The organism is Mesorhizobium sp. MC2-1-1 (genome assembly GCF_057597255.1).
On record NZ_CP195205.1, the window covers coordinates 1,054,852 to 1,273,305 of the forward strand.

General features: G+C 64.3%; 227 protein-coding genes and 1 pseudogene (1 of these 228 only partly in view). 124 read left to right on the forward strand and 104 right to left on the reverse strand.

Annotated features, from left to right (window positions below; translation table 11 throughout):
* Both ACR64R_RS05310 and ACR64R_RS05315 read left to right on the forward strand, forming a co-directional pair.
* A protein-coding gene (locus ACR64R_RS05310; RefSeq protein WP_487360638.1) for a hypothetical protein crosses the window boundary here: on the forward strand, window positions 1–349 show its 3' portion. The gene continues 104 nt to the left of window position 1, outside the view; the window shows 349 of its 453 coding nt (coding positions 105–453); its start codon lies beyond the left edge, outside the window; the stop codon is at window positions 347–349.
* On the forward strand, window positions 346–750 hold the full coding sequence (locus tag ACR64R_RS05315) for a periplasmic heavy metal sensor (protein ID WP_487360639.1): 405 nt from the start codon (window positions 346–348) through the stop codon (window positions 748–750). Before ACR64R_RS05310 ends, ACR64R_RS05315 begins: the two co-directional genes overlap by 4 nt.
* Window positions 751–883: 133 nt before the next feature.
* On the opposite strand, the gene ACR64R_RS05320 is transcribed toward ACR64R_RS05315, so the two are convergent.
* From ACR64R_RS05320 to ACR64R_RS05330, 3 genes are all read right to left on the reverse strand, one after another.
* A complete protein-coding gene (locus tag ACR64R_RS05320; RefSeq protein ID WP_487360640.1) occupies window positions 884–1,381 on the reverse strand; it encodes a GNAT family N-acetyltransferase in 498 nt (165 codons plus the stop codon).
* 295 nt (window positions 1,382–1,676) lie between these two features.
* Window positions 1,677–2,954, reverse strand: a complete 1,278-nt coding sequence (locus ACR64R_RS05325; protein ID WP_487360641.1) for an FAD-dependent oxidoreductase — start codon at window positions 2,952–2,954, stop codon at window positions 1,677–1,679.
* Window positions 2,951–4,480 carry a glucosamine inositolphosphorylceramide transferase family protein gene (locus ACR64R_RS05330; RefSeq protein ID WP_487360642.1) on the reverse strand — a complete coding sequence of 510 codons (1,530 nt, stop codon included), beginning with the start codon at window positions 4,478–4,480 and terminating at the stop codon, window positions 2,951–2,953. Before ACR64R_RS05330 ends, ACR64R_RS05325 begins: the two co-directional genes overlap by 4 nt.
* A gap of 249 nt (window positions 4,481–4,729) precedes the next feature.
* Between ACR64R_RS05330 and ACR64R_RS05335 the strand changes: the two genes are divergently transcribed.
* Both ACR64R_RS05335 and ACR64R_RS05340 read left to right on the forward strand, forming a co-directional pair.
* Window positions 4,730–6,826 carry a GumC family protein gene (locus tag ACR64R_RS05335; RefSeq protein ID WP_487360643.1) on the forward strand — a complete coding sequence of 699 codons (2,097 nt, stop codon included), beginning with the start codon at window positions 4,730–4,732 and terminating at the stop codon, window positions 6,824–6,826.
* Between the two features lies 1 nt (window position 6,827).
* Window positions 6,828–8,159, forward strand: a complete 1,332-nt coding sequence (locus ACR64R_RS05340; protein WP_487360644.1) for a VpsF family polysaccharide biosynthesis protein — start codon at window positions 6,828–6,830, stop codon at window positions 8,157–8,159.
* A gap of 27 nt (window positions 8,160–8,186) precedes the next feature.
* Here ACR64R_RS05340 and ACR64R_RS05345 read toward each other — a convergent pair whose 3' ends face one another.
* A complete protein-coding gene (locus tag ACR64R_RS05345; RefSeq protein WP_487362381.1) occupies window positions 8,187–9,449 on the reverse strand; it encodes a glycoside hydrolase family 5 protein in 1,263 nt (420 codons plus the stop codon).
* 11 nt (window positions 9,450–9,460) lie between these two features.
* Window positions 9,461–10,648, reverse strand: coding sequence for a DUF1972 domain-containing protein (locus ACR64R_RS05350; RefSeq protein WP_487360645.1), 1,188 nt, complete (start codon window positions 10,646–10,648; stop codon window positions 9,461–9,463).
* Between the two features lie 356 nt (window positions 10,649–11,004).
* Here ACR64R_RS05350 and ACR64R_RS05355 point away from each other — a divergent pair, with 356 nt between their 5' ends.
* The 10 genes from ACR64R_RS05355 to ACR64R_RS05400 all read left to right on the forward strand — a co-directional run bounded on the left by ACR64R_RS05355 (window position 11,005) and on the right by ACR64R_RS05400 (window position 21,835).
* Window positions 11,005–12,189: a glycosyltransferase family 4 protein gene (locus tag ACR64R_RS05355; RefSeq protein WP_487360646.1), complete on the forward strand. Its 1,185-nt coding sequence runs from the start codon at window positions 11,005–11,007 to the stop codon at window positions 12,187–12,189.
* A complete protein-coding gene (locus ACR64R_RS05360; protein ID WP_487360647.1) occupies window positions 12,186–13,493 on the forward strand; it encodes a polysaccharide biosynthesis protein in 1,308 nt (435 codons plus the stop codon). Before ACR64R_RS05355 ends, ACR64R_RS05360 begins: the two co-directional genes overlap by 4 nt.
* Before the next feature lie 9 nt (window positions 13,494–13,502).
* Window positions 13,503–14,729, forward strand: a complete 1,227-nt coding sequence (locus ACR64R_RS05365) for a GNAT family N-acetyltransferase (RefSeq protein ID WP_487360648.1) — start codon at window positions 13,503–13,505, stop codon at window positions 14,727–14,729.
* A 93-nt stretch (window positions 14,730–14,822) separates the two neighbouring features.
* A complete protein-coding gene (locus ACR64R_RS05370; RefSeq protein ID WP_487360649.1) occupies window positions 14,823–15,047 on the forward strand; it encodes a hypothetical protein in 225 nt (74 codons plus the stop codon).
* Between the two features lie 91 nt (window positions 15,048–15,138).
* Window positions 15,139–17,637 (forward strand): DNA ligase D, encoded by a 2,499-nt coding sequence (gene ligD / locus ACR64R_RS05375; RefSeq protein ID WP_487360650.1) that lies wholly within the window; start codon window positions 15,139–15,141, stop codon window positions 17,635–17,637.
* Window positions 17,638–17,877: 240 nt separating this feature from the next.
* Window positions 17,878–18,786 carry a non-homologous end joining protein Ku gene (gene ku / locus ACR64R_RS05380; RefSeq protein WP_487360651.1) on the forward strand — a complete coding sequence of 303 codons (909 nt, stop codon included), beginning with the start codon at window positions 17,878–17,880 and terminating at the stop codon, window positions 18,784–18,786.
* Window positions 18,787–18,803: 17 nt separating this feature from the next.
* Entirely contained in the window at window positions 18,804–19,907 is a 1,104-nt protein-coding gene (locus ACR64R_RS05385) for a tetratricopeptide repeat protein (protein ID WP_487362382.1), read from the forward strand.
* 10 nt (window positions 19,908–19,917) lie between these two features.
* Window positions 19,918–20,280 carry a hypothetical protein gene (locus tag ACR64R_RS05390; protein WP_487360652.1) on the forward strand — a complete coding sequence of 121 codons (363 nt, stop codon included), beginning with the start codon at window positions 19,918–19,920 and terminating at the stop codon, window positions 20,278–20,280.
* Window positions 20,270–20,908: an alpha/beta hydrolase family protein gene (locus ACR64R_RS05395; RefSeq protein ID WP_487360653.1), complete on the forward strand. Its 639-nt coding sequence runs from the start codon at window positions 20,270–20,272 to the stop codon at window positions 20,906–20,908. Before ACR64R_RS05390 ends, ACR64R_RS05395 begins: the two co-directional genes overlap by 11 nt.
* Before the next feature lie 153 nt (window positions 20,909–21,061).
* Window positions 21,062–21,835 (forward strand): exodeoxyribonuclease III, encoded by a 774-nt coding sequence (locus tag ACR64R_RS05400; protein WP_487360654.1) that lies wholly within the window; start codon window positions 21,062–21,064, stop codon window positions 21,833–21,835.
* A gap of 3 nt (window positions 21,836–21,838) precedes the next feature.
* On the opposite strand, the gene ACR64R_RS05405 is transcribed toward ACR64R_RS05400, so the two are convergent.
* On the reverse strand, window positions 21,839–22,501 hold the full coding sequence (locus ACR64R_RS05405; RefSeq protein ID WP_487360655.1) for a DUF6064 family protein: 663 nt from the start codon (window positions 22,499–22,501) through the stop codon (window positions 21,839–21,841).
* Window positions 22,502–22,965: 464 nt separating this feature from the next.
* Between ACR64R_RS05405 and ACR64R_RS05410 the strand changes: the two genes are divergently transcribed.
* The 6 genes from ACR64R_RS05410 (at window position 22,966) to ACR64R_RS05435 (ending at window position 31,193) form a co-directional block, all read left to right on the forward strand.
* On the forward strand, window positions 22,966–23,100 hold the full coding sequence (locus tag ACR64R_RS05410) for a hypothetical protein (RefSeq protein ID WP_487360656.1): 135 nt from the start codon (window positions 22,966–22,968) through the stop codon (window positions 23,098–23,100).
* A complete protein-coding gene (locus ACR64R_RS05415; RefSeq protein WP_487360657.1) occupies window positions 23,090–24,277 on the forward strand; it encodes a hypothetical protein in 1,188 nt (395 codons plus the stop codon). Before ACR64R_RS05410 ends, ACR64R_RS05415 begins: the two co-directional genes overlap by 11 nt.
* Before the next feature lie 800 nt (window positions 24,278–25,077).
* Entirely contained in the window at window positions 25,078–26,691 is a 1,614-nt protein-coding gene (locus ACR64R_RS05420; protein ID WP_487360658.1) for a WD40 repeat domain-containing protein, read from the forward strand.
* A 198-nt stretch (window positions 26,692–26,889) separates the two neighbouring features.
* Window positions 26,890–28,149, forward strand: coding sequence for a tetratricopeptide repeat protein (locus ACR64R_RS05425; RefSeq protein WP_487360659.1), 1,260 nt, complete (start codon window positions 26,890–26,892; stop codon window positions 28,147–28,149).
* 109 nt (window positions 28,150–28,258) lie between these two features.
* Complete coding sequence (locus ACR64R_RS05430; protein WP_487360660.1) at window positions 28,259–30,262, forward strand: amidase; 2,004 nt, start codon at window positions 28,259–28,261, stop codon at window positions 30,260–30,262.
* 79 nt (window positions 30,263–30,341) lie between these two features.
* A complete protein-coding gene (locus tag ACR64R_RS05435; protein WP_487360661.1) occupies window positions 30,342–31,193 on the forward strand; it encodes a hypothetical protein in 852 nt (283 codons plus the stop codon).
* Window positions 31,194–31,203: 10 nt separating this feature from the next.
* Here the strand turns inward: ACR64R_RS05435 and ACR64R_RS05440 are convergent, their stop codons facing one another.
* The gene (locus tag ACR64R_RS05440; protein ID WP_487360662.1) at window positions 31,204–32,463 is read right to left on the reverse strand and encodes an MFS transporter; all 1,260 of its coding nucleotides are present in this window, start codon (window positions 32,461–32,463) and stop codon (window positions 31,204–31,206) included.
* 97 nt (window positions 32,464–32,560) lie between these two features.
* On the opposite strand from ACR64R_RS05440, the gene ACR64R_RS05445 reads away from it, so the two are divergent.
* Window positions 32,561–33,469, forward strand: a complete 909-nt coding sequence (locus ACR64R_RS05445; RefSeq protein ID WP_487360663.1) for a LysR family transcriptional regulator — start codon at window positions 32,561–32,563, stop codon at window positions 33,467–33,469.
* 8 nt (window positions 33,470–33,477) lie between these two features.
* Here ACR64R_RS05445 and ACR64R_RS05450 read toward each other — a convergent pair whose 3' ends face one another.
* The gene (locus ACR64R_RS05450; RefSeq protein WP_487360664.1) at window positions 33,478–33,999 is read right to left on the reverse strand and encodes a hypothetical protein; all 522 of its coding nucleotides are present in this window, start codon (window positions 33,997–33,999) and stop codon (window positions 33,478–33,480) included.
* 122 nt (window positions 34,000–34,121) lie between these two features.
* Here ACR64R_RS05450 and ACR64R_RS05455 point away from each other — a divergent pair, with 122 nt between their 5' ends.
* The 4 genes from ACR64R_RS05455 (at window position 34,122) to ACR64R_RS05470 (ending at window position 37,605) form a co-directional block, all read left to right on the forward strand.
* A complete protein-coding gene (locus ACR64R_RS05455) occupies window positions 34,122–34,673 on the forward strand; it encodes an isochorismatase family protein (RefSeq protein ID WP_487360665.1) in 552 nt (183 codons plus the stop codon).
* Window positions 34,674–34,857: 184 nt separating this feature from the next.
* A complete protein-coding gene (locus ACR64R_RS05460) occupies window positions 34,858–35,313 on the forward strand; it encodes a GFA family protein (protein ID WP_487360666.1) in 456 nt (151 codons plus the stop codon).
* A gap of 476 nt (window positions 35,314–35,789) precedes the next feature.
* Window positions 35,790–36,986: an amidohydrolase family protein gene (locus ACR64R_RS05465; RefSeq protein WP_487360667.1), complete on the forward strand. Its 1,197-nt coding sequence runs from the start codon at window positions 35,790–35,792 to the stop codon at window positions 36,984–36,986.
* 460 nt (window positions 36,987–37,446) lie between these two features.
* Window positions 37,447–37,605 (forward strand): DUF1127 domain-containing protein, encoded by a 159-nt coding sequence (locus tag ACR64R_RS05470; protein ID WP_487360668.1) that lies wholly within the window; start codon window positions 37,447–37,449, stop codon window positions 37,603–37,605.
* Between the two features lie 11 nt (window positions 37,606–37,616).
* Here the strand turns inward: ACR64R_RS05470 and ACR64R_RS05475 are convergent, their stop codons facing one another.
* The 5 genes from ACR64R_RS05475 to ACR64R_RS05495 all read right to left on the reverse strand — a co-directional run bounded on the left by ACR64R_RS05475 (window position 37,617) and on the right by ACR64R_RS05495 (window position 41,056).
* Window positions 37,617–38,840 carry a lipase family protein gene (locus ACR64R_RS05475; RefSeq protein ID WP_487360669.1) on the reverse strand — a complete coding sequence of 408 codons (1,224 nt, stop codon included), beginning with the start codon at window positions 38,838–38,840 and terminating at the stop codon, window positions 37,617–37,619.
* 174 nt (window positions 38,841–39,014) lie between these two features.
* Window positions 39,015–39,311, reverse strand: a complete 297-nt coding sequence (locus ACR64R_RS05480; RefSeq protein WP_487360670.1) for an antibiotic biosynthesis monooxygenase — start codon at window positions 39,309–39,311, stop codon at window positions 39,015–39,017.
* A 23-nt stretch (window positions 39,312–39,334) separates the two neighbouring features.
* Window positions 39,335–39,649 (reverse strand): GYD domain-containing protein, encoded by a 315-nt coding sequence (locus tag ACR64R_RS05485; RefSeq protein WP_487360671.1) that lies wholly within the window; start codon window positions 39,647–39,649, stop codon window positions 39,335–39,337.
* 220 nt (window positions 39,650–39,869) lie between these two features.
* Entirely contained in the window at window positions 39,870–40,610 is a 741-nt protein-coding gene (locus tag ACR64R_RS05490; protein WP_487360672.1) for a sulfotransferase family protein, read from the reverse strand.
* 170 nt (window positions 40,611–40,780) lie between these two features.
* Window positions 40,781–41,056, reverse strand: a complete 276-nt coding sequence (locus tag ACR64R_RS05495) for a hypothetical protein (protein ID WP_487360673.1) — start codon at window positions 41,054–41,056, stop codon at window positions 40,781–40,783.
* A gap of 297 nt (window positions 41,057–41,353) precedes the next feature.
* Here ACR64R_RS05495 and ACR64R_RS05500 point away from each other — a divergent pair, with 297 nt between their 5' ends.
* The gene (locus tag ACR64R_RS05500; protein ID WP_487362383.1) at window positions 41,354–42,523 is read left to right on the forward strand and encodes an aminotransferase-like domain-containing protein; all 1,170 of its coding nucleotides are present in this window, start codon (window positions 41,354–41,356) and stop codon (window positions 42,521–42,523) included.
* 262 nt (window positions 42,524–42,785) lie between these two features.
* Window positions 42,786–43,328, forward strand: coding sequence for a YbhB/YbcL family Raf kinase inhibitor-like protein (locus ACR64R_RS05505; protein WP_487360674.1), 543 nt, complete (start codon window positions 42,786–42,788; stop codon window positions 43,326–43,328).
* Between the two features lie 54 nt (window positions 43,329–43,382).
* Here ACR64R_RS05505 and yghU read toward each other — a convergent pair whose 3' ends face one another.
* Window positions 43,383–44,252, reverse strand: coding sequence for a glutathione-dependent disulfide-bond oxidoreductase (yghU, locus tag ACR64R_RS05510; protein WP_487360675.1), 870 nt, complete (start codon window positions 44,250–44,252; stop codon window positions 43,383–43,385).
* Between the two features lie 205 nt (window positions 44,253–44,457).
* Here yghU and ACR64R_RS05515 point away from each other — a divergent pair, with 205 nt between their 5' ends.
* Together ACR64R_RS05515 and ACR64R_RS05520 are read left to right on the forward strand one after the other, a co-directional pair.
* A complete protein-coding gene (locus tag ACR64R_RS05515) occupies window positions 44,458–45,360 on the forward strand; it encodes a S1C family serine protease (protein WP_487360676.1) in 903 nt (300 codons plus the stop codon).
* Window positions 45,361–45,373: 13 nt separating this feature from the next.
* On the forward strand, window positions 45,374–46,327 hold the full coding sequence (locus ACR64R_RS05520; RefSeq protein ID WP_487360677.1) for a LysR family transcriptional regulator: 954 nt from the start codon (window positions 45,374–45,376) through the stop codon (window positions 46,325–46,327).
* Here ACR64R_RS05520 and ACR64R_RS05525 read toward each other — a convergent pair.
* Entirely contained in the window at window positions 46,278–47,006 is a 729-nt protein-coding gene (locus tag ACR64R_RS05525) for an SDR family oxidoreductase (protein WP_487360678.1), read from the reverse strand. The two genes, ACR64R_RS05520 and ACR64R_RS05525, sit on opposite strands and share 50 nt — an antisense overlap.
* Window positions 47,007–47,191: 185 nt before the next feature.
* Here ACR64R_RS05525 and ACR64R_RS05530 point away from each other — a divergent pair, with 185 nt between their 5' ends.
* Window positions 47,192–47,788, forward strand: a complete 597-nt coding sequence (locus ACR64R_RS05530) for a YdeI/OmpD-associated family protein (protein WP_487360679.1) — start codon at window positions 47,192–47,194, stop codon at window positions 47,786–47,788.
* Window positions 47,789–47,964: 176 nt separating this feature from the next.
* Here ACR64R_RS05530 and ACR64R_RS05535 read toward each other — a convergent pair whose 3' ends face one another.
* Entirely contained in the window at window positions 47,965–48,261 is a 297-nt protein-coding gene (locus ACR64R_RS05535; protein ID WP_487360680.1) for a hypothetical protein, read from the reverse strand.
* A gap of 445 nt (window positions 48,262–48,706) precedes the next feature.
* On the opposite strand from ACR64R_RS05535, the gene ACR64R_RS05540 reads away from it, so the two are divergent.
* From ACR64R_RS05540 to ACR64R_RS05560, 5 genes are read left to right on the forward strand one after another with little or no spacing between them, the layout of a single operon-like run.
* The gene (locus ACR64R_RS05540) at window positions 48,707–49,915 is read left to right on the forward strand and encodes an ABC transporter substrate-binding protein (protein WP_487360681.1); all 1,209 of its coding nucleotides are present in this window, start codon (window positions 48,707–48,709) and stop codon (window positions 49,913–49,915) included.
* Window positions 49,912–50,724, forward strand: a complete 813-nt coding sequence (locus ACR64R_RS05545; RefSeq protein ID WP_487360682.1) for an ABC transporter ATP-binding protein — start codon at window positions 49,912–49,914, stop codon at window positions 50,722–50,724. The genes ACR64R_RS05540 and ACR64R_RS05545 overlap by 4 nt, the downstream gene beginning before the upstream one ends.
* Entirely contained in the window at window positions 50,721–51,425 is a 705-nt protein-coding gene (locus ACR64R_RS05550) for an ABC transporter ATP-binding protein (protein WP_487360683.1), read from the forward strand. The genes ACR64R_RS05545 and ACR64R_RS05550 overlap by 4 nt, the downstream gene beginning before the upstream one ends.
* Before the next feature lie 7 nt (window positions 51,426–51,432).
* Window positions 51,433–52,320, forward strand: coding sequence for a branched-chain amino acid ABC transporter permease (locus ACR64R_RS05555; RefSeq protein ID WP_487360684.1), 888 nt, complete (start codon window positions 51,433–51,435; stop codon window positions 52,318–52,320).
* 1 nt (window position 52,321) lies between these two features.
* Window positions 52,322–53,308: a branched-chain amino acid ABC transporter permease gene (locus ACR64R_RS05560; protein ID WP_487360685.1), complete on the forward strand. Its 987-nt coding sequence runs from the start codon at window positions 52,322–52,324 to the stop codon at window positions 53,306–53,308.
* A 155-nt stretch (window positions 53,309–53,463) separates the two neighbouring features.
* Here ACR64R_RS05560 and ACR64R_RS05565 read toward each other — a convergent pair whose 3' ends face one another.
* Window positions 53,464–54,156: a winged helix-turn-helix transcriptional regulator gene (locus tag ACR64R_RS05565; protein ID WP_487360686.1), complete on the reverse strand. Its 693-nt coding sequence runs from the start codon at window positions 54,154–54,156 to the stop codon at window positions 53,464–53,466.
* A 176-nt stretch (window positions 54,157–54,332) separates the two neighbouring features.
* Between ACR64R_RS05565 and ACR64R_RS05570 the strand changes: the two genes are divergently transcribed.
* Both ACR64R_RS05570 and ACR64R_RS05575 read left to right on the forward strand, forming a co-directional pair.
* On the forward strand, window positions 54,333–54,659 hold the full coding sequence (locus ACR64R_RS05570) for a DUF1330 domain-containing protein (RefSeq protein WP_487360687.1): 327 nt from the start codon (window positions 54,333–54,335) through the stop codon (window positions 54,657–54,659).
* Between the two features lie 119 nt (window positions 54,660–54,778).
* Window positions 54,779–55,309: a hypothetical protein gene (locus tag ACR64R_RS05575; protein WP_487360688.1), complete on the forward strand. Its 531-nt coding sequence runs from the start codon at window positions 54,779–54,781 to the stop codon at window positions 55,307–55,309.
* 36 nt (window positions 55,310–55,345) lie between these two features.
* Here ACR64R_RS05575 and ACR64R_RS05580 read toward each other — a convergent pair whose 3' ends face one another.
* Window positions 55,346–55,819, reverse strand: coding sequence for an Lrp/AsnC family transcriptional regulator (locus tag ACR64R_RS05580; RefSeq protein ID WP_487360689.1), 474 nt, complete (start codon window positions 55,817–55,819; stop codon window positions 55,346–55,348).
* Window positions 55,820–55,927: 108 nt separating this feature from the next.
* Between ACR64R_RS05580 and ACR64R_RS05585 the strand changes: the two genes are divergently transcribed.
* On the forward strand, window positions 55,928–57,124 hold the full coding sequence (locus ACR64R_RS05585) for a diaminopropionate ammonia-lyase (RefSeq protein WP_487360690.1): 1,197 nt from the start codon (window positions 55,928–55,930) through the stop codon (window positions 57,122–57,124).
* 17 nt (window positions 57,125–57,141) lie between these two features.
* Window positions 57,142–58,317 (forward strand): M20 aminoacylase family protein, encoded by a 1,176-nt coding sequence (locus ACR64R_RS05590; protein WP_487360691.1) that lies wholly within the window; start codon window positions 57,142–57,144, stop codon window positions 58,315–58,317.
* 16 nt (window positions 58,318–58,333) lie between these two features.
* Here ACR64R_RS05590 and ACR64R_RS05595 read toward each other — a convergent pair whose 3' ends face one another.
* Window positions 58,334–58,912 carry a hypothetical protein gene (locus ACR64R_RS05595; RefSeq protein WP_487360692.1) on the reverse strand — a complete coding sequence of 193 codons (579 nt, stop codon included), beginning with the start codon at window positions 58,910–58,912 and terminating at the stop codon, window positions 58,334–58,336.
* 53 nt (window positions 58,913–58,965) lie between these two features.
* On the opposite strand from ACR64R_RS05595, the gene ACR64R_RS05600 reads away from it, so the two are divergent.
* The 3 genes from ACR64R_RS05600 (at window position 58,966) to ACR64R_RS05610 (ending at window position 62,244) form a co-directional block, all read left to right on the forward strand.
* Window positions 58,966–59,523, forward strand: coding sequence for a Crp/Fnr family transcriptional regulator (locus ACR64R_RS05600; RefSeq protein ID WP_487360693.1), 558 nt, complete (start codon window positions 58,966–58,968; stop codon window positions 59,521–59,523).
* Between the two features lie 129 nt (window positions 59,524–59,652).
* Window positions 59,653–61,755, forward strand: a complete 2,103-nt coding sequence (locus ACR64R_RS05605) for an EAL domain-containing protein (protein ID WP_487360694.1) — start codon at window positions 59,653–59,655, stop codon at window positions 61,753–61,755.
* 105 nt (window positions 61,756–61,860) lie between these two features.
* Window positions 61,861–62,244, forward strand: coding sequence for a hypothetical protein (locus tag ACR64R_RS05610; RefSeq protein WP_487360695.1), 384 nt, complete (start codon window positions 61,861–61,863; stop codon window positions 62,242–62,244).
* A 53-nt stretch (window positions 62,245–62,297) separates the two neighbouring features.
* On the opposite strand, the gene ACR64R_RS05615 is transcribed toward ACR64R_RS05610, so the two are convergent.
* Window positions 62,298–62,597, reverse strand: coding sequence for an AzlD family protein (locus ACR64R_RS05615; RefSeq protein WP_487360696.1), 300 nt, complete (start codon window positions 62,595–62,597; stop codon window positions 62,298–62,300).
* The gene (locus ACR64R_RS05620) at window positions 62,594–63,334 is read right to left on the reverse strand and encodes an AzlC family ABC transporter permease (protein ID WP_487360697.1); all 741 of its coding nucleotides are present in this window, start codon (window positions 63,332–63,334) and stop codon (window positions 62,594–62,596) included. The genes ACR64R_RS05615 and ACR64R_RS05620 overlap by 4 nt, the downstream gene beginning before the upstream one ends.
* Before the next feature lie 169 nt (window positions 63,335–63,503).
* Between ACR64R_RS05620 and ACR64R_RS05625 the strand changes: the two genes are divergently transcribed.
* Window positions 63,504–63,962, forward strand: a complete 459-nt coding sequence (locus ACR64R_RS05625; RefSeq protein WP_140640880.1) for an Lrp/AsnC family transcriptional regulator — start codon at window positions 63,504–63,506, stop codon at window positions 63,960–63,962.
* A 36-nt stretch (window positions 63,963–63,998) separates the two neighbouring features.
* Here the strand turns inward: ACR64R_RS05625 and ACR64R_RS05630 are convergent, their stop codons facing one another.
* The 4 genes from ACR64R_RS05630 to ACR64R_RS05645 are packed head-to-tail and all read right to left on the reverse strand — an operon-like array spanning window position 63,999 to window position 65,329.
* Entirely contained in the window at window positions 63,999–64,319 is a 321-nt protein-coding gene (locus tag ACR64R_RS05630) for a plasmid stabilization protein (RefSeq protein ID WP_487360698.1), read from the reverse strand.
* Window positions 64,320–64,361: 42 nt separating this feature from the next.
* Window positions 64,362–64,562, reverse strand: a complete 201-nt coding sequence (locus ACR64R_RS05635) for a hypothetical protein (RefSeq protein ID WP_487360699.1) — start codon at window positions 64,560–64,562, stop codon at window positions 64,362–64,364.
* Window positions 64,563–64,592: 30 nt separating this feature from the next.
* Entirely contained in the window at window positions 64,593–64,808 is a 216-nt protein-coding gene (locus ACR64R_RS05640; RefSeq protein WP_487360700.1) for a hypothetical protein, read from the reverse strand.
* A 26-nt stretch (window positions 64,809–64,834) separates the two neighbouring features.
* Window positions 64,835–65,329 carry a hypothetical protein gene (locus ACR64R_RS05645; RefSeq protein WP_487360701.1) on the reverse strand — a complete coding sequence of 165 codons (495 nt, stop codon included), beginning with the start codon at window positions 65,327–65,329 and terminating at the stop codon, window positions 64,835–64,837.
* 477 nt (window positions 65,330–65,806) lie between these two features.
* Between ACR64R_RS05645 and ACR64R_RS05650 the strand changes: the two genes are divergently transcribed.
* Window positions 65,807–66,121 (forward strand): hypothetical protein, encoded by a 315-nt coding sequence (locus ACR64R_RS05650; RefSeq protein ID WP_487360702.1) that lies wholly within the window; start codon window positions 65,807–65,809, stop codon window positions 66,119–66,121.
* 39 nt (window positions 66,122–66,160) lie between these two features.
* Here the strand turns inward: ACR64R_RS05650 and ACR64R_RS05655 are convergent, their stop codons facing one another.
* Window positions 66,161–66,394 (reverse strand): DUF6894 family protein, encoded by a 234-nt coding sequence (locus ACR64R_RS05655; RefSeq protein ID WP_487360703.1) that lies wholly within the window; start codon window positions 66,392–66,394, stop codon window positions 66,161–66,163.
* A 191-nt stretch (window positions 66,395–66,585) separates the two neighbouring features.
* Here ACR64R_RS05655 and ACR64R_RS05660 point away from each other — a divergent pair, with 191 nt between their 5' ends.
* Entirely contained in the window at window positions 66,586–67,305 is a 720-nt protein-coding gene (locus ACR64R_RS05660; protein WP_487360704.1) for a Crp/Fnr family transcriptional regulator, read from the forward strand.
* A gap of 4 nt (window positions 67,306–67,309) precedes the next feature.
* Here ACR64R_RS05660 and ACR64R_RS05665 read toward each other — a convergent pair whose 3' ends face one another.
* The gene (locus ACR64R_RS05665; RefSeq protein ID WP_487360705.1) at window positions 67,310–67,609 is read right to left on the reverse strand and encodes a DUF982 domain-containing protein; all 300 of its coding nucleotides are present in this window, start codon (window positions 67,607–67,609) and stop codon (window positions 67,310–67,312) included.
* Between the two features lie 195 nt (window positions 67,610–67,804).
* On the reverse strand, window positions 67,805–67,981 hold the full coding sequence (locus tag ACR64R_RS05670; RefSeq protein WP_487360706.1) for a hypothetical protein: 177 nt from the start codon (window positions 67,979–67,981) through the stop codon (window positions 67,805–67,807).
* A gap of 157 nt (window positions 67,982–68,138) precedes the next feature.
* Between ACR64R_RS05670 and ACR64R_RS05675 the strand changes: the two genes are divergently transcribed.
* Together ACR64R_RS05675 and ACR64R_RS05680 are read left to right on the forward strand one after the other, a co-directional pair.
* Window positions 68,139–69,158: an SDR family oxidoreductase gene (locus ACR64R_RS05675; RefSeq protein ID WP_487360707.1), complete on the forward strand. Its 1,020-nt coding sequence runs from the start codon at window positions 68,139–68,141 to the stop codon at window positions 69,156–69,158.
* Between the two features lie 15 nt (window positions 69,159–69,173).
* The gene (locus ACR64R_RS05680) at window positions 69,174–69,479 is read left to right on the forward strand and encodes a hypothetical protein (RefSeq protein WP_487360708.1); all 306 of its coding nucleotides are present in this window, start codon (window positions 69,174–69,176) and stop codon (window positions 69,477–69,479) included.
* 26 nt (window positions 69,480–69,505) lie between these two features.
* Here ACR64R_RS05680 and ACR64R_RS05685 read toward each other — a convergent pair whose 3' ends face one another.
* Window positions 69,506–69,691 (reverse strand): hypothetical protein, encoded by a 186-nt coding sequence (locus ACR64R_RS05685; RefSeq protein ID WP_487360709.1) that lies wholly within the window; start codon window positions 69,689–69,691, stop codon window positions 69,506–69,508.
* Window positions 69,692–70,276: 585 nt separating this feature from the next.
* On the opposite strand from ACR64R_RS05685, the gene ACR64R_RS05690 reads away from it, so the two are divergent.
* The gene (locus tag ACR64R_RS05690; protein ID WP_487360710.1) at window positions 70,277–71,164 is read left to right on the forward strand and encodes a YihY/virulence factor BrkB family protein; all 888 of its coding nucleotides are present in this window, start codon (window positions 70,277–70,279) and stop codon (window positions 71,162–71,164) included.
* A gap of 45 nt (window positions 71,165–71,209) precedes the next feature.
* On the opposite strand, the gene ACR64R_RS05695 is transcribed toward ACR64R_RS05690, so the two are convergent.
* Together ACR64R_RS05695 and ACR64R_RS05700 are read right to left on the reverse strand one after the other, a co-directional pair.
* A complete protein-coding gene (locus ACR64R_RS05695) occupies window positions 71,210–71,419 on the reverse strand; it encodes a hypothetical protein (protein ID WP_487360711.1) in 210 nt (69 codons plus the stop codon).
* 122 nt (window positions 71,420–71,541) lie between these two features.
* Window positions 71,542–72,054, reverse strand: coding sequence for a YciE/YciF ferroxidase family protein (locus tag ACR64R_RS05700; RefSeq protein WP_487360712.1), 513 nt, complete (start codon window positions 72,052–72,054; stop codon window positions 71,542–71,544).
* 265 nt (window positions 72,055–72,319) lie between these two features.
* Between ACR64R_RS05700 and ACR64R_RS05705 the strand changes: the two genes are divergently transcribed.
* Window positions 72,320–72,613, forward strand: a complete 294-nt coding sequence (locus ACR64R_RS05705) for a hypothetical protein (RefSeq protein WP_487360713.1) — start codon at window positions 72,320–72,322, stop codon at window positions 72,611–72,613.
* A 166-nt stretch (window positions 72,614–72,779) separates the two neighbouring features.
* Here the strand turns inward: ACR64R_RS05705 and ACR64R_RS05710 are convergent, their stop codons facing one another.
* From ACR64R_RS05710 to ACR64R_RS05725, 4 genes are all read right to left on the reverse strand, one after another.
* Window positions 72,780–74,090: an Nramp family divalent metal transporter gene (locus ACR64R_RS05710; protein ID WP_487360714.1), complete on the reverse strand. Its 1,311-nt coding sequence runs from the start codon at window positions 74,088–74,090 to the stop codon at window positions 72,780–72,782.
* Window positions 74,091–74,324: 234 nt separating this feature from the next.
* Window positions 74,325–74,921 (reverse strand): cysteine hydrolase family protein, encoded by a 597-nt coding sequence (locus ACR64R_RS05715; RefSeq protein ID WP_487360715.1) that lies wholly within the window; start codon window positions 74,919–74,921, stop codon window positions 74,325–74,327.
* An 11-nt stretch (window positions 74,922–74,932) separates the two neighbouring features.
* On the reverse strand, window positions 74,933–75,517 hold the full coding sequence (locus tag ACR64R_RS05720) for an inorganic diphosphatase (RefSeq protein ID WP_487360716.1): 585 nt from the start codon (window positions 75,515–75,517) through the stop codon (window positions 74,933–74,935).
* Between the two features lie 150 nt (window positions 75,518–75,667).
* Complete coding sequence (locus ACR64R_RS05725) at window positions 75,668–76,387, reverse strand: Crp/Fnr family transcriptional regulator (RefSeq protein ID WP_487360717.1); 720 nt, start codon at window positions 76,385–76,387, stop codon at window positions 75,668–75,670.
* A gap of 289 nt (window positions 76,388–76,676) precedes the next feature.
* Between ACR64R_RS05725 and ACR64R_RS05730 the strand changes: the two genes are divergently transcribed.
* Complete coding sequence (locus ACR64R_RS05730; RefSeq protein ID WP_487360718.1) at window positions 76,677–77,927, forward strand: trimethylamine methyltransferase family protein; 1,251 nt, start codon at window positions 76,677–76,679, stop codon at window positions 77,925–77,927.
* 57 nt (window positions 77,928–77,984) lie between these two features.
* Here the strand turns inward: ACR64R_RS05730 and ACR64R_RS05735 are convergent, their stop codons facing one another.
* The gene (locus tag ACR64R_RS05735) at window positions 77,985–78,188 is read right to left on the reverse strand and encodes a CsbD family protein (RefSeq protein ID WP_042640013.1); all 204 of its coding nucleotides are present in this window, start codon (window positions 78,186–78,188) and stop codon (window positions 77,985–77,987) included.
* Between the two features lie 800 nt (window positions 78,189–78,988).
* Here ACR64R_RS05735 and ACR64R_RS05740 point away from each other — a divergent pair.
* Together ACR64R_RS05740 and ACR64R_RS05745 are read left to right on the forward strand one after the other, a co-directional pair.
* Window positions 78,989–79,198 carry a cold-shock protein gene (locus ACR64R_RS05740; RefSeq protein ID WP_487360719.1) on the forward strand — a complete coding sequence of 70 codons (210 nt, stop codon included), beginning with the start codon at window positions 78,989–78,991 and terminating at the stop codon, window positions 79,196–79,198.
* A 108-nt stretch (window positions 79,199–79,306) separates the two neighbouring features.
* Window positions 79,307–79,534 carry a hypothetical protein gene (locus ACR64R_RS05745; RefSeq protein ID WP_487360720.1) on the forward strand — a complete coding sequence of 76 codons (228 nt, stop codon included), beginning with the start codon at window positions 79,307–79,309 and terminating at the stop codon, window positions 79,532–79,534.
* Between the two features lie 31 nt (window positions 79,535–79,565).
* On the opposite strand, the gene ACR64R_RS05750 is transcribed toward ACR64R_RS05745, so the two are convergent.
* Window positions 79,566–79,910: a hypothetical protein gene (locus ACR64R_RS05750; protein ID WP_487360721.1), complete on the reverse strand. Its 345-nt coding sequence runs from the start codon at window positions 79,908–79,910 to the stop codon at window positions 79,566–79,568.
* 282 nt (window positions 79,911–80,192) lie between these two features.
* On the opposite strand from ACR64R_RS05750, the gene ACR64R_RS05755 reads away from it, so the two are divergent.
* The 3 genes from ACR64R_RS05755 to ACR64R_RS05765 all read left to right on the forward strand — a co-directional run bounded on the left by ACR64R_RS05755 (window position 80,193) and on the right by ACR64R_RS05765 (window position 82,206).
* On the forward strand, window positions 80,193–80,438 hold the full coding sequence (locus tag ACR64R_RS05755; RefSeq protein ID WP_487360722.1) for a hypothetical protein: 246 nt from the start codon (window positions 80,193–80,195) through the stop codon (window positions 80,436–80,438).
* A gap of 46 nt (window positions 80,439–80,484) precedes the next feature.
* Window positions 80,485–81,564, forward strand: coding sequence for a sensor histidine kinase (locus ACR64R_RS05760; RefSeq protein ID WP_487360723.1), 1,080 nt, complete (start codon window positions 80,485–80,487; stop codon window positions 81,562–81,564).
* 471 nt (window positions 81,565–82,035) lie between these two features.
* A complete protein-coding gene (locus tag ACR64R_RS05765; protein WP_487360724.1) occupies window positions 82,036–82,206 on the forward strand; it encodes a hypothetical protein in 171 nt (56 codons plus the stop codon).
* An 82-nt stretch (window positions 82,207–82,288) separates the two neighbouring features.
* On the opposite strand, the gene ACR64R_RS05770 is transcribed toward ACR64R_RS05765, so the two are convergent.
* Complete coding sequence (locus tag ACR64R_RS05770) at window positions 82,289–82,759, reverse strand: Lrp/AsnC family transcriptional regulator (RefSeq protein WP_487360725.1); 471 nt, start codon at window positions 82,757–82,759, stop codon at window positions 82,289–82,291.
* Between the two features lie 142 nt (window positions 82,760–82,901).
* Here ACR64R_RS05770 and ACR64R_RS05775 point away from each other — a divergent pair, with 142 nt between their 5' ends.
* Both ACR64R_RS05775 and ACR64R_RS05780 read left to right on the forward strand, forming a co-directional pair.
* Window positions 82,902–83,657, forward strand: coding sequence for a tryptophan 2,3-dioxygenase family protein (locus ACR64R_RS05775; RefSeq protein WP_487360726.1), 756 nt, complete (start codon window positions 82,902–82,904; stop codon window positions 83,655–83,657).
* Window positions 83,658–83,927: 270 nt separating this feature from the next.
* Window positions 83,928–84,341 carry a DoxX family protein gene (locus ACR64R_RS05780; protein WP_487362384.1) on the forward strand — a complete coding sequence of 138 codons (414 nt, stop codon included), beginning with the start codon at window positions 83,928–83,930 and terminating at the stop codon, window positions 84,339–84,341.
* A 94-nt stretch (window positions 84,342–84,435) separates the two neighbouring features.
* Here ACR64R_RS05780 and ACR64R_RS05785 read toward each other — a convergent pair whose 3' ends face one another.
* From ACR64R_RS05785 to ACR64R_RS05800, 4 genes are all read right to left on the reverse strand, one after another.
* Window positions 84,436–84,741, reverse strand: coding sequence for a hypothetical protein (locus tag ACR64R_RS05785; protein ID WP_487360727.1), 306 nt, complete (start codon window positions 84,739–84,741; stop codon window positions 84,436–84,438).
* A 75-nt stretch (window positions 84,742–84,816) separates the two neighbouring features.
* A complete protein-coding gene (locus ACR64R_RS05790; RefSeq protein WP_487360728.1) occupies window positions 84,817–85,086 on the reverse strand; it encodes a hypothetical protein in 270 nt (89 codons plus the stop codon).
* Between the two features lie 233 nt (window positions 85,087–85,319).
* Window positions 85,320–85,874, reverse strand: a complete 555-nt coding sequence (locus tag ACR64R_RS05795; RefSeq protein WP_487360729.1) for a hypothetical protein — start codon at window positions 85,872–85,874, stop codon at window positions 85,320–85,322.
* A gap of 147 nt (window positions 85,875–86,021) precedes the next feature.
* Window positions 86,022–86,345: a hypothetical protein gene (locus tag ACR64R_RS05800; RefSeq protein ID WP_487360730.1), complete on the reverse strand. Its 324-nt coding sequence runs from the start codon at window positions 86,343–86,345 to the stop codon at window positions 86,022–86,024.
* Window positions 86,346–86,691: 346 nt separating this feature from the next.
* Between ACR64R_RS05800 and ACR64R_RS05805 the strand changes: the two genes are divergently transcribed.
* The 3 genes from ACR64R_RS05805 (at window position 86,692) to msrA (ending at window position 88,154) form a co-directional block, all read left to right on the forward strand.
* Window positions 86,692–87,057, forward strand: a complete 366-nt coding sequence (locus ACR64R_RS05805) for a hypothetical protein (protein ID WP_487360731.1) — start codon at window positions 86,692–86,694, stop codon at window positions 87,055–87,057.
* On the forward strand, window positions 87,050–87,454 hold the full coding sequence (locus tag ACR64R_RS05810) for a hypothetical protein (protein ID WP_487360732.1): 405 nt from the start codon (window positions 87,050–87,052) through the stop codon (window positions 87,452–87,454). The genes ACR64R_RS05805 and ACR64R_RS05810 overlap by 8 nt, the downstream gene beginning before the upstream one ends.
* Before the next feature lie 178 nt (window positions 87,455–87,632).
* Window positions 87,633–88,154 carry a peptide-methionine (S)-S-oxide reductase MsrA gene (msrA, locus tag ACR64R_RS05815; RefSeq protein ID WP_487360733.1) on the forward strand — a complete coding sequence of 174 codons (522 nt, stop codon included), beginning with the start codon at window positions 87,633–87,635 and terminating at the stop codon, window positions 88,152–88,154.
* A gap of 452 nt (window positions 88,155–88,606) precedes the next feature.
* On the opposite strand, the gene ACR64R_RS05820 is transcribed toward msrA, so the two are convergent.
* Window positions 88,607–89,014, reverse strand: a complete 408-nt coding sequence (locus ACR64R_RS05820; protein WP_487360734.1) for a GFA family protein — start codon at window positions 89,012–89,014, stop codon at window positions 88,607–88,609.
* Window positions 89,015–89,474: 460 nt separating this feature from the next.
* Window positions 89,475–89,642, reverse strand: coding sequence for a Thivi_2564 family membrane protein (locus ACR64R_RS05825; protein WP_140835886.1), 168 nt, complete (start codon window positions 89,640–89,642; stop codon window positions 89,475–89,477).
* 145 nt (window positions 89,643–89,787) lie between these two features.
* Between ACR64R_RS05825 and ACR64R_RS05830 the strand changes: the two genes are divergently transcribed.
* Both ACR64R_RS05830 and ACR64R_RS05835 read left to right on the forward strand, forming a co-directional pair.
* Window positions 89,788–89,922 carry a hypothetical protein gene (locus tag ACR64R_RS05830; RefSeq protein WP_487360735.1) on the forward strand — a complete coding sequence of 45 codons (135 nt, stop codon included), beginning with the start codon at window positions 89,788–89,790 and terminating at the stop codon, window positions 89,920–89,922.
* 92 nt (window positions 89,923–90,014) lie between these two features.
* On the forward strand, window positions 90,015–90,179 hold the full coding sequence (locus ACR64R_RS05835; protein ID WP_487360736.1) for a DUF3309 family protein: 165 nt from the start codon (window positions 90,015–90,017) through the stop codon (window positions 90,177–90,179).
* 25 nt (window positions 90,180–90,204) lie between these two features.
* On the opposite strand, the gene ACR64R_RS05840 is transcribed toward ACR64R_RS05835, so the two are convergent.
* Window positions 90,205–92,067: a CHASE3 domain-containing protein gene (locus ACR64R_RS05840; RefSeq protein ID WP_487360737.1), complete on the reverse strand. Its 1,863-nt coding sequence runs from the start codon at window positions 92,065–92,067 to the stop codon at window positions 90,205–90,207.
* A gap of 594 nt (window positions 92,068–92,661) precedes the next feature.
* Between ACR64R_RS05840 and ACR64R_RS05845 the strand changes: the two genes are divergently transcribed.
* The 5 genes from ACR64R_RS05845 to ACR64R_RS05865 all read left to right on the forward strand — a co-directional run bounded on the left by ACR64R_RS05845 (window position 92,662) and on the right by ACR64R_RS05865 (window position 98,689).
* A complete protein-coding gene (locus ACR64R_RS05845; RefSeq protein ID WP_487360738.1) occupies window positions 92,662–93,888 on the forward strand; it encodes an anion transporter in 1,227 nt (408 codons plus the stop codon).
* 168 nt (window positions 93,889–94,056) lie between these two features.
* A complete protein-coding gene (locus ACR64R_RS05850) occupies window positions 94,057–95,061 on the forward strand; it encodes a LacI family DNA-binding transcriptional regulator (protein WP_487360739.1) in 1,005 nt (334 codons plus the stop codon).
* The gene (locus tag ACR64R_RS05855) at window positions 95,058–96,575 is read left to right on the forward strand and encodes a sugar ABC transporter ATP-binding protein (RefSeq protein ID WP_487360740.1); all 1,518 of its coding nucleotides are present in this window, start codon (window positions 95,058–95,060) and stop codon (window positions 96,573–96,575) included. The genes ACR64R_RS05850 and ACR64R_RS05855 overlap by 4 nt, the downstream gene beginning before the upstream one ends.
* The gene (locus tag ACR64R_RS05860; protein ID WP_487360741.1) at window positions 96,575–97,636 is read left to right on the forward strand and encodes an ABC transporter permease; all 1,062 of its coding nucleotides are present in this window, start codon (window positions 96,575–96,577) and stop codon (window positions 97,634–97,636) included. The genes ACR64R_RS05855 and ACR64R_RS05860 overlap by 1 nt, the downstream gene beginning before the upstream one ends.
* Before the next feature lie 69 nt (window positions 97,637–97,705).
* Complete coding sequence (locus ACR64R_RS05865; RefSeq protein ID WP_487360742.1) at window positions 97,706–98,689, forward strand: substrate-binding domain-containing protein; 984 nt, start codon at window positions 97,706–97,708, stop codon at window positions 98,687–98,689.
* Between the two features lie 191 nt (window positions 98,690–98,880).
* Here the strand turns inward: ACR64R_RS05865 and ACR64R_RS05870 are convergent, their stop codons facing one another.
* From ACR64R_RS05870 to ACR64R_RS05880, 3 genes and pseudogenes are all read right to left on the reverse strand, one after another.
* Window positions 98,881–99,273 carry a hypothetical protein gene (locus ACR64R_RS05870; RefSeq protein ID WP_487360743.1) on the reverse strand — a complete coding sequence of 131 codons (393 nt, stop codon included), beginning with the start codon at window positions 99,271–99,273 and terminating at the stop codon, window positions 98,881–98,883.
* A gap of 28 nt (window positions 99,274–99,301) precedes the next feature.
* Window positions 99,302–100,123, reverse strand: coding sequence for an IS5 family transposase (locus ACR64R_RS05875; protein WP_487360744.1), 822 nt, complete (start codon window positions 100,121–100,123; stop codon window positions 99,302–99,304).
* 53 nt (window positions 100,124–100,176) lie between these two features.
* Window positions 100,177–100,789, reverse strand: a pseudogene (locus tag ACR64R_RS05880) (TetR/AcrR family transcriptional regulator).
* Window positions 100,790–100,871: 82 nt separating this feature from the next.
* Between ACR64R_RS05880 and ACR64R_RS05885 the strand changes: the two are divergent.
* Window positions 100,872–101,738 (forward strand): crotonase/enoyl-CoA hydratase family protein, encoded by an 867-nt coding sequence (locus tag ACR64R_RS05885; protein WP_487360745.1) that lies wholly within the window; start codon window positions 100,872–100,874, stop codon window positions 101,736–101,738.
* A 110-nt stretch (window positions 101,739–101,848) separates the two neighbouring features.
* On the opposite strand, the gene ACR64R_RS05890 is transcribed toward ACR64R_RS05885, so the two are convergent.
* The 3 genes from ACR64R_RS05890 to ACR64R_RS05900 all read right to left on the reverse strand — a co-directional run bounded on the left by ACR64R_RS05890 (window position 101,849) and on the right by ACR64R_RS05900 (window position 104,233).
* Entirely contained in the window at window positions 101,849–102,934 is a 1,086-nt protein-coding gene (locus tag ACR64R_RS05890) for an HPP family protein (protein ID WP_487360746.1), read from the reverse strand.
* 83 nt (window positions 102,935–103,017) lie between these two features.
* Window positions 103,018–103,227, reverse strand: coding sequence for a ScoMcrA-related endonuclease (locus ACR64R_RS05895; RefSeq protein WP_487360747.1), 210 nt, complete (start codon window positions 103,225–103,227; stop codon window positions 103,018–103,020).
* A gap of 163 nt (window positions 103,228–103,390) precedes the next feature.
* On the reverse strand, window positions 103,391–104,233 hold the full coding sequence (locus ACR64R_RS05900; RefSeq protein ID WP_487360748.1) for an alpha/beta fold hydrolase: 843 nt from the start codon (window positions 104,231–104,233) through the stop codon (window positions 103,391–103,393).
* 318 nt (window positions 104,234–104,551) lie between these two features.
* On the opposite strand from ACR64R_RS05900, the gene ACR64R_RS05905 reads away from it, so the two are divergent.
* Entirely contained in the window at window positions 104,552–105,169 is a 618-nt protein-coding gene (locus ACR64R_RS05905) for a CGNR zinc finger domain-containing protein (RefSeq protein ID WP_487360749.1), read from the forward strand.
* A gap of 54 nt (window positions 105,170–105,223) precedes the next feature.
* Here ACR64R_RS05905 and ACR64R_RS05910 read toward each other — a convergent pair whose 3' ends face one another.
* The 4 genes from ACR64R_RS05910 to ACR64R_RS05925 form a co-directional block, all read right to left on the reverse strand.
* On the reverse strand, window positions 105,224–105,532 hold the full coding sequence (locus ACR64R_RS05910; protein ID WP_487360750.1) for a cupredoxin domain-containing protein: 309 nt from the start codon (window positions 105,530–105,532) through the stop codon (window positions 105,224–105,226).
* Window positions 105,529–106,053 carry a DUF4142 domain-containing protein gene (locus ACR64R_RS05915; RefSeq protein WP_487360751.1) on the reverse strand — a complete coding sequence of 175 codons (525 nt, stop codon included), beginning with the start codon at window positions 106,051–106,053 and terminating at the stop codon, window positions 105,529–105,531. The genes ACR64R_RS05910 and ACR64R_RS05915 overlap by 4 nt, the downstream gene beginning before the upstream one ends.
* A 108-nt stretch (window positions 106,054–106,161) precedes the next feature.
* On the reverse strand, window positions 106,162–106,845 hold the full coding sequence (locus tag ACR64R_RS05920; protein WP_487360752.1) for an RNA polymerase sigma factor: 684 nt from the start codon (window positions 106,843–106,845) through the stop codon (window positions 106,162–106,164).
* Window positions 106,846–106,975: 130 nt separating this feature from the next.
* Window positions 106,976–108,148 carry a cystathionine beta-lyase gene (locus ACR64R_RS05925; protein WP_487360753.1) on the reverse strand — a complete coding sequence of 391 codons (1,173 nt, stop codon included), beginning with the start codon at window positions 108,146–108,148 and terminating at the stop codon, window positions 106,976–106,978.
* A 470-nt stretch (window positions 108,149–108,618) separates the two neighbouring features.
* Between ACR64R_RS05925 and ACR64R_RS05930 the strand changes: the two genes are divergently transcribed.
* From ACR64R_RS05930 to ACR64R_RS05950, 5 genes are all read left to right on the forward strand, one after another.
* Window positions 108,619–109,647 carry an amino acid ABC transporter substrate-binding protein gene (locus ACR64R_RS05930; RefSeq protein WP_487360754.1) on the forward strand — a complete coding sequence of 343 codons (1,029 nt, stop codon included), beginning with the start codon at window positions 108,619–108,621 and terminating at the stop codon, window positions 109,645–109,647.
* 62 nt (window positions 109,648–109,709) lie between these two features.
* Window positions 109,710–110,897, forward strand: a complete 1,188-nt coding sequence (locus ACR64R_RS05935) for an amino acid ABC transporter permease (protein WP_487360755.1) — start codon at window positions 109,710–109,712, stop codon at window positions 110,895–110,897.
* 4 nt (window positions 110,898–110,901) lie between these two features.
* On the forward strand, window positions 110,902–112,059 hold the full coding sequence (locus tag ACR64R_RS05940) for an amino acid ABC transporter permease (protein WP_487360756.1): 1,158 nt from the start codon (window positions 110,902–110,904) through the stop codon (window positions 112,057–112,059).
* A gap of 19 nt (window positions 112,060–112,078) precedes the next feature.
* Entirely contained in the window at window positions 112,079–112,882 is an 804-nt protein-coding gene (locus ACR64R_RS05945) for an amino acid ABC transporter ATP-binding protein (protein ID WP_487360757.1), read from the forward strand.
* Between the two features lie 110 nt (window positions 112,883–112,992).
* Window positions 112,993–113,649, forward strand: coding sequence for a TIGR02117 family protein (locus ACR64R_RS05950; RefSeq protein WP_487360758.1), 657 nt, complete (start codon window positions 112,993–112,995; stop codon window positions 113,647–113,649).
* 28 nt (window positions 113,650–113,677) lie between these two features.
* On the opposite strand, the gene ACR64R_RS05955 is transcribed toward ACR64R_RS05950, so the two are convergent.
* Window positions 113,678–114,913: an FAD-dependent monooxygenase gene (locus ACR64R_RS05955; RefSeq protein ID WP_487360759.1), complete on the reverse strand. Its 1,236-nt coding sequence runs from the start codon at window positions 114,911–114,913 to the stop codon at window positions 113,678–113,680.
* 13 nt (window positions 114,914–114,926) lie between these two features.
* Window positions 114,927–115,172 (reverse strand): zinc-finger domain-containing protein, encoded by a 246-nt coding sequence (locus tag ACR64R_RS05960; RefSeq protein WP_487360760.1) that lies wholly within the window; start codon window positions 115,170–115,172, stop codon window positions 114,927–114,929.
* A 249-nt stretch (window positions 115,173–115,421) separates the two neighbouring features.
* Here ACR64R_RS05960 and ACR64R_RS05965 point away from each other — a divergent pair, with 249 nt between their 5' ends.
* Both ACR64R_RS05965 and ppx read left to right on the forward strand, forming a co-directional pair.
* On the forward strand, window positions 115,422–117,617 hold the full coding sequence (locus ACR64R_RS05965) for an RNA degradosome polyphosphate kinase (protein WP_487360761.1): 2,196 nt from the start codon (window positions 115,422–115,424) through the stop codon (window positions 117,615–117,617).
* Window positions 117,614–119,149 (forward strand): exopolyphosphatase, encoded by a 1,536-nt coding sequence (ppx, locus tag ACR64R_RS05970; RefSeq protein WP_487360762.1) that lies wholly within the window; start codon window positions 117,614–117,616, stop codon window positions 119,147–119,149. Before ACR64R_RS05965 ends, ppx begins: the two co-directional genes overlap by 4 nt.
* A gap of 7 nt (window positions 119,150–119,156) precedes the next feature.
* On the opposite strand, the gene ACR64R_RS05975 is transcribed toward ppx, so the two are convergent.
* The 4 genes from ACR64R_RS05975 to ACR64R_RS05990 all read right to left on the reverse strand — a co-directional run bounded on the left by ACR64R_RS05975 (window position 119,157) and on the right by ACR64R_RS05990 (window position 122,438).
* Window positions 119,157–119,579: a DoxX family protein gene (locus ACR64R_RS05975; RefSeq protein WP_487360763.1), complete on the reverse strand. Its 423-nt coding sequence runs from the start codon at window positions 119,577–119,579 to the stop codon at window positions 119,157–119,159.
* Between the two features lie 123 nt (window positions 119,580–119,702).
* On the reverse strand, window positions 119,703–120,125 hold the full coding sequence (locus tag ACR64R_RS05980; RefSeq protein WP_487360764.1) for a DoxX family protein: 423 nt from the start codon (window positions 120,123–120,125) through the stop codon (window positions 119,703–119,705).
* A gap of 329 nt (window positions 120,126–120,454) precedes the next feature.
* Entirely contained in the window at window positions 120,455–121,852 is a 1,398-nt protein-coding gene (fumC, locus tag ACR64R_RS05985) for a class II fumarate hydratase (protein ID WP_487360765.1), read from the reverse strand.
* Between the two features lie 106 nt (window positions 121,853–121,958).
* Entirely contained in the window at window positions 121,959–122,438 is a 480-nt protein-coding gene (locus tag ACR64R_RS05990; protein ID WP_487360766.1) for a cupin domain-containing protein, read from the reverse strand.
* A gap of 103 nt (window positions 122,439–122,541) precedes the next feature.
* Here ACR64R_RS05990 and ACR64R_RS05995 point away from each other — a divergent pair, with 103 nt between their 5' ends.
* A complete protein-coding gene (locus ACR64R_RS05995) occupies window positions 122,542–123,519 on the forward strand; it encodes a LysR family transcriptional regulator (protein WP_487360767.1) in 978 nt (325 codons plus the stop codon).
* Window positions 123,520–123,582: 63 nt separating this feature from the next.
* On the opposite strand, the gene betI is transcribed toward ACR64R_RS05995, so the two are convergent.
* Entirely contained in the window at window positions 123,583–124,251 is a 669-nt protein-coding gene (betI, locus tag ACR64R_RS06000; protein ID WP_487360768.1) for a choline-binding transcriptional repressor BetI, read from the reverse strand.
* A gap of 84 nt (window positions 124,252–124,335) precedes the next feature.
* Between betI and choX the strand changes: the two genes are divergently transcribed.
* The 3 genes from choX (at window position 124,336) to ACR64R_RS06015 (ending at window position 126,986) form a co-directional block, all read left to right on the forward strand.
* A complete protein-coding gene (choX, locus tag ACR64R_RS06005) occupies window positions 124,336–125,274 on the forward strand; it encodes a choline ABC transporter substrate-binding protein (protein WP_487360769.1) in 939 nt (312 codons plus the stop codon).
* On the forward strand, window positions 125,271–126,104 hold the full coding sequence (locus tag ACR64R_RS06010) for an alpha/beta fold hydrolase (RefSeq protein WP_487360770.1): 834 nt from the start codon (window positions 125,271–125,273) through the stop codon (window positions 126,102–126,104). Before choX ends, ACR64R_RS06010 begins: the two co-directional genes overlap by 4 nt.
* 402 nt (window positions 126,105–126,506) lie before the next feature.
* A complete protein-coding gene (locus tag ACR64R_RS06015) occupies window positions 126,507–126,986 on the forward strand; it encodes a sulfocyanin-like copper-binding protein (RefSeq protein ID WP_487362385.1) in 480 nt (159 codons plus the stop codon).
* A 65-nt stretch (window positions 126,987–127,051) separates the two neighbouring features.
* Here ACR64R_RS06015 and ACR64R_RS06020 read toward each other — a convergent pair whose 3' ends face one another.
* Window positions 127,052–127,639, reverse strand: coding sequence for a hypothetical protein (locus tag ACR64R_RS06020; protein ID WP_487360771.1), 588 nt, complete (start codon window positions 127,637–127,639; stop codon window positions 127,052–127,054).
* Between the two features lie 156 nt (window positions 127,640–127,795).
* Between ACR64R_RS06020 and ACR64R_RS06025 the strand changes: the two genes are divergently transcribed.
* On the forward strand, window positions 127,796–128,926 hold the full coding sequence (locus tag ACR64R_RS06025) for a metallophosphoesterase (protein ID WP_487360772.1): 1,131 nt from the start codon (window positions 127,796–127,798) through the stop codon (window positions 128,924–128,926).
* A gap of 54 nt (window positions 128,927–128,980) precedes the next feature.
* On the opposite strand, the gene ACR64R_RS06030 is transcribed toward ACR64R_RS06025, so the two are convergent.
* Window positions 128,981–129,160 carry a CsbD family protein gene (locus ACR64R_RS06030; protein WP_487360773.1) on the reverse strand — a complete coding sequence of 60 codons (180 nt, stop codon included), beginning with the start codon at window positions 129,158–129,160 and terminating at the stop codon, window positions 128,981–128,983.
* A gap of 216 nt (window positions 129,161–129,376) precedes the next feature.
* Between ACR64R_RS06030 and ACR64R_RS06035 the strand changes: the two genes are divergently transcribed.
* The 6 genes from ACR64R_RS06035 to ACR64R_RS06060 all read left to right on the forward strand — a co-directional run bounded on the left by ACR64R_RS06035 (window position 129,377) and on the right by ACR64R_RS06060 (window position 133,457).
* The gene (locus ACR64R_RS06035) at window positions 129,377–130,777 is read left to right on the forward strand and encodes a patatin-like phospholipase family protein (protein WP_487360774.1); all 1,401 of its coding nucleotides are present in this window, start codon (window positions 129,377–129,379) and stop codon (window positions 130,775–130,777) included.
* 18 nt (window positions 130,778–130,795) lie between these two features.
* Window positions 130,796–131,449, forward strand: a complete 654-nt coding sequence (locus ACR64R_RS06040) for a glutathione S-transferase family protein (RefSeq protein WP_487360775.1) — start codon at window positions 130,796–130,798, stop codon at window positions 131,447–131,449.
* Between the two features lie 335 nt (window positions 131,450–131,784).
* Complete coding sequence (locus ACR64R_RS06045; RefSeq protein ID WP_487360776.1) at window positions 131,785–132,192, forward strand: hypothetical protein; 408 nt, start codon at window positions 131,785–131,787, stop codon at window positions 132,190–132,192.
* Window position 132,193: 1 nt separating this feature from the next.
* On the forward strand, window positions 132,194–132,352 hold the full coding sequence (locus ACR64R_RS06050; RefSeq protein ID WP_487360777.1) for a hypothetical protein: 159 nt from the start codon (window positions 132,194–132,196) through the stop codon (window positions 132,350–132,352).
* Between the two features lie 53 nt (window positions 132,353–132,405).
* Window positions 132,406–132,744, forward strand: coding sequence for a YkgJ family cysteine cluster protein (locus ACR64R_RS06055; protein WP_487362386.1), 339 nt, complete (start codon window positions 132,406–132,408; stop codon window positions 132,742–132,744).
* 101 nt (window positions 132,745–132,845) lie between these two features.
* On the forward strand, window positions 132,846–133,457 hold the full coding sequence (locus ACR64R_RS06060) for a LysE family translocator (protein ID WP_487360778.1): 612 nt from the start codon (window positions 132,846–132,848) through the stop codon (window positions 133,455–133,457).
* A 375-nt stretch (window positions 133,458–133,832) separates the two neighbouring features.
* On the opposite strand, the gene ACR64R_RS06065 is transcribed toward ACR64R_RS06060, so the two are convergent.
* The 6 genes from ACR64R_RS06065 to ACR64R_RS06090 form a co-directional block, all read right to left on the reverse strand.
* On the reverse strand, window positions 133,833–134,264 hold the full coding sequence (locus ACR64R_RS06065) for a TadE/TadG family type IV pilus assembly protein (RefSeq protein WP_487360779.1): 432 nt from the start codon (window positions 134,262–134,264) through the stop codon (window positions 133,833–133,835).
* Window positions 134,265–134,299: 35 nt separating this feature from the next.
* Window positions 134,300–134,884 (reverse strand): TadE/TadG family type IV pilus assembly protein, encoded by a 585-nt coding sequence (locus tag ACR64R_RS06070; RefSeq protein WP_487360780.1) that lies wholly within the window; start codon window positions 134,882–134,884, stop codon window positions 134,300–134,302.
* Complete coding sequence (locus ACR64R_RS06075; protein WP_487360781.1) at window positions 134,881–136,824, reverse strand: pilus assembly protein TadG-related protein; 1,944 nt, start codon at window positions 136,822–136,824, stop codon at window positions 134,881–134,883. The genes ACR64R_RS06070 and ACR64R_RS06075 overlap by 4 nt, the downstream gene beginning before the upstream one ends.
* A 258-nt stretch (window positions 136,825–137,082) precedes the next feature.
* Window positions 137,083–138,735, reverse strand: a complete 1,653-nt coding sequence (groL, locus tag ACR64R_RS06080) for a chaperonin GroEL (protein ID WP_487360782.1) — start codon at window positions 138,733–138,735, stop codon at window positions 137,083–137,085.
* 62 nt (window positions 138,736–138,797) lie between these two features.
* The gene (gene groES / locus ACR64R_RS06085) at window positions 138,798–139,094 is read right to left on the reverse strand and encodes a co-chaperone GroES (protein ID WP_010915433.1); all 297 of its coding nucleotides are present in this window, start codon (window positions 139,092–139,094) and stop codon (window positions 138,798–138,800) included.
* Window positions 139,095–139,323: 229 nt separating this feature from the next.
* On the reverse strand, window positions 139,324–140,124 hold the full coding sequence (locus tag ACR64R_RS06090) for a class I SAM-dependent methyltransferase (RefSeq protein WP_487360783.1): 801 nt from the start codon (window positions 140,122–140,124) through the stop codon (window positions 139,324–139,326).
* A gap of 74 nt (window positions 140,125–140,198) precedes the next feature.
* Between ACR64R_RS06090 and ACR64R_RS06095 the strand changes: the two genes are divergently transcribed.
* Entirely contained in the window at window positions 140,199–141,050 is an 852-nt protein-coding gene (locus tag ACR64R_RS06095) for a hypothetical protein (RefSeq protein WP_487360784.1), read from the forward strand.
* A gap of 8 nt (window positions 141,051–141,058) precedes the next feature.
* Here the strand turns inward: ACR64R_RS06095 and ACR64R_RS06100 are convergent, their stop codons facing one another.
* Window positions 141,059–141,820 (reverse strand): SDR family NAD(P)-dependent oxidoreductase, encoded by a 762-nt coding sequence (locus ACR64R_RS06100; protein WP_487360785.1) that lies wholly within the window; start codon window positions 141,818–141,820, stop codon window positions 141,059–141,061.
* Window positions 141,821–141,926: 106 nt separating this feature from the next.
* On the opposite strand from ACR64R_RS06100, the gene ACR64R_RS06105 reads away from it, so the two are divergent.
* Entirely contained in the window at window positions 141,927–142,823 is an 897-nt protein-coding gene (locus ACR64R_RS06105) for a LysR family transcriptional regulator (RefSeq protein WP_487360786.1), read from the forward strand.
* Window positions 142,824–142,827: 4 nt separating this feature from the next.
* Here ACR64R_RS06105 and ACR64R_RS06110 read toward each other — a convergent pair whose 3' ends face one another.
* The gene (locus ACR64R_RS06110) at window positions 142,828–143,454 is read right to left on the reverse strand and encodes a TetR/AcrR family transcriptional regulator (protein ID WP_487360787.1); all 627 of its coding nucleotides are present in this window, start codon (window positions 143,452–143,454) and stop codon (window positions 142,828–142,830) included.
* Window positions 143,455–143,575: 121 nt separating this feature from the next.
* Between ACR64R_RS06110 and ACR64R_RS06115 the strand changes: the two genes are divergently transcribed.
* From ACR64R_RS06115 to ACR64R_RS06130, 4 genes are all read left to right on the forward strand, one after another.
* Complete coding sequence (locus tag ACR64R_RS06115; protein ID WP_487360788.1) at window positions 143,576–144,760, forward strand: MFS transporter; 1,185 nt, start codon at window positions 143,576–143,578, stop codon at window positions 144,758–144,760.
* A 14-nt stretch (window positions 144,761–144,774) separates the two neighbouring features.
* Window positions 144,775–146,076: a D-arabinono-1,4-lactone oxidase gene (locus ACR64R_RS06120; RefSeq protein WP_487360789.1), complete on the forward strand. Its 1,302-nt coding sequence runs from the start codon at window positions 144,775–144,777 to the stop codon at window positions 146,074–146,076.
* Window positions 146,073–147,209 carry an alanine racemase gene (locus ACR64R_RS06125; RefSeq protein WP_487360790.1) on the forward strand — a complete coding sequence of 379 codons (1,137 nt, stop codon included), beginning with the start codon at window positions 146,073–146,075 and terminating at the stop codon, window positions 147,207–147,209. Before ACR64R_RS06120 ends, ACR64R_RS06125 begins: the two co-directional genes overlap by 4 nt.
* Window positions 147,210–147,295: 86 nt before the next feature.
* On the forward strand, window positions 147,296–148,231 hold the full coding sequence (locus tag ACR64R_RS06130; RefSeq protein WP_487360791.1) for a bifunctional helix-turn-helix transcriptional regulator/GNAT family N-acetyltransferase: 936 nt from the start codon (window positions 147,296–147,298) through the stop codon (window positions 148,229–148,231).
* A gap of 260 nt (window positions 148,232–148,491) precedes the next feature.
* On the opposite strand, the gene ACR64R_RS06135 is transcribed toward ACR64R_RS06130, so the two are convergent.
* The 6 genes from ACR64R_RS06135 to ACR64R_RS06160 are packed head-to-tail and all read right to left on the reverse strand — an operon-like array spanning window position 148,492 to window position 154,305.
* On the reverse strand, window positions 148,492–149,427 hold the full coding sequence (locus tag ACR64R_RS06135; RefSeq protein WP_487360792.1) for a phosphatidate cytidylyltransferase: 936 nt from the start codon (window positions 149,425–149,427) through the stop codon (window positions 148,492–148,494).
* The gene (locus tag ACR64R_RS06140; protein ID WP_487360793.1) at window positions 149,427–150,086 is read right to left on the reverse strand and encodes a lysophospholipid acyltransferase family protein; all 660 of its coding nucleotides are present in this window, start codon (window positions 150,084–150,086) and stop codon (window positions 149,427–149,429) included. Before ACR64R_RS06140 ends, ACR64R_RS06135 begins: the two co-directional genes overlap by 1 nt.
* Entirely contained in the window at window positions 150,083–150,526 is a 444-nt protein-coding gene (locus ACR64R_RS06145; protein WP_487360794.1) for a hypothetical protein, read from the reverse strand. Before ACR64R_RS06145 ends, ACR64R_RS06140 begins: the two co-directional genes overlap by 4 nt.
* Window positions 150,523–151,860 carry a phosphatase PAP2/dual specificity phosphatase family protein gene (locus ACR64R_RS06150; protein ID WP_487360795.1) on the reverse strand — a complete coding sequence of 446 codons (1,338 nt, stop codon included), beginning with the start codon at window positions 151,858–151,860 and terminating at the stop codon, window positions 150,523–150,525. The genes ACR64R_RS06145 and ACR64R_RS06150 overlap by 4 nt, the downstream gene beginning before the upstream one ends.
* A gap of 12 nt (window positions 151,861–151,872) precedes the next feature.
* A complete protein-coding gene (locus ACR64R_RS06155) occupies window positions 151,873–153,660 on the reverse strand; it encodes a bifunctional alpha/beta hydrolase/class I SAM-dependent methyltransferase (protein WP_487360796.1) in 1,788 nt (595 codons plus the stop codon).
* 36 nt (window positions 153,661–153,696) lie between these two features.
* A complete protein-coding gene (locus ACR64R_RS06160) occupies window positions 153,697–154,305 on the reverse strand; it encodes a CDP-alcohol phosphatidyltransferase family protein (RefSeq protein ID WP_487360797.1) in 609 nt (202 codons plus the stop codon).
* Between the two features lie 268 nt (window positions 154,306–154,573).
* Between ACR64R_RS06160 and ACR64R_RS06165 the strand changes: the two genes are divergently transcribed.
* The 3 genes from ACR64R_RS06165 (at window position 154,574) to ACR64R_RS06175 (ending at window position 158,199) form a co-directional block, all read left to right on the forward strand.
* Window positions 154,574–155,053: a MarR family winged helix-turn-helix transcriptional regulator gene (locus ACR64R_RS06165; RefSeq protein WP_487360798.1), complete on the forward strand. Its 480-nt coding sequence runs from the start codon at window positions 154,574–154,576 to the stop codon at window positions 155,051–155,053.
* Window positions 155,050–156,276 carry an HlyD family secretion protein gene (locus ACR64R_RS06170; protein WP_487360799.1) on the forward strand — a complete coding sequence of 409 codons (1,227 nt, stop codon included), beginning with the start codon at window positions 155,050–155,052 and terminating at the stop codon, window positions 156,274–156,276. Before ACR64R_RS06165 ends, ACR64R_RS06170 begins: the two co-directional genes overlap by 4 nt.
* Window positions 156,277–156,666: 390 nt before the next feature.
* Window positions 156,667–158,199: a DHA2 family efflux MFS transporter permease subunit gene (locus tag ACR64R_RS06175; protein WP_487360800.1), complete on the forward strand. Its 1,533-nt coding sequence runs from the start codon at window positions 156,667–156,669 to the stop codon at window positions 158,197–158,199.
* 331 nt (window positions 158,200–158,530) lie between these two features.
* On the opposite strand, the gene ACR64R_RS06180 is transcribed toward ACR64R_RS06175, so the two are convergent.
* On the reverse strand, window positions 158,531–159,037 hold the full coding sequence (locus tag ACR64R_RS06180; RefSeq protein WP_487360801.1) for a CAP domain-containing protein: 507 nt from the start codon (window positions 159,035–159,037) through the stop codon (window positions 158,531–158,533).
* A gap of 168 nt (window positions 159,038–159,205) precedes the next feature.
* Here ACR64R_RS06180 and ACR64R_RS06185 point away from each other — a divergent pair, with 168 nt between their 5' ends.
* Window positions 159,206–160,030: a DUF2189 domain-containing protein gene (locus tag ACR64R_RS06185; RefSeq protein ID WP_487360802.1), complete on the forward strand. Its 825-nt coding sequence runs from the start codon at window positions 159,206–159,208 to the stop codon at window positions 160,028–160,030.
* A gap of 26 nt (window positions 160,031–160,056) precedes the next feature.
* Here ACR64R_RS06185 and ACR64R_RS06190 read toward each other — a convergent pair whose 3' ends face one another.
* The 3 genes from ACR64R_RS06190 to ACR64R_RS06200 form a co-directional block, all read right to left on the reverse strand.
* On the reverse strand, window positions 160,057–160,689 hold the full coding sequence (locus ACR64R_RS06190; RefSeq protein ID WP_127237283.1) for a LysE family translocator: 633 nt from the start codon (window positions 160,687–160,689) through the stop codon (window positions 160,057–160,059).
* Window positions 160,690–160,777: 88 nt separating this feature from the next.
* Window positions 160,778–162,751, reverse strand: coding sequence for a TadE/TadG family type IV pilus assembly protein (locus ACR64R_RS06195; RefSeq protein WP_487360803.1), 1,974 nt, complete (start codon window positions 162,749–162,751; stop codon window positions 160,778–160,780).
* Window positions 162,752–162,909: 158 nt separating this feature from the next.
* On the reverse strand, window positions 162,910–164,811 hold the full coding sequence (locus ACR64R_RS06200; RefSeq protein ID WP_487360804.1) for a pilus assembly protein TadG-related protein: 1,902 nt from the start codon (window positions 164,809–164,811) through the stop codon (window positions 162,910–162,912).
* Between the two features lie 282 nt (window positions 164,812–165,093).
* On the opposite strand from ACR64R_RS06200, the gene ACR64R_RS06205 reads away from it, so the two are divergent.
* Both ACR64R_RS06205 and ACR64R_RS06210 read left to right on the forward strand, forming a co-directional pair.
* Window positions 165,094–165,942, forward strand: a complete 849-nt coding sequence (locus tag ACR64R_RS06205; protein WP_487360805.1) for a TIGR01459 family HAD-type hydrolase — start codon at window positions 165,094–165,096, stop codon at window positions 165,940–165,942.
* A 33-nt stretch (window positions 165,943–165,975) separates the two neighbouring features.
* Window positions 165,976–166,959, forward strand: coding sequence for a bifunctional riboflavin kinase/FAD synthetase (locus tag ACR64R_RS06210; RefSeq protein WP_487362387.1), 984 nt, complete (start codon window positions 165,976–165,978; stop codon window positions 166,957–166,959).
* A gap of 108 nt (window positions 166,960–167,067) precedes the next feature.
* Here ACR64R_RS06210 and ACR64R_RS06215 read toward each other — a convergent pair whose 3' ends face one another.
* The 4 genes from ACR64R_RS06215 to ACR64R_RS06230 all read right to left on the reverse strand — a co-directional run bounded on the left by ACR64R_RS06215 (window position 167,068) and on the right by ACR64R_RS06230 (window position 171,384).
* Window positions 167,068–167,622, reverse strand: a complete 555-nt coding sequence (locus ACR64R_RS06215; RefSeq protein ID WP_487360806.1) for an HdeD family acid-resistance protein — start codon at window positions 167,620–167,622, stop codon at window positions 167,068–167,070.
* A gap of 340 nt (window positions 167,623–167,962) precedes the next feature.
* Window positions 167,963–169,390: a glycosyltransferase family 4 protein gene (locus ACR64R_RS06220; protein ID WP_487360807.1), complete on the reverse strand. Its 1,428-nt coding sequence runs from the start codon at window positions 169,388–169,390 to the stop codon at window positions 167,963–167,965.
* Window positions 169,391–169,403: 13 nt separating this feature from the next.
* Entirely contained in the window at window positions 169,404–170,354 is a 951-nt protein-coding gene (locus ACR64R_RS06225; protein ID WP_487360808.1) for a glycosyltransferase, read from the reverse strand.
* Between the two features lie 142 nt (window positions 170,355–170,496).
* Window positions 170,497–171,384 carry a hypothetical protein gene (locus ACR64R_RS06230; protein WP_487360809.1) on the reverse strand — a complete coding sequence of 296 codons (888 nt, stop codon included), beginning with the start codon at window positions 171,382–171,384 and terminating at the stop codon, window positions 170,497–170,499.
* A gap of 262 nt (window positions 171,385–171,646) precedes the next feature.
* On the opposite strand from ACR64R_RS06230, the gene ACR64R_RS06235 reads away from it, so the two are divergent.
* On the forward strand, window positions 171,647–172,762 hold the full coding sequence (locus ACR64R_RS06235) for a glycosyltransferase family 4 protein (RefSeq protein WP_487360810.1): 1,116 nt from the start codon (window positions 171,647–171,649) through the stop codon (window positions 172,760–172,762).
* Between the two features lie 177 nt (window positions 172,763–172,939).
* Entirely contained in the window at window positions 172,940–173,737 is a 798-nt protein-coding gene (locus ACR64R_RS06240; protein WP_487360811.1) for a MipA/OmpV family protein, read from the forward strand.
* A gap of 20 nt (window positions 173,738–173,757) precedes the next feature.
* On the opposite strand, the gene ACR64R_RS06245 is transcribed toward ACR64R_RS06240, so the two are convergent.
* Genes ACR64R_RS06245 through ACR64R_RS06255 form a run of 3 tightly spaced genes read right to left on the reverse strand, consistent with a single transcriptional unit; the run spans window position 173,758 to window position 177,144 of the window.
* Window positions 173,758–174,978 carry a class I SAM-dependent methyltransferase gene (locus tag ACR64R_RS06245; protein ID WP_487360812.1) on the reverse strand — a complete coding sequence of 407 codons (1,221 nt, stop codon included), beginning with the start codon at window positions 174,976–174,978 and terminating at the stop codon, window positions 173,758–173,760.
* A complete protein-coding gene (locus tag ACR64R_RS06250; protein ID WP_487360813.1) occupies window positions 174,962–175,795 on the reverse strand; it encodes a DUF1365 domain-containing protein in 834 nt (277 codons plus the stop codon). Before ACR64R_RS06250 ends, ACR64R_RS06245 begins: the two co-directional genes overlap by 17 nt.
* Window positions 175,795–177,144 (reverse strand): NAD(P)/FAD-dependent oxidoreductase, encoded by a 1,350-nt coding sequence (locus ACR64R_RS06255; protein ID WP_487360814.1) that lies wholly within the window; start codon window positions 177,142–177,144, stop codon window positions 175,795–175,797. Before ACR64R_RS06255 ends, ACR64R_RS06250 begins: the two co-directional genes overlap by 1 nt.
* 225 nt (window positions 177,145–177,369) lie before the next feature.
* Here ACR64R_RS06255 and ACR64R_RS06260 point away from each other — a divergent pair, with 225 nt between their 5' ends.
* Genes ACR64R_RS06260 through ACR64R_RS06280 form a run of 5 tightly spaced genes read left to right on the forward strand, consistent with a single transcriptional unit; the run spans window position 177,370 to window position 181,087 of the window.
* Complete coding sequence (locus ACR64R_RS06260) at window positions 177,370–177,942, forward strand: sigma-70 family RNA polymerase sigma factor (RefSeq protein WP_487360815.1); 573 nt, start codon at window positions 177,370–177,372, stop codon at window positions 177,940–177,942.
* Window positions 177,939–178,589 carry a ChrR family anti-sigma-E factor gene (locus ACR64R_RS06265; protein ID WP_487360816.1) on the forward strand — a complete coding sequence of 217 codons (651 nt, stop codon included), beginning with the start codon at window positions 177,939–177,941 and terminating at the stop codon, window positions 178,587–178,589. The genes ACR64R_RS06260 and ACR64R_RS06265 overlap by 4 nt, the downstream gene beginning before the upstream one ends.
* 8 nt (window positions 178,590–178,597) lie before the next feature.
* On the forward strand, window positions 178,598–179,422 hold the full coding sequence (locus ACR64R_RS06270; RefSeq protein ID WP_487360817.1) for a DUF1295 domain-containing protein: 825 nt from the start codon (window positions 178,598–178,600) through the stop codon (window positions 179,420–179,422).
* A gap of 2 nt (window positions 179,423–179,424) precedes the next feature.
* Window positions 179,425–180,453: an SAM-dependent methyltransferase gene (locus ACR64R_RS06275; protein ID WP_487360818.1), complete on the forward strand. Its 1,029-nt coding sequence runs from the start codon at window positions 179,425–179,427 to the stop codon at window positions 180,451–180,453.
* 1 nt (window position 180,454) lies between these two features.
* Entirely contained in the window at window positions 180,455–181,087 is a 633-nt protein-coding gene (locus ACR64R_RS06280; RefSeq protein WP_487360819.1) for a hypothetical protein, read from the forward strand.
* On the opposite strand, the gene ACR64R_RS06285 is transcribed toward ACR64R_RS06280, so the two are convergent.
* Genes ACR64R_RS06285 through ACR64R_RS06295 form a run of 3 tightly spaced genes read right to left on the reverse strand, consistent with a single transcriptional unit; the run spans window position 181,026 to window position 183,224 of the window.
* Complete coding sequence (locus tag ACR64R_RS06285; RefSeq protein WP_487360820.1) at window positions 181,026–181,436, reverse strand: DUF2177 family protein; 411 nt, start codon at window positions 181,434–181,436, stop codon at window positions 181,026–181,028. The two genes, ACR64R_RS06280 and ACR64R_RS06285, sit on opposite strands and share 62 nt — an antisense overlap.
* Complete coding sequence (locus ACR64R_RS06290; protein ID WP_487360821.1) at window positions 181,433–182,923, reverse strand: cryptochrome/photolyase family protein; 1,491 nt, start codon at window positions 182,921–182,923, stop codon at window positions 181,433–181,435. Before ACR64R_RS06290 ends, ACR64R_RS06285 begins: the two co-directional genes overlap by 4 nt.
* A gap of 13 nt (window positions 182,924–182,936) precedes the next feature.
* Window positions 182,937–183,224, reverse strand: a complete 288-nt coding sequence (locus ACR64R_RS06295) for a DUF2147 domain-containing protein (protein WP_487360822.1) — start codon at window positions 183,222–183,224, stop codon at window positions 182,937–182,939.
* 520 nt (window positions 183,225–183,744) lie between these two features.
* On the opposite strand from ACR64R_RS06295, the gene ileS reads away from it, so the two are divergent.
* Window positions 183,745–186,708, forward strand: coding sequence for an isoleucine--tRNA ligase (ileS, locus tag ACR64R_RS06300; protein WP_487362388.1), 2,964 nt, complete (start codon window positions 183,745–183,747; stop codon window positions 186,706–186,708).
* A gap of 267 nt (window positions 186,709–186,975) precedes the next feature.
* Complete coding sequence (locus ACR64R_RS06305; protein WP_487360823.1) at window positions 186,976–187,650, forward strand: hypothetical protein; 675 nt, start codon at window positions 186,976–186,978, stop codon at window positions 187,648–187,650.
* A 14-nt stretch (window positions 187,651–187,664) separates the two neighbouring features.
* Here ACR64R_RS06305 and ACR64R_RS06310 read toward each other — a convergent pair whose 3' ends face one another.
* Window positions 187,665–188,117, reverse strand: a complete 453-nt coding sequence (locus ACR64R_RS06310; protein ID WP_487360824.1) for a nucleoside deaminase — start codon at window positions 188,115–188,117, stop codon at window positions 187,665–187,667.
* A gap of 180 nt (window positions 188,118–188,297) precedes the next feature.
* Here ACR64R_RS06310 and ACR64R_RS06315 point away from each other — a divergent pair, with 180 nt between their 5' ends.
* The 5 genes from ACR64R_RS06315 to ACR64R_RS06335 all read left to right on the forward strand — a co-directional run bounded on the left by ACR64R_RS06315 (window position 188,298) and on the right by ACR64R_RS06335 (window position 194,506).
* Window positions 188,298–190,262: a pseudouridine synthase gene (locus ACR64R_RS06315; RefSeq protein ID WP_487360825.1), complete on the forward strand. Its 1,965-nt coding sequence runs from the start codon at window positions 188,298–188,300 to the stop codon at window positions 190,260–190,262.
* Window positions 190,243–190,797, forward strand: coding sequence for a 16S rRNA (guanine(966)-N(2))-methyltransferase RsmD (gene rsmD / locus ACR64R_RS06320; protein ID WP_487360826.1), 555 nt, complete (start codon window positions 190,243–190,245; stop codon window positions 190,795–190,797). Before ACR64R_RS06315 ends, rsmD begins: the two co-directional genes overlap by 20 nt.
* A gap of 93 nt (window positions 190,798–190,890) precedes the next feature.
* Window positions 190,891–192,252 (forward strand): M16 family metallopeptidase, encoded by a 1,362-nt coding sequence (locus tag ACR64R_RS06325; RefSeq protein ID WP_487360827.1) that lies wholly within the window; start codon window positions 190,891–190,893, stop codon window positions 192,250–192,252.
* 8 nt (window positions 192,253–192,260) lie between these two features.
* The gene (locus ACR64R_RS06330) at window positions 192,261–193,652 is read left to right on the forward strand and encodes a M16 family metallopeptidase (protein ID WP_487362389.1); all 1,392 of its coding nucleotides are present in this window, start codon (window positions 192,261–192,263) and stop codon (window positions 193,650–193,652) included.
* A complete protein-coding gene (locus ACR64R_RS06335; protein ID WP_487360828.1) occupies window positions 193,649–194,506 on the forward strand; it encodes a patatin-like phospholipase family protein in 858 nt (285 codons plus the stop codon). Before ACR64R_RS06330 ends, ACR64R_RS06335 begins: the two co-directional genes overlap by 4 nt.
* 181 nt (window positions 194,507–194,687) lie before the next feature.
* On the opposite strand, the gene ACR64R_RS06340 is transcribed toward ACR64R_RS06335, so the two are convergent.
* A complete protein-coding gene (locus tag ACR64R_RS06340; protein ID WP_487360829.1) occupies window positions 194,688–195,995 on the reverse strand; it encodes an outer membrane protein in 1,308 nt (435 codons plus the stop codon).
* Window positions 195,996–196,346: 351 nt separating this feature from the next.
* On the opposite strand from ACR64R_RS06340, the gene ACR64R_RS06345 reads away from it, so the two are divergent.
* From ACR64R_RS06345 to ACR64R_RS06370, 6 genes are all read left to right on the forward strand, one after another.
* Complete coding sequence (locus tag ACR64R_RS06345; protein WP_487360830.1) at window positions 196,347–197,393, forward strand: LacI family DNA-binding transcriptional regulator; 1,047 nt, start codon at window positions 196,347–196,349, stop codon at window positions 197,391–197,393.
* Between the two features lie 75 nt (window positions 197,394–197,468).
* A complete protein-coding gene (locus tag ACR64R_RS06350; protein ID WP_487360831.1) occupies window positions 197,469–198,716 on the forward strand; it encodes an ABC transporter substrate-binding protein in 1,248 nt (415 codons plus the stop codon).
* Window positions 198,717–199,057: 341 nt separating this feature from the next.
* A complete protein-coding gene (locus tag ACR64R_RS06355) occupies window positions 199,058–199,972 on the forward strand; it encodes a carbohydrate ABC transporter permease (RefSeq protein WP_487360832.1) in 915 nt (304 codons plus the stop codon).
* The gene (locus ACR64R_RS06360; protein ID WP_487360833.1) at window positions 199,972–200,829 is read left to right on the forward strand and encodes a carbohydrate ABC transporter permease; all 858 of its coding nucleotides are present in this window, start codon (window positions 199,972–199,974) and stop codon (window positions 200,827–200,829) included. The genes ACR64R_RS06355 and ACR64R_RS06360 overlap by 1 nt, the downstream gene beginning before the upstream one ends.
* A gap of 23 nt (window positions 200,830–200,852) precedes the next feature.
* Window positions 200,853–202,817 carry a glycoside hydrolase family 127 protein gene (locus ACR64R_RS06365; RefSeq protein ID WP_487360834.1) on the forward strand — a complete coding sequence of 655 codons (1,965 nt, stop codon included), beginning with the start codon at window positions 200,853–200,855 and terminating at the stop codon, window positions 202,815–202,817.
* Window positions 202,818–203,135: 318 nt separating this feature from the next.
* The gene (locus ACR64R_RS06370) at window positions 203,136–203,363 is read left to right on the forward strand and encodes an autotransporter domain-containing protein (RefSeq protein ID WP_487360835.1); all 228 of its coding nucleotides are present in this window, start codon (window positions 203,136–203,138) and stop codon (window positions 203,361–203,363) included.
* Window positions 203,364–203,404: 41 nt separating this feature from the next.
* Here the strand turns inward: ACR64R_RS06370 and ACR64R_RS06375 are convergent, their stop codons facing one another.
* The 7 genes from ACR64R_RS06375 to ACR64R_RS06405 form a co-directional block, all read right to left on the reverse strand.
* On the reverse strand, window positions 203,405–204,211 hold the full coding sequence (locus tag ACR64R_RS06375) for an endonuclease/exonuclease/phosphatase family protein (protein ID WP_487360836.1): 807 nt from the start codon (window positions 204,209–204,211) through the stop codon (window positions 203,405–203,407).
* 24 nt (window positions 204,212–204,235) lie between these two features.
* On the reverse strand, window positions 204,236–205,696 hold the full coding sequence (locus tag ACR64R_RS06380; RefSeq protein ID WP_487360837.1) for a phospholipase D-like domain-containing protein: 1,461 nt from the start codon (window positions 205,694–205,696) through the stop codon (window positions 204,236–204,238).
* Between the two features lie 119 nt (window positions 205,697–205,815).
* On the reverse strand, window positions 205,816–206,976 hold the full coding sequence (gene ssuD / locus ACR64R_RS06385) for an FMNH2-dependent alkanesulfonate monooxygenase (RefSeq protein ID WP_487360838.1): 1,161 nt from the start codon (window positions 206,974–206,976) through the stop codon (window positions 205,816–205,818).
* Between the two features lie 41 nt (window positions 206,977–207,017).
* Window positions 207,018–207,866, reverse strand: coding sequence for an ABC transporter permease subunit (locus ACR64R_RS06390; protein WP_487360839.1), 849 nt, complete (start codon window positions 207,864–207,866; stop codon window positions 207,018–207,020).
* On the reverse strand, window positions 207,863–208,657 hold the full coding sequence (locus tag ACR64R_RS06395; protein WP_487360840.1) for a taurine ABC transporter ATP-binding protein: 795 nt from the start codon (window positions 208,655–208,657) through the stop codon (window positions 207,863–207,865). Before ACR64R_RS06395 ends, ACR64R_RS06390 begins: the two co-directional genes overlap by 4 nt.
* Before the next feature lie 59 nt (window positions 208,658–208,716).
* On the reverse strand, window positions 208,717–209,727 hold the full coding sequence (gene tauA, locus ACR64R_RS06400; RefSeq protein WP_487360841.1) for a taurine ABC transporter substrate-binding protein: 1,011 nt from the start codon (window positions 209,725–209,727) through the stop codon (window positions 208,717–208,719).
* A gap of 296 nt (window positions 209,728–210,023) precedes the next feature.
* Window positions 210,024–210,671 (reverse strand): class I SAM-dependent methyltransferase, encoded by a 648-nt coding sequence (locus tag ACR64R_RS06405; RefSeq protein ID WP_487360842.1) that lies wholly within the window; start codon window positions 210,669–210,671, stop codon window positions 210,024–210,026.
* Between the two features lie 418 nt (window positions 210,672–211,089).
* Between ACR64R_RS06405 and ACR64R_RS06410 the strand changes: the two genes are divergently transcribed.
* The 3 genes from ACR64R_RS06410 (at window position 211,090) to ACR64R_RS06420 (ending at window position 214,140) form a co-directional block, all read left to right on the forward strand.
* A complete protein-coding gene (locus ACR64R_RS06410; RefSeq protein WP_487360843.1) occupies window positions 211,090–212,556 on the forward strand; it encodes an HD domain-containing phosphohydrolase in 1,467 nt (488 codons plus the stop codon).
* A gap of 90 nt (window positions 212,557–212,646) precedes the next feature.
* Window positions 212,647–212,919, forward strand: a complete 273-nt coding sequence (locus ACR64R_RS06415; RefSeq protein WP_487360844.1) for a hypothetical protein — start codon at window positions 212,647–212,649, stop codon at window positions 212,917–212,919.
* Window positions 212,920–213,006: 87 nt separating this feature from the next.
* On the forward strand, window positions 213,007–214,140 hold the full coding sequence (locus ACR64R_RS06420) for a substrate-binding protein (protein WP_487360845.1): 1,134 nt from the start codon (window positions 213,007–213,009) through the stop codon (window positions 214,138–214,140).
* 91 nt (window positions 214,141–214,231) lie between these two features.
* Here ACR64R_RS06420 and ACR64R_RS06425 read toward each other — a convergent pair whose 3' ends face one another.
* Both ACR64R_RS06425 and ACR64R_RS06430 read right to left on the reverse strand, forming a co-directional pair.
* Window positions 214,232–214,483 carry a hypothetical protein gene (locus ACR64R_RS06425; RefSeq protein WP_487360846.1) on the reverse strand — a complete coding sequence of 84 codons (252 nt, stop codon included), beginning with the start codon at window positions 214,481–214,483 and terminating at the stop codon, window positions 214,232–214,234.
* 89 nt (window positions 214,484–214,572) lie between these two features.
* Window positions 214,573–215,322 (reverse strand): DUF899 domain-containing protein, encoded by a 750-nt coding sequence (locus ACR64R_RS06430; protein WP_487360847.1) that lies wholly within the window; start codon window positions 215,320–215,322, stop codon window positions 214,573–214,575.
* A 121-nt stretch (window positions 215,323–215,443) separates the two neighbouring features.
* Here ACR64R_RS06430 and ACR64R_RS06435 point away from each other — a divergent pair, with 121 nt between their 5' ends.
* Both ACR64R_RS06435 and ACR64R_RS06440 read left to right on the forward strand, forming a co-directional pair.
* The gene (locus ACR64R_RS06435; RefSeq protein ID WP_487360848.1) at window positions 215,444–216,664 is read left to right on the forward strand and encodes a helix-turn-helix domain-containing protein; all 1,221 of its coding nucleotides are present in this window, start codon (window positions 215,444–215,446) and stop codon (window positions 216,662–216,664) included.
* A 32-nt stretch (window positions 216,665–216,696) separates the two neighbouring features.
* Window positions 216,697–217,338: a Vgb family protein gene (locus ACR64R_RS06440; RefSeq protein WP_487360849.1), complete on the forward strand. Its 642-nt coding sequence runs from the start codon at window positions 216,697–216,699 to the stop codon at window positions 217,336–217,338.
* Between the two features lie 20 nt (window positions 217,339–217,358).
* On the opposite strand, the gene ACR64R_RS06445 is transcribed toward ACR64R_RS06440, so the two are convergent.
* Window positions 217,359–218,447, reverse strand: a complete 1,089-nt coding sequence (locus ACR64R_RS06445; RefSeq protein ID WP_487360850.1) for an acyltransferase family protein — start codon at window positions 218,445–218,447, stop codon at window positions 217,359–217,361.
* Window positions 218,448–218,454: the final 7 nt, after the last annotated feature.

Here is a 218,454-nt window from a genome sequence, read left to right on the forward strand (position 1 = left end):
CGGGGACACCGATCCCGGCGACGCGCCGGACCTCGCGCTCGAGCGCCTGGTGCGCGAGGCGGCGCTGGTCGACGGCGACGACGCGGCGCTGGCGCGCAAGGTGCTCGCGCGCATCGACGCCGATCGCGCGCGCCCATCCTTGCTGCCGCGCTTTCTCCTCGCGCCGGCCGGCCTTGGGGCATGCACGGCCGCAATCCTCGTCGCCGCCATGCTGGCCGGCTACCAGTTTGCCCGCTCCCAGGATGAGGCGCAGGATGCCGAGCTGCTGGCGCTGGCCTCGGGCGCGAGGCTGACCGACGGTGGCGGGCCGGGCATCGCGGCCGATCCGGGCGAGGGGGACTCGCTATGAACAAGCGCTCCTGGATATTGACGGCCATCCTTGTGGTGCTGGCGCTGTCGCTCGCCCTCAATTTCTTCTTCATCGGCTATGCCGCCCATGGCCTGCGCCAGGCCGTGGCGGCGCGCGGCCTGATCTCGGAGGTCGTCGGCGCCTATTCTCCCGAGGTGCGCAAGGAGTTCCGCTCGGTCATGCGCGACAACCGCGCCCGCACCTTCGCGGCGCTACGCGACCTGCGCGCGGCCCGGGCCGACCTGGCGGCGGCCGAGAAGGCCGAGCCTTTCGACGAGGCGGCGGTGAGGCAGGCGATGGCCGCGGTGCGCGCGGCCACGACCAATCTCCAGTCGACGGTGCAGGATTACCTGCTGACGGCGATGAAGAACGTCCATGCGAAGCCGGCCGCGGGAGGGTGAGCCGGCTCGGCCAGCCAGCCCGCTCAGGACGGCGTTGCGTTGGTTTGCCATCCTGATCTGACGCTTTGTCGAAGCGCGATCTTGTCCGGACCGAAGGTCGGCGAGGCAAGAAACCGGTTCCCGCTTCCTGGCATCATGCCATGGGCAGCATGCGGCGCATGATCAGCGAGGCGTGCCCGCCGACGCCATGCGCGGCTTCCCGCCGTTCCACCACCTCGAAGCCGTGCTTGCGGTAGAAGGCGATCGCCCGGTCGTTGCCCTCGATCACCTCCAGCGCGATCGAGGGGATGCCGGCATGCGCGGCGAGCACGGCATGCAAGAGGTCGACCGCCAGCCCGCTGCCGAACGCCTGCGGCTCGATATGGAGCCGCTCCAGCGTGACGTCGCCCTTGCCGTCCATCGCCGCCATCGCGTAGCCGGCGATCGAGCCGTCGGCGCGTTCGGCGACGAAGGACATCTTGTCCTCGTCCTCGAGTTCTTCGGCGAGCCTTTCCGGCGCGTGCTTCTCGTCGGACAGCCGCGCAACGATCTCGCCGCCCATGATCGGCTCATACGTCCGCCGCCAGGATTGGCCGAGCAGCCGCGACACGTCGGCAATGTCGTTCCTGGTCATCGCCCGGATGCGCGTCATGTTCGTGATCCCTGTTGCATTCCCAAGATAGGGCGAACGGCGGCGCGGGGCCAACCATGGGCCGCGTGAAAGCGCCGATCCGGCGACGCGGGTGCCGAACGGTCGAGAGGATATCACGGGCGGCTGTGGAATTATCGGAGGAGGGCCGATAGCCCGCTGTCCGGCCGATAGAGGAGGGCAGCGGGCCATTGGTGCGACGGGAGTGCTGTCCCGCCGAGCAGGAGACACTGCTCGGCCATGATTTAGACCAGCCTCGCCGCAGCGGCGACTTACGGATTCGTAAACTTCCGCCCGATCAGGTTCCGAGGCGCTGCTCGGCCGGCAATTCCTGGCCTGCCTTGTCGGTGTGGCCGAGAGCGACTCCTGTTACCCCATGCGTCGCTCCACTCGGTTTAGCGGCTTCGCGAAACCGTCGGCCAAAGATCATCAAGTGACGCGCGGTGTTGTTGCGCAGGCGGCGCAGGCGCCATTCCAGCCCGGTCTCGGTGGTGATGCGCTTGGCGTAGATGCTGGCGCGCAAAGCCCTGGCATCGGCCGCGACCTTGATCGGATCGTCATAGAAGGCGCAGATCTTGTCGGCCGCCATGCCGGGTGTCTCCAGCCAGGCGGGGATATACGAACTGAGGCGATCGACATCGGTAAGAACGCGGTTGATGCCGTCGCCCTGCGCCGGGCAGGTCGTGGCGAACGCATCGCCGATGAAGACGACCCCGTCGCGGCGATGGCCCCGCGTCGTCGTCAGGCTGACCTGGCGCACTTCGATCTCGCTGGCGACGGCGAAGTTGCCGCATCGCGCGGCGATCTCCGGCATCAGCTCCAGCAGCATCTTCTGCGGGTTTTCGCGGAACGCCCGCACCCATGGATCGGCTACGGTCCTATAGACGAACATGTTTGCCCGCATCCGTTCGCCGATCCGGAAGATGGTAAGGAAGGCAATGCGATCGGCGATCCGCCTTCCGTAGAAGGTGAGGGATTGAAGGCCGAATTCCTGTGGCGTGATCGCAAGATCGAACCCCATCGTCAGCGAATGGGCCTTCGATTCCTCGATGCGCTCGACGCCGATGGCGCGCCGCAATGCCTCGCTGTAGCCGGTGGCCACCACCAGCAGCCGGGCGTCGATGACGGAACCGTCGGCGAGCACCAGGCGCTGCCGGTCGGGTCCGGTCGACACTTCGGCGACCTTGCCCACCGTCAGCGGCGCCTGCGGCGGCAGCGCCGCGCGCATGCCGTTGACCAGCGGCGCGTAGGAAAAGGCGTACTCGAAGGTCTGCTTGCGCTCGAACAACTGGCCGAAGCGGAAGATATGCAGATCGGTCATCGGCGTGGAAAGAGACCTGAACACCGGACCGAGGCCAAGCTTCTCGAACAGGCCCATCTGTTCCGCGCGGGTCTTCTCGGCCCGGAATTCGTCATGGTGGATACGGTGCGGATCGACCAGCGCTATCCTGCGGCCCGCCTTGGCGAGCGTGATCGCCAGGACGGTCCCGGCCAGCCCGGCGCCGACGATCGCCACTTCGACCTCTATCCGGCCAGGTGGCACGGCGGGAATTTCGCGCTTCTCTGCATCGCTCATAGCATGTCTCCAAGTCCTGTAGGCAAGGCGTCTCGCCGCCGGGCCTTCCAGCGCGGTGCCATTGCCGACCCATCTATGAATTCCAGTCCGCCCGCTTCGTTGAGCGTGTGCAGCTTGCGGCCGACCCAGCCGGCGCCCGGATTGAGGATCGTCTCGACGACCTGCTCGAAGCCGGTGTCGTCGAGCCGGGTGACGCGCGCTATGCCGAGCGCCGCGCCATAGCTCCTGCGGCAGTCCTGCACCGGGCGCAGAAGCTGGCCGTCGCGGCTCACCATGCGGCCGGCCGGCCGCGCCGAGGCGATGTCGATCAACAGCGGATTCTTCGGATGCGGCGTCCACGGCCCGCGGAAATCCGGCGCCGACCACAGATGAAGCTGGTCCGAGAAGGCGCCGCCGCCGTCGCGCACGGTGGCGAACATCCACCAGCGCCCGCCATGCTCGACGAGCGTTGCGTCGCTGGCGACGATATCCGACAGAAGCGTCGCTTCCTTCACCCAACCGCCGGGGAAGGCGGTGGCGCGATAGAGGTCGACGCTCCGGCTGGCGGAGCTCTCCGGCACCATCCACATCTGGCCGTCGCGCTCGAACACGAAGGGATATGAGAGGTGGTAGGGCAGTTCCAGCACCGGCTTCGGGGTGCCTGCCGGTCCGTTAGGCCCGAAAGCCACCGCCGACAGGATCGCCTTGCCGGTGCGGTGGATGTAGTCCTCCACGAACAGTGTCACCTCGCCGCGGTGAAGCACCGGGAACGGGTCGGCGTAGAAGCGGCTGCCATCGTCGGCCAGGTCGCGCCAGCCCGATTGCGGATGGGCGCGCAGATCGTAGAGATCCTTGCCTGCGGTCTCGCGCCAGCCGACCCGCCAGTGCGGGGCGTTGTAGCACAGATGATAGATCTGCTGGACGATGCGGCGCGCCGTCGCCTTGGCCGCCCGCACGCCGAGCTTCGTGGCCGACGGCATGGTCGGCGGCGCCGCCTCGGACGACGGTTCGGGCAGCACGGGCAGATGCGAGCGCGCGGCGCCATTGACCGCCGCGACGATCAGGCTGGCGCTGCGGGCCAGCATGTCCTGGAAGGACGCGAGCGAAATGCCGTGATACTCGGTGCCGAGCCGTGCCTCGGCGACGGTCGCGCCGTTCTGTTCGAGGCGTGCGCGCGGCGTGCGGCCGGCAAGGATCAGCGCCAGCAGGGCCTCCTCGCCGCAGACGCCGTCATAGGCAAGCCGCCAGACTTGCCTGCCTTGCGCCTCGACATCGCCGACGAGATCGATGGTGAGGTCGGCCGGCATGGATGGTCTCGCATGGCCGGCCAGTGCCGAAAGCGGCACACGCCTGGCCGTCCCATTGGCGGGCAGGCGATGGATCAGTGTTTCAAGCTGGAACAGCGCTTCGGCCGCGCGCGGCACGCCGCCCGCCGCCGGACGGGCGTCGACGGAGAGTTCCACGCCGGGCAGGCGCGACAGCCGATCCGCCAGCGCGACATGGAAAGCGCGCACGCAATCCCCGTCCAGGCGCAGGTTCAGGCGCATGGCCGGCGCCCGGGCGAATTGCATCCGGAACCGGCGGGCAGGCCCGCCAGGTCAAGTCCCCGCCGCATCAGCACGATGTCTCCAATTTCAGGCTGCACTTAAATTCTACTGTGTCGGTGCAAACTTCATGCCAGCGCGGGCATGAATTTATGAACATAATTAACAGTGTTTTAATCGTTGCCGGGAATAGCTAGGCCAACGCCGCATGTCTCGTCCTTGCCGGCCGATGGAGCGTTGTCGGAGCGACCTTTGCAACCATCCCTGCTCATGGTTCCTCAGCAGAACGCTCCGGAGGCGGTCGCACCAACCCCGGCCCATCACGCGCCCGCGCCGGAGCCAGCCACGGTCGAGCTCGGCGATCTCGGCCGCATCCTGCTGCGCCGCCGCTTCATGATCTTCGCAACCGTCTTGCTGCTGACAGCCGCGACGCTTGTCTACAGCTTCCTGACGCCGGCGCTCTACTCGTCGATGGCGCAGATCATCGTCGACCCCGAGGATCTCCAGGTCGTCACCAACGACGTCAACCCGAGCCGCATCTCGCCCGATGGCGGCATTACCCAGGTCGAAAGCCAGGTCAGCGTCGCGCAATCGAACGGCGTCCTGCTGCGCGCGATCAAGGCCACCAACCTCACCGAGGATCCGGAATTCAACGGGCAGGGCGCTCTCGGCCGCTGGATGGGCATGCTCTTCGGCGACAACGGCGGCGACAGGACGGCGACCACGCTGGATTCGCTGCGTCGCGTCCTTGCGGTCAAGCGCGACGACAAGGTGCTGGTGCTCAACATCATCATCACCGCCAGGAGCCCGCAAAAGGCGTCGGACCTCGCCAACGCCGTCGCCAATGCCTACCTCGCCGACCAGGCCGACGCCCGCAGGGACAAGGCCGCCAAGGCATCCGAGTCGATCACCGCGCGGCTCGACGAACAACGCAAGCGCGTCGAGCAGGCCGAGAATGCGGTCGAGGCCTACCGCTCGCAGCACAACATGGTGATGGCCCAGGGCAATCTGGTGAGTGACCAGGAACTGACCGGGCTCAATGCCGAGCTGACCGCCACGCAGGCGCGCACCCAGCAATTGAAGGCTCAGGTCGACCAGTTGCGCCGGCAGGGCGGCGCGCCGGACGCGACCTCGGAAGCCACGCGCTCCGCGACGATTTCGAGCCTCAGGGCGCAGGAAGCGGCGCTGGTGGACCAGATCGCGCAGCTCGGCACCGGGCTCGGGCCGCGCCACCCCTCGATGATTGCCGCCCAGCAGCAACTGCGCGACCTGCGCGCGCTGATCCAGCGCGAGCTCGGCCGCATCGCCACGGCCGCGGAGGCCGACTATGAGCGCTCCCTCGCCAACCAGCAGGCCCTGCAGGCCAAGATGCAGACGCTCAAGTCGAAGTCGCTCGACAACGACCAGGCCTCGGTTCGCCTGCGCGAGTTGCAGCGCGACCTCGACGCCGTGCGCACCGTCTATGCCAACTACCTGCAGCGCGCCCAGGAAACGCGCGAGCAGAGCAATGTCGACAGCACCAATGCCCGCATCATCTCGCAGGCCATGCCGGCGCTGAAGAAGAGCTGGCCGCCGAAGGGGCTGCTTCTGTTCGGCGCCGTCTTCGGCGGGCTGGCGCTGGGCGTCGGCATGGCGCTGATCGCGGAGTATCTTTCGCCCACCGTGCTTTCCGCCAACCAGATGCAGTCGGCCATCGAGGCGCCCGTGCTGGGGGTAATGCCGGGCAAGGCGCCGCGCCGCCGCTCCGGCACTGTCGCCCAGAAGACCGACGCGGTGGCGGGGCTGGCGCTGCAGCGCATCGCGGCCACCACCAGGCGCCCGCCCGACTGGCCGCTGGCGCCCTCGATTCTGGTGGCGTCGCCACCCGAGGACAAGGTGCAGCGGTCCAGGGTCGCGTGGCAGCTCGCCAATGCGGCGGCGGCCAGGGGCCGCCGCGTGCTGTTCATCGACATCAATGCCGGCAAGGGCCAGAAGGACCCGCAGCCCGGCGTGCTCGACGTGCTGCGCGGCGAATATCCGCTCGACGCGGTCAGCCGCTACGCGCCGGGCAGTTCCGTGGCGCTCATCGGCAGAGGTCGGCCGGCCGCGGTATTCCAGGAAGCGCAAGCGCTCTATTTCGCCCATCGCATGCTGGTCGAGGCCAGCCGCAGCTTCGAGCTCGTCGTCGTCGACGGCGGGGCGCTGGCGGACGACCTCAACGTGCTGCCGCTGGTTGCCATGGCCGACGAGATCCTGCTCGTCGCCAGGCTGAACGCGACGCCGATGCGCGAGGTCGCCGCGACCTCGGAGGCGGTCTCGGTCATGGGGCGGCTGCCGACCGGGGCGATGCTGGTCGACGAGGCGGCCTGACATGGCCTCGGTACTGGCTGGTCCCACCCGGGCTGCCACCGTTTCGGCCTATGGCCTGGCTGGCCGGCGCGGTGTCCCGGTCGACGCGCTGACCAGGCTCGGCCTGACGGTCGCGGTGCTGCTTCTGTTTTCCGTTTCCGGCGGCATGCTGTGGCTGGCCGGCTATAATTACGACGGCCTGCAGGGCAGTCCGCTGACCAAGATCCACCCTTCCACGTATCTCTTCGTGCTCGTCTTCGCCTGGCGCTCCTGCACCTTCGGCAATCCCGTCGGCTACGTCGTCCATGTCACCAACAAGCGGCCGGCCACCATGCTGATGGCGGTGACCGCGACGGTGCTTCTCTTTGTGGTCATCGCCAGGCAGCGCCCCGGCATGGCCGGCATGATAGACACCTTCGTTGCGCCCGCGCTGCTCGTGCTGCTGCTCAGCGAGGACGACGAGAAGACCTTTGCCCGGCTGCAGCTTCTCATCCATGTCGTCATGACGGCGAACGCGCTGCTGGCGCTGTTCGAGTTCGGAACCAGGCACCTGGTGTTCCCTTACAGGTTCGACGGCGCGGTGTTCGTCAACGACCTGCGCTCGACGGCTTTGCAGGGCCACCCGCTGTCCAACGCCACGGTGACCTCGATCTATGTGCTGTCGCTGCTGTCGGGCTCACGCTCCCTTTCGGCGCCGCTCAGGCTCGGGCTCGTCAGCCTGCAGTTCTGCGCGCTGGTCGCCTTCGGCGGCCGTTCGGGCATGGTGCTGACGATCGTGCTCGGTGGCGCCTATATCCTCATTCGCGGCCTTGCGCAGCTCAGGACCGGACGCGTCAACCTTCTGGGCGCCGCGCTGGTGATCATGCTCGCCGCCCTGCTGCCGCTCGTGATCGCGCTCGCCTTCTATTACGGATTCTTCGACGCGCTGCTCGAACGTTTCGTCTCCGACAGCGGCAGCGCCAATGCCCGCGTCGAGATGTTCGATCTCTTCCGGCATCTGGAACTGCGCGACCTGATCGTCGGGCCCGATGTCGACCTGCTCGAAAGCATGCGCCGCATCACCGGCCTGGAGCAGGGCATCGAAAACCCGGTGCTGCGCCTGACGCTCTACCAGGGCGCTTTCTTCACGCTTCTGATCTTCTTCGGCTTCGCGCTGTTCATGCACGAGGTCGCGCGCCGCTGCCACCCCGGCATCTGGCTGCCGATGCTTGGCTGGCTCATCCTTCTCAACACCTCCGAAAGCATCGCGTCGAAGACGACGCTGATGACCAAATTCGTGGTGATGGCGCTGGTGCTGTACAGGCCGGCGCGAGGTGTTGCGCTTCAAAAGACGCAGGCGCGGCGCTCCGCGTAGCAGAGTCGCCCGCACGGACATGAAGCGTCAATCCGCCGCCATGGTGAGCCCGAGCGCCTCGACCATCGCCGGGTCCAGAGCGCGTGTTTTATCGTCCATCATGCCCATGCCGTCGAACAGGTCCCACAAGGCCCACGGAAAGCCGGCCGCTTCGGCGCTTTGCCGGACATCGGCGATGTAGCGGGCGCGGTCAGGGTTGGGCGCGGCGGTGTAGCGGGCATCGGTGCGCAGCGCGCCGAACTCGCCCATGATGATGCGCCCGGGCGCGATGCCGTGGCTGTCCGCCCAGGCGCTCACCTGCCCGAGAAAATTGTCGATGAAGCGGCGGTCGGGCTGGGCGTCGAAATAGACCTTCAGCACGCGCTCGGTCTCGGCATAGGCGGCCTTTTTGGCCTCGTCCGATCTTTCCGTGTCGCCGGCCATCCGAACCCGGACCGAGGCCAGCGTCTGCTCCAGCGTACCGGCCGAGGCCGGCCACGGCACGTTGTTCAGCGCGCGGTAGACCGGCTCGCGCATCCACGGCGCGCCCTGATGGCTGAACAGGTAGGGCTCGTAGAAGTGGAAGGTGAACAGGATCGGCTCGAATTCCGCCAGCGGCGCCGGGTCGAGCGCGGTCATGCCGCGCACCATCGAGCCGCAGCCGCCGGTGACCAGAAGCGGCAGCTCTCGCGCCGAACCCCGCGCGGCGGTGAGCAACGCCGCCTGCACCCTGGGCCAGACTTCGGAGGAACAGTCCTGCGGCGGCTCGTTGACCGGCTCCAGCGCAACCCTGCCGGACGCCATGTCCTTGAGCATGCCGGCCACTTCGCCGACGAAGACCTGGTAGCGCGCGAATTCCGGCGCGCGGGTGCTGGAATACATCCTGTCGGGATTCCAGTAATGCGTGGCGCCGTTGGCCTGCACGTTGAGGATGACGCCGAGATCGGCGGCAAGCGCGGCCTTCACCGCCGCGCCCAGCATCGCCATGAGGTCGGCGCGCCGGCCCGCCTCTGCGGCGAGGAACGGGCCGGGGTCGACGGGCAGGCGGATGAAGTCGAGGCCGCTGGCGCGCAGCCGGGCAAGGTCGGCCGGCGTCGGCACCGGCCGCTGCGGCTGGAAAGGCGGCCAGTCATAGTCGGTGCGGGGCGCTGGAAATTCGCGCGTCAGGGCAAACCACGGCCAGGCGTTGACGCCGCGCCTGAAAGGCCATTCGCCGGTCGCGGCTTTCGCCGGATAGGTCGGTGGCGCCAGCGGCGCCGTGGCCGCGGCCAGCGCCGCGCCGAGGAGACGGCGGCGCGACCAGCCGGGCATGCGCGGGCCGGTCATGCGTGCTTGGCGCGGTCGGCTTTCGCTGGCGCGGCCGTGGCGGCGCCGAGCTGCCGCAACGCTTCCTTCTCATAAGCGGCGAGCACGTCTTCCCAGCGGAAGGCCTCGCGGGCGCGCGCCCGCGCCGCCTTGCCGCAGCGCGCCACCAGCGCATAGTCGGCCAGCGCCTCGTCGATCCGCGCGCTCAGGCTGTCCGTGTCGTGGAAGAAGGTTGCCGCCTCGCCGGCGACCCAGCGGTTGTAGCGGTTGTCATGCGCGATCACCATGTTGCCTGCGGCAAGCGCCTCGACGAGCGAGGGGTTGGTGCCGCCCACCGTGTGGCCGTGCATATAAGCGCGCGCATGGTAGCGCAGCGCCTTCACCGCCGCTTGGTCGTAGATTGCCCCCGGCAGCACCACCACCGAGCCCGCCGCCTCGCGCACGGCGCGGTGGTAAGGGATTTCGTCGTTGAGCGTGCCCAGCACCACCAGCTTCACGTCGCCGCGGTCGCGGCGGCGGAAAGCTTCGATGATCGGCAGGATGTTGTTGTCGGGCTCGATCCGCGCGATCGATACCAGGTATTTGCCGGGCTCGAGCCCAAGCGCGCGAACGGGTTCCTCCGGCGCCGAGCTCACCGGGTCCGCCCCATAGGCGATCGTGGCGATGGCGCGGCGCGGCCGGCGCGTCGCCAGGTGGTCGGCGATCGCCGGGTGGTCGGCGATGAGCCGGTGCGAGAGCCAGGCGCCGATCCATTCGTTGAGCCAGAACCAGCCGCGCGCCGCCGGTCCCCATTTCGGCCGGCGCCACTCGATGCCGTCCATGTTGGTGATGATCCTGCGCCGCATGAGCCTGAGCCAGGTCAGGAACACCGCGCCATTATAGCCGAGCACCAGGCACACGCCCGGCCGCCTGGCGGCGTCGAGCACGCATTGCCAGTCGAATTCCAGCGTCGCGCGCGGACCCTTGGATGCGACCTCGATGGTGATCAGGTCGATGCCGCGCCAGGTGTCGATCGACACCCTTTGCCCGACGCGCTCGACCTCCCTCTGGCAGTAGACGCCGACCTTCCAGCCGCGTCCTGCGAGGTAAAGCGCCAGGCGCTCGGCGAAAGTCTCGAAGCCGCCATGGGAGGCGGGTATGCCGCGCGTTCCCAGGATCAGGATCGAAGGCTTTTCGATCAGGGTGGAAGGTCGTTCCGGTTTCAAAGCAAAGGGTTCCCCGGGGTCCGGTCACGGTTGTTGTTGTGTCAATGACCGCCCAGCAACTTCCGTGCCAGGGGTACCCCCAGGGGAATGCTCGCATGAAGTTGTAAAATTTCCCTTCAGAAATCATGGCTTGCTTCATTATCGGTCAACCTTCCCGATGTATCCGTATCGATACGGGGCACGGCTGGGGGTTCCCGGGTCACAGCCGGGCAATCAGGCCCGGCACGATCCTTGCTCCCTGATCTGCCGAGGCCCTGCTGGGTAGAGCGGCGTGCGGACTTGGCACGAGGTTTCTTCCGCGCTTGAAGGGTCCGGTGCGATTGAGCGGACTCGGCGTGCATGGTGGAAAGATAGAAATGCGCATCGCCTGCGTTCATCAGGGCTACGAGCTCTATGGCTCGGATCGCAGCTTCGCGGAGAGCGTGGCCGCGCTACGCGCCGCGTTTCCATCCGCCGAGATCGAGGTCGTGCTGCCGCGCGAGGGGCCGATCGTCGATATCCTGAAGCCGCATGCCAGCCGCATCGTGTTCGAACCGCTCTGGGTGCTCAGGCGCCAGGCGATGCTCAGGCTCGCCACCATCGAGATGGCGCGGCTGCCTGCGGCACTCTGGCGGGCGTGGCGGCGCATGCAGAGCAGCGACCTGACCTATATCAACACCTCCATCATCGCCGACTATGCGCTGGCCGCGCGGCTTCTGCCGCGCAAGGCGCTGCTGCACATCCACGAGATCCCCGAAGGCATATTGCGCAAGGTGCTCGTAGCCCTCATGCGCTGGAGCCGCGCCGACCTCATTTTCAACTCGCGCGCCACGCGCGCCACCTTCGGCGATCCACCGGGCGTGGATGCCAGGGGTCGGCGCACGCATGTCGTCTACAATGGCGTTGCCGGGCCCGCAGCCGCCCTGCCGGTGACTTATGACGGCAGCCGTCCGCTCAAGGTCCTGCTGCTTGGCCGCGTCAACCGCATCAAGGGGCAGGAGGTCCTGCTCGAGGCGGTCGCGTCGCTGGAGCCCGCCTTGCGCGATCGCGTCGAGGTCCGTCTCGTCGGCGGCGCCTTCGAAAGCGTAGAGCGCGAGCAGGCACTGGCCGAACTGGTCGGGCGCATGGGGCTGAGCGGGCATGTCGAGGTGCTGCCTTTCGTCTCCGACCCGGCCGATCACTATCGCTGGGCCGATATCGTGGCGGTGCCGTCGCGCCGCCCGGAATCGCTAGGCCGTGTCGCCATCGAGGCGATGGCCTGGGGCCGCCCGCCGCTGGTGTCGGCGATCGGCGGGCTGGTGGAGGTGGTGGTCGACGGCAAGACCGGCTGGCATGTACCGCCCGGCGATTCGGCCGCCCTTGCCGGCAAGCTCCGCGAGATCATCCTGCGGCCGGATATTTGGCGCGGTTTTGCCGCCGCCGGCCGGGCGCGCTACGAGGCTGTCTTCAGCGAGCCGATCGCCGCGGCGGCCATCGTGGCGATCGTGACCGACAAGCTGAAGGCGGCGACGGCTCGGCAGGGGCGGGCGCGTGTCGTCCGCGAGGCGGAGACGAGCCCTTGAACTTCGCGTTCCCGGCCCATCTGGTGCGGCGCCTCATGCTGATGATCGGCGGCGAGGCGATGCAGAGCGGCTTCCATTTCGCCCTCAACCTCGCGCTGCTGCATCTTCTGTCGGCGCAAGGCTACGGCCTCTTCGCGCTCGCCATGGTGATGGGCGGCGTCGGCCTGTCCTATATCCGTTCGCTCACTGCCGTTCCCGCCACCATATGGATGAGCAAGAGCACCAATCGCGCCGGCGTCGACGCCCATGACGTGACGTTCGGATCGGCGGCGCTGGTGGTCGCGGTGCTGATGGGGGTGGGCACGGGGCTGCTGATGCGTCTCCTGGGCGACCCGAGCGGTATCGGCGCCGCCTGCTTCGTCGGCGCCTGGTCCCTGCGCAGTCATATGCGCACGGCTTTCTTCGCGCGCCGCATGCAACTCGTCGTCTCCATCAGCGACGCGGTGTTCACCCTCGCGGGCACAGTGCTGGCGGGGGCTGCGATCTGGTCATTCGAGGATGACCTGCAAGCCACTTTCTACGCGCTTGCCGCCGCCAACCTGATCGGTATCGCCGTTCTGGTGAGGCTGGCGCGCCGCAAGCTGCGCCTCTCCTTCCGCGCGCCGACCTGGCGGCGCTATGCGAAGCTGTGGCCGCAGCTCTGCTGGTCCGGGTTCAGCGCCACCACCACCAACATCCAGGGGCAATCGCTGGCGCTGCTGGTCGCGGGGATCGCCGGACCCGCCGCTTACGCGCCGCTGGCGGCGGTGCTGGTGCTGTTTGCGCCGCTGCGCATATCGAGCCTGGCCTTTTCGAACATGCTGCAGCCGGAACTCGCGAAGCTTGTGCGCAACAAGGAGTTCGACCGCGTATGGACACAGGCCAAGATCTGGGCGCTCGTCATGGGTGTCGGCAGTCTGGCCTATGGCTGCGGCGTGCTGTTCGTTTTGCCGATGATCAAGTCGCAGGCCCTGCAGCATGCCTCGGTCGGACTGATCGGAATCTTCGCCATCGCAAACTTCGTGCCGATCATGGCCTATGTCATGCCGCGCGTGGTCCTCGAGATCTTCGGCGATTTCCGCATCGTCGCCTTCATCACCCTGGCCGGAGCGGTCGTCGGGCTGGCGACGATCGGGACCCTGCTGGCCGTTGCGCCACCGTCATGGTCGCTGGCTGGCGCCGCGGTGTCCGAGACCTTCGTGCTGGTCGCCTCATGGTATTTCGCGGGCCACCGCATGTGGAACTCCAAGCACCCCAGCGAGCAGCGCCCCAGCATATTCGGCGCCTGGCGCCGCGCGGCCGCACTGGCCGTGCAGAGACGATAGGAGAATGATGTGGCAAGCCAAGCAATGCCGATGGCCGCTATGACGACCGGCATGGCCGACGACGAGGCGACATCATCAACCGGGGCCGCCAGCGGCGCATATGTGGCGCGCCTGCACACCAGCCTCGCGGCGGTCAAGCCGCTCTGGCGGCGCCTCGAGACGGACGGCGTGTGTACCGGCCACCAGCATTTCGCCTGGGCCGAGGGGATCGTTGAAAAGCTCGTGCCGCCGAACGCCGAACTCACCATCGTCGAGGTGAGGGACGCCGCGACGGGCGAGCCGGTGATGCTTCTGCCGCTGATGCGGCGCCGCGCGTTCCAGCATTGGGTGATCGAGTGGCTGAGCTGCGGGGTGTGCGACTATGCGGCACCCTTGCTCGCCGACGCGACCCCCTGGACCACGCAATCCGCCGAGGCCGTTTGGGCGGCGGTGCTGTCCGTGCTGCCGCCGGCGGACCGCGTGCACATCACCGGCATACCTAAGCAGATCGGCGGCGTCGCCAATCCGCTCGCACTGCTTTCGCAGGCGCGCGATTCCATCCACTCCCACTACGGCATCGCCATGGACGGCGACGCCGAAACCGTCGTCAAGCGCATCTGCCGCCCGTCCTTCGTCAAGGCGCTCAACAAGGACTTGCGCCGGCTCGACCGCAATGGCGGCCTGGCGCTGGTGGAAGCCGACACGCCGGCCCTGGTGGACTCCATCTTCGGCCGGCTGGTCGAAATGCGGCTCAGCCGATTTCGCGAGCTTGGCCGGTTCGACCTCCTGGCGCGGCCGCGGGTGGTCGATTTCTACCGTGGCGCCGCGCATCGTGGCCTGACGGACGGTTCGGTACGCATCTTCGGCCTGCGCTCCGGCGACGTCATGGTCGCGGTGCAGTACCTGGCGGTCCATCTGGGCACCCTGCATGCGCTTCTGGTCGCGATCGACCAGGGCGCGGTGCCCAATGTTTCGCCGGGACTTTGCATCATGGGCGAGCTGATGAAATGGGGGCGGGGAGCCGGCTTCGATTATTTCGACCTGTCGGTCGGCAACCAGAGTTACAAGGAACATATGGGCGCGGTGAAGTCGGTCCTGTCCGAACTTTGCTACGGCATGACGCTGAAGGGCGTGGCGGCGAGCGGCGCGATCAAGTATCGCGGCCAGGGCGTCGCCTTCGTGCGCGACAACCCGCGCCTGTTCAAGCTCGCGCGGGAATTCATGCAGCGCTGGCGCCGGCTGCGGGCGCCGCGCTGAGCGGTGGGTTTGGTCGGCAAATTGACTCACATTGCGCTCTCCGCCATGCTTATGGGCAGCCGCGCTTCCGGCGGCCGCGAGTTCGAGTGAGCCATGGCCAGTCCCGTCGCCAGAGAAAATTCCCGCCGCGCCGCGGTGAAGACCGCGCTCGACCGCCATAAGGTCTATGTCACCGCGCAGCGCTTTTCCGGCGGCTCCTACAGCGCCCGCGTGCTGGTCGACGGCGAGGCCTACTGGGTCGACGAGTTCCGGCTGAGCCAATTGCGGCAGGGGCTGTCGCCGGCCGAGCTGGAACTGACGCCGGCGATCGACGATTGAGATTTCATCGATGACGGCGGCAAGGCTGGCGGGACAGCGCGAAGGAACGAGGCATTTGCCGTTGTCCGCTCCGCGTCTCGGCGCCTAGTTCATGCCAGCCAAGCTCAAATCCTACCGCGCCAAGCGGGAGTTCAGCCGCACCCCAGAACCCGCCGGCGGCGCGGCATCCGAGGGCTCCAACCGCTTCGTCGTCCACAAGCACCATGCCACCGCCGACCACTATGATCTGCGCCTCGAAATCGGCGGCGTGCTGAAGAGCTGGGCGGTGCCGCGCGGGCCCTCGCTCAATCCGGCAGACAAGCGTCTCGCCGTCGAGACCGAGGATCATCCGATCGAATATATCGACTTCGAGGGCGTGATCCCCGAGGGCGAGTATGGCGGCGGGCCGATGATCGTGTGGGACACCGGCACCTGGGCGCCGATGGAGGATGCCGGCAAAAGCCTGCGCACCGGCGCCTTCAAGTTCCGGCTGGCGGGCCAGAAACTCAATGGCGGCTGGATGCTGACGCGGCTGAAGCCCAAGCCGGGCGAGGACGAGAACAAGAAAAACTGGCTCTTGTTCAAGGAGCGCGACCTAGCCTCCGACACCAGGCTCGACATCCTCGAAGCCCGGCCGGAAAGCGTGAAGTCCGGCCGCCGCATCGAGGAACTGGTGGCGCCGCCGAAAAAGCGCGAGCGCCTGCCGCCGAAGCCGGGCTCGCTGAAGCCCGGCGCGCTGCCCGGCGCCCTGAAGGCCGCGCCGCCCGCCCGCATCGAGCCGCAGCTTGCCACGCCGGTGCCGAAGCCGCCGGGCGGCGACGATCCCGCGGAGCGCACGGGCGAACTGTGGCTGCACGAGATAAAATTCGACGGCTATCGCACCATGGCGCATGTGGTCGATGGAACGGTGAGATTGATGACCCGCGCGGGCCTCGACTGGACCAGGCGCTATGGCGATCTCCCGCAGGCCTTTTCGCGCCTGCCGGTCAGCCAGGCGATCATCGACGGCGAGATCATGGTGCTCGACGACAAGGGCATTTCGCGCTTCGCGCTGCTGCAGGACGCGCTGGCCGAGGGCGCCGGCTCGAAACTTCATTTCTATGCCTTCGACCTGCTCCATCTCGACGGCTGGGACCTTCGCAAGGCGCCGCTCATCAAGCGCAAGTCCTTGCTGGCCGAACTGCTCGCCGGCCAGGCCGCCAACTCCGCCATCCAGTACAGCGACCATGTCGAGGGCGATGGGCGCGGGCTCTACGAACAGGCGACGGAACTGGGATTGGAAGGTGTCGTCTCCAAGCGTGCCGACGCCATCTACCAGAGCGGCCGCAGCAAAAGCTGGACCAAGGTGAAGGCGCTGCAGAAAGGCGACTTCGTGATCGCCGGCTACACCGTCTCCGACCGGGCGGAAGGGCTGGCGGCGCTCGGCATGGCCGAATTCGAGAACGGTGAACTGCATTATCGCGGCAAGGTCGGGACCGGCTTCGACAGCGGCATGGCGCGGGATCTGCTCGCCCGCCTGGAGCGGCTGACCGCCGGCGCCACGCCGCCGGAAGGCGCGCCGCGCGAGATCATGCGCGAGATGCACTGGGTGAAGCCGCTGCTGTCGGCGCGCATCCACTATGCCAATCGCACTGCCGACAATGCGCTGCGCCACGGCGTCTTCCGCGGGCTGCGCGATGTCGGCGGGCTCACCACGCCGGCGCCGGTCAAGCGCAAGCGGCTGATCGCCGAAGCCGACCTCGCCACCATCTGGGTGACCAATCCGCAGCGCCGCCTGTTCGGCAAGACCGGGCCGACAAAACTCGACATCGCCGTCTATTACGCGCTGGTCGGCGACTTCATGCTGCCGCATATCATCGGCCGCCCGGTTTCGCTGGTGCGTTGCCCGACCGGCCGCCCGCAGGACTGCTTCTTCCAGCGCCACGCCTTCACCGGCATGCCGGCATCGGTGGCGGTGTTCGAGAGCGTCAATTCGGAAGGCGAGACCAAGACCTATCTCTCGGTCGAGGATGCCAAGGCCTATCTGGCGCTGGCGCAGTTCGGCGTCGTGGAGTTCCACACCTGGGGCACGCACCGCACGAAGCTCGACAGACCCGACCAGATCGTCTTCGACCTCGATCCGGGCGAGGGGATTTCGTGGCGCGAGGTGGTGGAGGCGGCGGTCCACATCAAGGGTGGGCTGGAGGGCCTCGGCCTTGTGCCCTTCGTCAAGACCTCCGGCGGCAAGGGCATCCACATCACCGTGCCGGTGACCCGCAAGCAGAACTGGAAGAAGCTGCACCAGGTATCCAGCGCCATTTCGACTTTGCTGGCCGCGAGCGCGCCCGACACCTTCACCACCACCATGGGCAAGGAAAACCGCAAGAAGCGCATCTTCATCGACTTCCACCGCAACGCCCGAGGCCACACCTCGGCCGCTCCCTATTCGCTGCGCGCCCGCACCAATTTGCCTGCCTCGACCCCGGTGAGTTGGACCGACCTCGAGACCATCGACGCGCCGGAGGACCTGAACTACGCCTCGCTGCCGGGATTGCTGGAGACATCGGGGGACCCGTGGGCGGAGATCGACGAGGCGGCCAGGGATCTGCCGGTGGTGGAGAAGGAGCGGTAGCCTCTCATCTTCCATCTCCATCGACGCTTCTTACAATTTGAACTATTCTCCGCGCCAACCCCGAAAACACTTCGCTAGGGTTTTGCTTGTAAGGTCGGGGGTCGGTGTAGGATTTCCATGGCGCAGTTCGCCCTTCGGACGAAGCGCTGCAAAGAGCATGGTCCCAAAAAGTGGGAACCGGTTTTTGGACAAGACCATGCTCCAACATAGTGTCAGTGCATGGCCGCGTAGGAGTTCATCATGGCGCCCAGGGCAAGTTGGAAAGGTTACCTCAAGCTCAGCCTCGTCAGCTGTCCGGTCCGGCTCTATCCGGCCACCAGCGCGAGCGAGCGCATCTCGTTCAACCAGTTGCACAAGAAGACGCACAACCGCATCAACATGAAGCCGGTGGATCCGGAACTCGGCCTGGTCGAGCGCTCGGACCTGGTGCGCGGCTACGAATATGAGGACAAGCAGTACATCATCATCGATGACGCCGACCTCGACGCGGTCAGGATCGAATCCAACCACACGATGAACATCGAGGCCTTCGTCGACGAGGGCGAGGTCGATGTCATCTACCAGGACGCGCCTTACTACCTCGCGCCCGACGGCGCCATGGCGGAAGAAACCTTCGCGGTGCTGCGCGAGGCCATGCGCAAATCCGGCAAGCTCGCCATCGCCCGCCTGGTGCTTTCCAGCCGCGAGCGCGTGGTGACCATCGGCGCGCGCGAGAACGGCATGTTCGTCTGCACCTTGAGGAACCCCAACGAAGTGCGCGGCACCGCTGAATATTTCGGCAACATCCCGGCGGGCAAGCCTGATCCGGAAATGCTCGAGCTTGCCATGGCGCTGATCAAGCAGAAGGAAACGCACTTCGATCCGAAGAACTACGAGGATCGCTACGAGGTGGCGCTGATGGCAATGATCCGCGAGAAGCTCAAGGGCCACAAGCCGATCATCGCGGCGGCACCGGAGCGCGGCAACGTCATCAACCTGATGGATGCGCTGAAGGCGAGCCTTTCGCAGCAGGCCAAGCCCCCGGCGAAGTCGAAGAGCAAGGCCGACGAGACGCCGGCCAAGCCCGCCAGGAAGGCTGCCGCCGGCGGCGCGCCCGAGAACCCGCTGAAGGCGAACCTGCTGAAGGCCGTCGGCAAGAGCAAGAAGTGACGGGAAATGCGGGGCCAGTGATCGTTCCGGGCGCCGTCCTCGGCGTCGTCGGCGCGCTGGCCGCCTTTCCATTGCGGCTTGCCGCGCGCGAGGTCGAGCGCCGCCATGCGGAGCTCAGGCGCGGCGTCACCCGCCGAACCACCCATGTCGTGTTCGGCCGCGCCTTGCTGGCGAAGGCCGCGACGAGCCGGACGGGCGACGCCGAGATGGAGCGTCGCATGAAAGCCGAGCGCGAGGCCGGCCGCCGGCTGATCAGCGAGAACGGTTTCCTGCGCCTGCTCGGGCTGATGAAGGCGCCGGAGGCGCCCTCGCTCTCCAGGCAGTCGCTGATCGACCAGTCGCGGCTCGCGGGCGACGATCTCGACATGCTGTCGCTGTTCGACGCCTTCGAGCACGATGGCGAGCCCTACTCCTTCCGCGACCTGATCCTGGCCCGCAAATATGCCGGGTTGATCGCGAGCGGCGCCACCTGGGGCGCGATCGCGCGCTCCGTCCACCGCTCGGGCCCGGTCGCCTCGCTCACCGCCAAGTCGCTCAACCTCGGCTCGCAGCATGGCCGGCCGGACGCGATCTATCTCGATGAAGGCAGGAGCGAGCTCGACGGCCAATTGCTGTTCGACCTCGGCACCCCGCAAGACGACAGGCTGGAGGAGCTGTTCGCCGAGGCGGAGACGGCGGAGGAGGAGGGGCGCCACGACGATGCGGCGGCGCTTTACTTGCGCTGCCTGGCGATCGATCCGAAGGACGCCATCGCCGCCTTCAACCGCGCCAACTGCCTGCGCGGCGCCGGGCGCGCGGCGGAAGCCGCGCATGACTATGCCCGCGCGATCAAGCTCGATCCCGGCTTCGTCGAGGCCTGGTTCAATCTCGCCGGCCTGATGAGCGACGAGGGCAAGGTGGCGTCGGCAAGGCGGCACCTGCAGAAGGCGATCGCGCTGGACAAGGCCTATGCCGACCCCGTTTTCAACCTGGCAAGGCTGGAGTTCGATGCCGGGAATCTGGCCGAGGCGCGGCGGCTGTGGGTGAGATATCTGGAGCTCGACGCGGAGTCCGAATGGGCGCGGACCGCACAGAAGGGCATACAGTTCGTGGATCTGCACACGGCGCGCACGGCGGGGTGAAACTGCTGCCGTGGATAATCTTCCTCGTTTAGCCAGTATGGTATTTTCCGCGTGGTTTGTCGTTCTGGCGGTGCAGGAGGTCCGCGAGTTGCTCTATTATTGGAACAATGGCTGGAACTTCTTCGAAAACAGCAAAATCAGTTGGGGCACGTACTACAACCGCAGAAGCTGGCCGTTCCCGCAGCGCCCCGAGGACCGCATATCAAACAAGCAGCGCGTTTGCTTCGGTAGGCCATTCTTCATCGTGATCGTGGGAATTTTCGCAGCCGTGTTCACCCATATTACCTTGCACCCGGAGCAATGGCGCGAGGAAGTCCACGGCTCTAAAGTCACCTATCATTATATCGGGACGCCCCAACCTGATGGCCACTAGCTTCCTCTTCGACGGCGACGACACCGCCCCTGTCACCATCCTGCTCGCCCACGGCGCCGGCGCTTCGATGGATTCGCCTTCCATGACCGCCACCGCCAAGGCGCTCGCCGCCGCCGGCTTCCAGGTCGCGCGCTTCGAGTTCCACTATATGGCGGCGCGCCGCTACGGCCACCGCAAGCCGCCGCCGCGCGCCGAGACGGTGAACCCGGAATACATCAAGGCGATCGCCGACCTGCGCGCCAGGGGCGTGACCGGCAAGCTCATCATCGGCGGCAAGTCGATGGGCGGCCGCGTCGCCTCGATGGTTGCCGACGAGTTGTTCGCCAAGGGCGAGATCGCCGGGCTGGTCTGCCTCGGCTACCCGTTTCATCCGCCAGGCAAGCCGGAGCAGTTGCGGACGAAGCATCTCATCGACCTGAAGACGCCGACGCTGATTTTCCAGGGCACGCGCGACGAGTTCGGCACGAAGGACGAGGTTGCGACCTACGGGCTTTCCCCGGCAATAGAGGTGATCTGGCTGAAGGATGGCGATCACGATTTGAAACCGCGCAAGGCGATCTCGGGCTTTTCGACAGGCGATCACCTGAAGACCGTGGCGGAGACAATCAAAACCCGGATGGCGGGCTGACTACGCCGCCACGTCTGCCGAGATTCTGGTCAGGCCGAGTCGAAAATGGTGGTTTCCGAGAACCGGAGCGGAGTGTACCTTCCGTACGTGAGCACCGGAAGCGCAGGAAGCCGCCATTTGCAGGCCGGCATCACCTGAATATCGACAGACTTGATGAAACTAGCCACATTCAACATCAACAACATCAACAGCCGGCTGGAAAACCTGCTCGACTGGCTCGCAAAGGCGAAGCCCGATGTCGTCTGCCTGCAGGAGCTGAAGGCCCGCGACGCGCAGTTCCCGCTGACAAGGCTCGCCAAGGCCGGTTATGGGGCCGTCTGGAAGGGCGAGCCGACCTGGAACGGCGTGGCGATCCTCGCTCGCGGCGCCGAGCCTGTCCTGACGCGCGACGCGCTACCCGGCGACGATGCCGACCGCCAGGCGCGCTACATCGAGGCGGCGGTCGACGGCGTCGTCATTGCCTGCCTCTATGCGCCGAACGGCAATCCGCGTCCGGGGCCCAAATTCGACTACAAGCTCGCCTGGCACGAACGCTTCGCGACCCATGCCGGCGAGCTTCTCGATACCGGTCTGCCGGTCGCCCTTGCCGGCGACTTCAACATCGTGCCCGAGGCGCGCGACATCTACCAGACCCGCTCCTATGACGACAACGCGCTGGTGCAGCCCGAAAGCCGCGCCGCCTTTGCGGCACTCATCGAGCAGGGCTGGACGGATGCGCTGCGCAAGGTCTTTCCCAGGGAGGGGAGGCTCTACACCTTCTGGGATTATCGGCGGAACCGCTGGCCGCGCGACGCGGGCCTCCGGCTCGACCACATCCTGCTGTCGAAGAAGCTGGCGCGAAAGCTCAAAGCGGCGGGTATCGACCGCGAGGCGAGGGACCAGGACAACGCCAGCGACCACGCACCGGTGTGGGTGCAACTGGGCTGAGGCTTAAGCGGGCTTTTGAGCGCCCGCCGCGCGCGAACGCCGGCGGTCCCCGAGGACGATCAGCGGGACCGCAATGATGCCGCTCGCCAGCAGCATCCAATCCTGCGGCACGCCGAGGAGGAACGCGGCGCTTCCTCCGATCAAGGACCAGATCGACGGAATGGCAAGCAGCGGCCGCGACAGGGGCTGTCTGGCGAGAAGGAACAGCCCGAACGTGAATATGGTGACCGGACAGGGCGTGACGCCAAACGCCGGCATGCGGGGAAATGCGTGGCCCGTCCAGATGCCGATCAGCGGATAAAGCACGATCGCGTAGCCCACAAAGGCAATGCCGACACCCATGGCAGGCCCGAAATCCCGGCCGAAACCGAGTTGTTTCCGGATGCCAGAATTGGCCAGCAATACCGACTGCGCGACGAACAAGGCGCCAAAGACCACAGCGGCCCGGTTGATCTGGCTGAAGTAGAGCCAGTGATATGCGATGCCCGTCCACAGCCACATGGCAGCCAGGATGGCCGTGATCAGTCGATCCGCCATTGCTGGCCGCAACAGGAGCAGGACCACCGCGCAGCCGCCAAGGCCAAAGGCTGCCAGTTGAACGGGCCAGATGGCCTGGTTGTACGCGGCCAGATTGGCCAGGAACTGATCGCTGGTGAAGGGCAGCATCAGCATACCTCCGACTAGTCTTGCTAGCCGCGGTCGGGACTCGCTCCCTTGATCAGGCGCAATTTCGCGCCGAAAAAACAATAATCCCCGCCGTGGCGGGGATTACCGAAGGACCATAATTGGGTTAGCCGATCAGGGCGGAGGCGGAGGTGTAGAACCTACGGCCACAACCGCCGAGAGCTTGCCCTTGCGGACGAGCTCAGGCTTCTCGTAAGTCTTCTTCATAGGATTGCTCTCCCCGAAAATTGCAGCCGATAGTCTCATATGAATGATTTCTGTCAAGCAAGCGGCCCGGCCGGCCGAACTGTTTCTGGGGACAGCGTTGTAGCGAAGTAACGACCGCCAATAATATGATGGTCGCGGCGGCTGGCAGGTGCGGAATATAGGGCCGGCGAAGCTGGCATGATCCCGCATCTGGCCTTGGCTGATCGTCGTCACCGCGAGGCAAGAAACGGGGGATACCGATGAAGAGACCGACCGACAGGCTGCTTGCGCTGGCGATGCTCGCCGTTGGCGTTGCCCGTTTCGCCCAGCCCCGGGACAGCGGCAAGCGGTTGCGCGGCCGGCACGGCGGGGAGAGCGGCGCCCATGACCGATAACGCTGTTGTCCTTCTCGCCTCGGCTCTCGTCCTCGCGGGCGCCATCGCGCTGATCGCGCTGGCCTTGCGCCGGCGCCGCAAGCGGCGCAAGCTGCGTCGCAGCGCCGACCCGGCGCGCGACTATCAGGCCCGCGCCGACTGGTCCGCGAGCGCCCAGGCGCTGAATTATTCGTCCTTCGTCTTCATGGATGTCGATGGCGACGGCAGATTCGGCGAGGCCGACCGGCCGATGGGCGGCATTGTCGTACGGGTGTTCGACGACAAGGGCGCATTCATCACCTCGGCCCGCAGCAACAGTTCCGGCTTCGCCAACTTCCTCATGTCGACCACTAAGCGCTGGGCAAGCTTGCGCGCGCCTGGCGCCTACCGGTTTTCGGTGTCCGTTCCGAAGGGCTGGCGCGTCAGTACGGGCAATGAGAGCCAGACGTTGCGGCTGGTGGAACTGCCGGGTTCGCCCGCCGGCCTTGTGGGAGAAGATCTGCCCGGACTGGTCGGTTTGGTCCCGGGGCGCAGCCTGCGCGGTAGGGTTCCCGTGTCGGCGCTGGCGACGTTGAAGCTGATGGGCAAGGGGGAGTTGCTGCGGGCCATGCCGCTTGCGGCCGGCAGCTTCCACGTCGACCTGCCGGACGAGGCCGACACAGTGGAGATCTCCGGTCCGGATATCGGGCGGCGTCTGGCGCTTTCTCCTTATCCGACCGACCTCGGCGAACTGAGGCCGGACGCGATCGCCGGCGAGACCGTGCTGTCGCGGATCGGGTTTGACGGCGTCACCGCGCTCGTCTTCAAGAAAGTGCCTTCCGGCCATGCCGGCCTGGAGTGGCGCAACCTCAACGCCATCGTGAGGAACTACGTCAAGGACAGCGAGGGTTATCTCAACGGCAACGTCCGCGGCGACCACGCAGCCTATACCAGCAGCGGCCATCCGGCCGAGCTCATCGGCGCCACGCCCTTCGGCTTTCATTCGGTGATGCTCACCGCCGCTTGGCTGAAATCGGAAGGCGAGGTGGCCTTGATTGAAAGCTGGCTCGGCGACGAACTTGTCGCCAGCGACGAGGTGGTGCTGTCGGCGCTGGCGCCGGTTCACTACGCGCCCATGCTCAAGGCCGTGACGCGCGTGCGCGTTTCCACCAGGCACTACTGGCAGCTCGTGTTGGACGATCTTGTGCTGGCGCGCTGAGCGAAGTGGTTTGTCTACGCGAAGTGGTCCCTATGTGGCCGGTTCGGCGAACCGTCCGGAACCGCAATGAGCCGAGTCATTTGACTCCACGGGAGCCTTGGCGCTTCGTTTTCGACGTCGGCCGGGTTCCTGGAGCCTCGGATTGCCTGGGAGGCGCAATATCGGAGAGGTCTTTTCGAAATCTCGCGGCTTGCGGTGCCTGGGAGGATCGCCCCTGCTCCGTGCCCGCAAGAAATCTCTCAGGCCTGGAATTATCCAAGCGGTGGGTTGGAAAACCCCACCGGGGCATTCGCCGCGGTGATCGCCCCAAGTCTGCCTCTAAGAACCAAAGTAGGTTTCTCATAGACTTTCTTCATGCCAAGCTCTCCTGCAAAATCCCTGCCGGATGATCCCATAACATCCTGTGGTGTCAACCAAGCCGCATGCCGATCGGTCCATTCCTGGGGAATGTGGCTTTACGCCCACAGTGTGGGCCGGCCGCCATGCGGGGCGGCGATCAGGCGCGAAACATGACCCGGCTGCCGGTCAGGTCCGAAGGCGTCTCGCGGGAGACGGGTCTGTCGAAGCACGTTTATCGCCTCTCTGTGATGTCCGGCACTTGGCCTCGGCAAAGGCTCGGCTAGAAGATGATCCAGAAAAAGTGGGAGCCGGTTTTTGCTTCGCTGACCTTCGATTCGGATAAGATCATGATCCAACAAGGAATTGGATCGGGATGACGTTTCAACGAAACGTCATCCCGATCTAGGATGGCGGCCGCTTTTGCCGTCATCGGGCGGCGTGAGGTGCGGGGGGAGAGAGCGATGCAAAGATCGACGGACAGGCTGCTTGCGCTGGCGATGCTCGTCATCGGCATCGCCTGCTTCGCCAAGCTCTATCTGGCTCTGGGCGGCAAGCCGCCGGCGACGCTGCGCGCGGAAGTCTTCGGCGCGGCCGGCCTGCTGTCGGTGCTTGCCGGGCTGGTTTTCCTCGCCGGCCTGCTGCCGGCGCCGGCAAGACATGATCCGGCAGCACCTCTGTTCGGCCGCGACGCCGGGATCGCGCCGGCCGGGCATCCGCGGCTGCGCCGTATCGCGCTGACCTTGCCGCTTCTGACCCTGCTCATCATCGTCGCCGACCAGTTCGGCCCATGGCGGACCGAGGAGCCGGCGAAGGAGGTCGCCAGCGCGCCCGCCGAGCCGGCGCCCCGGCCGGCCGAGCCGACGCCCGAGCCGCAGGCGAGCGCGAAGCCAGCCACGCCGCAGGCGACTACGAAGCCAGCCACGCCGGAGGCGACTACGAAGCCAGCCACGCCGCAGGCGAGCGCGAAGCCAGCCACGCACGCGCCTGCGCAGGAAGAGGCTGCGAAACCCGCGCCGCCCGCGGAGCCGGTTGCGGCGCCCGTCCAGCCGGCATCGCCAGCCGAGCAAGCGCCGCCGCAGCCCACCCAGCCGCAGCAGACAGCGCTCGCGCCGGCCTCGCCGCCGCAGACGGTGGCGCCGCCACCGCCCGCGCCTGCCGCTCAGCCCACAGCGCCGGAAGGCCATCGCGACGCCATCGTCTGGCTGTCTGTGTCGGCCGACGGCCACGAGATCATGAGTGCCAGCACCGACCGCATGATCAAGCTGTGGGACATCGACGGCAAGCGGCTGATCCGCGATCTGGGCGAGCACAAGGACATGGCGCGCAGCGCGCTGTTCATGCCCGACGGCAAGACCGCGCTCACCGCTGGCGACGACGGCGAGATCGTGCTGCGCCAGCTCTCCGACGGCGCGGTGCTGCACGTCTTTTCGTCCGGTGCGAACGGTGGCGTCAGGCAACTGAAGATCAGCCCGGACGGCAAGCGCGCCGTCAGCGGCCATGACAGCGGCGCCGTCGTCGTCTGGGATCTGGAGAAGGGGAGTGTGCTGCACGTGCTGCCCGGCCACGACTGGTCGGTGAGCTCCGTCGCCATTTCTCCCGACGGCGCCAGGGCGCTCACCGGCAGCATCGACGGCGAGTTGAAGCTCTGGGACATCGTCGCCGGCAAGCAGTTGCGCAGCTGGCACGGCCACGAGCGCGGCGCCTATGGCGCGCTCTTCCTTGCCGACGGCCACCATGCCGTGACCGGCAGCGGCGACTACACGATAAAGCTCTGGGACCTCGACGGCTTCAGGGAGGTCCGCCGCTTCGACGGCCATTCAGGCACGGTCTACGCGCTCGCCTTGTCTTCCGACGGCAAACGGCTGGGCTCGGTCTCGCTCGACGGCACGGCGCGCATCTGGAACATGGACACAGGCGCCGAGATCGCCGAATTCGACCCCGGCACCGGGCCGATCTACTCGGTCGCCTTCGCCGCCGACGGCACGCTTTTGACAGGCGGCATCGACCGTACCATCCGCGACTGGCCGGCGGCGGGGGGCGATGGCAAGGTGCTGTTCGCCGGGGCGCCGAAGTAGCTTTTAATCACAGGGTATATTTCAGTTCGACCCAGCTTGCGCTATCAACTACTGTTGGTTGCAAATGGGCGGGTAATCTTGAGCAATTACGAATGGCCACCTAAGTCGGAGGCGCCAGTCTTTGGTCGGCGTGTATGGCGCCCCGGGCCAACGCAGTGCCTGGCCTTAGTCGTAGCCGGCTTTTTGTTGTTTGGGCCGATGCGGAGCTACTATGTTCAGTGGTCGGCCATAAGAAAAATACAGGCCGCTGCCTTGGCCGGGGATTATGCCGAAGAGTTTCGCCAACTGTCGTTGCTGGCGAACATGGGCAATTCTGACGCGGAGTCCGGCCTCGGAGTGATGTACTGGAACGGCCAAGGCGTTGAAAGAAATGAAAAGCTGGCGGTCTATTGGTGGGGTAAAGCGGCAGAACGGGGCAACGCGGAAGCAGCATTAGGGCTCAGCCAAGCCTATTCCCTGGGCAAAGGTGTGGAAAGAAACGATCAGCTAGCCTTGAAGTATGCCAGGCAATCGGCTGACAAGGGCAATGTGAATGGGCAGTTCGCGCTTGGTGTCCTGTATAGGCAAGGCCAAGGCGTTGCCCAGAGCCATGAACAGGCGCTGTATTGGTGGCGGAAGGCAGCTGACGGAGGAAGTGCCGAAGCGATATACTGCATAGGTCTCGCCTATTATCTCGGCGAAGGTGTCGAGAAGGACGACAAGCTTGCCGAACAGTGGGTGAGAAAGGCCGCCGACAAAGGCGAGCCGACCGGGCAGAGTTTGCTCGGCACGCTTTATGCGCGCGGCCACGGCGTAGAGCAGGATTTCAGAAAGGCGTTCGAATGGTGGATGAAGGCCGCGATGCGTGGCCAGGTCGACGCGCAAGCCGCCATCGGCAATGCCTACGCGCTGGGCAGCGGGGTCGGAAAGGACGATGCTCAAGCTGTCGTCTGGTACCGCAAAGCGGCTGAGCAAGGTTACATCGCTGCGCAGTCGGCGCTGGCTAATGCCTATGCGACGGGCAAGGGTGTTGCCCGGAGCGACGCCGAGGCAGTTTCGTGGTGGCTGAAGGCGGCCAATCAGGGCGATGCTTTCGCGCAGTCAAGTCTCGGGATTGCCTACTGGCAAGGCGCCGGCGTGGCCCGAAGCGAAGTCAATGCGATGCAGTGGTGGCTGAAGGCCGCCAACAAGGGCAATGTTGCAGCACAGCTTTGGGTTGCCTACTGCTACGCCAATGGCAGAGGTGTGGCCCGAGACAGCAAAGCCGCCGAAAAAACGTGGTTGGAGGTTGCAAAGACTGGCAACGCCGACGCCGAGTTCAGCCTCGGCCAACTCTATTTTCTCGGGGCTTTGGGAAAGCCGGATTACCCTGAAGCCGCCAAATGGTTTCTGAAGGCCGCGGAACACGGCAACGCCCAAGCCAAGATCTATATCGAAATGATGAAACAAAACGGCCAACTCGACAGCAAGACGCTGTGAGCGCATCGCCGACGATCGGCGAAAGCAGGCGTGACAGCCAATCTCCCCCTTGCGGTGTAAACATCCGGCAGGGCATGGGTAGTGAAACCCCACCCAACCCGAGCCAATCATGCCCACTCTCCACCTCGTCGAAGCCTCGATCGCCGATCTGCGCCGCGCGCTGGAGGAGGGCACCGTCACCAGTGTCGAGCTCACCGCGGCCTATCTCAGGCGCATCGCTCACTTTGACCGCCACGGCATCACGCTCAACGCCGTGCCCGTCCTCAACCCGGATATGTTCGAGGAAGCGCAAGCCTCCGACCGGCGCCGCCGCGAGGGCAAGACGCTCGGACCGCTGGACGGCATCCCTTACACCGCCAAGGACAGCTACAAGGCGAAGGGTCTCACGGTCGCCGCAGGCTCGCCGGCCTTCGAGCATCTTGTGGCCGGCGAAGACGCCTTCACCATCGCCCGGCTGCGCGCCGCCGGCGCGGTGCTGATCGGGCTGACCAACATGCCGCCGATGGCCAATGGCGGCATGCAGCGCGGCGTCTACGGCCGCGCCGAGAGCCCCTACAACAAGGATTTCCTCACCGCCGCCTTCGCCTCCGGCTCGTCCAACGGCTCGGGCACCGCCACCGCCGCATCCTTCGCGGCTTTCGGGCTCGGCGAGGAAACCTGGTCGTCCGGCCGCGCTCCCGCCTCCAACAACGCCTTGGTCGCCTACACGCCCTCGCGCGGCGTGATTTCGGTGCGCGGCAACTGGCCTTTGGTGCCGACCATGGATGTGGTGGTGCCGCATACGCGCACCGTTCCCGACCTGCTCGAACTGCTCGACGTGATCGTCGCCGACGATGCCGAAACGCGCGGCGATTTTTGGCGCGTGCAGCCCTGGGTGGATATCCCGAAAGCCTCGGTGCTGCGTCCGGCGAGCTACACCGCCCTTCCGCTGCGAGGCGCGCTCAAGGGCAAGCGGCTCGGCGTGCCGAAACTGTATATCGGCAAGGATGGAATCGCCGACCGCCCGATCGAGACCCGCGCCTCGGTGCTGGAGCTGTGGCGGCAGGCGGCGCGCGACCTGGAGGCGCTGGGCGCCGAGGTGGTCGAGGTCGATTTCCCCGTCGTCTCCAATTACGAGCGCGATCGTCCGGGTACGCGATCGATGGTCGATCGTGGTCTGGTGCCGAAGGACTTCGCCGAGCGCGAGATCTGGGACCTGTCCATCTGGTCGTGGGACGATTTTCTGCGCGCCAATGCCGATCCGGCCATACCCGACCTTGCTTCGGTCGACGGTCCGAAGATCTTCCCGCAGCCGCCGGGCTCGCTGCCCGACCGCTATGGCGAGGACAGCCTGGACCTTGCCGAATATGTGGAGCGAGCGAACAAAGGCGTGACGCCGCTCGCGGCCATTCCGACGATCGAGGCGGGGCTGAAAGGCCTGGAGGCAACGCGCCGCGCCGACTTCGAGGACTGGCTAGACGCCAATGGCCTCGATGCGGTGGTGCTGCCGGCGGTCGCCGATGTCGGGCCGGCCGATGCAGATGTGAACGAAGCTTCCGCCCGGCTCGCCTGGCGCAACGGCACCTGGGTCGCCAACGGCAATCTGGTCTGGCGCCATCTCGGCATTCCGACGGTGACCGTGCCGATGGGCACGATGGCCGATATCGGCATGCCGGTCGGCCTCACCTTCGCCGGCAAGGCCTATGACGACACGGCGCTGCTGATGATCGCCGGCGACTATGAACGCGCCACGCGGCGCCGCACCGTTCCGCCGCGCACGCCTGCGCTTGCCGATGATGTGTTTAAGGGCAGGGGCGCGGCGGCCGGCGATGCGCCGCTCACGCTGGCGCTCACCGCCACGACGACGCGCTCTGGAGATACCGACGAGATCGCGATCGAGCTTGAGGTCGGCGCGGACCGGCCGGCCGAAGTGAAGGTTCACGTCAATGGCGAGCCCGTCGTCATGCAGGCGCAAGGCAACCGCCACACTGGTCGAATCGTCGTGCCGGCCTCCATGCATCAGGGCTTCCACAGCGTCTGGCGCGGCGCCTACGGATCGATCGTCACGGCCGTCGCGCGGCTGCCCGAAGGGCGCTGTAAGGGAACCTTCACGATCACCGGCGGGATCGGGTGACAGGCTACGGCCGATCTGGCAGAGTGACCGTACGAGGCCGGGCTGGTCTGTACCTGTTTACTGCTCGGGAGGGGGTTCTTTGCGCGCTTACGGACCAGTCCGTTCGGTGGCCGGGCTTCGGTCGAAGTCGATCCGCGCCGCCCTGGCATTGATGGGACTTGCCCTGGCGCTCGACGGCTGCGCCAACCCCAAGGTCATCGAAAGCGCCGTGCCGCAGGCCGCCCCGCCGAAAGTCGCCGCACCGAAAGCCGCCGCGTCGAAGCCCGAGAAACTTACGGCTGCTCCTGCGGAGGCGGCGCCCGTCGTCGCATCGCAGCCGTCCTGCACTGCGCAATGGAAATCCCACGGGCACACCACCCAGCCGGAGGCGCAGGCCTTCGCGAAGAACTGCCTTGCGGGGCAGGGCGCGGTGACAAGACTGGTCGACCACAAGACCGTGACGCGCAAGCTCGCCTACCTGATCGATGCCGAAAAGCCGCTGAGCGGCCTCGAGCCTTCCGACATAGGGGTGTTCTGTCCGGGCTATCTGCGCCAGGACCGCGGCGGTCGCGCCGTGTTCTGGCGCACGCTGCTTGCTGACCTGGTCAGCGCGGAATCCGTCAACAACAGCTCCGCCGCCTATTGGGAAGAGGACCAGGACCAGTATTCGATCGGACTGTTGCAGTTGTCGCTGTCGGACGAGCAGCGATATCATTGCGGCTTCAAGTCGGAGGTCGACATCACCGATCCCGACCGCAACCTTGCCTGCGGCGTCAAGATCGTGACGATGCTGGTCAGCGCCGACGGCGCCCTCGGCGGCGATGCCGGCAATGAAATGAAGGGCATCGGCGCCTACTGGCAGAACCTGCGCCGGCCCTCGGAAGTGCGCGGCAAGCTGATCGCCGCCACCCGCGCGATCCCGCAATGCCTGGCCGATCCGAGGAACGCCTAGAGAGTGCCTGCTACTCCGGCCCGCCTGCCAGGTCGACCACCAGCGCGATGAACCCGAACGCGGCTCCGGCCGCACACACGGCATTCCAGCCGCCCCAGGCCCAGGCAATGCCGGCCAGCAGCGAGCCGATCGCGCCGCCGATGAAGAAGATGCCGACGAACAGCCCGTTGATGCGGCCGCGCGCCTTCGGCTGCAGCAGGTTGACGGCCCGGCGGCCCAGGGTCTGGTCGCCGGTGACGCCGATATCGAGCAGTACCGCGCCGATGCCCATGAGGACGAGCGGCAGCCATGCGGCGCCGGCCTTGGCCGCGCCCGTCTCCATGCCGGCCCATGCGGCGAGCCCGAGCGCCGCGATCAGCACGAGATGGCAGACAACCGTGGCAGGGCGCGTGAAGCCGCGGTCGCCTGCGCGGCCGAAGATCGGCGTCACCGCCGCGCCCCCGGCGCCGACCAGCGCGAACAGGGCGATGCCTTTCTGGCCGAGATCGAAGGGCGGGGCCGAGAGGCGCAGCGCCACCGCCGTCCAGAACACGCTGAAGGCGGCCATCACCAGGCTGGCCGTGAAGGCGCGCCGTCGCAGCACCGGCTCCTCAGCCAGAAGCCCGACAAGCGAGGCAATCAGCCTCGCATAGGTCGCATGCGCCGGCGGTTTGCGCCTTGGCAGTGTGAGGCCGAGCAGGATGGCAAGCAGCGCCAGGGCCGCGGCGCTGATGCCGTAGAAGGCGCGCCAGCCGAAAACGTCGGCGACGAGGCTGGCGATCGGACGCGAGAGCAGGATGCCGATCATCAATCCGCTCATGACGTCGCTGATGACGCGTCCTTCCTGTCCCGCCGGCGCCATGGAGGCAGCCACCGGCACCAGCACCTGTATGCAGGAACAGGCGGCGCCGAGCACGAACAGCACCGCGAGCAAAGAGGCGGCAGACGGCGCGAATGAGGCGATCGCCGCCGCGAACGCGGCCGCGCACAGCATGCGCAGCACCAGCGCTCGGTTCTCGACGAGGTCCGACAGAGGCACCAGGAAGAACAGCCCGGCCGCATAGCCGAGCAGCGTGGCCATCGAGACCAGGCCGCTCTCCGATGCCGCGGCGCCGAGCGACGGACCGATCAGCCCGACCAGCGTCTGCGGCGCGAAAAGATTGGTGACGATGATGCCGACCGAGGCGGCAAACAGCAGCGTCTGTGAGGGTGTGATGGTCCCGCCGCCGGCATGCGGCCGCCGTTCGGCGAAGCCGGCCGTCGCGATCCGGGCGTTGTCTGTTCCGTTCATGGGGTGCCTCGCTGTCCGCATAGTCGGGCGAGACTTTATTCGGAGTGGTTATAATGCTACAATTGAAATCATCTGATAATGATTATGCGAGATGCGCATGAATATCCACGACCTCGAGGCCTTTGTCGCCGTCGTCGAAACCGGTTCCATCGTCGGCGCGTCGGCCAGACTCAACCTCACGCAGCCCGGCGTAACGCGCCGGGTACAGAACCTCGAGGAGCAGCTGGCGACGCCCTTGCTCGACCGCCAGTCGAAGCCGCTCAAACCAACCGCATCGGGCCGCGAGGCCTATGAGCATGGCCGCCGCGTGCTGCGCTCGCTGGAGGACCTGAAGGCGGGCGTGTCGCCAGTGGGCGAGGTGAGGGGCGAGTTTCGCCTCGGCATCATGCCTTATCTGTCGACCAGCGCGCTGTCCGAGCCGCTCGACAGTCTGCGCGCGGCCTTCCCGCAACTGACGCTCAAGATCACCTCCAGCCTGTCGCCGCGCCTGGTGGAACAGGTGCTGCGCAGCGAGATCGACGCCGTCGCGGTGTGCCTCGCCGAGGGCGTCGCGCCGCCGCCCGAACTCGTCGGCGACGATCTCGGCGTGCAGGCGGTGCTGCTGGTCGCTTCGCCAGCCCTTGAGGTTCCGAAGCCGGCCGAGCTCGAAGACCTTGCCCGCTACCCCTGGGTGCTCAACGAAACCGGCTGCGGCTTCCGCGCCTTCATCCGCCATCGCTTCGAGGTGGCGCGGCTGCCGTTCCGTGTCGGCGTCGAGGCGCAGGGCGCCGATCTACGCATGTCGCTGGTGGCGCGCGGCCATGGCATCGGCGTCGTCACCCCCGGCGCCCTGTCGGGCAGCCAATGGCGCGACGCGGTCGAGGTGGTCGATTGTCCCGGCTTCAAGCCGCAGGTGCGTTGCTGGCTGCTCCACCGCCCGCCGGCCGGCAGGCTGGCGCGCCCCATCGCGGTGTTCCGCGACGCGCTGGCCGAAGCGCTGAAGGGTCCGATGCCGCTGATGTCATGAGTGCGGCGCTATCTTTCCCTTGGCGGAGGAGAAAGCGATTTCAACACCTTGGCAAGGCCACGTGTCAGAAATCGCAGGAAAGAGGGCGCCGCGCTGACTTCCTCTTTGCTTAAGTCGGGGGGCAGGGAAGCGAGCCAGGAATCCCAAAACTGCTGCTGCATGTCGACGAATAAAGGCACCACGTCAGGGCCATCGTCAAATATGTTGACCAAGTCGCTCTCTTTGGGACGTTCTCCCGTCTTCACCTTGCAGACCACAATCCCGCGGGTCATCCCTGTCACGGTGCCTTCAGGGAAAACATTGCCACTCGCGCCGTAGCAGAAGGGCAGTATTCCTTCCACTTCAAGCTGCCTGCGGATTTGGCAAAGCGCTTCGAAATAGTCGTCTTCGTCGGCTTCGATGACCTTGTTGCGATAACTGCAGGTGAGCCTGCATCTGGTTCCCACGTCGTGCAACGTGAACACTGCTTGCTCCTCGCCGCCCGTGTCTCCGCCGATCAGGTGTACCGTGTATTGTTCATTCATTGTCATCCCCCGATTCCTCGACGAGGTTAGTTGTGTCCTTTGAGAATCTCAATCGCAGATTGTTAAGAAGATGGTGGTCGCCGGCTTCCCCGTCTTGACCCGCCTCCCACCCACGCTATCGTCGCGCCATGCCTGACACCGCTCCCTCCGCCGCCGCGCCGCTCATCGTCATCGACTTGCAGGCCGGCATGTTCGACGGCCGTTTCGATCCGCCGATCCATGACGCCGACGCCATCGCCGAGCGCGCGCGCAGGCTGATCGACTGGGCGCGGCGCACCGGCCGCAAGGTGGCGTTCGTGCGCCATGACGGGCCGGAGGGCGACCCGCTGGCGCCGGGCGCCGCCGACTGGCCGATATGGGCGCTGCTCGGCCAGGCCGCCGACGAGCCGACCTTCGGCAAGAAGGTCGGCAACGCGTTCTCCAATCCCGATCTCGCCGAATGGGTGGCGGAGCAGGGCGCGAAGGACGTCGTGCTGATCGGCGCCCAGACCGATTTTTGCGTCGCGGCGACCGTCAAGGGAGCCTTTGCCGAAGGGCTCGGCGTCACCGTGGTCTCCGACGCGCATTCGACGCTGGACAGCGACGAGGAGAAGGCGCCCGACATCATCGCCCGCCACAACGAGGCGTTCGAGATGCAGGGCGCGCGGATGGCGGCGACGGCGGAACTGGTGGAAGGCTGAGCGCGGTTTCCCCTTCTCCCCCCTGTGGGAGAAGGTGGATCGGCGCGTCAGCGCCGAGACGGATGAGGGGTGTTCCAGCGGAGTGAGACGCTGGCTTTCCCTGGAGCACCCCTCATCCGTCGCCTGCGGCGACACCTTCTCCCACAGGGGGAGAAGGGAAGAACCCCAACCCAAGGAGCCCATCTTGCCTACGCTTTCCCTGCCCGCCGAAGGAGGCTGCCGCTGCGGCCGCGTCCGCCTCAAGATCTCGGCAGAACCGCTGCTCACCATGGCCTGCCATTGCACCGGCTGCCAGCGCATGTCGTCCAGCGCCTACTCGCTGAGCGCCGCGATCCCGGCCGAAGGTTTCGCGGTGATCAAAGGCGAGCCGGTGATCGGCGGCCTGCATGGCGCCTCGAGACATTATTTCTGCGGCTACTGCATGAGCTGGATGTTCACCCGGCCCGAAGGGATGGACTGGTTCGTCAATCTGCGCCCGACCATGCTCGACGATCATGCCTGGTTCACGCCCTTCATCGAAACCTGGACGGCTGAGAAGCTGCCCTGGGCGACGACGCCCGCCGTGCACAGTTACGAAGCGCTGCCGGCCTTCGAGGCGTATGAGGGGCTGGTCGCCGAATATGCCGGCACAAAGGGCTGATCGAGGACAAGCCGAAAGAAACGGCGACCTAGGGCAAAGGCTGCCGTCGGCGGGTCATTGGTCGACGCGGCCGTTGGGGGCGCATTGTTGGGGATGTGCTTGGGCGTCCGCGTCGACCACGGCGGCCTCATACCGCAGGCTTCATCATGGCATATTAGCGGTGCGCTGAAACTTACGCGAAAGCGGTATATGGAGAGAGCTCTTTCCTTCCCCCCTTGCGGGAGAAGGCGGCCGAGCGAAGGTCGGTCGGATGAGGGGTGTTCCAGCTTGGCAAGACCGCTTGTCCAGATGTGACCGTACGGATTCACTGGCGCCTCATTCCTTCCAACACCCTTCATCCGTCTCGGCGCTACGCGCCGATCCACCTTCTCCCGCAAGGGAGAAGGGAAGGGTGAAACACTTTCTATCCCTGGCCGCATTGACCTCGTCCCTTCGACCGGCGACCACTGACGCTTTCCTTTTCAAGGGATTGCATCGTGAACCGGACTCATTTTCTCAACGCCCGGCTTGCCGACGGGACACTTGCCGACCTCACCGTCGCAGGCGGCCGCTTCAGCGCCGTCGCGCCAGCCGCCAGCAAGGCCATGCCGCCGGCCGGCGCGACCGATCTCGCCGGCCAGCTCGTGCTGCCGGCTTTCGTCGAGGGCCACATCCATCTCGACACGTCTTTCTATGGCGATGCCTGGCGCCCGCACATTCCCTGCACCGACGGTTTCGACGTGCGCGAGCGCGTCGCCTTCCAGATGCGCAACCTCGAACAGGCGGCACCCATGGAGGAGCGCGCGAAGAACCAGCTCGAGCTGTGCGTCGGCCATGGCAGCCTCGCCATGCGCAGCCATGTCATGGTCGATGCCGATGTCGGGCTGAAGCATTTCGAGACGATCCTTGGCGTGCGGGAAAGATACCGTGACCTGGTCGACATCCAGCTCGTGGCTTTCCCGCAAAGCGGCATCCTGTCCTCGCCAGGCACTGCGGAGCTTCTCGACGAAGCGCTGAAGCTCGGCTGCGACCTCATCGGCGGACTAGACCCGGCGAGCTTCGATCGCGATGTGAAGGGCCATCTCGATGTCGTCTTCGGCCTCGCCGACAAACGCGGCGTCGGCGTCGACATCCATCTGCATGACCGAGGCACGCTCGGCCTGTTCGAGATCGAGGAGATTTGCGCCCGGACCGCGGCATCCGGCATGCACGGAAAAGTGGCCGTCAGCCACGCCTATGCGCTGGGCGACATCTCCGCCGACGCGCTGGCCAATGCTGGCGACAGGATCGCCGCCGCCGGCGTCGCCATCATGACCAATGCGCCCGGCGATCACCCTTTCCCGCCTGTGGCCGCTCTGCGCAAGGCGGGCGTCACGGTCTTTGCCGGCTCGGACAACATCCGCGATTCCTGGTGGCCCTATGGCGATGGCGACATGCTGAACCGCGCCAACATGATCGGCTACCGTTCAGGTTTCTACGAGGACCGGGAACTGGAAGCCGCTTACGACCTGGTGAGCCATGCCGGCGCGTCGGCGCTGGGGCTCGAAGGCTACGGCATCGCCGTCGGCGCCAAGGCCGACTTTGTCGCTCTTCGGGCCGCACACGTTCCGGAAGCGGTGGTGGCGGTGCCGAAGGATCGCACTGTCTATCGGACGGGCAGGGAAGTGGCGAGAGGCGGGAAGGTTGCCGGCTAGCTCCCGGCAGGGCGATCGAGCGTCGGCTACCGGCAAGGTCCGGCGCTTGACGTTCATGCGCCGATGCAGCACTTTGCGCGAAAGGTCGGGGGATTGCTCCATGAAGAAAGAATACTCAAAGCCAACGCTCGCCCGTAAAGGTCGGCTGTCGGCGCGGACCGCACAGCAGGCCGGTTCGAATTCGCCGCAATAAGGCGCGCTCCCTTCCAGGGGACGTGAATCGACATATAAGGCAACAGGCCCAGGCATCTGAAATTGCAGGGCGCGCGGGCTCACGCTATGCGCATGGATCGTGTGTGCGGTCCCATAAATTAGTTTGCATGCAAATGTTTCGAGCCGCTCCGGCTTCGTGAAGCATTTCACGGTTCGCGCGCAATCCGCCGGTTACAGACGCAAAGCAAAAGCAGCGCCGGGTGAAGAGGCGTCACCGGTTTTCCGACGCTGATTTATGGGGGCTTCCATGTTCAAAAATCTCAACCGAATCCGCGCCGCCTTCGCTGAGGCCGGCAAGCGCCGCCGCACGACGCGCGAGCTGACCGAACTGCCGCCGGAGATCCGCAAGGACATCGGCTGGCCCGGAGTCCCCAGCCAGCCGGACGAAATCCGCTTGCCGTTCTAATAGGGGATTCACTATTGGGCGCAGTTCGGCGTCGCGGGCGCGCCGTTGAACCTGTCCTGTGTCCACGCGATCAACCCGGCCTCGAGCGGCGAGCCGCCGGCCACGAGAGAAAGATGGTCGCGGCCATCGAACTGCCGATAGTCGATCTCCTGTCCCGCTGAGCATCGCTTCGCGACATAGGCCTGCTGGATGCGGGCGGGGACCAGGTCGTCGTCGGCGCCTTGCGCGATAAGGACCGGGGCATTGATCGGGCCGCTGGGCATATTCTCGTCGAGCCTTGCGCCGAACGGGCCCGAGGCCGGATCCCGACGGAAGATGCCGCCCGGCAGCAGCACGCTCTCGGCGATCGAGAGCAGGGTGGCCCTGCCGCCGACGCATCGCCCCGCCATGTCGCGGGCGAGTATCGTCGACACGGCACCGAGATAGTCGCCAGACTGGACATCGGGGTAGGCCTTGGCATAGGCCTCGGCAAGATACGCGGACACGATCTTGCCGAACATGGTGCCCTGCACGGCTCTGAACAGCGCGCGCAGGTCGGTTGCCGGCGCGAGCGCCGCCACCCCGGCCACGTTGACGTCCGGCGCATAGCCCATGGCGCGCATGCCGGCCCACAGCGCGCTATTGCCACCCTGCGAATGCCCCCAGACCACGGTCTTGCCCTCGGCATTCAGGCCGGGCATCTGGCGCGCGGCGCGCGCCGAGTCGAGCACGGCTCGCGCGGCATCCTCACCGATCAGATAGGCATGGCCGCCGGCGGTGCCGAGGCCGACATAGTCGGTCGCGACATAGACCCAGCCCTGCTCGAGCAGGGCCTCGAGTGCCGGCACGTTGTCGAATGGATGTTTCAACACCGATGGCGCGCAGCCGGGTTCCATGCCGGTCGTGCCATGCGCCCAGAGGACTACCGGCCTGCCGGCGGCGCTCGAACCCATCGAGGCCATGACAATCCCGCTTGCGACCGCAGGCGTCTCGTCGGCGCGCGTCGTGGCATAGAGCACCCGCCAGGCCCGAGCGCCTTGCGGAACGTCGCGGGTGAACGGCTCGCTGGCTATCAGAGTGCCAGGCGGCGGAATGGGGTCGCGGCGGCTGGTGTAAAAGCCATCCGGCACCGCCGGCCTGGCAAGGTACCACAGCCCGGCAACCAGCACCGAGCCCGCCAGGACGATTGCCGCGATAGAACGCGCAAGCGGCGCCAGCAGCCCACGTTTCTTCTTCGAACGCACGCTCTTGCTCATTACTGGTGACCAGCCCCCCTTGATCGATTGTGACATGGGGTTGCCAGCTTGCACCAGCGAAAGAGCGTGAGCCGGACGGCCAGCCGGCGCTTGCAGCCGGCTGACGGGTCGACATCTTCGGCGCGATTGGCCGGCCGCATCTCGCTGCCCGGCCATCGTCCAGTGACGGCTCAGTCAACCTATTTCGGCGACGACTGTCCCCGATACCGGGTCGGTGACGCCGAGATCTCCGCCGAGGTCCTCGAGCATGTCGCGGAACGTGTCGAGGATGCCGATCATCATCGGGCGCGCCGCGGCCAGGCTGTCCATGTCTCTCCATTCGCCCACCATGCAGAAGGTGCGCTCGCCGGTCTTGATCAGGACGCCCTTGCGAAAGCCCTTGGCGTTCAAGTGGACCTTCTCATGCGCGTCGACGAAGGCCTTTTCCTTGCCGGGCTTGGTGCGAAAGCGGACTACGTTGTAGGCGGTCATGGCGTCCTCCCATCGGTTTGAGGTCAGCCGGCCGGCTTGTAGGCGCCGGCGGCTTTCTTGGCGGCTGCGATCACCGCCTTCATGTCGAGTTCTTCCAGGACGACGAGATCGCGCACCGAGCCGCTCGCCCGCACGGCGAGCGCCAGGCCCATCCCCGCGGCCTGATCGGGCAGCTCGCCATTGACGATCACGTCGTATTTTCCGCGCGTGAACATGAGCCCGGTCATCTTGCCGCCGACACTTTCATAAAGCGCCCTGAGGGCGGCTTCCCGGTCCGAGCCTTGCATCAATCCCTTGGCGGCGTGGGGTTCGTAAGTCGCCAACACAGTGACTTTCATGGGAATCTCCTCCAGATCTCATGCCGCGGTCCGCCCACTCCCGTGGCCGGCACGAACTTTCCAATTCTGACATTTGACGTGGTCTGCGGACTGCCTGGGCAATGCTGGAAAGCAGGCGATCCAACCGGAGCATTGCTCCGGCTTTGCTTAATATGTGCCTATTCTAATATAACAGCAATCCCGCGATGTTCCGGGACCTTGAGGCCCGCCGGCCTACCTATTACCCAAGCAACCACCATAGCGTGCCGAGCGCCAGAGCGATGAGAAGCGCGACGCCGGCAAGCATCAGGTAGGATCCCACGATCATCTCCTTGATGATCTTCTTGATGCTGGCGCGGTCGTTGAGGTTGGGGAACGGCTCGTTCGGGAGCGCGACCCCGAGGAAATCGCACAGCGGCGCCCAGCCGTCGCTCACCTTGAACACCAGCAGCTTCTCCCGCGGCACCGCCGCCTTCACCTCCTCGATATAGGAATTGTAGCGCGCCACGGCCTTTTCGCGGTCGTTCATCACCCCCTTCAGCGTGCGGCCCCAGACCAGCTTGCGCGACATGTCGCCGAACTTGCGGCCGAAGGGCGTCAGCCATTCCAGCACTCTGAACTGCCAGACATTCTCGGTGAAGTAGATCGTGTCGATCGTGCTGTCGTACCAGGCCTCGGCGCCGCGCGGGTGCAGCGTCAGAAGCACCTTGGCGTCGGGGTAGGCCGCCATCAGTTCGCGCCAGACGCAGCAGCCCGGATTGTCGACGGTCGCCCGGTACTTGGCGAAGACCTGGTTCCAGTCGTGCTGGCTACCCGGCGGGCTGTTTGCCACTTTGCGCCAGAAATCGAGATGGCCCTTGTTGGCCTTGTTGATGATGACTTCCTGCATGTGGTAGCTCGGAAAACCGAGCCGGTTCAGCGCGGCGAAAGTCGACCACGTACCGGTGCGGCCGAAGCCGGCCCCGATGACCTCGAGCGTCATGCCCCCTCCCGTCCGGACCGATATTCTTTTTTCCGGCCCGCCGGAATGAGGTTGCATCCGCCGGCGCTTTTGCGCAACGGATTTCTATTCGCAATTGCTAAAATGAACTGGAGTGGAGGATGGCGATCCTCTGCTGGCCCGCCATCCTGCCCCCCGGGGGGGGGACCCGATCAGGCGTGGCCGGCCAGCGCGTTCAGTTTCGCGCAGAACTCGGCATGAGGCTTGCTCATCGCCGCGTCCTGGCATTCCTTCATCATCGCCGCCTGGTGCTTCTTGGACATCTTGGCCCAGACCTTCTTCATGTCGGCGTCCGACTTCATCGTCTTCATGGTCTTGTCGGTGAAGAAAGGCGCCATCATCTTCGGTTCGTCGAGAATGCCCGCAAACGCCGTGCCGGCGAGGACACACGCGGCTAATAGGCTCAGAAATGCCGTCTTCGTTTTCATGGCCTTGTTCTCCCATCATTATAGCCCCGCAATTGGGGCGCCTCATCATTAGCACCGACGGCGATCGAGTTAGAGGACAGTGATATTGAACCGGCGGTCACGTTTCGGTGAGCGCTGCGACCGATTGCGTCGTGCGACATGGACCGGATTGGCCTGTGCGCGGTTTCGCGGCTGGACTATTCAACTCGGCGAAAATCTGATAATAGGTCAGTAAAGTTGACCTAAATAAGTGCTGATTTGCCGCTCGGGAGGCGCGCCTTGACCCTGTTGAACCTTCTGGCCTCGCGCTCCTCGCGCATGAAGGCCTCCGAAATCCGCGAACTGCTCAAACTGCTCGACCAGCCCGACATCATCTCCTTCGCCGGCGGCATCCCCGACCCGTCGCTCTTTCCCGCGCAGGCCATCGGCGATGCCTACCAGGCGGTGCTGGGCGGCAAGGAGGCCGGCGCCGCGCTGCAGTATCAGGTCAGCGAGGGGTATCTGCCGCTGCGCAAATGGCTGGCGGCCTATATGGGCAAGCTCGGCGTCGAGTGCGACGAGGGCAACATCTTCATCACCTCCGGCTCGCAGCAGGCGCTCGACTATCTCGGCAAGCTGTTCCTGTCGCCCGGCGACACGGCCCTGGTCACCTGGCCGACCTATCTCGGCGCGCTGCAGGCCTTCAACGCCTATGAGCCGCGCTACGACCGGCTCAACACCGCCGGCGGCAACATGACGCCGGAGGCGTACCGCGCCGCGGCCGCCATCAATGGCGGCAAGGTGAAGTTCGCCTATCTGGTGCCGGATTTCGCCAACCCCACGGGCAACACGCTGGATGTCAGGCAGCGCGAGGCGGTGCTAGATCTCGCGGGCGAGCTCGACATCGCCGTCATCGAGGACGCCGCCTATCGTGCGCTGCGCTATGACGGCGTGGGCGTGCCGCCCATCCTGGCGCTCGACTGCGCCCGCTCCGGCGGCATCGACAACGCCCGCACGCTCTTTTGCGGATCCTTTTCGAAGATCCTGTCGCCCGGCATGCGCGTCGGCTGGGTCTGCGCGCCGCATCATGTCGTGGAGAAGCTGGTGCTGATGAAGCAGGCCTCCGACCTGCACAGCCCCTCGATAAACCAGATGGTCATGCACCGCGTCGCCGAAACCATTTTCGACGCGCAGGTGGAAAAGCTGATCGGCGCCTACCGCAAGCGGCGCGACGCGTTGCTTGGCGCGCTCGAAGCCAACATGCCGGAAGGCATTTCCTGGAGCCGCCCTGAAGGCGGCATGTTCGTCTGGCTGACGCTGCCGGAAGGCACGGATGCCACGGAACTCCTGGCGCGCTCGGTCAAGGAGGCGCGTGTCGCCTTCGTGCCGGGCAACGCCTTCTATGCCGACGGCAGCGGTCGCAACACGCTGCGCATGTCCTTCACGCTCGCCGACGACCGCGCCGTAAACGAAGGCGTTCCGCGGCTGGCAAAGCTGCTGCGGGGTTAAGCCTTCACCGCCGCCTCGCGCAGGCGTGATTGGTAGTGTGCAGGCTTGATTGTCCGCGCGCCCAGTCTCTCGGCTAATGTCGCGGTCGATCCAACACCCCCTGGATCGACCGGCCGTGGGGTCCCACCTTCATGGTCCGAACGAAAGAGCCCCGACGGCCTCCACCGGCGGGGCTTTTTCATTATCCTGGCACCTCGGCGCGCCGGCCTGCCCTTTTTCGGGCCGCTTTTGCGCTACGCTTGCATTGTTCAGGGAGGATCAGATGACGACCTTGCGTCTCGGCTTCACCATGCTTGCCCTTGTCGCCTTCGCCGGCCCGGCGGCGGCGTTCGATCTATCGAGCCCGTCTGTTTCGAACGGCAAGTGGGATGCGAAATATCTCGGAGACAAGCCCGGCTGCGGCGGTAAGAACGTGTCGATCGCGCTTGCCTGGAAGGATCCGCCGGCCGGCACCAAGAGCTACGCGCTGACCATGTTCGACACCGACGCCAATGGCGGCAAGGGTTTCTGGCACTGGCTTGCGTGGGACATCCCGGCCAGCGCCAAGGGTCTGAGCGAGGGCGCCGGCTCCGGCAAAGGCCTGCCGAAGGGCACGGTGCAAGGCAACGGCAGCGTCGGCCGCACCGGCTATTTCGGCCCATGCCCGCCGCCCGGCAGCGGCCAGCATCACTATGTCTTCACGCTCTACGCGCTGGGCGAGAAGACCTTGCGCGCGCCGGCCGATCCGCTGCCCGACATGGTCTCGGTCGCGGCCAAGAGCTCCGAGGTCGGCGAGGCGACCGTGACCTATACTTACGGCAGATAGCGCAGGCTGGAGCTACAATCTTCCCGCGCGGGGGAGATCGGCGGCTCCGACGCTTCACTCCGCCGCTTCGAGCTTGTCCTGCGTCTTCGTCTCGAAGTCGCTGGCGTCGTGGCGCTCGCGCAACTGGAAGGCCGGCTCGCCTGACATGCGGTTGACCATGCGGCCGCGGCTCACCGCCGGTCTCGCGTCGATCGCATCGGCCCAGCGCTGCACGTTCTTGTATTCATGCACCGAAAGGAACTCGGCGGCGTCGGTATAGCTGCGGCCCTTGGCGAGCCCGCCATACCACGGCCACACCGCCATATCGGCGATCGTATAGTCGGGGCCAGCGAGATATTCGCTCTCCGCCAGCCTGCGGTCGAGAACGTCCATCTGCCGCTTGGTCTCCATGGCGAAGCGGTCGATGGCGTATTCGATCTTGTGCGGCGCATAGGCGAAGAAATGGCCGAAGCCGCCGCCGAGATAGGGCGCGGAACCCATCTGCCAGAAAAGCCATGAGAAGGTTTCGGCGCGGGCCGCGCGCTCGGTCGGCAGGAACGCGCCGAACTTTTCGGCGAGATAGGTCAGGATCGAGCCGGATTCGAACACGCGTACCGGCTTCGGCTCGCTATGGTCCATGAGCGCCGGAATCTTTGAGTTCGGGTTGACCTGGACGAAGCCGCTGCCGAACTGGTCGCCGTCGCCGATCTTGATCAGCCAGGCGTCGTATTCGGCGCCCGTGTGGCCGAGCGCAAGAAGCTCTTCCAGCATGATCGTCACTTTCTGGCCATTGGGCGTGGCCAGCGAATAGAGCTGCAGCGGATGCTTGCCGACCGGCAGCTCCTTTTCGTGGGTGGGGCCGGCGATCGGCCGGTTGATCGAAGCGAACTGGCCGCCATTGGCCTTGTTCCATGTCCAGACTTTCGGCGGGGTGTATTGGTCCATCTTGCAGGCCTTGTGCATTGTGAAGGGGCGGCAATCCGCCACCGAATGCCGTTAGACTTAGGTGCCGTTTCGTGCTCGTCAAAGAAAAAAGTTCAATCTTCGTTGAACTAGCGCTTGTGCCAGTCCCGCAAGGGGAAAGATCCACCCTTGCGCGGCGCTCCTTCGGCCATACTTATAGACAAAACCCGCAACGCAGGATGGATCGATGACCGTCGAGAAAATTTCGCGCTCCGTCGTTGCCGTGCGCGCCACGGTTCCGGACGACGCCTTCACCGCCAATGCGCTGGGCACACGTCGCGAGGGCAGCGGCGTGGTGATCCGCGACAATGGCCTTGTGCTCACCATAGGCTACCTCATCACCGAGGCCGAGGAAGTGTGGCTGACCGATCAGGACGGTCGCGTCGTGGCCGCGCACGCGCTGGCCTACGACCAGGAAACCGGCTTCGGACTGGTGCAGGCGCTGTCGCCGCTCAACCTTCCGGCTGTCCAGTTCGGCGATGCCAGGAAGGCCAATATCGGCGACGCGGTGACGCTTGCCGACGGCATCGGCCAGCAGGTAGACGCCCATATCGTCACCAAGCAGGAATTTGCCGGTTACTGGGAATATCTGATCGACGAGGCGATCTTCATCGCGCCCGCGCACCCGTCCTGGGGCGGGGCGGCGCTGTTCGACCGCGAGGGCAAGCTGCTGGGCATCGGCTCGCTGCGGCTGCAGATGAGCCGCGCCGGCGAGGTCGCCGACATCAACATGGTCGTGCCCATCGATCTGCTGACGCCGATCCTCGACGATCTGATCAAGCGCGGTCAGGTGGCGAAGGCTCCGCGTCCGTGGCTCGGGGCCTTCTCGGCCGAGTCGAACGGCATGGTGGTGGTGATGAGCGTCGCCGAAGGCGGCCCCGCCGCCAAGGCAGGGCTGCGCCAGGGCGACATCATCTCCGACGTGCGGGACGGGGAGGTGGACGGGCTTGCCGATTTCTACCGGAAACTCTGGCAGAACCCGGCCGGCTCGGAAATTCCGCTGCGCGTCGTGCGCGACGGCCGCGAGACCTGGCTGCGCGTCAAATCCGCCGACCGCAATTCCTTCCTGAAGAAGCCGCAGCTGCAGTAGCCTCGAAGCGCGAATGCATCCCAGGCTGCTGAGGACGTTTCTTGCGGTCGCGCGGACGGGCAACGTCACGCGCGCGGCGCGGGAGGTCAATCTCGCCCAGTCGAGCGTCAGCGACCAGATCCAGGTCCTGGAGACCGAGCTTGGCGCCAGCCTCTTCACCCGCTCCCGGCCGGGGCTCGCCCTGGCGCCGGCGGGCGAGGCGCTGAAACCCTATGCCGAGGACTTGCTGGCGCTTGCCGATGATGCGCGAGTCGCTGTCGACGCCACCAAGTCCGGCATGGCCGGCGCCCTCGCGATCGGCGCGCTGGAAACAATCGCTTCCACCAGGCTTGCCGGCTGGCTCGCCGGCTTTCGCGCCGCTCATCCCGGGATCGACATCAAGCTCCGGATCGCCGGAAGCGGCGATTTGCTGCGCCGGCTGGGCGAAGGCGAGATCGACGTCGCCTTCTGCTTCGAGCGGCCCGCCCAGCTTGAAGATGACGGCGCGCCGGACCAGCGCCTTGCCAGGCGCGTGCTGGCGGTCGAGCCGTTGGCGCTGATCGCCCCGCCCGGCGAAAACCGGGCGGATGTCGACCTGGCGGCGCTGGCCGAAAAGCTTTTCGTCGCCACCGAGACCGGCTGCGTCTACCGTGCCATGGTCGACAAGGCCTTCGGCGAGGCGGGTCTCGGCAAGCCAAGGCTGGCCGCCGAAGCCGGCAGCATCGACGCGATCGCCGGGCTGGTGGCGGCCGGCGCCGGCTTCGGCCTGGTGCCGCGGCTCGCGGTCGCCGCCGCGATCGATCGCGGCGAGGTCGCCGAGCTTGCCTGGCCCGGCCCGGTCCGCTCGGCCGACGTCGTGATGACCTGGCGCCGTCGACGCGTCCAGCCGCCGGCGCTGAAGCAGTTGCTCGCGGATATCGGCGGGAGCTTCGCGCCGGTCAGACCAGCCGGTGCCCGCCCTCGACATGCAGCGTCTCTCCGGTCGTAAAGCCGTTGCCGATCAGGAAGCGGATTGCGTCGGCAATGTCCTCGGGTCTTCCGACCCGCCCCACCGGCAGGCGCTTCGCCATCGCGCCAAGCGTCTCTTCCTTTTTCTCGCCCGCGACGAACTCCCAGATCGGCGTGTCGACCCAGCCCGGCGAGACCGCGTTGACGCGGATCGGCGCGAGCTCCACGGCCAGCGCCCGCACCAACCCTTCCAATGCAGCGTTGACGGCCGCGACCACCGAGCCGCGAGCCGCCGGCCGGTAGGCCGCTATGCCCGACACGAAAGTCAGCGAGCCGCCGGGCGGCAGCTTCGGCGCGCCATGCTTGGCGAGCAGCAGTGGCCCGTAGAATTTGCTTTCCACCACACGCTGCGCGGCTTCCAGTTCGATCTCGGGCAGCGGCCGGTAGGCGCCTTCGATCGCGGCGGCGGTGCTGACGATATGGTCGAGCCGGCCGATACGCTGGAACAGCGCCGCGACTTCATCCTCGCGGCTGATGTCGGCCACCGCCGTTTCGAGACTTGCGGCGTTGCCGAGCTCCGCGCGCGCCACGCTCAGCTTCGCCTCGCGGCGCCCGGCGATGATGACGTTCGCGCCTTCCTCGAGACATCGCCTGGCGAGCGCCAGCCCCATGCCCGAGCTGCCGCCGACGATCAGGATTCTCTGCTTGTCCATGTCCATGCCTTTCCCTTGCATGGGCGCTGACGTGGCAGCTCGGCGCTCGTTGTGGAAACGGAAGAAACCGATAGCGGTATCGGAGGCGCCGATGGCATTGGCGCCGACTGCTGGCAGGAACTGGCGGCAGCCATTGCTGCGACCGACGTGGAATCGTCCATACTGGCCTGCGATGAAATGACGAGGTGACAATGGCCCCGATCAAGGTCGATCCGGACAAGGTGCGCGAATTCCAAGATGCCGAAAGCTTCCGTGCGTGGCTCGGCGAAAACCACGACCGCGAAAGCGAGGTCTGGATCAAGGTCCACAAGGTCGGCTCGGGGCTTGCCTCGATCACGCCCAAGGAGGCGATCGACGTCGTGCTCTGCTTCGGCTGGATTGACGGTGTGCGCAAGTCGCTTGATCAGAACAGCTTCCTGCAGCGCTATACGCCGCGCGGCAGCAAGAGCATCTGGAGCAAGATCAACATCGACAATGTGGCGCGCCTGGTCGAGGCCGGCCGCATGACCGAGCACGGCCTGCGCGAGGTCGACGCGGCCAAGGCCGACGGCCGCTGGGAGCGCGCCTATGGCGGTTCGAAGGAGATGACTATTCCGTCCGACCTGCAGGCCGCGATCGATGCCGAACCGAAGGCGAAGGCAATGCTGGAAAAGCTCTCGGCGCAGAACCGCTTCGCGCTCGCCTTCCGCACCCACAACATGAAGACCGAGGCGGGGCGCAAGAAGAAGATCGCCGATCTGGTGGCGATGCTGAAGCGCGGCGAGACGATCCACCCGCAGAAGAAATAGGGCACGGCCCGGAACCGGGAACCGCGTCTTTGGACGCGATCCTGGAAAACCAAAAACGCCGTCCTTGAAGGACGGCGTTTCCGGAAGCGATGATCCCGAACCCTGTCGAAGCGGTCCAGGATCATCCGGTCATGAAGTCTTTGGCCAATCGCTGAAAGCAAAAAGCGGTGGCGGCCTTATGCGGCGTGCTTCTTGCCGTGCTTCTTGTGGGTGTGCTTCTTCACGTGATGCTTCTTGGCGTGGTGCTTGTGGTGCTTCGCCACGTGATGCTTCTTGGTGTGATGACGGTGATGCTTCTTGTGCTTCTTGTGCGGGCCATTGGCGGCCGGCTTCGCCGTCGCAGCGGCCGGAGCCGTGGTCGTGGTCGTCGCAGCCGTCGTGGTCGCGGCATTGGCTTGGGTGGTGCCGAGCGCCGGCACTGCGAAAGCGAGCGCGACGGCCAGGCCGAGTGCGGAAAGAATGGTCTTTTTCATAATCGGCAATCCTTGGTTTGAGATCGATGTCTGTTGTCGCGCGCCGCAATCGTCCGGCCGCTCCGGTGGCGTTTATGACAGCCGGTCTTTTCGCGAGTTTTTCCGGACTGTTGAATCTTGTTTCTGGATTCTGTCTGGCGCGGCCATCGCTCCAATGGGGCGAGGGAGATGGCCACATGGCGGCCGGGCGATGGCAGCGCTTGGCCTCGGTTGAGGTTGCCGGAAGATCACGCTGTCGTGACCCTGCGCCATGCTACGAAAATAGCATTCCAGGCCCGCGAAAGGTGATGCTAGGCTCGCGTCCGTGCGCCCAAGGCACGCGACGCGATCCCGCAAGCGGAGGAATTGCAGGCACCATCGAGGCCCGATCCAAATCCGGACGGAACTGTTGAACCATTGCGAGGCCGCCGCGTTTCCCGTGGCTGGCCAAAGGGAGGAACCACCAGTGAAAGCATTCTGTCTCGTCTCGGCCGCGCTCCTTGCGGCATCCGCAATGCCGGCGGCGGCCGGCGAAATCTCCGACGGCAAGGTCAAGATCGGCATCTTGAACGACCAGTCGGGCGTCTATGCCGATTTTGGCGGCAAGTGGTCGGTCGAGGCCGCCAAGATGGCGGTCGAGGATTTCGGCGGCAAGGTGCAGGGCGCGCCGATCGAGATCGTCAGCGCCGACCACCAGAACAAGCCCGACATCGCCTCCAACATCGCCCGCCAGTGGTACGACACCGAGCAGGTCGACGCGATCATGGAACTCACCACCTCGTCGGTGGCGCTCGCCGTCCAGGGGCTTTCCAAGGAAAAGAAGAAGATCGACATCGTCACCGGCGCCGCTTCCACCGACCTTACCGGCAAGCAGTGCTCTCCCTACGGCTTCCACTGGGCCTATGACACGCATTCGCAGGCCGTCGGCACCGGCGGCGAGCTGGTGAAGCAAGGCGGGAACAGCTGGTATTTCATCACCGTCGACTACGCCTTCGGCTATTCGCTGAAGGACCAGACCGCCAAGCTCGTCGAGGCGAGCGGCGGCAAGGTGCTGGGGGAGGTGCGCTATCCGCTGGGCTCCACCGACTATTCCTCCTTCCTTTTGCAGGCGCAGTCCTCCGGCGCCAAGATCGTCGGGCTCGCCAATGCCGGCCTCGACACGTCGAACTCGATCAAGCAGGCGGCCGAGTTCGGCATCGTCGCCGGCGGCCAGCGGCTGGCGGCACTTCTCTTCACGCTCGCCGAAGTGCACGGCCTGGGCCTGCAGGCGGCGCAGGGCGTGGTGCTGACCGAAGGCTTCTATTGGGATCGCGACGACAAGAGCCGCGAATTCGCGCAGCGCTTCTTCAAGCGCACCGGCCGCATGCCGAACATGATCCAGGCCGGCACCTATTCGGCGGTGACGCAGTATCTGAAAGCCATCGACAAGGCCGGCACGGACGAGACCGAAGCGGTGGCCAAGCAGCTGCACGAGATGCCGGTCAACGACGTCTTCACCGCCAACGGCAAGGTTCAGGCCGACGGCTCGATGGTGCACGACATGTATCTCTACCAGGTCAAGAAGCCGGAAGAGTCGAAGAAGGACTGGGACTACTACACCTATCTGGCGACCATTCCGGGCGACAAGGCCTTCATGAAGGCCGAGGACAGCGGCTGCCCGCTCGTCACCAAGTGACGCTCGACACCGCCACCGCTGTCCGCCCCGACAGCGCCGAGGCAACGCCGCGGGTGGTGCTTTCCGCCCGCGGCCTCAGGCGCGACTTCGCCGGTTTCGTCGCGGTCAGGGATGTCGATCTCGACGTCCATCACGCCAAGATACATGCCCTCATCGGCCCGAACGGCGCCGGCAAGACCACGATCTTCAACCTGCTGACCAAGTTCCTGCAGCCGACCAGCGGCAGGATCGAACTGCTCGGCGCCGACATCACCCGCACGCCGCCGGCGAGGGTGGCGCGCATGGGGCTGGTGCGTTCCTTCCAGATCTCGGCGATCTTTCCGCATCTCACAGTGCTCGACAATGTGCGCGTGGCGCTGCAGCGTCCCGGCGGGCTGGGCTACCAGTTCTGGCGCCCCGTCTCGGCGCTTGACGCCCTGACGCCACGGGCGCGCGAGCTGCTCGCCATCGTCGGGTTGGAGGATGCCGCGCATCGTCTGGCCGGCGATCTCTCCTATGGCCGCAAGCGCGTGCTGGAGATCGCCACCACGCTGGCGCTCGACCCCAAGGTGCTGCTGCTCGACGAGCCGATGGCCGGCATGGGGCATGAGGATGTCGGCATGATCTCCGGCATCATCCGCGCGCTGGCCAGGGACCGCGCGGTGCTGATGGTCGAGCACAACCTTGCCGTCGTCGCCGATCTCTGCGACTGGATCACCGTCATGCAGCGTGGCCAGGTGCTGGCCGCCGGCGACTACGCCACAGTCAGCCAGGACGAGCGCGTGCGCGTCGCCTATATGGGGACCGAGCATGAAGAGGGCAGGGCATGAGTGAGCCGCTGCTTGCCGTGCGCAATCTCCACGCCTGGTATGGCGAGGGCCATGCGCTGCACGGCGTCGACCTCGATGTCATGCGCGGCGAGACGGTAACGCTGCTTGGCCGCAATGGCGTCGGCAAGACCACGACATTGCGCGCCATCATGGGCCTGATCCGCAAGCGCACCGGTTCCGTCACCTTCCACGGCAAGGACCTGATCGGCCTGCCGCTGCACCGCGTCGCGCATCAGGGCCTTGGCTTCGTGCCGGAAGAGCGCGGCATCTTCGCCACGCTCACCGTCGACGAGAACCTGATCCTGCCGCCGGTCGTGGCCAAGGGCGGCATGAGCGTGGAAGAAATCTTCGAGCTCTTCCCCAACCTCAAGGAACGCCGCAACAGCCAGGGCACGAAGCTTTCGGGCGGCGAACAGCAGATGCTGGCCATCGCCCGCATCTTGCGCACCGGCGTCGAGATGCTCCTGCTCGACGAGCCGACGGAAGGGCTGGCGCCGGTCATCGTCCAGCGGATCGGCGAGTTGCTGGCGACGCTGAAGCAGCGCGGCATGACCATCCTCCTGGTCGAGCAGAATTTCCGCTTTGCCGCCCGCATCGCCGACCGCTTCTACCTGATGGACCACGGCAAGGTGGTGGAGGGTTTTGCCGTCGGCGAGCTTTCCGCGCACACCGGAAAGCTGCACGAGGTGCTGGGGGTATGATGTCGCCATGACCATGATCTTCGGTATCCCCATCCAGGCCCTGCTCGGCCAACTCCTGGTCGGCCTGATCAACGGCTCCTTCTACGCCATGCTCAGCCTGGGCCTTGCCGTCATCTTCGGCCTGCTGCGCATCATCAATTTCGCCCATGGCGCGCTTTATATGCTGGGCGCCTTCATTGGTTATCTGCTGCTGGTGCATCTGGGCATCGGCTACTGGCCGGCGCTGGTCCTGGTGCCGCTCATCGTCGGCCTGTTCGGCATGGCGGTCGAGCGTCTCGCCCTGTCCAGGCTCTACCGGCTCGACCCGCTCTACGGCCTGCTCTTCACCTTCGGCCTCGCCTTGGTCATCGAAGGCGTGTTCCGCTATTACTACGGTGTCTCGGGCAATCCCTATGCCGTGCCGGCGCTGCTCGCCGGCGGCACCAATCTCGGCTTCATGTTCCTGCCCAACTATCGCGGCTGGGTGGTTGTCGCCTCGCTCATCGTCTGCATCGGCACATGGCTCCTGATCGAGAAGACAAGGCTCGGCTCATACCTGCGCGCCGCGACCGAGAATGCCGAGCTGGTGCAGGCCTTCGGCGTCAACGTGCCGCTGCTGCTCACGCTCACCTACGGTCTGGGCGCCGCCCTTGCTGGCCTCGCCGGCATTCTCGCCGCGCCCGTCTACCAGGTCAGCCCGCTGATGGGCTCGGACCTGATCATCGTCGTCTTCGCCGTCGTCGTGATCGGCGGCATGGGCTCGATCCTGGGAGCGATCGTCACCGGCTACATGCTCGGCCTCGCCGAGGGCCTGACCAAGGTTTTCTACCCCGAGGCGTCGAACCTGGTTGTCTTCGTCATCATGGCGATCGTGCTTTTGCTCAGGCCAGCCGGCCTGTTTGGAAGGGACGCCTGAGATGAGCGAGGCAGCCCTTCATCAGGAACGCGCCGCTGCATCGCTCAGGCTTGAGCGGGCGCTGATAGTACTGGCCATCGTGGCGCTGATCGCGGCGCCCTTCGTCGTCTACCCGATCTTCGTCATGAAGATGCTGTGCTTCGCGCTCTTCGCCTGCGCCTTCAACCTTTTGCTCGGCTACACCGGGCTGCTGTCCTTCGGCCACGCCGCTTTCTTCGGCGGCGCGGCCTATTTCTGCGCCTATGCGGTGAAAGCCTGGGGCTGGCCGCCCGAGGCCGCCATCCTGCTCGGCACCGCGGGCGCCGCGGGTCTGGGCCTCGTCATGGGCTTCCTGGCCATCCGCCGCCAGGGCATCTATTTCTCGATGATCACGCTGGCGCTGGCGCAGATGTTCTACTTCTTCTGCGTCCAGGCGCCCTTCACCGAGGGCGAGGACGGCATCCAGGGCGTTGCGCGCGGAACGCTCTTCGGAGTGGTCGACCTCTCCGTCACCATGAACATGTATTTCTTCGTGCTTGCCGTCTTCCTCATCGGCGTCTTCGCCATCTGGCGCATCGTCAACTCGCCCTTCGGCATGATCCTGCGCTCGATAAGGGAGAACGAGAGCCGCGCCATTTCGCTCGGCTACTCGGTCGGCCGCTACAAGCTCGCCGCCTTCGTCATGTCGGCGGCGCTCGCCGGCCTTGCCGGGGCCACGAAGGCGATCGTCTTCCAGTTCGCCACGCTCACCGACGTGACCTGGCAGATGTCGGGCGAGGTGATCCTGATGACGCTGCTCGGCGGCATCGGCACCATGGCCGGCCCGGCGGTGGGGGCGGGCCTCGTCGTCGGGCTGGAGAACACGCTGGCGACCTCCGGCTTCCCGGTGACCATCGCAACCGGGCTCATCTTCATGGTCTGCGTGCTGATCTTCCGGCGCGGGATTGTGGGGGAGATCTATGCGCGGTGGCTCGGGCGCTACGCGAAGGACGAGGTTGGCAAGGGCTGACGCCCCAAAATTGCGAAAGCGGTTGCGAACGCCAGCACCAGCATCGGTGCCCAGCTCTAGCAACTCCAGGAAAAGCGTGAGCGGTTTTCCGTCCGGAATTGCGTAAAAACAAAGGGATAGAGCGTTTCACCGTTTCCATGAAACGGTGAAACGCTCTAGGCCGCGCGCTTCGGTTCCACCGCGAACGGGCTGAGGCCCAGCCAGGACTGCATCTTCATCCCGATGGCCTTGTCACCGGTCAGTGCGACCTTGGCGCCGGCCTTCTCGACGGTGAGCAGTCCCATCCATATCGCAGTCATCGTGTGCAGGTCGGTCGAGACGTAGAGGTCGACCTCGAAGCCCGGATCGTACCAGCACAGATCGACCTCGCCATGCTTCTCGACGATCAGCCACCACGAGCGTTTCGAAGCCGGCAGGTCCTGATACAGGAATTGTATCACTGTCCGCCCTTCGGGCAGCGGCGTTGGGTTCAGGTTGCGCCGCATGTCCCACATCAGCAGCGACGGATCGAGGTTCTTGAGTGACAGCCGCGACTCGACCCATTTCTGCCCCCAGAAGCCCATGGCCTCGACGACCGGGCGCAGATCCCGCCCGGCCTCCGTGAGCTGGTATTCAAAGATTCCCTTCTCGCCCGGCACTTCCTTGCGCTCGACGATGCCCGCTATCTCGAGCTCCTTCAGCCGTTGCGACAGAAGGGTCGGCGACATCTTCGGCACGCCGCGGCGCAGGTCGTTGAAGCGGGTCGAGCCTGCCACCAGTTCGCGCATCAGCACCATCGTCCAGCGGGTGCACAGCACCTCGGCGGCCATCGATAGCGGGCAGAACTGCTTGTATCCGTGCTGGGCCATGATCGGTGTCCTCCCTCGATGCTGGGGGGAACATTAGACGTTCATGAAAGAAGCCGCGAGTACAGAAACTGTACCGGCCCGGTACAGATCGCGGACTGGTTGGCGGCCGCCCCGACATGCGAGCCCTTGGCCGGATGCATGGGATAGGCCCGTGCGCCGCAACCAGGAGACTATTCATGACCACTTACATCATCGCGGACATCAAGGTGACGGATCCGAAATGGATACCGGACTACGCCGCTTCGGTGCACGACCTCGTCCACAAGCACGGCGGCAGATACCTGGCGCGAAGCGGCAATGTGAAGACGCTCGAAGGCAAGCCGCTCGACACCACGCTGATCGCCCTGATGGCCTTCCCGTCCGAGGCCGCGGCGCGCGCCTTCACCGACGATCCGGCCTACGCGCCCTTCGTGTCGGCCCGCCAGCGCGGCAGCGACAGCCGCTTCCAGCTGATCGACGGCACCGATCTGGCCGGGACGATTTCGTATCTGCCGAAGGGATGACCGGCGGCCGCCGCATCGAATTCCCGGATCAATCACCAACAGGCACGGCGCTTGCCCGTTGCGCCGCCATATTTCCGGCGGCCGGCTCGCTGTGCCCTTTCAAAAAGAATGGAATGAACATGACAATCAAACTTGGCACCAGGCTGCTCATGGTTGCGGCCGTGCTCGGCGCTTGCACCACCTTCGCGCAAGCGCATCAGGAAGCGGCTGCGCCCGAGGCCGGCGTCAGTCCGCTGGCCGAGAAGGTACGCGCAGCCAACAGCCGGTTTCTCGACGTCAAGGCCGCAATCGCCGAGGGCTATGCACCCATTCCTTGCGCCAGCGGCATCACCGGCGGCGCCATGGGTATCCACTACGTCAATGGCCAGTATCTGAAGGACGACAAGATCGACATCGCTCGTCCCGAAGCGGTCATGTACGAGCCGATGGCGGACGGCACGCTGAAGCTCGTGGCGGTCGAATACATCACGTCGAAGGGTCCGGCATCGCTGGACGGCCAGCTGTTCAACTTCAACAGCGCGCCCAACCGCTACGGCCTGGGCGAATTCTACGAGCTGCATGTCTGGGCCTGGAAGGGCAACCCGACCGGTACCTTCGCCGACATGAACCCTAAAGTGTCGTGCGAAAACGCGACGGCGTCGAGCCAGTAAAGCAGGCCGCCAGGCGGCGCCATGCCGCCTGGCTCCTCATCCCACCGGCACCTCCAGCCCCACCTTGACCCGGTCCATCGCCACGAACGTGCGAAACCTTTTGACGTTGTTGTTCGCGAAGAACAGCCGCCTTGTCAGCGCCTCGTAATCGGCCATCGTCGCCACGGTGACGACGAGGATGAAATCGGCCTCGCCGGTGACGTAGTAGCATTGCTGCACTTCGGGCACCTCGGCGAAGCCGCGCTTGGCGGCGTCGATGAGTTCGGCGCGCTCGCTCTCCACCTCGACCTCGACGAAGATGGTGATCGGATGGCCGACCTTGGCCGGATCCACCAGCGCGACATTGGCGCGGATGACGCCGGTCTCCTCCATGCGCTTGATGCGCCTCTGCACCGCCGGCGCCGACAGGTTCACCGCTTCCCCTATGACCCGTTGCGGCGTGGCGTTATCCTTCTGCAGGATGGCGAGGATGGCGCGGTCGAAGGCATCGAGATCCGGCATTGCGGGCATGGCGGCGTTCCAGGCGAAACAAACTTGCAATTCAATCGCCGAAACAGAGCGCCTTTCTCGCTCGGCCTGCAATAAATTTCAGCCATCGAGATGGAGAAAGGCCGACCCATGTTCCTGCCCAATCGCCACCCGGACCATCGCCAGCCGCTGACCGAGGAAGACGCCGCGACGCTTGGGCTCGCCGGAGCCGGGGACGCGGAGCGCTTCCTTGCCGCGCGCGACAACCATGCCGAGACGCCGCTTCATGCCCTGCCGGCGCTGGCTGGCGAACTGGGCCTGGGCTCGCTTCATATCAAGGACGAGGGCAAGCGCCTGGGCCTCGGCAGCTTCAAGGCGCTGGGCGGCGCCTATGCCGTCATGCGTCTGGTGCTGGAGGAGGCCGCCAGGCGGCTCGGCCGCGCCATCGATGTCTCGGAACTCCATGGCGCGGAGGTGAAGGCGGTCGCCGCGGGCATGACCTTCGCCTGCGCCACCGACGGCAATCACGGTCGCTCGGTTGCGCAGGGCGCCGGCCTCGTCGGCGCGCGCTCCGTCATCTTCGTTCATTCGGGGGTCAGCAACGAGCGTGTGGCGGCCATCGCCCGCTTCGGCGCCGAGATGGTGCGCGTCGCGGGCGACTATGACCAGTCGGTCAGGGAAGCCGCCCGCGTCGCCGCCGAGCGCGGCTGGACGGTGGTCTCCGACACGTCCTGGCCGGGCTATGAGCGCATCCCAGGCCTCGTCATGCAGGGCTACACGATCATCGTGCGCGAGGCGCTGAAGCGCCTGCCCGAACCGCCCACCCATGTCTTCCTGCAGGCCGGCGTCGGCGGCTTCGCGGCGGCGGTCGCCGGCCATCTCGCCATCGTCCTGGGCGAGGCCCGACCGACGGTGACGGTGGTCGAGCCGGCCCGGGCCGCTTGCATCTATGAGACGGCCAGGACCGGACGTCCGGTCACGATCGCGCACAGCGAGCCGACGGTGATGGCGATGCTGGAATGCTACGAACCCTCGCTGGTCGCCTGGCGGGTGCTGTCGCGGATTGGCGATGCCTTCATGACCGTGGACGAGGAAGATGCGGTCGCCGTGATGAACCGTCTGGCACGGCCTCTCGGCAACGATCCGGCGATCGTCTCCGGTGAGAGCGGCGGGGTGGGGCTCGCGGGACTGATCCGCGCGGCCGCCGACGGGAAGATGCGCGCCGCGCTTGGCCTGGATGCCTATTCACGCGTGCTGATCATCAACACCGAAGGCGCGACCGATCCCGGCCGCTATGCCGAACTGGTGGGGATGGCGCCGGGCGACGTGCTGCTGCAGACTGCCTGAAATGAGGCTAGCCGCGCATGACCGACCTCGACGCACTGCACCGTGAGATGACTGCGTGGCGGCGCGATCTCCACGCCCATCCCGAATTCGGCTTCGAGGAGAAGCGCACCGCCGCATTCGTCGCCGCGAAGCTGCGCGCGTTCGGGCTGGAAGTGGCCGAGGGCATCGGCGGCACCGGCGTCGTCGGCACGCTGACCAGGGGCAGCGGCAACCGGGCGATTGCGCTGCGCGCCGACATGGACGCGCTGCGCATCGCTGAACAGGGCACGCAGGCATGGCGCTCGCAAACACCGGGCACAATGCATGCCTGCGGGCATGACGGCCACACATCGATGCTGCTGGGAGCCGCGAAGCTGCTCGCTTCCGAGGGCGGCTTCGACGGCACGGTGCGCTTCATCTTCCAGCCGGCCGAGGAATGGGGCAGGGGCGCGCTGGCGATGCTGGAGGACGGGCTGATCGGGCGCTTTCCGTTCGAGGAGATCTTCGGGCTGCACAACATGCCGGGCCTGCCGGTCGGCCATTTCGAGACCAGGGGCGGCCCGGTCATGTCGGCCGAGGACAATTTCGAGATCGTGCTTAAGGGCCTCGGCGGTCATGCCGCGCGGCCGCATGCCGGCCAGGAGACGCTGGTCGCGGCCTGCGCGCTGGTCGTCAGCCTGCAGACCATCGTCTCGCGGCGCCTGAGCCCGGCGGAGATCGGCGTCGTGTCGGTGACGGAACTCATCACCGACGGCACCCGCAACGCGCTGCCGGGCACGGCGCGCATCCTGGGCGACTGCCGCAGTTTCCGGCCGCAGGTCAGCGCCGTGATCGAAAAGGAGATGCGCCGCATCGCCGAAGGCACGGCGCAGGCCTACAATGTCGCCGCCGAAGTCACTTACACGCGCGAGTTCGTGCCCTTGATCAACGACGCGGCGCTTGTCGACGAAGCGCTTGCGGCGGCCCGCGCGATGCTGGCCGGCAATGCCGTCGGCATCGCCGCCGAAGACGCTGTTCGCGTCGCGGCCGAGCCGATGACGGCCTCGGAGGATTTCGCCCGCTTCCTCGACCATGTGCCTGGATGCTTCGTCTTCATGGGCAATGGCGACACCGCGCCGCTGCACAACCCTGCCTATGACTTCAACGACGAAGCCCTGCTGCACGGCGCGCGGTATCATGCGGCGATTGTGCGCCGGCGCCTGCCCGGGCTTTGAGCCGGCGGGCTTGTGATCAGCCGTGCGGGTTTTCGCCGCGTGCAATCATCATATGATGTTCCTGATGGTGCATTCCCACTGTCAGGATGCCGAAGAAGCCAAGTCCGTGCAGCTTCGCGCGGTCGGCCTCGGGAGCAAAGACGCTGAGCGTCGCGCCATCCTCGGTATCCGCCGCCACGAACCGCCACTTGCCCACGCCGTTCATCGTGGCGGCATGGGCGTTGACCATCCGGCGGATTGAATCCCGCGTCGGTCCTGACCCCGTCACGGCAAACTTCATGCCGCCGTCGATAGGCTGTTCGGTCACAGTCGCGGCCATCATCACAGCATTCATGTCCACCAGGTGGCTGCGCAGCGCATCGATATCCACCTTCGACCAATCGGTTTTCGGATCCGCCTCCAGGATTGCGACGATCTCCTGGATCGCGGCGAAGGCATCCTGTCCCGGCTGCATCGGCGCCGCCTGGCCCTTGGGCAGACGATGCATCATCTGGTGGTGCATCGTCTGGCTGTTCTGGCTCTGCTGGGCAAAGGCTGCGGCGGGGACAAGGCTTGCGGCAAGGGCAAAGGCGGCAAGGTCAAGCGCACGGAACATCGACATTCTCTCCTGTCATAGAACATGCTTGCCATGCCGGAGCTCCAGGCGACATGATAGAGATCATGTCGCCTTCGCTGTTTGCCTTGCTGGACAATCTTCCCGGCCGCCTATGCGAATTCGCCGCCGGCGAGCAGGTGTTTCATTTCGGCGATCCGATCCGCAACATCCACGCGGTGCGTTCAGGCGTCATCCATCTCATTCGACATCAGGACAATGGCTCGATTCTGGTGCTGCAGCGTGCCGGGCCGGCCTCGATCCTGGCCGAAGCCTCGATATATTCGAACCAGTATCATTGCGACGCCCGCGCCGAAACGGCTGCCCTGACGTGGGCCATTCCGCGCGCCACCCTGCGAACGCGCCTCCAGCAGGATCCGGAACTGGCGGTGGTGTGGGCGCGTCATCTGGCCCGCGAGGTCCAGCAGGCCAGGCTCCAGGCCGAGATTCTTTTCCTCAAGACCGTTGCAGCCCGGCTCGACGCCTGGATCGCCTGGCACGGCAGCCTGCCCGCAAAGGGGCACTGGTCCGTCGTCGCCCAGCAAATCGGTGTCAGTCCCGAGGCGCTTTATCGTGAACTTGCCAGACGCAGAGCGACGAAGTTTCGCGCGTGATTGCGCGGCGCCGCTGCCGCGCGGCCTTGCGCGTCGTGCTCGGGGACGGCAATGGCGGATATCCCCGGTAACGCTTTCTTCTCTGCTGTCATGCAGTATTGTCGCGACAGGAGGACGGCAAGAACAACAATGACGGACGACAGTAAACGTGACGGCAAGTTCTGGGCTGTGGCGCTTGACCGCGCTCAGCTCGGCTTGTGGGACTGGAATCTGTCGACCGGCGACTGCTACTATTCGCCGACATGGTCGAAGATGCTGGGCTACGAGCCGGGCGAACTCGCCAGCACGCCGGACCTCTGGTTGCGGCTCACCCATCCCGACGACAGGCAGCGGGCGCAGGAAAGCGGCGAGCGGCACATTGCCGGCATGGTCGGTTCCATCGAGACAGAGCTGCGCCTGCGCCACAAGGACGGCCATTGGGTTTGGGTGCTCGATCGCGGCGGCATCGTCGAGCGCGACGCCGACGGCAAGCCGCTCAGGGTGATGGGCGTCCAGACCGACATCACCCGGCAGAAAGAGGCCGAGGCGGCGCTCGAGCAGGTCAATGCCCGCTTCCGCCTGGCGCTCGCCGCCAGCGGAACCGGCATCTGGCATCACGATATCGGCACAAGGAAAAGCTATTGGGACGCCCGCACCCGGGAGATGTTCGGCCTGGTTGCCGATACCGATGAGGTGGCGGCCGACCATTGGGCCACCTACCTGCATCCCGACGATAAGGAAGCCGCCGAGCGGGCCCATCTGATCGGGCCCGGCGCGACCGGTGTCGTGGCCGTGCAATATCGCATCATCCGCCGCGATGGCGTGGTCCGCCACGTCGAATCGCTGCTGCGCTTCATCGCCGATGTCGGTTCGGCCGGCCAGGTCCTCGGCACCGTTCGCGACATAACCGAGGAGAAGCAGCGCGCCGAGGAACTAGCCTTTGCCGCGCGTCACGATGCGCTGACCGGCCTTCTGAACCGATCCGCCTTCGACCGGCTGCTTGCCCAGAACATCTCCATGGCCGAGCGCCTGCCGCTCGCCGTGTTCTATGTCGACCTCGACTACTTCAAGGCGCTCAACGACTACGCCGGCCATGCCGCCGGCGACCTCGCGCTGAAGAGCGTCGCGGCGGGCATCCTCGCCAGCCTGCCGGCGTCGGCGCATGCGGCGCGCCTTGGCGGCGACGAATTCGCGCTGCTGGTGCCGAACTGCAATGAAGACTGCGCCGAGCGACTTGCCCGCGTCGTGCTCGACGCGGTGCGCGATGCCGATCTCGGGTCGGCTGTCACCTCGCGCAAGCTTGCCGCCAGCATCGGCATCGCCTTCGTGCGCGACCGCAACATGGCCGTGGCCGACGCGCTCGCCTGCGCCGACGACGCTTGCTACGCCGCCAAGGCAGGCGGCCGCGACCGGTTCGCCGTATTCTCGCCGGAAACGACGGCGGGCGCCGGCGGCCTCAACGCCGCGCGGCTGGCAGCCGATCTTGTCGACGCGATGGAGGACGGCCGGCTGAAGTTGTTCGGCCAGGAGATCCACCGGCTCGGCCAGCCGTGGGGAGACAACCGCCACGTCGAGGTGTTGGCCAGGCTCGAGGCCCGCACAGGCAAGATAGTCCCGCCCGGAGACTTCATGCCTGTCGCCGAACGCTTCGGCCTTGCCGCCCGGCTCGACCGCTGGATCATCCGCACCGCGCTGACACGCTATGGCGAGGCGATGGGCACGGGCGGCATCTCGCTTGACTTCAATCTTTCGGCCCAGGCGCTGTCCGATCCGCAGCTCTGGGATTTCGTCGACGAGGCCATGGCGGAGAGCGGCGCGCCGGCATCGGCCATCGGTTTCGAGATCACCGAGACCGCCGCAGTCACCAATTTCGATGCCGCGGCGGAGTTCGTGCGCAAGGCGAGGCTGCGTCGTTGCCGCGTCAGCCTCGACGATTTCGGCGCCGGCATGAGCTCGTTCGAATACCTCAGGCGCTTTCCCATCGACGCCATCAAGATCGATGGCTCCTTCGTCGAGCACATCGCCGACAGCCGCTTCGACCGCGAGATCGTTTCGGCGATCGCCGCCATCGCCCGCTCGATGGGCGCCGCCGTGGTGGCCGAGAAGGTCGAGGAGAAAGACGCGCTGGAGATACTCATGGGCATGGGCGTCGCTTATGGCCAGGGCTATTTCCTGCACCGGCCCGAGCCCCTGGAGGCGATCGTGGCGCGGGCGACGGGCGGATTGACACTGCCTGCCCGGCAGCATGTATAAATAAGCGATAGCTAAAATTCGAATCGCCCGCTTAAGGGCGTCGTAACGCGGCTGGATGGATGATCAACCATCGACACCGTGGCTCGCGGGCCGGAAGGAGATCAAATGAAGGCTTTTCCCTTGCTGCTGGCGGCTTCGGTCTCCTTGCTTGGCATTCTGGCGGCGCAGCCGGCGCTCGCGAGCTCCGATCACGGCGCCGCACCCCTGCAGAGCGATCAGGTGACCGCACCGGGGCAGGGCGATCAAGAGCAGAGTGCCACGGGCAGCCAGGAGGATGATCAGGCCACCTCCGGAAATCAACAGGGCGACGATAGCGTCGACGCCGGCTCGCAACAGGCGGACCAGGGTGACGATGCGGGGGACAACAGCGAGGGCGATCATAGCCAAGGCGGGGGCAGCGGCGAAAGTGGCGGCGACAGCGGCGGCCATGACGGCGGCGGCGGTGGCGGCGGCGGCGGTGGCGGCGGTGGCGGCGGCGGCGACGACTGAGTATCCGCGCCGGATTTGCGATCTCCGGGCGGAGGTCGCGGCTCCGGCGCCGGCTAGCCCATCAGCCACTTGAGCACGCCCGCCGAAGCGACCCCGATCACCACCGTCGGCAGCATTGACAGCCGTGTGGCGGCAAGCAGGGTGATGGCGAGCGCCGCGAGGTCGGCCGGATTCTTCGAGACGAAGTCCGGCGCGATCACCGAGATCAGCACACAGCCCGGCGCGGCTTCCATCACCGCCGTGGCGCGCGCGCCGAGGGCGCGGTCCTTCAGCATCAGGTAGCCGCCGATACGGGTGAGATAGGTCACTCCGGCCATCGCCATGATGGCGAGCACTGTCATCGGGTCGATCATTCGTCACCTGCCAGGAGCCACGCTGCCACCAGGCCGGACAGCGCGCCGGCCGCCACATACCAGGCGCCGGGCACGACGAGATAGGTGAGCGCCGCCACCCCCAGGCTGACCAGCCATGGCCGCGCCGCGGCAAAGCCTTTCCACATGCCCCGAAGCAGCACCAGGAAGACGGCCGGGAAGGCCATGGCGAAGCCGTATTTCTCGACGTCGCCTAGCACCGGCCCGAGCGCGGCGCCGCAGGTCGTGAACGCGACCCAGGCGAGGTAGAAGGGCAGGGCGGCGCCCAGATAGAAAGGCAGGCTGAAGGCCGGCCGCACGCCCGCGGCAACGCGGCGCCGCGCATCGGCGAGGCCGACTGCCCAGCTCTCGTCACACATCAGGAACAGGGCCGGGAAAACCTTGCGCTTCGGCAAGTGCTTTATGAACGGGGCAAGTGCCGCGCCCATCAGGAAATGCCGGCTGTTGACCAGCAAGGTGATCGCGGCGATCAGCAGGATGTGCGGAGGCGAGGTCCAGAGCTGGATGGCGGCGAATTCCGAGCCGCCGGCGAAATTGAGGCCGGTCATCAGCGGCACCTCGACGACGGAAAGGCCCTTCTGCGCGGCCTGCGCGCCGAGCACCAGCGCATAGGGGACAATGCCGAGCAGCACGGGCACCGAGGCGGCGAGCCCGCGTCGGAACTCTGCGCCGCGCTCGTTGGCCCGGCCCTTGGCGAGGGCGATCTCGGAAACGCTCATGGCTTTGCCCGCGGCAGGCCTCGCGGCCGCCGTCCTCCCGGTCGGTTGTGGGTTATCGGTCGCCGGACCATATCCCAAATGCCCGGCAATCGGGTTGCGAAGATGCGTCGATTCTGACAGAGTTTGGCATAAGATAGCGCGATCAGTAGAATGATTGGAATCGGGAACCATGAAGCTTGACGAGATAGACAGGCGCATCCTGCGCGCCCTGCAGCGCGACGGGCGCATGGCCAACAACGATCTGGCCAGGGAGGTCGGCCTGTCGCCGTCGCCTTGCCTGCGCCGCGTCAAGCTCCTGGAGGAGGCCGGCGTCATCGACCGCTATGTCGCAGTCCTCAATCCGGCCAAGATCGGCCGCGGCCAGACCTTCTTCACACGCATCTGGCTCAAGCAGCAGGACGAGGACACGATCGAGCACTTCGCCGCCGAGGTGGCGAAATTCCCCGAGGTGATGGAGTGCTACCTGATGCTGGGCGACTGCGACGCCATGGTGCGCATCGTCGCCGCCGGCATCGACGACTACCGCCGCTTCCAGTCTGAGCATCTGAGCCGCATCAAGGGCGTCCAGAACGTCAAGACGGACGTCCCCAGCCAGACGATCAAGCAGACCTCGGAGATGCCGCTGTAGGATCACTCCCGCCCCCCGTGGGGAGAAGGGGACTCCTCAGTGATGCGCGTGGCGCTCCGCATTGCGCTTGCGCGTCGCGGCCGCCTTCCTGGCCGAGGCCGACCGATCAGCCGCGGAGCGCTCGCTCGAAGCCTTGCCGCCCATCTTGCCGCCCTTGTGCGCGGCCGGATGGCCGGTGTGCTTGCCGCGGCCGGAGCCGCCTTCCTTCTTGCCGCCGCCGTCATCCTTGTTGACGGTCGCCCAGGCGCGCCGCTCGGCTTCCTTTTCGGAAACGCCGCGCTTCTCGTAGCCCTCGGCGATATGGTCGGCCTTGCGTTCCTGCTTGTCGGTGTATTTCGATTTGTCGCCACGTGGCATTTGTCTGCTCCTCGTTGCACTGAATGAAGCCGGGGATGCGCTTCAGGTTTCCTTCTTCTTTGCGGCGTCGCCGAGATCGGACCGTTCCGGGTCCTTGTTGTTCTCGCCTGCGGCGTCGCGGTTCTCGTCGGGATCGTCCTGCGGCGGCACATAGCCGCGCGGCCGGTTGGCCTTCGGGCCTTCCCAGCGCGGCCATTGATCGGTTGTTCCGGGCGGCCCCGGACGTGGTGTGTTGTTGCTCATATCTGCCTCATCTGCGATTTGAGAGAGCGGTCAGCTCTCAGCCTTCATGGTTCGTGCGATCCCCGGCAGCTTGTCGCGATCATGTCCGTGCTCCCGGATCAACTCGCGCGCCTGCTTCGGCGACAGATCGGTGTTATCCGCCATGAACCGCACGTCGGGATCGTCGCCGCCCTCGACTGGCAGCTTGCCGCCCGGCGCATGACCCGCGCCGGGGCGATGCGGAATGTTCCCCTTTGCCTGGATCATCGGTTACTCCTGCCGCCCGCTCCGCGTCATCCCACCGGCGTCGACTGCGCGCGGCGTGCTTCCTTCTTGCGGCGCAGCACCTCGTCGGTGCCGACGATATCCTTCGAGCCGCCGGTGATCGCGGTGGAGACCACGGCCGGCGGATCGCTTGCCGGAAAAGAATCCTCGAGGCCGGACTGCAGCTGCTCTTCCAGCGTATCCGGATTCTCCGAGCGGCCTTGCGTGCGGCGGCTGTCGATCTCTTCCAGGTCGCGCTTTGCGTCGGGATGCTCGCGCACGTTGCGCAGCGTCGATACGACGAGCTCGACCGCGAACTCCTTTATGGCTTCGGCATGCGGGGCGGATACGTCGGTTTCCTCGATCAGCCGCACCAGCGACTGTTCGACCCTGTCCAGTTCCCGCATGCCCTGGCAGCGCGCCAGCTTTTGCGCCAAGGCGTGGACGAGCAGGGGACCGAAGGTCGAATAGGCCTGCATGCGGGTCTCATCGACGCGCTCGGGATGAAGTGTGTGCAAGGACATTGGTGCCTCCGTTGGAACATCGTGCGACGGCTGCTTTTTCGTGTTCTGACGCAATTCCCGGAAAACCCGCCGCGGACTGCTTCTAGGCAACTGGGGAATGGCGAAGAGGTTCCATCGGAACGCGCGGGAGGGACAATGGCGCCCCCAACACAATGGCGCCCGCAACTCGGACGCGATTTTTGAACTCAGCGCTGGCCGCTCTTGCGGCCGGGCTGAATCCACCCTCAGTAAAATCCGAACCAACGGAGATTCGATATGCCCAACAAAGGCGATCCCCACGAACAGCACGTCAAGACCGGCCAGCAGAGCCATAGGAACCGCGATGACCAATCGCGGCGCCGGAAAAGACATTCTGCGACCACGCCAGACTGAAGTCTGACCCATCCAGCGCATTGGGCTGGCTTATGCAACCAACGGACTCTTTGTGGATTTGGTGAGCGGCCGACGAGAAAGCCCCCTCTATCGCCGGCCGCACTGGTGCCCGCCGATCTTCCCCGCGCAATTCCGGCGGGCACCAATTCCATCAACGAGAAAGCCGCGCAGCCGGCTTCAGAGCGAGACGACGTTTTGACCTATATCTCTACCAAGCCCGCCCGGCAGGATGCCGAAAGCCTGCCAGCCAATGACAACCAACCCGTCGCGCAGATCGATCTTTCATTCCTCGATGTCATCAACGACGAGGACGAGGTCGCCGACATTGCAAGGCGCGCCGAGCGCCTGGGTCATGTCACGCTCGTCGCAATGGCGATCGGCCTGGCGGCCATGCCGCTGCTTTACCTGATTTTGGCATAAAGCGGGGCCCGCGGGACGCCTGGTCGAACCGGCGTCATCTCACGTCCACGCTGACTCGAGCTTCAGCGACGCTTCGAAAATCTGGTCGCGCCGCTCGTTCAGCACCTTCACGGTTATCGCAAGATGGCTGCCGCCCGGCATTTCGTCGCGAGCGACGTCGTGCAGGATTCGCAGCGCCTCCAAGCCGGCGCGCTCACGGCTGGCAAAGAGTTGCCCGTCACTGTCGAACTGGCTGTGCTCGGTGTTGTACACGTCGAAGTAGAAGCGTTGCATCGGTACTTCCCCGGCATTTCAACCTTCAATTCTCCAGCGCGGCCATGGTTCCAAACATCCAAACATATGATTCTGAGAAGAAATCGGTGATGCTCGTTCCGAGATGAGATCGGTGATATCGCCTTGCGGCACGGCCTGCCTGCAACCAGCCCGCTGTCTGCGGCGTTGCTGCTGCGAATGGAGGACTCCGGATGCTGGAATCCCTTTATCTCAACCTCGGCCAGCACGACGCCTTGTCGGAAGAAGAGAAGGCGCTGCTGACGAGCGCCACGTCGGTCGAGAAATATGTCGCCGCCGGCGAGGACATCGTTTCTGAAGGCACGCGCCCGGGGTTCAGCACGTTGATTATCGACGGGCTCGCCGCGCGCTACAAAGTGCTGGAGGATGGCGGCCGTCAGTTCACCTCGCTGCAGGTCCCCGGCGATTTCGTCGACCTGCATGCCTTCCTGCTCAAGACCATGGATCACGGCATCACAGCGCTCTCGCCCTGTCATGTGCTCGCCGCCGATCATGGCAAGCTGAAAGCGATCACCGAACAGGCGCCGCATCTGACCCGGCTGCTATGGCTGGACACGCTCGTCGATGGCGCCATTCACCGCGAATGGATCGTGGCCATGGGGCGACGCTCCAAGACCTCGCACCTCGCTCATTTGATATGTGAACTGTTCGTCAGGCTGCAGGTGGTCAAGAAGACGCGCGACATGAGCTTCCATCTGCCGCTGTCGCAGGCCCAGCTCGCCGACGTGCTCGGCCTGTCCGTGGTCCACATGAACCGGGTCATCGGCACGCTGCGCCGCATGAACGTGATAAACTGGACGAACCACACCATCGAGATTCTCGACTGGCAGCGCCTGGTCGGGCTCGCCGAGTTCGATCCCACCTATCTCAGCATGACGCGCGAGCCGAGATAAACGTCTAGCCGGGCGGCATTTTTGTTCGAGTCCACAATTCGTCCAGCATGGTGAGCGCCGCGCTCGGCTGCGCAGGCCTCAGCAGGCCCTGCTCCGCGGCAACCTTCTTGAAGGCGGCAAAGGCGACGACCGGCCGGCAGGTGCCCGCGATGGCTTCGTCGACCAGTCGTGCCGCCTTGAGATAATCCGGCGCCTCCTTGTTCTTCCAGGTTCCGGCAAGCGCCTTCTTTGCCTCGGCGACGGTGGTGACCACCATCGTGCCGCCGCTGACGAAGCGGATGGTGAGCGGCAGGAAACGGCTCATCGGTCGTTCACCATCCGAGCCATTCACGCGTGCGCCAGGCGAAGCCGACGCAGGGCGCGGCCGTGACCATGGCGGCGGCGAAGATGAAAAGCGGGCTGTTCAGACGCAAGGACTTCATTGGTTCACCAGATGAGTAGGGGATGGTTGTAAACGGCGTCTACGCCAGACGGTTGCATCCGCCCGGCGGTTCGGCAGCTACATGTTGCTCGCGGGCCGGGCAGGGGGCGCCGGCCGGTGCGGCGGACGCGGGCGCGGCCTGAGCGGCACATCGGCCAGCGAGGCGCGGATCGCCCCGGCCGGAACTGGTGGCGCGGCCGCGCGCCGGCGCAGCAAAGCAGCCGAAAGGCTGCCGATGAGAGTTCGAACGTCCATGGGACTCCTCCTGAAGAGTCCCCCCAGGGACGAAGGGTTAGCAGCGCGGCCGTGCGGCCGCATTTAACTTTGATATGTCGAAGCAACCGGCCGAGCTCGGTGGAACAAGGCCAACCTTTTTCGTCGGCATGCGTTGTCCCCCTGAAAGGAGACCACCATGCCGACCAGCAGTCGAACAAAGACCGACAGTCCCAAGAAGTCACCCGCCGGCAAGAAGACGGACACGGCGAAGACGGCGCGCAGGCAGCGTGCGGTCCAGCGCAAGGTCGACGCCGTCGATCGCGCCGGGCCGAAGCCGAAAGCGGCGGGCGCCATGCAGGCGGGAGCGCGCCGCTACCCTGCGCCGCCTTTCCCGAAACAGCATCATGCGAAGCCTGGCGAAGAATGGGCGATCGAGCCCGCGCCGCTTTATGATGCGCCGTTCTGGCAAGGCTCCGGCAAGCTCAAGGACAAGGTCGCGCTGGTCACAGGCGGCGATTCCGGCATCGGCCGCGCGGTCGCCGTGCTCTTCGCGCGCGAGGGCGCCGATGTCGCCATCGTCTATCTCAGCGAGGATCGCGACGCCAAGGCAACGAGGCAGGCCGTCGAGGCCGAGGGCAGGCGCTGCATCATCTTGCGCGGCGACGTCGCCAAGCGCGCCTTCTGCCGCAAGGCGGTGGCCGAGACGGTGAAGGCCTTCGGCAAACTGGACGTGCTGGTCAACAACGCCGCTTTCCAGGTCCACTCGGCTGACTTCGCCGACCTCACCGAAGCGCATTTCGACACCACGCTGAAGACCAATCTCTACGGCTATTTCCATATGGCGCAGGAAGCTGTGCCGCACATGAAGCCGGGCTCGGCGATCGTCAACACCGGTTCGGTCACGGGCATCGAGGGTTCGAAGGAACTGGTCGATTACTCGATGACCAAGGGCGGCATCCACGCCTTCACCCGCGCGCTCTCAGGCAACCTCATCGGCAAGGGCATCCGCGTCAACGCTGTGGCGCCCGGTCCGGTCTGGACGCCGCTCAACCCGTCGGAGAAGGAGGCCGAGGACGTTTCGCAATTCGGCGCCAAGACGCCGATGAAGCGGCCTGCCCAGCCGGAGGAGATCGCGCCGGCCTACGTGTTCCTGGCCTCGCCGCAATGCTCCAGCTACATCACCGGCGAGATCCTGCCGATCATCGGTGGCTACTGACACCCGGAGGATCCCATGAGAAAAGCCCTTCTCATCGCGGCCGTTACGCTGCTTTCGGGCATGCCTGCTGCGGCGCAGACCGCTGCCCAACCCCAGGGTCAGCCGACACAGGACTGCCAAGCCAAGCCCGACTCCAACGGCCAGCAGGACAAACAGAAGCAGCAGGCCGATACGGATGAATTGTCCAAGCAGCTCCGGAATTGCGGAGGCGTCCTGAAGCCGCCGCCGACCGGCGACCAGAACGCGACAACGCCACCGCCGACCGGCAGCGACATGCCGGTGATAAAGCCCGGCGAGGTGCCTCCGCAGACCGGACAGTAAGTCGCGGCCTCCTCCATGATTGGAAGTCAGTGCTTCTGCTTCTCGCCCACGGCAATCTTGACGGCGGACGAGACGGCGGCCTCGCGCATTATTCGCAATGCTTCTTCGGGCGTGAGGCCGCACTTGCGGGCGAAATAAAGCGCCTCGCTGATTTCAGCGGCTGAGGCCTCGCCAATGCCTGGAGCAGCCTGGCGCTCTTTCTTCTTTGCCATCGGTACACCGAGCCGTGAATCATTTAGTCAGCTAACTATAAGCTCATTCTCCGGCATTGCAAAATTCGGTGCCTCGACGCGCGTTCCATCAGTTTGCCGTCACGGAACTGACGGTACCCCCTTTGTGTTAGGCGTCGGGGCGCCGGGCTTACCGATTCCTCGAGCCTTTCGCCCTCGGGCGCCAATAAGCCCGATCTTGCCCGCCCGGCCTACTGGCTGCCGGGCGGGCCTTTTTTGTTCGGCAACCATCTTGTTCGCCGGAACCAAGGCACCGGGGCCGGGTTGTGTTTTGCGGGCCGCGTCAGCCGGACCTGGTGGCAAAGAGAACAGGGCTGGTTTCTCCGGCTTCCCGCCCTGGCCAACGAAAAGGCAGTCGAGCTCTTGTCCCACCCGGCCCGCTCCGCATCCGGCTTGGGGCATTGAATGGTAGGCAAGACACGATCCGACAAGATACGATCTGACAAGGCACGATCCGACAAGACAGGATCCGACAAGGCTCCATCCAAGAAGCCCCACGCCAGATCGCGCCCGGCACGCTTCCACGCAGGTGAGGGCACGGCGCCTCGCTGGGCCCAAGAGGGCTGGATGATCCTGAAAGAAAGCCTCGCCGGCTATATCGACGACAACGCGCTTAGCCACGGCGCGGCAATCGCCTTCTATGCCACGACGTCACTGGCGCCGATCCTTTTGATCGTCGTGGCGATCGCCGGTGTCGTCATCGGCAACGATGCTGCCCAGGTCGCGCTGTCGGCCGAGATTTCGGGTGTGATGGGGCCGCAGGCCGCCGACCTGCTGAAGGCCACGATCCAGAGCGCGGCCCACCGCTGGTCAAGCACGCTTGCCACGCTGATCGGCCTGGTCACGCTTTTCGTCACCGCCTCGGGCGTCTTTGGCGAGATGCAGCAATCGCTCAACGAAATCTGGAAAGTGAAGCCTGGCGGCGTGTCGCTGTCGCGCATGGTGCGGGCGAGGGCCGCGAGCCTTGGCCTCGTGGCGGCGCTGGGCTTTCTGCTCTTGGTGTCGCTGGCGGCAAGCGCCGCGATTTCCGCGCTGGGCGCAATGATTGACCGCAACCTGCCGTTCGGAGAACTGATCGTCAGTGCCGTCAACACGATCGTCTCCTTCGTGCTGATCGCATCGCTATTCGCCGCGATCTACAAGATCCTGCCGGACCGCGCGCTTGAATGGCGCGATGTCGGCATCGGCGCCCTGGTCACGGCGCTGCTGTTCACGATCGGCAAGTCGCTGATCGGCTGGTATATCGGCACCAGCTCCATCGCCAGCTCCTACGGGGCCGCCGGCGCACTGATGGTGGTGCTGGTCTGGGTCTATTATTCGGCGCAGATCTTTCTCTTCGGTGCCGAAATCACCCGGGCCTATTCGGTGCGCCGCGGCAGCCGCAAGGACCTGGCCAGGGTCGTGACCGCAAATGGCCACAGGCCTTCCGACGCTCCCCTCAAGCGCGGTCGGTGAAATCGAGCCCTGGAAATCAATCCGAGTGGGCATCGGCCCTCGAGGCTACCGCTCTTCCCGACGCTTCTCGATCTCGTAGGAAAGCCAGCGACAAAACATGCCGGCGATGGAGGTGATGGCGCCGCCGATCAGGCAGGCAAGCAGCAGCGGGCTTTGCGACGCGCTCGACCAGCTGACGATTGCAAGCAGCGTCACGCTGATCGTCGAGATCAGGTAACCTATGCCCTTGAGCAGGTGAAGCGGTGCTCTCTTCATCGCGAATGCCTCATCGACCATGCAACGCCCGCCCCCAGGGACGTTCCATGGTCGCTCTCGAGGCCAAGGGAAAGACAAGCCGAGGCCAGCTCTTCCCGATTGGCAGTGTTGCCAGCCTGAGTTCAGGCAGCCTCAGCCGCCACGTTGACTGCGGACTCCGCCAATTGGGTAAGCGCCGCGTCGGTTTCCTTTTCCTCATTCAGCGTCTTGTCGAGCAAGGTTACGGCTTCCGTCAGACCGAGTTCCTGCGCCCAGGTCCTGAGCGTGCCGTAGCGCGAGATCTCATAATGCTCGACGGCTTGGGCGGCGGCCAGCAGGCCGGCGTCCAGCGAGGGCGAGCCCTTGTACTCGTCCATGATCTCTGCGCCTTCTTCAGTGATGCCCATGATGGCGGCGCAGGTCTTGCCCACCGGCTTCTTGTCGATCACCTCGAAAACCTCCTCGAGACGCGCGACATGTTCTTCGGTCTGGGCGCGATGCTTTTCGAAGGCGGCCCTCAGCGCGTCGTCCCGCGCCGCCTTGGCCATCTTGGGCAGCGTCGCCAGGATCTTCTTCTCGGCGAAGTAGATGTCCTTCAGCGTGTCGTGGAAAAGTTCATTGAGGCCTTTCTTCGAGGCCGCTTTCGTCGTCGCCATATCTGCATCTCCTGAGTGGGTGGATAACCACCCAACACAGTTTTCCCGAACTTGTTCCCGAGAGAATCTTTGCCGAAAAGCGGCCAGGAAACTCAATTGTTATTGACTGCCGCGAACAGATCGGAAGCAGCACGAAAGGTTTGACCTGATAGGATGACGAGCGGCAACCCGCGCGGCGGCATTTATTTGATTTCGCCTGGAACTTTTTGCCGGAAAGAGCGCTTCCCAATAGCAGTTATTTCCAACCATGGCAGGGAGCAGACAGATGAATACCAAGATGCTTTGCATGAGCGCGATCGCCCTTTCGCTTGCGACCGGCGCGGCCATGGCCGGCGGTTCCACCGGTACGTCGGCTTTGGACGATCCGCAAAAGATGTCGCCTTTCTTCACCGATGCGGGAATGAAGACGATGAGATCGGGCGATGAGTTCAAAAAGGCATGGATGGCCCTGACGGAAGAAGACCGTGCGTCCATAAAGAAGGACTGCGGCGACGAGACCATCGCCAAGCAGCACGACAATTTCTGCAAGATGACCAAGGAACTCGGCGGCGCAAACTGAAGCCTGTCGATAAACAAGAAACGGCGGCTCTTTGAGCCGCCGTTTTTTTGCGGCGCCGGGTATCGAACGAGCCCGTTGAGCGAGGACCGTCGGCACGCGAGAGGATGACAACGGCCATCGTCAAAGCTCCGCCGGATACTTCAAGGGCTGACAGATTTGACAGGCCTTACAAGAGCCATTGCGCGACGAGGCCTGCCGAAGCGGCTGCCATGGCCAATGTCGACAGCCAGCCAAGGGCGCGCAGCCAGCCCCGGACCGGGAATTCCCCCATGATGTCCTTACGGGCGGACATCAGCATCATGACGACCATGACCGGGACGGCGCACATGCCGTTGATAACCGCGCTCCAGTAAAGCGCCTTGATTGGGTCGATGGGGGTGAACATGATGCCGGTGCCAAGGGCCGTCGCGGCGGCAAGCGTTGCGTAGAATGCGACCGCCTCCTTCGGCCTGCGCCGCAGCCCGACCCGCCAGTGCAGCGTTTCGCCGACGGCGAAGGCCGCCGAACCGGCCAGCACTGGGACCGCCAGAAGTCCGGTGCCGATGATTCCGGCCGAGAAGATTATGAAGGCGAACTTGCCGGCCGCCGGCTCCAACGCCTTGGCCGCGTCCGTGGACGAAGCAATGTCCGTCACTCCTGCCTTGTGGAGGGTGGCGGCCGTGGTGAACACGATCGCGATGGCGATCAGGTTCGAAAAGGCCATTCCGACCAGCGTGTCGGCGCGGATCCGCCGGAAGGCCCTTGAGGCCTGCCAGGGCGCCCACCTCAACGGCTTGGCGGTTGGCTTGACCTCTTCCTCCTCCACCTCCTGCGAGGCTTGCCAGAAGAACAGATAAGGCGAGATGGTCGTGCCCAGGATCGCGAGCAGCGTGGTGGCGAAGGCGCCGCTCCATTCGATATGCGGAATGAACAGCCCCTTGGCCGCCTCAACCCACGGCACATCCGCCGCGAACATCGCGACGACATAGGCGAACAGGCTCAGCGTGGTCCATTTGAGGACTTTCACATATCGGGTGTAGTCGAGGAAGACGATCGCGCACACGCAGATGATCGCGAACGCGACGACGTAGACCGGGCTCGGGCCGCCGACCAGCAGTTTCAGCGCATCAGCCATGGCGCTGAGATCGGCGCCGATGTTGATGACGTTGGCGACGAACAGAAACGTCACGACCAGGTATAGCAGCGAAGCCGGATAATGCCGGCGGAGGTTCCCGGAGATACCCTCGCCCGTGGTGCGTCCGATGCGGGCGGCGATCTCCTGGATCGCAGCCATCAGCGGGAAGGTGAACAGCATGGACCAGCCGATGTTGAAGCCGAGCTGGGCGCCGGCCTGGCTGTAGGTCCCGATGCCGGACGGATCGTCGTCCGAAGCGCCGGTGATGAAGCCGGGCCCGATCGTGCGGAGGAGCCGTTGAAACGGGCCTTTTGCCACAGTGTTGCTTTGGTCTTTCTCTACCCGTGAACCGACTTCGGTCATCGCTTGCAGTTCCTTAGTGGCTCGAGGGCGCGGCCACCGCTGCCGAGGCATGGGCGGCGCCGTTCGGGGTGGGTTGCGCGTTTGCGTTGAGGAGGCTGTTCATCAGGGAGCAACGGCGAACGAAGACATGGGAAATTGGAGCGACGATCGATCGGCTCCATGCGGTCGCCACCCTTGCATCGCGGTGCGGCACCTACATCCACATTTGTTTAGTCGGCCGGCATTCGACATGGGCTAGACCCAGAAATCCAGGATTTCATCGACCGGGGCAACTTCCACGTGATGCGAATATCTTTTGGTGAACAGCCTCAAGATGGCGTCATAGGCTTCGTCGGAAGTGCTGCAGATCGCGTCTTCGGCCAGTATCGTGCGAAAGCCGAAATCGATGGCTCCGAGCAGCGTCGCCAGGACGCACATATCGGCCTCGCCTCCGCTGACGATTATGGTCTCGGCGTCTTCCGCCAGGAGTGCGCGGCCCAGCTTGCCGTCGAACCAGGGCGAGTAGACGGGCTTATCGAATTGTCGTGCCGGCGGGACAAAGCTCTTCAGCTCCGGCGCCAATTCGATAATGTCGGCGCCTGCGTTCTGAAGCGTCATTTCCGCCCAGCGTTCGTAGTAGCTGCGCCACTGGCCGTGGCCATCTCCCGGTCGCATCGCCGGAATGAAGCGCGTGAATATTGTTCGCGCCGGCCTCCTTTGCGCAAGCCGGACAATCTTGGGCAGGGTCTGCGGAAACCATTCCACCGCCCATGGACCGGGGGGCATGAACATGCGCTGCATGTCGACGCAGATATGCACGGCATTGGCGGGGATGGGACGGGAAACAGGCATCGGGCGTCCGATCAGCGGGCGCGTTTTCGCTCGAAGGATTCCATCCCCTTCGTCAGCGAGGCGTTGGCTTCGGCGGCGTTCTTCCAGCCCTTCAGTTTGATCTTCTTGCCGGTGCCCAGCACCGAGGAAAGGAAGAACTGCTCTATTTCGCGGCGAAGATGCTCGGGCACCTCGGCGGACGCCACGGGCTCATCCTGCGCGTCTTCCTTGTGAGGGCAGAAAATATACCTGTCGTTGCGGACCTTCGAGCCGTCGGGATCGCGCTGCTTTACAGCGAGCGCGCCCAGCAGATCGCATTTAATGACGACGCCCGGAGCGCTGGCGGCCTGGTGGATCACGAGCCCGTCGAGCGGATCGCCATCGTCTCCCAGCGTCGATGGCACGAAGCCCCAGTCATAGGGATAGGTGTTACCCACGGGTAGCGGGCGGGAATATTCGAACACGCCGGTCTTCGGCTCATAGGCGAGCTTGGCGGCCGATCCACGCGGCGTTTCAATGACCACGCGGAACAGGTTGTGGAAGACTGCCGGAAGCGTCAGATAATCTGCCATCGCGAAAGACCGAGCCATCGTGCGCAAGATGAACTTCGTCGGCACCTGAATGTTCCAAGGCGAGAGATTGCCGGGCGAGATTCTCAAGCAGGGAGGGGCGGGCCGATCTTCGTGTTGTCCATGCGCGATTGGTCTTGCGGCCGAGGCACCGAACACCTTTGGCGCAGCTCCCACGGCATTCGACAGCGATTGCCGTCAGCGCGGCTCGCGCGTCATCGAGAGATAGATCGGGTCGAACTCGGCGATCTGCTGCAGCCTCTGCCAGTCGAGGATCGTTACCGTATGGTTGGCCCACACGATGACGCCGCTGTTGCGCAACGCGCTTATGACGCGGTTCATGTGCACGACCGACAGGCCCAGCACATCGGCGAGCTCGGCCTGGGATACGGGCAGGTGGAAGCTCATGTCGTTGGTGCGCTTCACCACTTGCAGCCTGACGAACAGCTCGCAGAACAGATGCGCCAGATGCGAGACCTTCGAGCGCCGCCCCATGGCGACGATCCATTCGCGGTGGATGGCGCCGTCGATCAGCGTGTCGAGCCACAAAAGCCGCGTCAAATGCGGCGCCCGCTCGGTTATGCTGCGCAGCTTCGAATGATCGGCCAGGACCACGCGACAGGGCGAGAGCGCGATGACGCCGTGGTCCATGGTCTTCAGCAGAAAGGCATAGAGGTCGACGAAATCGCCCGGCACCTGCAGCGAGGTGAACTGCCGGCCGCCATCGGCAAGCACCTTGTAGCGGGCCGCCAGGCCGTCGAGGATGAGCGTGCTGTAGGCCGGCCGCGATCCCGAAGCGACGATGTCCTGGCCGGCGGCGAAGCTGCGCTCGCCGGCCATCAAATCGCCGAGCAGGGATTGCTCCTCATCCGACAGGCTGTCGTGCTGGCCGAGGTTCAGGAAAAGCGATTCAAGCATTCATGTCTTCCATGAGCGGACCGAGCGGCCCAGTCACAGGGGATGTCACAAGTGATTCAAAACAGGCGCGTTTGACGAGGTATGGGGTTGTTGGGCAAAGTGCGCTAACATTTGATAGCCCGGCGCTTTTTCTCCCGCGAAATGCCGATGAAAGCGCTTCGCCGGCTTCGGCGCCCACCTTTTGGGAAGCGACGCAAGGTGCCGCGCCGGGAGGGGCGCGAAGGCAAGCCGAACCGGATAATGTGGAATGCCCGGGCCGCCATATCTGCCGCGTCGGGCGAGGATTTCCATGTCGGCTTCATCGGCTCGTGAACATCGCGAAGCAGCGGATTTCATCGCCGCGGCCTATCGTCCCGAGCGCGACGAGGCCGGGCTGGAGGCGATCGAGAGGGCGGCCGACCGTGTGCTCGAGGAAACCGGCATCCGTTTCCTTGACGATCCTCAGACCATCGACCTCTTGAAGCAGGCCGGTGGCGTGCCGACCGGCGATATCGTGCGCTTGGACGGGGCTGAGCTGCGCCGCATCGTGCGCCGGCATGCGCCGGCGAGGTTCCTGCTGCGGGCCAGGAATCCCACACGGGACACCCCGGTCGGCGAAGGCGCGGCGCCCGTCTTCGCGCCGATCTACGGCGCACCCAATGTCGTGCTCGACAATGGGGCGAGGGCGGCCGGCAGTCGGCAAATCTATGCCCGGCTCGTCGCCGCCGCGCATGCCTCCCCCCGGCTGACCAACACCGGGCAGATGATCTGCGTCATGGAGGATGTCGCCGAGGAACGTCGGCCGCTTGAGATGCTGCTTGCGCATCTCACCGGTTCCGACAAGCCGTTCATGGGAAGCATTGCCTCCCCGGCGGCGGCCGAGGCGGTAATCGACCTGACGGCGGCCGCGATTGGCAGGCCGTCGCGTCCCGGCGAATGCGCCCTTGTCCACCTGATCAACGCCACGCCGCCGCTCACCTATTGGCCGAACCCGTTGAAGTGCTTGCGGACAATCGCGCTGAGGGGCGAGGCGAGCATGGTCTCGTCCTACATGATGATGGGCGCCACGGCGCCCGTCACCGTGGCTGGCGCGCTGATCCAGGGCTATGCAGAGGTGCTTGCCGGCCTGGCACTGGCGCAGCTCTGGCGCCCAGGCGCGCCGGTGGTGATGGGCATCCTCGCCTATCCGTTCGACATGCGCCGGATGCTGCCCAATTTCGGCGATCCGGCATCGCAGCTCGTCCAGTTCTACGCCGCCGGACTTGGGAGGCGGCTCGGCGTGCCCGTGCGGGGCGACGGCGCCATCACATCGGCCAAGGTCGACGATGCGCAATCCGGCGCGGAAGGGGGGAGGGTGGTTTCGGCGGCGCTGGCGTCGGGGTCGCACTTCATCCTGCATGCTGCCGGCTGGCTTGAGCAGGGCCGTACGGTGTCGCTGCAAAAATTCCGTCGCGACGCCGCCGCGCTGGTGGAGCTTGGACATGGCGGACCCGTCGATCCGCCCCTGCCGCTCGATCGCGGGATCGAAATGGAGATACGGGAGCGCCTCGCGCAAGCTTGAACGGCTCGCGCAAAAAGGGCGCTGCCCGTGAGGCAACGCCCTTTGTCGAGCCGGCTGCTACCAGCCCTGGCGGCCGTACCAGTCATCGATGTCGCGGCGCACGCGATCCTTCTCGATGCCGTAGCGTTCCTGGATCTTGCCTTCGAGCTGGTCGCGCTTGCCCGCGATCCGGTCGAGGTCGTCGTCGGTGAGCTTGCCCCACTGTTCCTTGACCTTGCCCTTCACCTGCTTCCAATTGCCTTCGACGCGGTTCCAATCCATTTGCTGGACCTCCTGTTGCACACAAGGTGCTAACGACAGCGCCGTCGTGAGGTTCCTGCCGAAAAGCTATTCGCCCGCAATATCTCTGCCCGTCATGATGATCCGGAAGAGCAGGTGCCGAAAGGGCGGCACCCTTTGGGGGGGCGCTTGCGCCTCTGGGTCGCCTTCTCGGGGTCGCCTTGGAGAGTTGCGGGGCGCTCAGCCTTGCCGCCTCGAACGACCTCGCATTGCCGGTGAACTTAGCCGACCTCTCCGGCAGGCGCGTCGGGCGGCGCCTCACAAGCGCCAGCCGCGACGTCCTCGACTGAATCAAGGGGCCGAAGCCGGACTTAGTCTCGGGGCGCCGAAGCGATTAATTTGGCCTCGCGGACGAGGGAACTCCAGTCCAGGCCGATAAGGCGGACGAGCTCGCGTGCCTGTGCTTCGCTGACGCCTGTCTCCCGCACAAGACGCTTCACCACATCGTGGGAAGTTTGATTGTCGTTCCTGCTGGCCATTGCTGTCCCATCCATGAAACCGACGCGTCGTCCGGTCCAGGAATCCAACGTTCTGTGGGGACGGTCGTTCCAATTTGACAGGGCTGCCATCGCTTCGAAAGCCGGCGTTTTGGATAGTATTATTCCATGAGCCCTTGCCGGTGGCAAAATTAAGCGCTATATGTTGCAAATCGATCTTGCTGACAGAATGTTGTTTACGCGCAAAACTGCGCTCCTACGATCTTCCCTCTCAATTTCGAAGATTGCGTCGCTTGGCATTTGCCTGGCGCGCATAATTTTGCGTCGATTTGTAAGGAGATCGCAATGACTACTGGAACCGTGAAGTTTTTCAATTCCACCAAGGGTTTTGGCTTTATCGAGCAGGGCGGCGGCCAGCCGGACGTGTTCGTTCATATCTCGGCCGTCGAGCGCGCAGGACTGCGCTCTCTCGTCGAAGGCCAGAAGGTGAACTTCGACGTCGTGAAGGACGCCCGCAGCGGCAAGAGCTCGGCAGAGAATCTGCAAGCCGCCTGATCACAGCGCCTCGGGGTCTTTTGACCACGGATGTACTGGCATCGGCCGCAGAGGCGCGTTGGAGAAGGTCGGGCTTTGCCCGGCCTTTTTTGATTGAGGAGAAAACAAATGAAATCCCTACCGGACAACGGCCTGTTCAAACCGGCCCAATCCCGCACGGAAGCCAAGACCGACACGACCTCTCGTGTGGCTCGGCAGATATTGGACCTTGAAGCAAAGACCAGGACCGCCAAGACGGAGCGCTTGCGCGCTGCGCGGCTGGCCCAGGAAGCCGATGCGCCGCCGCCCGCAGCTCCACCAAAGAAAACCGTTCAGAAACGTCGCAAGAGCGCCTGAGCGAGATGCCGACGCCCACTAGGCCGGCGTCCTACGATTTTTCCCCTCGCAACTGCAGCAGATCACCGGAGGCTTCACCGCCACAGGCGCGACCATCCAGCATCTTTTCGAGGTCGTTGCGGTTGTCTTTGCCGAAGTCGCCGGGGAGGTCGAGCGCCGTCAGCGCCTCATCGTCGAACTCGATCGGCGCGCCGTAAAGCTGGGCAATCTGCATCACGAGATCTTCGATGTCTTCCCGGGCGATGTTTTCGACCAGATTGTTCAGCCGGATTTCTTCCGAAAGTCGGATGATGTTGACGATACCCTTGATCCGCAAAGCCTGCTGGACTCTGTGGTGAGCGTCGTCGCGCAATCGCATGGAAAATCGTTGGAACATGGAAAGCCTCCTTCCTGGAGGTTATCCCTCGCTCGCAACCATGCGCCCGAAAAGCATGGAAGGCAAGCAAAAAATGACGAAAGCAATAGATAAATCAATAAGTTAGCAAAGAACAACAAATGTGGTTTCGATGCAACTTTGGTATCGTTAGATTAGGCCGTCCTTCACGATTCATGCATCCTTGACGTCCTATGAGGCAAACCCTACTTCTATTCATAATGAGACACTTACTCATTCATGGCATTCTCATTCATGGCTTTGTTGTCTGTGAGGGAGGCAGGCATGGCTGAGCTCGAACGACCGCAACGGTTGCAGATCATGCTGACCGACGAGGAGTTGGCGGCTCTGGAGAACTGGCGTTTCGAAAAGCGCATGCCGAGCCGATCGGCGGCGGTGCGCGAGCTCCTGCGTCGGGGGCTTTCCTCGGATGGGTTTTTGACGGCCGGTGCTGGCTCGCGGTCGCAGGATTTCGGCGTGATATCGCTGGACAGGAAAGCAGACGATGGTTCAGGCGACTCAAAGCCGTAAGCGGAAGCGACCGAGACATTGCCTTGATTTCAACCGGCCCTAATTGATGCGCATGTCGAACCAAGGGGGGATCTTTCGCCCGAACGCCGATGCCGACGCTCGCCTCGCGGCTATCGTCGACTCCTCCTACGATGCGGTTATCGGCAAGGATCTGAACAGCATCATAACCGATTGGAACCACGCGGCCGAACGCATGTTCGGTTATACCGCCGAGGAAGCCATCGGCCAGTCGATCCTGACCTTGATCCCGGAGCACATGCACCATGAGGAAGCCGACATCATCGGCCGCATCCGCCGGGGCGAGGGGGTCGGCAGCCTTGAGACGACGCGCAAGCGCAAGGACGGTTCGTTGATCGCCGTGTCGATCACCGTCTCGCCCATCAGGAACAGCGCCGGCGAGATCGTCGGCGCATCGCAGATCGCCCGCGATATCACCTCCGCCAAGGAGAGCGAGCGCCGCATCCGGCTTCTGATGCGCGAGGTCAACCACCGCGTGAAGAATCAGTTCGCGGTGATCCTGTCCATGGTCAGGGAGACCAGCAAACGCTCGACCGATCCCGGCGAGTTCGAGCAGATGATCCGCGCGCGCATCATGGCGCTGTCGCGCTCGCACGACCTTCTGGTCACCTCGGAATGGGCCGGCGCCAGCCTGTTCGACCTCGTCCAGGAGCATTTGAAGCCCTTCGGCCACGAGGAGCGCATTTCGCTTTCCGGGCCACTGCTGACGCTGCAGTCGAATGCGGTGCAGAATCTCGGCATGGCCTTCCATGAGCTCGGCACCAACTCCTCCAAATATGGCGCCCTTGTCGCCGATGGCGGCCATGTCGAAATCACCTGGAAGGTCGAGCCCGGCCCGGATGCGCGGCGTCGCTTTCATCTCTTGTGGCAAGAGACTTCCAGCGCGGCAGGAACTGGAACCGCGCAGAAGACAGGCAAGGACAAGGCGGCCGGCGAACGCAAGGGCTTCGGGACGGTGGTGCTGCAGCGGGTGACCCCGCAGTCGCTGGGCGGTTCTTCCAGCCTCGAACGCTCGCCCGGCAGTTTGAAATGGACGCTCGACGCGCCGCTGGAGGCAATCGTCGTACCGCAGCTCGGGGCCGAGAACCCAAGCGATTTCGGCGGCTGATCGGCCTGGCCCTGAAATTCCGACTTTCCCGTGCCTGGCACGCAGGCAGCCGCCGCCGCGCGCAACCGGCGCCCTCCGCACGCCGCCTTGCGCCTCGATGGAAGCGTCGGCATTGTGCCCAGCGCGCTGGTGCCTGCGACGCTTCTCGATGTTCGCGGAATGGGAGGAATGGATAAATCTCGTCGGCGGACCCCTGGTTGATCGTGTCGCCCAGGCTGCTGGCCTCGCGGCCGATAGGAACACGATAATACGCATGCCGTGCTCGGCGTGCGCGTGGTCGCGGCGTCAGTTTGGGCCGTCCGGGCCGTTCGCCACCGGCCCGCAAGCAGGCGGCGATCGATCGGAGCCCGCTGCACGAGCGGCGAGCTCCTTTGACTCGGATGTCGGGCATAGGGCTGAACGGCGATTGCACGCTCTTCACGCAATTGCTGCAACCGGAAACGTTCTCGTGCATTCTGGGGAATGACCTCGATGTTCAACCAAGACGCTCCCGCCAAATGCTGCTCCTATTGCGGCGGCCGCGACCATGACTTCGAGGAATGCCCGAAGCGCAAGGCGGATGCGGAAAAGGAAGATGCGGCGCGGGTGGCCGAGCCGGCCGCTGCCGCGAAGCCCGGCTTCGCTGCCGAAATTCGGCCATAGCGTTCGTTCGGGTCCCCATGCCGAGAAAGTTCCCCTCTGTAAGGACTGGACGCGCTGCGCCCACGGCTCCGGGGCGCCCGACCTATCCCCTCAGCGCGCGCCCCGCCGCCTCGGCAAAGGAGATGTCGCCCTTGATCTCGCGCATCGCCATCGATGTCACGGTGCGGCGCACGCCGGGCAGGCGGCTTAGTTCCTCGCGCAACATGCGGTCGAGCGCCCTCATGTCGACGGTGACGATCTGCAGAAGATAGTCGGCCTCGCCGGTCGTGGCATAGCAGCGGCGGATCAGCGGGTGCTTCTTCACCGCCGCCTCGAAGGCGTCTGACACCTCGAAGTCGATCGACACCTGGATGAAGGCCTCGATGCCGAAGCCGATTGCCGCCGGATCGATGCGGGTCGAGTATCCGCGGATGACGCCCGCCTCTTCCAGCGCCTTCACCCGCTTCCAGCACGGCGTCTTGCTCAGGCCGACTTCCTCGGCGAGCTCTCCGAAGGAGAGCCTCGCGTCGCGCTCGAGCGCGGCGACTATCCTGCGGTCGACAGCATCCAGCATCGTTCGTTCTCCACAGTGGCGACAAAGAACTGAAGTCGTCCTTCATTTCACGCCATCTGGATAACAGAAAGGAACAATGTTCAAGTCGAAAACGCTATCCTCGCCGCACGGTCGAAAACCCCGCCCGCGAGGAGGCTGCGCCATGGACAAGACGGATTATCACGCCCGCATCGAGGCGCCGGAGATGCGCGACTACGGCGTCTACCTCCAGTGCGACAAGCTGCTGACCTGCCAGAAGCCGCTCTCCGAGATGGTCAATGCCGACGAACTGCAGTTCCAGATCGTGCATCAGGTCGAGGAGCTGTGGATGAAGCTCATCGCTTACACTCTGGTCGATGTGCTCGATTACCTGGAGAGTGAGGACACGCACCGCATCGTCACGCTGATGGGCCGCGTGCACCGGCTGATGCGCATGATGACGGCGCAGCTCGATCTGCTGGAGACCATGTCGCCCAAGGAATACCAGCAGATCCGCCTGCAGCTCGGCAATGGCAGCGGCCAGGAATCGCCGGGCTTCAAGTTCCTCTTGCGCCTGCCGCCGGATCTCTGGCGGGCCTTCAAGCATGCCTATCTCGACGGCCGCGGGCTGACGGTCGCGGACATCTATGACGAGCATTACGATCATGGCGACGCCTATGTCGTGGCAGAGGCGCTGATCGAGTTCGACGAGCTGTTCCAGAAATTCCGCGCCAACCACCTCTATCTGATCCACCGTTCGATCGGGCTGGGCGCGAAGTCGCTGAAGGGCAGGCCGGTGGAAATCCTCGAAGGCGGCGCCCGCCATCGCTTCTTCCCCGAGTTGTGGGACATACGCTGCGACATGACCGACCGCTGGGGCGCCGAATACGGCACCGTGCGGGAGTCGATCAGCCACCCGCCGCAGGCGAAGGCGGGGTAGGGCGGGCTCACCCTTCTCCCCTTGTGGGAGAAGGTGTCCCCGTAGGCGACGGATGAGGGGTGTTCCAGGGAAAGCCAGCGTCTCACTCCGCTGGAACACCCCTCATCCGTCTCGGCGCTATCGCGCCGATCCACCTTCTCCCACAAGGGGAGAAGGAGAGGCACGGCGTCCCGCCTCGCACAATTTTCCCCACCCCTGTCGGAATCCTCTTCCTCCATCCGTCCTCGGGGGCATCGACCGCTTCAACAACCCGGAGGGACACTCGTGGAAATGCAATCGACCTGGCAGACCGCCGCCATTCTCATAGCCCGCCTGATCTTCGCCGCCATGTTCGCCATGGCCGTCGCCTTCAAGCTGATGAATATCGGCGCCACCGCTGGCTACATCGCCGCCGCCGGCTTCCCGTTCCCGCTGTTCCTGGCCTGGTGCGCCGCGATCCTGGAGACGCTGCTGGTGCTTTCCTTCCTGACCGGCGCTTATCTGACGCCATTGGCGCTGATCGGCGCGGTCTATGTCGTCTTCCTTGGCTTCGCCTTCCACGGCCCGTCGCATTGGACGGGAAATCAGGCCGAGTTCGGCGCCTTCATGTCGCATTTCCCCTTCGCTGCTGGCCTGCTCTACGCCGCGGCGCACGGCCCCGGCAGCGTGCTGGCGCTCAAGCAGGGATGGCCGGGCAGGGCGTGAGCTTTTCCTTCTCTCCGTTCAAGGGGCGCCCGCAGGACGGATGAGGGCCGGCGCCCGCGCCCCGCGATTGGCGCTTCGCATTCAGGCGGGCGCCTCACATCTGGTCGTTATACGGTTCCTTCATCTGGCCTACCATGCGCGCCAGCCTGGAGAAGGACGGCATGTCGGCTTCGGGCTGGCACTGGTTGGCGAGCTCGAGGAGCCGGATCGGGAAATTGATGGCGTCGCGGTTCGAGGCCGAGATCGCCTGCGAGCGCTCCTCGTCGGTTTCGCCGGCCTCGGCCTTTCGCAGCGCGATGTCGATCTCCTCGACGGTCAGTACGCCTTTCCTGACCAACACATGGTTGATCGCGGCGACGGCCATCAGCAGGCCCTCGATCTGAAGATTGGCGACGTTCATGGCGTTCCTCCCATTGACCTCGCCTCAAGAACGCATGAGCGGCGTTTCCGATCCGGCCTTGGGCAGCCCGCGCGCCTAAGCATCCATCCACCGCTCGCCATATTCGCTCCAGAGCTGCCTGATCTCTCGGTTGCCGAGCGGCGGCGTCTGGCGGTCGCCGTAGAAGATGGCGACGGCGCTGAGGTCGTACTGACCGTCGGCCTGGGCGATGAAGCGGATCGCCTCGCCGAGTGGTCTCGAATGAAAGATCGGATCGGCCTGGCCGCGGCCAAGGCTGCGAACGCCCGAAATGCTTGCAGGCACATGCCGCATCCGAAAGACGGATGCCATGGCAGGTCTGTCCATGCTGCTCTCCGCGATTCCCCATGGGATGATCCCATAAGGTCCGGCTAATGACCAGCCTGGGAACAACCGGCCACAACCGATGGGTTGAGCGGCACAGCCTGTAACGCAGACGTCCTGCATCGAGCAAAGAAGGCCGGGCATGACGGCCCGGCCTTCTTTCGGCGTCGCCGCCGCGAGGCAGCCTCCGCAAACTACCGTTGATCGGCCGGGCTGCCCCAGCCTGGCCGGAAATCCTATCTGTGCCAGCGCTGCAGCCAGTCCGGCTCCGCGTCCGAGCTTCTGCTAATCGCCATGCCGGCCAGCAGCCCGACCAGCCCGCCGATGAGCATCGCCGTCGAGAAGGTGCCCGGGTTTTGCTGCACGGTCTCCGAAACGCTCTGCGCCTGGCTGCGCAACTGGCTTGCCGCGCGCGACGCGCGGTCCGAGGCGCCGCTGTAGAGGTTGGATGCGCGGTCTGAAGCGCTGCCGTAGAGGTTCGACGCGCGATCGGCCGCACTCTGGTACCAGCCCTGAGCGGTCTCGACCGCTTCCTCGGCCTGTTCGGAGAGCGCCCGGTTCAACCGGTTCACCTCGCGCTTCAACTCCGCGATCTGCTTCTTCATCGCGTCTTCGGATGCCTTGGCCGCGTTGCCGCGCGATGCAGGGTTGCTGCGCGACGCTCCGCTGCGCGAGGCGCCTCCGCTGCGCGCGGCGGCGTTGCGCGGACGCGCGGTGGTTGCGGTGCTGCTGCTGCTCGGGGTGCTGGTTCCGTTTGTCGCGCCGCCGCTACTGCTTTCGTTGTCTGCCATGGCTTTCTCCTTTGTGCCCCTTGCAACGGCCGGGAGGCCGCATGGTTCCGCCCGACCATGCCAAACCAGCGAAGCCGGGTTCCTCAGCAAAGGCCGTGGAGGACCCTCCACGGCCTTTGTGCTTCGGCGCTGTGACGCGCGATAGTCCTACTTGCCGCAATTGTTGTCGTTGACGTTCGGCTGCATCGTGCCGGCGGCCGTGCTGGCGTCGCCCTGTGCGCCCTGCGGGCTGTCCGGGCAGTTCTTGTCGGCGTTCGAATTCATGTCGCCGCCCGTCACGCTGCCGGTCGTGCCGGTATCGGGCGAAGCCTGGTCAGGCGAAGGGTTGGCCGGCGTGGTCGGGTTCACCGTAATCGACTGGCCGCTGCCGCTGGTGCCGTTATTCCCGGTCGTGGTGCCGGCGCTCTGGGCCATCGCCGCCGTGGCGAGGCCGATGGTCAGGGCGGAAGCTGCAAGGATCCTCGTAAGCATTGTCTTCTCCTCTGTGCGAGAGTTCGTTTGTCGCATTGGCGACTAGGGGGTGAACCCGTCGGACCAAGGTTGGTTCCGACAAAAATTCCGCACTGCTGTTGGCTGACGGCTCAATCTAGGGCTGCGGCGCGTGGGTGGCCCCGCTCGGCGTTGATTGGAAAAGGATAGGAAAATTTACCTAGACGCACTTGCCCGGTGAGGGCAGCTATGCTACTATTTTTCTCATGGTGCTGATTTGCGCCAACGACCCGCCGCCCGGCGGGTTTTTTGTTTTTCGCGCCCGTCCGTTTTTCCAAGCGCTTTGCGCAACGGACGCGACGCTTCCAACATTTTTGTCGAGGCCCGGATGCCGCGCTACGCCACCATCATCACCGCCGATGACGGCGCCGAGACCGTCAGCGCCATCGGCGAATTCGAGGGCGCAAGCCTGCCGGTGAGATCAGGCCGCGTCGAGCAGGTGGCGCCGGGCGTGCGCATCGGCATGGTGCGCGGCGGACCGATCGATGCGGTTGCCGGCTTCGGCTTTCCGCGCCAGGGCGCCGACCCATCGGCGGTTCCTGCGGCCACCGCGAAGCTGAGGGCAATGGCGGCGCCGGCGGCCGATGTGGAGTCGCCGAAGCCTGTCCGCGCCAGGCCGCGAAAGAAGCCGGCGCGCAAGACCCGCAAACCGAAGGCGGCGAAGGCATCGTCCCATGTGACCGCCCATGGCTGACGAAAGCAGGCCCGTGCGCCGCAAGTCCGCCGGCGCGAAGCAGGCGGGGCGCAGACCCGAAGCCGCCGCCAAGGCTGCCCGCCCGAAGCGCCCGCGCAAGACGCTGGTCGACGACTTCGCGACTGCCCTGCGCGCCGACTTTCGCGCCCATGGCGCGGGCGTCATCGCGGCGGTGCGGGCCGACAAGCCCGATCAGTACCTCAAGGTGGTGCTGACGCTGCTGCCCAAGGATTTTTCCCAGGATATCGATGCCGACAGAAACGATCTCGACCGGTTGAGCGATGAGCAGATCCGTAACCGTATCCGCGGCCTCGAAGCGAGTCTGCGGCCGCTCATCGATGGCGATGCGCGCCTATCTGGCCCTGCTGGAGGAGGCGGAGAAGAGACGCCGCAGTAATCTCCTGGCCGCCTACCGGCCTTATCGGACATCGTCTTCGAACTGGCGATCCGGCGGTTCAAACCGACTTCGGATTCCTGATCCTGCAGTTTCGAAGTCGCCGCCGGCACGTTTGTCAAACCGCTGGAAGTGCCCGGCCGCAACGCCTATCTATGGAGCAATCCAAAGGAGGTGTGACATGGCTTCTTCCACCGAGCGCGCGGTCCTTGCCGGCGGCTGCTTCTGGGGCATGCAAGATCTGATCCGACGCTTGCCCGGCGTTCTTTCAACCCGGGTCGGCTATAGCGGCGGCGATGTCGCCAACGCCACTTACCGCAATCACGGCACTCACGCCGAGGCGATCGAGATCATCTTCGACCCGGCCAGGACCAGTTTCCGCACCCTGCTCGAATTCTTCTTCCAGATCCATGATCCGACGACGAGGAACCGCCAGGGCAACGACATCGGCATGAGTTATCGCTCGGCGATCTACTACACCAGCGATGAGCAGAAACGGATCGCCGAGGACACGATCGCCGACGTCGACGCGTCCGGCCTGTGGCCCGGCAAGGTGGTCACCGAGCTTGCTCCGGTCGGCCCCTTTTGGGAAGCCGAGCCCGAGCACCAGGACTATCTCGAACGCTATCCAAACGGCTACACCTGTCATTTCGCGCGGCCTGGGTGGAAGCTTCCGGTCCGCCAAAAGGCCGCCGCGTCGTAGATCGGCGGCGAGGCTACAGGATCCAGCCTTGATCGCCCGAGGTTCAGCCCGCCATGCCGAGGAGGCATGGCGGGCTTTTTTGCATTCAGGATGCTTCGTTGGACTCGGCGATCCAGCTCCGATCTAAAAGCTGAACCGCTCCGGGTATCGCTCCAGGCAAATTCGGCACGGAAAACCGCGGCGCGTTTTCCCCGAATTGCGCCGGCCGGCTCAGCCCTTGGGGCGGCGGCCTTCATGTCCGTGGCTGCGATCCAGTGCCTGAGCAAACTGCAGGTTTTCCATTTTGCCAGACTGGCCCATAGGCGCCCCTAAAAGTCTACGGGTAGTCTGGATCACTGGCATGAAGTTGTGACCCCGCGCGCGGTTTGGTTGTGCCCGGTTGCTCTGGCTTTCGACCAAGGAACTCGTCGTCGTTCAGACTTAAAGTCCGTAACCAGCCCTTTCAGGCCGGTTTATTCGTCGGCCGTCGAATCGCCTGCCACCCGATCATGCTCGAACTGACGCGCCGCGGGGACGGCCGGCAGCCAGGACTCGCGCCTTCCGATCCAGAGTTCGTAGCTCGGCACCAGTCCTTCGGTAGGCGCGACGTCAAGGCTGCCGATCGTGACCTCGACCTCGTCGTCGCCGATGAACGGGACACGGCTTCCGCAGGTCGGGCAAAAGCTCCGGGCGCCATAGGCGGTGGTCATTCCGGTGGTTTCGAACGCGTGAAGAGGCCATACGGCATAGGCATGAAAGACCGATCCGCTCGTCTTGCGGCAATCCTTGCAGTGGCAGAGGCCGACCCGGGTCGGTTCGCCGGCCACATGAAACCGCACGCCACCACAAAGGCAACTGCCGCTGCGCGCGATCTCAGGCATCGCTTTTTCTCCTGCCGCTACCAGAACAATTTCGCGGCCGGCAAATTCCTGCCGGCTGCTAGAGCTCGCAACAATTTGCAGTCGTTCCGCCGAGGCACAAGAACAAGCGATCAGTCCGGAAGGCCGACCGGCTCCTCGCACCGATAGACCCGGCACTCGCCGTCCTTGGCCGGAACGGTTATCGTCATAGGCACTTCGGGCCAGTCGCACTCATTGCCGAATTGCCGCACGAAGCGGTCACATAAGTGTCCGGGCCGGTGGTTAAAACCACTGCATGGTCGCTCTTGATCAGCGCCTGCGTCTCAGCGCAAGTCATGGTGCGGGTGTCCGGCCGAGCATGGGCCGAACTCGCCGCGCACAGCACTGTAGCTGCGGCCAGCAATTTGCCGGCAAGACGTGCGATCGACAAGGTTGTCATGAGCACCGGCTCGGAGTTTCCTATGCCGAATATGGATCGCGACTAGAATACCGCAAGGTATTTGAGCAACGATATAATCCCGATGATGATGACGATGATCTGCGCGATCTGTCGCGCTCGGGCATCCAGCGGCAAGCGCTGCACGAGATAGAGCACCAGGATCACCACGAGGAAGGTAATCAGGATGCCGACGAGTACCGATGCGCCCATAGGCGTACCTCCAGTTGTCCCCAGGATTGCCCAAGCAGGGCCGCCCCCAACGCCTAAGATCCAAAAATGGTTCCGCCGGGGCGAAGTGGAACGGGAGGTACGGCGGAGCGTTGTTCAGTACCTTTGAATATACAGGATTACGAAAATGAAGGACATATTCAGCACGGCGGCCGTCATCGCGTCGATAGCAATTGCGATCGCGCTTATGTTTTTAGTCCCGATCAAGCTCGAAGCCAATCCGGGACCGCCGATCGTGTCACACCAAGCCAACGCCGAATAGCATCGAGCCGAAGCCGAGTGGAACATGCGCGCCCCTTGTGAGTTGATTTCGGTCAGAAGCGCCGGGTTGCGCTTCGGAGAGAGGAAAATAACATGAGTCTCGGAACAATTCTTATCATCATTCTTATTCTGGCCTTGCTCGGCGGTTTCAGCGGCCTGGGAGGCGGGCCCTTCTACGGCACCGGCTACTATGGCGGCGGAGGCCTGGGGCTGGTTCTCGTCATCGTCATTATCCTGGTTGTGCTCGGACGGATCTAAGGACAGCCAGACCAGTCAGGCCAGCCTATGAATCCAGGGCGTCCCTGAGCTTCGCCGCCAGCTGTTCCAGCGTGAACGGCTTGGCGATGAAGTGCACATTGTGGTCGAGTACGCCATTGTGCACGACGGCGTTGCGCGTGAAGCCGGTCATGAACACCACTTTCAAGGATGGGAAATGCTTGCGCGCCTGTTCGGCCAGCTGCCGGCCGTTCATACCCGGCATTACAATGTCCGTAAGCATTAAAGCGATGGCGGTGCTCTGGCCGAGTTCTTGCAAGGCTTCTTCACCGCCGGCGGCTTCTGTGACTGTATAGCCGAGTTCAAGCAAGGCAGCTGCCGTCGAAGTCCGCACGCGGGGATCGTCCTCGACGAGCAGCACGGTTTCGGTCGCTGCAACATCGCTCCTGCCGCCGGCCTTCGCCGGCGGCGCCGCCTCCTCAGGGCCGGTGAAGCGCGGCAGATAGATCTTGATCGTCGTGCCTTCGCCGAGCTCTGAATAGATTTTGACGTGTCCGCCGGATTGTTTGACGAAGCCGAACACCTGGCTGAGTCCGAGCCCCGTTCCCTTGGCCGCGGGCTTGGTGGTGAAGAACGGCTCGAAAGCCTTGGCCACGATGTCCGCCGGCATGCCCGAGCCGGAATCCGTCACCGCGATCATGACATACTGGCCGGCCTTCACTTCGGGATGCGTCGCGGCATAGGCCTCGTCGAGGTAGCAGTTGGCGGTCTCTATGGTGAGCTTGCCCTTTTCATCCATCGCGTCGCGCGCGTTGACCGCCAGGTTGATAATGGCATTCTCGACCTGGCTCGGGTCGGCATGAGTTTTCCAAAGTCCGCCCGCCTGCACCGTTTCGATCTCGATCGCATCGCCGAGCGTGCGGCGCAAAAGGTCCGACATTCCGGTGACGAGGCGATTGGCGTCGACGATCTGTGGCGCCAGCGGCTGCTGCCTTGAAAAGGCAAGCAGCCTGGCCGTCAGGTTGGCGGCGCGCGCCGCGGCATCGGCCGCCGCCTCGACGAAGCTCTGCACGTCATGCTCGCCACGAGCGAGCTTGCGCTGCGCGAGGTTCATGGCGCTGATGATGACGGCCAGCATATTGTTGAAATCATGCGCGATGCCGCCGGTGAGCTGGCCTACCGCTTCCATTTTCTGCACCTGGCGAAACTGCGACTCCGCCTTCTCGCGCGTCTCGATCTCGTTGAGCAACGCTGCGTTCTTGGCGCTCAAGGCATCCTGCGCGGCGGCCACTTCCTGGAAGCTGCGGCTGGACTGGCGGATCGTGTATACGCCTAGTAGGAAGATGCCCAGCAGCGCCGCGAACGAGCCGATGCGCAGCCAGCCTTCGATTTGTTCCATCCGCTCGGCGCGGGCAGCGAGGCTCGCCCCGTCGATGCGCCGGATCGCATCGACGTTGGCGCGGATCTGGTCCATGTCCAGCTTGCCCCTGCCGCCGCGCACGATGTCCAGCGCTTTCGCGGTGTTGCCCGCATCGTAGAGCCGGATCGTCTCTGCCAGTTCGGCCTGCTTGCGGGTGAGCGCGTCCTTGATGCCGACCGCCTGTTGCGCGCTGTCGCTGCCGCTAGGAAACATCTCGTCGACGCGTTTAAGCAGTGCCGGTAGGGCATCCACCGCATGCTGATACGGCAGGAGATAGCTCTTCTCGCCTGTCAGCAGATAGCCGCGCTGGCCGGTCTCGGCATCCTGAGCGAGCGAAAGCAGGCTCGACAGCAATTGCTGGGCTTCGATCGCATGGCGGCTGGCGTCGCGGTCCGCAATCTGCGCTTCGGCGAGAATGGCGCGCGCTGCTATGATCAGCGCGACAATGGCAAAGCCGGCAAGAAGTGGAAGCGCTTGCCATCGCAGGGCGCGTCGCAGTCGGACGATCATTGCTTTGCGGGGCCTGAGGAAATTATCAGTTCGCTCAGTGGTAGGCGGCGGCGAACCGCAAGGCAATAGTCGGGTCCGCGGGACGATGATTGCAACAGACACGACGGGCCTGGCGGAAAACCAAGATTCCGCTGCGGCGGCGCCGTGGGGTCGTCCGCCGGCTGTCCGATATCGCTAGGCCTCGCGCCCGCTGCATTCGAGACAGACGATGCTTTGTCCCGGACAGCTCAGCCTATGCGTGCCTTCCGGGCAGCAATGGCCGCTCGAGCTCAGCCAGAGCGCGCAAACGAAGACTTTCTTGGCCCCGTGACAGCGAGGGCATTCCTGCGGACGCATCAGTTCCTCCCGAGACGGGACGCGATGTTCCGCTTCAACGACCGTGTTCATCCGTTTAGCCCCAACGCCTGGATTATCGGTCACATATGTTAATTCAATATTCTTTACATTAGGGTTTATGAATGTGGAAACACGAAAGCGTCACTACGCTTTCACGCGCTCGAGCGCTTCCCCTTTGCGCCGCCCTTGCTAAATGTGGTGCAACCCCATGCGCCGCGAGATTCTGCCGGGCAGGGCAGGCAACGGGAACACTTTTCAATGACATGGACCGGCGCGGGCGCGCTCTTTATCCTTGTGCTTACCTATGCCGGTGTCGCCGTAGGCCGCATTCCAGGCCTGCGCCTCGATCGCGCCGGCATCGCGCTGCTTGGTGGCGCCGCCATGATCGCCATCGGAGCGATTGGCATCGAGGATGCGTACAAAGCCATCAATTTGGACACCATCACCCTGTTGCTCGGCATGATGATCGTGGTCGCGCATCTGAAGGTCTCGGGCGCGTTTCGCGCCCTTGGCGGCTTTGCCATCGAGCACGCCCATGCGCCCTTCATGCTTCTGGTCATGGTGACGCTGTTGACCGGCGTGCTCTCGGCCTTCCTGGTCAATGACGCGATCTGCCTGGTCATGGCGCCGATTGTCGTCCATGTCACTCGCGTGATCAACCGCAACCCGGTGCCGTACCTCATTGCCACCTGCACGGCCTCGAACTGCGGCAGCGTCGCCACCATCACCGGCAACCCGCAGAACATGGTGATCGGGGCGCTGTCAGGCATTTCCTATCCGGCTTTCACGGTGGCGCTGGCGCCGGTGGCCCTGTTCGGCCTGCTCTGCGTCATCGTCATCGTGCGCGTCGTCTACCGCGCCGAATTTTCCCGCCCCGCCGAACTCAGCCCGGAAGTCTATCGCGGCCGCATGCTGCCCGGGCAGGTGTTGAAGGCCACCATCGTCTGCGTGTTGCTGGCGCTAGCCTTCTTTGCCGGCGTTCCCGTCGCCAAGGCGGCGCTGATTGCCGGCGCCTTCCTGCTGGTCACCCGGGCAATCAAGCCGCGGCGCATCTACCGCGAGATCGACGGGCCGCTGCTTTTCATGTTCGCCGGCCTGTTCGTGGTGGTAGCGGGCGCCGAGCGCACGCTGCTTACGCCCGACATGATCGCATGGGCGAAGAACATCGGCCTTGACGACGTCTGGCGGCTTTCCGGCTTCACCGCGGTGCTTTCCAACATCATGAGCAATGTGCCGGCGGTGCTGGCGCTGCGCCCCTTCATACCTGGGCTGGAAAACCCGGAGCGCGCCTGGCTGGTCGTGGCGATGAGCTCCACGCTCGCCGGCAATTTCACGCTGCTTGGCTCGGTCGCCAACCTGATCGTCGCCGAGCAGGCCAAGGCGGCCGGCAAGGAGCTTTCGTTCTCCGCCTTCTTCAAGGTCGGCCTGCCGCTGACGCTGCTGACCCTTCTCGCCGGCACCGCCTGGCTGGCATTCACCTTGTAGCCGCTGAGCTTTTCGTCCCTCGAGAATATTCCTCGACCAGGTCATCGAATCGATTGCGCAAACGTTTCGATGGCACTATGGTCTGCTCAGATCCGCCGGAGAGCGGACGGGAAACGCAAGATGGGAGGGAGCGCTTGGCTGCACTCCGTACGAGCCGCCATGCCGACAATGGCTGAGGTCGCTCGCCGCGCCGGCGTCTCGGTTTCGACTGTCTCGCATGTCGTCAACCGCACGCGTTTCGTCTCGCCCGAGAAGGCGCAGCTCATCAACGACGCCATTGCCGCCATGGGCTATCAGCCCAATGAGTTGGCGCGTTCGCTCAAAGTTGCCTCGACCAACAGCGTCGGGCTCGCCATTTCGGCGATTTCCAATCCCTACTTCACCGATATCATCTGCGCGGTCGAGGCGGAATGCGCGCGCCTGGGCCTGATGGTGTTCCTGTCGGATACGCAGGAAGACCCTGACCGCGAGCTTCAGGTGGTGCGCGCGTTCCATCAGCGGCGTGTCGACGGAGTGATCCTGGCGCCGTCCGGCTCGCCTCAGCGCGCGATCGACTATCTCGCTGAAAAAAAGCTGCCTTGCGTACTGATCGACCGCTTCGCCGACGACCGCTTCGACCAGATCGGTGTCGAGAACGAGACGTCGATGCGCTCGTTGATCGACCATGTCGCTTCCTTCGGCCACAGACGTATCGGCTACATCGCCGGCCAGCCGGGGTTGGCCACCACCCGCGAGCGTATCGAGGCCTTTCGCGCATCTCTTGCAGCCAATGGACTTGAATGCCCGCCGCGCTATGTCTCGGCGGAGAATGTCGATACGGCGAGCGCCACGGCATCGACGCACGCGCTCTTGTCGCAGCCCGCGCCGCCCACCGCTTTGGTTACCGGCAACAACATGACGACGATCGGGGCAGTACGCGCTATCCGCGAGAAGGGTCTTTCGATCCCGCGCGACCTCTCGCTTGTCGGCTTCGACGATTTCGAATGGGCCGACTGCTTCGAGCCAAGGCTGACGTTGGTTGAGCAGCCTTGCGCCGAGATTGGCCGCCAGGCAGCAACGCTGCTCAGCGAGCGCATCGCTTCCAGCCAATGCCCGCCACGCGCCGTGCGGCTTCAAGCGACGCTGCGGGCCCGCGCATCATGCGCGATGCTGGCCCACACGAGGTCGGCATGAGCGCGCCGCTGCTTTCCGTAACCGGCGCCGTAAAGCGCTTCGGCGGCGTGCAGGCGTTGCGCGGTGTCGACTTCGACCTGAAGGCTGGCGAGATCCACGCGCTGCTCGGTGAGAACGGCGCCGGCAAGTCGACGCTGATGAATCTCCTGTCCGGCGTCTACACGCCGGACGAGGGCGAGATTCACATCGACGGCAAGCCGGTCACCTTCAACAACCCGCGCGAGGCGCAAGCTGCCGGCATCGCCACCATCTTCCAGGAACTCGATCTCGTGCCCTCGCTCGATGTCGCGGCGAACCTCTTCCTCGGTCGCGAACTGATGCGGCCGGGCGGCATGCTGGACGTGCCGGCGATGCGTCGTGAGGCCAAGCGGCGGCTTGAGGCGATCGAGCTCGCCATTGACCCGGCGCGCCTCGTCGCTGACCTTTCGATCGGTCAGCGCCAGGTGGTGGCGATCGTCAAGGCGCTGTCTTATGCGTCCCGCGTGTTGATCATGGACGAGCCGACGGCCGCGCTCACCGTCGGCGAGGTCGAACGTCTGTTCGAGATCATGAGGAAGCTAGCCGCTTCGGGCGTCGGCATCATCTACATCTCGCACCGGCTGGAGGAAGTGCCGGAGATAGCCGACCGCGTGACGGTGATGCGCGACGGCCGTGTCGCAGGCATCACCGACCCGCATGCCCCGCAGGCCGAACTGGTGCGCCTGCTGGTCGGGCGGCCGCTGGACGAGCTCTATCCTGATCGCGCCAGGAGCGTCGGCAAGACACTGCTCAGCCTGAAGGATGCCAGCTTCCGGCTCACCCGTGAAAGCGCCGGCTGGCAGCCTCCGAGTGGTGTCTCGCTCGAGGTCAGGGAAGGCGAGATCGTCGGCCTGGCCGGCATCATGGGGGCAGGGCGCACCGAACTGCTCTCCGCGCTCTACGGGGCGGGCCTTGCCGGTCGCTGGCAGGGCGAGGTCGCGGTCGGCGGCAAGCCGGTGAGGCTCGATTCCATAAACGCCGCGCGCAGGGCAGGCATCGCCTTCGTCACCGACGACCGGCGCGGCAGCGGCCTGATGCTGCGCATGGCGGTCGGCCTCAATCTGGTTATGTCTGTGATCCGTCGCATATCGCCGGCCGGACTGATGTCGCCGCGTCGCCAGGCCGAGGCGGTGACGCGATCCTTCAGCCAGTTCGATATCCGCCCGAAAAACCCGGACATCGCCGTCGGCGCGCTGTCCGGCGGCAACCAGCAGAAGGTCGTGCTGGCCAAGGAAATCCTCGGCAACCCGCGGCTGCTCCTGCTCGACGAACCGACCCGGGGTGTCGATGTCGGTGCCAAGGGTGAGATCTACGCACGGCTCAGGGCACTTGCGGCGCAGGGACTGGGCATTCTGGTCGCGTCAAGCGAGATGCCGGAGCTGATCGGGCTTTGCGACCGCATCGTGGTGCTGCGCCAAGGGCGCAATGTGGCAGAATTCAATGGCGGCGTCGACGAGCACACCGTGCTTGCCGCGGCTAACGGCAAGGGGGCCTGATGTCGGACCAGAAAATTTCGGTGGCGGCCAACTCCGCAGCGCCAGTTACGGGTTCGCCCAGGCACCGCGTCGACCCGCTGGCCATCGTCGTACGTTTTCAGAGCCTTATAGGCCTGGTGCTGGTGGCGATCGGCGGCGTGATCTTCTCGCCCCGGCGCCATGGCGAGATACTGTTCCTCAACCCCGACAACATAGCCAACATCGTGCGCGCCGTGTCGGAGACCGGCATTATCGCCATCGGCATGACCTTCGTGATCATCACCGCCGGTATCGATCTCTCCGTCGGCGCGGTGCTCGGCCTTTCCAGCGTCGTCACCGCCTCGATGATGATCTCGGGCGGCTTCGGCCTGATCTCGACCATCCTTGCAGTGCTTGCGATGGGTATCGCCTTCGGTGTCGTCCAGGGCACGATCTCCACCCGTTTTCGCCTGGAGCCATTCATCGTGACGCTGGCCGGCCTGCAGGCGGCGCGTGGCCTGGCGCTGATCGTGTCCGGAAACCAGTATATCAACATATCCTATGGCGACGGCCCGGGCCTTGCGCCGCCGGTCTTCGCCGTGCTGGGCGAGCGGCTGTTCGACAACACGGTGCCGGTGGCGACCATCGTCTTCATCATCTTCGCCGCCATCGCCACGCTGGTGCTCAACACCACGCGCTTCGGCCGCTACGTCTATGCCGTCGGCGGCAACGAGCGTGCAGCACGCATTTCCGGCGTGCCGGTGTCGATGGTGAAGATATCGGTTTACGCAATCACCGGTTTTGCCTCGGCAATTGCCGGCATCGTGCATGCCGGCCAGTTCAACTTCGGCAGCGCCAATGACGGCATGGGCTATGAACTGACGGCCATCGCCGCCGTCGTCATCGGCGGCACCAGCCTGTTTGGCGGCGCGGGTTCCATGGTTGGCACCGTCGCGGGTACCATCATGCTCGGCGCCTTGGCCAACATCCTTCAGCTCAACAACATCACCCCTGCCACGCAGTTGCTCGCGACCGCCGCGATCATCGTCTTGGCGGCAGTGCTTCAATCCCTCGTTCGCCGTCGCGAGGGTTTGGGTCGATAGCAGGCCGGCGGCACCGGGAAGAGACTGTAACCAGAGGTCCGGCCCCGCCGGACGAGGAGGAGAGTAGATATGAGAACGACAACCGGATCGCGCGTGCTGAAGGCCGCGCTTCTGGCAGGCGCCGGCCTGTGCGTTGCGGGCAGCGCCTATGCCGCCGAACCACTGGTAAAAGCCTGCTCGAAAGACGGCCAGTTCGTCATCGGTTTTTCGCAGGCCAACAACGCCGAGCCGTACCGCCAGCACGTCAATGACGAGCTGACGGCGGCGGCCAAGGAAGTGCCGGGCTTCACCCTGCAGATCGCCGACGGCGCCGGCAACGTCAACACGCAGACCTCGCAGGTCGATAATTTCATTACCCAGAAGGTCGATATCCTGCTGATTTCGCCCTTCGAGGCTGCTCCCCTGACCCCTGCCGTGAAGCGCGCCATGGATGCCGGCATTCCCGTGATCGAACTCGATCGCAAGACTGTGGGCGATCCGGGCAAGGACTACACGGCCTTCATCGGCGGCGACAATTTCAAGATTGCCGAGGAAGCCGGCAAGTTCACGGCCACCAAGCTTCTGCCGGACGGCGGCGAGGCGGCTGTGCTGGAAGGCCTGCCCAGCTCGACGCCGGCGGTGGAGCGTCTGAACGGCTTCAAGGAAGGCGTGAAGGGCAATGCCAAGATCCAGATCGTCGCCGAGCAGGCCGCAGACTGGGTTCCGGATAAAGCCCAGACCGCCTTTGCCGCCATGCTGCAGGCGCATCCCGACATCAAGGTGCTCTATGCTTCGAACGACATGATGGCGGCGGGCGCATTGCTGGCCGCCAAGGGTGCCGGCAAGGACGTCAAGATCATCGGCACCGACGGCCTGCCTGGCCCGGCCGGCGGAATCGAGGCCGTCGCCAAGGGCGACTGGGCAGCGACCTTCACCTATCCGACCGGCGCCAAGGAAGCGATCGAAATGTCGAAGAAGATCCTGCTCGACTGCGCGACATCGGTGGAGCCGACGGTCACGGTGGACACCACCGCGATCACGGCCGAGAACGCCAAGTCGATGATGGGCAAGTAGGCGGCGCCGGAACTTCGGAGATTGAGATGGCAAGGCCCCGGGAGGGGCCTTGTTTGTTTAAGGAAGAGCGACCGGAGCCGGCTCTACGTCTCGCGGCATCTGCTATCGGGGAGCTCCTGACCGAACGTTGCGGCGAATTCGCCGAGCCTTTCCGCTAAGCGTCCGTTTGAGTATGCAGGTTTGCGGTCGGATCACCCCGAGGGCGCGTCCTCCTCGGTCTCTTCGCTAAACCGGCCTCGCACGCGCATGAGGGTGAGCGCCTTGTAGGCGACAGTCTGTATGCGCTTTGGCCAGCCTGTGGCGATAAGTTCGTCGGCGGTCATGTTGCCCGGCGTGGCATCACAGGCATCATCGAGAATGCCGCTCACTTCGAGTAGCAGAGCTTTTTCGTCCGGGCTGATCGCACTGTTTGAGCGCATTCCACCATCCCCGCGATGAGGAACCCAGTCGTAGAAACTCTCAAAATATTCCGTTGGCCATTCGCGGCGCACGCCTTCGTCGCCGTCGGCCAAGGTTTCGACGGCTTCCATGATCCGATTGCGGATGCGTTGATCGATCAGTCGGTCTGTGGGTTGCTCTTCCATATAGGTATAGTGTGCAGCAGAACGGGGTTCATGCAAGGCGCCGGAGCAGGTTGCTGGCCATGGCAAGATGGATCATCGCCTCCGACACGTCGAGACGCTTCTCATAGTCGCGGACGAGCCTTCGCCAGCGCATCATCCAGCCGAAGGTGCGCTCGACAACCCAGCGTCGGGGGAGCACCTTGAAGCCGGAGACATCGTCAGACCGGCGGATGATCTCGACGGTGAAGTCCTGCAACGCGGCTGCGTCGAGCAGCTTGGTGCGGTCGTAGGCACCATCGCCGAACAGGTGCTTGAGCCATGGCCAGCGCCTGCGGATCGCCGATTTGATCTCCTGCGCGCCCGCGCTGTCGGAGATGTCGGCCGTGGTCAGGTTGACCATCAACAATTGCGCATCGGTGTCGACTGCGATGTGGTGCTTGCGTTCCTTGATCCGCTTGCCCGCATCGTAGCCGCCGCCGGACGAGGCCGAAGGCGCCTTTACCGACTGACTATCGACAACGGCTGCGGACGGGCTTTGCTCGCGCGCCTCGCGTTCCCGGTCGAGCATCAGTGCCACGTCGTGGATCGTGCGAAACATCAGGCGGCGCACAAAGCGTCGAAACCACCAGTAGACCGTTTCCCATGGCGGAAAATCCTCGGGCAGCATCCGCCAGCCACCGCCGGAACGAGCCAGATACCGCAAGGCGTTCAGCACCTCGCGCAGGTCCGTCGTGGGCGTGCGCCCGAGCTTAGGCGGCGCAGCCAGAAGCGGGCGAACTATCTGCCACTCCACATCCGTCAGATCGCTCGGGTAACGCTTGGCTCGCTTCTCACGTTCGGCCATCCGGTTACGGCTCTCTCGAGTCCACATCCCGAGCTTGAATCACGCAACCAGCTGACACTCAACCCTTTATCAAACGGGCTCTAAGCGCGTTTGCTGGAATGGCTGTGGGCGCCTTCGCTCGCCATCCTCGCCCGTACGAGCGTCGCTGCGGCATGGCCGGCGGCGGCGACGTAGTCTGGGTTATGATGGATCAGCATGCTGGAAAAGGCGCCGTCCATCAAAAGCACGATCTCGCGAGCCAGCATCTTGGCCTCGCCGACATCATGGTCTGAAAGAGCTCCGGCCAGCCATTTCTCGAAATTGGTCTTATGGCGCGCTCCGGCCTTCACCGCCGGATGCCCCGGCATAGCCGCGAGTTCGGCCGCCGTGCGCAGGAAGCCGCAGCCCTTCCATTTGGGATGACGGGCAATCCGCGCCAGATTGGTGAAGATCGCCTCGACCTTCTTGTCGGCATTGCCTTCCGCCGCTTCGAACCAGCCAGCCATCTGCTCGAGATTAGGCTGGTCGCGCCCTTCGAGATAGGCCGCGATCAGATCGTCCTTGCTCTTGAAATGATAGTAGAGCGTGCGCTTGGTGAAGTCCTGCCTTTTCGGCCACCGCGTCGACGCTGACGCGGCCGATGCCTTCGGCATAGAAGAGCTTGGTCGCTGCATCGACAAGGCGTTTTCGCGTGGGGTTGGGCTGCTCGCTCATCATGAATGTATACCGACTAGTGAATATACAAGCAAGCGAGAGCCTGCTCTCCTTTTCAGGCAAACTGCTGAAAGGAAAAACCATGATCGAGCTTGTACTGAGCGAGACGCGCGACCGCGTCGCGATCCTCACCCTCAACCGCCCCGACAAGCTGAATGCGCTGAACTACGCGCTGATCGACCGGCTGCTTTGGCTCCTCGATCGGATCGAGACGGACGACGGCGTGGGCGCCGTCATCCTCACGGGGGCAGGGGAGCGGGCCTTCTCCGCCGGCGCCGATATCCGCGAATTCTCGTTGAGCGTGGCCGAGGGCACCGATGTCGCGCTGCGCGATTTCGTGATGCGCGGCCAGCGCCTGACGGCGCGGCTGGAAGCTTTCCGCAAGCCGGTCATTGCCGCGGTCAACGGCCTTGCCTTTGGCGGCGGCTGTGAGATCACCGAGGCTGTGCCGCTGGCCGTCGCCAGCGACCGGGCGCTGTTCGCCAAGCCGGAGATCAGGCTTGCAATGCCGCCGACCTTCGGCGGCACGCAGCGCCTGCCACGGCTTGCCGGTCGCAAACGCGCGCTGGAACTGCTGTTGACCGGCGAGACATTCTCGGCTGGGCGCGCCGCCGAGCTTGGCCTGGTCAACCAGGTCGTCCCCCATCAAGAGCTTATGCGGGCCGCCCTTGACCTTGCCCGCCGCATTGTCTGTCATTCACCCGCGGCGGTCGCTGGCATCCTCACAGCGGTGACCCGTGGCATCAACTCGAGCATCGCGGAAGGCTTGCTGGTGGAAGCGGAGCAATTCGCCCGCATGGCTCCGACAGCAGACCTGCGCGAAGGCCTGAGCGCCTGGATCGAGCGGAGGCAGGCCGTCTATGACGGTTCATGGGCGCACCTCACTCGGCCGGACGAAACCAGGCGCGCCGCGCGGCGTCTCGACCGGGCGGCAGGCCTGCCCGGCTGAGCGGCTTGCCTGGAGCGGTTCAGCGTTTCATGGAGGCGCAGAACCGCTCGAAGGATTTGTTTCCATGCAAGTCCGGGCGGAAACCGTCATCAGCTGTCCTGGAATTGCCCTTAAGCTACCGCCTTCAACGGCGCCTTGCCTGCCTGCTGCACGCGCGCCGTCGCCGCCAGAAGGTCAGTCTGCGTGATCAGCCCGAGGATATGCCGGCCGCCATCAACGATCACCACCGCATGGCTGCGCCCATCGGTCAATAGCGGCAGCAGGCTCATGGCCGGCATGTCGGGCGAGGCTGTGCTGGCCTTGGACATCACCATTTTCACTGTGTCGGTCGCTCTCGCCAGCTCGCGCAGACCGATTGCGCCGGCGAGCCGGCCGTCCGCGTCGACCACCGGCAGGATGCGGATGTTATGGTCCATCAGCAGGTTGCGCGCCTCCTCGGTTGAAGCCGTCTCCGGCACCGAGATGACATCGCGGGACATGATGTCCCGGCAAAGCAGCGTGCGCTGCGAGCGCACCATCGCCTGCAACTCGACCTGGCGCAGCAGGCGCTCCAGGTCGTCACGGTCGATGTCGAAGGTCTCGTCGAGCGTTGAGAGCGCCGCATCGACATCCTCGGGCCGGAACCCGATGCGCTCGGCTGGCGGCCGGTCGGCGGTGCCGTGACCGCTGGTGGCCGGCACATGCACATGAGGATAGTTGCGCCGCGACAGCTTGTGGAAAAGGAGGCCGAGCGCAACCAGGATGGCCGAGTTCAGCGCTACCGGTACAAACGGGAACAGGAAGCCAGCCGCGGCAACCGCCGGCCCGCCGAGCACGCCGGTAAGTGCTGCGGCCCCGCCCGGCGGATGCAATGATCGCGTGAAGGACATGGCGGCGATCGCCAGCGCTACCGCAAGACCGGAGGCGATCACCGTGTCATGCACGAAATGCGCCACCGTCACGCCCACCAGCGCCGAGATCGTGTTGCCGCCGACGATCGACCAGGGCTGCGCCAGCGGGCTTGACGGAACGGCAAAGAGCAGTACGGCCGATGCTCCCATCGGCGCCACCAGCATCGCCACAAGCGGGCCGCTGCCCATCACGAGCCCGCTGATCATGCCGGTGAGCGCGATACCGATGGTCGCGCCCATACAGGCAAGCAGCCGCTCGCGCAGCGTTGCGCCGGCAAGGATCGGAACGAAGAGGCGAAACGCCATGGTGGATCCTGTATCGAGGAGATGGGGTTGCTCGCAATGCCGGTGAAGCGAGGGATTTGGAAGCCAATCCAATCTCAACATTCTCAGCCGGAGAGAATATTATTGCGCGCGAGCGGCGCCTGATGTGCCGCCCGCGGCCTCGGCTTTATCAATCGCGGCAAGGTGTTACGGCCATTTGTGGAATCGGCCTGGCAGCCGTATGTGGTGATCGGCTCAAAACCGTGCTCGGCGAAGAACCTGTCAGTTCCGAGCCGGTCGTAATCCTCTATCGCGCGCCGGACATGCGCGCGCATTACGCGATTCCAGGCAATCATATAATTGCCCTCCTTCGGACGGACTTCGCCAACGGCAGCGCGAAGAAATTCCGCGTCGCCTGATGACCGAGGCCTGGTCGAGGCCTGGTTGGCGCCGGTGACGACGGCGACGGTTCTCGTCAAGCCGGTTCTCCTTGCTTGCTCAGCCGAGGAAGTCGCCAATGGCGGTGGCGATTTCCCTGGCATGGGTTTCGAGCGCGAAATGGCCGGTGTCGAGAAAGCGCACCACCGCATCCGGCATGTCGCGCTTGAACGCCTCGGCGCCGGGCGGCAGGAAGAACGGATCGTTCTTGCCCCACACCGCAAGGAAAGGCGGCTTGTGGGCACGGAAATAGGCCTGGAAGGCAGGGTAGAGGGCGATGTTGCTCTTGTAGTCGCCGAAGAGGTCAAGCTGCACCTCATGCGCGCCAGGCCGGGCGAGGTAGAAATTGTCCAGCGAGTAGCCGTCTGGGGAGACCGCCTCCTGCGGGCTGCCATGCGTGTATTGCCAGGCGACCGCTTCCGGCTTCAGGAAACCGTGCAGCGCCTCGCGGTTGGCGGGCGAGGGCTCCTGCCAATAGGCGCGGATCGGATTCCAGCCCTCGCTCAGCCCCTCCTCATAGGCATTGCCGTTCTGCGAGATGATCGCCGCGATGCGCTCGGGATGTTTTGCCGCCAGCCGGAAGCCGGTCGGCGCGCCATAGTCGAAGACATAGACGACATAGCGGTCGAAGCCCACCACCTCGGTGAAGCGGTCGATAATTTCGGCGATGCGGTCGAACGTGTAGGTGAATTTGCCGGCCTGCGGCATGTCTGAACGGCCAAAACCCGGCAGGTCGGGCGCGACGATATGAAAGCGGTCAGCCAGAAGCGGAATGAGGTCGCGGAACATATGGCTCGAACTCGGAAAGCCGTGCAGCAAGAGCAGTTTCGGCGCGCCTGGCCGGCCAGCTTCGCGGTAGAAGATATTGAAGCCGTCAACATTTGCCGTCCTGTATGCGGTCATTTTTCTCTCCGTCATCATAACTTTTAAATCTCATTTTAAGGGGTTACATACGATTAGGCGCCTGCCGGAGTTTCCGGATTGCTTTGGCAGTGGTACCGACAGATTTCCAGCGTGAGTACCGGATTGCTAAAGGCTTCGACCTCCTCCGTCCATCAAGCCCATGCTTATTTCTTTTATGGATCAGATAACCGGATTTAAGGCCTCGCAATGGTTACGGGTGAAAGGCATAACTTGTCAAGAAGATCCAAACCGGTTATCACGGAGTCGTGTTTGGATGGATGCTCGCGGCAGAGTCCGCCTGCGTGAAATGGAGTTTCGATGGTCCGCACACCCGCGCTTTTTGTCGGCGACACGCCCGGCCTGGATTTCCTCAACTCGATCGCAACGCCGCTCGACATGCCTGTCGACTGGATCGCCGACGGCGAGGGCTTGCTGGATTGGCTGGGGCAGGCGCAACTGGCACCGCCGGAAGTCCTGGCGGACATGCGAAATCGGGCGTTGCCTGGAGAACTCGACAACGTGGCCGATCAGGCGCGGCATCTGCGCGAATGGTTCAGGCGTTTCGTGCATGGGCGCAAGGGACGGGGGCTGACGGGCGCCGATATGGCGGAGCTCGACCCGCTCAACCGCTTGCTGGAACGCGACGAGACCTTCAGCCGGATTGCGCCTGCTGGCGGCGGCGCGCCGTTCGCGCTTCAGACAAAGCGCAAATGGCGGACCCCCGATGCGCTTCTTCTGCCGATTGGAGAGGCGCTGGCCAGACTTGTCTGCACCGAGGATTTTTCACAGGTGAAGGCTTGCGAAGGTCCAACCTGCACGTTGCTTTTTGCCGATCATACCCGGGGGCACCGGCGCCGCTGGTGCAGCATGGCTGCCTGCGGCAACCGGGCAAAACAGGCTGCGCATCGGCATCGGCACAAGGACGATCATCATTAGGTGACGATCGCGGGAAAACAAGGCGCCGGTGCGCCCCGCTTTCCCGACGGCAGGCTAAGGGGCCACCTCGACATGGCCCTTCATGTTGGGATGGAAGCGGCAGAAATAATCGACCGCTCCCGCCGCCTTCAGCGTGACCTTGCCCTTCGACTTTGCCGGGATCATCACATCCCAGCCGCCTTTCACCGTGGCGGTGTGGGCGAGGACATCCTTGTTCGTCCATTCGATCGTATCGCCGACCTTGGCCTGAAGGCTTGCCGGCGAAAAGACCAGCTTGTCGATCGTCACCTCGATCGTCGCCGCGAGCGCCGGTGACGCACCAAGCGCCAGCGCCAGCACCGAGGCAAGAAGCTGCGGCCTCATTTCAGCATGCCGGCGACATGTTCGGCATGCTGCTCGTGCCCCTGGAAGATCTTGAGGCCGGTCTCCAGCAGGCTCTTCAGCTCGGAGTTGCTTGCCGAGGGTATGAGCAGGGTCTCGAGCGCGCCGTTGACCTGCTTGTGGTAGGCGACCTCGTTCTCGATATAGGCCTTGTCGAAATCAGCCCCCTTGAGCTTCTCCAGCTTGGCGCGCTCCTCCTTGGCGGCACTGGCCAGCGCCTTGCTCGTGTCGTTGTCCTCGGGCGTGACCTTCAGCTTCTTCACCAGGTCGAGCGCCTGCTTGTTCACCGCTTCGTGGTCGCGCTCCATGTCCTTGGCGAAATCAACGACCTCCTTGGTCTTGGACTTCTTGATCGCCAGCTTGGCCGCCTCGATATCGATCGTGCCGGCCGTATAGGCGATATGGGCGATCTGCGGGTCGGTGGGCTTTTCGGCGGCTAGCGCCAGCGGCGCCGTGCCGACGAACAAGAGGGCGGCGAGGGCAGTGGTCGTTCGCATGAACATGGCATCTCCTTCGCCCGGCGGCGCTTGCCGCGGGCTTCATCTGGTGTGGGCTGCCATTGGATGCTGGAAGGAGCCAAACGTTCCCGCGAAAACGGCCACGGACCGAAATCAGTGCTCGAACCCCAGCCTTCTCATCACCGCTTGCGTCAGCCGCTCGCAGCGCCGGCCGGCGAAGGGGAAGGCGTCAAGCAGCACCGGGCCAATCTCGTCTTCGAGCGCCTTGCGCACTAGCGTTCGCGCGCGGTGCAGCCTCGTCTTCACGGTTTCAGGCCGCACGGCCAGAAGGTCGGCCGTTTCCTCGATGCTGAGGCCCTCGATGACACGGGCGACGAAGACCGTTCGATAGACATCGGGAAGGCTGTCGGTCGCCCGTTCGACAAGCCCCAGGATCTGCCGCTGCGCCATCGTCCGCTCCGGATCGTCACTAGGATTCAAGGGAAACCGAATGATCTCGGCCTCCGGATTTTCGGGCATCGCCGCGATGCGCTTGCGCTTGCGCAGTCGGCCAAGCGCTTCGTTGATGACGATGCGCGACAGCCAGGTGGAAAGCGACGCCTGGCCGCGAAAGGCGCCGAGATTGGCGAAGGCGCGCAGATAAGCCTCCTGCACGATGTCCTCGGCCTCGGCGTCGTTGCGCACCACGCCGCGCGCAATGCGGTAGAGCCTCTGGTTGTGCACCTTGATGATGGCGCGGAACGCGTCCGGATCGCGCGCGAGAGCCCGGCGCACCAACACCATGTCGCCGGCCTCGGCCGCACCGGTTTCGGCGGCTTCAATAGCAGGCCTTCTCATCTCGCTCCGATCTCCCGGCAACGGTTGCATCCGCGATTGGATGCGCCTGCCGGCAAAAGGTTCCCGAGTGGATACTATGCTAGCGCTTCGGCCCAGGCTTGTCTGCTGCCGTGGCGGAGCCCCGGGCCTGTCACCCGGCGGCGGCCGCCGCCGCAAGCCCGCGCGAAATGTCGGCCTTGAGATCCTCGACATTCTCCAGCCCGACCTGCAGACGGATCAGTGGGCCGGCGTAAGCTCCCTTGGCGATGGTTCGGTCGCCGAGGAAGACCGGCACGGCAAGGCTCTCGTAGCCGCCCCACGAATAGCCAAGGCCGAAGATCTTGAGCGCATCGAGGAAAGCGTGCTGCGCTTTCTGTCCGCCGCCGTTGAGCACGATCGAGAAGATCCCGCTGGAGCCACCGAAATCGCGCTTCCAGATCGCATGGTCGGGATGGCTTTCCAGCGCCGGATGCAGCACCTGCGCGACGCCAGGCTGTTGTTCCAGCCAGCGCGCGATATCGAGCGCGCTCTTGCGGTGATGCTCGAGCCGCACCCCCATGGTGCGCAGGCCCCGCAGCACCTGGTAGACGTCGTCCGGACCGGAACAGCAGCCCAGAGTGCAGAAGCCGTCATAAAGCTTGGTCCAGCAGGCCTCGTTGGCCGAAACCAGACCGAGCAGAACGTCGGAATGGCCGGCGGGATATTTCGTCGCCGCATGGATCGAGATGTCGACGCCATGGTCGAGCGGCTTGAAATAGAGCGGCGTCGCCCAGGTATTGTCCATCATCACGATAGCTCCGGCCGCATGTGCCGCCTTGGCGATCGCCGGTATGTCCTGGATTTCGTAGGTGTTCGATCCCGGCGATTCGGTGAAGACCGCCCTGGTGTTGGGCTTGATCAGCGACGCGATGCCCGCGCCGATGCGCGGCGCGTAATATTCGACCTCGACGCCGAGCCGCTTCAGCATCGTGTCGGCGAAATGGCGCGTTGGGTTGTAGACGCTGTCGACGATCAACAGGTGATCGCCCGCGGCAAGGAAGGCGAGCAGCGGCACCGTCACCGCCGCCAGCCCCGAAGGCACCGCGACCGTGCCGACCGAGCCTTCCAGCGCATCGACCGCGAGCGTCAGTGCGTCCATCGTGGGCGTGCCACGCGTGCCGTAAGTGTATTTCTGGCTGCGTCCGGCCATCGAGGCGGCATCGGGGTAAAGCACGGTGGAGGCGTGCACGACCGGCGGGTTGACGAAGCCAAAATAGTCGCGCGGGTTGTTGCCGGAATGGGCAAGCAACGTGTTGGTGCCCATCTTGATGTCGTCTTTTGCCATGTTTTGCTGCCTGTCGAAAGATCTCAGTGGGGCCAGCCATAGAGCGGTGGCAAAGCCCGCGCAACCGCGCCGGGCCTGCCAAGGGTCGGGCTTCCGCTGGGCCAATCCGACGGCGCGCACGTCCAATAGAGCACCGCTATTTCCGAACGGATTCTGCCGCGAGGTCACGGATCCGCGACGGCGCGACTTGAACGATTTATGCGCATGGCCTGCCGATTTCATATGCTCTTGTCCGCAATTCAGGCATTCGCGGCGATTGCTTTTCAAACCTCTGCGGATTCGGTCATTGCTCTTGACCTCACAGGAATAATCGCCTTCGATGCGAAGCGTGAATGGGAGGCAGCGCATCGGCAATCGATGCGGGTCCGGGAGTGGGCCTTGAAGTGGGAGCTGCATTCACAAACGAAAAAAAATCAAGCGTAGCTTGGCAGCAGGGACGCTTGTAACAGAAAGAAAAGGGTCTGTGGGTCATGAAACATATTGCAATCGGCATTCTTGGCGCCGCCGCACTCGGGTTCATGGCGTCCGCCGCTACGGCCGGCACGCTTGATACCGTAAAGCAGAAGGGCTTTCTCCAGTGCGGCGTCTCGACCGGTCTCGCCGGCTTTTCGGCGCCGGACGACAAGGGTGACTGGAAAGGCATCGACGCGGACTACTGTCGCGCTGTTGCGGCCGCCGTTTTCGGTGACGCCTCCAAGGTCAAGTTCACCCCGCTCAGCGCCAAGGAGCGGTTCACCGCCTTGCAGTCGGGCGAGATCGACATCCTGTCGCGCAACACCACCTGGACCAGCAACCGCGACAGCGCGCTCGGCCTCGATTTCGTAGGCGTCACCTACTATGACGGTCAGGGCTTCATGATCAACGCCAAGAAGCTGCCGGGCGTGAACTCCGCGCTGCAGCTTTCGGGCGCCGCCGTCTGCGTGCAGAGCGGCACCACGACCGAGCTCAACCTCGCCGACTACTTCAAGAAGAACAAGATGGAATATAATCCCGTCGTGTTCGAGAAGCTTGAGGAGGTCAATGCCGCCTATGACGCAGGCCGCTGCGACGCTTACACCACCGACCAGTCCGGCCTCTATGGCATCCGCCTGACCCTCTCTTCGCCGGCCGACCATGTCGTGCTGCCCGAGATCATCTCCAAGGAGCCGCTCGGCCCGGCCGTGCGCCAAGGCGACGATCAGTGGGCGCATATTGCGCGCTGGACGTATTTCGCTCTGCTCAACGCCGAGGAGGCCGGCATCACCCAGGCCAACGTCGATGAGATGAAGACCTCGGCCGACCCGAACATCCAGCGCCTTCTGGGCACCGAGCCCGACGGGAAGTACGGCGCCGACCTCGGCCTCTCCAACGACTGGGTCGTCAACATCGTCAAGGCGGTCGGCAATTACGGCGAAATGTTCGAGCGCAATGTCGGCTCGGGCAGCCCGCTCAAGATCGCGCGCGGCATCAACGCGCTGTGGACCAAGGGCGGCCTGCAATATGGTCCGCCGATCCGCTGATCGAAGCCTGATCCGGGAGACAGGTCGTCTGTCTCCCGGTTTCTCTTTCCAGGGGACGGTCCATGGCTTCGCAGGAAATCCTTCGCGAGGAGCCCAGTCGCGGCTCCTTCATCAATGACCCCAGAATACGCGGCCTGTTCTTCCAGACGCTTGTCGTTATTCTCCTCTTCGGCTCCATTTGGTGGATCGTCAACAACGTCATCGAGAACCTCCAGCGACTGCACATCGCCTCGGGCTTCCAGTTCCTCAGAAACAGGGCCGGCTTCGACATTTCCGACACGCCGATCGCCTACACTTCGGACTCGACTTATTTCCGTGCGCTTCTGGTCGGCCTGCTCAACACCATCATCGTAGCCGTCGCCGGCATCGTCCTTGCCACCATCATAGGCTTCACCGTTGGCATAGGCCGCCTGTCGAAGAACTGGCTGATCAGCAAGATCTGCACGGTCTATGTCGAGATTTTCCGCAACATCCCCCCGCTGCTGGTCATCTTCTTCTGGTATTCCGGCGTGCTGGCCGTGCTGCCGCCGCCTCGCGAGAGCATCCATCTGCCGTTCGGCTCCTTCCTCAACCAGCGTGGTTTCTATTTTCCGCGCGCCGTCTGGGGCGACGGTTCCTGGCTGATCGGGGTCGCCTTCCTGCTCGCCATTGCAATGGCCTGGTTTGTCGCCCGAAGGGCGCGGTTGCGGCAATTGGCGACCGGGCAGCAATTCCCGGTCTTCTGGACGTCCGTAGCCCTGATTGTCGGCCTGCCGGTGCTCGCCTTCTTGCTGAGTGGCATGCCGCTCACTTTCGATTTTCCGAAACAGTCGACTTTCAACCTGACCGGCGGCTTCTGGGTCAAGCCAGAATTCCTGTCGCTGCTTCTGGCGCTCTCCTTCTACACCGCAGCCTTCATCGCTGAAATCGTGCGCGCCGGCATCCTTGGCGTCAGCAAGGGCCAGACCGAGGCCGCGGCGGCACTTGGCCTGCGCTCCGGCCCGGTTCTGCGGCTGGTGGTGATCCCGCAGGCGATGCGCATCGTCATCCCGCCGCTCACCAGCCAGTATCTCAACCTGACCAAGAACTCCTCGCTGGCTATCGCCATCGGCTATCCGGACCTGACCGCGACAGCCGGCACGGTGCTGAACCAGACCGGGCAGGCGGTCGAGGGCGTATTCATCATGATGATCGCCTATCTGGTGCTGAGCCTGGTGACGTCCTTCGTCATGAACATCGTCAACGCCAGAATGGCGCTGGTGGAGAGGTAGGGCCATGCAGGAACACGATATGTCCTGGGTGCGCACCGAGATGGCGCTCGCGCAGCCTGCACCATCTACCGAGACTGGCGCTTACGCCTGGGTGCGCAAGAACCTGATCGGCTCGGTCGGCGACACCATCCTGACCGTGCTTGGCATCGCCATTGTGGTCTGGGTCCTGCCGCAGGTCATAAACTGGGCCTTCATCAATGCCGTGTGGACCGGGCCGGACCGCACGGTATGCACGACCGCCACGCAAGGCGGCATCCGGCCCGACGGCTGGACCGGCGCGTGCTGGGCCTTCGTCAATGCCAAGTTCGGCCAGTTCATGTTCGGCACTTATCCGGTCGAGGAGCGCTGGAGGCCGATCATGGTTGCGATCCTGTTCGTGGCTCTGCTGGTGCCGATGCTCGTCCCGCGCGTGCCTGGCAAGGGGCTGAACGCGCTCCTGCTCTTCGTGGCGCTGCCGATCGTCGCCTTCTTTCTGCTTGTCGGCGGCGTGTTCGGCCTGCCGCATGTCGAAACCCCTCGATGGGGTGGACTGTTGGTCACGCTCAGCCTGTCTTTTGTAGGCATTGCCGTATCGCTGCCGGTGGGCGTGATGCTGGCGCTCGGGCGCCGTTCAAAGATGCCGATCATCAAATGGCTGTGTGTCGTCTTCATCGAGACGGTGCGCGGCATTCCGCTGATCACGGTGTTGTTCTTCGCCAGCGTCATGCTGCCGCTGTTCCTGCCCGAGGGTGTTAGTTTCGACAAGTATCTGCGGGCTCTGATCGGTGTATCGCTATTTGCCGCTGCCTATATGGCGGAGGTTATACGCGGCGGCCTGCAAGCGATCCCCAAGGGTCAGTATGAGGGCGCCGATTCGCTCGGCCTCGGCTACTGGCAGAAGATGGGGCTGATCGTTCTGCCGCAGGCGCTGAAGCTTGTCATTCCGGGCATCGTCAACACCTTCATCGGCATGTTCAAGGACACCAGCCTGGTCTTGATCATCTCGATGTTCGACCTGCTCGGCGTTGTGAAGCAGAATTTTGCCGATGCCAACTGGGCGACGCCGCAGACAGCCAGGTCCGGCCTGATCTTCGCCGCTTTCGTCTTCTGGCTGTTCTGTTTCGGCATGTCGCGCTATTCAATGTATACGGAACGCCGGCTCGACACCGGCCACAAACGCTAAAAACAAAAGGGGACCTGCCATGGCCACCGAGAACGCCGTCAGCGCCGAAGAAATCAAGGTCGATACCAAGAAGATGCATATCTCGACCACCGATGTCGCCATCGACATCGTCGGCATGCACAAATGGTACGGCGAATTCCACGTGCTCAAGGACATCAACCTCAAGGTGATGCGTGGCGAGCGTATCGTCATTTGCGGTCCGTCCGGCTCCGGCAAGTCGACCATGATCCGCTGCATCAACCGGCTGGAGGAGCACCAGAAGGGCAAGATCATCGTCGACGGCAAGGAACTTACCAACGATCTGAAGAAGATCGACGAAGTGCGCCGCGAGGTCGGCATGGTGTTCCAGCACTTCAACCTGTTCCCGCACCTGACCATCCTGGAGAACTGCACGCTGGCGCCGATCTGGGTGCGCAAGATGCCGAAGAAGCAGGCCGAGGAGATCGCCATGCATTTCCTCAAGCGCGTGAAGATCCCGGAACAGGCCAACAAATATCCGGGCCAGCTCTCCGGCGGCCAGCAGCAGCGCGTGGCGATCGCGCGCTCGCTATGCATGAACCCGCGCATCATGCTGTTCGACGAGCCGACCTCGGCGCTCGATCCGGAGATGATCAAGGAAGTGCTGGAGACGATGGTGGGGCTGGCGGAAGAGGGCATGACCATGCTGTGCGTCACCCACGAGATGGGCTTTGCCCGCAAGGTTGCCAACCGTGTGATCTTCATGGATCAGGGCCAGATCGTAGAGCAGAACACGCCGGCCGAATTCTTCGACCACCCGCGCCATGAGCGCACGAAGTTGTTCCTGTCGCAGATACTGCACTGAGCGATTCAACGTCATTCCAAAAGCCCGGCCGCGAGACGGCCGGGCTTTTTTGCATTTGGGCGATCGGGTAAGGATCACACCGTTCAGATGCGACGGAACCGCCGTGCCCGATGAAAAAATTCCTGGGTTTCCTGGCCCTGACGGTTGTCGCGGTCGTTCTCGCCGTCGCGCTCGGCACGCTGGTGCCGCGTCCTCTCTGGTCAGCGGCCGCCAAAGGCGAGAGGACGCGGCACATATTGGTGCTGAGGAACCCGATCCACACCGACATCGCCGTGCCCCTCGATGACGGCGTGCGCCAGCGCTTTGGCTTCCTGGCCGGCGCCGGCCTGCCGGTCGACGCGCCGGAAGCGCGCAATATCGTTTTCGGCTGGGGCGGCCGCGCATTCTACCTGGAGACGCCGACCTGGTCGCGATTGAAGGCCATGCCGGTTCTGAAGGCGCTGACGCTCGACGCCTCGGTGATGCATGTCGATGTTGCTGGCATGATCGAGGAGCCGCATCCGGATGTGGCCCGTTTCGATATCGACGAGGCCCATTTTGCGGCACTCCTCGATTACATCGCTGCGAGTTTCCAGACCGGCCCGGTCGCGATCGACAATGCCGGCTACTCGCCGTACGACCGGTTCTATGAGGCCAACGGCCATTTCAACGCGCTGATCGGCTGCAACACCTGGACGGCGGCGGCACTGCGCACCGCCGGGCTGCGCACCGGTTGGTGGAACCCGCTGCCGATATCGCTGGGGTGGTCGTTGAGATTGTATAACTGATCAGCTCACCTTACGGTTTTTGGGCGCTCTATCGCCTCACAACTTTCGGCTCTTCCCAGCCATAGAGCCAGTCCAGGTCGGAGGCGAGTTTTTCCGGCGGTCGCGTCGCCAGAACGAGGTTGCGGGCAACCGCAACAGGCCCCCAGGCGTGCCAGGCCGTCCGGTTGAGCGCGCCGCGCCTCAGCACCTTTTCGACGCGCGGTTGCCTGAGATTCTCCCAGGCGGCGAGGGCACGCTCGGTGTCGCCGGAAAAATCTGCGATCAGATTGGCAAGCATCGAGGCGTCCTCGATGCCCATGGCCGCACCTTGCGCCGCAAACGGCGTCATGGCATGCGCCGCGTCGCCGATCAGCGCGATGCCTTGCGGAACCGTCCAGCGCTGTTGCCGGACGGTATGCATTGGAAACGCCGTCCACGGCCCGGCCAGCGCGGCGAGTTTCGCGAGCGTTGCGGCGGTGCCACGCATTGCATTGGACAGGATGGACGGATCGGCGTGACCCGACCAGCCTTCCGCGATACGCTCGCCTTTGGTGAAGGCGGCGAGGTTGACGGTGCGGCCCTTGCTCACTGGATAGGCGACCATGTGGAAGCCGGAATGCAGGAAGGTGGTGACGCAGCCCGCCGCGCCGATCTCGGCAAAAGCCCGCCCGGCGGCGCTGTCGACCGCTACCGTGGCCCGCCAGGCCAGTCGGCCAGAAAAGCGGCTTTGCGTGAAGGCGGGGTCCCTGCCGGCAAGCTCTGCGCGAACCGAGGACCACACGCCGTCCGCGCCGACCAGCAGTCCGCCCGCGATAGGCGTGGTTTCGCCATCGATCTCGACCGTCGCGGTTACGCTTCGCGGGTCGGACGCGATGCCGGTCACCCGCCCACCGGTGACAAGCTCGATTTCGGGCTGCCCCGCCACTTCCTCCGTCAGGGCCGCCTGCAGGTCGGCCCGGTGCGCCACCAGATACGGCGCTCCCCAGCGCTGCTCGGCAACCTGGCCAAGCGGAACGCGCGCAAGCTCGCGCAGGCTCTTCGCGTCCTTCAGCACCACCGCTTCGGGCCGGACCGCGTTTGGCGACAGGCGGTCGAGCACGCCAAGCCGGCGCAGGATGCGGGTCGCGTTGGGCGATAGCTGGAGGCCTGAGCCGGCCGCCAGGAGGTGCTTTGCCTGCTCGAACAACTTCACCCGGAAGCCGCGGGCCGAAAAGGCGAGCGCCGCGGTCAGCCCGGCGATACCTGCCCCGGCTATGACGATTTGCCGGGACCGCGCCTCAATCATGGTCGGGGAAAGCTCAGGCAGCCTGATCGATGTAAAGGCAGCCGGCCGGCCGCGTCTCCGTCGCCTTCAGCGAGGGCGAATAGCGGTAGAGCGTCGAGCAGTAGGGGCAGACCTTTTCATTGTCGTCACCCATGTCGAGGAACACATGCGGATGGTCGAAAGGCGGGTTGGCGCCAGTGCACATGAACTCCCTGACGCCGATCTCGATGACCGGATGGCCCGCGTCGTTCTGGAAATGGGGAATGCTGCCGCCTGCCATCGTCGTCTCCAATCGGGTTCGGCCAGTGGGTGTGACCGGTCTGCATCTGGAGCATAACAGGCCAGTTTGCAAGATCGATGAAATCAAACTGTCGCAAAAGGCTGCCAGAGGGTAAGTTGAGCCGGTTAAGCGCATGGGCCGGGCACGGAGCGATTCCGTGACGATCATGCGTCACATACAGATGGTAGAGCGTCGCCGAACGGCATGAGCGGCGCGCCTTAGGGACAGTTGCGGGCAAGAGCGGGAACCATGAACGAACTGAAGCCGGTGCAGAGCGAGTTCATCACCGTCGAGGCGGCGAGCCCGGACGGCGGCAATCCGGACCGTTTCGTCAACCGCGAGTTTTCCTGGCTGCAGTTCAACCGGCGCGTGCTGGAAGAGTCGCTCAACGAGCATCATCCGCTGCTCGAGCGCGTGCGCTTCCTGTCGATCTCGGCCGCCAACCTCGACGAGTTCTTCATGGTCCGCGTCGCCGGTCTTGCCGGCCAGGTGCGCGAGGGTATCGTGCTGAAAAGCCCCGACGGGCGCACCCCCGAGCAGCAGCTCGAACAGCTGCTGCGCGAGGTCGAGCGCCTGCAGGAAGACCAGCAGAAGAGCCTCTCGGCGCTGATGACCCTGCTCAACAAGGAAGGCATCGAGAGCATCACCCGCGACGCGCTTAGCAAAGATGAGAAGGCCTGGCTGGAGGAGCATTTCCAAGAGCAGGTCTTCCCGGTGCTGACGCCGCTGTCGATCGACCCGGCGCACCCGTTCCCGTTCATCCCCAATCTCGGCTTTTCCATCGCCCTGCAATTGCGCCATCGAAAGAATGGCGAGGCGATGAGCGCGCTGTTGCGCCTGCCGGTGGCGCTGAAGCGTTTCATCCGCCTGCCCGACCGCAAGAACCATGTCCGCTTCATTCCGCTCGAGGAGGCTGTCGGCATCTATATCGGCAAGCTCTTCCCCGGCTATGAGGTCAAGGGCTCGGGCACGTTCCGCATCATCCGCGACAGCGATATCGAGGTGGAGGAAGAGTCGGAAGATCTCGTGCGTCTCTTCGAGACGGCGCTGAAGCGGCGCCGTCGCGGTTCGGTGATCCGCATCGAGTTCGACACGCTGATGCCGGGGGAACTGCGCGATTTCGTCGCCGGCGAGCTCGGCGTTTCGTCGAGCCGTATCAGCGTGCTGACCGGGCCGCTTGCGCTCAACCAGATTTCCGAGATCGTCGCCATTCCGCGCGACGACTTGAAGTTCACGCCCTACAATCCGCGCTTCCCCGAGCGCATCCGCGAGCATGGCGGCGACTGCCTGGCAGCCATCCGCGAGAAGGACATCATCGTCCACCACCCCTACGAATCCTTCGACGTGGTGGTGCAGTTCCTGCGCCAGGCCGCGGCCGACCCGGAGGTGGTGGCGATCAAGCAGACGCTCTACCGCACCTCGAACGACAGCCCGATCGTGCGCGCGCTGATCGACGCCGCCGAGGCCGGCAAGTCGGTGACAGCGCTGGTCGAGCTCAAGGCGCGCTTCGACGAGGAGGCCAACATCCGCTGGGCGCGCGATCTCGAACGGGCAGGCGTCCAGGTCGTATTCGGCTTCCTGGAGTTGAAGACCCACGCCAAGATGTCGCTCGTCGTGCGCCGCGAGGACGGCCGGCTGCGCAATTACGTCCATCTCGGCACCGGCAACTATCACCCGGTCACCGCCCGCATCTACACCGACCTTTCCTTCTTCACCACGGATCCGACGATCGCGCGCGATGTCGCGCAGATCTTCAACTTCATCACGGGCTATGCCGAACCGGCCGAGGAGATGCGTCTTGCCGTGTCGCCGTTCACGCTGCGCAAGCGCATCCTGAAGCACATCGCCGAGGAAGTCGTCCATGCGCGCGAAGGACGGCCGGCGCGCATCTGGATGAAGATGAACGCACTGGTCGACCCGACCGTCATTGACGCCCTCTACGACGCCAGCCGCGCCGGGGTCGAGATCGATCTCGTCGTGCGCGGTATCTGCTGTCTGAGGCCGCAGGTGCCGGGCCTTTCGGAGAACATCAGGGCGAAATCGATCGTCGGCCGCTTCCTCGAGCACAGCCGCATATACTGCTTCGGCAACGGCTACGGCCTGCCGTCCGACGAGGCCATCATCTACATCTCTTCGGCCGACATGATGCCGCGCAATCTCGACCGCCGGGTCGAAACCTTGGTGCCGATCACAAACCCGACTGTGCATGAACAGGTGCTTGGCCAGATCATGCTGGGCAACATCATGGACAACCAGCAAAGTTTCGACGTATTGGCTGACGGCACCTCCAGGCGCGTCGTGCTGGAGGAGGGCGAGGAGCCGTTCAACGCGCAGGAATATTTCATGACCAATCCGAGCCTCTCCGGACGGGGCGACGCGCTGAAATCTCATGCGCCCAGGCGCATCGCCCAGTTCAAGCGCCGCAAGAAGAATAGCGCCGCGTGATTGCAGTTTCCCAGGGCCGGCTCCAGGACCGGCGGCCACTGTCGATAATCGACATCGGGTCGAATTCGATCCGCCTTGTCGTCTATGAGGGGTTGGCGCGCTCGCCCTCGCTGCTGTTCAACGAGAAGATGCTGGCTGGCCTTGGCCGCGGCATCGTTTCGACGGGCAAGCTCGACCCCGAAGCGGTGACGCGCTCGATGGAGGAATTCCGCCGCTTCCGCGCGCTGTCCGAGCAGGCGGGCGCCGAGCACATGTATGTGCTGGCCACCGCCGCCGCTCGCGAGGCTGTCAACGGACCGGATTTCATCCATCGCGCCGAAGAGGTGCTGAGAACCGAGATCCGCGTGCTGAGCGGCCGCCAGGAAGCCTATTACTCGGCGCTTGGCGTCATCTCCGGCTTCCATCCGGCCAACGGCATCGCCGGTGACCTCGGCGGCGGCAGCCTTGAGTTGATCGACATCAATAGCAAATCGATCGGCGACGGCATTACGCTGCCGCTCGGCGGCCTGCGCCTGCAGGACATGGCGAAGAACTCGCTCGTCCAGGCGCAGAAGATCGCGCGCCAGGAGCTGGCGCGGGCCAAGCTGCTCAAGGGCGGGCAGGGCAGGGCGTTCTACGCCGTCGGCGGCACTTGGCGAAACCTCGCCAGGCTGCACATGGAGATGAACAACTACCCGCTCGGCGTCATGCATCACTACGAGATTTCGGCCGAAAGCGCGCAGGCCTTCCTCCGGCAGGTGGCCAAGGGCGAGGTCGAGAAGGTGAAGGGGATCGAAGGCGTCTCCAAGAACCGCCGCTCGCTGCTGCCCTACGGCGCTGTCGTGCTGCAGGAGATCATGTCGGCGATGCAGCCGTCGAAGATCGTCGTTTCGGCGCAGGGCGTGCGCGAGGGCTTCCTCTATTCGCTGCTCGACGCGGAGGAGCAGAAGGCCGACCCCCTGATCTCGGCGGCCGAGGAACTGGCGCTGCTGCGCTCGCGATCGGTTCACCACGCGCATGATCTGGTCGAATGGACCGGCAAGGCGTTCAAGGCCTTCGGCATCGATGAGACGGAAGACGAGGCGCGCTACCGCCATGCCGCCTGCCTGCTCGCCGACATCGGCTGGCGCGCGCATCCCGAATATCGCGGCAGGCAGTCGCTCAACATCATCGCGCATGCCTCCTTCATCGGCGTCGATCATCCGGGACGCGCCTATCTGGCCTTGGCCAACGCCTACCGCCATGACGGCATCTTCAACGACGGCATCGCGCCGGAGATCAAGGCGCTGGCGCCGCCGCGCCTGCTCGAGCGCGCCCGCGTGCTGGCGGCGATGATGCGCGTCGTCTACCTTTTGACGGCGGCGATGCCTGGCGTCATGCCGAGGTTGAAATGGGAAAGCCGCGGCAATGGCGCGCTGGCGCTGGTGCTGCCAGCCTCGCTTTCCGACCTTTATGGCGAACGCCCGGCGGGCCGGCTGGCGCAGCTCGCGCGCATCACCAACCGCCGCCTGGTGCTGGCGGTCGAAGGGGGCCCGAGCGTTTCGGTGAAGTAGGGCCGGCTCAGGTCACCTCAGCGCCTATGCCGAAGCCGCGCCCGTCGGCCGACCACGCGCCGGCGCCCGCCATGGCGAGCGCCAGGAAGCCGCCGGCAATGGCGATGTCCTTCATCAGCATCTGCCGGTGCAGGAAAGCGAGGGTCGCGTCGCCGCCGCCCTGGCCGTAATGACCGATGAAGCCTGCGACGACACAGAAGGCGGCAAGCAAAAGCGCCACGATGCGCGTCTGGAACCCCACGAGGATCAAAAGCCCGGCAATCAGCTCGAACAGGCCGGTGCCCCAGGCGGCCAAGGTCGGCAGCGGCAGGCCGAGGCCGGCGAAATAATTGATTGTGCCGGCGATGTTGGTAAGCGCCTGGAAGCCCGATGGCACGAACAGCGCGGCAAGAAGGAGCCGCGACATCAGAAGCAACGCGTTGCGGAACATTGCGACCTCCCTTGCCGGCGCCCGGTTTGTCTGGTGCCGGCTGCGACGCAGTCTACGCCTGTAACGAAAAAGCGGCGCGGAAAATTCCGCGCCGCCTGCGTTCAAAGCCTGGGAGGGAAGTTTTCAGCCGCGCTTGGCGTCGACCGAATAGGCGCCGGCGCCGGACGACGCGAGCAACAGGAAGCCGCCGGTGATTGCAAGGTTCTTGAGGAACTGGATCATCTGCATCTGGTCGGCCCAACCGGTATGCGCGACGAGGCCGGTGGCGATCGTGAAGATTGCGAGCACCCAGGCGACGATCCTGGTCTGGAAGCCGACCAGGATGGCAATGCCGCCGAGCAGTTCGATCAGGCCGACGAGAACGGCGGTCACGGTCGGCACGGGCAGGCCAAGGGCGCCGAAGTAGGCGGCGGTGCCGGAAATGGCGGTAAGCTTGCCGAAGCCGGAAAGCAGGAAGATGACTGCCAGCAGGATGCGGCCGAGCAGGATCGTGGTGGAGCTGTTGGACGCGGTGCCGTTGCTGGCGACGGAAGAGTTGATGGACATGGCGGTTCTCCGAAAGGGTTGTATGCCCAGACAGATAGACGACGGAGACTGTCCACCAGAAGCCACCTATGTGACGACACATTGTTCACAGAACTTATATTTCGAGTATCGGCAGCAGCGCGCGAAATCATGTCCCGAGGTTGGGCTATCGCAGTAAATTCTACTGCTGCGAAATGGCTCAGCCTCAACCCGAAGTTGGCGAGCGCAAGCTTCGGAGATTTGCCGACAGGCTCGTGACGTCGTCATTTCGGGGCGAAGCTCCGTCGCGGAGACCCCGGGCTGACGAAATCGGGAGGTTGCCGGCAGCAACCGCTCCGCTTCGAGGAGAACTACCCCGGATGCGTCATGTCCTCCGGCCGGACCAGCCGATCGTAATCGGCCTCGCTGACCAGCCCTGTGGCCAAGGCTTCCTCGCGCAATGTCGTGCCGTTCTTGTGCGCGGTCTTGGCGATCTTGGCGGCATTGTCGTAGCCGATGGTCGGCGCCAGCGCCGTCACCAGCATCAGCGAACGCTCGAGCGCGGCCTTGATGTTGTCCTCGCGTGCTTCGATGCCGACCACGCAATTGTCGGTGAACGACACCGAAGCGTCGGCCAGCAACTGCACCGACTGCAGGAAATTATAAGCCATCAGCGGGTTATAGACATTGAGTTCGAAATGGCCCTGGCTGCCGGCGAAGGTGAGGGCGGCGTTGTTGCCGAACACCTGCACGCATACCTGCGTCATCGCCTCGCACTGGGTCGGGTTGACCTTGCCCGGCATGATCGAGGAGCCCGGCTCGTTTTCAGGCAGGGACAGTTCGCCGAGGCCCGAGCGTGGGCCGGAGCCGAGCAGGCGGATGTCGTTGGCGATCTTGAAGAGCGCGGCCGCTGCCGCGTTGATGGCGCCATGCGAGAACACCATGGAATCATGCGCCGCGAGCGCCTCGAACTTGTTCGGCGCGGTCACGAAGGCGATGCCGGTGGTACCGGCGATGCGGTCCGCTACCTTTTCCGCGAAGCCGACCGGCGCGTTTAGGCCAGTGCCGACGGCGGTGCCGCCTTGCGCCAGTTCCTGCAGGCCCGGCAGCGTCTGCTCGATGCGCTTGATCGATGAGGCGACCTGCGCCGCATAGCCTGAAAACTCCTGGCCAAGCGTCAGCGGCGTGGCGTCCTGCGTGTGGGTGCGGCCGATCTTGATGATGTGGTTGAAGGCGCGGGCCTTGGCGTCGAGCGCCTTGTGCAAATGGTGCAGGGCAGGGATCAGGTGATGCACGACCCGCTCGGCGCAGGCGATGTGCATGGCCGTCGGATAGGTGTCGTTCGACGACTGGCTCATATTGACGTGGTCGTTGGGGTGCACCGGCTTCTTCGAGCCCATCGCCCCGCCGAGCATCTCGATCGCCCGATTGGAGATCACCTCGTTGGCGTTCATGTTGGACTGCGTGCCCGAGCCGGTCTGCCAGACAACCAGCGGGAAATGGTCGTCGAGCTTGCCGTCGATGACTTCCTGCGCGGCATCCACGATCGCTTTGCCTATCGCCGGGTCAAGCCGCTTCATCTCCATGTTCACTTCGGCCGCGGCGCGCTTGACGATGCCGAGAGCGCGCACGATCGAAGCCGGCTGCTTTTCCCAACCGATCTTGAAATTGCCCAAGGAGCGCTGCGCCTGCGCGCCCCAATAGCGGTCGGCCGCCACCTCGATGGGACCGAACGTATCGGTTTCGGTTCTGGTCTTTTGAGCGCTCACTGGAAATCTCCGGTCTGTCGATTTGCGCAAGGGCGTATCGCGTTGCACAAATGGCATCAAGCGGAGATTGCGGGCGCGAAAGATGCAAATCGGTTGAAGGGACGGCTCACACGATCGGCGGTCCGACGAGATCGATGCCGTTCTCCGCGCATAGCCTTGCCAGCCTCTCGATCATCTCCGGCGTCGGCGGCGCCGTCGGCGGCAGATCCGGCCTTTCGGCAGGGCGACTTGCCTTGCGCACCATCGTTTCGAAATCGGGACCGCGCGTGACGGTCAGCGTATGCGCGCCTTCGGGAGACTCGACCCTGTAAGTGTGCGGCAGGCCTTTCGGCGCGATGAACGTCTCGCCGGCGCCGACCATCCGCTCGTGACCGTTGATCAGAAAACGCATCCGTCCCTCGAGGACATGGAACACCTCATCCTCGTTGCGGTGCACATGCAGCGGCGGCGAATCGCCATGAGGCAGTCGATGTTCGATGACGCAGGTTCCGTCCTCGCCGTCGGCCGACGATATCTGGATGACGATCAGCGTATTGTTGAACCAAAGGAGTTCCTTGCCGGCGATGATACTGTTGGTCATTGTCATGATGTTTCTCCTGTGTTGCGGCGGCCTTGCGGCGTCGACGGCGACCTAAACAGTGATGGGGCGGCGGTGGAAATCGAATGATCGTATGCGGCGGATTGATGCGATGAATTTGAACGCGCTCGACCTCAATCTGGTCAGGGTTCTCGATGCGCTTCTGCGCGAGAAGAGCGTGACGCGCGCCGGCGAGCAGATCGGCCTCAGCCAGCCTGCGGTCAGCGCGGCACTAAACCGCCTGCGCCACGCGCTCAACGACCAGCTATTCGTGCGGCGCGGCAACGACATGGTGCCGACGCCGCGCGCCGAAAGCCTTGCCGGGCCGGTGCGCGCGGCGCTGCGCGAGATTGAACGCGCCTTCCAGCCGGCGAAAGACTTCGACCCGGCGAAGCTCGAACGGACCTTCACCTTCATGGGCGCAGATTTCTTTTCCATGCTCTTGATGCCTTCGCTTGCGGCGCGCATCGCGACCGGAGCGCCCGGTGTCGCTTTGCGATTTCTGGACAGCGCGCGCGGTGACGTATCCAGGCTGCTCCAGGACGACGAGATCGACGCCGCGCTGGAGCGCCCGCTGGAGGTTTCCGGCTGGGTCTCCAGCACGCCCCTTTTCCATTCGCCGTTCGCAATCATTGCCGCACGCGACAATGCCGCGATCAGGCTGTCCGGGATAGCGCAGGGCGACCAATTGCCGATGGAGCTCTTCTGCGAACTGCCGCATGTCCTTCGCTCCATCGACGGTTCGATGTCCGGTGCGACCGATCAGGCTTTGGCAGAGCTCGGATTGAAGCGCAGGGTGAGCCTTGCCTTGCCGCACTTCCAGGCCGTCGCGCTGGCGGTGGCGCAGGGCAACCACCTTGCCGCCGTTCCCCGGCAATTCGCGCGATGGGCGGCGAAGAGCCTGCCGATCGCCACCTACGAAGCGCCGCTTTCCATATCCGTGCCCGAAGTCAGGATGTACTGGCACGCCCGCCACGATGAGGAGCCGCCGCATCGCTGGATCCGCGAGCGCATCCTCGATGAGGTCGCAAACCTCGGACTCAGGGACCAGGACGGTCCCGAGAGCGCCCAGCCTCACTGTGTAGCGTAGACGTCATCGACAGCCCGACCTCGTCGATTGCGGATCGAACGCGGGGGCAGTCAAGCGCCGGAGCTATCGCCTGGTATGAACTTTATCCGGCCAAGCTCCACCCGACGGGGTCGGCTGGCCAATGGCCAGACGACCCGCGACGAAGTCCTTGACCTGGCGCACCGCCTGCTCGCGAGTCACGCTGCCTGGCTGGAGGCCGAGCCTGAGCCACAGCCCGTCGATCAGCGCAGTGACGCCGAGCACGATCTCTTCGGCTTGTTCCGGCGAGGCGAGGCCGCGCAGGCCGGACAACAGGTTCGAGCGCATGCGCGCATGGATGACCTTCTGGATCCGCGCCAACTTCTCGTCGCGCGGCACCTCGGCGCAGAGGGAGAGCCAGGCATGGCAGAGCGGCGGTAGGAACAAGTGCTCCTCGAAATTGCCCTCGATCACGGCGTCCAACCGTTCCAGCGCCGTGCGCGCCCGCCGGAGTTTGGTGACCACGGCGTGACAGAGCACGGCGTTGGCCTCGCGCATGGCGTGCTCGAAAAGCTCCTGCTTGTTGCGGAAATAGTGCAGCACGATGCCTTTCGAGGCGCCGGCCTGGGCCGCGACCTTCTCCAGTGTCGCGCCGGCGATGCCTTCGCGCTCCAGAACGGCGAATGCCGCCTGCCGCAACTCCTTGCGGCGTATGTCGCTGAGACGCGTGAGTTTCACCGGACCGATCCATGCATGGCGAATCCATGTTGACATCTTCGCCCGCTCAGATCAATGATTGACCAATGGGACAACAAAATGACCAATAGGTCAAAAATGATCGACAAGAGGAGAACCGGAATGTTGCGCATGCTTGCGAATGGCATCTGTGTGGCAGCCTTGATGTTGGTTTCGCAGGCGGCGCGAGCCGCCGAAGCCGAAAGCTGCAAGACAGTGCGCATGGCCGAGCCCGGCTGGAACGATCTCGCCTTCACCACGGGCGTGGCCAAGGTGCTGTTCCAGGCGCTCGGCTATGAGCCGCAGAGCGAAGTGCTCGGCATCAACGTCATCTACGAGGGCATGAAGAACAAGGACCTCGACCTGTTCCTCGGCTACTGGGACCCCGCGATGGTCACCTATTACGAGCCGTATAAGAAGGATGGTTCGATCGAGAATGTGCGCGTCAATCTGGTCGGCGCCAAATACACCTTCGCCGTGCCGACCTATGTCTGGGAGGCCGGCGTCAAGGACCTGTCCGACCTGCACAAATTCGCCGACAAGTTCGGCAAGAAGATGTACGGCATCGAGCCTGGATCCAACCAACTTATGATGGACGCCATTGCCGATCCCCAGTTTGGCCTGGACGGCTGGCAGGTGGTGGAGTCGAGCGAAGCCGGGATGCTGTCGGAGGTCGGCTACGAGATCAAGGAGAAGCAGTTCATTGTCTTCCAGGGCTGGGCGCCGCATCCGATGAACACGATGTACGACTTCAAGTACCTGACCGGCGGCGACAAGTTCTTCGGTCCGAATTTCGGCGCCGCCACCGTGACGACGCAAGTGCGCAAGGGCTATCTGCAGGAATGCCCGAACGTCGCGCGGTTCCTGAAGAACCTTGCCTTCGACATCGACATGGAGAACGTCGGCATGGGCTATCTCATCAATGACGGCATGAAGCCGGAGGATGGGGCGCTGAAGTCGATCACCCTGCACAAGGACCGCCTCGATGCATGGCTGGCCGGCGTGACCACTTTCGACGGCAAGCCCGGTCTCGCCGCCGTCAAGGAAAAGCTCGGCCTGTGAGGCCGCCGCTATACTTTCGGGAGCAGGAGGCCGAGCAGGCCGCCTGGGCCGGGCGCAAGCGGACGGTCGATGTCGGCGGTCTCGACCTTGCCTATGTCGAGATCGCCGGTTCTGAGCCGCCGCTGCTGCTCGTCCACGGCTTCACCGACACCAGTCGCAGCTTCTCGCTGCTGGCGCCGTATCTCGCCGGCCGGCGCCTGATCATGCCGGACCTTCGCGGGCACGGTGGCTCACAGGCGGGCGGTGCGTTTGGCGTCGCTGATTTCGCTGACGACATTGCCGGGCTGATCCGGCGCCTGCGGCTCGACCGGCCGGTCGTGGTAGGGCATTCGCTGGGCGGCATGGTAGCCATGCAACTGGCCTCGCGGCATCCGGAACTCATCGGCGGGCTGGTGCTTCTGGCTACCTCGCTGCGCCCGGGCATGACGCCGGATCATCCGCTGGTCGCTGGCATTGCGGCCTTGCGCGATCCGATCTCGCCGGGCGATCCGTTCTATGATTGGTGGCATCAATGTGGGCCCAGCGTGCCGCGCGCCTTTCTCACCGAACTGGCGAAGGATGCCTCGACGATGCCGGCGGCGCGATGGCGGGCGGTTCTCGAAGAAATCCGGCACACCGATCTTTCCGCCAGTGTGAGGGCCGTGCGGGTCCGGGCGCTGATCATAGCAGGTGCCACCGACCCGCTCTTCGATCGGGCGCACCAGCAGGCTTTGGCCGGCGCGCTGACAGGATCGCGCCTCGTCTGGGCACAGGATTGCGGGCACAACCCGCATTGGGAAGATCCGGCCTTTGTCGCCGAGGCTATAGCCATCATGTTGTCGGCCCGCTGACCATGGCAACAGCGATCGGGCTTTAGGGGCAGGCGCAATGTCTCTGCCGGTTTCTCCAAGGCCCGCGCCTCGACTTCCGGCCGCAAATGATGGATCGAAATCTCAACAAAATCGATCAAGCGGCTCGCTTCGCTCATGCTTTCGGCCTCGCTGCTGTCGCCAGCCGCAATATGGGGTGGTCAGGATCCGCACTCTGACAGGCTCGCTTCAGCAGCGGCAGGTCGTTGGAATCGACCAATGGCTGGGGACGCCCCATGCGAAGTCCAGGATTTGATCCAGCGCAAGGCCACCTGTGGCGCCACGTGCAATCATGTGATCACCGTTGGGCCGTTCATTGGCTCTGGAGCGGTTAATTGCCGGTAGCCACCGGTGTCTGCCGAGAGGAGTTTCGCAGTGAAAAAGATGGCAAGGAATGCGGCGCTAGGGCTTGCCGCGATTGTTACTATGGCCGGCGCAGCCCGGGCTGACAGCACAGTGCAGGTCTCATTGTGGGACAAAGGGTCGAACATGCCCATGGTTACGGGCATGACCTACGGAACTCCAAATCTCGACATGTCCAAGGCAACCATGGGCATAACCGCCACACCCGCTGAGGCCAAGGCCGGCAAGATCACCTTCAAGGTGAAGAACAGCTCAAAGGATACCATCCACGAGATGATCGTGATGTATCTGGCCAATCCCAAGGACACGCTGCCCTATGTTGCGGACGAGAATCGAGTCGATGAGGACAAGGCCGGCGACAAGGGAGAGGTTTCTGAACTCGACCCGGGCGCCTCAGGCTCGCTCGCTGTTGACCTGAAACCCGGCAAGTACGTGCTCATCTGCAATGTTCCCGGTCACTTCGCGTCGGGCATGTGGACGGAGTTCACCGTCAAGCCATAGCAACCGGTCGGTTTTGAGGCGGCTGATGCTCGGCCGGCGGCGGTTTGCCGGCGGCCGAAAGCGCCTCACTCCGCCAAAGGCTTGATCGCCTCGAATCCCACTTCGCTCTGCGCGCTGGTCCCGTCGTCGTAGCGCCGCGCCAGCACCGCCTGGAGGTCGGGCGAGTAGAGCGCGGTGAAGGCATCGATGACGTTGCCATTATCGCCGGTGATCGTTTCACCGATCACCAGCACATTGTATCTGCAGTCGCCGAGCCTGTAGGTGTCCTTGCCTTTGACGGTGAGCGCCAGCGTTTCGGTGCCTTTCGGCGCCTTTTTCGAGGACAGCCGCACGAATTCGGTCTTGCTGCTGGCGCCCGCCTTCAGCGGGAACAGCTTCTTGACGTCGTCGAGCGGGATCATCGACAGCCGCCCGGTATCGCTGTCGCGGAACACCTCGATCAGCCCCGCATAAAGATACTGCGTCTGCGGCGAATCCGACTGATATTTGTTGGTGACCGCGACCATGCCGCCGGGCGCCGGTCGAAACTCGCTGCTGATGCCGGCCTTTTCAAGCACGAAGCCGGCCTTTGCGGATTTTGCGTTGACGCAGTCCGAGGCCTGCGCGGCGAAGGTGAACATGGCGAAAACCACGCCAGCCGTCAGGACCTTCATGCTTTCCTCCCCTTGGGTGCATGCCAAAACCAATGACAGACCGCTGCCTCGCTGTCGACCAAGGAGCCTTTCGAGCCTTGGCATGAAAGGTCCTCAAAAGCGCTGGCCGGGCATTGTACTAGACGACACGGGTGGAGGATGTTTAATCGGGCGACGATGAATCGACCCTCGCCAGCAGCCATCTCGCGCCGCCTCTTCATCTCCCGTTTGGGAGGCCTCGCTGCTGCCTGCGCGCTTCCTCGCGTCGCCTTCGGCCAGACCGGGCGGCGCATCCAGCCGATCGACGCCACCTTTTTCTTCATCGCCGATATCCATGCCTGCCGCATGGCAAGCGGCCTCGGCCCCAACTGCTTGCAGGAAGGCAAGACCGACGCGGCGCTTCTGCGCAACGTCGCGGCCCTGAACGCCATTGCCGACAAGAAGTGGCCGGCCGAGATCGACGGCGTTTCCACCGGACTGCATTCAGCCGGCACTCGCATCGGCACGCCTCTTGGCCTTGTTACCGGCGGCGACATCACCGACGACGGTGGCGGCCAGGTCACCGAGCCCAGCGAAGGCACGCAGCTGCTGCAATTCTCCCAGCGCTATCAGGAAGGCGTCGGGCCGGACCGCGTCCACGTGCCGGTCTTTGTGGGTCTCGGCAATCACGATCTCGACCAGAACGGCTCGCCGCCGCATGTCGACTGGTATCGCCGCGAATTGCGCGACTATGTCGAGGTCAACCATCGTCCCGGCGTGTTCTTCAAGCCGCCGGTGCCGGCGACCGAATATGACGTCGACACCGACTGCTATTCCTGGGACTGGGGCGGCCTGCATCTTATCCAGACGCACCGCTTCGCCGGTGACACCGGCCATGGCGCGCCGAGCAGCCTGCCCTGGCTGAAGCAGGACCTCGCCACCTATGCGGGCGACGGTCGGCCCGTGATCATCTTCCAGCATTATGGCTGGGACGCTTTCTCGACCGAGCGCTGGGATCCGGTGAAACGCACCTATGATGATGATGGCGCCGGCCGCCCGCACTGGTGGGGCGAGGCCGACCGCCAGGCGCTGTTGGCCGCGATCCAAGGCTACAATGTGATCGCCGTCTTCCACGGCCACCAGCACGAAGTGCCGATGATCTACCAGCGCGACGGGCTCGATATCGTCAAGCCGAAGGCCGCCTATATGGGCGGCTTCGCGCTGGCGCGGGTGACTGCCGGCAACATGGATGTGGTGCTGGGGGAGGCGGCCGGCGACCATGGCGAGATCGTCTTTACCAACGCCTTCTCCAGGCAATTCCAGACATGAAAGGCCGCCTGGCGGCGGCCTCCATAGTCCTGCCATCGAGGCAAACGGCAGGGATCAGAACGCCTTCTTGACCTTGTCCTTCACGTCGCCATAGGCCTTCTGTACCTTGCCGGCGATCTTGTCCGCCGCGCCTTCTACTTGTGTTCGCCTGTTGCCGGTGGCCTTGCCAGCCGCCTGCTTGACCGACCCCTTCATTTGCTTTGCAAGGCCGGCGACCTGATCTCTGTTCACCATGCGCGCATCTCCTGGGTCTCAATGGAAGTTGGATACGGGAACCGCATCCGGCTCTCAAAACGTGCTGGTGCGGTATGGGTTCCCGGCCATGGCGATCTCTTTCGCGGTGCGGTTGCATCGGACAAGACAATCCGGTTAGGGTTCGCCGCGGCCGCGCGCGAACGCGACCGGGGGGAACCGGGTTTGCGTCTTCGTGTGGCTTTTGTCGCAGTCTTGATGGCCGTTGCCGGCTGCGTCGCCGACGATGTCGGGCCGATCAACACGCTGACCAGGCAAGCCGGCCATCCATCGCCCACTTTCATCCCTGACCCGACCGACGATGGCTCGACCGTCGTGGGCCTGGCGTTTTCCGGCGGGGGCACCCGCGCCGCGGCCTTCTCCTACGGCATCCTGCGCGCGCTGGACGACATCGTCGTCGACGAGCAGCCGCGCCGGCGCACATTGGTCGACGACATCCGGATGATTTCGGGCGCATCGGGAGGCGCCGTCGCCGCCGCCTATTTCGGCTACAAGGGGAGGGACGGCTATGGCGATTTTCGCGAACGCTTTCTCATCCAGGACGCGGAGGCCGACCTCAGGACATCCCTGTCGCCGGTCAACTTCATCCGCGCCTACTATGGCGGTGTCAACGACCGCAGCGGTTTTGCCAGATGGCTGAACGATCATCTGTTCGATGGTGCGACATTCGAGGCCCTGCACAGGCCGAAGGGGCCGATCGTCTGGATCAACGCCTCCGACATCTATAATCGCACGCCATTCCTCTTCACCTACGACACCTTCGCCGCGCTCTGCAGCGACCTCGACAAGGTGCGGATTGCCGATGCGGTCGCGGCATCGGCCGCCGTGCCGATCGTCTTCGCGCCGATCGTGGTTTCGGCGACAAGCCCTCGCTGCGGCTATCGCAGGCCGCAATGGCTGATCCGGGCGCTCCAGGACCCCAACGCCTCGCTGCGGCTCAAGGCCTATGCCAGCGCGCTCGATTCCTATCAGGACGATGATCCGCTCGACTATGTGAAGCTGCTCGACGGCGGGCTGACGGACAATATCGGCGTCACCGGCTTCACGCTCGAGCGCTCCGCCGCGGGCACGCCCTACGGGCCGCTGTCGCCGATGGCCGCGGTCCGCCTGACGACGCTGATCTTCATCGTCGCCGACGCTGGCAGCGACGGCGACGTGAACTGGGCGAAGTCGCTGCATGGGCCGAAGGCTTCCGAACTCCTCGACGCCGTGACCAGCACCACGCTTGCCGCCTCGGTGCGTGATGAATTCGATGCGCTGAAGCTCGCCGTCTCGCAGTGGAAAGGGGAACTGGTCCGCTATCGCTGCGGCCTCCCGGCCTCGACAGTTTCCGCTTATCGCGGTTCGTCGGGCGGCTGGAACTGCCGTGATGTCCGCCTTGTGGTCCAGCACCTTTCCTTTGCCGATGTCGACCCGGCGATGCAGGCGAAGCTTAACGAGATCCCCACCCGGCTGAGGCTGCCGGTCGAGCAGGTCGACCTCACGATCGATGCCGGCCGCAAGGCGCTTGCGGTCAATCCAGACATAAACGCGGCGGTCGCCGCGATCCGGGCCCGCGCCGGCGTCAGGTCGCCGATCACGACGGCCGAAGCGAATTGAAATCATCAGGAGACGGTCTTGGCAGAATTCACTCTCCATATCGGCAACAAGTGCTTTTCGTCCTGGTCGCTCAGGCCGTGGGTGGCGATGAAGCATCTGGATATCCCCTTCGAGGAGCGCTTTGTGCGCTTGCGCACGCCGGAGACCGCGGCCAACCTCGCCAAGGTGTCGCCGACCGGCCTGGTGCCGGTGTTGAATCATGGTGGCAGGATCGTCTGGGAAACGCTTGCGATCCTTGAATATCTTGCGGACCTGTTTCCGGACAAAAGGCTCTGGCCCGAAGACCTGGGCGCCCGTGCCCTGGCGCGCTCGGTGGCGACGGAAATGCACTCCGGTTTTCGCGAGGTCCGGTACGGCTGGCCGATGAACCTGCGCCGGCCGAAATCGCACAAGCCGCTCGATGCCGAGGGCGAGGCGCAGCGGGCGAGGATCGAAGCGATCTGGCGCCAGTGCCGAGAGCAATATGGTGAAGGCGGCCCATTCCTGTTCGGTCATTTCACCGCGGCCGACGCCATGTATGCGCCGGTGGTCACGCGCTTCGACACTTATGGCGGCGAACTGGCGCCCGTCACTCGCGCCTATGTTGACGCGCTATTGGCGACGCCCGCGATGCGTCGCTGGTATGCGGAGGCAGCCAGGGAGCCATGGCCTGAGCCTGGGCCGGACGAATAGATGCATGGCGGTCGAGCCACAGATCTGTCCTTGGGTTTCCGTGCGTCGGCAGCGAGGCGGGGGCGAGGGCCATAGCCGAGGGCGACCCAGCCAACGAATTTCTCCCCTTTTTGCCGATAGCCCCAGCGCCCGTCACGATGTGATGTGATAAGTATGCAGCAAGGCCAGGGATGCACGCGTCCGCAATTTTACCTATACCCTGTTGCTTTGTGCGTGGGCATGGCCGAAAGACGCTCAGCCATTTCGGCATCAGCCTCCGGACAGGAGAATATTTTGACCGCTAGCTCGAATGAACCATGTGGGCAGGCCTTGGTGAAGCCGGCGGGCACACGCTGATGGCCACCAAACGCGTGCCATCCACGCCGATCGCCGCCGATGCGACCATCGCCGACATGGTCGGCACCCTTGACAAGCCGGTCGAATATGTTCGCCGAGTACTGGAGAGGCTCGAACGCTGCAAGCGCGCGCATGGCGATGCCCAGGTGCGCGTCGGCGTGCGCGGCCGCGCCGAAGCCCCGAACTATCTGATCGAGTATGTGCGGGAAGACGCCAAGACCCATCAGCGCACCAGCTATCAGGATGCCGCCTACAGCGGCAGTACGCATCGTGAGCTTGCGCCGCACCACATCGAGGATGCCAGGAACTGGTCGCCGGAGGAAATGAACATCACGGCGGTCTCGGCGCTGATCGGCCGCCTGCGTAAGCCGAACGCGCCATCATCGCGCTTTTCTGACGAGGACTGACATGGCCATAAAATTCTCCGCAAAGGATCAGCCGGCAGCTCTGCCCGCCACTCCCAAGTCAGAAAAGCCGGCGGCGGAGCCGGATGCGCCCGCCGAGGTCGCGACCGATCTGTTCAAGTCGCCGGCCGAAGCGCCGGCGCGCAAGACCAGGAAGAAGTAAGGCCGTTGCCGCAGGACGCCGGTCGCACGGCCATCCCACCCGGGCTGGTCGGCCTGACCGGTCAGGCCTCTGTGTCTATCGACGAGGATGCCGGCGCGGTCGCAGTCTTCGACTGCCAGAGCTGTGGCGCCTGCTGCTCCTATTCGGCCGACTGGCCACGCTTCTCGACTGAGGACGATGAGCAGCTGGATCGCATTCCGGCCGAGTTGGTTGCCGCCGACCAGTCCGGGATGCGCTGCGAGGGCGTCCGATGCGTAGCGCTCATCGGCGAGGTGGGCAAACATACGGCCTGCGGCATCTACGAATTGCGGCCCGACGTCTGCCGCGCCTGCATGCCCGGCGGCGACGACTGCCTGATGGCAAGGGCCGCGCACGGACTGCCGGTGAGCTAGTTTCCTCTCCTTCATATTATGGGAGCGAGGCATGCGCCCCGCTTGCCCCGCCTCCCACCTCCCGGTACCTTCCAGCCTCGCGGGGCCGCGGAAAGAAACGCATGAGCATCGAATTCCTGTTGACGTCGCTGATCATCGTGGCCTCGCCGGGCACCGGCGTCCTCTATACGCTGAGCGCCGGCCTCTCGCGCGGCGCGCGCGCCGCAATCATTGCCGCATTCGCCTGCACGCTAGGCATCATCCCGCACATGGCTGCCGCCATCACCGGCCTCGCCGCGGTGCTGCACACAAGCGCCGTCGCCTTCGAGACGCTGAAATATCTGGGGGTGGCCTATCTGCTCTACATGGCCTGGAACACATTGAAGGAAAAAGGCGGTCTCAGCATCGACGAGGACGCTGCGCCCCGCTCGACATCCAGGACGATCACCACCGGCATCCTGGTCAACGTGCTGAACCCGAAACTATCGATCTTCTTCTTTGCCTTCCTGCCCCAATTCGTCAGCACCAACGAGCCGAATGCGCTGCCCAGGATGCTGGAGCTTTCCGGCGTATTCATGCTGATGACCTTCGTCGTCTTTGCCATCTACGGCGTGTTTGCCGCATCGGTGCGCAGCCACATCGTCTCGCGGCCGAGGGTGCTGACCTGGATGCGCCGCAGCTTCGCTGCTGCTTTCGTCATGCTTGGCGCAAAATTGGCGCTGGCGGAACGCTAGCCCTCCAATCCGCTCCCGGTTTCGGAAGCCTCGTCGCCTCCGGAGGCGGCCGCAGCCCGAGCGCCGAGGCGCCAGGCCGAAGGCAGGCACCGATCATATTCCTGACGACACGGTGTTGAACGCCAGTCCGATTCGTAGCCCAACACCTCGCTGAGGCGTATTCAGGGCTGGGCCCGAGCGCGGCTTGCGCACTAACTCTATTCGGTCGCGCGCATGCCGGATTATGACTTGCTTGGCTTCTGGTGCGCCTCGATGCCGGACGTCACGGACGATCTGGCCGCGATCTGCCGCTAGCGATTCGAGCGATGGATCGCACTGCTGCGAGATACCTTCATGCGGGCAGGGTTGCCCAGGCGCTGCGCTCAAATGAACCGCTCATGCGCCCTGGTTGGGGAAGCAGGCCGTGGCCCTCAGCAGCGGCCCGTTGGCCAGGGACGTCAGGAAGGACGGCAGCACGGTCGCGAAAGTGTAGGATATCTGTACGGTCGTGAAGCCGCTGAGGCCGGAACAGGTCGTGTTGTTGTTGACGCTGATGTCGGCGCTGGTGAGCGCGATGCCGTCCTGCGCCGCCATGCCGCTGATAAAGGTGATGGTGTTGACGGCGTTGTACGTGCCGTTTTGCGTACAGCCGGTCTGCAGCACGCCGACGCAGCGCGCGCCGGCTGTCGCCGTTTCCTGCAGGGCGTGCTGCGCCCAGAACATGCGACCAAATTCGACCGTGCCCAACAGCAACAAAAGGAGCGGCACCGAAAGAAGCGCGAACTCGACCGCATTGGCGCCTGATCGGTCCTGGACGAACCTTTTCATGGATGTCGAGGCGGGGCGTTTGCGCGAAGAATGTCTCATTGCGGCTGCACCATGGACCGCACCGTGATGTTGCCGCTGCTCACCACGCCGAAGCCGCCGAACAGCGGCGAGTACGCCCGACTGGCGCTGATCGTCACGAATTTGCCGCCGATTCCGCCGGCCGGGCAGGTCGAACCGCAGGTGACCGCCGAACCCCATGTGACGCTGGCCGCGCTGCCGGTCGGGCAATAGCAGAGATCGGCATTGGCCACAGTGCCGCTCTGGGTCGCTGTGCCGCTGCTGGTGCTGTAGTTGATGGTGGCGCCGTTGTTGACGACAATCTGGACGCTGCCGCCCGCACTGCCCAGGCCGTTCGCCACCACTGCCAGGATGTTGCCGGCGAGCGTGCTGCCGCCGGCGGAGTTGACCTTGTCGGCGCCGAGAAGCGCATAGTTGGAGCCAGCCGAGATCGCCGAGGAAAGATCGAACTTCGCCTTCAGCGAGCCGCCGATATCGACCAGCCCGGCAAGGATGAGGATCAGCACCGGGCTGATCAGCGCGAACTCGACCGCCGAGGCGCCGCTCGTCTCGACCCGCAGAAAGCGGGCGAGGGCGGAACCGATGTTGAAACCCGGGATCACTGGACGAGGCTCACCTTGCTGGTGGTGGTTGCGCCGGTGGCGGCGATACATTCGGACGTCGCCGCCGTGCCGCCCGAAAGCGTGATGCGCGAGCCGATCATCTGCAGGCATTTGCTCGGATCTGTCGCTGACCCGAGCACACTGGAGCCGCCGTTCATGATGATCGGGCCATAGGGGAAGTAGAACGCGCCGGAGATCTGCGCATTGGAGCCGCCTTCGGCGAAGGTGGCTCCGGCCGTTACCGAAGTCGAAGTCGGCCCGATGACGGCAAGCTTTGCCGTTGAGCCTGTCTGCGGCGCGGTAAGCACGATGTTGCTGTAGCCGGCAGCCACGCAGAAGACATAGCCGTTGCAGCTTCCCGAGTTCGATTTGGTCTTGCCCGACAGCACCAGGGTTACGTTCTTCCCGTAGACGCTGATTGTCGAGCCGCCGCAGTTGGCGCTGCCGCCGCCGCCGCCATTCACATTGCCGACGACCTGGAACACGCCCGAACTGGTGGCGTCGGCCATGATCGTCTTGGAGCCGCCCCCGAGCGTGATGGCGTCGCCGTTGCCGCCGGGGCCGATCTTGTAGCTGTTGGACGTGCCGGAACCGAAGGTTATCGTCGCGCCGCCGGTGTTGTTGAAGCCGCCGGGCAGCTCGAAAGTGCTCGGCCCGCCGAAGGTGAGCGTGCTGGTGTTGCACAGGCTGACGCGCGCCGTGCCGCTGCAAGTGTTGTCGCTGATGCCGATCTTGAACGAGCCGGCGCCAAAAGTCGTGGTGCCGCCGCCGCCGGTCGTCAGCCCCTTGGCGAAATTGAAGCTCCCGGCACCGAAGGTCGTGGTCCCGGCCGTGGTCACCTGCTTGCCGAAATTATAGGTGCCGTTAGCGAATGTGGTGGTGCCGGCCGTGGTCAGCTTGCCGGCGAAATTATAGGTGCCCGGTCCGAAATTGGTTGTGGCGCTGGTCGTGAGGTCGCCGGATATGTTGTAGACGGTGGTTGCTGGACCCGTGGTGGCGAAGTTGAGGTTGATGCCGCCGCCAATGGTGATAGTGCCCAGGTTGACTGTGGTCTTCGAACCGCAATTCAGCGTCCAGGTGGATGTCGAGGATGCCCATGTCGCCGAGCAGCCGAGCGCGGTCGCCTGGCTCTGCGTCGAGCTTTGGCTCCAGGCGAAGCTGATATCGGTCCCTGTGACGCTGGTCGGAGCCGCCGGCGCTGTCGTCGCGGACAGCGCCGCGACCGTCGCGAAGCGCGCGACCGCGGCGGTAACAGCCGTATTCCCGGCCAGCGGGTCGGGTGTCGATTTCTTGGCGATCAGCGCCGCGGTGCCGTTGGGGCCGGTGATGCCGTTGCAGGGCTGGCTGGGGACGGCCGCCGAATTGTAGTTGACGCCAAGCGCCGAGATCGTGGTGCCGCAGGGAACCGTCACCGTGTTGTTCGACGACACTGTGCACTTGGGGGCGCTGATGGCCGTCCCGCCGGAAAGCGTCACGCCGGTTTGGGTACCGTCCAGGGCCAGCACGCAACCGGGTGTCGAGGCCTGAGCGCCGAGCTCGGCGACCGAATTGGCGTAGATCTGCAATTGCTGGCGATCATCAAGCACACGCGCCAGAAGCAGCTGCTTCTGCGTGCGTATCGATACGGAAACCGCATTCATGCCGGTTGTCTTCGGCGAGGCGACGAGGCTTGCCGAGACGTCCCCTGCCGGAACGCCATTGAGCGCCGCGATGCTAACCGCCGCAGCCGCCATCTGGCTGGTCGACTGCGTTTTGTTGTAGGCGAGCGCTCCGGCAACGGCCGCTAGGTCGGCGGTGCGCTGGTTGTCGGCGCGCTCGACCAGCGCGCCGCCATATTCGGTGACGAGGGCGGCCACGCCGACGAGCAACGGCAGGAGCAGCGCGGACATGATAATGACGTTGCCGTCACGGTTACGCGAAAACCGACGGAAAATCTGCATGGACCTTACACCCGTTCGGACACACAGCCGAACCCCCGGTCCTTCAGTATCCGAGAATGTGTTAAAAAATATTGTCCGACAACGATGAGGCGCTTTATTGAAGCTGCTGATTTTATTGAGTAATCGCACGGAACTTTGATAATTGGCTTTCCGACGAGCGGTCGGGCACCTTGATGAGATCGGTATCTTGGGCTCAACCCAAGAACGAAAAAGGGCGCCTTTCGGCGCCCTTTCCGTGTCGGTCGTGGACCGGACTTCTTAGAAGTCCATGCCGCCCATGCCACCCATGCCGCCGCCAGGCATACCGCCCGGCATACCGCCGGCAGATTCCTTCTTCGGGGCTTCGGCGATCATGGCTTCGGTGGTGACGAGCAGGCCGGCGACCGAGGCCGCGTCCTGGAGAGCGGTGCGCACGACCTTGACCGGGTCGACGATGCCCATGGCGATCATGTCGCCATACTCGCCGGTCTGGGCGTTGTAGCCGAAGGTCGCGCCCTTGTTCTCGAGGATCTTGCCAGCAACGATCGAGGCTTCCGCACCGGCGTTGGCCGCGATCTGGCGGGCCGGAGCCTGCAATGCGCGACGCACGATGTTGATGCCGGCGGCCTGGTCGGAGTTGGCGCCGGTGGCCTTCACGTTGGCCGAAGCGCGCAGCAGGGCCACGCCACCGCCGGCAACGATGCCTTCTTCCACGGCCGCGCGGGTCGCGTTCAGGGCGTCGTCAACGCGGTCCTTCTTTTCCTTCACTTCCACCTCGGTCGCACCGCCGACGCGGATCACGGCAACGCCGCCGGCGAGCTTCGCCAGACGTTCCTGCAGCTTCTCCTTGTCGTAGTCCGAGGTGGTTTCCTCGATCTGCTGCTTGATCTGGGCGACACGGCCCTGGATCTCGGCCTTCTTGCCGGCGCCGTCGACGATGGTGGTGTTCTCCTTGGAGATAGACACCTTCTTGGCGCGGCCGAGCATGTTGAGGCCGACATTCTCGAGCTTGATGCCGAGGTCTTCCGAGATGACCTGGCCACCGGTGAGGATGGCGATGTCTTCCAGCATGGCCTTGCGGCGGTCACCGAAGCCCGGGGCCTTGACGGCGGCGATCTTCAGGCCACCGCGCAGCTTGTTGACGACGAGCGTGGCCAGGGCCTCGCCTTCGACGTCTTCCGAGATGATGAGCAGCGGCTTCGAGGTCTGAACGACGGCTTCCAGCACAGGCAGCATGGCCTGCAGGTTGGACAGCTTCTTCTCGTGCAGCAGGATGTAGGCGTCTTCCAGATCGGCGACCATCTTGTCGGCGTTGGTGACGAAGTAGGGCGAGAGGTAGCCGCGGTCGAATTGCATGCCTTCCACGACTTCCAGCTCGGTCTCGGCGGTCTTGGCTTCCTCGACGGTGATGACGCCTTCGTTGCCGACCTTCTGCATCGCTTCCGCGATCATCTTGCCGACCGACTCGTCGCCATTGGCCGAGATCGTGCCGACCTGGGCGACTTCCTCGGAGGTCTTGATCTTCTTGGCGGCCTTGCCAAGAGCGACGACGACTTCAGCGACGGCGAGATCGATGCCGCGCTTCAGGTCCATCGGGTTCATGCCGGCGGCAACGGCCTTGTTGCCTTCCTGGACGATCGCCTGGGCCAGAACGGTCGCGGTGGTCGTGCCGTCGCCGGCGATATCGTTGGTCTTCGAAGCGACTTCGCGGACCATCTGGGCGCCCATGTTCTCGAACTTGTCCTCAAGCTCGATCTCCTTGGCGACGGTGACGCCGTCCTTGGTGATGCGCGGGGCGCCGAACGACTTGTCGATGACGACGTTACGGCCCTTCGGGCCGAGGGTCACCTTCACTGCGTCGGCGAGGATGTTGACGCCGCGCAGCATGCGCTCACGGGCGTCGCGGGAGAATTTTACTTCTTTTGCAGCCATGGTTAGCTCCTGACAGGGGCTCGGGAAGAGCCCGAAAACTCAGTTGATGGAGAGGCCGATGTTCAGCCGATGATGCCCATGATGTCGGATTCCTTCATGATCAGAAGGTCTTCGCCATTGAGCTTGACTTCAGTGCCCGACCACTTGCCGAACAGGATGCGGTCGCCAGCCTTGACGTCCAAGGGCACGAGCTTGCCGCTTTCGTCGCGAGCGCCGGAGCCGACGGCGATGATCTCGCCTTCCTGCGGCTTCTCCTTCGCCGTATCCGGGATGATGATCCCGCCGGCGGTCTTGGATTCGGATTCGACCCGGCGAACGACCACGCGGTCATGAAGCGGGCGGAACTTGGACTTTGCCATCTTGTCTTCCTCGAATGAGAACGGTGAGAACTGTTCCTCCATCCGGCGAGGCCGCCGGACATCGGTTAGCACTCACCCAAGGCGAGTGCTAACGTGGCGCTGAAATAAGCTGGCGGGGTGTGAGAGTCAAGGCGCGCGCAAGGGGGCGATGGCGCGAAATTTTTCTAGCGCGGAACGCGAGGCGGAAAATGAACGGCCTGCAGCGAGGCACCAATGAGCAATCTCGCCGTCACTCCAGGTGCCTCGGTGCCCGCAAAACCAGCAGCGGGCAGCGTTCGGCGAGCCCGTATCTGCCGGTCGAGGCAAGGCCGACATCGCCGAAATATAACTTTGCCTCGTCGACGAGAGTCGCCGCGGGCGCGAAGCTGTAGACGGCCGGCGAGTTCCGGTAAACGTCGATGGTTCCGATGACCGGCAGTTCCCATCCGGTTCGGGCCGACAGCTCCTTGCGGTCGGGAAACATCCTGTCGAATTGTTCGAGGATGCCCCTAACCGGTATCGCGTAGTCAGGCGCGCCGCCCGTCGCGGTCATGGCCACGCGCCACTTGAGCTCGTGGAAGGTCGAGACGCCGCCGCTCAGCGCCAGGGCGCGGACATCCGACGGGTCGTCGGGGCTTTCGGGAGAGGCGTAAAGCCTGATGCCGGCGCGTCCGTCGTCCTTCAACGCGCGCGCGACCGACGCAAACAGCCTGCGCCTGAGGTCGGCGGCGCCGATGGCAGAGAGACAGCCGTCGCCGATCAGCGCTTCGACGCTTGCACCGGGAAAGGGCAGCGAGAACCAGTCGCCCTGCACGGCCTTGCGCGTGTCGCTGTCGCCGGGCCAAATGCCGGCGATCATGTCGGCGGACTCGTCGACCGATGTCATTGCCCCGCCAAGCCCGGCGAGCTCCGGCGTCACACCGAGCATGACGACATGCGATCGGGCAAGGTCAAGTTCGCGCTCGTAGGTTTCGACCACCTCCGCCGGCGGCCGCAGCGGCGGGCCGAGCAACTGCCAATGTTTGCGAATTGCATTCCAATGCTCTGTCATGCAAACCCCAGCCAGCAGCGCGTTGTATTCGATCGAATAGTCGACGACGCTTGTTAGGCCAAGTGGGGACAGGCATGGCGCGCATCGCGGTGATCACGCATGAGTTCGACCGCTTCCAGAGCCGGCGGGGGCTGCTCTTGCGGCGCGATAGCCCTTATATGCTGTTCGACCTGCTGGCGGAACTGAAGCGCCGCGGCCATTCGGTGCGGGTCCTGTGCGGCACTTCGGCCGAACCCGCCGCCGACATCGCGGTGCTCCATCTCGACGTGACCGTGACACCGCCCGATTATGTCGACTATGCGCGCCGCTTTCCCTTTTGCCTCAACATCGGCGCGGCCGATATTTCGAAACGCCGCATTAGCGGCGCCGTGATCGGCCGGGAAGATGGCTGGCAGGGAAGCGTCATCGTCAAGAGCAGCCTGAACCATTGGGGCACGCCGGAGCAGCAACTGAACCGGCGCGCCGGGCGCGCCGGCAGGCGGGAGCCGTTTCCCGGTGTCGAAGCTCTCGAAAGATACGAGGTCCATGCCTCGCTAGCCGACGTACCGGTCGAGGTGTTCGAGCGCCGGGATCTGGTTGTCGAGAAATTCATTCCAGAACCGGAGCCGGACGGTTTTGGCGCCCGTTTCTGGCTGTTCTGCGGCGAGCGCGAGCGCTGCACCCGCCATGTCTCGCCGCAGCCGCTCGTCAAGGGCGACGACACCATTCGCCGCGAACCGGTTCCGGTGCCCGACGAGCTTCGCGCGCTGAGGCGCAAGCTCGGCTTCGATTACGGCAAGTTCGACTTCGTCATGCATGAGGGCAAGGCGGTGCTGCTCGATGCCAACAAGACACCAGGGCGAGCCAGGAACCTGTCGAGCTTCGTCGCCGCCGGCAATGCCAATCTTGCCGACGGCTTCGAAGGACTGATCCGGCAGGTCACATAACCGATCGCCTAGATGTTCATGCCGCCCGACACTTCGATTCGCTGGGCGTTGACCCAGCGATTGTCGTCCGACAGAAGCGAGGCGATCATAGGGCCGATATCGTCGGCAACGCCGGCGCGCCCGAGCGCGGTGACACTGGCCACCATGCGGTTGATCTCTGCATTGTCGCGCACATGGCCGCCATTGAAGTCGGTGGCGATCGCCCCCGGCGCGACGGTGTTGGCGGTGATGCCGCGCTGGCCGAGCTCCTTGGCGAGGTAGCGCGTGAACACCTCGATGCCGCCCTTCATCATCGCATAGGCCGAGGAGCCGGGCGCGGCGAAGCGGGCGAGCCCGCTCGAAATGTTGATGATGCGGCCGCCATCATTGATCAGCGGCAGCAGCGCCTGGGTGAGGAAATAGACACCCTTGAGGTGGGTGTTCATCAGCGTGTCGAACTCATCTTCGGTCGTCTCGGCGATCATCTTGCGCAGGCCGGTGCCGGCATTGTTGACGAGATAGTCGAAGCGGTCGCGCTGCCAGGTTTCCAAAAGCGTCTTCTTCAACGCCGCCACGAAGGCCGGGAAGGTGGCGACGGCGCCGGCGTCGAGTTCGAGGGCCGCGGCGCGACCGCCGGCGGCCTCGATCTCGGCCACCGCCGACTTCGCCTCATCGACGCGCGAGCGGTAGGTGATGACGACGTCGACGCCCTTGCGAGCGAGGTTGAGCGCGGTGTTGCGGCCGAGGCCGCGGCTGCCGCCGGTGATGAGGGCGATGGGGCGAATGGTCATGGCGAAATCTCCTTCTGTTTGGCTGGAGATGCATATATCCGGCTGAGCAGCCGATATAATTGGGCATGGATTGCCAACACTATTCAGCCTGTGCGAACAATTGGCCATGGACAGGTTTGACGGCATGCGGCTTTTCACCCGCGTCGTGGAACGGCGCAGCTTCACCGCGGCCGCCGCCGATCTCGGCCTGCCGCGCTCCAGCGCGACTGCCGGGATCAAGCAACTGGAGGAGCGGCTCGGCGTGCAATTGCTCCGCCGCACAACGAGGCACGTCACGACGACGCTTGACGGCGAAGCCTATTATCAGCGCTGCATCGGCATCCTCGCCGACATCGAGGACGCCGAGGGTGGTTTCGGCGCGCATGAGGCGCGCGGCCGGCTAAGCGTGGACATCAACGGCCATTTGGCCCGCACCTTGGTCATCCCGGAACTGCCGGCCCTGCTGGAGCGCCATCCCGGGCTCAGCGTACATATCGGCGAGGGCGACCGTTTCGTCGATCTCGTGCGCGAGGGCGTCGATTGCGTGGTGCGCGCCGGCACGCTGCCCGACAGCGACATGATCGCACGGCGCATCGGCATGGCGCGCGAGGCGACAGTCGCCAGCCTCGCCTATGTCGAGCGCCATGGCTTGCCGCGATCGCCGGACGAACTTGCCGGACATATGATGATCGGCTTCGTCTCGTCGCGCACCGGGCAGGTGATGCCGCTGGAATTCACTGTCGACGGCAAGATCCGCGAGATCGTCCTGCCCTCCCGCGTCACGGTGTCCAATTCCGACACCGCCGCCGCGCTGGTGCGCCAGGGTTTCGGCCTCTACCAGGCGCCGCGTCGCCGCTTCACCACCGACCTCGATGCCGGCCGTCTGGTCGAGGTGCTGCCGGACAATCCGCCCACGTCAACCCCGATCTCCGTGCTCTATCCACGCAGCCGGCAGCTATCGCCACGGGTGCGGGTCTTCGTCGACTGGCTGGTCGAGATCCTGGGGCCCAAGCTCGATCCCTGATCCGTCAGAGGAATTGCCGCAACTGCGTGTGGATGATCGAGCGGTAATCCTCGATCGTGCGCTGGCCTTCTTCCTTGTTCTGCGTCAGCGCCAGCCGCACGACGCCGCCGGCAAGCTGGAAGATCAGGAACACGACGCGCCCGAACGCCTCGCGCTGCTCCGCGCGAAGCATCGGTGCGACATGGTCGCATAGCATCTTTGCTTGATACCTTGTCTCGGCGATGTCGAGATGCTGCAGCGCCTTGTCGGCCTGGATGGCGTTCTGCAAGTCCTGAATGGCCGGATCCGCCGCGACGCGGGCATAGTAGTCGTCCAGCATGCGGTCTGCCGCCGCCATGACGTCGCCCCGCCCGCTTATCCCGTCGATGATCGCGCCGAAGCGCGCCCGGCTTTCCTCGGAAAACCGCTCGTAGAGCATCGCCAGGATCGCCGACTTGCTGGGAAAGTAGTGATAGACCGTAGCGATCGGCCCACCGGCCAGCGCGCCGACTTCCCTCATCGTCACCGCGTCGATGCCCTTTTCGCCGATCAGCCGCATGGTCGTGGCGAGGATTGCGTCGATGCGCTCGCGGCTGCGCTCCTGTTTCGGCCTGCGCCTTGGCTCTGTCGCCCTCCGTCTTGCTTGCGTCATGCGCCAAATCTCTCACGAGAGTGCGAATTCCCGATTGACAAGAAACATGATCAAGTATCAGTTTCGTGAAAATACTGACAGCTTGTCAGTTTTTCAGCCGGGCTGCAAGGGAGGGCGCCTCGTGACTGTATCGCAATCCGCGCAGGTGGGAGATGGCGATTGGCTCGTTGGCAATCCGACGGGACTGCAACTGGTCTCGGCGCTGTGGATCGGCTCGGTCGGCCTGCTCATCCTCGGCCTGCAGCCGGTGCTGCTCGGCGCGCTTTACACGGAGAGCCATGTCACCGGCGACGAACTGGCGCTGGTCGCCACAGCCGAGATGATCGCGATCGGCATCGGCTCGGCGATCGTGGCCATGCTGCTCCCTGCCAGGAACATGCGCTGGAAGAGCGCGGCGCTGCTCGTATTGCTCGCGCTCGCCAATTTCTGGACCGCTTATGCCGGTAGTCCCAATGCGTTGATCGGGGCCCGCGCCTTGGCCGGCCTGTCGGAAGGCGGGCTCGTTGCTGTCGCCACGGAATTGATCGCCCGCTCGCGCCGGGCCGAGCGCATCGGCGGCTATTTCGTCACGCTGCAGACTTTGGCGCAATGCGCGCTGGCGCTGATACTTGCGCTCTATGCCGTTCCCGCCGCCGGCTCGGCAGGCGGCTTCATCGCGCTCGGCATCGTCTGCCTGCTGTCGTTGGTCGTCGCCTGGACCGTGCCGGACGACTATGCCGACCTGCCGAAGGAAGAGCAGTTCGCCAATGTGGCGACCTTGCCCGCGATAACCGCGCTCTTGTCGATCTTCTGTTATTTCATGTTCTTCGGCGCCGTCTGGGCTTTCCTCGAGCCCATCGGCGCGCAGTTCGGCATCGACGGCCGCACCGTCGGCCTGATGGTCTCGGCAAGCCTGGCCGCGCAGGTGATCGGCGCGATGACCGCGACCGTCCTGGAGTCGCGCATCGACTATCGTTTTGCCATCACCATCATCGGGGTCATCGCGGCGATCAGCTCGGTGTTGCTCGCATCCGGCCCGGGCCTTTCGGTGTTCTGGGCGGTGGCGCTGGTGATGGGCTTCATCCTGCTCTTCATCGTGCCTTACCAGATCCGGCTGGCGATCACCGCCGACGAGACACGCACGGCCGTGCTGTTGGTGCCGGCCGCGCAGCTCTTCGGCCTCGCCATCGGCCCGATCGCCGCCTCGCTTTTGATCGATGGCGGGAACTTTCGCCCGGTGCCCGAATTCGCCGCGGCGACTGCTTTGGCCAGCGTGATGTTGCTTGGCGTCTTCGCGCTGGTCACGCGGCGGCATGGTCGGGCCTGAACGGAAGGATCGAGATGGCAGACGCCTGGAGCAACTGGTCGGGCTTCGTCACGGCCTCTCCGAAATTGATCGCGACACCGGCCGATGCCGCCGAGCTGGCCGAACTTGTGCGCACGGCGCCAGGTCCGCTGCGCGTCGCCGGCGCCGGCCATTCCTTCACGCCGCTGGTGCAGTCCGCGGGTACCATCGTCTCACTTGAGAAGATCGAAGGGCTGGTCTCGCACGATGCGGCGAACAACCGCGCGCGGGTGAGGGCGGGGACGAGACTGGGCGCCCTGATGCATATCCTGCGGGACATCGGGCAGGGCCTGCCGAACATGGGCGACATCGACAGGCAGGCCATCGGCGGCGCGCTCGGCACGGCGACGCACGGCTCCGGCCCGACGCTCGGAGCCTATCACACGCAGTTGGAGGCGGTGCAGCTCGTCGACGGGCAAGGCAGGCTGCGCGAGTTCAGCCGGGCGAGCGACCTGGACATGATCCACGCCACCGGCGTCGCGCTGGGCAGCTTCGGCGTGCTGACCGAAGTAACGATGAACAACGTTGCGACCTATCGGCTGCGTCGCCGCAAATGGGTGCTGCCCATCGGCGAAATGCTGCGCGATTTCGAGAAGATGATGGCCGCGCATCGCTCGGCCGAGTTCTACTATATCCCCTTCGCCGACCATGCGCAGTTCATCGCCAGCGATCTCAGCGACGCAGCGCCGACGGCGCGACCGACCGAGGATGACGAGGAAGGGCTGGCGACCTTGCGCAAGCTGCGCACCGCGTTGCGCTGGCTCCCGTTCGTGCGCCGCACGCTGATCAAGGGCGCCGTCAGGAAAGTTCCGTCCGAGGACTATGTGCAGGAGTGGCTCAACGTCTATGTCAGCGACCGTCGCACCAGATTCAACGAGATGGAATACCACCTGCCTTTCGACGAGGGTCCGAAGGCGCTGGCCGAGATCATCGCGCTGACGGAGAAGCACTTTCCGGAAGTCTACTTCCCAATGGAGGTGCGTTCGGTCGCGCCCGACGAATTCTGGCTTTCGCCCTTCTACAAGCGGCTGACCTGTTCGATCGCCATCCACCACGACGCGGCGAACGATCCGCTGCCGTTCATGCGCGCCGCCGAGCCGACCTTCCGCAAATATGGCGGCAGGCCGCATTGGGGTAAGATGCACAGCCTGAAGGCGGCGGATTTCAGAAAACTCTATCCGCGATGGGACGATGCGATGGCGGTGCGCCGCGACATCGATCCGGACAATCGCTTCGTGTCGCGCTACATGGCCGGCCTGTTCGGCATAGAACCCAGTCCTTCAGGCATCCAAGGATGAGCGCCTATTTCGCCGCTCTGTCCGATGCGCTGAAAGCCGCCGACATTTTTCGGCCTTGCCTTGTGCTCGATCGCGACCGGCTCGACGGCAATATCGCGCTGGTGAAGGAGAGGTTGGCGCCAGGCCTTGCCGTGCGGCTGGTCGACAAGTCACTGCCTAGCATGCCGCTGCTATCGCATATCGCCAGAGCGCTCGGCACCGACCGCTTCATGACCTTCCATCCGCCGGTGACGCAGGCCGTGCTGGATGCTTTTCCGGACGGCGATCTTCTTTACGGCAAGCCGATGCCCGTCGGCGCCGCCAGGGCCGCGCTGACCAGGGGCGGCGCGGGCTGGTGGTCGCGTGTCTGCTGGCTGATCGACACGCCGGAACGGCTAGCCGAATATGGCGGCTTGGCCGCCGCGCTCGACACCGAATTGCGCTTCGCCTTCGAGGTGGATGTCGGCCTGCATCGCGGCGGTTTTTCCAGTCCGGCCGAGATCAAGGCGTTGACGATACCGAAGGGTCTGCGCTGCGAAGGCATCATGGCATATGAGGCGCATGCGCCGGAGATACCGGGCTTGTTCGGCGGCGCGGCCAAGGCGCTGAAGCAGGCCTCGGCCAAGGCCGCCGGGTTCGCCGCCGCGCTCGGCCCGGACCAGCGCCAGATTCTCAATATAGGTGGCTCCAAAACGGCGCTGCTGCATGGCGGTAGCGTCGCCAACGAAGTGTCGATCGGCTCGGCCTTCGTGTTGCCCAGGGACTTCGATACGCCAGGCCTGAAAGGCTTCCAGGCGGCGGCCTTCGTCGCGACGCCGATCCTGAAGGCGCTCGATCCGATGCTGCCCGGCCCGCCGGCGTTTTCCAGGGCGTTGCAGGCGCTCGGCCTCTTTCCGCGCAAGGGCTGCTATCTCTATGGCGGCAAATGGATGGCCGAGCCGGTGTTTCCCGAGGGCATGAAGGCGAATGGGCTGATCGGCCTGTCCTCGAACCAGCAATTCATGGGCCTGCCGGCCGCAGCGGATGCAAAGCCAGGCGACTACGCCTTCCTGCGGCCGACGCAGAGCGAGGCCGTGCTGCAGCACTTTGGAGCAATTGCGGTGTTTGCCGGCGGGCGCATCGCGGAGTTCTGGCCGGTGCTGCCGATGGGGTGAGAGCTACTTTGCGTAACGATCGGCTCCAAGAATTTGTTGACTCAGTCAACTAAATGGTTTCTCCTGTCCGGGATAGGAGAAACTCGATGACCATCCACGACCACCCGGGCAAGGAGCGCATCGATGTCGTGCGCGCCTTTAACCGCTTCTACACTCGGCAGATCGGACTGCTCGACGAAGGTCTCCTGAAGAGCCCGTTCTCGTTGACCGAGGCGCGGGTGCTTTATGAGCTTGCCAATCGTGATGGGCTCGTCGCCAGCGATCTGGTGCGCGACCTTGGCCTCGACCCTGGCTATGTCAGTCGCCTGCTCAAGAAATTCGAGGAACGCGGCCTGGTCGAGCGCGCCGCCACGGAGGCAGATGCGCGCCGCGCCTCGATCGCGCTGACGCCGGCGGGCAGGCAAGCCTTCGCGCCGCTCAACCAGGATTCGCACGACCAGGTGCGCGCGCTGCTCGGCCGCCTGGCGCCCGTCGATCAGGAGCGTCTGGTCAAGGCCATGCGGACCATCCGGGACCTGCTCGGCGACAGGCCCGAAACCAAGGTACCCTACATCCTGCGGCCGCTGCAGGTCGGCGATATCGGCTGGGTCACGCGCCGCCAGGGAATGCTCTACACGCAGGAGTATGGCTGGGACGGAACCTACGAGGCGCTGGTCGCCGAGATCCTCGCCGAGTTCGTCAGGAAATTCGATCCAGAGTGGGAGCGCGCTTGGATCGCCGAGCGCGAAGGCGAGGTGGTTGGTTCCGTCTTTGTCGTGCGCAAGTCGCCCGAGGTGGCGAAGCTCAGGCTCCTCTATGTGGAGCCGTCGGCGCGTGGCCTGGGCATAGGGCGGCGGCTGGTCGACGAATGCATCGCCTTTGCCCGCGCCAAGGGCTACGGGACGTTGACGTTGTGGACCAACGATATACTGGGCTCGGCCCGCCGCATCTATCAGGCGGCGGGATTCCGGTTGGTCGATGAGGAACGCCACCATTCCTTCGGCAAGGACCTTGTCGGCCAGACCTGGAATTTGGAGCTGTAGCGCTTCCCCTTTTCACCTCCTCAAGCCCACCATTGCCGGTATGCGCGTCGAACCCGGGGCCGTAACGCTCGAGTTCCGGCGCGATGGCCATCCCGGGGTCGTGGCCTGCAGTCAGTTCCAGGAGCTGACGCCGAAACATCCCCGTCGCGGCACAGTCGGATTTCGTCTTCCCCGGCTGGTGCCACGGCATGAAGCCGGACGGCTTGGTCACCCCAGACACGCTTGCCCCGCGCGGCATCAAGACGCCGGTAACTGGCCTGCTAGACCGTCCAGAAATAGCGCACGATGTGGAAGAAGATTGGCGCGGCGAAGACTAGGCTGTCGGTGCGGTCGAGCATGCCGCCATGGCCTTCGATCAGATGGCCCCAGTCCTTGACGCCCTGGTCGCGCTTGATCGCCGAGGCGACGAGGCCGCCGAGAAATCCCATCGTGCAAGCGACGAAGGCGACGGCCGAGGCCTGCAGCGGCGAGAACGGCGTGATGAAGGCGAGAAGCGCGCCAAGCAGGCTCGACGCGACCAACCCGCCGATCAGCCCCTCCCAGGTTTTCGACGGTGACACGTTAGGTGAGAAGCGATGTTTTCCGAACAGCTTGCCGAAGATGTATTGCAAGACGTCGCTGCCCTGCACGACGATAATCAAGAAGGCGATGAGCAGAAGGTTGCGGCCTTCGAAGCGAGGCACGTTGAGCGTCAGCAAAGCGGGGACATGGCTGACGCAATAGACAGAGATCATGATCGCCCATTGCTGCGCCGAGACACGCTCCAGAAAACGTTCCGTGTCGCCGTGCAGCGCCGTGATCGCCGGCATAAGCAGGAAGCAGTAGACCGGAATGAAGATGACGAAGAGACCGTACCAGGCGGTCCACACCAGCCAGTACTGGAAGGGGATGACGATGCCGAACATGCCGAGCAACACCCAATGGTCGCTGCGGCGGCTGTGTGTCAGCGTCACGAATTCGCGCAGCGCCGCGAACGAGATCAGCGCGAACAGTATGGTCATGCCGTAACGGCCGAAGAAGAAGGCGACCGCCATCAGCGCCACCATCACCCACCAGGCGTTGATGCGCTGCGTGAGATTGACGAGCGTAGCGCTCAACGGCTTCGGCGCGCGCATCGAGAGGATGCCGGCGGTGACGCTGGCGGTGCTCAGCACTACGAAAAGGCCGATGATCAGGATAATGATTTCGTGGCGCATCAATCGTCTCGGTCGGGGCGCGGATTAAGCGCCAGAAGCTCGGCACGGGCGCGCTGGAGGAAAGCGCGGCGTTCCTCCCCCGGCGCCACAACGACCGGGGCGCCGAAGACGACGCGGCAAAGCAGCGGCACCGGCAGGAACTGGCCCTTGGGCAGCACGCGTGACATGTTCTCGATCCAGCAGGGGATCAGCTCGACGTCGGGCCGCGCCATCGACAGATTGTAGAGGCCGGAACGAAAAGGCAGCAGCTCGTCGGTGGTGTTGCGGGTGCCTTCCGGGAAGATGATCAGCGAGTGGCCGCGATCGAGCACGGAAAGCATGATCGAGATCGGGTGCTCCGCTTCGCTCGTCCATTGCCGGCTGATCAGGACCGAAGACAGCATGTCCTCGGCGATGAAGCGGCGCAGCCTCGACTTGCCCCAATATTCGGCCGCGGCGACCGCGTGCGTTTTGGCGCGCTCCGTCTCGCTTAGGCAGGCCGAGAGCAGGATGAAATCGCCATGGCTGGTGTGATTGGCGAAATAGATGCGCTGCCGGTCGGACGGCTGGCTGCCGCTCCAGATCGGCCGCACGCCGGTGACCGCCCAGGCCGTCGCCGAGAGGCCGACCGAGGTTACGGTCTGCAACAGCGTGTAGGTGCGCATCGAAAGCTTGCTCATCTCGTCATCCCGAATCCGGCGCTGAGGAACGCGACGACGAAGACCGCGACGGCGATCCGCTGCCTGGCAAGCAGGCGGCGCGTTCCGGCGATGCGGTCGTCAAGCGGACGCGGCGTCGGCGAAGCGGGTTTGAGTCGCATGCGGCTCAGCATGTCGTCGACAGCGGCGCCTCCTGATATCTCGTCGCCATGCGTCGCCATCAGCCGGAACAGCAGCGCATCGAAGGCGAGAAGCGCCGAGAGCCCGAGCACCACGACGGCGCTCGCCGCCGCGACGAGAAGCGCCAGCACCGCAAGCAGCGGATGGAGCGCGCCGCGCGCCGAGGCAACCAGTGGCGCGATGCTGTCGAAGGCGATCACGATCGCGGCCGGCCATGCCGCCTGCTTGACCAGCATGGCGGCGAAGGCGGCCGTCTTGCGCTTATAGGCATCTTCGCTCATGCCGGCCCGTCCAGGCCGACCTGAAGATGCACTGGCCGGCCGGACGCGGCGAGCCGCGTGCGCGCCTGCGCCGCCGTATCCGAGCGGCCGGTTGCGACCAGCCAACGGGCGACGACGGTGGCGCTGCGCTGGAACCCTAGTGCGCAGCAGACCAGCACGGTGCCCCGCCGGCGCGCCGGCTCGATCGCCGCGACCGCCTGGTCGAGCGTGCCGACGGGCGGCGGCAGGAGATCGAGCATGGGAAAGCTGATCCAGCGGCCCGGCGTGTCGCCAGGCCGCTCCAATTCGACGGCAAGATCAATCACCGTGCCGAAGGCCTGCGCTTCGCCAGCGCCGGGAAATCTTCCGAGAAAGACACCATCGGTGACGGCCACCGTCGGCGGTAGCCTGCGCGTCCAGGCCCAGACATTGACCCTGGCGCCCAGCCGGTATGGCCAGAGCAGGATGCGGCTTGCCAGCGACACGCGGCCGTCCGCCGTCTTCTGGAACACTTTTGGACCGGCACCGGCATAGCTGAAAGCCACGATGGCCAGCGCAAGCGCCGGCCACAAAAGGATAAGCGCGAGCGCCGAGAGGAAAGCGCCGACGGATGCGCCCGCTAGCGCCAGAACCGCGCCCAGCGCGTAGTAGAGCGAGAGCCGCCGCGACTTGGCATCGGCTGTGAGGCGAAAACCGGCGAAGGGCAACTCGCCCATTGCCGGAAACAGCCATAACGCGAAGAAGCCGAGCAGGGCGCCGGTCGGGATATCGACGGCTTGGTGCTGCCAGGTCGTCAGCACCGACGCGCCGATCAGGAAGCACCAGGAGTGCCAGAGCGTGAGCAGGGGGCCGGAAAGGCGCTGGCGCCAATGATCCCAGATGATCACCAGCAATGCGATATGCAGGGACGGCGCCTGGTTGAACGGCTTATCAAAGCCACCGAGCACGGCAAACATGAAGCCCGGCAGGCCGGTCGTCGCCGGCCGCGCGAAGGTGGCGGTCAGGGGAAACAGGATGAAGCAGGAGACGGCGACGACCTGCGCGGCGAGGTAGCGACCGGCCAGCCGGTTCACACTTTGCGTGCTGTCGTTGAGCAGCAGCGACAGGGCGTAGAACAGGTTGATCGACCAGTAGGGCACGATCGTCCAGGCGAGAAACGGGACGTGGTGCTCCCACGAGAAGACGATGCTGCCGACATATCGGTGTGTCGACGCCAGCCAGTTGGCGAAGCCGTAGGTCGAATAGAAGAATGGCGCGAGGAACGCGAGCCATAGCGCCGCCCGTAGGGCGACACGTCCATAGGGCTCGGCGGCTGCGCTCGCTGGAAGTGGCGGAGGTTCGGCGCTGGCGGGCATGCGTGGACGGTCCTAAACCCGCCTTGCCAGCGAGACGGTGAAGATGCCCCATTGGTCGATGCGCTGGTCGAGCTTCTCGAATCCGGCGGCCTCGACGAGCTGATCCATCTCGGCTTGCGTGCGCCGTCGCATCACCCAGGCCTGGCCGCCGCGATGCGAGGTCAGGCTGCGCGCGATCATTTCGAGCTGCGGATGCCAGGGCTGGTTGGTGTAGATCAGCAGGCTGCCGGGCTGCATGGCGCGGGCCAGGCCGCTGAGCGAGCGGGCTATCAACGCATTGTCCGAGAAGAGCTCGTAAAGGCCAGAGACGATGGCAAGATCGGGAGCCGGGTCCAGCGCGGCGAGCCCGTCGCCGTCGAAGGCATCGGCGCGGCGGAACGAGACGCTCGCCGGCAATCGCCGATCGGCGATCAGCTGACGGCCGAGCTCGACATTGAGATCGGAATAGTCCTGCAGCCTCACGCTGGCCGGCTGCTCGGGACACTTGGCGATAGCGTCGAGCACGTAGCGGCCGTGGCCGGCGGCGATGTCGAGGATGTGGCCTGCTCGTCCGGCCGCTTTCAGCGTTGCCAGCGCCTGGCCGATCAGTTCCTCGATGTTGAGCTTGCGCTGGCGGATGCCGCGCCAGCCGATGGCGTCCAGAAAGGTCCGGTCGACAATGCGGCCGATAGGTCCGAGGCCACGTGGCTCGTTCTCGTAGACATAGTCCAGCGTCGAGCCGGAATCGAAGCCGGTGCCGACGCCGATCTTCATTCCGCGCGAGAAGAAGCTGCCGCTTCGGATGAACGAGCGGCTCATGGCCCAATAGAGGCCCCTGGGCGACAGGAGATCGAGCGGCGAGGCAAGCCTGTCGGCCTCGTCGCGCGTGTGACCGGCGATGTCCGCCTGCTTCAGGTCGACGGCTTCGGCCGGCGACGCGAATTGTCCCTCGATGAACGGCCGGATCAGGTCGAGCGCCTTGGCGCGATCGCGCTCACCCAGCGTGTCGTGGAAGAAGCCCGGCAGCACATGCCGTTCCTTCACGCGGCTGCCGAGACTGACGAAGAACTCGTGCTGGGGGCCGTGCCGCACCACCCAATCGCTGCCGGACAGCAGAAGCTGCGTCGGCACGGTGACGGCGCGAGCGTCGGAGACGATGCGCGCCGCATGCTGGTAGAGCTCGACCAGTATGTTGGAAGCGATCGGACGCGTGATCAGCGGATCGTTCTCGAACGAGGCGATGCGCACGGGGTCATGGGTCAGCAGGCTCGCCTTGACGTAGGAATTGACGAAGAAGCGTCCCTTGATCTTTTGCCACAGCGCAATGCCTTCCTTGGCGAAGGGGACATAGAGCTTGACCGAGAAAGCCGGCGAGGCGAGCACCATGGCGCGCAGTTTCGGCGCATAGTCATGCACCCAGGCGGCGGCGAGCACGGCGCCGAAGGATTGCGCGATGAGCGCGATGTCCTGGGCGCCAAAACCGTCCTTGGCGGAGATCTCACGCATGAAACAGTCGATATCGCGCACCAGTGCCGCGAAGGACGGCGCGTAGCCGCGCTCGCCGGCGGAGCGGCCGTTGCCGCGCGCATCCCAGGCATAGAAGGCGTAATCGGGCATGCTGAGTTCGTCGACCAGATGCGCCATGCGGCCGCCATGCTCATGGCCGCGATGGAAGAGCACGATCGCGCCCTTGGCCTCCTCGGAAACCGCTGGCCAGAAACGGTAGAAAATCTCCGTGCCGTCATAGCTGCGGAAGCTGCGCTCCTGCGCCTGCCGCGCAGAGCTTTCCGCCGACGCTGCTGCGATCTGTTCGTGAAGCATGCTGTTTTTCTCGGACGGCATGGCGAGCCTTACTGCTTAGCCGGAGTTGCCTGTAAGACCGGCACGTATCCGGTTTATGGCGGTTAGCAGCGAAAGCGTAGCCATGGCCGGAAACACAAACGGCGCGAGCGCCCCTGGCCAGAGGCCGACGGCGCACAGAGCCGCGATCACGCCGAGCCCCAGCGCCCTATCGCTCTTGCCGAACGGGCCCGCATAGCTGCGACCGATGCCTGCGGGGATGCCGAGAACGCCGGCGAATTCTGCGAGCATGGCTGCCATGGCAAAGGCGACGACACCCCATTGGCTGAATTGCGCAAAGGCGGCGAAGGGCAGGATCAACGCCGAATCGGAAACGACATCGCAGATTTCGTTCAGATACATGCCCAGGGTAGAGGCCTGGCCATGCTCCCGCGCCAGCATGCCGTCCATCGCGTTGAGCGCCATGCGCACGAACAGCACCAGGGGAATGAGCAGCAGAAGCAGGCGCGAGCCGGGCGCCGCCGCAATCGCCGCGCCGGCTGCGATCGAGAGGACGGCCGCCAGTAAGGTGATGAAATTGGCCGTCACGCCCATTGCCGCCAGACGGGCGACAAGCGGCCGCAGTCTGTCCTGGAAGGCCGGCTTCAGCGCATAGAGCGTCGGCATTGCGTGATCCCCCGATCCACGGTGCGAGCTTTACCACGAGCGAGCCGAGCGGCGCTAGCGTAAGGGAGGAAACACAGTGGATTTCAGACGGTTGAAGCCTTGCTGTGAATGCATCGCCTGAAACCGCAGGCTCAGCCTCCGTTCGCCGATTGGCGAATTCACCAGGCGCTAACCATGGATGCATCGCATTCCTGATATCTCGGTTTGCGGGCTTTTGGGACAAAGCCCCCCACTTGAATAGTAAGCACGCTTATAATATGTATCGCTCATGGTTTCAGATGGTATCGACAGATTGGGATTCTTGATCCACGACGTGCAGCGCCTGATGCGCAAGCGTTTCGAGGCGCGTGCCAGTGGGTTGGGGCTTTCCTCCGCGCAATGGCGGCTGCTCGTCCGCGTTGCCAAGGAGGCGGGCGTCGCGCAGGCGCGGCTCGCCGAGCTCCTCGAGATCGAGCCGATAAGCGTTTCACGCCTGGTCGACCGTATGGAGGAGGGCGGCTGGATCCAACGCCGCCAGGACGCGACGGACCGGCGCGTTCGGATGATCTTTCCGACCGACAAGGCAAATGCAGCCTATGCCGACGTCAAGAGCCTGGCCGGCGAAGTCTATGAGGAATCGCTGGCCGGCGTGTCGGCGGAGGAACGCCGCGTTCTGGTCCGCGTTCTCGACATCATCGTGCAGAATTTGACCGACGGCGAGACGTCGTCTCTGGAAAAGATCAAGAATTCGGAAGGGCGGGCAGCATGAACGCGGCAGCCAAGATAGAAGACGACAAAGTCACCAAGCTGAATGCGCCGGCGCAGCCGGTCGTTAATGCGCCCGCGCAGCCGGTCGCTGAAGCCCCGGCCAAACCGGCCGCCGCTACGGTTGCGGCTGCGCCCGAGCCGCAGCCGGCACGCGCCGCGCCGAAGAAAAAACGCCGCCTCGGCCGCTTCCTGCTGATGGTCGCCCTGCCGCTGGCGCTGCTTGCCGGCGGCTCATATGTCTGGGTCACGGGCGGCCGCTATCAGGAAACCGAGAACGCCAATCTGCAGCAGGCCAGGATTTCGGTCGCCTCCGATTCGGCCGGCCGTATCGTCCAGGTCGGCATCGTCGACAACCAGCTGGTCAAGAAAGGCGACCTTCTCTTCGTCATCGATCCCGAGCCTTACAAGATCGCGCTCGCTCAGGCCGATGCGGCGGTGGCCGGCGCGCGGCTCAATGTCGAGCAACTGCGGGCGGCCTACAGCCAGGCGACGGCACAGGAAAAGTCGGCCAGCAGCGAGGTCGAATATGCGCAGTCGCAATATGACCGCGCCGCCGATCTCGCCCAGAAGGGCATCAACGCCAAGTCATCGCTCGACCAGGCCCGCAACGACCTCGACAAGGCCAAGCAGCAGCTGGCCGTCGCGCAGCAGGGCATCATCAGTGCCAAGGCGGCGCTCGGCGGCAATCCGGACATCGAGACCGACAAGCACCCGACCGTGATGGCGGCCTTGGCGGCACGCGACAAGGCTGCCTACAACCTCGCCCAGACCACGGTGAAAGCGCCGGCTGACGGCGTCATCTACCAGGCCGCCTCCTTCAAGGTCGGCCAGTATGTAGCCGTCGGCACGCCGCTGTTCGCGCTGGTCGAGAACGAGGACACCTGGATCGACGCCAATTTCAAGGAAACCCAGCTCACGCACATGAAGCCGGGCCAGAAGGCGGAGATCGTGGTCGACACCTATCCGGGCCGCACCTTCGAGGCGACCGTCAAGGCGATCGGCGCCGGGACGGGCGCGGAGTTCTCGCTGCTGCCCGCGCAAAACGCCACCGGCAATTGGGTCAAGGTAACGCAGCGCATCCCGGTGCGCCTGGAACTGACCGATCCCGACGCCAAAATGGCGCTGCGCACGGGCATGAGCGCCACCGTCACTGTCGACACCGGCGTGGCGCGCGGCCTGCCGTCGATCTTCGGTCACGCCACGGCGGGAGAGCAAGCGCAGTAGCGACAGCGATGCCCGCCGCTATCCGGCGGACGTTCAGGGGATTGGTCAGACGGGAGGAGTGGCAAGGATCAGCAAGACGAGCCGCATGGCGGCTGGTTCGAAAGCTGAGGCCTGGGCACGGCCCCGTCGGTCCTCAGGTTTCCGGGCGGCAGGCATCCGCTCCAACAGAGACTTTCGGTCGATGTAACCCCCACATCGATAGTCGCGTCCCACCGCGATGATGGTCTCACAACGGAAGGCTTTGCCGCCCGGAAACCTGGAGCCGGATTAAATCTGAATACGGCTCCAAATCAAAGAGATAGAGCATGATGTCGCCCGAAGACCGTTCCACGCCTTTCTGCATCGGGCCCTAAGTATACACGGTTTTGTTACTGCTGGAAGTTCAGCCTCATGAGCATGCCCGAAACCTTCAAGGAAGTGCCGCATCGCGGGCTGATAACGGTCGCGCTGATGCTGGCGACGATCATGCAGGCGCTCGACACCACGATCGCCAATGTCGCGCTGCCGACGATGACCGGCGACCTTGGTGCGTCGCCCGATAACATCAATTGGGTGCTGACCTCCTATATCGTGGCGGCTGCGATCATGACGCCTGTCACCGGCTGGCTCGCCGACCGGCTGGGTCGCAAGGAGCTGTTCCTCTTCGCCGTCGTCGGTTTCACCATCTTTTCCATGCTGTGCGGCCTCGCCTGGAGCCTCGAGACGATGGTGCTGTTCCGCTTGTTGCAGGGCGTGTTCGGCGCGGCGATCGTGCCCCTGTCGCAGACCTTCCTTCTCGACATCAACCCGAAGGAACGCCACGGCCAGGCAATGGCGATCTGGGGCGCCGGTATCATGCTGGGGCCGATCCTCGGGCCGACGCTCGGCGGCTGGCTGACCGAAAACTTCAACTGGCGATGGGTGTTCTTCATCAATCTGCCGGTCGGCATCCTGGCCTTCCTCGGCATGGCCGTCTATCTGCCGGTCGTTGCCAAGCGCATACGCGGTTTCGACTTCTTCGGCTTCGCCATGCTGTCGCTCGGCGTCGGCGCGCTGCAGCTTCTGCTCGACCGCGGCGGCGAGGTCGACTGGTTCAACTCGGCCGAGATCTGGATCGAACTCGCTTTGTCGCTGACCGGATTCTGGGTGTTCGTCATCCACACGGTGACCTCCGAACATCCCTTCATCGATCCGAAAATCTTCCTCGACCGAAATTTCGTGACCGGGCTGGGCTTCATTTTCATCATGGGCGTGCTGATCCTGGCCTCGATGTCGCTGTTGCCGCCGATGCTGGCCAACATCTTCGGCTATCCGACCGTCACCATTGGCGTCGTGCTTGGACCACGCGGCATCGGAACGATGATTTCGATGCTGGTCGTCGGCCGCATCATGCACCGGATCGATGCGCGGATCCTCGTCGCCATCGGCTTCCTGCTCACCGCGCAGTCGCTCTACACGATGGCGAGCTTCACGCCGCAGATGGACAACTGGCTGATCATCACCTCGGGTATCGTCCAGGGGCTCGGCATGGGCATGGTGTTCGTGCCGCTGTCGGCGGTCGCCTTTGCCACGCTCGACGCGCGTTACCGCACCGACGCCACCTCGCTTTTCAGCCTGGTGCGCAATTTGGGCTCTTCGATCGGCGTCTCGGTGGTGGCGGCGCTGATGGTGCGCAATACCCAGATCAATCACACCGAACTGTCGGCCTTCATCAACCCGTACAACCCGAACCTTTGGGCCGCGTCTCCGGCGGCGGCCGCCGGCGATCCCGCGGCGCTTTCGCAGGTCGACCGCGCCGTGAATGCCCAGGCGATGATGATTTCCTACATCAACGACTTCAAAATCCTGATGGTGATGACGTTGGCCGCAATCCCGTTCGTCATCCTGCTCCGCAAGCCGAAAGCGGCGCCGGCGGGTGGGGCTCCGGCTGCGCATATGGACTAGGATTGGCGCAGCAATTGGTGATGGCCGGGGGTCCAGGAGCCTGGCGGCGACAAGGGCGCCTGCGATCTACCGATAGAGACCAGGGTATTTGGCCTTTTCGATTTGACAATTTCCCGCCCTCTGGACCGCCATCGCGAAAGCTCGTTCATAGACGTGGACGGCCTTTTGGACCTTTTGTGGATTGGGGGTTAGGTGTTTATCCAGCCCGTCGTACAAAAGGACGGGGACAGTAATGACGGCTTTGCCATCTTCAGTCGGCTTCAACCGACACCTTTTCATCACGCCATTCATATCGCCCGCCATCGTCGCGGCCTTATGCAGCCAGCCGTCGTTACCTTCCCAGGACCAGCGCCCAGTAACGCAGCGCCGGATCGCGTCCGTCGCGCACATAGGCGAGACCGAAGCGGCTGAAATCCGGATCGAGCATGTTGCGGCGGTGTCCGTCCGAATGCATCCAGATGTCGAACAGCTTCGCAATGTCGAAACGGCCCTCGGCGATGTTTTCGGCCGCGGCGCCGCGCACGCCATTGTCCTTCATGCGTGAGGCGAAATCCTTGCCCCAGCCGGTCGTGTGGCTCATGCGTTCGCGCGAGGCCATATAGCCGGCCTGCTGCAGCGCCGCCTGTTCGAGCTGCGCGTCGGGCACCAGGGCTGGCAGCCCGGCCGCGGTTCGAAAACCGGCCAGCGTCGCCGTGGCGGACGAGGAGACGCCGGCGCCTTCGCCCGTCGGCCACGTGACGGTGCTGCAGGCCGCGATGCCGGCAAGCGCCGCGAGGCCGGCTGCCTTGAGCAGCGTGCGGCGATTGAGGTCGGGGAGAGTTGTGGCCGGGATGTTCATCCGGCCTCTGATACCCGCGATCATGGCTTTTGCCGGGCAGGCGATGAAAATCGCGTGAAGCGGCGACTTTTCCCGGAAGACCGGTTATCATCCGGGCGTTCTTGAAAGTGGCAGCCACGGGCGGCCACCCAAGCGGTGACCGCCCCCGATATAAAACGGAGGACGGTTATGGCCGGTTTTCATGTCATGGCGGATGCGTACGGGGCTCATGTGCAGCCCACGGTGCGACCCGTATCCACTTCTGACCTTTGGGATGCGCTGAAGCTCGGCGCCGAGGATTTCTGGGCCAAGCCGTCGCACTATGTTTTCCTGTGCCTGGTTTACCCGATCGTCGGCCTGATCCTGACGCAATGGAGCTCGGGTTCGAACGCCATCCAGCTCGTCTATCCGTTGATGACCGGTTTCGCGCTGATCGGTCCGTTCGCGGCCATCGGCCTCTACGAGATCAGCCGCCGGCGCGAGCTTGGCATGAACACCCACTGGCGGCATGCGCTCGACGTCCGCCATTCGCCGGCGCTGCCGTCGATCGCGGTCATCGGCATCCTGCTCTTCGCTCTGTTCCTTTTGTGGCTGTTTACCGCGCAGTCTCTCTACATCAGCCTGTTCGGCGCGGAGCCGCCCGCCTCGGTCGGCGCTTTCGTGCGCGACGTGCTGACGACCGGAAAGGGCTGGACGCTGATCCTCGTCGGCAACGCGCTGGGCCTCGTTTTCGCAATTGTCGTCCTTGCCACCACTGTCGTTGCCTTCCCGCTGCTGCTCGACCGCGATGTCGGCGCCGTTTCCGCGATCGAAACCTCGGCGCGCGCGGTGATGGTCAACCCGCTTCAGATGGCGCTTTGGGGCCTGACAGTCGCGTTGCTGTTGGTGGTCGGTTCAATCCCGCTCTTTGCCGGACTTGCCATCGTCATGCCGATTCTTGGACACGCGACGTGGCACCTCTATCGCAAGGTGGTAGAACCGGAGCAGATTCGGCCCGTGCGCCGTCCGATGTAGGAGACGGCCGCATTCTTGGATTGAAGTTAGCGTTGCGCCTCGGTCGCCATCTTGAGCGCCAGGGCTGTCAGCACAGTGCCCATCATCCAGCGCTGGACGACCAGCCAGAACGGACGTCCGGCGAGGAAGGCGGCGATCGAACCGGCGGTCACCGCGATGATCGCGTTGACGGTGAGGCTGATCGAAATCTGCGTCACGCCGAGCACCAGAAGCTGCGACAGCACATGGCCCTTGGCCGGATTGATGAACTGCGGCAAGAGCGACAGATAGAGCACCGCCACCTTCGGGTTGAGCAGGTTGGTCATCAGCCCCATGACGAAGAGCTTGCGTGGCCTGTCCCTCGGCAGCTCGCGGACCTGGAAGGGCGAGCGTCCGCCGGGCCGGAGCGCCTGCCAGGCCAGCCACAGCAGATAGAGCGCGCCGGCGAAGCGCAGCGCGTCATAGGCATAAGGCACGGCGAAGATGAGCGCGGTGATGCCGAAGGCCGCCGACACGACATAGAACAGGAAGCCGAGCGCCACGCCGCCGAGCGAGATCAGCCCGGCCTTCGGCCCTTGCGACAGCGAGCGCGAGATTAGGTAGATCATGTTCGGCCCGGGCGTGAGCACCATGCCGAGGCAGATCAGCGCGAAAGTCAGGTGGTTGGCGGCGTCGGGCATGGGGGTCTCCGCGAAAGCGGCCAAGAGTTGCGCCGCCGCGCGAAAGCACGCAAGGGCTTGACGAAGCTGCCCTTTACGCCAGTGCGCCTCAGCCCACCACCCGCAGGTTCGACAACTCGTTGGCGATTTCCTTGAAGTTGTCGGAAAGCGTCGCTCCGGTCGCGTTCCAGAACAGCTTGGCCGGCTTGCTGGGGTCCGTCGGGTCCTTGCGGAAACGGGAGTCGGAAGAGCAGGTCTTGAGCGCGGCCATCGCCTTCTGGTCGCTCGAGCTGGTCGAGGACATGTCGAGGGCCACCGTCATCACCATGATATTGCCGGCCTTGGCGTTGTCGCACAGCTTCGCCATTTGCTCGTTCATCGCCGCGGTATAGTTGCTCGACGAATAGTTGAACTGGCCGATCGCGCTCGATGTGCCGCCGAACAGGCGGGTGACCGAAGTGCCGTTATAGCCGACGCCGGTATAGCCGTGTGCGGCATAGGTCGACTTGTTGCCTGCCGGATCCGGATTGACCGTCGAATAGGTGTTCTCGCCGTCGGTGAGCACGATGACGACCTTGTCGTTGCCGCGCTCGGTTTCGGGACGGCCCTCGGTGAAGGGCGCGGCGCTCGACACTGTGCGCCAGCCCCAGGCCATGCCTTCGGGCACGTTGGTGTTGCCGTTGGGCTGCATCAGGTCGATCGCTGCCTTGATGGCCGCTAGCCCGTCCGTCTGAGTGACATCGGTGAGCGGCGTGATCGGCGTGGTGGTGCAGCTGTAATTGGGCCCGGCGCCCGAGCTGAGCTGAGGAGCATCGATCGGCCGGGGCTGGAAATACTTGGCCATGTTCGACTGCCTGGTCTTGCCGGTGGTGCTCGACGGATTGTCGTTCCACCAGCTGTTGGCGGCGCCGTAGGTCACCGGGTTCGCCTCGTTCGGGTTTTGCGTGATCTTCCAGTGATTGCCGGGCTCGTCGGGGGCGAACATCGGCACGAACATGGTCGCCGGATCGCCGACGCCGATGCCGGTATTGTTCGGGCCGCCCGAGGCAGGGGTGTCGTCGACATTGTAGGGATAGGGGCGGACCTCGACGCAACCCTGCCAACTGGCGAACGGGCCGTAGGTATCGTTGTAGTCGTATTCGGTATGGCTGCTCTTGCAGGTATGGTTGGACCGATACGCGTCGCAGACGGTGCGCGCGCTGCCGGCGATGCGCTCGTGGCTCGTCACCACCTTCATGTCTTGATACAGCTCGAAGCGGCTCAGCACCTCGCCTTCCTCGGTGCCCCAGCCGGTGCCCTTCTTGTACCAGATGCCATTGATCTTCTGGGCGTATTTGTCGGGAGTATTCAGCGTCGACCAGTCGAAGTTTTCATTGGCGATCGGCGACAACCCGTAGACGTCCATCCAGGGGGCGTTGTCGTTGTCCGGCCCGACATTGACGGAGGCCGCGAACGGCACGAGGCTGAACTGGACCGGCTTGTCGATCTGCTTGATCTGCGCCGCCTGTTGCGCCAGCGTGTCGACAAGCTGCTTTGCAGCCTGTTTGAGCAGGTCGATGCGCTTCTGCCCCGAACCGGTGCCGGGCGTTGCCATGGAGCCCGAATTATCGAGCACCATCGCCACTTCCAGCGTGTTCTTCAGCCGCACCTGGGAGTCCATGTCCAGCTTGATCGTTTTCTTGGCGTCAACCTCGGATGCGCCGACGAGCAGCGAGGACGATGGATAGAAATAGGGATGGTAGCTCAGCGTGGCGTTCATGGTGAGCAAGCCGCCGCCGGCCTGGTTGGTCGGCAGCGTGATGTTGAGCGTCACGTCGGCAGGGTCGATATTGTTGAGGTTGGCGTTGAAGAAATCGACCGCGTAGGCTCTGATCTGATCGTCCGTGGCGCCCTCGGCAAGCCGTCGTGCGGCCGCGAAATTGGCGGCGTCGAGCGCGTTCAGCACCATGTGCTTCTGGCGGTTGAGCTCGCTGAAGTCGACCGCCAGCGCCACCGCACCCATCAGCGGCACCATGGCGATCGCGGTCATGAGGGCATAGTTGCCGCGGCGGTCATGGTAGAACTGATGCCAGAATTTGCGCATGGTAGTGAGACGGCCTCGCCAATCAATTCCTGGTCGCGCCGCACTTCCACGAAGCGCTGACGGGTGGTGTCGGCAAGCCGATCGATCGTCCAGTTGCGGTTTCACTGATTTGCCTGCGGCATAGTAGGATGGAAGACGCTCTTGCGGCGGCGCCGTGCTCAACTGACGATGCGCAGGTTCGACAATTCGTTGCCGATCGCCTTGAAATCGTCCGAAAGCGTGGCGCCGGTCGAATTCCAGAACAGCTTCGCGGGCTTGCTCGGGTTGGTGGGGTCCTTGCGGAAACGCGAGTCGGATGCACAGGCCGTAAGCGCCGAGATGGCCTTCTTCTCGGCAGTTTTCTGATTGCTGAGATCAAGCGAAACCGTCATGACGATGATGTTGTTGGCCTTGGCGTTGGCGCACAGCGTTTGCATCTGCTCGTCCAGAGCGGCGGTATAGTTGGCGTCGGTATAGGTGCTTTTGCCGATGGCTGAACTGGTGTTCATGAACATGCGAGTCACCGAGCCCGAACCGGGATATGTCAGGCCCGTGTATCCGTAGGCAGCATAGGTCGATCTGTTCTTGGCGTAACTGCCATCGTTGACGGAACTATAGGTATTAGCGCCATCCGTGAGCACAATGACAACCTTGTCATTGCCCTTTTCATTATTGTCACGTCCCTCCGTGAAAGGCTCGTTGCTGGAAAGCGTCCTCCAGCCCCATGCTAGTCCCTCTGGCACATTGGTATTGCCGGTAGGGGCCATCGCATCAATGGCATTGAGGATTGTCTGCTTACCGCTAGTCGTCGTTACGTCCTGCAACGGCGTGATTGGGCTGGTCGTGCAACCGGCATTGGGTCCATCGTCTGCGGGCACAGTCGCAGCGTTGTATGGCTTGATGAGAAAGTACTTTCGCATGTCTGATTGACGTTTGCCGACCGTCAGGCTGTCGCTCGAATCTATCCACCAATTATTGCTGTAGCCCCAGGAACTCGTGCTGGTCCGCGTGCCGTCGGTCCAGAGGTTACCAGCTTCGTCCGGCGCGAACATGGGAACGAAAAGCGTAGCGGGGGTGCCGGTGGTTGGTGTCGTGTCGTCCACATTATAGGGATAGGGCCTCGCCTCGACACAGCCTCCCCAAGCCTCATAAGGAGCGTTGGTATAGGTGTAGGTTTGGCAGGTGCCGTTGTTGTTTTTCTTGGTGCAGTTTCGGGTGGTGGACAGAATATCGTTATACAGGCTGAAACGGGTTGCTTTTGCGTTTTGGTTCACCCCCCAGCCAGTGCCGCGCTTGTAATAAGTGCTACCGACTTTCTCGATATACTTGTTTGGATCGTAACCTGCGGCATTTTTGAACATCTGCGACCAGTCGAAATTCTCGTGATGGATAGGCGAAATGCCATCCTGATCCATCCAGGTCTTATCTTTATTGGTCGACCCCACATTGACCGAGGCGGAGAATGGGACAAGTGAGAATTGTACAGGTTTATTGACCTGCCGCATCAGATCGGCTTGTCCGGCGAGCATGGTCACCAGTTCGGTGGCGGCGGCTTTGAGGAGTTCGATCCGCTGCTGGCCCGTGCCCGAACCGTTCAGACTCATGGAGCCGGAGTTGTCGAGCACCAGCGCCACCTCCAGCGTGTTCTTGAGGCGGATTTCGGACCGCGCCGAGAAGTTGACGGTGGTCTGACCCGGAGCGCCATCGCCCAGCAACATCACTGCGACCGGCAGGAAATAGGGTCGGTACTGCAACGCCGCCTCGAGAACCAGCGTGCCGCCGCCGGCGTTGTTGTTCGGCAAGGTCACCGTAAGCGCAGTGTTCGCGGGAAGGACGTGCCTAAGATTGGCTTCGAAGAACGTCCTGGCGTAGGCCTTCGCTTCGGCGTCACTCGCGCCGGCAACGATTTGCTGCGCCGTGGCTATGCCGGCCGCGTCGAGAGCATTCAGCGTTTCCTGCTTCTCCCGGACGAGTTCCGTATAATCCACCGCCAGCGCCACGCCGCCCATCAGCGGTATCATCGTGATAACCGTCATCAGGGCATAGTTACCCCGTCTGTCCTGGAAAAAATCGCGAATCATCCTATCTACCCCCGCCAAGGATCGGTGCCTGGATGCGACCATGGTCTTAGTGTGTTGTGGAACCATAGTCGTAATCGTTAAATTTCAGCTTGCGCGAAATCATCAACAGCGCACCGCCTTCTTCACGGCGCATTAACCCTGTGCTTTCGGGGCAAACCGGATCGAGCTCCGATCTGCGCTGCTCGGGAAAGCCCGTGACAGCATCAAGCGCTTCGGTTATGCGAGACCGGCCGTGGCGGGCGCCTGTCGCGGCCTGCCAGGAATCGGAATCAGGGACACGGCATGGCGGATTCGCCCGACATCATCACTTCGCTCGACAGTCTGGTAGGGCGCTACGCGGCAATACTGTGTGACGTATGGGGCGTCGTCCACAATGGCGAATGGCATTTTCCGGCGGCTGCTGCCGCGCTTGCCCGCGCGCGCGCGTCCAATGTGCCGGTCGTTTTGATCACCAATTCGCCGCGCCGCAGCGCCGACGTCCTTGCCCAGATGAAGGTGATCGGCGTTCCCGAGGATGCCTGTGACCGGGTCGTTACTTCAGGCGACGTGACCCGCGACCTGATCGCCGATGGCCCGAGGAGGATCTTCCATATCGGCCCCGAGCGCGACTTCACGCTCTATGAAGGGCTCGACGTCGACCTGGTCGAGGAATTCGAGGCTTCGGGTGTCGTCTGCACCGGTCTCTATGACGATGAGATCGACAAGCCCGCCGACTATGCTGAGTTGCTCCAGCGGCTGCGCGCGCGCAACCTGCCGTTCATTTGCGCCAATCCGGACATTCTGGTGGAGCGCGGCGAGCGCACGATCTGGTGTGCCGGCGCGCTCGCGCGCGATTACGCGCAACTGGGCGGCCGAACGCTGATTGCCGGCAAACCCTTCGCGCCGATCTACCATGTCGCCATGAAGGAGGTCGCTGCATTGCTCGGCCGCACCGTCGAGCGAAGCGAAATTCTGGCCATCGGCGACGGGATCATGACCGACATCAAGGGCGCGGCCGACAACGGCTTTGACGTGCTCTATGTTTCCGGCGGTATCCACGCGCGAGAGCATGGCGACGATCCCGCGCGGCTCGCCGCCTTCCTCGAAAAGCACGGCTACCGGCCGGTCGCCGTCATTCCGCGGCTGCAATAGGTTGATAGTTTGGCCATGACGCGGCGCCTCGACATGACGCAATCCTTCAAACGACTTTCCACGGCCGCGCCGCTGCCCGCGCATCTGCGCGGCGGCGTCGTGGCAATCGGCAATTTCGACGGCGTCCATCGGGGCCACCAGTCCGTGCTGGAGCGCGCGCTGGCTGAGGCCGGCCGCAATAACGTGCCCGCTCTGGTGCTCACATTCGAGCCGCATCCGCGCAAGGTGTTCCGGCCGGAGGAGCCGCTCTTCCTGCTGACGCCGCCGCCGATGAAGGCGCGGCTTCTGGCCGAACTCGGCTTTGCCGCTTTGGTCGAGCAGCCGTTCACGCGCGCTTTCGCTTCGCTCTCCGCCGAGGCTTTCGTGACGGATGTGCTGGTGAAGAATCTCGGCATCCACCACGCCGTAACCGGTTTCGACTTCCATTTCGGCAAGGATCGCCAGGGCGGCCCGGCTTTCCTGATGGCGGCAGGAGAGCGGCATGGCTTCGGCGTGACGCTGGTAGACGCCTTTCGCGACGAAGGCGCCGAAGTGGTCTCGTCGAGCCGCATCCGCGGACTGCTCGCCGAGGGCAAGGTGGAGGAGGCCGCCGGCCTGCTCGGCTACCGCTTCACCGTCGAGTCCGAAGTGATCGCAGGCCAGCAGCTTGGCCGCACGCTCGGTTTCCCGACCGCCAATATGCGGCTTCCGCCGGATGCCACCTTGAAGGAAGGGATCTACGCCGTCCGCTTCCGCCGCGCCGACGGCACGCTTCATGACGGCGTCGCAAGCTTCGGCCGCCGCCCGACCGTCGACGACGATGGCGCGCCGCTGCTCGAAACCTACGTCTTTGATTTCTCCGGCGATCTCTATGGCGAGCCCTGCGAGGTGTCGTTCTTCGGGTTCCTGCGCCCGGAGCTGAAATTCGACGGCCTCGAGGCGCTGGTGGCGCAGATGAAAAAGGACGAGGCCGAGGCGAGGGCGCTGCTGGCGGGCGTGCGCCCGCTGTCACAACTGGACGCCGCAATCGCTTTCTAGGGCGTCTTCGGCGCGCCTGTCTTCAAGGAAGACGTTTCCGAAGCCCAGTATCTGGGCATTGCCGCTGCGCTGGGCGCCGTGACGCTTCTTAACGTCGATTGACTGAAGCTATCGCTTCAGCGCCAGGCCGATCGCGATGAAGCTCCAGCCCTGGAACACCAGATCGATGGCCAGGAACATGCCGAGCACCCACAGGCTGCTTGCCGGCCAGCGCATCGCGATGACCAGGCCGAGCAGAATGGTGATGATGCCGGCCGCGAGCAGCCATCCCCAGCCTTGCTCCGGCCGGTGATTGAAGGCGACCCAGGCTCTCAGCAGCCCCGAGGCCACGAGAGCGATAGCGAGCAGCAGGGTCAGCACGGCCGAGGCAAGCAGCGGGTTGTCAAAGGCGAAGAAGCCGGCGACCGCATAGAGGAGGCCGCTGAGCAGCCAGTAGAAGAAGCGCCCCCATGTCCTGACGCCGAAGGCATGGATGATCTCGATGGCGCCTGCCATCAGCATCAGCCAGCCGATCACATAGACCGAAGCGACCGTGGCGATGAAAACATTGCCGAAAGCGATGCCGCCAAAGATCAGCAGCAGCACGCCCAGCGCCACGAACCATCCCCATTTGTCGCGCGTCTGGCCGATCGCGTCCTTAAGAGCGTCGCCTGGCAAAGTCATGATACTTCTCCCCTCGGGTAGTTCCCGCGCCGCACGCGGTGGAGGAAAGGTAATCCCAATGGCATTGCCCGTCCAGCAATGGACAGCCCCAGTCGCCGACCTTCCGCCGGGATTGTGGCAGCGGATCCCAATCCGGCGGCCAGCCCGGGGGAGCCATCGAAGCCCCTGAAATCAGCGCCGCGAAACCCATGAGATCCTCAAAGTTGGGCGCACCCTATATCTGGCCGGCTATTTCCCCGGCAGCGTCGAAAGATCCGCGGCCACGGGCGTGAACGAAACTCTGAGCCGGTTCCAGAGCATGGGGCCGGCCGCCCGCTTCGCCGCGCAACCGTAAAGGCAGTCATTCTCGCGACGGCCGGACTTCGTCCGCGAACGGCGCGAGCGCCGCCTCCAGAGTCTCCCGGCCGGCCTGCTCCCAGCTTCGCGCCACGAATTCGCCGGCCTTCGCCTCGTAAGCGGCCCGGCTCTCGGACGACTTGATCCACTGCCGCATGGCGCCTTCCCATCCTTCGACGTCGAGCGGGTCGAGACAGAGCCCGAACGGACCGACCACCTCGGCGATGGCGCCGCCTGTCGAGGCGATCAGGGCCTTGCCGTAGGCCAGCGCCTCGACCGGCGGCAGCCCGTATCCCTCATAGAGCGAGGGGTAAACGCAAAATGCACTGTTCTGGTAGAGCAGGGACAGCATCCCGTCATCGACGTTGTCGAGATGGACGAGGCTCTTGCCGTAGTCGGGATGGCTGTGGAGCTTCGCCAGGACGTCATCGACCATCCAGCCACTGCGTCCGACGAAAACCAGTTTCATGCCGCTATTCGCGACCGTTTCGTCGGCTGCGAGGCGCCGCCATACATTCATCAGCAGCGAATGGTTCTTGCGCGGCTCGATGGTGGAAACGAACAGAACGTAGCGACCCGTCTCGAGTCCGTGAGGCAGTGGGCCGTCCGCCTTCGATTTGCGGGCACTCTCGCAGCCGAGCGGGACCTGTTTCAGCTCCGGCAGGCGCATGCCGAGCTTGGCGGCGTACTCCTCCATATCGGCGGTGACACGCCTTGAGGTCAGGATGAAGCGGTCGGCTAGCGTGATCGCCAGGTTCACATAGTCCCTGAATCTCTTGACGTCCTGCGGCTTGTACCATTCGGGAAACTGGATCGGGATGATGTCGTTCAAGAGCACGATCAGCCTTGCGCCGGCCGAGCCGCAGGCGCGCGAAATGACCTCGATATCGGTGTGTGCCCAGTCGTTGTTCATCAACAGCAGATGGTCGCCGGGCGCCAGTCGGTACTGGCTGCCGGCCACGGTCCGCAGCGGCACGATCCGGACGCGTGAGCCGTCGTCGCGGGCGATCAGCCGCCGCTCGCTTTCCTTCATCAGCCGGCTTTCGATCCGCTCGAGGAAACGAAGGGCAATGCTGCCGGGGTTGCGCCGGCTGAACGCGCCAATCCCCGTTATCAGGATACGGCGCGCTTTCATGACCGCCATCAGCGACTGGCGCGCCCGGTTCGGCCAGCGGTCGTAGAAGCGCATCTTGATGCGGGCCGGATCCGGATGAAAACTCATGTCGCATGAGATGTCCCCGGCGATGATCTCCGCCGCCATCTGTGGCGAAACCTGCCTCAGGACGCGGTCGGTCGGGTCGAACACAGTGAACGCGACCTCGGAGGCTTTGAAGGCGGCCGCCGCCGCCGCGTAGCGGCGCTGCACGCGGACCAGCCCGACCGGAGGGCCGAGCCAGCGCGCCATGCTCGTGAGATCGAGAACAAGCCGCATCAGTCGCGCCGCATCAGTTCGGTTGCATTCTTGCGGGGCGCGCCATCACCCTGCGCCAGGCCAGCCGAGGTCCGAGCGCGAGAGTCCTGAAAGAGGGGGCGCCGAGGAGCGCCAGGAAAAGCAGTTTGCAGGTGATGGCCAGGGGTATGCCTGGTGTCCGCAGCAGCAACTCGATGTCGCGCCTCTCCCGGCCGGAGACACGGGCCCCCGTGGCGGCGCGCCATGCCAGAAAGGCTCCTATCGCCGCCGCGGGCTGACAGTCCCCCTCGAACGGCTCGGCGCGCGAGCGACGCAGCAGCGCCGACTGTCTGGCCAGTGCCGCGGCCGCTTTTTGCTGATCCTCCTTCAAGCGCGAGACTTGCCCGGGATGCGACCGCAATTTGACCAGCCGCGCGTCCAGGTTGGCCAATTTTCCGGTCTCGGAAAGCCGCAGCCACAGGTCGTAATCCTCCGCATAGGTGAAGGCGCGACGGTAGCCTCCCGCGCGATGGACAGCTTCGGTCCGAAACATCACTGTCGGATGAAGCATCGGATTGTATCGAGTAAGCGCAGCCCGCAACTGCTCGTTGCCGACGGGAACCTCCATCGGCCCCGTCGGCTGTCCGTCGCGGTCGATTAGCAGTCCGGCCGTACCGAGCAACTTCAAATCGGGATCCGCGTCGAAACATGCCACTTGCCGGCGCAACCTGTCGGGCAGCGAGACATCGTCGCAATCCATGCGCGCCACAAGAGGGGCCCCGGCAAGCGAAATCCCCATATTGAGCGCGTCGACGATCCCCTTGCCGCGATTGGCCACAACCTTGACGCGGCCGTCACGGGAGCCGAGCGATGAGGCTATAGCCGCGCTGTCGTCCGAGGAGCCATCGTCGACGACGATGACTTCGATATCGGCCAGATCCTGATCCAGCATGCTTTGCAAGGCTTCGCGGACATAGCGAGCGCCGTCTTTCACCGGAATGATCACACTTACTGTCGGCAACAGAATGTCCTTGTGATGATCGGGCGCGATCGGATGGCGCTTGAATCAGCCTTTTCGGGGAAGGGGCGTTCGCGGCTCGGACTCAAAGTTCCATCGCAAAGTTCGACCACCGTGTCGATTGTCAATCTCATCGTAGCGCTGACCTGGGCGAGGCCTGAAGGGCGGGCTCCAGCAAGCGTAGAACCGCCTCGCGCTTTCTCGCCTTCAACGACAGGTCTCCGTCGAGGCCGACTTCATGCAGCCAGCTTCCCCGCCATTCGCAATAGGCTTGTCTGAGTTCTATTCCGGGCAAGGCCGCAAATGCGGTGATCGGCCGTTGCGGCACCGCATTCGGGTCCACATCCCGATAGAGCACCTCCCAGTTGGCCCCGCCGGTGTCGAGACCGGCGAACCAATCGAGCCCGAAATCGAGCGGCTGGCGGCTGACGGCATCGAACCGGAAGAAGCAGTAGCCCGCCCACAGATACCACCGGTCGCCGGCCCGGCGGAGGTCGCCGTAAAACGCCACCCTTTCAAGAGGCTCGAAGGGATCGCATGGCTGGGTCGGGAAAATATCCTGGTCCAGAAACCCGAACGCGGCCGGCGCGGCGGGTTTCAGGACATTATGCCACATCCAGTTGAGCGCCGCGCCGTGGGACCGGCTCGGGTTCTTCATGGTCCAGGGATTGGCTGGCAACCTCGCATAGGCAGCGCCGTGGGCCGCGCACACCTGCTTGTTCGCGCGCGCGGCAGCTTCACTCGCGCTGTTGTCGGCCACGATGTGGAGGTCGTGACGGACGAGTCCCATGGTCAGCCGCAACTGCAAATCCAGGCACTGAGCATCGCCGAAGGCGATGGTAAGCAGGACATTGCTGTCCCGGGCCGCGTCACGGATGTCAGGGATGCGGCCATCCCGGGCTGGCTGGGCGAGGAACCTGCGATCGATCCTTCGGTAACGGGCAGTCTTGATGGCATGTGTCAGCGGCTGCAGCCTCAACCATTGCCGCCAGTCGTATTCGCGCAGGGCCTTTGGCACGTATGGCGGCTTTCAGCCGAACCCGGCCTGGCAGGCGCGATCGAACCGGGGGATGTGCATTGGCGCGCGCTCCAGCTTCTTCGAGACAGGACCGAAAGCGACGGCATTCGAGTCTCTTGATAACGGGGTATATACAGCATATTCGTATTTTCGACACGACTGACATCTATGCGCCCGCTGTGTTGTTTGGACGGAGAAGTCCGGGGCGCCCCCGGAGCTCTCTGTAGACCTGGTTCGGCAAGACGGCGCTCCGGAAAATGCCATGAGAATCTGCTGCGCAATCTCGGCCCTCTTCATGTACGGGGGGCTGCAACGGGATTGTCTCAACATCGCCGACCGTCTGGTCAAGCGTGGCCATGACGTCACGATCCTGACAACGCGCCAGGTCGGTCATGTCGAGAGTTCGGCGGCGATAAAAGTCCGGCCGGCCCGTGTCATCTCCAATCCAGGCACCGAATTTGCGCTGGGAAAGACCCTGCTGGCGGCCAGGCGGGATTTCGATTGCGTGGTCGGTTTCAACAAGATGGCGGGGCTGGATGTCTATTATGCCGGCGACCCGCCCTATTTTGCCTCGAAGCTCGGATGGTGGCGACCATTTTCGCCTCGCTTCAAGCGCCAGCAGAAGCTCGAGTCGATGATCTTTGCCCCCGGCAACGCCGTGCAGATCGTCGCTCTCAGCGAATATCAGGCGGCGCTCTACCGCGACTTCTGGCGAACGGAAGAATCGCGCATTCACGTTGTCGGACCGACGCTCGATCCGAAGCGCCGCAGGCCGGACCTCCTGGCCTGCGACCGCAATGAGATCCGCGATCGTTTTGGGCTTCCTCGCCAGGCCGTCATCGCCCTGACGGTCGCCAACAGATTGAAGGTGAAGGGTCTCGACCGGGCGGTAAAGGCCCTCCAGTCTTTCCCGGACATCCATTGGCTGGTGACCGGTTTTCAAAAGAACAGCGAGGAGGAAACCAGGCTCCGCGGCCTGATCGCCAAATCCGGCATGTCGCAACGGGTCACCCTGCTGGGCATCCAGGAGGACATCCCGGCTATTGTGGTCGCTAGCGATTTCATGCTGCACCCGGCTCGCCTGGAGAATACCGGCACGGTGATCCTCGAGGCCCTCGCAAACGGTTTGCCGGTCATTGTGTCGGCCGCTTGCGGATATGCAAAACATGTTGAAGCCAGTGGCGCGGGGCTGGTCGTGGCCAATCGTGACGATCCCGAAATCTGGCGGCAGGCAATCCTGAAAGCCGGCGAGCCGGTGACCCGGGTCCGGTGGCACGAGGCAGCTCTTGCCTACGGCTCGTCCACTCCGCTTACCGGGGGGCTTGAAGCAGCCTGTGACCTGATCGAGGCGTCGCGCCGCAATCGGCGTGTCGGCTAGAGCATGATGCCGAAAAGTGTGAAGCGGTTTTCGGACGACATCATGCGCTACTCTTTGATTTAGAGCCCGGCAGTCGGTTCCGATATTGCCGGCTTTAAATCAAATTTTACCGAACGCACGGCATGGCTTGGGCGCTGGCGGATAGTGTCGCCGCCGCGTTTTGCGTAAGGGGTGACGATGCGCATTGTCGGGCCTATTCCGCTGGCTGTCGCCGTGAGTCTGCTTGCCGCGCCTGTCGCACAGGCGGGCGAGGGCGGCTGGATATCCGGCGACTGGTACCTGACGCTCGGCGCCACAGCCCTCGTCGCGCCGAATTTCGAGGGCGGCAAGAAATACATGCTCAGCGCCCAGCCGATCATTTCGCTCGGCAAGGTCGGGCCGGAGGCGCGTTTCACCTCGCGCAACGACAACATCTCGCTGGCGCTGATCGATGATGGTTCCGTTCGCGCCGGGTTGACCGGCAAGTTCATATTCTCGCGGGAGAGCAAGGACGAGCTCAAGGGGCTCGATCCCGTGCGCTGGGGCGGTGAGGTCGGCGGCTTCTTCGAATTCTATCCGCTGGATTGGGTGAGGGCGCGGGCCGAACTTCGACACGGCATTCGGGCCCATGACGGTTTCGTCGCGGATATCGCCGCGGACGCCTTCTACGACGTCACGCCGACGGTCCGCATTTCCGGCGGCCCCCGTGTTTCCTTCGCGTCGTCCGACTATTTCGACGCCTACTACGGAGTCAACGCCAAGGAGGCGGCGGCCTCGGGCTTGAGCGAGTACCATCCGGGCGGCGGCGTGAGATCGGCGGGCCTCGGCGGCGCGATCACCTGGAAGGTGAGCGAGCCGATGACCGCAAGCCTCTTCACTGAATATTCGCGCCTGATGGGCCCGGCAGCCGATTCCAGCCTGGTCAAGGAGCGGGGCGACCGCAACCAATGGACCTTCGGGGTGTCGACCACCTACCGCTTCAATTTCACCATGTAGGTCTTGTTCGGCGCTGCCGATCAGGTCGGGCGAGGTTCGAGCACGAAAAGGCCGACATCGATGCTTCCGGCCCTGAAGCCTGCTTCGCAGTAGGCAAGGTAGTAATCCCAGAGGCGGCGGAAGCGCTGCTCGAAGCCCATGGCCTGCACCGCTGCCGAACTCTGGCGGAACCGCTTGCGCCATTCGGCAAGCGTGCGCGCGTAGCTCTCCCCGAAGAATTCGGATGAGGCCAGCTTGAAACCGGCCGCTTGCGCATGCTCGCCGATCAGCGCCTTGGTGGGCAGCATGCCGCCCGGAAAGATATAGCGCTGGATGAAGTCCGGGTTCCTGCGATAGCTCTCGAAGCGAGCTTCATCGATGGTTATGACCTGAAGCACGGCTTTTCCGTCAGCTTTAAGCAACCGCCGCAGCTTGTTGAAATAGGTAGCCCAATATTGCTCGCCTACGGCTTCCAGCATCTCGATCGAGACGACGCGGTCGAAGGGGCCCTGGCAGTCGCGGTAGTCCTCAAGTTCAAACCGCAATTGGTCGCTCAGATCGCTGCGCTCGGCTGCTTGCCTGGCATAGGCCAGTTGCTCGGTTGAAAGCGTGATGCCTTTGACCTTTGCGCCTGTCCTGGCAAGTCGCGTTGCCAGTGCTCCCCATCCGCAACCGATCTCAAGAATATCGGCAGAAGGCGGCGGCGACAGGAGTTCTGTAATGCGCTCCAGCTTGTTTTCCTGTGCCCGCTCCAAGGTCTCGCTGTCGTCCCGGTAGAGGGCCGACGAATAGATCATGCTCGGATCGAGCCATTCCCGGTAGAACCCGTTTCCAAGATCGTAGTGAAAGGCGATATTGCGCCTGCTGCCGCGGCGACTGTTGGCACGCAGCAGATGGCGGAGGCGATTGAAGAGCCGGATAGGAAGCAGCCCTGAGATTGCCTGCTCGATTTCCGCAATGTTCACAGCCGCGAGTTCGAGCAAGGCCGGGAGATCAGGGCTTGACCAGTCGCCATCCATATAGGCCTCTGCAAAGCCGATGTCGCCGCCCGCCAGCAGACGACGCAGCGCCCGCCAGCGATAGAGCACAACCGTCGCCTCTGGGCCGGGCATGCCAGTCTGGTGTTGGATGATTGTGCCGCTCGGTGTGCGAACGGCGATCCTGCCTACCTTCATGCAGCCGAGCAGGCGCTTCAGGAGGCGACCGACTGGAAAACCTGTAAAAAGATGGGTTTTCGTCCTGCTTTCAGTGTCCAGTGACATCCGGCTCAGTCTTCCTTTGTGACATTCTGTGCATGGCGACATGGCTGATGGGGCGAGCGGGCGGGGCAGGGCGCTTGTAAAGTCGCATGCCCTTCGCCCAGAGCAGCAGAGCTTCCCAATGAATGCCGGCGATGACTTTCAGCGTCAGCAGCGGATAAGCGAAGAATGCTCTCATCAGCGCGCCATCCGTCAACTCACGCCGACTGCCTGAGAAGCTGGCGACAATCAGTGGCCCGTCGGCGTCGCTGCCAGTGATGTGGACAGCTACCCCTTTGCCAGGCAGCCCGATCCGGAAGCGATAGCCCATTCCCATGTCGATGAAGGGCGAGACGTAGAACTGCTTGTCGCAATGCTGTCTCACCACACCCTCGTCGCCGTCGCCGTCGCCGTCATCGTCGACGGGTATGAGGTAGCTGTGGCGCTGGCCGAAGGTGTTGTTGACCTCGTAGAGGATCGCGGCAAGGTCGCCCCTGCGGTCATGGCAGAAATAGATGCTGAGCGGATTGAACGCGTAACCTAGCATACGCGGCATCGAGAGCAGCTGGATCGGTCCGCCGGTTTCGATACCCGCCTCTTCCAGTTGGCGCTCGACATACGCCTTCAGCGATGCATCTGTCCCGTCGCCATGATCTCTTTCGAAGAAGCTGAACATTCCGAACCTGTTGTGGGACAGCAGGCGAAGGCGTCGGCACAATCCGTCGATCTCGTCGAGATCCAGCAGCAGGAAGAACATGCGATAAGTCAGCCGGTGCCGGCGCGGCTTCAGTCGCTGGTGCATGACGTTGCCGGCATAGAGGGCTGACTGTTGAGCCAACATCAGGCGGCCACCAGATCACGCGATATGGCTGTATTGGGGAGCTGGATCCTGCCGGACTCGTTTGGGACGCTCCATGGGCGCCGCACTCCACCCAGTTCCTCTGCCACCGCCAGGCCCGCCTGCAGGCCATCCTCGTGGAAGCCGGCGCCGAAATAGGCGCCGCAGAACCACGTATTCCTGTCGCCTTGCAGCGACCAGAGCTGCTTCTGCGCGCGCATCGCCACGGCATCGAATGCCGGGTGCTCGTAGACTATGCGATGTCGCACCGTGCTTGCCTCCGGCTCCGCAACAGGGTTGAGCGTAACGAAGAGCTGCTGATCGTTCGGCAACGACTGCAGCCTGTTCATCCAATACGTCACGGATAGTTTGCGAGTTTCACCTTGCGTCTCGGTCATGTAGTTCCAGCTCGACCAGGCGCGTCTCCGGCGCGGCATCAGGCGTGGATCCGAATGAAGCACGGCTTCATTACGGCTGTAGCCGAAACTGCCAAGCAAGCGCCTTTCATCCTGGCTTGGGTCGGCAAGCATGCGGAGTGCCTGGTCGGCATGCGTTGCGACCACGACTTGATCGAAGCGTCGCTCGATGCCTTCATTGTCGGTGAGCCATACCGACCCGGCCCGCCTGGCGATGGAACGAATGCCGCACCCGGAAAAGGTGCGACCGGCGACCTTCTCTGCGAGTCGCGCGACATATTTGCGGCTTCCTCCATCCACCGTGCGCCAGATCGGCCGGCCGGAGAGTTTCAGCAGTCCATGATTTTCGCAGAACCGAATAAAGGCTGCTGCCGGATAGCTGCCGACGTCGAGCGCCGGCGTCGACCAGATTGCCGCCGCCATCGGGTAAAGATGATCGTCGCGAAAAGCGGCGCCATACCCTTTGGCATCGAGGTATTCTGCAAGGCTGATTTCGCCGATGCGACCGATGTCGTAAGGCGCCTCGCGATAGAAACGCAGCAACTCCTTCAGCATCATCCAGAACCGCGGACGCGCGACATTGGCGGGCTGAGCAAGCAGCCCAGCCAAGCCCGTGCCGGAATATTCCAGCCGCCCGCCGTCGAGAGAGACCGCGAAGGACATGTCGGAGGCTATGGTGGGCACACCCAGATGCCCGAGCAGAGCCGTCAGATTGGGGTAGGTGGCCTCGTTGTAGACGATGAAGCCGGTATCGACCGGCGTGCCGCCGGCGTCGATAGTGTTGCTGTGGCCGCCGAGGCGATCGTCTGCCTCGAAAAGCGAGACCCTGTGGCGCTTTGAAAGCAGCCACGCCGCGGACAAGCCAGAGATACCGCTGCCGATCACGGCGATATCCATCGTTATGTCGGGGTTGATATGTCGGATCCCGATTGTCATCCGCGCCCTCCGGTCTGCTATGGAAGGGGTTGTGTTCTCCCCCTAAGTTGAAGTTCTTACGCAGGAACGGGGGTCGAGGATCACCCGTCGGACAAATTTGCGCTGCGTGTGATCCGAAAGGGCTCGCGGCGCGTAACAGGATGCATGAATGCACCGGGTCATTTTTTCAGGGCTGATAGTGTTCACCCCGCCTTCGATCTCGCGGCGATCGGATCGGCTGTGACCATGGGCAACGATGTCGCTCTATCGGCGGATGAGGCGAGCCGATTGCTGGTAGCGGTCGCGGTCCAGCGCGACAGGGCCGCCTTTGCCGCGCTGTTTGCGTTCTATGCGCCGCGGGTCAAATCGTTCATGCGCCGGCAGGGGATGAGTCCATCGACGGCCGAGGACGTGGCGCAAGAGACCATGCTGCTGGTCTGGAAGAAGGCTTCATATTTCGACCCATCCCGTGCCGGCGTGTCGACCTGGATCTTCACCATCGCGCGCAATGCACGCATAGACCGGCTCCGCAAGGAAGGACGGCCCGCGGCCATTGCCAGCGCTTTCGACCCCTCGGATGAACCGGACGCTCCGGTCTCGGGCGAGGCGGCCGTGATGATTGCCGAGCGTGATCAGCGCGTGCGCAAGGCATTGACCCACCTGTCCGAGGAACAGGCCGAGACGCTTCGGTTGTTCTTTTTCGGCGACAAACCTCAATCCGAGATAGCCGGCGAGCTTGGTATCCCTCTCGGCACCGTCAAATCGCGCGTGAGGCTGGCGCTTGGCCGGCTGCGCCAAATTCTGGACGACCTCAAATGATCAAGCATCATCCGAGCGATGAAACGCTGTTCCGTTACGCCGCCGGCACTTTGGAACCCGGGCCGCGCATCGTTGTCGCCGTCCATGTCGGCGGATGCGCTGTCTGCGCGGATCGGGTCGGGGAATTCGAGGCCGTAGGTGGAGCGCTTCTCGAGGAGATCGAACCGGCGGAGATGGAGGCGGGTGGGCTCGATCGCGTGATGGCCTTGGTCGAGGCCGACGGAGGCGGCCGGCCCAAGGCAGCGGCAGTCCCTGGTCGTCCGCGCGCCGACCTCGGTATCCGATTGCCCGAGGTTCTGGACGACTGCGGAATCGGGCCTTGGCGTTGGATCGGGCCTGGAGTGCGGTGGAGCCGCGTCACGCTGCCGGGCGACGTCAACGCCAATGTCATGCTCTTGAAGGTTGCGGCCGGGCGCAAGCTGCCGGAACACACGCATGTGGGATACGAATACACGCAGGTCCTCAAGGGAGCGTTCTCCGACGCGCGAGGTCGCTACGGCCCCGGTGACCTGGATGAGGCCGACGACGATGTGCAGCATCAGCCCATCGTTGGCCACGAAGGGGAATGCATTTGCGTTGCCGCGGTTGAAGGCCAGACGAAGTTGCGGGGTTTCTTCGGCAGGCTGGTCCAGCCTCTTTTCGGCTGATGCCGTCCATGGGTGCGGTCCCGACCATGATTGTCGCAGCGGTCGGCCTTGCCGCGACCATGGCGATAGCCTGGCTGATCGCGATCCGCAGCGGGAGATCGGGGTGGATCGACGCGATCTGGTCCTTCGCCGTCGGCATTTTCGGCGCGCTGGCCGCTCTGATAGCATCATTGGACGGTGACAATCCCCAGCGCCAATGGCTGGTCGCCATCATCGCGCTCGCCTGGTCGCTTCGGCTTGGTTTCCACATCTTGGTCAGGACCTTGGCCGACGATCGTGACGATCCGCGCTACGGCCAGCTCAAGAGGGAGTGGGGAGGCGCCTTCCAAGGGCGGCTCTTCTGGTTTCTCCAGATTCAGGCAGCGGCCGCGTTCCTTCTCGTGCTTTCCATAATGGCGGCGGCACACAATCCCGCGCCGGCCCTCGGCGCGGCTGACTGGTTCGGCGTCGCGCTGATGGTCGTTGCAGTCGGCGGCGAGGCGTTGGCCGACCGTCAACTGCGAGCTTTCCGTGCCGATCCCGCCAACAGGGGCCAGGTCTGCGATGTCGGCCTTTGGGGGCTGTCCAGGCATCCCAATTACTTCTTCGAGTGGCTCGGCTGGACGGCATACGCGGCAATCGCCATCGGCTTTCCGATTGCCCATGGCTGGGGCTTCGTGGCGCTCGCAGGGCCGGTGCTCATGTACTGGCTGCTGGTTCATGTCTCGGGGATTCCGCCCCTCGAAGCGCACATGTTGCGGTCGCGCGGCGAAAGGTTTCGCCGCTACCAGGCGCGGGTAAATGCCTTTTGGCCTGGCGCGCCAAGGCAGGCAACCGCCAGTGAAAGGAGATGATCTTGGGCTTGATCTCATCTGCCATCCAAGCCGTCGAGCGAACACCGATCCCGGACAGCGCGACGCGCTATGGCATCGGCGTCCTGGTCGGAAGGACCAGGCGCCGCCTGGCAAGTACAGGAGCTGTCGATGAAAAGCGCTTCGCCGCTGAGATGATGCACTATTCGATCGCGGAGCACACGGCAGCCGCAAACGAGCAGCACTACGAGCTTCCGCCCGAATTCTTTGCGCTGACACTTGGCCCCAAGCGCAAATATTCCTGCTGCCTTTACCCGACCGGCAGCGAGACGCTGGCTGAAGCCGAGATGGCCGCGCTGGAGCAGACCGTCGAGCATGCCCGGCTTCGCGACGGGCAATCGATCCTTGAGCTCGGCTGTGGTTGGGGTTCCTTGACCCTGTTCATGGCGCAGCGGTTTCCATCGGCGCGCATCGTGGCCGTGTCGAATTCAGTCCCGCAACGCCTGCATATCCAGGCCGAAGCGGGGGCGCGGGGCCTTGGGAATGTCGAGGTCATCACTGCCGACATGAATGCGTTTGAGCCGCAGGGCCGGTTCGACCGCGTCGTGTCGGTCGAGATGTTCGAGCATATGTCGAACTGGCGAGACCTTCTCGCGCGTATCCGAACCTGGCTGGAGCCGGAGGGCAGACTGTTCATTCATGTATTCAGTCATCGCCATAGCCCCTATCGTTTCGACCATCGTGACGACGCCGATTGGATCGCCAAATACTTCTTCACCGGCGGGATCATGCCCAGCCACGGCTTGATAGGCCATTTCCCGGACTGCTTTACGATCGAGAAGGACTGGCGTTGGAGCGGGCTGCACTATGCGAGAACGGCGCGTGACTGGCTGGCGCGTTTCGACGACAACCGCGATCGGATCAGCGAGATCTTGTCTGGCGTCTATGGCGCCGATGCCGGGCTTTGGAGGCGCCGCTGGCGGCTGTTCTACCTTGCTACCGAGGGGCTGTTTGGGCACGCGCAGGGCAGGGAATGGGGCGTAAGCCACTATCTGCTGCGGCCGGGCGGCTGACATGAACGGGCTGGCGCGCCTGTGGCGCCGGGTCGCCGATTATGCCGCGCATGAGGACCCGCTGACCAATGCAGCCAATTGGGTGGCCATCGTCGTCGCCTGGAACCAGCCCTTTTATCCTCTCTATCTTTGGGCCGTCGTTGGTGGTGACAAGGTCTGGCCGGCCTTCCTGACATTTCTGTCGACGCCTTTCTTCCTGGCGGTTCCTGCCGTCGCTAAACGCCATTCGCTCGCGGCGCGCATCATGCTGCCGGTAACGGGCATCGCCAACGGCATTCTCAGCGCCAAGGCGTTCGGCGTCGGCTCGGGAGTTGAGATTTTCCTGATCCCTTGCGCTCTGCTGGGCGCTGCCCTGTTCAGGCCAACGGAGCGGGCGACGGGGCTGGCCGTTGTCGCGCTCAGCGCCGCAGCCTACCTCGTTCCGGCGCGCGTCTTCGGCCAGTCGCTCGCCGATTACAGCGCCGCCGACAACACCGGCATGGCCGGCCTGAACGCCGCGAGTGCCGCTGTGCTTGTCGTTTTTATCGGCCTGCTGCTTTCGGGAGCTGTCGCGACGTCGGAAGGGTTAGGCGTCATGCGCCGCGAAGAAAATAGCGGGTCAACAAGAAACCAAGAACTGCCGCCGTCGCGCTGAGCAGCGAGCCCCAACAGATATCGGCTACTGTAATGATCGTCGGCCAGCCACGTATCGTCGCCTGATTGGTGAGATCGTAGGTCGCGTAGGCGAAGAACCCGTAGAGGGCGCCATAAAGCGCGGCCGTCGTCCACCTGCCGGTCGAAAAGGCCGGCGCCGTCGCGAAAATGACGATACCCGCGATGTAGATCAGGTAGAAAGCCACAGCCGGGCCAAGATTGAACGTGTCGACCAGGATGTCGCCCAGATACCGCCGGTAAAGGCGCTGCGACATCATCGTGAGCCAGATTGCGTCGATCGCCAGGAATGCGATCAGGGTGGTTGCGTAGGCCACGGCATATCGCATCATGAAGCCTTCCTTTCGCTGCTGGAGCCTGCGGCCCTGTCCTTCATCGACTGATATCGGTCCTTCATCGACTGATAGATGATCAACGCTCTGTCGCGGGCCGCGCCGTGATCGACAATTCGGTTCGGGTAGGTCTTGCCGAGCTCGATGTTCTTGCCTTTCAGCAGCGATGCGGGCGCTTCCCATGGCCGGTGAATGTAGCGGTCGGGCAACTCGCTGATCTCCGGCAGGTAACGACGGACATAGTCGCCGCGAGGGTCGAACTTTTCGCCCTGCAGAACCGGGTTGAAGATCCGGAAATAGGGAGCGGCGTCGGCGCCCGATCCGGCGACCCACTGCCAGCCTGCCGGGTTGTTGGCAGGGTCCGCGTCGACCAGCGTGTCCCAGAACCACTTTTCGCCATGCCGCCAGTCGATCACGAGATCCTTGATCAGGAAGGACGCCGCGATCATTCGGACGCGGTTGTGCATCCAGCCCGTACGCCACAATTCGCGCATGCCGGCATCCACGATCGGATAGCCGGTCAGCCCGCGTTGCCATGCCCGCAGTGCCCGCTCGTCGTCGCGCCACGACATTGCGTCGAATTCCGGCCGGAAATTCCGTTCGGCCAAGTCTGGATTGTGAAACAGCAGATGATAGGAGAATTCCCGCCAGCCGATCTCTGAGCGGAATTTTGAGGTTCCCGAGCTTTTCGATTTGCGCAGGCTGGCAAATATCTGGAACGGCGTAATCTCACCGAAAGCGAGGTGCGGCGACAGCCGCGAGGTCGCAGGCTGGCTCGGAAAGTCGCGTTGGCGCTCATAGCCGCCAAGATCGCGCTCCACGAACTCGCGAAGCCTGGCTTGTGCGCCTTCCTCCCCGGGTGTCCAGTGCTCGCGCAAACCTGTCGCCCAGTCCGGATTTGCCGGCAGCAGATCGAGATCCTCCAAGCGCAGGCTGTCCAGTTCACCCCGCCATCCGTCGACCGCCCCAGGACGATCGACCGGATCGCGAACATCGATCTTCTCCGCCGTCGCCTTCCAGAACGGCGTGTAGACTTTGTAGGACCCGCCCGAACCGGTCTTGAGAAGCGACGGTTCGTGCAGCAGCGCACCGTCGAAGCTCTGCGCCGTGAGGCCCTTTTCGCGCAGCCCGGTCTTCAGTTCGGCATCGATCGCCGCCTCGGCCGGGTCATAGCGCCGGTTCCACAGCACGCAATCCGCTGCGGTCGCGGCAATCGCCTTGTCGACGACCTCGCCGGTGCGTCCGCGGGCCAGAAACAGTTTCACCCCAGCTTCGCCCAGCCGACGCCCAAGAGCCTCGAGCGAGTGGTGCAACCACCAGCGGCTGGCAGCCCCAATCGGCCTGAGACCCTTGGCACGATCGTCGAGAATATAGAGCGCCACCACTGGAGCACCGCGATCGGCCGCCGCCGCGAGCGCGGCATTATCGTCGATGCGAAGGTCGCGCCGGAAAAGCACGATCGTTGGGGCTGGGGCTTTCCGGCTCATTGTCCTTGGCCGGTCACTTCGCCGGCGTCCAGCGCACGTCCTTACAAAGCAGGCCTGCGGCTATGCAGCCCCGCGTGGTGAGACCGCCACTCGTCACCTTCAAGGTCATTGAATAGGTGCGGTTTCGCTTGGGGTCGTAAGCCTTTCCGGAAAGCGTTCCTTGTGGCGCCGATTTCAGCGTCATGACGAGCTTGTCGCCAGGCTCCTCGCCCTTGCTGGTGTCACGAATCCATAGATTCGTGGCGCATAGTTGCTGGCCGCACGGCGCAATTGAAACCTTGGCGTTGCCGTCGTCGCGCATCCATATTCCGCGGCTGTCCGAGAATGCATCGGCATGGGCCGCCGATGCGATTAGCATGGCACACAGGAATGCGGTCTTCCCTTGCATTGGCGCGTCCTCCGCGTTCTGACAGTTCCTGGTGGTTGTACGGCTGCGAAGCATATTCGGATCACTTCGACGATTATCACGGGGATCGGCCGCCGCGGTGATGCCGCGCTTCTTCTACGCCGCGGTTCCGCGCCTCGAATTCTGAGCTTTATTCCTGCCGCGCCATCCGCTAAAAGCCACGCCATGAAGAGCTTTTCGCGCCTTTTCGCGATTGCGATACGAATTACGGGCCCGGTGTTCCGGGCGGCCTGAGTGCCGCCGGAGCCGCCGGGAGTTTTCGCGCGCGCCCCTCGCGCTTTTTCAAGAAAATCAACGCATATCGCCCAAAAGTGGGCTCCGGTTTTGGGAAAGCGGTATGCGTCAGCTAAGACTTCAACGCCCTGGCTTTCCGCCGCCGGGCAACGCAGATGGCAGATCAATGACCGACACCCCGATGACCGACACTGCTGAAACGATCGACTATTCCAAGACGCTCTATTTGCCGCAGACGGATTTCCCGATGCGGGCCGGCCTGCCCGAGAAGGAACCCGTCCTGGTCAAGCGCTGGCAGGACATGGGTCTTTACAAGAAACTGCGCGAGGAGGCCGCCGGCCGCGGGAAATTCGTGCTGCATGATGGCCCGCCCTATGCCAACGGCAACATCCATATCGGCCATGCGCTGAACAAGATCCTCAAGGACGTGATCAACCGGTCCTTCCAGATGCGCGGCTACGATGCCAACTACGTGCCGGGCTGGGACTGCCATGGCCTGCCGATCGAATGGAAGATCGAGGAGCAGTACCGCGCCAAGGGCAAGAACAAGGACGAAGTGCCGGTCAATGAGTTCCGCAAGGAATGCCGCGACTTCGCCGCCCATTGGATCCAGGTTCAGGGCGGCGAGTTCCAGCGCCTCGGCGTTATTGGCGATTTCGACAATCCCTACACGACCATGGCCTACCACGCCGAGTCGCGCATCGCCGGGGAACTGCTGAAATTCGCCATGTCAGGACAACTCTACCGCGGCTCCAAGCCGGTGATGTGGAGCGTGGTCGAGCGCACCGCGCTGGCCGAGGCGGAGGTCGAGTATCAGGACTATGAGAGCGACACGATCTGGGTGAAATTCCCGGTCGCGAGCCTCGCCCAGCCCGTTGCAGGCGCCGCGCCTGCGCTGGACGGGGCAGCGCTCGATCTCGTCGAGGCGCATGTCGTCATCTGGACCACCACGCCCTGGACCATCCCCGGCAACCGTGCCGTCAGCTATTCCCCGCGCATCGGCTATGGCCTCTATGAGGTGACGGGGGCCGAGAACGCCTTCGGCCCGCAAGCTGGCGAGAAACTGATCTTCGCCGACGCCCTGGCGGAGGAATGCGCCACCAAGGCCAAGATCACCTTGAGCAGGCTTCACAGCGTCTCGGCCGAACAGCTTGGCAAGCTTACGCTTTCGCATCCTTTCAAGGGGCTTGGCGGCGGGTATGAGTTCCCGGTGCCGATGGTCGCCGGCGAGCATGTCACCGACGATGCCGGCACCGGCTTCGTCCACACGGCGCCCGGCCATGGCCGCGAGGACTTCGACGCCTGGATGGAGGCCGCCAGCGATCTGAGGACACGCGGCGTCGACACGACGATCCCGTTCACGGTCGACGATGCCGGTTTCTTCACCAAGGACGCGCCGGGCTTCGGCCCGGGGCGCGAAGGCGGAGCGGCGCGCGTCATCGACGACAACGGCAAGAAGGGCAACGCCAACCAGGCGGTCATCGACGAGCTGATCAAGCGCAACGCGCTCTTCGCGCGCGGCCGGCTGAAGCACAGCTACCCGCATTCCTGGCGCTCGAAGAAGCCGGTCATCTTCCGCAACACGCCGCAATGGTTCGTCTATATGGACAAGGACCTCGGCGACGGCACGACGCTGCGCAGCCGCGCGCTGAAGGCGATCGACGACACGCGTTTCGTCCCGGCGGCCGGTCAGAACCGCATCCGCGCCATGATCGAGGAGCGGCCCGACTGGGTGCTGTCGCGCCAGCGTGCCTGGGGCGTGCCGATCGCCGTCTTCGCCGACGAGGAAGGCAATGTGCTGAAGGATGAGGCCGTCAACCAGCGCATCATGGACGCTTTCGAGAAGGAGGGCGCCGACGCCTGGTTCGCCGACGGCGCCAAGGAACGTTTCCTCGGCAATCACGATGCCTCGAAATGGCATCAGGTGATGGATATCCTGGACGTCTGGTTCGATTCCGGCTCGACGCATGTCTTCACGCTCGAAGACCGTCCGGACCTGAAATGGCCGGCCGACGTCTATCTCGAGGGTTCGGACCAGCATCGCGGCTGGTTCCACTCTTCGTTGCTCGAAAGCTGCGGCACCAGGGGCAGGGCGCCTTACGAAGCGGTCATCACCCATGGCTTCACCATGGACGAGGAAGGCCGCAAGATGTCGAAGTCGCTCGGCAACACGGTCGTGCCGCAGGACGTAATCAAGCAGTCCGGCGCCGATATCCTGCGGCTCTGGGTGGTGACGACCGATTATTGGGAAGACCAGCGGCTCGGCAAGAACGTGCTGCAGACCAACATCGATGCTTATCGCAAGCTCAGGAACACGATCCGCTGGATGCTGGGCACGCTCGCCCATGATGACGGCAAGGACGTGCCGGTCGAGGTGATGCCGGAACTGGAGCGGCTGATGCTGCACCGGCTGTCCGAGTTGGATGAAGTGGTGCGCCAGGGCTACGACGCCTTCGAGTTCAAGCGCATCACCCGCACGTTGCTCGACTTCATGGTGGTGGAGCTCTCGGCCTTCTATTTCGACATCCGCAAGGATGCGCTCTACTGCGACGGACCGTCGAGCCTGCGGCGCAGGGCGGCCGTGCAGGTGGTGCGCCACCTCTTCGAATGCCTGGTGAAATGGCTGGCGCCGATGCTGCCCTTCACCACCGAGGAAGCCTGGCTCGATCGCCATCCTGAGGCTGCCTCGGTGCATCTGGACCAGTTCCCGGCGATCCCGCAAGAGTGGCGCAACGAAGCGTTGGCCGAGAAATGGCGCAAGGTGAGGCAGGTGCGCCGCGTCATCACCGGCGCGCTGGAGATCGCGCGTGCCGAGAAGCTGATCGGCTCCTCGCTTGAGGCCGTGCCGGTGGTCACGATCGACGACGCGGCGCTGGAAGCAGCCATCGCCGATGTCGACATGGCCGAGATGGCGATCACCAGCGACCTTGTCATCAAGCATGGCAAGGCGCTGGAAGGCGCCTTCACGCTCGACGACGTCAAGGGCGTGGCGGTGGTGGTTGAGAAAGCCGAGGACCGTGGCCTGGTCAAATGCGCGCGCTCCTGGCGCTACACCGCCGATGTCGGGCAGGATACGCAATTCCCGGATGTCTCGGCCCGGGACGCGGCGGTGCTGCACGAGTTGAAGGCGCTCGGGCGCCTCTAGGTGCATGCCGCCCAAGAGCCTGCGCTCGGGCTGGCCCGAGGATGCATGGCGATCTTGGGAGAACGGCATGCGCCGTCAAACAGGTGCAAAAGTAACACGCCGGGCGGCCCATATCCGCCCGTGCGTTGCCCTTAATAAGTGGTTGAGGTAAACACGCGACACTCCGGCAGACAAATTGTCGCCGGATTTCCGTCGCAAGTGCGGGAAGATGGGACCGTGCCCTTGGCCGGTGGCGACCGAAAGGCAGTTAGAGTGGGACTTTTTGGCATGACCGACAGAACGTTCGCGCGCGCCGCGCTGGTGGCGCCGCTTGTGGTATCGGCCATCGCTCTGTCGGGCTGCATGAGTTCGCCCACCTACGGAACCGACAAGACCGCCGCCGCGCAGCTTTTCGACGATGTTTCCGGCGCCGCCTCGATCACGCCGAAGCGGAAAGAACAGATCGACTACAAGCCGCGTCCAGACCTGGTGAAACCGGCGCCGGGGCAGAAGCAAAACCTGCCGCCGCCGCAGCAGAGCATCGAGACGGCGAGCGCCGACTGGCCCGAATCACCGGAGGCGCGCCGCGCCCGCATTCGGGCTGACGCCACCGCGCACCAGAACGATCCCAATTACCAGCCGGAAGCGGTCGAGGATGTGCAGACCGATCCCGTGGCGGTGAAAAAGGCGTTGGCCGAATCGGGCTCCAGCCATCCTCCGCGCTGGTCGCCGGATGATTCCAACGCTACGCGCACCGCCGAGATCCAGCGTCGGCTTGCCGAGCAGAAGCAGGGTGATCCGACGGTTCGCAAATATCTGAGCGAGCCCCCGCTGGCCTATCGCCAGGCCGCCGCCACCGCGCCGCAGAATGAGCTCGGCGAGGATGAGTACAAGAAGGAGCGGCGCCTCAAGGCGCAGGCGGAAGGCAAGAAGGGCGGCTGGTTCGACTGGCTCGGCCTGTAGGACGTGCTTCTAGCCTAGATTTCCCGTCTCTCCCGAAAGAAATCCTTCAAGATGAGGGCGGCGTCGCTCTCGCCTATTCCCGGATAGACGTCCGGCGCATGGTGGCAGATGGGCGAGGCGAAGAAGCGCGTACCGTTGACCACCGCGCCGCCCTTCTCGTCGGCGGCGCCGAAATAGAGCCGCCGCAGCCTGGCGAAGGAGATCGCGCCGGCGCACATGGCGCAAGGCTCCAGCGTCACATAGAGGTCGTGGCCGGTGAGACGCTCGCTGGCGAGCTTCCGGCAGGCCTCGCGGATCGCCAGCATCTCGGCATGCGCCGTCGGATCGGCTAGTTCGCGGGTACGGTTGCCGGCTTTCGCGATCACCGTCTTGCCGCTGACGATCACCGCGCCGACCGGCACTTCGCCGCGGCGCGCGGCCGCCTCGGCCTCTTCGAGCGCCAGGGCCATGAAATCCGGTCGTTTCAAGCGGTTTCCATTCCGATTACTCCTCGCCACCCGGGGGTGATCCTGTTATCTAGCGCGAGACCTAGAAAACCGGAATCGGTTTTTGCCGCGCCGCCGGATGCGCAAAATCAAGATGACACTGCCTGCGTTCGGCGTCCGAAAGGGCGCGCGGCGCTGTAGCAGGCGAAGACGAGCAAAGTAATGGACGACGACAAGAAATCTCCACGCGGGCCGCGCAAGGGTGGCTCGAAACCGGCTGGCCGGCGAGACGGCAAGCCGGGCTACGGCGCCAAGAAGCCGTTCGCCAAGCGTGAGCGGCCGATGGCAGCCGAAGGCGAACGCCCGGCTCGCGATTTCAAGCGCAGCTACAAGCCGCGCGAAACGGGTGAGGGCGCGGAGCGCGCCGAAAAGCCGTTCCGCAAAGGTCCGCCGCGTGACGGCAAGCCCTTCGAGAAGCGCGAGGGCCGCAAGCCCTTCACGCCGCGCGGGGACCGGCCGGTGGCCGCCGAAGGTGAGCGCCCGACCCGGGATTTCAAACCCAGCTATAAGCGTCGTGACACGGGCGGCGGTGGGGAGCGTGGCGACAAACCGTTCCGTAAAGGGCCGCCGCGTGGCGACAAGCCTTTCGAAAAGCGCGAGGGTCGCAAGCCCTATGCCCCGCGCGGCGACCGGACGGCGGCCGCTGAAGGTGCGCATGGCGAACGACGTTTCGAGCGCCCGGCGCGCGACTTTGCCGAGCGGCCGAAGCGTGATTTCAGCGACCGTGCGCCGCGCGGTGCCGCGGGAAAGCCCGAAGGCGGCTTCAAGCCGCGACCGCGTCCCTCGGAAGCTACGACGGAGACCGGTGAGCGGATCGCCAAGCGCCTGGCGCGCGCCGGCATCGCCTCGCGCCGCGACGCCGAGGAGTTGATCGCGGCCGGCCGCGTCAAGGTCAACGGCAAGGTGCTGGACTCGCCAGCCTTCAACGTCAGCGCCAACGACGTCATCCATCTCGACGGCACCGAGATCCCGCCGATCGAGCGCACGCGTCTCTTCCTGTTCCACAAGCCGGCAGGGGTCGTCACCACCAATCGCGATCCGGAAGGCCGCAAGACCGTCTTCGACGTGCTGCCGTCAGATCTGCCGCGATTGATGACGATCGGCCGGCTCGACATCAACACCGAGGGCCTGCTGCTGCTCACCAATGACGGCGGGCTGTCGCGGGTGCTCGAATTGCCGGCCACCGGCTGGCTGCGGCGCTACCGCGTTCGCGTCCACGGCAAGGTCGAGGAGAGCGCGCTTGCCGGCCTGCGCGACGGCATCGCCGTCGACGGCGTTTTCTACGGTTCCATCGAGGCTTCGCTGGACCGCGAGCAAGGCACCAATGCCTGGCTGACCATCGGTCTCCGTGAAGGCAAGAACCGCGAGGTGAAGAACATCCTCGGCGCGCTTGGCCTCGACGTGACGCGGCTGATCCGCATCTCCTATGGTCCGTTCCAGCTCGAGGACCTTCCCGAGGGCCATGTGCTGGAGATCAAGGGCCGCGTGCTGCGGGAGCAACTCGGCGAAAGGCTGATCGAGGAATCGGGCGCCAACTTCGATGCCGAGATCCAGAAGCCGTTTTCAAACAAGCCGGTGCGCGGCGGCGGTCCGCGCCGCGAAGAAGCCGACCGGCCGAAATTCACGCGTGACGGCGACCGCCGGCCGATCGGTGAGGGCGGCCTGATCAAGGCGCGAAAGCGCCGCGAAGACAGCCGCGACGAGGCGCTGAGCAAGCTCTCGACGAAGCCGGACAGGGCGTTCGGGCCGGACAGGACGTTTGGCGAGCGCGGCCCGAAATCCGACCGCGGCGGTTTCGGCGACAAGCCTCGCGGTGGGTTTGGCGACAAGCCCCGTTTCGGCGGCAAGAAATCCGAGCGCGAACAGCGGCCGATCGAGCCTCCGGGCCAGCGCAAGGCCAATGTCTGGATGGCTCCGGGCGCCCGGCCGATCGGCAAGGGCAGGGCGGAGGCCGATGCCGCCAAGGCCGCCGAGGCGAAGGCGCGCAAGGCGGCCTACAAGCCGGGCGGCAAGGGCAAGCCGGGCGCGAAGCCGTTCGGCAAGCCGCGAAGCGAGCGCTCCGAAGGCGATGGCGGCGATCGCCCGCGTGGTCCGAAGAGGGGCGGCGATGCGGATCGTCGGCGGTGAGTTCCGCGGGCGTCCGCTGGCGACGCCGAAAAGCAATAGCATCCGCCCGACCACGGACCGCGCCCGCGAGGCGGTGTTCAATGTCCTGGCGCATCGCCATGCCGACAGGCTCGAGGGCGCTCGCGTGCTCGATCTCTTCGCCGGCACGGGCGCGCTCGGGCTGGAAGCTTTGTCGCGCGGCGCTTCCTACTGCGTCTTCATCGAGGAATCGACCGAAGGGCGCGGCCTGATCCGCGAGAATGTCGAAGCCTTCGGGCTCACCGGCCGCACCAAGATCTTCCGCCGCGACGCCACCCAGCTCGGCGAGGTCGGTACGATCTCGCCCTTCGGGCTGATCTTCGCCGATCCGCCCTATGGCAAAGGGCTCGGAGAGCGCGCGCTGCGCTCAGCAAGGGCAGGCGGCTGGCTTCTGCCCGGCGCGCTATGCGTCGTCGAGGAGGCGGCCTCCGCGCCGTTCGAACCGGGCGCTGGTTTTTCCGTGATGGACGAGCGTAATTACGGCGAAACGGTCATTCGGTTCATAGAGGCCAGCTAGTTTGCTCCGGCGTCGCCTCGAAAATGCCGAACAATTCACTTTGCCTCGCCTGCTGCCTTGCCTATCGTCGCTCAACCGGGACCGGAGAACTTGATGACACGAACGGGAATTGGGCTGCGAGCGGCGCTTCTTGCCGCCACGCTGGCGCTCGTGGCGGCGTTTCCCGCCCACGCGGCGGACGACGGCGAGGTCAAGGATTTCCTGCTCGACAACGGCATGGAAGTGGTCGTCATCCCGGACCACCGCGCCCCGATCGTCACCCACATGGTTTGGTACAAGATTGGCAGCGCTGACGAGCCGCCCGGCAAGTCCGGCATCGCGCATTTCTTCGAGCATCTGATGTTCAAGGCCACGACCAACCATGCCGCCGGCGAATTCGACCGCGCCGTGTCCGAGATCGGCGGCTCCAACAACGCCTTCACCTCCTATGACTATACCGCCTTCCACGAGACGGTGCCGCCATCGGCGCTCGAGGAGATGATGGGCTTCGAGGCCGATCGCATGCGCAACCTGATCCTGACCGACGATGTCATCAAGACCGAGCGCGACGTGATCCTGGAGGAGCGCCGCTCGCGCATCGACAGCAATCCGCAGGCGGTTCTGGACGAGGAGGTCGATGCGACGCTTTGGCAGAACCAGCCCTACCGCATTCCCGTGATCGGCTGGATGCAGGAAATGGAGCAGCTGAACCGTCCCGACGCGAAAGCGTTCTACGACAACTATTACCGGCCCAACAACGCGGTACTGGTGGTGGCGGGCGATGTCGAGCCGGACGCGGTCAAGGCGATGGCCGAGAGTACCTACGGCAAGGTCGCGCGCGGCCCCGACCTGCGGCCGCGCATCCGACCGGTCGAACCGGAGCAGAACACCAAGCGCACGGTGACGCTCACCGACGCGCGCGTTTCGGTGCCGAGCTTTTCGACGCAATGGGTCGTGCCGTCCTATCGTACGGCCAAGCCCGGCGAGGCGGAGGCGCTCGACCTGCTGGCCGAGATCCTCGGCGGCGGCAACCGCAGCCGGCTGTATCAGGAACTCGTCATCAAGCAGGGAATAGCCTCCTCTGCGGCGGCATATTTCCAGGGCACGATGCTCGACGACACCAACTTCACCGTCTACGGCGCTCCGCGTGGCGATGCCAGGCTCGCCGATGTCGAGGCGGCGGTCGATGCGGAGATCGCCCGTGTCGTCAAGGACGGCGTGAGCGACGATGAGCTGGAGCGGGCCAAGACCCGTTATGTACGTTCCATGATCTTTGCCCGCGACAAGCAGGACGACATGGCCAACATGTACGGCTCCACGCTTGCCACCGGCGGCAATGTCAAGGATGTCCAGGAATGGCCGGACCGTATCCGCAAGGTCACCGCGGACGAGGTCAAGGCGGTCGCCGCGCGCTATCTAGTGCTCGATCGTTCGACCACCGGTTATCTCTTGCCGCAGCAACAGGCGGGGAATTGACGATGAGCATGGTTCTTAGCCGCATGGACGCCTTGCCTTCTTCCACACGCGCAGAAGAAGGGCGCATCTATCGCGCCGTCGTCACGCTTTGCTTTGCCCTGTTTTTCCTGCTCCTTCCGGCGCTTGCGGCTCGCGCCGAGATGAACATCCAGGAAGTGAAGTCGAAGAAGGGCATCACCGCCTGGCTGGTGGAAGACCATTCGATCCCGCTGATCGCCATCCGCTTCGTCTTCGATGGCGGCAGCGCTCAGGATCCGGCGGGCAAGGAGGGGCTGGTCAACCTCATGACCGGCCTTTTCGACGAGGGTGCGGGCAACCTCGACAGCGACGCTTTCCAGCAGAAGCTCGACGATGCTGGCGCGGAGATGAGCTTCCAGGCCGCCCGCGACGGAACCTATGGCTCGATGCGCATGCTGTCGCAGCAGAAGGACGAGGCCTTTGGTCTGCTGAAGCTTGCTGTCAACCAGCCCCGCTTCGACCAGGCGCCGATCGACCGTATCAGGGCCCAGGTGCTCTCCGGTATCCTCGCCAACGAGCGCGACCCGAACACGGTGGCGCAGCAGCGCTGGCTGCGTGCCATCTATGGCGAGCATCCCTATTCGCGCTCCGACCAGGGGACCAAAGGCAGCCTGACCACCATTACGGCTGATGACATCAGGGCCTTCCACAAGGCCAATTTCGCCCGCGGCGGCCTGCATGTGGCGGTGGTCGGCGACATCGATGCCGCGACACTGAGCAACAAGTTGGACGAAGTGTTCGGCGACCTGCCTGAGAAGCAGGCTCTGGCTCCGGTGGCGGATATCACTCCGAAGCTCGGACAGCAGCTTGAAGTGAACTACGACTTGCCGCAGACCTCGCTGCAGCTTGCCTGGCCAGGCGTTAAACGCAGTGATCCGGATTTCTTTGCCGCTGTTCTGATGAACGAAATCCTCGGCGGCTCGACCTTCACTTCGCGGCTGTTCTCGGAGGTGCGCGAAAAGCGCGGCCTTGCCTATGGCGTCAGTTCCGATCTCGTCGACAACAAGCACTCGCACTCGTTGCTGGTGACGACGGCGACGCGCTCCGACCGCGCCGCAGAAACGCTTTCGATCGTGCGCCAGGTCGTGAAGGACATGGCCGAGAGCGGCCCCACCGAGGAGGAGCTTGCGGCGATCAAGAAATACATGATCGGCGCCTACGCCATCAACAATCTGGATTCCTCCAGTTCCATTGCCGCCACGCTGGTCGAGCTGCAGGTCGACAAGCTTGGCATCGACTATATGAAGCGGCGCGCCGCGCTCATCAACGCCGTGACGCTCGCCGACGTCAAGGCGGCCGCGAAGAAGCTTCTGTCGGTCACTCCCGCCGTGATGGTCATCGGCCCGCCTCTTGTGGAGGTGGCGGGAGGCGGCAAGGGATGAGCCCGACCTTCGGGGTTGCCTTCGGCGGCGGTGGCGCACGCGGTCTCGCACATATCCATATCGTCGAGGCCCTCGACGAGCTCGGCATCAAGCCGGTGGCGATTGCCGGCTCGTCGATCGGCGCCATCATGGGCGCCGGCATGGCGTCGGGAATGACCGGCGCCGAGATCCACGATTATGCCCGAGCGATCCTCGGCAGCCGCGCCGAAGTGGCGGCGCGCATGTGGCGTTCGCGACCGGGCACGATCGCGGAGGCCATGCAGAGCGGCATCCGCGTCGGCCAGTTCAACATCGAGCGCATTTTGAAGGCCTTCCTGCCAGACGCGATCCCAGAGACGTTCGAGGCGTTGAAGATCCCGTTGAAGGTGACCGCGACGGACTATTTCGGCCATAAGCTGGCGGTGTTGGCCGAGGGTGAGTTGCATTCCGCGCTCGCCGCTTCTGCAGCCATACCGGCTGTATTCCGTCCGGTCGTACGCGATGGCTGCCTTCTGATCGACGGCGGCATCTACAATCCTGTCCCCTTCGATCTCCTTGAGAAAGACGCCGATATCATCATTGCAATCGACGTGGTCGGAGCGCCGAGCGACGCCGAGCGCAAGCATCCGACCACCGTCGACCTGATGTATGGCGCCTCGCAGCTGATGATGCAGTCGATCATCGCCAACAAGCTGCAGCAGTCCGAGCCCGACATCCTGATCCGCCCTAAAGTTTCGAAGTATCGCGTACTCGATTTCCTCAAGATCGAGGCGCTGATGGCCGAGACTGTCGAGATCAAGGACGAATTGAAGCGAGCCGTCGGCAAGGCTGTTGATGCGCATGGCAGCAGGCGGGGGAAGAAGAGGGTGGTGTGAGAGTCTCCCCGGTCACCCCGGCGCGTTCGATGGCGACGCAACTGGCAATGCCGCTGGCGGGTTGGTCGATGTCTACAATCTGATGGCTGCGGTCGTCGCGCGAGCGACGCAGGTCGGCAAGCCGGCGATAAAAAAAGCCCGCCATTCGGCGGGCTTTCCTGCTTTGGCTGGAGGCCTTCGCTTAGTTGAACTTGTACTTGGCGTCGATGCGCACGGTGTGGAAGGATGGCGTCGTGTTCGCAAGCCCGCTCGGGATCGGGAGCACGTCCGATAGGTCTTCCTTGGCGAACTGCGAATAGCGGTATTCGATGCCGACGGTCATCTTGTCCGACACGGCCGTTTCCAGGCCCGCGCCCACCGAGAAGCCGCTGGAGCCCCAATCGATGTCGAGCGGGGCCGGAGCATCGAGCTTGAAGTGCTGCCAGCTGTAACCGGCGAGCGCGTAGGCCAGCGTCGCTTCGTTGACCTTCATGCCGATACGACCGAGCACGTCGAAGCCATAGTCAGTGTTGAAGCTGACCGAGTCTACACCACCCAGGATGCCACCCAGCTCGAGCTTCGACTTGATGCCGGAAAGGCGCGCGTCGACCAGACCGCCGACGACCCAGCTGCCCATGTCCTGGTCATAACCGATGCTGGCTTCGCCGAACACGCCTTCGCCGCCAAGGCCATTGAACTTGGCGCCGACGAGTGGCGGAACCTCGATCTGGTGCACGACGGCGCCGGCGCCGAGCCCGCCGCCGACATAGAAGCCGGTCCAGTTGTAGGAAGGCGTCTCAAAGCTGGCCGCGCCGCCGTCATTGGCGTTGAAGCGGTAGCTCGCAGCAACTTCGAACGTATGACGGGAAGTGTCGAGGTTGAGTGTGCCGTCCGGCGCACCAAACTGCGACAGGAGATCGTCTTTGGTGCTGAACCGTGTGTAGCGATACTCGCCCTTCAGCGTCCAGTTGCTGTTGATCGCCGTTTCGACACCGGCGCCGACGAAGTAACCACCCTGATCCCAGTCCATGCCGAAACCGGCATTGGTGTCGAGCTTATACTTCTGCCAGGCATAGCCGCCCAGCACGTAGCCCAGCGTGCTCGGCGTCAGCAGGTAACCGGCACGCACGCCGACGTCAAAGCCGTAGGTCTCCTTGATGTCTGCATTGAAGCCGCCGGCATCGAGCGAAGTCTTGATCGTGCCGACATGCGCGTCGATCAGGCCGCCGAGCAGGAAGCGCTGCGAGACCATGTAGTCGTAGCCGACGGTCGCCTGACCGTAGACGCCTTCGCCGCCGATGCCGTTCAGCGAAACACCCGGCGCAAAATCGCTGCTGAGCTTGTGAACGTTCGCGCCGGCGCCAAGACCGAAGCCGACATATACGCCGCTCCAGTTGAAGCCGGGAGCCGCCTGCTCCTGGACGATGTCGGCTGCATGCGCCGCCGACATCAAGGCGGCGGCCGAAACGGCGCCCAGCAGAACGGATTTCGCAGAAAGACGAAGATACATATCGCATAACCCCAAGTTAGAACCCGGCCCGTTTCTAGCAGGGGTTGTTGCTATTTGTGGTGACGGAAATGCAACACCTAGGACCAAACTACCGTAGGGATAGGCGGAATTCCGGCGGCCCAGCCCAGAGAAAATCAGCCGGCCGCTGAAGTCCGGTGCAACTGGCCCGAGCGCTTGCCGGGCGCTGGACCAGTCGCGGAAATGATCTTGCGCGGCATCGGCCTTTCGGTCTAATCTCCACCTGAGAAAACCTTTTCCCAAATTGCGGCATTCGACATTTGCTTCTCGGCTCGAATGCGGCGGATTCTGTGTGAGAAAAGGTTTTCTCAAACAGGAGGTTGCGCCCCGAACATGGCTTCAGACGCCGAGTCAGCGCCTGTCTTTGCCAAGCCGGTCACCCTGCGCGAGGTGGCGGCCGCCGCGGGCGTCAGCGTCGCCACGGCGTCGAAGGCGCTGAACGGGCAGGGGCGCATGACCGCCGAGACGCGCGAGCGAATCCGCGAGACGGCGAGGTTGCTCGGCTTCAGGCCGAACAGCTTGGCACAGAGTCTGTTGCGCCGCCGCTCTTTCACCGTCGGCCTGCTCACCAACGATACATACGGCCGATTCTCGCTGCCGCTGATGGCCGGGGTTTCCGATGCGCTGGTCGACAATGGCGTCTCTGTCTTCCTGTGCAATGTCGAGGACGACTCAAGGCTTGGCCAACTGCATGTCGAGGCGATGCTCGACAAGCGTGTCGACGGCATCATCGCTACCGGCAAGCGAATCGATCGCCATCTGCCGGTCGACCTGTCCAACATGCGCATTCCCGTCGTCTATGCCTTCACTCAGCCCGATCCCGACTCGATCGCCTTCGTCTCCGACGATGCCGGCGGCGCGCGGCTGGCCGTCGAGCACTTTTTGCGGATCGGGCGCCGCCGCATCGCCCATGTCACCGGTCCGGCGGGCTTCGCCGTGGTGCACACGCGGGCGCAGGCTTACCGGGACGTGCTTGAGGAGCGTGGCTTGCCGGCCAGCGAGCCGCTGCTGGGCGCATGGTCTGAAGGCTGGGGCCACGAGGCGGTCGCAGAACTGTTCGGCAAAGCAGGCATGGGGGAATGGCCGGACGCCGTCTTCTGCGGCAACGACCAGATCGCGCGCGGCGTCATCGACGCGCTGCGGGAGCGCGGCATCCGCGTGCCCGAGGATGTCGGCGTCATCGGCTTCGACAATTGGGAGATCGTGGCCGAGGCGACGCGCCCGCCGCTGACCTCCGTCGACATGAACCTGGCGAGTCTCGGCCACGAGGCCGGGCTCGCCCTGCTTTCGCTTGTGGATGGCCAGCCGGCCGCCGCGGGCATCAGGAAACTGCCGTGCCGGCTGGTGGTGCGTCAGTCATGCGGCAGTCCGCCGGGGTGAAGGAGAAGTGCTGACGCGCCCGATCCAGCCGGGCGGCGTGGCCGAAATGGGAGGAGAACCATGAGGAGGAGAATGATGAAGACCATGATTGCCAGGCTGGCGCTCGCCGCCGCCATGATCGGTGGAGGCCTGCAGGCAGCGTCGGCCGAGACCGCCAACATCTGGGTGCGCGCTGACGGCTCGAACTTCATGCCGCGTATCGTCGACGCCTTCAACAAGGCGAACAAGGACCAGATCAAGCTCGATATCATCCCCAATGCCGAGATCATTCCGAAATATGGCGCCGCCGCCGCCGGCGGCACGGCGCCCGACGCGCTCTCGCTCGACCTGATCTACACACCGTCCTTCGCCGCCGCCGGTCAACTGGAGGACATCACCGACTGGGCGAAATCCTTGCCCTATTTCGCAAGCCTGTCGCCGGCGCATGTGAAGACCGGCACCTACAAGGGCCGCATCTATGGCCTGCCGTTCTCGGCTGACGCCTCGGTGCTGATCTGGAACAAGAAGCTGTTCAAGCAGGCGGGGCTGGACCCCGAGAAGGGGCCGGCCAACTGGGCGGAGATCGAGGCCGACGCCGAGAAGGTCAACGCGCTCGGCGGCGACATCAAGGGCTTCTATTTCTCCGGCAATTGCGGCGGCTGCAACATCTTCACTTTCACGCCGCTGATCTGGGCCTCGGGCGGCGACATCCTGTCCGAGGACGGCTCGAAGGCGACGCTCGACAGCCCGCAGTTGCGCGGCGCCGTCGACCTCTACCGATCGATGGTGAAGAAGGGGCTGGTGCCCGAGGGCGCGCAGACCGACACCGGCGCCAACTTCTTCGCCGCCTTTGCCGGCGGCAAGATCGGCCTCTCGCCCTCCGGCGCCTTCGCCATCGGCGCGCTCAACACGCAATATCCGGACATCGACTACGGCATCACCTTCTTGCCGGGCAAGGATGGCGGCTGGTCGTCTTTCGCCGGCGGCGATAATTTCGTCGTCACCAAGGGCACCAAGAAGATCGCCGTGGTGAAGGAGTTCCTGAACTTCGCCTATTCGCTGGAAGGCCAGACCATCCTGGCGAAATATGGCAGCCTGCCGGTGCGCAACGACATCGCCAAGGACGCGCTGAAGGATCTCGACCCGCGCTACCAGGTGGCGGCCGAGGCGATGGCCAAGGGCAGGACGCCCTATTCGGTGGTGTTCAACGACCTGATCAACTCCGCCAACGGTCCGTGGACGCAGATGATCAACGAGGTGTTCTTCGGCGACGACGTCGATGGTGCCATCAAGAATGCGCAGGACACCATGCAGTCGATCATCGACCAGGCGCCGAACAAGTAGACACCAGGGCCAGCCGGCGGCAGGAATCTCGCAAACGCCTCGCCGCCAAGGCTCTGACCGGCCGCCCGCCCGTCTCCCTGGTCGGGCGGCCGGGCGATGCATCGCTGAATTGCAGGGACCGACACGTTGAGAAAGCACACTCTCATTAGCATTGCCGATTTGAGGCCCCGGCGGGTTCGCGCCGCCCTTCTCCCCTTATGGGAGAAGGTAGATCGGCTCACAGCGCCGAGACGGATGGGGGGTGCTGCAGGGAAAGCCAGCGGCTCACTCCGCTGGAACCCCCCTCATCCGTCGCCTTCGGCGATATCTTCTCCCACAAGGGGAGAAGGGGGAGCCCAGCCATGACCGCCATCACAGCTTCAGCGCCGGCGCGAGCACACGCTACCAGCCTGCGGCAGTGGGTCGGACTGCTCTACGTCCTGCCGGCCGTCGCACTCGTCACCGTCTTCTTCGTCATCCCGCTCGGCATGACGGCCTGGATGTCGCTTCACAACTGGCCGCTGATGGGCGAGCATTCCTTCATCGGCCTCGACAACTACATTGCCATTTTGCGCGACACGCGCTTCTGGAACGCGCTGAAATTCACCTTCTACTACACGGTGGTCGTCACCATCGCGATCTTCGCCGTCGCTTTTCCGTTGGCGATCTTCATCGAAAGGCCGCGGCCGCTCACCAACCTCTACCGCACCGCTTTCTTCATGCCGGCGGTGGTGGGTTTTGCCTCGGCGAGCCTGCTCTGGTCCTGGCTCCTGAATGTCGATTCCGGCTTGTTCAGTCCCGCCGCCTACGACCTCGGCCTCACCGAAAGAAAGGTCAATCTTCTCGCCACCTTCCACCCGGCCTTCTGGTCGATCATCGCCATGGTGGTCTGGAAGGTCGCCGGCTTCACCATGATCATCCTGATGACTGGCCTGCAGTCGATCCCGCAGGATTTACAGGAGGCCGCCGTCATCGACGGGGCAGGGCCTTTCGCGAGGTTCAGAGCCATCACCTTGCCCTTGATGCGCCGCACGCTGGCGCTGGCGCTGATCCTGTCGGTGGCGGGTTCGATCCTTGCCTTCGACCAGTTCTACATCATCCTGCGCGGAGGGCCGCGCAACCAGACGTTGACGGCGGTGTACTGGATATTCAACCAGTCCTTCGTCTCGTTCAAGCTCGGCTATGGCGCGGCACTTTCGATGGTGCTGCTGGTCATCCTGGTCGCGCTCAGCCTCGTCCAGCTCTGGCTGCTGCGCAAGCCTGAGGGGCTCGACTGATGGCCGAGGCAATGTCGCGCAACCGGAAAGTCGGCTTCAGCCTGGCCAGGCATTCCACAGGCCTGATAGCTTCGGTGCTGTTCCTGGCGCCGATCGTCTGGACAGTGCTCTCTACCTTCAAGCCGGCGCAGGAGGCGCGCCAGCCGCCGCTGCCGCCCTGGCCGACGAGTGGCTTCTCCATCGAGAACTACGAGACGCTGAACACCTTTGGTGACGGGCTCTGGGCCTCGGCGCAAAACAGCATCTATGTCTCGGTGATGACGGTGCTGCTGTCGGTGCTGGTCAGCGTGCTCGCCGGCTACGGCTTTTCGCGTTTCCGCTTTCCGTTCCGGGATTTCTTCTTCGTCCTCATCCTGTCGACGATCATGATCCCGTTCCAGTCGATCCTGACGCCGATCTTCCTGGTGCTGACGAAGCTTGGCCTGCACAACACGCTGACCGGCCTGGTCTGCGTCTATGTCACGCTGCAGCTGCCTTTCTCGATCTTCATGATGCGCAACGCCTTCGACGCGGTGCCGCGCGAGATCGAGGAGGCCGCACGCATGGACGGCGCCGACAACGTCACCATGCTCATCAAGGTGATGCTGCCTTTGGTCTGGCCGGGCGTTGTCACCATCGCGCTGTTTGCCTTTCTTGGCGCCTGGAACGAATTCCTGGCAGCTCTCGTGCTGATGACCGACCAGTCGAAATTCACGCTTCCGGTTATGATGACGGCGCTCCAGTCCGGCCGCTTCGGCGCCATCGACTGGGGTGCCGTGCAGGCCGGCGTCACCGTGATGATGGTGCCTTGCCTGATCTTGTTCCTGGCGCTGCAGCGCTTCTACATCCGCGGCCTCATGGCCGGGGCCGTCAAGTAATCCGCATCGAATGGAGTGACGTTATGACCGCATCGCAACCCGCCGCGCAGACCGGCGTCTCCGCCAGGCCGAAGCTTGCTTTCCGGCCGCTTCCCGTGCCGCAGGTGGATGTGCGCGGCTTCTGGGGCGACCGTGTCGACGCGGTGGCTGCCAGGACCGCGGGCATCCTCTACGACCGGTGCGTCGAAGCGCGCATGTTGGAGCAGATCGATCCGGACTGCCCATCGCCAGGCGTCGTCATTCCGTTCCATGTCAACGACGGTTTTACCGCTCGGACCGTGACGACGCAGATGTTTTGGGATTCCGATTGGGGCAAGACGATCGAAACCGCTGCCTATTCGCTCTACCGGCGCCGCAACCCGGATCTGGAAAAGAAGATCGACGCCGTCATCGACATGTATGGCAAGCTGCAGCAGGAGGACGGCTATCTCTCCAGTTGGTACCAGCGCATCCAGCCTGGCCTGCGGTGGACCAATCTGCGCGACTGCCACGAGCTCTATTGCGCCGGCCATCTGATCGAGGGCGCGGTCGCTTATTTTCAGGCCACGGGAAAGCGCAAGCTACTCGACATCATGAGCCGCTACGCAGACCACATCGCCGACACGTTTGGGCCCGAGCCCGGCAAACGGAAGGGCTATTGCGGCCATGAAGAGATTGAGCTGGCGCTGGTCAGGCTGGCGCGCGCCACCGGCAACGACAAGTATATGAAGTTGGCCAAGTATTTCATCGACCAGCGCGGCCAGCAGCCGCATTATTTCGATGAAGAGGCGCTGGCGCGTGGCGCCGACCCCAAGGACTTCCACTTCAAGACCTACGAATACAACCAGTCGCACAAGCCGGTGCGAGAGCAGGACAAGGTGGCCGGCCACGCGGTGCGGGCGATGTATCTCTATTCCGGAATGGCTGACATTGCGACCGAGTACGGCGACGACACGCTCAAGGTGGCGCTGGAGCGGCTGTGGGACGACCTCACGACAAAGAGCGTCTATGTCACCGGCGGTCTTGGTCCATCGGCCGACAATGAGGGCTTCACCAGCGACTATGACCTGCCCAACGAGACTGCCTATGCCGAAACCTGCGCCTCGGTCGGCCTGGTGTTCTGGGCGAGCCGCATGCTCGGCATGGGGCCGAACGCCCGCTATGCCGACATGATGGAGCGGGCTTTGTACAACGGCTCGATCTCCGGCCTGTCGCGCGATGGCTCGCTGTTTTTCTACGAGAACCCGCTGGAGAGCCGGGGCGGCCATCACCGCTGGAAGTGGCACCGCTGCCCCTGCTGCCCGCCCAATATCGGCCGCATGGTGGCATCTATCGGCAGCTATTTTTACGGCCTGGCCGACAATGCGCTGGCCGTGCATCTCTATGGCGACTCGGCCGCGCGCTTCGAGATCGCGGGCAGGCAAGTCACCTTGTCACAGACCAGCAACTATCCCTGGGACGGGGCGGTCGCGATCGAGATCGGGACCGCGACGCCGGTCGAGTTCACGCTTCATCTGCGCGTGCCCGGCTGGTGCCGAAAGGCAGCGCTTCGTGTGAACGGAAAGATGATCGACCTCGACGCCGCGACGAGCGAGGGCTACGCCGCCATCCGGCGAGAATGGCGAAACGGCGACCGCGTCGAGCTCGACCTCGAAATGTCGATGGCGCGCCTCTTCGCCAACCCGCAGGTGCGCCAGGACACCGGCCGCGTGGCGTTGGCGCGCGGCCCGCTGATCTACTGCGTCGAGGAAACCGACAATGGCGGCGGGCTGCACCGCATCGCCCTGCCGCGCGAGGCCAGACTCGAGGCGCACAAGGAGCCTAACCTGCTCGGCGGCATCGTCACCCTCTCGGCCATCGGCAGCCGGGCCAAGACGGAAAACTGGGGCGCCGATCTCTATCGTTCCGAACCGCCTGAAACGGAGGAGATGATGCTCAAGGCCGTTCCCTATTTCGCCTGGGACAACCGCGATCCCGGCGAGATGCTGGTCTGGCTGAGGGAGGGGTAGGCTTTATCGCGTGAGCGAATTTGAGGCGCTGGCAGGGCTGAGGGGGGGAGGATCGCTGCCTCGACTGTTAGCGCATATTCTTCCGCGTCGCTGATCCCGAAGCGCCTGCCTCTCGCTGCTCCTCCAGCGCTGCTTTGACCAGCGCATTGCCCGCCCAAACCGAGAGTGCCTCGCCTTCGGTCGCCTTCTAGAGAGCGGGGCGGCGGCGCTGCAAAGCGCGGCCGCCAACACCGGCGTGACCTTCACCACGCTCGGCCTGCAAGCCGCGCCCGACTTAGCCTTGGGCGACACCGCCGCGCCGATTAGCGGCACGCTCGGTTGGCGGCATGCTTCGGCGACACCACGCCGCTCTCGATCTTTGCCCTTGCCGGCGGGTCGTCCTTCACGATCGCGGGCGTGCCTATCGCGCGCGACGCGGCTCTGGTGGAAGCCGGCCTCGACTTGAACCTGACGCCGGCCGCCACCCTGGGCGTCTCCTATAGCGGCCAGTTCGGCTCGGGTCTCTCCGACCAGTCCGTGCGTGCGGACTTCAACTGGAAGTTCTGAGAGGAAGTTTCATCCTATGCAGGCTGGATCGTTGGCGGCATCTACAGATGCACGAAAGCCGTCAGCGGCAGGTGGTCGGAAGCCACGCGTGACAGCGGCGTGTCATGCGCCTCCACCGCTGAAACCAGATCGTGCCGGTTGCCCATGATGCGGTCGAGCGCCAGCACCGGCAGGCCGGACGGGAAAGTGGGCACCGCCGGCGTCGGACCGAAGGTGGTGTGCAGCGTGTTCAGGGCCGAGCGATTGCCGAGCCGCCATTCGTTGAGGTCGCCGAGCAGAAGCGTCGGCCTTTCATCCGCGCTGCTCATGATATCGAGTACGACGCGGGCCTGCTCGGAGCGCGAGCGTCGCAGCAGGCCGAGATGGGCGGCGATCACACGCAGCGTCCGCTTCTCGTCGAGGTCGATCTCGGCGACCAGCGCACCGCGCGGCTCCAGCCCGGGCAGCTTGATCTGGTGGACATCCCGCACCGTACCTCGCTTGAACAGGAGCACGTTGCCGCGCCAGCCATGCCCCTTGCCGTTGCCCGAGACCGGCACCGGCACCAGTCCCGTTTCCAGTTCGAGCCGAGCCAGGTCGAGCAGTCCGGCCCTGTCGCCGAAACGGTTGTCGGCTTCCTGCAGCGCGATCACGTCGGGGCTCATCTCCCGGATGACCCGCGCCGTCCTTTCAGGGTCGAATCTGCGGTCGGTGCCTATGCATTTGTGGACGTTGTAGGAGGCAACGACGATTTCGGCACCGTTGACTCGCTTGCGCGGCGTGGCCTTCGCCTTCCGCTCGTTCCTGGCGCGGATCGACAAGAGCACGGTCTCCGGCAGGCTGCGTCCCTTTATGGCGTTTTTCTCCATGGTCCCGATGCTCGATATCCTGCTCTAAAGATAGGGTGATCCCAGCCACAGCAAACGGTCGAAGACGCGGATCAGGAATGGCCTTGCCTTCAGGGTCTGCAGCGTCACCGGCTTGGCGTTTGAGATGGCCGCCCCAATGCGGGCGTCGATCTCGGCGGCGAAGTTTCCGTCCAGGACTTCCATGTCGATCTCGAAATTAAGCCTCAGTGAACGGGCGTCCAGATTCGAGGAGCCGACATAGGCCCATACGCCGTCGATTGCCATCAGCTTCGAATGGTCGAACGGGCCTTCGTGGCGCCAGACGCGGCAATAGTGCTTCAACACCTGGTCGAACTGCGCCGTCATCGCATGATCGACGAGGAAAAGGTTGTTCACCGCCGGCACGACGATGTCGATTTCGACGCCACGGCGGCCCGCCGTGGTCAGCGCGCTGATGAATTCGCGATCCGGCAGGAAATAGGGCGACATGATGCGGATCGATTTGCGCGCGACCGAGAATGCGCCCATCAGCAGTTTCAGGTTGGTTTCGTTGGACGCGTCCGGCCCGGAGGCGACCGCGCGCACCAGCACCGGCCGACCGGGCTCCTGCGCGGCTTGCTCGACCTTCCAGGGCCCGTCCTTCAAGGCCTCGTTGCCGGCAAAGCGCCAGTCTTCGGCGGCAACCGAGAACAAGTCGGCCACCACCGGCCCGGTGACCTCGAAATGGGTGTCCTGTGAACTTTCGGTACCGGCGAATTCGGCCGAGAATCCCTTGCGGATGTTCATGCCCCCCGTGAACGCCACCGCGCCGTCGACGACCAGGATCTTCCTATGGGTCCGCAGATTGGCATAGGGAAGTCGCAAGCCCATGACGATATTGCCGTTGAAGAGGTCAACGGTGACGTCGGCTTCCCTGAGTTGCTTGAGGATGCTGGGCACCGAATAGCGAACGCCGACGGCGTCGATCAGCACCCGCACCGCGACGCCGCGCTTGACGGCGTTGCCGAGCGACTGGATGAAAAGCGCGCCGACGGCGTCATTGTCGAAAATATAGGTTTCCAGGATCACGCTTCTTTGCGCGGCGTCAATCGCACGGCACATCGCCGCGTAGGCCTCGTCGCCGGTTTTGAGCAAGGCGATGGTGTTTCCCGAGGTGAGCGGCCGCCGCGCCACCCTGTCGCCAAGCGTTTTCAGGCCGGTAAAGCGCTGGCCGTATTCGGCGTTGATCAAGGCCTCGAGCGCGACGTCGCGGTCATGCCTGGCGGCGGCCGCCGCGCTGGAAACCGGACGCATGGCGCTGATCGTCGCGCGGCGGATGCGGTTGATGCCGGCGATGGCGTAGATGATCGCGCCGAGGAAGGGCGACAAAAGCATCACGCCCACCCAGCCTGTGGCGGCGCGCACATCCTCCTTCGTCATGATGGCATGGACGATGCCCACCGCCGCCATCGCCAGCGAAAGGATCAGGATGAATACGGACCAGTGACTCGCGATCGCCTCAAACATCGACCCGACTATTGTGCGAGGAAGAGAGGAAGGCAATGCGGGTGGTCAAGGCTATTGCGGCAAATGCGCGCTAGCCTCGGCGGCGCGCACGAGTTGCCTCGTTTGCGGTAGGAAGGACGTTACGAGGCGGATGCCGCGAGTGTAGGACGTACGCCGCGTCCGAACTCAACGTCCCAACTGCGTTCCGCCGGGGTGGCTTCGCCACTCAGCCCGAGTTTTGGGAAAAGTAGTTCGGCGACGTTGAATGCCTCTTCAAGATGCGGGTAGCCGGACGCGATTATTGTTTCGATGCCGATCTCCTGATACTCGCGAATTCGCGTGGCGACATTGTCGGGATTGCCAACCAGGGCGGTTCCAGCGCCCCCACGCACCAGTCCAGGCCCGGCCCACAGATTCGGGCCGACAACCAGCCGGTCCCGCCGGCCTTGATGCAGCGCCGACATCCGCTTTTGGCCGACCGATTCCGAGATATTGACGAATCCGTTCTGGGCTTCGGCGATCAGGTCGTCCGTTACGTGGCTGATCAGGCGATCGGCGGCTGCCCAGGCCTCGTCCTCCGTTTCGCGCACGATCAGATGGATGCGCAGGCCGAAGCGGATCGAGCGGCCTTGCACCGCCGCCGCCTTTTTCACACGATCGATTTTCTCGGCGAGCTGATCAACCGGTTCGCCCCAACTCAGATAGGCGTCCACGTGCTTGGCGGCGATTGCAATGCCGGCATCGGAAGAGCCGCCGAACCAGAGCGGTGGATGCGGTTGCTGAATGGGCGGAAAGGAAATATCGGTGCCATGAGCCGAAAGGTACTTGCCGTCGAAGTCCGCCGGCTCGCCTGAAAGGATCCGTCGCCAGATGGTCAGGAATTCGTCGGTCTGCTGATAGCGTGCGTCGTGGTCGAGCTTGTTGCCGTCGCCGGCGAGGTCGGCAGGATCCGCGCCGGTGACGACATTGAGCAGCACCCGGCCGCCGGATATGCGGTCCAGCGTGGCCGCATGGCGCGCAAACAGGGCCGGCGTCCCGCTGCCAGGCCGGAGCGCCACGAGGAACCTCAACCGTTCGGTGAGCGGGATCAGCCCGGCCGCAACGATCCAGGCGTCCTCGCACCGCGTTCCGGTGGGCAGTAGTACACCCTTGAAGCCAAGCCGGTCGGCGGCCTGCGCGATCTCCTTGAGATATCCGAAGGTTGCCGGCCGGTGCCGCTGGTCCGTGCCGAGATAGGGTCCATCGCCATGAGTCGGCAGATACCAGTAGAGATCGAGCGGGCGGGAGTCGTTGCTGGACATCGGATCGTTTCCTTCAGCAATTGCGGAATCTTGGGCAAGCCTCAGAGCTTGCCTTTCCAGGGGATGAGGCGGTGTTCCAGCCAGCGCATGCCGCTGGTGAAGGCGAAAGCAAGGACGGCGATGACAATAAGGCCGACGAACACGACGTCGGTGGCGAGGAAATTGGCCGCCGACATGATCATGTAGCCGAGCCCGGACTGGGCGGCGATCAGTTCGGCCGCGACCAGTGTCGACAATCCGGCGCCGATGGCGATCTTCAGGCCGGTCAGGATTTCCGGCAATGCGGATGGTAGGATGATGCTGGTGAACAGCTGCAGCCGGCTGGCGCCAAGCGATAGCGCGGCGTTGATGCGTTCAGCTGGCACTGACCGGACACCAGCCTGCGCCGCAAAGCAGATCGGGGCGAAGGTCGACAGCGACAGCAGCACGATCTTGGAGGTCTCGCCGATGCCGAGCCAAATAATCAGCAGGGGAAGGTAGGCCAGCGGCGGCAACCCCCAGTAGAGGTTGATCGGCACGCTGAAGATGCCCTTGACCCAGCGGTTGAGCCCCATGAGCAGGCCAAGCGGAATGCCCACGAAAATGCCGACGCTGAGTGCCGCGGCAATGCGGCCGAGGCTTGCCAGCGTATGGTCTAGCAGCGTGCCGTTGGCATAGCCGTCGGCCGCGACGGCGCTGAACTGGGTCAGCACCTCGGCCGGCGAAGGTAGGAAAAGTGGCGACGCCCAGCCGAATTGCGCGGCGAGGAACCACAATGCGATCAGTGCGGCCAAAGTGAACAGGCTGATGCCGAACGTGCTTGCCGATGCAACTCGGCGCGCCCGGAGAGAAGGCCTTCGCAGAGCTGCCGCGGGCGGGACCAAGGTTCGGGAGTTGGCGGCAAGCGTCATTGCAAGGTTCCTGTGCGGGCGCCTTTAGGCTGGTGGATGAGCGAGCGGATTTCCTGCCGCAGTTCGATGAAACGCGGGTGGGACTGGATCGTCCCGATGTCGCCGGTTTCCGCGAAGTCGCGTACGAAGTGGGCGTCGAATCGGGCGACGATGCGGCCCGGGCGGGGCGACATCACAACGATGGTCGTGCCGAGCGTGAGGGCTTCCTCGATCGAATGGGTGATGAACAGGATCTGCTTGCCGGTCCTGGCCCAGATCGAGGCCAGAAGCTGCTGCATCGTCTCGCGCGTCAGGCTGTCGAGGGCCCCGAACGGCTCGTCCATCAAAAGGATCTTCGGATCGGTGGCCAACGCCCGCGCGATACCGACGCGCTGGCGCATGCCGCCCGACAGTTCATAGGGCGGCTTTTCAGCGAAATCGGCGAGCCCGACCAGTTCCAGCAGGTGCCTTGACCGCTCATGCCGTTCGCCGCGCGACACGCCCCGGTACTTCAGGCCGAGTGCAACATTGTCCAGCACATTGGCCCAGGGCAGCAGGGTATCCTTCTGGAACACCACGCCACGATCGCCGCCTGGCGCCACGATTTCTCGTCCGTCCAGCGTGATCGTGCCTTCGGTGAGCGGCAGGAAGCCGGCGATCGCGTTCAGCAATGTGGACTTGCCGCAGCCGGAAGCACCGACCGCGACAACGATGGAATCGGGAGCGATATCGAGCGAGACGTGATCGAGCGCATGCACGTCCTGGCCGTCGGAAGCCGGGAAGGTGACGCTGGCATCGCGGATTCGAAGCATGGTGGCCTCCTGGCGATTTGGCTGGTGTGCCAGCCAAATCGGATTTTCTTCAGGGATGGCTAGTTCGAGGCCTTGGCCACTTCCGCATATTGCGGATCGGCGAAGGCCGCATAGCTGTCCTTGACCGACGTGATCTTGTGCTGGTCCTTTAGGAAGCTCGCGGTGTCCTTGAGGATTTTCGCGACCGCGCTTTTCTCACCGCCGCCCAGCCATTTGTCGGAGACCTGCTCGTCGAGCGGCGGAACGACCGTCGTCTTCAACTGCTCCGAATTCTCGGCCGCCGTGCCACCCTGCAATTTTGCGATCAGCCTGGCGCTCTCGGAGTCCGGGCCCCATGCGGCAGGGTTGCTCAGGTAAGCCTGGTTGTAGCCGTCGATTAGCCGGACATACTGGCCGAGGAACTCGGGATTGGCCTTGGCGAACGCACCGGTGACGACCAGCGCACTGAAGGTTGGCGCGCCACGATCGGCGACCTGGCCGGCCGTGAGCAGGACCTTGCCGCTCTTCTTGAGCTCGGACAGCGCCGGATCCCAGACGAAGCCGCCATCAATGTCGCCGCGCTTCCAGGCAGCGACAATCTCGGGCTGCGGAATGGCTATGACCTGGGTCTCCTTTTCGGAAATGCCTTCTTGCTTGAGCACGGCGAGAAGTTGGTAATGATCGGTGGAGACCGGCGCCGCGGCTAGCTTCTTGCCGCGCAGATCCGCCGGCGACTTGATTTCGGGCCGCACCACCAGGGCCTCGCCGTCACGAGAGACCGACGAGATGTAGAACGCCTTCACATCGATGCCCTTGCTGACGGCGGCGGAGAACGGGCTCGATCCGACATCGCCGATCTGGACGTCGCCGGACGCGATGGCGGCGAAGATGTCGGCGCCGGAATTGAAGCGGCGGAATTCGATGTTCCAGCCGGTCTTCTTCGCGAGGTCGCCATTGGCGATGCCAAGATTATAGGGGTTGGCGCCAGTCTGGTAGGCGATCACGACTTTCTTGTCGTCCGCGGCATTAGCAGCGGTGTGAACTGAAGTCAGGGCAAGCCCGAAAAGGGCGGCGGAGATCAATTTTCGCATGGGCTTTAATCCTTTGAACAGAGGGCAGAGCCTCGATTGCAGCCAAACAGAGGGCCATGACTTAAAGTCCACTAAAATTATAGAATTAGATAGGAATGAAATTCCGAAAGCCTGTTCGTCGATAAAAAAGAATTGGACTGAGATGCCAGCTGCCTAAGAAGGGCCGTTCCACTCGGGCTTGCGGCGGGAAACCGTGGCCAGCTGACCCTCGCGCCGCGCAGCTATGCGCCGGCGATGAAGCTTCCGGCAAATGTTCAGTTTCGGTCTGAACGCTGCGCTCACCAGTCGTAGCCGGCTTACAGCTTCCTGAAGAACCCCGACAGAATATTCGGACCTGTTTCGCCGGACCGGAGCCGGATCCCGTCCTCGAAGCAGTTCATCGTCACGCATTGGAAGCCGCTGTGCGCGAGGAGTGCCACCAGCGAGTCACGGTCGAAATGGTGCAGGTGTTCGTTGGGTAGGCGCATGCGCCACTTGCGGAACCACGTGTCGCCGTCGGCGCCGAGCTCGCGCCAGCGGCAATAAGGGACAGCGATGGCCAGGTGGCGGGCCTGAAGGCGGGAGAGGAAGCTCAGATCGGGGATGTGCTCAAGCACGTCGAACATGGCGACGAGATCCCACGCGCTGGCGAGTGCCTCATCCCAACCGAGGAAGCGGACGCCCTTGGGCAGCGGAAACCTGGCAATGTCGCAGCCGGCGCAGTCCGCGACTCCGGTTATCTTGGCGGCTTCGATGAATGTGCCGGTGCCATATCCAATCTCCAGCACGGATCGAGGAATCTCGCCTGTGATGCCAAGCACCCAGCCAAGCCGCTGGTATCCCAGCTTGATGGTCCGGTCGCTCAGGTCCTCGTAATAGGAAATGTATTCCTTGTCGTACTTGATCGGTGTGAAGTCGATCTGGTGGATCACGCCAAACCTGTCGACCTCATAGTTGTTCAACATTCGCACATGGCCTCCGGATAGCGAAACCTTACATGGCGGAGCTAACGCAAGGTAATGGACAGCTGACGGTTTGGGTATTCGGGCGCGGCGGGGCGCCGTTGCACGGCAAGGCCGGAAAGATGGATGCCTATCCTCAAAATCACGGCCCACGAGAATTTGGTCACAGGTCGCGGATCGGTCGCTTGGCTCGATCGCGGGGTTATGGCCAGGCAAAGCGGTCTCCGTCGCGAATGACGGCCGGCTCGGGACTTTCCCCTAGGTATTGTCGGCTTGTGGGGGTAGATATGACGCACTGGGGATGCGCACGATGACAGACGCCTCGATACGCCGGGCGGACTTCATGATGGTCCTTGCCTATGCTTCGGACCTTGCCACCGGCCATTCGCGTGACTTCGCGCTGAAATCCTGCGTGCTTGCAATGCGGATCGCCGAGCTTGCCGGCCTTCCCGACCAGGTTCGACGCAATGCCTATCATCAGTCCATGCTGCGTTACGTCGGCTGTAATGCCGATACGGACCTGCTGTCAGCTACCTTCGGCGACGAAATCGCGCTCCGCCAGGATCTCGTCGGTCTCGACATGGGCAACCGTGCGGAACTGGGCAGGGTTTTTGTACAGGCCTTCAAACGGGTCTACTACGACCTGGCTCCTGACGCGCAGGCCAAGGCCATCGAGGCCGCGATGTCGCAGGCGCTCGCCGTGGCCCGCCCGGTGCTCACGGCGCATTGCGAGGTCGCTCAGCGGATCGGCGAGCGTCTTGGCCTATCCGAGGACATAAGGCGTAATCTCGGCCAGATCTACGAGCGCTGGGACGGCAAGGGCCTGCCTCGTGGGTTGAGCGGCGAGGATGTTTTGCCGGCCGTGCGTCTGATCACACTGGCGCAGGATGCCATTGCGCTCAGCGAAACAGTCGGTATCGACGGGATGGCCGAAACCATCGCCAGTCGCGCCGACGGCCCCTACGAAGCGGATCTGGCCCGGCTCGTCTCGGTCAACGCGGCGGGCCTGATGGAAGGCATCGGCCCGACCGTCGACCGCGATACGATCCTGGCGCTGGAGCCCGATCCGCCGGTGACGCTGAATGAGGAGGCTTGCGACGAGGCGTTCCTCGCCATTGCTGACATGATCGACATGCGCATGCCGTTCACGCTGGGCCATTCGCGCATGGTGTCGGAACTGGCCGCAGGTGCGGGCAAACGGATGGGGCTGCCCGAACCCGACGTGCGCGCGCTGCGCTGGTCTGGCTGCATCCATGATATCGGCGAGCTTGTGGTGCCGGTGGCGACGTGGATGCGAAACGGTCCGTTGTCGGTGCGCGAGCGCGACGCGGCGCAGTTGCACGCTTATTACGGTGAGCGGGCGTTGGCCTCCTTCGGCCACGACGGCGACGCGATGGGTGCGCTTGTGCTGCGTCACCACGAACGCCTGGACGGTTCGGGATATCACCGCAAGGTCGGCGGTTCCGACCTGTCTCCGGCGGCCAGGATCCTGGCCGCCGCCGAGGCCTTCCAGACGTCGCGGGAGGAACGTCCGCATCGCAAGGCGCTGTCCAGCGAGGCGGCGGCGGCGCAGCTGCGTGCGGCTGTTCGTGATGGCTGTGTCTGCCCCGACGCCGCCGAGGCCGTATTGTCATTCGCCGGGCAGCAGTCGCGGCGGGGCTTGCCGCAGGCGCTGGCCGGCATGACGCCGCGCGAAATCGAGGTGCTGCGCCTGATCGCCGCTGGCCTTGCCGCCAAGGAAACGGCTGGCAAGCTCGACATCTCGCCCAAGACCGCCGACCACCATATCCAGAGCGTCTACGCCAAGATCGGCGTGGCCACCCGCGCCGCGGCCGCGCTCTATGCGGTCGAGCACGGCCTTGTGCGGCCGGGCGATACGCCGGCATAGGGAATCCACCCCATGTGCGCCCGCTCGGGCGCGCGCATCGTGCCCCTGTCGACGGACCAATGGTGGCCGCGACCGACAGGAGGAATTGAGATGCTTCTCGCAACGACCAAGGTGGCGGACGTCGACCGCTTCATCCGCATCTTTTCGACCAAGGGCGCCGACAAGCGCCGGCTGCACGGTTCGAACGGCGCAACCGTGTTCCGCGACCCCAGCGAACCCGACCGCGTCTGGGCGATCTTCGACTGGGACGCCGAGGGCTGGAAGAATTTCGTGTCGGACCCGGAGGTTACCGCGATCCTGCAGGAAGCCGGGCATGTCGGCAAGCCGCAGGCGGCGCTGCTGCTCGGCCACTACGAGGCCTGACGTCAGCGCTGCGCGCCGCCTGCCGTTGGCGGCGGCGCGCCCGACGAAGAACTCAGAAGACGAAAACCCCAGAATGGAGAAATCAAGATGGATCCGAAACCGGTCAAGATCGGTCTCATCGCCGAACTCACAGGCCCATTGTCTTTCATGGGCATCGCCAACGCCAACCTCACCACCATGCTCGTCGATGACATCAATGCCAAAGGCGGCTTGCTCGGCCGGCCGGTGGAACTTGTCATCGAGGATGGCGAAACCATCGACAGCGTCGCCAAGGCAAAGGCGGCGAAACTGGTCGACGTGGACAAGGTCGATGTGGTCATCGGCGGCATCTACAGTTCGACCCGCCTGGCCATCAAGAGCGAGGCGGTCACCCGGGGCAGGACGCTCTACATCTATACCGAACAGTATGAGGGACAGGAGAACGATCCGCTGATCTTCTGCACGGGCCCCGTGCCGGCGCAGCAGGTCGAGCCGCTGATCCCATGGCTCATGAAGACCACCGGAGCCCGGAAGTTCTACCTGCCATCAGCCGATTACATCTGGCCCCATTTGCTGAACAGGGCTGCTAGCCGGGCGGTGCGTGCCAATGGCGGCGAGATCGTCGGCGAGAGGTATTTTCCGCTGGACACAGTCGATTTCCAACGCACGGTGCAGCAGATCATGTCGAGTGGCACCGAAGTGGTTTTCAACACTATCGTACCTCCGGGCCTGACGCCGTTTTTCGAAGAGCTGCACGAGGCCGGCTTCGGCAAACGCGGCGGCAAGATCGTCTGCACCTACTTCGACGAGAACTTCTTCAATCTGGTGCCGTCCGAGCAGATCGAGGGCCTCTACAGCTGCCTCGACTACTACCAGGAACTCGACGAACCGTTCGGTCGAGCGCTCTTGCGCCGCTACAGCGAACGATTCCCTGGCAGTGCCACGTTGACCGCGGGCAGCGGGTGCACCGGCCACTTCCGGGCGGTCAAGATGTGGGAGGCGGCGGTGAAGGAAGCGGGCAGCGTCGAACGCGATGCGGTTATTCGGGCTCTTGATCACGCCCGGATAAGCGAAGGACCGGGCGGTCCGGCCGAGATGGTTCGCGGCCAGCACCATGTTCGCATGAACATGTACATCGCGCAGGCACGGCGCGGTCAATTCCGGGTCGTGAAGAACCTGGGTCCGATCGATCCGAACGAGCGCGTGCTTACCGGTGAATCCGAACTGAGCCATGCGGGGTGAGCGTCGAGATGGCTTCCTCACTCCCTTCGCGAACTCCCGGCGGCTGACGGGATAGTCATGGCCGTTAGTCGATTAACGCCGAGGTCGGACCCTACGCCCGCCTGGCCACCAACCGTAGCCATGGAGCAAGGTGGAACGCCGCCATCAGGAGATACATCGGCACCATCCCGGTCAGCATGGTGGCTCCGGCGCCGGACATGCACGTCATGTCGGGGCCGCTATGGGCGGCCGTCAGCAGCGCCATCATGGCGAAGGTCGGGGCCGCGGCGAGACAAAGCCAGTCGGCGAGGCCGAAGCTCGGGCTGGCCGGGCGAGGGGCAATGTCGGGATTGTCGATGCTCATCTCTTCGACCTTTCGAAAAGTGGGGGCTCTCAGGGCGGGTTTAGAAAAGACCGGCTCCGGCGGTTTGCGCCGCCGGAGCCGCATCACGCTCAGGCGTCTTTGTTGCGGAACGCCGCTTCGCCGACATCCGTCACCTCGACCCATCGCTGGTCGGGGGCGGCACCTTCCTCATAATTGTCGTGCCAGTTCCACCACTTGTAGGTCGGCGTCTGCGGATAGCCTTCGGGCGAATCCTCCCACACCTCCTGGCGGCCGAGCGGGGTTGCGTCGAGATAGCTCCACACCGTGCCCATGTTCTCGTCGCCGCGGACATTGATGAAATAGGTGCGGAAGACACGGTTGCCGTCGCGGATGAAGACGTTGTGGCCGTGCCATTCGTCGACGCCGAAATCCTTGTCCCAGCTGTCCGTGATCGTGTACCAGGGCATCTTCCAGCCCATCCGCTGCTTCAGCCTGGCGATGTCGGCCTGCGGCGCGCGCGAGGCATAGGCAAGCGTGGTGTCGCGGGCGTTGAGATGGGCGAGATTGCCGACCTGGTCGGCGCCGAGCGAGCAGCCGCGGCAGGCATGTTCAGGCCATCCGAAGACGCCGGGCTCGAAGAACGCGCGGTAGATGACGAGCTGGCGGCGCCCCTCGAACAGGTCGAGCAGGCTCGCCTTGCCCTTCGGGCCTTCGAACACATAGTCTTTCTCGACGAGCAGCCACGGCATGCGGCGGCGCTCGGCGGCCAGCGCGTCCTTGGCGCGGGTGAGCGCCTTTTCCTTGACAAGCATCTCCTCGAGGGCGCCTTCCCACGCTTCCTGGGAAACGACCGGCGGTGTCTTCATATGTTGGGTCATTGCTCTTGTCCCGTTCTTGGGTTTGGTTGGGGGTGACGGGCAAAGACTTAGGGCCGGACGGCGCGATGGCGGGAGTTACAAGTGTGACGCGATTTGCTGCGACAGGCCTTGAGGCGATGGCATGGACTCGCTGATCAACGCCGCCGGTCGCGCGCTTGCGGCAGGCGATCCGCTCGGCGCCTTGAAGCGCGTCGCGCTGCGCGCCGACGCGCCGGCACTGGCGCTGCGCGGCATAGCGATGGCGCAGCTCGGCGATTTCGCCAAGGCCAAGGCGCTGCTCAAGGATGCCGCCCGTGGCTTCAGTCCGAGAGAAGCGGTGGCGCGTGCTCGCTGTGTCGTCGCCGAGGCCGAGATCGCGCTGGTCTCCCGCGACCTCGGCTGGCCGGAAAAGGCTCTGCGATCAGCCCGGGCGACGCTCGCCGCGCATGGCGACCGGCTGAACGCCGCCTATGCCGGCAGCCTCGAGGCGCGCCGTCTCATCCTGATCGGTCGGCTCGACGAGGCCGAGCGTCTGCTGTCCGACTTCGATCCGGCGCCCTTGCCGCCGGTGGCGCGCGTTGCGCATGAGCTGGCTGCCGCGGGCATCGCGGTCCGGCGTCTCAGGACCAAAGCGGCGCGCTCGGCCTTCGGCAGGGCGGCGCTTGCCGCCTATCAGGCCAACATCCCGGCGCTGCAGGCGGAAGTCGAAGCGGCGTCCCTGGTCATGAACACGCCGGTCGGCCGGCTGATCGCGCAAGGTTCGAACAAGGAATTGCTGCTCGACGGGGTTGAGGCGTTGCTGGGCTCGGGCGCGCTGGTCATCGATGCCTGCCGCAATACCGTGCGCAAAGCCGATGCGATCGTTTCGCTGGCAACGCGGCCGGTGCTCTTCGCGCTGGCGCGCACGCTCGCCGAGGCATGGCCGGCGGATGCCTCGCGCGAAGCGCTGCTGAGGCGCGCCTTCCGGGCAAGGCATGCCGATGAATCGCACCGCGCGCGGCTCAGGGTCGAGATGGGGCGGCTGCGCGCCGAGCTCGCCGGTCTGGCCGAGATCAATGCGACGGCGGCCGGTTTCGCGTTGATGCCGCTGAGGGCCGCCGAGGTCGTCGTGCTGGCGCCGCCGGTCGAGGAAGAGCATGGCGCGGTGCTTGCCTTTCTGGCCGATGGCGAGGCCTGGTCGAGTTCGGCGCTGGCGATCGCGCTTGGCGCCAGCGCGCGCACCGTCCAGCGCGCCCTGGAGCAACTGTCTGCCGAGCGCAAGGTGCAGCCAGTAGGTCGTGGCAGGGCGCGCCGCTGGATGATGCCGCCGGTGACCGGATTCCCGACTGTCTTGTTACTCCCGGGTCCGCTGCCGACTGACTAGTCTGCGGCCATTGTTCGAATGGAGATCGAAAAATGAAACGAACCGCCGCCGAAATCCTGCGCGAATACGGACCGTTCCCCGGCGTCGAGCGCGTCAATGGCGTTACCTATGACGGCGAAAATGTCTGGTTCGCCAGTGGCGAGAAGCTGCACGCGCTCGATCCCGACAGCGGCATGATCGTGCGTACGATCGATGTCGCCTCCCATGCCGGTACCGCCTTCGACGGCGAGTATCTTTACCAGATTGCCGAGGATCGCATCCACAAGGTCGACCCGAAGATCGGCAAGGTCGTCGCAACCATTCCCGCCCCCGGCAACGGGGGCGACTCAGGCATGGCTTGGGCCGAGGGTTCGCTCTGGGTCGGCGAATACCGCGCACATAAGATCCATCAGATCGATCCCGAAACGGGCAAGGTGATCCGCACGATCGAATCGAAGCGCGTCGTCACCGGCGTGACCTGGGTCGATGGCGAGCTCTGGCATGCCACCTGGGAGGGCGAGGAGGGCGATCTGGTGCGCGTCGACCCCGACACAGGCGATGTGCTGCAGGAACTGACGATGCCTTCCGGTGTGTCGGGACTGGAATCCGATGGCGGCGGCTGTTTCTTCTGCGGTGGCGGAAGCAGCGGCAAGATCAAGGCCGCGCGGCGTCCGGGCCATGAGGCCGGCAAGTAACAGGCGGGAGGGCGGCTCGGTCAGGCCGCCTCGCGCGCTGGTCGCGTCACCGGCTTGCTGGAGGTCCTGGCGGTGTTCGGCCCGTCGACATGCGCCCAGGCCGGCCTCTCGAACAGGAAGGTGCCGAAGCCGATGCGCTTGACGATGAAATAGAGCACCACCGGGCTGACGACCGAGACGAGCAGTACGGCTAGGCTGAGCATCCCGGTGTCGGTCAGGAGGCCGCTCGCCAGCATGACACCGCGGAAGATCGACATCGGTATGGTGAAGGCGACATAGACGACCAGCGAATGCTCGCCGAGCCACCGCAGCCATTCCATCGAAGCGAATTTCGACAGGAAACCGCCGGCGACGCAGAGCGCCACCGCGCCGGCGACGGCGAGCGCCAGATGCAGCGGCGGCCATGCCGCGAGGCCCATCTGCATGCCGACCGGCTGCATGGCATAACCTGGCGAATAGACGAGCAGGCCGTTGACGAGCGCCCACGCAAGCAGACCCGTAACGGCGATCGCCGGGCGAGCCTGTGTCCATTCGACCAGCCGGAAGATCAGCGGCGCGAGCACGAAGCCGAGATAGAAGAACACGAAATAGGCCGCGAACTGTTCCAGCGCGTAGCTGTCCGGCTTCGGCGCCCACATCTGGAGCGCGGCGGCGAGAGGGATGACGATCCAGTGCGGCACGCGAAGCTCGCGCAGCACGCGGATGACGACGCCGAAAACCGCCAGCATGTAGATGAACCACAGCACGCCATAGGGCTGGACGACGGCCATTGCGAGGTCGTGCAGCATACCGGCGGGATCGCGGCTGAAGATGCCGATCTTCAGCCCGATCGAGATGATCGCCCAAAGCACGTAGAAATAGAGATAGTGGACGACGCGGCGGTCGACATAGCGCCGCCATGGGCGGTCGATCACCTGCGACAGGAACAGGCCCGAGATCAGGAAGAATTCCGGCATCCGGAACGGCGTCGCGAAGCCGATGACATAATGCAGGAAGCCGACGCCGCCGGTGTATTCACCGGTGTTGTAGGCCGAGTACATCATCACCACCAGGATGATGGAAAGGCCTTTTGCCGTGTCCACCCACGGCATGCGGTTCGGGCTGCTCATGCGCGAT

What these genes read in the sequence shown, in the direction of transcription:
- ACR64R_RS05495 (WP_487360673.1), bottom strand. Translation starts at nt 41,056, where the DNA reads ATGAAAACGAAGACGGCATTTCTGAGCCTATTAGCCGCGTGTGTCCTC.
- ACR64R_RS05755 (WP_487360722.1), top strand. Translation starts at nt 80,193, where the DNA reads ATGGCTGAGCTCGAACGACCGCAACGGTTGCAGATCATGCTGACCGAC.
- ACR64R_RS06315 (WP_487360825.1), top strand. Translation starts at nt 188,298, where the DNA reads ATGGACGACGACAAGAAATCTCCACGCGGGCCGCGCAAGGGTGGCTCG.
- ACR64R_RS06025 (WP_487360772.1), top strand. Translation starts at nt 127,796, where the DNA reads ATGAATCGACCCTCGCCAGCAGCCATCTCGCGCCGCCTCTTCATCTCC.
- ACR64R_RS05445 (WP_487360663.1), top strand. Translation starts at nt 32,561, where the DNA reads ATGAATATCCACGACCTCGAGGCCTTTGTCGCCGTCGTCGAAACCGGT.
- ACR64R_RS05395 (WP_487360653.1), top strand. Translation starts at nt 20,270, where the DNA reads ATGGCCACTAGCTTCCTCTTCGACGGCGACGACACCGCCCCTGTCACC.
- ACR64R_RS05825 (WP_140835886.1), bottom strand. Translation starts at nt 89,642, where the DNA reads ATGGGCGCATCGGTACTCGTCGGCATCCTGATTACCTTCCTCGTGGTG.
- ACR64R_RS05855 (WP_487360740.1), top strand. Translation starts at nt 95,058, where the DNA reads ATGAGCGCGCCGCTGCTTTCCGTAACCGGCGCCGTAAAGCGCTTCGGC.
- ACR64R_RS05700 (WP_487360712.1), bottom strand. Translation starts at nt 72,054, where the DNA reads ATGGCGACGACGAAAGCGGCCTCGAAGAAAGGCCTCAATGAACTTTTC.
- ACR64R_RS05570 (WP_487360687.1), top strand. Translation starts at nt 54,333, where the DNA reads ATGACCACTTACATCATCGCGGACATCAAGGTGACGGATCCGAAATGG.
- ACR64R_RS05955 (WP_487360759.1), bottom strand. Translation starts at nt 114,913, where the DNA reads ATGATTGAGGCGCGGTCCCGGCAAATCGTCATAGCCGGGGCAGGTATC.
- ACR64R_RS05810 (WP_487360732.1), top strand. Translation starts at nt 87,050, where the DNA reads ATGGCTGACGAAAGCAGGCCCGTGCGCCGCAAGTCCGCCGGCGCGAAG.
- ACR64R_RS05585 (WP_487360690.1), top strand. Translation starts at nt 55,928, where the DNA reads ATGTTCCTGCCCAATCGCCACCCGGACCATCGCCAGCCGCTGACCGAG.
- ACR64R_RS05665 (WP_487360705.1), bottom strand. Translation starts at nt 67,609, where the DNA reads ATGAGCCGTTTCCTGCCGCTCACCATCCGCTTCGTCAGCGGCGGCACG.
- ACR64R_RS05680 (WP_487360708.1), top strand. Translation starts at nt 69,174, where the DNA reads ATGAGAAAAGCCCTTCTCATCGCGGCCGTTACGCTGCTTTCGGGCATG.
- ACR64R_RS06215 (WP_487360806.1), bottom strand. Translation starts at nt 167,622, where the DNA reads ATGACTTTGCCAGGCGACGCTCTTAAGGACGCGATCGGCCAGACGCGC.
- ACR64R_RS05405 (WP_487360655.1), bottom strand. Translation starts at nt 22,501, where the DNA reads ATGCTGCCCTTCACCAGCGATCAGTTCCTGGCCAATCTGGCCGCGTAC.
- ACR64R_RS05835 (WP_487360736.1), top strand. Translation starts at nt 90,015, where the DNA reads ATGAGTCTCGGAACAATTCTTATCATCATTCTTATTCTGGCCTTGCTC.
- ACR64R_RS05910 (WP_487360750.1), bottom strand. Translation starts at nt 105,532, where the DNA reads ATGAGGCCGCAGCTTCTTGCCTCGGTGCTGGCGCTGGCGCTTGGTGCG.
- ACR64R_RS05860 (WP_487360741.1), top strand. Translation starts at nt 96,575, where the DNA reads ATGTCGGACCAGAAAATTTCGGTGGCGGCCAACTCCGCAGCGCCAGTT.
- ACR64R_RS05875 (WP_487360744.1), bottom strand. Translation starts at nt 100,123, where the DNA reads ATGTGGACTCGAGAGAGCCGTAACCGGATGGCCGAACGTGAGAAGCGA.
- ACR64R_RS06185 (WP_487360802.1), top strand. Translation starts at nt 159,206, where the DNA reads ATGGCCGGTTTTCATGTCATGGCGGATGCGTACGGGGCTCATGTGCAG.
- ACR64R_RS06105 (WP_487360786.1), top strand. Translation starts at nt 141,927, where the DNA reads ATGGACAGGTTTGACGGCATGCGGCTTTTCACCCGCGTCGTGGAACGG.
- ACR64R_RS05840 (WP_487360737.1), bottom strand. Translation starts at nt 92,067, where the DNA reads ATGATCGTCCGACTGCGACGCGCCCTGCGATGGCAAGCGCTTCCACTT.
- ACR64R_RS05940 (WP_487360756.1), top strand. Translation starts at nt 110,902, where the DNA reads ATGCAGGAACACGATATGTCCTGGGTGCGCACCGAGATGGCGCTCGCG.
- ACR64R_RS06050 (WP_487360777.1), top strand. Translation starts at nt 132,194, where the DNA reads ATGGCCATAAAATTCTCCGCAAAGGATCAGCCGGCAGCTCTGCCCGCC.
- ACR64R_RS05630 (WP_487360698.1), bottom strand. Translation starts at nt 64,319, where the DNA reads ATGCCACGTGGCGACAAATCGAAATACACCGACAAGCAGGAACGCAAG.
- ACR64R_RS05325 (WP_487360641.1), bottom strand. Translation starts at nt 2,954, where the DNA reads ATGAGCGATGCAGAGAAGCGCGAAATTCCCGCCGTGCCACCTGGCCGG.
- ACR64R_RS05485 (WP_487360671.1), bottom strand. Translation starts at nt 39,649, where the DNA reads ATGAAAGTCACTGTGTTGGCGACTTACGAACCCCACGCCGCCAAGGGA.
- ACR64R_RS06430 (WP_487360847.1), bottom strand. Translation starts at nt 215,322, where the DNA reads ATGACCCAACATATGAAGACACCGCCGGTCGTTTCCCAGGAAGCGTGG.
- ACR64R_RS05455 (WP_487360665.1), top strand. Translation starts at nt 34,122, where the DNA reads ATGCCTGACACCGCTCCCTCCGCCGCCGCGCCGCTCATCGTCATCGAC.
- ACR64R_RS06205 (WP_487360805.1), top strand. Translation starts at nt 165,094, where the DNA reads ATGGCGGATTCGCCCGACATCATCACTTCGCTCGACAGTCTGGTAGGG.
- ACR64R_RS05565 (WP_487360686.1), bottom strand. Translation starts at nt 54,156, where the DNA reads ATGGCCCAGCACGGATACAAGCAGTTCTGCCCGCTATCGATGGCCGCC.
- ACR64R_RS06365 (WP_487360834.1), top strand. Translation starts at nt 200,853, where the DNA reads ATGACCGCATCGCAACCCGCCGCGCAGACCGGCGTCTCCGCCAGGCCG.
- ACR64R_RS06160 (WP_487360797.1), bottom strand. Translation starts at nt 154,305, where the DNA reads ATGCCGACGCTCTATGCGCTGAAGCCGGCCTTCCAGGACAGACTGCGG.
- ACR64R_RS06190 (WP_127237283.1), bottom strand. Translation starts at nt 160,689, where the DNA reads ATGCCCGACGCCGCCAACCACCTGACTTTCGCGCTGATCTGCCTCGGC.
- ACR64R_RS06155 (WP_487360796.1), bottom strand. Translation starts at nt 153,660, where the DNA reads ATGCTTCACGAACAGATCGCAGCAGCGTCGGCGGAAAGCTCTGCGCGG.
- ACR64R_RS06060 (WP_487360778.1), top strand. Translation starts at nt 132,846, where the DNA reads ATGAGCATCGAATTCCTGTTGACGTCGCTGATCATCGTGGCCTCGCCG.
- ACR64R_RS05915 (WP_487360751.1), bottom strand. Translation starts at nt 106,053, where the DNA reads ATGTTCATGCGAACGACCACTGCCCTCGCCGCCCTCTTGTTCGTCGGC.
- ACR64R_RS05670 (WP_487360706.1), bottom strand. Translation starts at nt 67,981, where the DNA reads ATGGACGTTCGAACTCTCATCGGCAGCCTTTCGGCTGCTTTGCTGCGC.
- ACR64R_RS05950 (WP_487360758.1), top strand. Translation starts at nt 112,993, where the DNA reads ATGAAAAAATTCCTGGGTTTCCTGGCCCTGACGGTTGTCGCGGTCGTT.
- ACR64R_RS05340 (WP_487360644.1), top strand. Translation starts at nt 6,828, where the DNA reads ATGGCCTCGGTACTGGCTGGTCCCACCCGGGCTGCCACCGTTTCGGCC.
- ACR64R_RS06235 (WP_487360810.1), top strand. Translation starts at nt 171,647, where the DNA reads ATGAGAATCTGCTGCGCAATCTCGGCCCTCTTCATGTACGGGGGGCTG.
- ACR64R_RS06260 (WP_487360815.1), top strand. Translation starts at nt 177,370, where the DNA reads ATGGGCAACGATGTCGCTCTATCGGCGGATGAGGCGAGCCGATTGCTG.
- tauA (WP_487360841.1), bottom strand. Translation starts at nt 209,727, where the DNA reads ATGCGAAAATTGATCTCCGCCGCCCTTTTCGGGCTTGCCCTGACTTCA.
- rsmD (WP_487360826.1), top strand. Translation starts at nt 190,243, where the DNA reads ATGCGGATCGTCGGCGGTGAGTTCCGCGGGCGTCCGCTGGCGACGCCG.
- ACR64R_RS05730 (WP_487360718.1), top strand. Translation starts at nt 76,677, where the DNA reads ATGTCGGCTTCATCGGCTCGTGAACATCGCGAAGCAGCGGATTTCATC.
- ACR64R_RS05345 (WP_487362381.1), bottom strand. Translation starts at nt 9,449, where the DNA reads ATGCCCGGCTGGTCGCGCCGCCGTCTCCTCGGCGCGGCGCTGGCCGCG.
- ACR64R_RS06240 (WP_487360811.1), top strand. Translation starts at nt 172,940, where the DNA reads ATGCGCATTGTCGGGCCTATTCCGCTGGCTGTCGCCGTGAGTCTGCTT.
- groL (WP_487360782.1), bottom strand. Translation starts at nt 138,735, where the DNA reads ATGGCTGCAAAAGAAGTAAAATTCTCCCGCGACGCCCGTGAGCGCATG.
- ACR64R_RS05555 (WP_487360684.1), top strand. Translation starts at nt 51,433, where the DNA reads ATGACCATGATCTTCGGTATCCCCATCCAGGCCCTGCTCGGCCAACTC.
- ACR64R_RS05760 (WP_487360723.1), top strand. Translation starts at nt 80,485, where the DNA reads ATGCGCATGTCGAACCAAGGGGGGATCTTTCGCCCGAACGCCGATGCC.
- ssuD (WP_487360838.1), bottom strand. Translation starts at nt 206,976, where the DNA reads ATGTCCAGCAACGACTCCCGCCCGCTCGATCTCTACTGGTATCTGCCG.
- ACR64R_RS06305 (WP_487360823.1), top strand. Translation starts at nt 186,976, where the DNA reads ATGACCGACAGAACGTTCGCGCGCGCCGCGCTGGTGGCGCCGCTTGTG.
- ACR64R_RS06330 (WP_487362389.1), top strand. Translation starts at nt 192,261, where the DNA reads ATGGTTCTTAGCCGCATGGACGCCTTGCCTTCTTCCACACGCGCAGAA.
- ACR64R_RS05600 (WP_487360693.1), top strand. Translation starts at nt 58,966, where the DNA reads ATGATAGAGATCATGTCGCCTTCGCTGTTTGCCTTGCTGGACAATCTT.
- ACR64R_RS06180 (WP_487360801.1), bottom strand. Translation starts at nt 159,037, where the DNA reads ATGAACATCCCGGCCACAACTCTCCCCGACCTCAATCGCCGCACGCTG.
- ACR64R_RS05770 (WP_487360725.1), bottom strand. Translation starts at nt 82,759, where the DNA reads ATGCTGGATGCTGTCGACCGCAGGATAGTCGCCGCGCTCGAGCGCGAC.
- ACR64R_RS06145 (WP_487360794.1), bottom strand. Translation starts at nt 150,526, where the DNA reads ATGAGCGAAGATGCCTATAAGCGCAAGACGGCCGCCTTCGCCGCCATG.
- ACR64R_RS05895 (WP_487360747.1), bottom strand. Translation starts at nt 103,227, where the DNA reads ATGCGCGCGCATGTCCGGCGCGCGATAGAGGATTACGACCGGCTCGGA.
- ACR64R_RS05980 (WP_487360764.1), bottom strand. Translation starts at nt 120,125, where the DNA reads ATGTCCATCAACTCTTCCGTCGCCAGCAACGGCACCGCGTCCAACAGC.
- ACR64R_RS05890 (WP_487360746.1), bottom strand. Translation starts at nt 102,934, where the DNA reads ATGGCGTTTCGCCTCTTCGTTCCGATCCTTGCCGGCGCAACGCTGCGC.
- ACR64R_RS06265 (WP_487360816.1), top strand. Translation starts at nt 177,939, where the DNA reads ATGATCAAGCATCATCCGAGCGATGAAACGCTGTTCCGTTACGCCGCC.
- ACR64R_RS05735 (WP_042640013.1), bottom strand. Translation starts at nt 78,188, where the DNA reads ATGGATTGGAACCGCGTCGAAGGCAATTGGAAGCAGGTGAAGGGCAAG.
- ACR64R_RS05415 (WP_487360657.1), top strand. Translation starts at nt 23,090, where the DNA reads ATGACCGATAACGCTGTTGTCCTTCTCGCCTCGGCTCTCGTCCTCGCG.
- ACR64R_RS05850 (WP_487360739.1), top strand. Translation starts at nt 94,057, where the DNA reads ATGGCTGAGGTCGCTCGCCGCGCCGGCGTCTCGGTTTCGACTGTCTCG.
- ACR64R_RS06420 (WP_487360845.1), top strand. Translation starts at nt 213,007, where the DNA reads ATGGATCCGAAACCGGTCAAGATCGGTCTCATCGCCGAACTCACAGGC.
- ACR64R_RS06035 (WP_487360774.1), top strand. Translation starts at nt 129,377, where the DNA reads ATGGCCGTTGCCGGCTGCGTCGCCGACGATGTCGGGCCGATCAACACG.
- ACR64R_RS06130 (WP_487360791.1), top strand. Translation starts at nt 147,296, where the DNA reads ATGACCATCCACGACCACCCGGGCAAGGAGCGCATCGATGTCGTGCGC.
- ACR64R_RS05640 (WP_487360700.1), bottom strand. Translation starts at nt 64,808, where the DNA reads ATGATCCAGGCAAAGGGGAACATTCCGCATCGCCCCGGCGCGGGTCAT.
- ACR64R_RS05525 (WP_487360678.1), bottom strand. Translation starts at nt 47,006, where the DNA reads ATGGACATGGACAAGCAGAGAATCCTGATCGTCGGCGGCAGCTCGGGC.
- ACR64R_RS05740 (WP_487360719.1), top strand. Translation starts at nt 78,989, where the DNA reads ATGACTACTGGAACCGTGAAGTTTTTCAATTCCACCAAGGGTTTTGGC.
- ACR64R_RS06100 (WP_487360785.1), bottom strand. Translation starts at nt 141,820, where the DNA reads ATGACCATTCGCCCCATCGCCCTCATCACCGGCGGCAGCCGCGGCCTC.
- ACR64R_RS06015 (WP_487362385.1), top strand. Translation starts at nt 126,507, where the DNA reads ATGGCAAGGAATGCGGCGCTAGGGCTTGCCGCGATTGTTACTATGGCC.
- ACR64R_RS06165 (WP_487360798.1), top strand. Translation starts at nt 154,574, where the DNA reads ATGGTTTCAGATGGTATCGACAGATTGGGATTCTTGATCCACGACGTG.
- ACR64R_RS05945 (WP_487360757.1), top strand. Translation starts at nt 112,079, where the DNA reads ATGGCCACCGAGAACGCCGTCAGCGCCGAAGAAATCAAGGTCGATACC.
- ACR64R_RS05690 (WP_487360710.1), top strand. Translation starts at nt 70,277, where the DNA reads ATGATCCTGAAAGAAAGCCTCGCCGGCTATATCGACGACAACGCGCTT.
- ACR64R_RS05675 (WP_487360707.1), top strand. Translation starts at nt 68,139, where the DNA reads ATGCCGACCAGCAGTCGAACAAAGACCGACAGTCCCAAGAAGTCACCC.
- ACR64R_RS05500 (WP_487362383.1), top strand. Translation starts at nt 41,354, where the DNA reads ATGAAGGCCTCCGAAATCCGCGAACTGCTCAAACTGCTCGACCAGCCC.
- ACR64R_RS05800 (WP_487360730.1), bottom strand. Translation starts at nt 86,345, where the DNA reads ATGCTTACGAGGATCCTTGCAGCTTCCGCCCTGACCATCGGCCTCGCC.
- ACR64R_RS06210 (WP_487362387.1), top strand. Translation starts at nt 165,976, where the DNA reads ATGACGCAATCCTTCAAACGACTTTCCACGGCCGCGCCGCTGCCCGCG.
- ACR64R_RS06045 (WP_487360776.1), top strand. Translation starts at nt 131,785, where the DNA reads ATGGCCACCAAACGCGTGCCATCCACGCCGATCGCCGCCGATGCGACC.
- ACR64R_RS05515 (WP_487360676.1), top strand. Translation starts at nt 44,458, where the DNA reads ATGACCGTCGAGAAAATTTCGCGCTCCGTCGTTGCCGTGCGCGCCACG.
- ACR64R_RS06375 (WP_487360836.1), bottom strand. Translation starts at nt 204,211, where the DNA reads ATGGAGAAAAACGCCATAAAGGGACGCAGCCTGCCGGAGACCGTGCTC.
- ACR64R_RS06285 (WP_487360820.1), bottom strand. Translation starts at nt 181,436, where the DNA reads ATGATGCGATATGCCGTGGCCTACGCAACCACCCTGATCGCATTCCTG.
- ACR64R_RS05645 (WP_487360701.1), bottom strand. Translation starts at nt 65,329, where the DNA reads ATGTCCTTGCACACACTTCATCCCGAGCGCGTCGATGAGACCCGCATG.
- ACR64R_RS05765 (WP_487360724.1), top strand. Translation starts at nt 82,036, where the DNA reads ATGTTCAACCAAGACGCTCCCGCCAAATGCTGCTCCTATTGCGGCGGC.
- ACR64R_RS05935 (WP_487360755.1), top strand. Translation starts at nt 109,710, where the DNA reads ATGGCTTCGCAGGAAATCCTTCGCGAGGAGCCCAGTCGCGGCTCCTTC.
- ACR64R_RS06410 (WP_487360843.1), top strand. Translation starts at nt 211,090, where the DNA reads ATGCGGATCGCCGAGCTTGCCGGCCTTCCCGACCAGGTTCGACGCAAT.
- ACR64R_RS05715 (WP_487360715.1), bottom strand. Translation starts at nt 74,921, where the DNA reads ATGCCTGTTTCCCGTCCCATCCCCGCCAATGCCGTGCATATCTGCGTC.
- ACR64R_RS06120 (WP_487360789.1), top strand. Translation starts at nt 144,775, where the DNA reads ATGGCAGACGCCTGGAGCAACTGGTCGGGCTTCGTCACGGCCTCTCCG.
- ACR64R_RS05995 (WP_487360767.1), top strand. Translation starts at nt 122,542, where the DNA reads ATGAATTTGAACGCGCTCGACCTCAATCTGGTCAGGGTTCTCGATGCG.
- ACR64R_RS05820 (WP_487360734.1), bottom strand. Translation starts at nt 89,014, where the DNA reads ATGCCTGAGATCGCGCGCAGCGGCAGTTGCCTTTGTGGTGGCGTGCGG.
- ACR64R_RS05790 (WP_487360728.1), bottom strand. Translation starts at nt 85,086, where the DNA reads ATGGACAGACCTGCCATGGCATCCGTCTTTCGGATGCGGCATGTGCCT.
- ACR64R_RS05475 (WP_487360669.1), bottom strand. Translation starts at nt 38,840, where the DNA reads ATGAGCAAGAGCGTGCGTTCGAAGAAGAAACGTGGGCTGCTGGCGCCG.
- ACR64R_RS05320 (WP_487360640.1), bottom strand. Translation starts at nt 1,381, where the DNA reads ATGACGCGCATCCGGGCGATGACCAGGAACGACATTGCCGACGTGTCG.
- ACR64R_RS05990 (WP_487360766.1), bottom strand. Translation starts at nt 122,438, where the DNA reads ATGACAATGACCAACAGTATCATCGCCGGCAAGGAACTCCTTTGGTTC.
- ACR64R_RS06250 (WP_487360813.1), bottom strand. Translation starts at nt 175,795, where the DNA reads ATGTTGGCTCAACAGTCAGCCCTCTATGCCGGCAACGTCATGCACCAG.
- ACR64R_RS05430 (WP_487360660.1), top strand. Translation starts at nt 28,259, where the DNA reads ATGCCCACTCTCCACCTCGTCGAAGCCTCGATCGCCGATCTGCGCCGC.
- ACR64R_RS05620 (WP_487360697.1), bottom strand. Translation starts at nt 63,334, where the DNA reads ATGAGCGTTTCCGAGATCGCCCTCGCCAAGGGCCGGGCCAACGAGCGC.
- ACR64R_RS06270 (WP_487360817.1), top strand. Translation starts at nt 178,598, where the DNA reads ATGGGTGCGGTCCCGACCATGATTGTCGCAGCGGTCGGCCTTGCCGCG.
- ACR64R_RS06150 (WP_487360795.1), bottom strand. Translation starts at nt 151,860, where the DNA reads ATGCCCGCCAGCGCCGAACCTCCGCCACTTCCAGCGAGCGCAGCCGCC.
- ACR64R_RS05610 (WP_487360695.1), top strand. Translation starts at nt 61,861, where the DNA reads ATGAAGGCTTTTCCCTTGCTGCTGGCGGCTTCGGTCTCCTTGCTTGGC.
- ACR64R_RS05920 (WP_487360752.1), bottom strand. Translation starts at nt 106,845, where the DNA reads ATGAGAAGGCCTGCTATTGAAGCCGCCGAAACCGGTGCGGCCGAGGCC.
- msrA (WP_487360733.1), top strand. Translation starts at nt 87,633, where the DNA reads ATGGCTTCTTCCACCGAGCGCGCGGTCCTTGCCGGCGGCTGCTTCTGG.
- ACR64R_RS05490 (WP_487360672.1), bottom strand. Translation starts at nt 40,610, where the DNA reads ATGACGCTCGAGGTCATCGGGGCCGGCTTCGGCCGCACCGGTACGTGG.
- ACR64R_RS06390 (WP_487360839.1), bottom strand. Translation starts at nt 207,866, where the DNA reads ATGACGCTTGCCGCCAACTCCCGAACCTTGGTCCCGCCCGCGGCAGCT.
- ACR64R_RS05635 (WP_487360699.1), bottom strand. Translation starts at nt 64,562, where the DNA reads ATGAGCAACAACACACCACGTCCGGGGCCGCCCGGAACAACCGATCAA.
- yghU (WP_487360675.1), bottom strand. Translation starts at nt 44,252, where the DNA reads ATGGACCAATACACCCCGCCGAAAGTCTGGACATGGAACAAGGCCAAT.
- ligD (WP_487360650.1), top strand. Translation starts at nt 15,139, where the DNA reads ATGCCAGCCAAGCTCAAATCCTACCGCGCCAAGCGGGAGTTCAGCCGC.
- ACR64R_RS06170 (WP_487360799.1), top strand. Translation starts at nt 155,050, where the DNA reads ATGAACGCGGCAGCCAAGATAGAAGACGACAAAGTCACCAAGCTGAAT.
- ACR64R_RS05625 (WP_140640880.1), top strand. Translation starts at nt 63,504, where the DNA reads ATGAAGCTTGACGAGATAGACAGGCGCATCCTGCGCGCCCTGCAGCGC.
- ACR64R_RS05785 (WP_487360727.1), bottom strand. Translation starts at nt 84,741, where the DNA reads ATGAACGTCGCCAATCTTCAGATCGAGGGCCTGCTGATGGCCGTCGCC.
- ACR64R_RS06440 (WP_487360849.1), top strand. Translation starts at nt 216,697, where the DNA reads ATGAAACGAACCGCCGCCGAAATCCTGCGCGAATACGGACCGTTCCCC.
- ACR64R_RS05865 (WP_487360742.1), top strand. Translation starts at nt 97,706, where the DNA reads ATGAGAACGACAACCGGATCGCGCGTGCTGAAGGCCGCGCTTCTGGCA.
- ACR64R_RS06140 (WP_487360793.1), bottom strand. Translation starts at nt 150,086, where the DNA reads ATGAGCAAGCTTTCGATGCGCACCTACACGCTGTTGCAGACCGTAACC.
- ACR64R_RS05960 (WP_487360760.1), bottom strand. Translation starts at nt 115,172, where the DNA reads ATGGCAGGCGGCAGCATTCCCCATTTCCAGAACGACGCGGGCCATCCG.
- ACR64R_RS05410 (WP_487360656.1), top strand. Translation starts at nt 22,966, where the DNA reads ATGAAGAGACCGACCGACAGGCTGCTTGCGCTGGCGATGCTCGCCGTT.
- ACR64R_RS05780 (WP_487362384.1), top strand. Translation starts at nt 83,928, where the DNA reads ATGCAATCGACCTGGCAGACCGCCGCCATTCTCATAGCCCGCCTGATC.
- ACR64R_RS05315 (WP_487360639.1), top strand. Translation starts at nt 346, where the DNA reads ATGAACAAGCGCTCCTGGATATTGACGGCCATCCTTGTGGTGCTGGCG.
- ACR64R_RS06295 (WP_487360822.1), bottom strand. Translation starts at nt 183,224, where the DNA reads ATGCGCGACGACGGCAACGCCAAGGTTTCAATTGCGCCGTGCGGCCAG.
- ACR64R_RS05560 (WP_487360685.1), top strand. Translation starts at nt 52,322, where the DNA reads ATGAGCGAGGCAGCCCTTCATCAGGAACGCGCCGCTGCATCGCTCAGG.
- ACR64R_RS06280 (WP_487360819.1), top strand. Translation starts at nt 180,455, where the DNA reads ATGAACGGGCTGGCGCGCCTGTGGCGCCGGGTCGCCGATTATGCCGCG.
- ACR64R_RS05420 (WP_487360658.1), top strand. Translation starts at nt 25,078, where the DNA reads ATGCAAAGATCGACGGACAGGCTGCTTGCGCTGGCGATGCTCGTCATC.
- ACR64R_RS06360 (WP_487360833.1), top strand. Translation starts at nt 199,972, where the DNA reads ATGGCCGAGGCAATGTCGCGCAACCGGAAAGTCGGCTTCAGCCTGGCC.
- ACR64R_RS05870 (WP_487360743.1), bottom strand. Translation starts at nt 99,273, where the DNA reads ATGGAAGAGCAACCCACAGACCGACTGATCGATCAACGCATCCGCAAT.
- ACR64R_RS06090 (WP_487360783.1), bottom strand. Translation starts at nt 140,124, where the DNA reads ATGACAGAGCATTGGAATGCAATTCGCAAACATTGGCAGTTGCTCGGC.
- ACR64R_RS06425 (WP_487360846.1), bottom strand. Translation starts at nt 214,483, where the DNA reads ATGAGCATCGACAATCCCGACATTGCCCCTCGCCCGGCCAGCCCGAGC.
- ACR64R_RS05605 (WP_487360694.1), top strand. Translation starts at nt 59,653, where the DNA reads ATGACGGACGACAGTAAACGTGACGGCAAGTTCTGGGCTGTGGCGCTT.
- ACR64R_RS05775 (WP_487360726.1), top strand. Translation starts at nt 82,902, where the DNA reads ATGGACAAGACGGATTATCACGCCCGCATCGAGGCGCCGGAGATGCGC.
- ACR64R_RS05530 (WP_487360679.1), top strand. Translation starts at nt 47,192, where the DNA reads ATGGCCCCGATCAAGGTCGATCCGGACAAGGTGCGCGAATTCCAAGAT.
- ACR64R_RS06195 (WP_487360803.1), bottom strand. Translation starts at nt 162,751, where the DNA reads ATGCGCAAATTCTGGCATCAGTTCTACCATGACCGCCGCGGCAACTAT.
- ACR64R_RS05550 (WP_487360683.1), top strand. Translation starts at nt 50,721, where the DNA reads ATGAGTGAGCCGCTGCTTGCCGTGCGCAATCTCCACGCCTGGTATGGC.
- ACR64R_RS05710 (WP_487360714.1), bottom strand. Translation starts at nt 74,090, where the DNA reads ATGACCGAAGTCGGTTCACGGGTAGAGAAAGACCAAAGCAACACTGTG.
- ACR64R_RS06380 (WP_487360837.1), bottom strand. Translation starts at nt 205,696, where the DNA reads ATGTTTGAGGCGATCGCGAGTCACTGGTCCGTATTCATCCTGATCCTT.
- ACR64R_RS06175 (WP_487360800.1), top strand. Translation starts at nt 156,667, where the DNA reads ATGAGCATGCCCGAAACCTTCAAGGAAGTGCCGCATCGCGGGCTGATA.
- ACR64R_RS05425 (WP_487360659.1), top strand. Translation starts at nt 26,890, where the DNA reads ATGCGGAGCTACTATGTTCAGTGGTCGGCCATAAGAAAAATACAGGCC.
- ACR64R_RS05965 (WP_487360761.1), top strand. Translation starts at nt 115,422, where the DNA reads ATGAACGAACTGAAGCCGGTGCAGAGCGAGTTCATCACCGTCGAGGCG.
- ACR64R_RS06135 (WP_487360792.1), bottom strand. Translation starts at nt 149,427, where the DNA reads ATGCGCCACGAAATCATTATCCTGATCATCGGCCTTTTCGTAGTGCTG.
- ACR64R_RS06020 (WP_487360771.1), bottom strand. Translation starts at nt 127,639, where the DNA reads ATGAAGGTCCTGACGGCTGGCGTGGTTTTCGCCATGTTCACCTTCGCC.
- ACR64R_RS05580 (WP_487360689.1), bottom strand. Translation starts at nt 55,819, where the DNA reads ATGCCCGCAATGCCGGATCTCGATGCCTTCGACCGCGCCATCCTCGCC.
- ACR64R_RS05575 (WP_487360688.1), top strand. Translation starts at nt 54,779, where the DNA reads ATGACAATCAAACTTGGCACCAGGCTGCTCATGGTTGCGGCCGTGCTC.
- ACR64R_RS06345 (WP_487360830.1), top strand. Translation starts at nt 196,347, where the DNA reads ATGGCTTCAGACGCCGAGTCAGCGCCTGTCTTTGCCAAGCCGGTCACC.
- ACR64R_RS05795 (WP_487360729.1), bottom strand. Translation starts at nt 85,874, where the DNA reads ATGGCAGACAACGAAAGCAGTAGCGGCGGCGCGACAAACGGAACCAGC.
- ACR64R_RS05595 (WP_487360692.1), bottom strand. Translation starts at nt 58,912, where the DNA reads ATGTTCCGTGCGCTTGACCTTGCCGCCTTTGCCCTTGCCGCAAGCCTT.
- ACR64R_RS05355 (WP_487360646.1), top strand. Translation starts at nt 11,005, where the DNA reads ATGCGCATCGCCTGCGTTCATCAGGGCTACGAGCTCTATGGCTCGGAT.
- ACR64R_RS06335 (WP_487360828.1), top strand. Translation starts at nt 193,649, where the DNA reads ATGAGCCCGACCTTCGGGGTTGCCTTCGGCGGCGGTGGCGCACGCGGT.
- ACR64R_RS06065 (WP_487360779.1), bottom strand. Translation starts at nt 134,264, where the DNA reads ATGAAAAGGTTCGTCCAGGACCGATCAGGCGCCAATGCGGTCGAGTTC.
- ACR64R_RS05845 (WP_487360738.1), top strand. Translation starts at nt 92,662, where the DNA reads ATGACATGGACCGGCGCGGGCGCGCTCTTTATCCTTGTGCTTACCTAT.
- ACR64R_RS05750 (WP_487360721.1), bottom strand. Translation starts at nt 79,910, where the DNA reads ATGTTCCAACGATTTTCCATGCGATTGCGCGACGACGCTCACCACAGA.
- choX (WP_487360769.1), top strand. Translation starts at nt 124,336, where the DNA reads ATGTTGCGCATGCTTGCGAATGGCATCTGTGTGGCAGCCTTGATGTTG.
- ACR64R_RS06435 (WP_487360848.1), top strand. Translation starts at nt 215,444, where the DNA reads ATGGACTCGCTGATCAACGCCGCCGGTCGCGCGCTTGCGGCAGGCGAT.
- ACR64R_RS05830 (WP_487360735.1), top strand. Translation starts at nt 89,788, where the DNA reads ATGAAGGACATATTCAGCACGGCGGCCGTCATCGCGTCGATAGCAATT.
- ACR64R_RS06415 (WP_487360844.1), top strand. Translation starts at nt 212,647, where the DNA reads ATGCTTCTCGCAACGACCAAGGTGGCGGACGTCGACCGCTTCATCCGC.
- ACR64R_RS06255 (WP_487360814.1), bottom strand. Translation starts at nt 177,144, where the DNA reads ATGACAATCGGGATCCGACATATCAACCCCGACATAACGATGGATATC.
- ACR64R_RS05520 (WP_487360677.1), top strand. Translation starts at nt 45,374, where the DNA reads ATGCATCCCAGGCTGCTGAGGACGTTTCTTGCGGTCGCGCGGACGGGC.
- ACR64R_RS06125 (WP_487360790.1), top strand. Translation starts at nt 146,073, where the DNA reads ATGAGCGCCTATTTCGCCGCTCTGTCCGATGCGCTGAAAGCCGCCGAC.
- ACR64R_RS05480 (WP_487360670.1), bottom strand. Translation starts at nt 39,311, where the DNA reads ATGACCGCCTACAACGTAGTCCGCTTTCGCACCAAGCCCGGCAAGGAA.
- ACR64R_RS06030 (WP_487360773.1), bottom strand. Translation starts at nt 129,160, where the DNA reads ATGGTGAACAGAGATCAGGTCGCCGGCCTTGCAAAGCAAATGAAGGGG.
- ACR64R_RS06290 (WP_487360821.1), bottom strand. Translation starts at nt 182,923, where the DNA reads ATGAGCCGGAAAGCCCCAGCCCCAACGATCGTGCTTTTCCGGCGCGAC.
- ACR64R_RS05660 (WP_487360704.1), top strand. Translation starts at nt 66,586, where the DNA reads ATGCTGGAATCCCTTTATCTCAACCTCGGCCAGCACGACGCCTTGTCG.
- ACR64R_RS05930 (WP_487360754.1), top strand. Translation starts at nt 108,619, where the DNA reads ATGAAACATATTGCAATCGGCATTCTTGGCGCCGCCGCACTCGGGTTC.
- ACR64R_RS06405 (WP_487360842.1), bottom strand. Translation starts at nt 210,671, where the DNA reads ATGTTGAACAACTATGAGGTCGACAGGTTTGGCGTGATCCACCAGATC.
- ACR64R_RS05885 (WP_487360745.1), top strand. Translation starts at nt 100,872, where the DNA reads ATGATCGAGCTTGTACTGAGCGAGACGCGCGACCGCGTCGCGATCCTC.
- ACR64R_RS06445 (WP_487360850.1), bottom strand. Translation starts at nt 218,447, where the DNA reads ATGAGCAGCCCGAACCGCATGCCGTGGGTGGACACGGCAAAAGGCCTT.
- ACR64R_RS06200 (WP_487360804.1), bottom strand. Translation starts at nt 164,811, where the DNA reads ATGATTCGCGATTTTTTCCAGGACAGACGGGGTAACTATGCCCTGATG.
- ACR64R_RS06325 (WP_487360827.1), top strand. Translation starts at nt 190,891, where the DNA reads ATGACACGAACGGGAATTGGGCTGCGAGCGGCGCTTCTTGCCGCCACG.
- ACR64R_RS05330 (WP_487360642.1), bottom strand. Translation starts at nt 4,480, where the DNA reads ATGCGCCTGAACCTGCGCCTGGACGGGGATTGCGTGCGCGCTTTCCAT.
- ACR64R_RS05925 (WP_487360753.1), bottom strand. Translation starts at nt 108,148, where the DNA reads ATGGCAAAAGACGACATCAAGATGGGCACCAACACGTTGCTTGCCCAT.
- ACR64R_RS06395 (WP_487360840.1), bottom strand. Translation starts at nt 208,657, where the DNA reads ATGCTTCGAATCCGCGATGCCAGCGTCACCTTCCCGGCTTCCGACGGC.
- ACR64R_RS05655 (WP_487360703.1), bottom strand. Translation starts at nt 66,394, where the DNA reads ATGCAACGCTTCTACTTCGACGTGTACAACACCGAGCACAGCCAGTTC.
- betI (WP_487360768.1), bottom strand. Translation starts at nt 124,251, where the DNA reads ATGTCAACATGGATTCGCCATGCATGGATCGGTCCGGTGAAACTCACG.
- ACR64R_RS06220 (WP_487360807.1), bottom strand. Translation starts at nt 169,390, where the DNA reads ATGCGGCTTGTTCTCGATCTCACGAGCATGGCGCGCTGGCTCGGCCCT.
- ACR64R_RS05900 (WP_487360748.1), bottom strand. Translation starts at nt 104,233, where the DNA reads ATGACCGCATACAGGACGGCAAATGTTGACGGCTTCAATATCTTCTAC.
- ACR64R_RS06110 (WP_487360787.1), bottom strand. Translation starts at nt 143,454, where the DNA reads ATGACGCAAGCAAGACGGAGGGCGACAGAGCCAAGGCGCAGGCCGAAA.
- ileS (WP_487362388.1), top strand. Translation starts at nt 183,745, where the DNA reads ATGACCGACACTGCTGAAACGATCGACTATTCCAAGACGCTCTATTTG.
- ACR64R_RS05685 (WP_487360709.1), bottom strand. Translation starts at nt 69,691, where the DNA reads ATGGCAAAGAAGAAAGAGCGCCAGGCTGCTCCAGGCATTGGCGAGGCC.
- ACR64R_RS05745 (WP_487360720.1), top strand. Translation starts at nt 79,307, where the DNA reads ATGAAATCCCTACCGGACAACGGCCTGTTCAAACCGGCCCAATCCCGC.
- groES (WP_010915433.1), bottom strand. Translation starts at nt 139,094, where the DNA reads ATGGCAAAGTCCAAGTTCCGCCCGCTTCATGACCGCGTGGTCGTTCGC.
- ACR64R_RS05470 (WP_487360668.1), top strand. Translation starts at nt 37,447, where the DNA reads ATGTTCAAAAATCTCAACCGAATCCGCGCCGCCTTCGCTGAGGCCGGC.
- ACR64R_RS05805 (WP_487360731.1), top strand. Translation starts at nt 86,692, where the DNA reads ATGCCGCGCTACGCCACCATCATCACCGCCGATGACGGCGCCGAGACC.
- ACR64R_RS05505 (WP_487360674.1), top strand. Translation starts at nt 42,786, where the DNA reads ATGACGACCTTGCGTCTCGGCTTCACCATGCTTGCCCTTGTCGCCTTC.
- ACR64R_RS05535 (WP_487360680.1), bottom strand. Translation starts at nt 48,261, where the DNA reads ATGAAAAAGACCATTCTTTCCGCACTCGGCCTGGCCGTCGCGCTCGCT.
- ACR64R_RS05905 (WP_487360749.1), top strand. Translation starts at nt 104,552, where the DNA reads ATGGTCCGCACACCCGCGCTTTTTGTCGGCGACACGCCCGGCCTGGAT.
- ACR64R_RS06340 (WP_487360829.1), bottom strand. Translation starts at nt 195,995, where the DNA reads ATGTATCTTCGTCTTTCTGCGAAATCCGTTCTGCTGGGCGCCGTTTCG.
- ACR64R_RS05975 (WP_487360763.1), bottom strand. Translation starts at nt 119,579, where the DNA reads ATGTTCCGCAACGCGTTGCTTCTGATGTCGCGGCTCCTTCTTGCCGCG.
- ACR64R_RS05450 (WP_487360664.1), bottom strand. Translation starts at nt 33,999, where the DNA reads ATGACAATGAATGAACAATACACGGTACACCTGATCGGCGGAGACACG.
- ACR64R_RS05590 (WP_487360691.1), top strand. Translation starts at nt 57,142, where the DNA reads ATGACCGACCTCGACGCACTGCACCGTGAGATGACTGCGTGGCGGCGC.
- ACR64R_RS06095 (WP_487360784.1), top strand. Translation starts at nt 140,199, where the DNA reads ATGGCGCGCATCGCGGTGATCACGCATGAGTTCGACCGCTTCCAGAGC.
- ACR64R_RS05440 (WP_487360662.1), bottom strand. Translation starts at nt 32,463, where the DNA reads ATGAACGGAACAGACAACGCCCGGATCGCGACGGCCGGCTTCGCCGAA.
- ACR64R_RS05615 (WP_487360696.1), bottom strand. Translation starts at nt 62,597, where the DNA reads ATGATCGACCCGATGACAGTGCTCGCCATCATGGCGATGGCCGGAGTG.
- ACR64R_RS05705 (WP_487360713.1), top strand. Translation starts at nt 72,320, where the DNA reads ATGAATACCAAGATGCTTTGCATGAGCGCGATCGCCCTTTCGCTTGCG.
- ACR64R_RS06350 (WP_487360831.1), top strand. Translation starts at nt 197,469, where the DNA reads ATGAAGACCATGATTGCCAGGCTGGCGCTCGCCGCCGCCATGATCGGT.
- ACR64R_RS05370 (WP_487360649.1), top strand. Translation starts at nt 14,823, where the DNA reads ATGGCCAGTCCCGTCGCCAGAGAAAATTCCCGCCGCGCCGCGGTGAAG.
- ACR64R_RS05725 (WP_487360717.1), bottom strand. Translation starts at nt 76,387, where the DNA reads ATGCTTGAATCGCTTTTCCTGAACCTCGGCCAGCACGACAGCCTGTCG.
- ACR64R_RS05400 (WP_487360654.1), top strand. Translation starts at nt 21,062, where the DNA reads ATGAAACTAGCCACATTCAACATCAACAACATCAACAGCCGGCTGGAA.
- ku (WP_487360651.1), top strand. Translation starts at nt 17,878, where the DNA reads ATGGCGCCCAGGGCAAGTTGGAAAGGTTACCTCAAGCTCAGCCTCGTC.
- ACR64R_RS06245 (WP_487360812.1), bottom strand. Translation starts at nt 174,978, where the DNA reads ATGTCACTGGACACTGAAAGCAGGACGAAAACCCATCTTTTTACAGGT.
- ACR64R_RS05695 (WP_487360711.1), bottom strand. Translation starts at nt 71,419, where the DNA reads ATGAAGAGAGCACCGCTTCACCTGCTCAAGGGCATAGGTTACCTGATC.
- ACR64R_RS06075 (WP_487360781.1), bottom strand. Translation starts at nt 136,824, where the DNA reads ATGCAGATTTTCCGTCGGTTTTCGCGTAACCGTGACGGCAACGTCATT.
- ACR64R_RS06355 (WP_487360832.1), top strand. Translation starts at nt 199,058, where the DNA reads ATGACCGCCATCACAGCTTCAGCGCCGGCGCGAGCACACGCTACCAGC.